Origin of the sequence: Bauldia litoralis (assembly GCF_900104485.1) — a bacterium.
GTDB classification, from domain to species: domain Bacteria; phylum Pseudomonadota; class Alphaproteobacteria; order Rhizobiales; family Kaistiaceae; genus Bauldia; species Bauldia litoralis.
Map to the genome: position 1 here is coordinate 1 of NZ_FMXQ01000011.1, position 173,196 is coordinate 173,196.

The following is a 173,196-nucleotide window of genomic DNA, read 5'->3' on the forward strand; positions in this document are numbered from 1 at the left end:
GGTCGAGATAGGCTCGCGCCTTCCCGGCATCGGCGGCAACGCGGCCGCCGCCGGCCAGATAGAAGCGTCCGAGTTCACCGGCGGCCGCCGCGACATTGCCATCCGGGATTTGCGACTTGAGCGCCCTGATCCCGGCCGGAACATCCTGCGGAAGCCCCTCGCCCCTGATCAGCGCCTGACCGAGCACGACACCTGAATAACCGTTGCCGCCCGCGATTGCCTGGTCGAGATAGGCCCGCGCCTTCCCGGCATCAGCGGCGATGCCGCCGCCGCCCGTCAGGTAAAAGCGGCCGAGTTCACTAGCCGCCGCAGCGACGTTGCCATCGGGAATCTGCGCCGCGAGCGCCGCGACCGCCGCCGGAACATCTTGCGGAAGGCCTTCGCCCCTCAGGAGCGCCTGGCCGAGCACGATGCCTGAGTAACTGTTGCCCGCCGCGATCGCCTGGTCGAGATAAGCCCGCGCCTTCGCGGCATCGGCGGCGATGCCGCCGCCGCCGGTCAGGTAGAGGCGCCCGAGTTCACCAGCCGCCGCCGCGACGTTGCCGCCCGGGATTTGCGCATCGAGTAGCGCGATCCCCGCCGGAACATCCTGCGGCAGGCCTTCGCCCCTGATCAGTACCTGACCGAGCACGATGCCGGAGTAACTGTTGCCCGCCGCGATCGCCTGGTCGAGATAGGCCCGTGCCTTCCCGGCATCGGCGGCGATCCCGCCGCCGCCGGCCAGATAGAAGCGGCCAAGCTCATTCGCGGCGGTAGCGAGACCAGCGGCCGCCGCCAACTCCATGAGCCGAAGCGCCCTGCCGCGTTGCTCGTCGTCTTTGGCCCCTACGAGAAGAATCTTTCCCGTCTCAAGCAGGTCCTGGCTCGTGGCGCGGTCAAGCACTACGCGACGGTCGTCGTCGGCAAGCGACGGGGCCAAAAGAACGAAAAAAGCCAACGTCGCGGCCCTGAAAATCCGGCCCAACACAACCTCCACGCTCACGCGCCAAAACGCCTTCGCCCCCCGGTCAAGCGACGCTAACCATGCCATAAGTGACCAAATTTATTCAATTGTTTTGCGTAATTGGACGTGTTAACAAATTGTTAATTCACTCTAACGTCGTGAGGGCCGGTGTTTAGGATTCGTCTCCTGTCCGCAGCTAGCGGTATTGCGCTGGCAGTTGCCGCTCAGGGTGGGGCCAACGCTTCGCCGAGCGAATTTTCTGACGGCGCGAGGGCCCAGAGGCCCATCGTCACGGGTGTTATTCCGTCTGACCAGCTGTTTTCGCGGTTGCTCGGCCTGACGGGCGGAGTACTGACCGCGGAACGCGTTGGAGCAGCGATCGACGCGATGTTTCCCGAGCTTGATCGGGAGCAGGCGCAGCAACTTCCCGATTTGATGACGCAGATCCGGACGTTGGGTCTCGTGCGGCAAACCGAAATGGCCGCGGCCAGGCACATGGCCTCTCGCGTCGCGGATTCACCGCTGCTGCAGGACGCTCCTTCCCTGCAGGTGGAGTTGGCCCGGGATATCCTGGGAAGGCTCGCCGGTCCCGCCGTTGCCGTTCAAGTCGCCCAGAGCGTCATTGACGAGAGCCTGTGCCCTTACGAGCCAACCGACCCGCGGTATTCGAGGGATCCGAACTGCGCACCGCTCGAGACGGGTGCGATTCCGGATACAGGCGGCACCGGAACCGGCGGGACGATCCCTGGTGTCAACGCTCCGCCGAATGGCCCCGAGAACGCCGGGACCTCGAACGGATACTAGCTGCGCGGTTGATGATCCGTGCCGAAACGTCGATGATCCGCGCATTGTATGCGGGGATCAGCTGATCCGAAGCCGGGAAAACCGGTATTTCGCGAAATCGGCTCTCGTCGTTGCCCCTGAGGCAACGGCAAACTCCACCGCAACTGCGATGTTTGCGTGAATTCGTCCCAAGGGGACGTGCAGCGTCGTATAGGCCGTCTCGGTCGAGACGTCCATTTTCGACGACGACACGTCCAGTCCGGTTGACTGATCGATGACACGAATGACGACCGGCAAAGCGTGAGTTGGTCCCTCTCCGACGAGGCGCGCTTCCAACATTTTGTGGCCGGCAACCGGAATATCGATGATGAGTAGGTGTGGCGTTGTCGCCGTGCTTGTCGCCAAAGGCGTTATCCAGCCGCTGTCGGTATCTACCCGGGCAGCCCCAACATAGACGCGCACTGCCCCCGCGATCCTGTCGGGGATGGGTTCGGGACGTTCGTCGACCAGATTGGGTGGTGCTTCGACGAGGATGTTCCCGAGCATTTCGGCTATCTGGTCTCGCCCCGTGGCAGCCGTCGTGTCGCTCGGACCAACCGCACTGAGGTCGGGACCGACAGCCCAGATGCGCTCCGACCGCAAAACGCCCGCGATGTCGAAGCTCTTGCGGAACCTGATGGCCCCTTCAGCGGTCTCGATGATCTGTTCCGTGCTTTCGCGTGCGAAGTCGGGGCCCGAGGCAAGCTGAAGCGCAAGCTCAGGTCGACCCAATGCTGCCGCGAGAAGAGGCAGTCGCTTTGTCTCCGGACTGACCAGCGGGTGCGCGTCGTCCAAGGATACCGTACCCGAAAATTGCGGGAGTCCGTGTTCCTCCAGATACGACCCGAACGACGAGAGTGCCAGCCAAGGCGCGCCGTTGGGATAGAACGATGGCAGCAGGTTCAGATCCCGGGCCGTGCGCTTCTTTTCTCGGTAAGAGTTGGTCGGGCGCTTTGAAACCCACCCCGGCCAGACGGTCTTTCCGCCGATCATAGGCACCAGCAGAAAGGACTGGCCACGCTTGCGAGCGCCAATGAACAACGTGTGGCCAATAGACAGTGTCCCGACGTAGGTGCCGAGTTCGTCGTCAACCAGATCGCTGGCCTCTAGCACGTCGCCGATGGCCGACGACGAGAATGCGCAGATGTTCGAACTGGTCGATCTGCCCAGGATGCCGATTGCCGGCGCATCGCCGTGGGGTAGATCGGCGACGGTCAGTTCTTCCGAGCCTTCCTGAGTTGTCGCGCAGATGCATGAGACCACGGATGCGTGGCCCGACCCAAGCAGATTGATCGCCGCCCAGAAGAAATGCGGCCGAAGCTCGTATTCCATGTCGACACAGAAAACGAGTTCTGCGGCCGCGATCGTCCCGAGCGCTTCTACGCGCTGTTCCGGACCGAGCACCGACACCACTTGCCAGACGTCTTCGCCAGCCGGGCCGTCGGGCGGGGAGAGAAAAGCCGAAAGAACCGGCTTGCGACCGGACAAGATGATGATGCGCGCCATGCTTCCAAAGGATTCGACGCTCCGGGCCAGATTGTCGGCAAACAACCCGAGTGGAATCTGGCCGTCGTCGATGATGAGGATCAGCAGCGATTTGCTGGAATTAGCCGCTGGCAACATCGAAAGCGGCGGATGCGCCACATATCGTAGCGGATCGTTGGCTATCTCAGCGTGCCACGCGGACCACGTCTTCAGGTTTTGTTCGGGATCGAAGCCGGGAGCACCATAAGCAGCCCCATGGGCGAGGACCGACTCCAGCCTCTCAGCCAGCGACTCGATGCTCACGTCGAACATGATCTTCTCTGCCGTAGCGGCACTCACCAGTTCGTCGGCGCCGCTGCCGCGTGTCGTGAGAAAGGGAATGCCGTTTTCCATGCACTCATAAACGACGCATGGGCTGTTGTCCGACAGGGAAGGCATGATTGCCAGCCGTCCCTCTTCCTTCAGATACGCCAGCGCCTTGGTCTGGTCGTAGTCGGTGAGAAGCCTGACCCGACAATGCCAGCGCCGGGCGCGCGCCAGGATAAGGGCGCCGCTGGCCGTCCCGCCGACATTCGTCATGCGGCCGAGAAAAGTGACGGTCTTCCCACGCAGCTTCTCGCCCAATCGGTCCATCGTATCGCAGAAAAGCCAGAGGCCCTTACGTGCCTCAAGCCTTCCAAAAAAAACGAGTTCATCGATCTTCACAGGGCGATCGCCAATGACGGCCTCTCCCCGGATCAGGGCATAAGGCTGATTGAATGTCTGCTCGGGGAGCGCCCAGCCGTACTTCTCATATTCCGCGAGCAGATACCGGCTGGGCCCGATCACCACGTCGGCCCACTCGACGCTTCGGCGCTCGAAAGCCATGATCTCGAGATCGCTCGCGCGCTGGACGTATTGATCGTTGTACTCGTAGACCCACTCGATGGACCCGTGGGTTACGACGCAGTGGAGCTGCTCGGCGAAGGGTGCAAGACCGGCCCGCTTCGCCGCTAGGGCGTAGTACCCGCTTCCATGATGTTCATTGAAATAAACGAGGTCGAACGCGTAAGCCCCCAGGAACTCCTTCACGAGCCAGGATTTCTGCCGCCAGGCCCGATACGACCCCTCGTGGGGAATGAACGCCAGCGTTACTCCACTCTCGGCCGCGACCCGGACCCAATAGTCCCAATCGCGTTCCACGACCACCGGAGCGCCCCTTTCGACCAGCGTGTACAGTACGGTCACGCGATGGCCATCGGAGACCAACTGCTCGATGAGCCCGCTTGTAGCGGTGGCAATCCCGCCGTTCTTGATGGGGCCCAGGAATTCTGAGGTGACGACACAGACATCCAGCGCCCTGCCGGCCCGCGCCGTGCCGTCGACGATGCTCGCTAGGCTTGGAATATGCCTTTTCAAGTTGGATTACTCTCCGTGACTTTAAACGCGGGAGCGGACCAGCGGACCCTTGCTCCCTCCGAACTGTCGAGTTGATTCAGCATCTCGACACTCAGAAACGCCTCGCAGTCGCGCTGGAGTTCCGGCGGCACTTCAAGCTCGATCTCGCCCGCGCTCCCCCCGGTCAGCAACGCAACCCGTTCAATCCGCGCATCGCGACTTGCTGTCATGAGTTCCAGGCGGCATCGTACGGGGTTGGCTCGGGCAGGAAGTTCGACCCGCGCATGAAAACTGCGAACCGCCTCGAGGTTGATGCGGCGAAATGCGAGGCCAGCCCGCCCTTCATTGGCAGCATTGGCATGCATTTCAAACCAGCCTTCCACCGCATCGAGCGCGAACGACCAATCATGTTCGAGATTGATCCATTCGCAGGTTCCGGTAGCGACCAACGTCACGAGGTCGATCTCGCGCGCCTTTTTCTCCAGAAGGCCCACTATGTCCGAAAGCTCGTCGGCTTGAGCACAACTGCCGAACTGAGGAGCCAACAACTCCGCTGATGCCTGGATTTGTCCAATCTCGACAGCCAGCACCGAAAGCTGCTTTGCGAGTTGCGGTGAGGGTGCGCTGACGCTCCAGTGCATTTCCCGGAGCCTCGCCGGGAGTTCGTCTTTCGAAGAAGGCCGGAGCCGCTCCATTGAACCTTCTATTCCCAGGCGCGACAACAGAGCCTGGTCGGTCCCCGGCTCGAATTCCAGTTCCGAGGGGATCAGCGAGCGAAGGAGGCCTGCCAGGACATGCACCTCGAACGGCCTCTGTCTGACTCGCTTCTCTTCAGTCAGATCCGGCGCCAGCTCGAAGCTCTCTCCATACAGCCGCAGAACCATGAGAAGTTCGTGAATCCAGACTTCCATTAACTTGATCCGCCCATGAACCGGGTCAACGGGCGAAGTCGTTGCGAGGATGGAGAAGAATGGAGCGCGAACGAATACGAACCCGGAATTGGTCGCCTGCTTCAACAGAAACACGGCGGCGGCGTTTCCAAGGACCGGATCCGAAATCCTTCGACCGTCGCCAGTGCTGAAATAGGGCTCAGCGAAAACGTCCGTTTCCCGTTCGTCGAGGTCTACGATGAGCCCTGTGACGGCAACCGGCTCCTGCATCGACTGCAGCGCCCGTGTCGCGACATTCACACTGTTCGGAGAAAGCGGCTGGCTGGCGTGGCAGACACCAACGATATCCCCGTCGCGTGAAGCCAGCTGACTGCATAAGTCGGCGTATTGGTCATATCTGAAGATCCGGATGTCCTCGCCGGATGGCACCTCCCCGGAGAACGCCAAATCGTCCGGGGGCGGCACGAGAAGCCAAAATTCTGTGTTCGCAGGGTGATTTCTTCTGAGCAACGCTACATCCGTTGCCAGAGAGCCAAGCCCCTCGGGTTCTGCGATCACCAGGATGATGCACGCGGGGCAGACCGCATCGGGCCCTGTTCGTTTCTTCAGAAATGCGCCTGACGCGACCTTTTCCACGAGCTTGAGATACGAGTCCTTCACCTGGTCGGCGGACCACACCGCCTCTGAGGCGCTCACTCCATTTGCAAGGGCATCCCTCAGCTTGTCCGTAAGGCCTTCGACCGTCGGCTCGAAAAGGCTATTTGCCCGGCTCGCCTCGGCTATCAGTTCTTCGCCGCCACTGCCCTTCGAAGCGACGAACGGGATGCCGTTGTGGAGACACTCGAGTACGACGCTCGGGCTGTTGTCCTCCGGCGACGGCATAACGGCCACACGATTGTCCGCAGCGAGATAAGACAGCGCCTGCTCGCTGTCGTAGCTGGTCAACATGCGGACGTCGAACGGCCACGACGCGATATGTCCGAGCAACCTGGTGCCCGTGGAAACGCCGTATTCCTCGGTGGTCTTCCCGAGGAAGGTCACGGTCCGGCCCGTCAGCTCCTTCTTGAGACGATCAAGCGCCGCACAGAAAAGCCACAGGCCCTTTCGCTTTTCCAGTCGCCCAAAGAAGACGAATTCCCTGGGTTCGACGTGTCGGATTGCTTGGCTGCGGTGAGTGAAACGCGGCAGGATATTTGGCTGGACAACGACGGCCTCGGGGATCGACCAGCCAAACTCGCGGTAACGGGAAACAATGTATGAACTAGGGGTGATCAACAGATCGGCCAGCTCGATGCTGCGCCGTTCCATTTCCATCTGCGTGACCTCGGCCAAACCGCTGACGGACATATTGTTGGCGTCGAAAATCCACTGGGTGGCGCTATGCGCCACAACGCAGAAAGTCGTGTATTCAAGCTCGGGCGCCCCCGCTCGTTTCGCCAGCAGCGTCATGTAGCCATTGCCATGCATGTCATCGAAGAAGACGACGTCGTAGCGATGACGACTAAGGTGGCGATAGACGAGGTAGGATTTGGAGAGCCATTCGTTCCACCTGCCGCCGTGCGGGATGCACCGCAGGGTAACGTCTCCCCGGGCGAAGGAACGCACCTGCTGCTCGAAGGGCCCGCTGGTGCAAAACGGACGTCCGTCGTTGACCCTCGTATAGAGAACGTCGACCTCGTAGCCTGCGGCTGCAAGCGCCAGCGACAGGCCGCGATTGGAGGTGCCGATACCTCCATTGAAGTCCGGGCCCGCCAACTCGCCGGTTACAATACAAACGCGAACACGCATCGACGAAAAACCCCAACCCGCTGGATACAGCCTAGAATTGCCACTTCGGCAATTACCGCTTCATTACCAAAAATAATGCTAAATTCTTAGCTGGATTTTCTGACATGACTAATGCGAACAAAGCTGCTGTCGGATCCTTCGGCCCCAACGAGGCCGGCCCTCCGAGGCGGTGGATGACCCTTCTCGGTCGGAAGAGGCAGTCGAAATGAGGAAAAGACGCCACGATGCCGGAAGCATCCGGCAAAAGCCTCCGGACCACGCGGAATGGAAGGCTTGATCGGTCCGACGTTTAACACCACGCGGAAATTACGAATGGCGAGATTACTGGTCACTGGCGGAGCAGGTTTCCTCGGATCGCATTTATGTGATCGGCTGATCGAGCGTGGCGACGACGTGCTGTGCGTGGACAACTACTATACCGGATCCAAGGAAAATCTGTTCCACCTTCGCGACAACCCTCGCCTCGAATTGATGCGTCACGATGTAACCTTCCCGCTTTATGTCGAGGTCGATCGCATCTTCAACCTAGCATGCCCCGCATCGCCCATCCATTACCAGCGGGATCCGGTACAGACGACCAAGACGAGCGTCCACGGCGCGATCAACATGCTTGGGCTTGCAAAACGGATAGGCGCCCGGATTCTCCAGGCCTCCACCTCAGAAGTCTACGGCAACCCTGAAGTTCATCCGCAGATCGAAGGCTATTGGGGAAGCGTCAATCCGATTGGTCCTCGGAGCTGCTACGATGAAGGCAAGCGCTGCGCCGAAACGCTCTTTTTCGACTACTGGAGGCAGAGCCAACTCGAGATCAAGGTCATGCGCATCTTCAATACCTACGGCCCGCGTATGCACCCAAACGACGGGCGGGTCGTCAGCACGTTCATCGTTCAGGCGCTCAAGGGAGATCCGATAACCATTTTCGGCGACGGGACCCAGACCCGAAGCTTCTGCTACGTCGATGACCTGATCGACGGAATGGTCAGGCTCATGGACGCCCCGGCCGAGTTTGTCGGCCCCGTCAATGTCGGCAATCCGGAGGAGTTCACAATGCTGGAACTCGCCCAAAAGGTCCTGAAGCTCGTCGGGAGCAACTCGAAACTGGAGTTCCTGCCTCTCCCGCAAGACGACCCAAAACAGAGAAGACCCGACATCAGCCTTGCCAGGTCGGCGCTGGATTGGCAGCCGAGGGTATCGCTTGACGACGGCCTGGCCGAAACTGTCACCTATTTCCGGAAGCGACTGGACGCGTGATGCGATTGCTTGGGCTGGTGATCACACGCGAGAGGCGCCGCGAAAGCAAAGCAGGACAACGGCATGCCATCGCGCGACGGGATGGTCGTTCTTGCGACGAAAGACGGGTAGACTCACTATCATGAAACGCGTTCTAGTGGTTGGCGGCGCCGGCTTCATCGGCAGCCATACCTGCAAGTTGCTCGCAAGCCGGGGCCATGAGCCAATCGTCCTGGACAACCTGAGCGCAGGGCACGAGCAGGCGGTGCGATGGGGGCCGCTGGTCCGGGCCGACATTCGCGACAGTGCTTCCATTGAAAAGGCATTGGCCGATTCTCGTCCCGACGCGGTGATCCATTTCGCTGCACATGCCTATGTCGGCGAGTCCGTCACCAATCCCGCCAAATACTACGACAACAATGTCACGGGGACCCTCGTCCTGCTGGAAGCGATGCGCAGGGCCGGCATCGGCAGGATGGTGTTTTCGTCAAGCTGCGCCACCTATGGCAATCCCGGCGGCGATCTCATTACCGAAGCAACCAGGCTCGAGCCGATCAACCCCTACGGCTGGTCGAAACGGATGGTCGAACAGGTGCTCTCCGACTATTCGGCCGCGTATGACCTGTCGTTCGTGACGCTGCGCTATTTCAACGCCGCCGGGGCGGACCCGGATGGCGAACTCAGTGAGCGGCACGACCCCGAGACCCATCTCATACCGCGGACGCTCCTCGCCGCCGCCGGACAGGCAACGCATCTGGACATCTTCGGAGATGACTATCCCACGCCTGACGGAACGTGCATCCGCGACTTCATCCATGTCATGGATCTGGCCGAAGCTCACGTGGCCGCAATAGACCTGCTGGATCGGTCAACTGGCGCCCATCGGCTGAATGTAGGGACGGGCGTCGGCTCTTCCATTCTGGAAATCGTTCGACACGTTGAACGGGTCGTCGGGCGGGCGGTACCGACCATCGTGCGTCAGCGGCGACCCGGCGATCCGCCAATCCTCGTCGCCGACCCGAGACAGGCGAACGAAATACTTGGCTTTCGTCCACGGTACTCCGATATCGACACCATCATCCGGACCGCATGGCCGGCATTCGCCGGCTCAGCCGACTGATCGCTAAGACGGCAGGCACGCACCGCGATCGCATCCAAAACCGAAGGTTGAACGAATGGCCGAAGCAGGATCACCGCAGGCACGGCTTGACGGCGGTCAGGGCGATAGCCTGCGGGCGAACCTCGGGCGTGCACGCGCCGCGTTCCAAGACGAGCGATGGGCGGAAACGGTCGGCCTGTGCGACGCGTGTCTCGCCGCTCCGAGCGGCGGCGACAACGCTCGCTGGCTCATCAATATCCGGGGCCGCAGCCTGATGGAGCTTGGTGAAATTTCCCGCGCCGCGGACGACTTCACGAGGCTGCGTGACCTGCACCATGACGCAGTCGGCGGAAATGCCGGCCTTGCCGCAGTTGCCGCCCGTCAATGGAAATGGCGGGACGCGATCGCTTATTGGAATCAATGCCTCCGCGACGAAACCGACCAGGCTTCCTTCCACTGGCTTGCGCAAAAAGCACACGCCCTGACGGAAATCGGCGAAGTGATACAAGCGCGCGCCACGTTCACCGAACTAGCTTGGCGCTTCCCGCAGGACAGCGCGGGCCCGCGAGGGCTTGCCGAAATTGCCACCCGTCAGAACACGGCCGCGGTTGCGTTCGGCGAATGGGAAAAATGCATCGAGCGGTTTCCCGACCACCCGGCCGGAACCGTTGGCAAGGCGTATCTCCTCCTCGATCGCGGCAGACACGATGAAGCGGAAGTCATCCTCGCCCCTGCCCTGGCGCAGTGGCTGACGTCACCGGATGTGACAATTGTCGTCGGGCGCGCGATTCAAGCCTCGAAGGGCCTGGATGAGGCCGGGCGCTATTGGCAACGAGCCGTCGACCGGATTGGCCACAGCCAGCAGTTGCGACGCGCCTACTGCAACTATCTCGGCCGAGCCAATCGCAGGGATCTGGCACAGGCGTTCCTGTCGCGGGATCCGGATGGACGCTCGGCGCAGGAGTGCTGGTTCGAGTTCGAGTTGGGGCAGGAAAACTATGCAGCAGCAATCGTGGCCGCCGAGCGCGCCCTCGCTGCAGGCCCGCCAGATCCGGCAACCCGGTCGCATCTTGCGCGCATTCGTCTTCGGGAAGGCACTCGAACGAACCTGGACGTGGCGCTCCGCGAGCTCACCGACCTCCACGCCACAACCCCTGAGGCAGTAACGGTTCGCGTGTCGCTGGCGGAAGCGCTGATCCGTGCCGGTCGCGCCGAGGAGGCCCGGCACGTCGTCGAGACGATACCCATGCAGGAAAGGCGCGCCGAGGTCTTGATGCTGCGGGCATGGAGTCAGCATTACCTGGGTCATGAAGCGCGGACGCAGAGCCTTTGGCAGGAGATTACGCGCCGCCGGTACTTCGCCTCCCTCCACGCGCCGCTCGGCACTCTTCGAAGAACCCACGGCCGCTGCCCTGGCCGGGCCACAGGCGATATCGTGCTCTTTGCAAATGTCCGAAACGAAGCGCCCCGGCTTCGGTGGTTCCTCGATTACTATCGGCGTCTCGGTGTCGACCGATTCGTCTTCGTCGACAACGATTCGAGTGACGACACTGTCGCGGCTCTCAGGTCATGTTCCGACGTCATTGTTTACGAGACCCGTGAGCGATACGATTTGTCCGGCGCCGGAATGCGCTGGATGAACGAGCTGATCAAGAGGCACGGCAGGGGGTGCTGGTGTCTCCAGATTGATGCGGACGAAGCACTTGTCTTTCCAAGATCGGAGGAAATCGGTCTCAGGGGCCTGACCAGATACCTCTCTGGACGACGCGACGAAGCGGTGGCGGCCATCGTTTTAGACATGTATCCGGCAGTCACTTCTTCGTCCGACGATGTGGCTTCGTTCTCCTGCTTCGATGACGATCTCGACGTCTACGCAACCAGTGTCTGTCCGTACCGGGAAGCTTTCGGCGGTGTCCGCCGCCGCCTCTTCGGTACCTATCCGCTGCTGATTAATGTTCCGCTCATACTTGGTGGTTCGCAGGTGAAATATCTCATGGGCCGACATCGGATCAGCCCGGCACGGGTATCGGATGTCACCGTGGCGATCTTGCACTACCACCTTCTCTACCTTCTGAGCGATGCCTATCGATCGCGCCTACAGGACGCGATCGATCGTGGGCAGCATTCCGGCGCTTCCGTGGAGCGCCGGCGATCCGTGGACGCGCTCGCGACCATGGAGAAACAACAGTCGCTGGTTCACGCGAAAAGTGTCTCGTACGTCTCAAGTTCCCAGTTGGTCGAACGCGGGCTCTTGCGGACAAGCCCGGAATACGACGCAATGTGAGAATGGAAGTCGAACGGCGCGCTAACCCATTTCGGGATATGAAACCCTCGGCCTTGCCGCCCATGGCGCAGCGGGAATCCCACGACACTGGGGACCGGCGGCTGCCGCGAAGGGTGACGCGGTCCATAAGGATCACGTTGGCAGAACCCGGCCGCTGGGTATGCGCTCGCAAGCGAGGATTGGGCCGGGGCACGGTTTCTTGAGACAGCCGACTGCGGTTAATTGAACCGCAATCGGAGGTGCAAGATGGAAGAGAACAGCGACCCCAAAGGGCGATCGGAACGGATGCCCTGGCGACGCCGACGCGCGCCGAGCACGTTGGCGGCGTTAGCGGCAAGGTCGGTGGGCATCGGCTTTCGGCAAAGATGAAACTGTCGGCGGTGCAGCGGCTACTGCGTGGCGAGAGTCTCGAGGCGGTGTCGCGCGATCTGAATGTCGCGGCGCACCGCTTGTCGGAATGGCGTGATCGGGTTCTGGCGGCAGCTGAGAGTGCCCTGAAGTCGCGTGATCGCGACGAACGGGACGCCGAGATCGACCGGCTGAAGGCCAAGGTCGGTGAGATCACGATGGACAACGAACTACTGGACGAGGAAATCGCGAGGTTGGAGGGAGGCCGCCCTTTGGTCCGCAGGAGGTCGAAGAGATGAGCCGCGCCGCTTCGCCTTCCGGAGACCAGTTCTGCGGTGTGGCGCGGGCCTGCGCGGTCTGGGGTGTTGCCCGGGCCACGGTCTACCGGCACCGTGTCGCCGACGACACCGAGAAGCCAGCCCGCCGGCGCGGGCCTGTCGGGGCATGTTGCGATGAGGATCTGCTGGTGCACATCAAGGCGGTGATCGCGGCGTCCCGGTTCCACGGGGAAGGCTATCGCAAGGTCTGGGCGCGGCTGCGGCTGAAGGAGATCCGTACGGCCCCGCGACGGGTGCGGCGGCTGATGAAGGAGCACGGGCTGCAGGCCCCCCACCAGGTCCGGCCAGCCCGGGACTATCAGCACGACGGCACGATCGTCACCGAGCGGGTCGATGAGATGTGGGGAACCGACATGACCCAGACAGTGACAACTGAAGAGGGCCGGGCCTACGTCTTCGTGGCGGTCGACCACTGCAGCGGCGCGTTCGTCGGCATCCATGCCTCGCATTGGGCCAACCGCTTCGAGGCCCTGGAGCCGGTCCGCCAAGGCGTGGTCCGGCACTTCGGAGCCATCGGGGGCGGCGGCGCCGCGGACCTGAGGCTGCGCCACGATCATGGGTCGAACTACATGTCCGACGACTTCCAGGACGAAATCAAATTCCTCGGCATCGTCAGCTCGCCCTCCTTCGTGCGCCAACCCGAGGGTAACGGCGTCGCCGAGCGGGCGATCCGGACCTTGAAGGAAAACCTGCTGTGGCTGCGCCACTTCAAAACCGTCGAGGAGTTGCGGCAGGGCCTGCTGGCCTTCGCGGCGACCTACAACGCGACCTGGTTACGCGAGCGGCACGGCTACAAGACTCCAAACCATATCCGGGCCGAACAGCTCGGACTTGAAACCGCGGTCACCATGGAGCACAAAATGGCCGCGTAAGCGACGCAGTCGACTGTCTCATAACCGTGCCCCGGTACACTCGCAAGCGAGGATACAGTGAGTGACGACCACAGCTTCACCGCTCATGGGCAGCGCCGACGGTCCGAATCCCTCCGTCTGGGGCGAGAAAACCGCGCCACCTTCGACTTTCTGGAAGAATCCGATCGCTTCCGTGTCACGATCCAGCGGCTGACATCGTCTGCCACCCATGACGTCCAGTTGAACCTTGCCGGCTATGCGGTGTCGGCCAATGCCGAATACCGGGTAACCTTCAGCGGGAGGGCGGACGCCGAACGGACTCTGTCCCTAGGGTTTTCGAAGGCAAACGCCCCGTGGTCGAATGCGGGACTGTACCGGTCGCTCCGACTGACGACCGACTGGGCCGAGTTCAGCGCAGATTTCGTCGCCACGCTCGACGAAACCGACGCGCGCATTCACTTCGACATCGGCAACTCGCCGATCGCTGTCGAGCTATCTTCGGTTTCCCTATGGCAGGCGACCGAGAACGGTGTCGTCCTACTGCCCAGGCGTGAATCCGGAGCTGCATGGCGCGGCCTCGACCGCTCGTCACCGCCTCCGGTCGGCACCCCGATCGCCGGCTTCTCTTCCTGGGTGGCGTCCGTGCCCAACCCCGAAAGCCCCCGGTCGCTCGGTTACTTCCGGATGTTCGCCGTTCTCGGAACATGGATGGAAGCGGATATTGTGGCAGCCACGGTCCACAACGCCATGCTTCAAGGGTGCGAGTGTGTCTATGTCGTCGACAACGGGAGCACCGACGGCACGCAGGAAGCCGCGGTCCGGGCCGGAGCCGTCATTGCCCGCTCCTACGCCTCCGACCGCTATGACGAAGACTTGCGGCTTCGGCATATGAACGATGTCGTCGCCGAAGTGTCGCAAACCGAAGGCGACTCTCATATCTGGTGGCTCTTTCTCGACGCCGACGAGTTTCCCCACGGCCCATGGGGCATGACCCTTCGGGAGTATCTAGCGACCCTTGACGAAAAGTTCCGCGTCGTCGGCACCCGGTTCTTCAATCACTACCCGGGCGACGGCCCCTCCTACGAGCCCGACCGACACCCGATCGACTTCCAGCCGCTCTGCGAGGAACTGGCATTCCCGATGTGCCCGAGCCGGCACCGCAAGCATCCGCTCCTGCGTTTCGACCGGGATGGGCCGCGTATCGAGTCTGCCAAGGGATTTCACACGGCCTACTGCGACGAGCAACTCTACGAACCGTCGCAGCCCGCCTTTCTCCACCATTTTCCCTTCCGGGACAAAGACCTCACCCGCCGCCGGCTCGAAGCGCTGTGGACGAAGGACCCGACTGGCACGACGCGCGCGACCGAGTGGCATGACACGCACATGCTCGCGCGCTTTCGTTCGCTGGACGCGGTCTATGCGCAGAATTGGTCGCGGGTCGAGAACTTTGTCTCCCTAGATCCAATCAACGAGATCGTCAACGCCCCTGCGTCGGGCGTTGCCCCTCGGCCTTGGGCCGAGATGGTGGAGCCAGAGCACCAGCATGTGAAACGCTGGTACGACACCCCGATGGTGGGCGTCTGGAAATACGCAAGCACAGGAAAATTCCACTACGGGGACGATGTAACCTATCGCCGCGGCATCGCCTTTCTCGACGGTCGGGGAACGATCGAGGATTGGGGCTGCGGGTTCGCACACGCTCGTTCGTTCGTCACCGAAAGCGCCTACGTCGGCGTTGATGGGAGCTCGCAATGGGCCGACAAGATCCGGGACTTGCGGGAATATCGCTCCGACGCCGACTGCATCTTCATGCGGCATGTCCTGGAGCACAATGTCGACTGGCGGCCGATCCTGGCGAATGCCGTCAATTCGTTCCGCCGACGCATGGTGCTGATCGTCTTCACGCCGTTCTCCGACTCGACCCGGATCATCGCCACATCCCAGACGGTAACCTCGGTCCCGGTTCCCGACATCTCGTTCCGCAAGGAAGATCTGACGGCGTATTTCTCCCACCTGAAACAGGCCGAGGAGATGGTCGAGACGGAAACGCAATACGGAATCGAGCATCTCTTCTACATCGAAAAACCTGACGACGAGCCGGCGATCGACTCGCTGCAGCGCGAGCTTGAAGCCTGGAGCGCAGCCGACCTGACACCTCGTTTCTGGTGGCGCGACGACGACGCCGTAACGGACACGCTGCAGTTGCGGCGGCTACTTCGCATCGCCGAGGAATTGGCGATTGTTCCCGCCATTGCGGTGGTGCCGGAGCAGGCCGACGAATCTCTCGCCGCGCTCCTGTCGGAGGCCGACTGTTGTGTCTGGCAGCATGGATGGGGGCACCATACCCAAACCGCAGGGGAATTCGGCGAGGGACGGGCGGCCGATACCATGGCACTCGAGGCCTCGGCCGGGCAACGGATACTTGACCGGTTATTTGGCCCGCACGGCTGGCAAAGGGTCTTTGTTCCGCCGTTTCACTTGCTATCGATGCGCTTCAAGGCGCTTGTTCCGGACCTTGGCTATTTGGGTGTCTCGGCCGGTGTTCAGCTCACCCCGCCGATCGATCACGTCGTCGAGGTGAATGCCGAAGTCGACGTGATGAACTGGCCTGAACGAAGGATGCTCGGCGATCTGGCAATCCGCGGGAGGGTGGCCGAGCAACTCGCCGACCGCCGCACCGAAAACACCGATCCGACAAGCCCGATCGGGATCCTGACCCACCATCTCGTCTTCGTCGAGGAGGATTGGACGCGGCTGACGGAGTTATTCCGATTTCTCCAATCCCGCGGCGCCGAGTTTCCGAAGCCTGCCGGCCTGTTCCCGTCACCCGCTACGGTGGCTCCCGCCGCGGCACGGGAGCCGGCCGGGGTCACCGTCGTCATCACCAGCTGCGGCCGGCAGGACCTTCTCGAACGCACATTGGACAGTTTCATCAAGTACAATTCCTGTCCGGTGGCCGCGATCCTGGTGATGGAGGATGGCCAGCCCGAGACAAACCGCCGACTTGCGGCCAGATATTCGGATGTCGATATCCAGTGGCTATCGACCGGAGAGCGGATCGGACAAATTCCCGCGATCGACGCCGCCTATCGACACGTCGACACCGAATTCATCTTCCATTGCGAGGACGATTGGGAGTTCACCGCGCCCGGATTCATCGAGAAGTCGCTCGCGATCCTGGAGGCCAATCCCGCCATCCTGCAAGTCTGGATCCGATCGCTCACCGACACCAACCAGCATCCGGTCCTGAGCCATTGCCTCTTCGCCGGTGATGTCCCCTATCGCGTGATGCAACCCGGTCATCACACCGAAGAATGGGGCACATGGAATGGATTCTCGTTCAATCCGGGGCTGAGACGACGCAGCGACTATCTGGCCATCGCACCATTAGCGTCCTTCAACCGGGGTGAAGAGAAGCTCGCTTACGAGACCGAGCGCGATTTATCGGCCTTTTATCTCGACCGCGGCCTGCTCGCGGCGATCCTGGCCGACAACGACGGCATGGGCTACGTCCGGCACATCGGGTCGGGCCGCCGTATCGAGAAACCAGCGTGATCCGCGACGCCGAAACCCTTCGCCGTCTTTGCCGGATCGTCTGGCCGGAAGATCCGGTGCCCCATGCCTGGTGCGCCGAGCTCGCGCAAGCCTTCGCGGCGTGCGATGTCGGCGAAGTCGAAATCGTGGCCTACCTTGACGCCTTGTCCGTCAAGCATGCTCGCGGTGCATATGAGAACCCCGCGGTGCACGACAGCCTGCGGACACCGCATGGCCCGCTCCGCCATTTTGGTTCGGCCATCACGCTCGTCGTTGAGGCGACCTCCTGCAAACTTTGGTTCGATACGCTGCTCGCCAGTTATGCAGACATTGGCGTGCCGGTCTGCTTTGCCGTCGGCAGGGGAACCTCCGCCGAAACCGCCCGGCTCATCGTGGACAGGGGTGCGCGGTATATCGACATCGGCTATGCACCGCCGGATGCCTGGTCGGAGGCAGCTCTGGAGGAGGTCGGAACGAAGTGGGTCCTCATCGCGCGCGACGACGAGATCCCGTCGCCGGCAATGCTGATGTTTGCGGATCGCGCGGTGGAGTATTCCCCGAATTTCATCTGGGGCTTTCCGCGCGTGCATTGCAGCTACGACTCCGCGAGCGACGAAGTAAGATACTCCCAGTTCCTGCCGTTCGGTCCATTGGCGGCATCCGTTCTTCATTGGCGAATGGTCGCCCGCAGCGATGGTCCCAAGGAGCGGCGCGCGGCGCCGGCGGAGACGCTTCTGTTCAGCTTCGATTGGATCGTCCGTTCGTTCGCCGAGCGCATTGGTCGGCTCCCGAATGATCCGCAGCACGACGGGAGCCGCATGATCCTCGCGTCCTTTGAACTTCCCGAGGGGGTGCCTGAAACGTGGCACCTGTGGACACGATTGCCGGAGGCGCGGCTCGGTCAGATTGTCCGCTTGATGCATCGCTCAAAGCAGGACCAGGAAGATGGACGATTGAAATGAGTGAGATACCGGGTGGTGCCATGACCGACCGCGACCAGATGAAAGACCTGCAGACGCCGACCCCGCGGCAGTTGCTCGACTGGCGTGATCGGATCCTGTCGGAAGTCGAGACTCACATGGAGGCAGGCCGGATCGCGGAAGCCGAGGCCTGCCTGCACATGCTCGGAAAGACTACCACGGACGAGACGACGCTGGCCAAGACCGACCGGTATCTTCCCAGCCTTGCAAGGGGGCGAAACGTGGTGGCAAGCTTCGATCCGTTGCGGCAGCCGACCGCTGACGAAGTCGTTATCATTTACGGAAACTACCCACACATGTTCACCAACGTGGTGGTGAACAATCCGATCCAACGCCATGTGTCGCACTTCTGGAGTTTCCGGAACGACAAGGTTGAATCCGATCCGAGATGGTCCGGAGTGGATCGGATCTTCGTCATCAACATGGAGGAACGCGTCGACCGGTATGACTCGCTCTTGCGCGAGCTTGCTTCGGCGCGGGCCCCGCTTGACCGCCTGACGCGCATCGCTGCCTGCCGCCCGGAGAGCGACGACAAGTCGGAATTGGGCGGGCAGATCGCCTGCCTGCAGAGCCATATCGCGACATTACGCAAGGCTCAGGCCGAGCGGCATGACAATGTCCTGGTGCTTGAAGACGACTTCTGCTTCACCAGCGACATCGACCAGCATCTCACCGACCTGGCGATGTTTTTTGAGCGCCGTTACCCCTATTGGATCTGCCTTGTCGCGACCAGCAAATATGGCGCCATCGAACCGAAGGACGACTTGGTTTCTCTATCTTTTCAGCGCGTAACGAATACCGCCGGATATCTTCTTTCGCGCGATGGCCTGGAACGATTGCTGCCGGTATTCGAGTCGGCGCTTGAGCGTTTGAAGGCAACGGGAGATTCCTCGACTGCCGCAGTGGACCGATGCTGGGCTGTATTGCAACCTTCCGAGAAATTCTTCGTCTTTCGGCGAAAATTCGGCTTTCAGGTCTCCAGCTTCAGTAACATTGAACAAAACATTTTCAGGTATCTGGACTAGCGACGCACTTAATGAATGTCCTTTTGCCCCGGATATGGCCGAGCGTTCGGCGGACCGGAGCAGGCGCGCGTTAGGATCAGAGCCGAGTACCGTTAGCGATGCCCCCTCAACCCGAACTGCCAGTGCATTGGTGCCGAGTCGTCATGAATCGCGAGACCCGGCGATTTGTGGAGTCCCTGCCCCGCTTCGAACTAGATGTCATCGAAATCAGCGGAGACAGGTGGGACGACCCCACCCTGGGATTCCGGACCTATCGGAATTACTTTTATCCTGACTTCGACATATGCGACGCGCCATTCGGTTCGGAAATCTGCGACCTCGTGATACTGGAACAGGTGCTCGAACATGTGCGATCGCCTGCCCGAGCACTCCGCAACAGCCTCGAAATGTTGAGGCCGGGAGGATGGGTGTTGGTTACCACGCCGTTCCTGATCCGGTTCCATCCCCAGCCGCAGGACCTGTATCGCTGGACCGCAGACGGACTGCGGATCCTGCTTGAGGAAGCTGGGTTCCGACAGGTCAAGACTAACGCATGGGGCAACCGAGACTGCCTGATCGCGGACATGACCCCCGGTCCCGACTGGACTTACTTCGACCCCAAACGTCATAGTCTGGTCAACGAGCCGCAATTTCCCCTTTCGGTGTGGGGTACCGCACTCAGGCCGCCAATCAAGACGACGACCGCGAAGGTCATGAAAGCTGGGGTCTGGAGCTATTTCTTGCTGTCGAGTTTGATCTTGGCGAATGGTGAAAAGTCACGGGTCCTCAGAGAGCGCCCATGGTCCCTGCGGGTCGCCGGACAGGAAAGGGCGGAACTCCTGACATTCGCAGATCCGGAGCGCCTGCGCGTATCGATTGAACAGCAGGAATCTCAGGCGACTTTCGACATCCAACTCAATCGGGACGGCTATGAGGTGGCCAAAAATGGCCGCTACCGGGTGACGATGGCTGCCAAGGCGGACGCGCCACGTGAAATGGGCCTGGGCTTTTCCAAGGGCGGGGAACCGTGGTCGAACCTGGGACTGTACCGCGTTCTGCCACTAACGACGGAATGGAGCGAATTCAGCCAGGACTTCCGGATAGCGTCTGACGAAGACAACGCGCGGATCCACTTCGATCTGGGCGGCTCCGGGATCTCGGTGGAACTCTCGTTGGTTCGACTGTGGAAAGTCGCAGAAGACGGTCTGATCGCGATGAGCACGTCCAGCCCATCGAAGCCGAAAAATCTGCGCACCTCCTCTACCCAGGACATCCTGACGTGGCGGGACCGTATCGTGATGGAAGCGGCTGCATATATGGAGCAGGGCGAGACCGAACCCGGTGAAGCGTGGCTGAAGAAGTTGGAGAACGCCACGATCGACGCCTGGACGCTCGAGAAGACGGACCCCTACCTGTCTCGCATTGCAAGGGGCCGACGGGTTGTGGCGAGCTTCGATCCGGCGCGGCGGCCTGCCGACGATGAAGTGGTCATCGTCTACGGAAATTATCCGCATTTCTACGAGAATGTGGTGGTCAACAACCCGATCCGGCGTCACGTGACCGACTTCTGGAGCCTCCAGCACGACAAGGTCGAAGCCGATCCCAGGTGGTCCGGCATTGGGCAGATCTTCCTGATCAACCTCGACATGCGCATGGATCGCTATGACGCCACCCTGCGTGAACTGGCGTCGATGAGAGCACCTTTCGATCGGGTAACGCGCTTTTCCGCGATCAAACCGGCCGACAACGACGAGACCGAGTTAGGCAGACACGTCGCGTGCTTGCGAAGCCACATAGAAGTCCTGCGTCAGGCGCGAGCCAATCGGCAGGAACACGTTTTGGTTCTGGAAGACGACTTCAGTTTCAGCAGCGACATTGAGCAGCATCTCACAGATCTGGGAGCTTTCTACCAGCGGAATTACGACTACTGGATATGCCTGCTCTCAACGAGCAAATACGGGGCTATCCAGCCGAAGGACGACCTGGTGTCCCTGTCATTTCAGCCGGTCACCGGCACCGCGGGATACCTGATTTCCAGGGCGGGCATTGAAGAGCTACTGCCGGTCTTCGAGGCCGCGGTCGAGCGCCTGGCGATGAAGGGAAATCTCAAGACCGACCCTGCGGATCGGTGCTGGTCGGTCCTGCAACCATCGGGCAAGTTCTTCACATTCCGACGAAAATTCGGCTTTCAGGTTTCCAGTTTCAGCGACATCACCGGCGATTTTTCCCGCGACTTTGACTAGCGCCGTTGATGGCGGGCGATGGCGTCGAAGGCGCGTCCGGGGTCGCGACGCCTCGCAGGTCATGTCAAAGCGCTGAGCGCGCGGTGGTCCGCCTTACAAGCAGATCGTGTTGCTGTACGGTCACGACTTAGCACCGATTCCACGAGCCCTTCTTGTCGATTAACGACGCTGTCAAACGGCTTCCAAAACGGTAGTGTCCAGCGTCTTTCGCACTTTTGATCACGCGACGACGGCTCCGTGTTGATGGTCATGGTCCGCGCGGAGCGGGTCCATGTTCATGTATTTCCGGGTCGACCACTGGGTTCCGGCGATGTGCCGGAGCCGGGCTGCGGCGAGGTTCAGGCAGGATTGACCGTCCGGGAATGCGCCCACGACCCGGGTTCGTCGCCTGATCTCGCGCATGATCCGCTCCAGCGGGTTGTTGGTCCTGAGCTTGATCCAGTGGCTGTCCGGAAAGGCGTAGTAGGTCAGGGTCTCGCCGACGTGCTGCTCGACCAGATTGGCGGCTTTCACCATCCGCTGCTGGCGCAATTCGGCAGCGACCGCCTCGGCCTTGCCGGCAGCCGTGTCCCGGTTTTCCTGGGCGTAGATCGCCTTGGGCATATGGCTGACCTCGCGAATCTTCGTGCTCGGCACATGGCTGAAGACGTTGCGGTAAAAATGCACGACGCACCTTTGCCACCGCGTGTCCGGCAGATAATCAGACACGCTCTCGACCAGGCTGCGGCAGGCGTCGGAAACGACCAGTTCGACACCCTTGAGACCGCGGTCGACCAGGTGACGCAGGAAAGCCGACCAGCCCGACTTATCCTCCTTGGCGCCCTCGCAGATGCCGAGGATCTCACGATAGCCCTCGGCGGTGACGCCGATCGCGACGAGCAGCGAGACGTTCCGCACCTCGGCCACCCAACACCGCTTCATCACGATCCCGTCGAGAAAAACGTACGGATGCTCGCCCTCGATCGGCTTGTGTCGCCATTCCTCGATCTTGGCATAGATCTTCTTGTTGAGATTGGAGACCGTGCTCGGGCTGACCCGCGTCCCCCAGAGCGCCTCGGTGATGTCCTCGACGCGGCGCACCGAGACGCCGGCAAAATACATCTCGATCAGCGCTTCCTCGACAGAACTCTCTCGCCGCTGGTAGCGCTCGATGATGGCCGTCTCGAAGGTCTGCCGACGTAGCTTCGGAACCTTGAGGCTGACCTTGCCCGCCTTCGTCTCAAGATTGCGCTCGTAGTGGCCGGCGCGGGTGTCCTGGCGCCCCTCGGTCCGTTCATATCGACCGGCGCCGCAGAGACGGTCCGCTTCCGCGTCGAGCATCGCGTTCAGCGCTTCCTCGACCGTGCCTCGAACCATCTCGCCCAGATGGTCCCTGATCCGCGCCTCATCGATCTGGATCACCTGGCCCATCGGCTTGGCCTCCGGCTTCTCGTCCATCTCAGCTCCTCTCAGATATCCTGAAGGGAGCCGCCTCGCTCGGCAAATGTGCGAAAGATTCTGTACGTTATCCCCAAAACTGACCCCCGATCGGCGTCCAATTCTGACCCCCTCGGTGTGACGCGGGACGGTCAGCGTTTACCTTGGTGGATCCATTGGCGGGACGGAAGTCAGGAAGTTGCTGGATCTTCCTTTTCAGAGCAACGCGCTACGTGAACCGCTGCAACACACTAAAACAATGACTTAGAGGTAGAGACTATTGGATCCCAGTACCCCTCCCTCCGCCGACGGGGCACTTCCTTCGCGACCTCGGCCAGAGAGAGTTTGATCCCGGTTCCCTTCCCTCTACCAACACCGCAGTCGAACCCGCTCTCCGAACCTCCCTCGATGCACCACAAGCGCGCGTTGTCATGCCCCCGCTGACAGAGCTTCTGCACCTTCGGCATCGATCTCCATGTCTCGGTACTCTCTCTTGGCCGTTGTTCTTCAGACTCCGGTCAATGGCCAAACGAGACGGAGGTTGGGGACATTGAAATGCTTGCGTTCTTCGCGACTCTATCGAGTTGGGGTTGTGACCCTTTTGCTTGAGGTGAAAGGACAAACGCCTGTTTCGAATTCGCTCGTACTGGGCACGAGCGGGCGCCGGATTTGATTCGGCTCAATCTTCGACCTCCATCGAGTCGATCCGGTGATTCATGTCGCCTGCATGGGCGCCTGCCCGGCGTCGCCATGGCCAATCCTGACAGGGCCGGAAGGGCTAGACTGCCCCTTGGTCAAAGGCGGAAACGCCATTCGCGGCCGTATTTCATCACATCGAGCGCTCCTCTTGGAGCCCACTAAAGCCGGCTCCATCGGGAGAGCGCCCCGCCGTCGTCCGTTTCTCGCGCTCGGCAATAAAAGAAACTTTCACCATTGTAGAAAATAAAAAGAAAGTCGCAAATGAAAGAGGGAGGAAACAAGAAGTGAACCCGACGCTCGACCCCATGAGGGCGCTGTCAGCGCTTGCGATCTGCGGAAGTGGCGCTTTTGCGTCGCTAGCGACGTGGGTGATCAACAACCGAGATCGCGTTGCCGACATGCCCTTGGGCGAGATTGCTGCCGCTTCCAAGGTCAGCGAAACAACAGTGTTCCGCTTCGCCCGGCAACTAGGCTTTTCTGGCTATCGCGAGATGCGCGTTGCCCTCGCTGAACTGCGGGGCATCGCGCATGGGCAAAAGCTCTCTGAAGAGTGGATGAGCGCAAGCCACAACGATCCATATTCAGCGATCATCAACAACACGATCAACGTGCACTCGGAGATTTTGCGAAATACGGCAGTGCTGACCGATCCGATCGCCCTGCGCTCGGCAGTGACCTTCATCCAGAATGCACGCGTCATCAACGTATTCGGCTTCGGCAGTTCGACGGGCCCTGTTGTCGACCTCTACCAGCGGCTCATCCGTTTTGGCTACGTCGCAAGCAACTACAGCGATCCGCATGTGCTTACCGCGGTCACGGCAAACCCGCCCGCTGGTTCGCTCTTCTTCGGCATCTCCTTTTCCGGTCAATCGAAGGACGTGGTCGACGTTCTGGCATCCGCTAACCGTCAGGGCCTGCCGTCGGTTCTCATCACAAGTCATCCGGATTCCGCGGCCGCGCAGTTGGCCAACGTTGTCCTGCATTCCGCCCCCGCCGGCGCGGTCGGCGGAAGCGAAACCGTGGGCACGCGCATTTCGCAACTCACCATGATCGAAATGATCTGCACAGGGCTCGCGCTCGAACATCCCCGCAAGAACGAATTCCTGCGCAACGCGGCGGTGATCGAGCGTGAGATCGAAAAGAAACGTGTCGCGGAAAAGCTCCCGACACCAACCGAAAACCTCCACAGGATCAGGTAAGTCAATGTCCACTTACGACGACGCACACATCAGAACTGAGATCGTTGAGATCTGCAAGAAAATGGCCGATCAGGGCCTTGTGGCCGGTACCGAAGGCAATGTCAGCGCACGCGCCGACGGTGGGACCGTCCTGATGACGCCATCCGGTTACAATAAGGGGGACATCACCGCCGACATGCTTTTGCGCCTGACCCCCGATGGCAATGTCGTCGAGGGCGACCTCGCGCCGACTTCCGAAAAGTGGATGCACCTCGAGTTCTACAAACAACGCCCGAAGTCCAACGGCGTTGCACACGGTCATCCGGTCTACTGCACGGCTTTCGCTGCTGCGCATCGCGACCTTCCGCACAACATTCTTCCTGAACTTGTGGCGGTCATCGGCCAGATAGCGACCGTTCCTTATGGCCGCCCGTCCTCTGCCAAGCTGGCCGAGGCGCTGGCGCCCTACGTGCTCCGCCACAACGTGTTCCTGCTCGAGAACCACGGCGCGACGGCCGTGGGGGCGAATGTGCGCGACGCTTTCCACCGCCTGCAAGTGGCGGAGGCCTACGCCAAGACTGTGTGGGCCGCCGAGGCATTGGGCGGCGTGAAGCCGATGACGATGGCCCAGGTCGCAGACCTGCCGCTGCCGTCATTCGAATAGCCGAAAAACAGAAAAGCCAGTCCAACCCAGGGAGGATAAACATGAAGAAGCTTCTACTCTCGACCACCGCCATCGCAATGGCGACGACCGTCGCGACCACAGCGGTCGCGCAGGAAACGACAGTGACCTACAGGTCATGGAGCCCGGTGATCCAGACGCTTGATAAGATGGTCGAAGCCACAGAGGCCGCCCATCCCGGAATCGCGATTGATGTAAAGACCTTCAATTATGGGGAGTATCTCGTCGATCTGCAGACCCGCGCCAACTCCGGCGACATGCCGGACCTCGTAGGCCTGGAGCCCGGCGCACTGACGCAGCAGTACCGTCAGCAACTCGCGCCCGCACAGCAATGCGCCCAATCCGTCTGGGGCGACGACTGGCAATCGAAGTTCTACCCGTTGGCAGTCGACCAAGTCCGCCTCGGCAACCCGGAAGGCGACGACAATTTCTACGGGCTTCCGGTGCTCACCCAGACCATCAACCTTTGGTACACCGTTCCGGTTCTGGAAGACCTGAGTCTTGAGGCGCCAACGACCTACGAGGAACTCAAGGCTCTCGCCGATGCCGCCCGGGAGGCCGGCTATGCGCCGATGATGATCGGCGCGGGCGACGGATGGATTCGTCGCGACGTCTTCATGCAGTTGATCCACAACGTCGCGCCGGGCCTGATCTACCAGGCTGAAGCCGGAGACGTTCCGTGGACCGATGCGCGCTTCGTTGAAGCGATGCAGGCTTGGAAGAACATGTTCGACGACGGCATCTTCCAGGATGGCGCGCTCGGATTGTCGCACTATCCCGGTGCAGTCGAGGTGATTGAGAGCGGACGTGCGGCAACCTTCCCGATGGGCGCGTGGTGGCAGCAGCAGGCCGCCGGCGACAATCCCACGCCTTTGTCCGAGAACCTGTCCGGCTATGCCGCCTTCAAGTTCCCGGACGTGACCGGAAAGGGCGCGCCGAATGATTTCCTCGGCGGCATCGACGTCATGATCGGCATTTCGAAGGACGCCGACTACGACGCCGCCTGCAAGGTTTTGACCGACTGGATCGGCGGCGCCGGTGCCCAGACACTGATCAACACCTTCAACGATCTGCCCGCCTTCGTCGGTCTGCGGCCCGAAAAGTTCGGCAGCGCCAACCAGGAAGCGGTGTGGGACATGTTTACGGAAGAGTGGCTTCCCACGGTCAAATACGCCCGGCAGCTCGCTTCGCCCGACGTCAAGCAGGCGCTCGAGGATGCCCTTGCAGCCGTTGCTGCCGGCGACAAAACTCCGGAAGAGGGCATGGCGATGGTGCAGGCAGCCTACGATTCCAGCAAAGGCTGATTCCAGCTAGCTGGCCCCAAGACCTCCCAGCCGGTCGCGAGGCGAACTCGCGGCCGGCCCGCAAATGACAGCCGGTTCGACATGCGATTACACACAGGCGCCTACACGCAGGGTTTCGCCTTCATATTCCCCGCGGTCGCTCTGTTCGGCGTCTTCGTGTTCTATCCCGCCTTCTATGTTCTCTACGCGGCCCTGTTCGAATGGGACGGCATCAACGATGGCGTCTTTGTTGGCCTGGGGAACTTCCACCAGATATTCACCGACGATACGCCATTCTGGATCTCGATGCGGAACGCGCTTTACTGGGCGCCCCTGACCATCGTGATCCAGATGGTTCTCGGCTTTCTGATCGCGTTCCTGCTTGAGATCCGCACACGGATGGTTCCTCTCTTCAGGGCGCTTTTCTACTTGCCGGCGATCGTTTCGCCGGTGGTCATCGGCATCGTTTGGCAACGGATCTACAATCCCTTTGGTGGCCTGCTTTCCGACATAGGGCGGGCTACCGGATTGAAGTTCCTCGCCTTCCCGTTCCTTGCAGACACGCAGACGGCGATCTTTGCGGTCATCGTCGTCAACATCTGGCAGTGGATGGGGTTCTCGATGCTGATGTACATCGCCGGAATGAAGGGCATTTCGCGCGAGATCCTCGAAGCCGCCCGGCTCGACGGAATCTCGACACGGCAGACAGCGATCCACGTGGTCTGGCCGATGCTGCGTCACGTCCACATGACTTTGATCCTGCTCGGTGTGATCGGCACCCTGCAGACGTTTCCGCTCATTTACATCATGACCAAGGGTGGACCGAACCACGCGACAGAGATGCTGCCGAACTACATCTTTCAGCAGGGCTTCATCCTTCAGAATATGGGCTATGCGTCGGCGCTTTCGGTCGTGCTCCTCGCCCTCTCGCTCGGCCTGAGCATTTTCCAGGTCAAGGTTCTCGGTGCGCGATTTTCGTTCGGAGCCGGAAGATGATCCGCGTTCCTGCGATCACGCGACGGCTGGCCACAGCTTTCCTCACCGCACTGGCGCTCGTCTGGATGGTGCCGGTGCTGATGATGCTGGCGGTCGCCTTTACGCCACCGGAAAAACGGGTGACTGGCTTCGGCGGCCTCGTAGTGGAGGAAGTGAGCCTCCGAAACTTCGGCATTGTCTTCGCGGACGCGCCGATCCTCCACCACCTCCTCAACAGCCTTGTGATCACACTCTCATCGGTCTTCTTTGTCGTACTGTTCGGGGCGATGGCCGCCTATGCGTTTGCCCGGATGCGGGTCCGCGGCAAGAACATCTGGTTCTTCCTTCTGATCACGACGCTCATGTTGCCGGTGCCGACGCTGATCGTCCCGCTCTTCCAGATCAACAAGTCGCTCGGCATTCTCGACACGTATCTCGGCCTTATTCTGCCTTACACCGCGCTTGGCCTGCCGTTCGCCATCATCATCCTGCGCGGCTTCTTCGAAGCGCTACCAAGGGAACTGGAAGAAGCGGCGCGGTTGGACGGCGTGTCTCAGCCGCGCATCTTCTGGTTCATCGCCTTGCCGCTCAGCTGGCCGGCTCTGAGCGTCGTGGTCATCTTTCAGTTCATGACCAGCTTCAACGAATTCGTGCTGGCCCTCGTCACCCTGGACAGCGACTCGCTCAAGCCATTGAGCCTGGTCCCGCTCATCTATAGCGGTCAGTTCTTCACGCAGCCCGGCGCGATGTTCGCCACGCTCACGCTGATCACCGTACCGGTCGTCGTTTTCTACTTTGCCATGCAGCGTTTCATGATTGGCGGTCTGACGACCGGCGCCGTGAAAGGATGACCAGTATGTCTTCCCGCATCGCGCTCCTGGGTCTCGATATCGGCACGACCAGCTGCAAGGTCGTCTGCTACACGCCGGAGGGCACCCGGATCACGCAGGCCGCGACCGATTACCATCTGTCGTTCCCGCAGCCCGGCTGGGCGGAACTCGCTCCTGAAGCCGTCCTTTCCGCCGTGAAGCATGTGTTCACGCAAGTCGCGCCGGATCTCGCGGGATTTGAGCGGCTTGCCCTCGCGATATCGGCCCAGGGTGAAGCCTTTGTCCTTGTGGATGGGGATGGGCACGCGCTCGCGCCGGCTCCGGTGAGCATGGACACGCGCGGGCTGGAAGCGATCACGGCGATGAAGGCCGATGACGCCGCGGCGCAAGCTGCCGAGACGGCAGGTCAGGAACTCAATGCCCTGACCAGTCTCGCCAAGCTCCTTTGGTTCCGTGATGCCCCGGATGGCCCATTGGCTCGCGCCGACAAGGCGCTTTGCATGGGGGAGTTCGTCATGCGCAGTCTCGGGCTGAATCCGGTCATCGACTACTCGATGGCGGCCCGTATGGGGCTTCTGGACATTCAGCGCCGATCTTGGTCGACGGATCTTCTCGCCGCGGCCGGCTTGTCAAGCGATCTCCTCCCGCCAGTCGCGCCATCGGGGCGCTACGTCGGAACGGTCCCGGCAGAGAGAATGGCAGCGTTCGGTCTGGACCTTGCGGTCGAATTCTATTCCGGAGGACACGATCAGGCCTGCGCGATGCTGGGTGCGGGGGTGACCGAAGCCGCTAGCGCGCTTTACTCTGTCGGCACGACCGAGGCGATAGCCATACCCGCCGAAGAAATTTCGCACTCCCTCGAGGGCTTGCACATCAGCCCCTACCCGCACGTCGTCGAGGGACGCGACATTCTTCTTTTCGGCAGCCAGCATGGCGGCAGGGTTCTTTCCTGGCTTGCCGGCCTTCTCGGGCAGAGCGGCACGCCGGCATTGCTGGACGATCTGCCCGACGCACCGTCTACTTCGATTGTTGTTCCGCACCTTGCCGGCAGCGGAACTGTCCTTGCCGATGACGGCGCCAGGGGACTCATCCTCGGCCTGGACTACGCGACCACCTCAGGATCGCTGGCGTTTGCGGCGCTCGAAGGCGTGACGATGGAACAGGCGCTGGCACTCCAGCGGTTGAAGGACCGCGGCATGGGCATCACCGGCTTGCGTGCGGTCGGCGGTGGGACGCGATCCGACGTCTGGATGCAAATGAAAGCGGATATCCTCGGCCTGCCGATCGACTGCCTCGACGAACCTGACACCGCTTGCGCCGGCGCGGCGGTGCTCGCCGGCCTCGGCGCGGGGGCCTTCACTTCTGCAGAGGCCGCGGCAGGACGCTTCACGGGCGTTCGCCGTCGGTTTGAGCCGCAGCCGAGCGAGCATCAAGTCTATGCGCTGAAGCTTGCACTTTACGAACAGGCCTATCAGGCGGCGGCAACGCTGCGGCCGCTCCTGCAAGACGTCGAACGGGCGGTTCAGCGTTTGGCCGAAGAACGGAAGGAAAAGCAATAATGGCTGGCCTTGCTCTGACGAACGTTAGCAAGGACTATGGATCCGTCCGCGCGATCGACGAGGTGAGCCTGGAAGTCCGTGACGGCGAATTCGTCGTATTCGTAGGACCGTCCGGCTGCGGCAAGTCCACGCTCCTGCGAATGATCGCCGGTCTGGAGGAAATTACCAGCGGCGCACTGACCATCGGCGGCCAGGATGTGACGCGGACTGATCCGGCCGAGCGCCACATCGCGATGGTCTTCCAGTCCTATGCGCTCTATCCACACATGACTGTGCGCGGAAACCTTGGGTTCGCCTTGCGAATGGCGCGACAGTCCAAAGCCGAGGTTGCCGCCAAGGTCGACCCTGTCGCGGCCATGCTTCAACTCGACGCCTTGATGGATCGCAAGCCGTCGCAACTGTCAGGCGGCCAGCGCCAGCGCGTGGCGATCGGCCGGGCGCTTGTCCGCTCGCCGCAGGTCTTCCTGTTCGACGAGCCCCTGTCCAACCTCGACGCGGAACTGCGCGTGCAGATGCGCGTCGAACTCGCGCAGCTTCACAAGAAGATCGGCATCACGACCATCTACGTCACCCACGATCAGGTCGAAGCGATGACGCTAGCCGATCGGATCGTCGTGCTGCGGGATGGCATCATCGAGCAGGTGGGAACGCCGCTCGATCTTTACGACGATCCGACAAGCCTGTTCGTTGCGGGCTTCATTGGCTCTCCCCGCATAAACGAGATCAGGGCGACCGTGACGGCGACGAATGCGGAGCAGTTGCTGCTACAGTTGCCCGGCGAGGTGGCGTTCGCCTATCCACGCCCAGAAAAGGATCTGAAGCCTGGAGACACCGTCACCCTGGCTATTCGCCCGGAGCATCTCACGGCTTCCGACAAGGCGACACCAAACAGCATCCCGATGGATGTAGAATACTGGGAACATCTCGGGGGCGTGTCCTACGCGTATGGTGCGTTGAAGAACGGTCAGCGAATGATCCTCGAGCATCGGCTGAACAGGTCGATTTCAGAGTACCAAACGTTGCACTTGTCGATCGAGCCGTCGCGCGCGTTCTTGTTCGACGCAGCCGGACGCCGACTTACTTAGGAGTGTGGCGCCGGCGTGCGTGAACCGGGCGTTGGGCGCGACAGGCCGGCGACCGTCTGCCATGGCGCTTCACACCAAGGGTGATGATCGCGATGGCCTGGTTGTTGGGCTGGATGCGGAATGGGCATGAGGTCCGGTTGATCACGCCGCGCTACGTCTAGGCGAGCGTCGAGGCAGCTCAAGGTGGCGTTAACTTGATCTGCTCGTCGAAACACACCGACGATCAAGCAAAATCAATAACTTACGAGGTGGAGAACGTTAGAACCGGGTTTCTCTCCCTCCAGTGCGTCGCCCGAGCGTTCCACTCGCCTGTTATCGCCTCCGCCAATCCCGCAGGTGCGATGTTCCGGATGATGGCGTTGACGTTCTGGTCGGCCCTGGTGAGCCGCTTCACGACTTTCGCTCGACACTCAAATACGCAATCACCATCTCCTCGGCGCACTTCATCCGCTCCTCGAGCCATCGGTCGGAATCAATGTCCTGGTCGAAGATCGCCGACAGCGTGAAGCTGTTGGAAAGCGGGAAATAGAACAGCCCGGCGATCGACAGGTAAAGGTGCAGCGGATCGACATCGCTGCGCAGCACGCCTTCGGCCTGACCACGCTTCAGCACTTCGCCCAGCATCCTGACCAGTGGCGAGTTCAGCTCATTCAGGCCGTTCATCTTTCGGATGGTGCGCCCGCCCCGCTGGTTTTCGGTGTTCAGCAAACGGATGAACCACGGATTGTCGTGGAAATGCTTCGCGGTGAAGCGCAAGAGCCGGACGATGGCCTCTTTCGGGCTGAGGGCGTCGAGATCGAGGCGCTTCTCGCCTTCGCGGATCTGTATATAGGCCTCGCGCAGGACGACGGCGAACAGATCCTCCTTGTTGCCGAAATAGGCATAGATCAGCGCCTTGTTGCAGCGGGCATTCTCGGCGATGCGATCGATGCGGGCGCCGGTGTCGCCATGCTCGGCGAACTCGTTCATCGCCGCCGCGAGGATGTCCTGCCTGGTGCGTTCCGCATCGTGCTTCCGCGCCTCCACGGGGCGCTTCGCGACAACCCGTGGCAGGTAACGCCGGTCGATCGTTTCCTGAGGCTTCACTGGACCGCCGCGATGATCTCGGACGACGGGGCGACGGCGCCAAACTTCATCGCGATGTTCTTCAGGGTCGCCGCATGCAGGTCCGGGGCGAAGGACGAGACGCCGTCTTCCGCGACGATGACCTTGAAGCCTTCATGGAAGGCCTGTCGCACCGTGTCCTCGACGCAGATCTGCGTCACCGTTCCGGTGACGACGATGCTGTCGGCGCCATAAGACAGCAGGATGTCCTTGAGCGGGGTGCGGAAGAAGGATCCGTACCAGTATTTGTCGATGCGGGGATCCTCCGGCCGACAATCGAGCTCGTCGATGACGGCGATACAGTCGCGTTCGCCCTCGATATCGGGATAGGTCCGACGGAAGCCGACCTTGCAGCAATTGGTCGGCGCATGAATCTGGCGCGACCAGGTCCACAACAGCGACGGCGTCTCGCCGGCCTGGAAGTGGGTGAAGATGACCGGTCGACCGAGCGCGCGCCATGCTCCGATCAGGTTGTTGATCGGCACGATCGTCTTGCGCGCATCGGGAACCTCCAGCGGCGCCGTCTCGCGAACGAAATCGTTCTGCATGTCGACGACCACCAGGGCCGAACGGCCGGGATCGAACTCAAAGGGCAATTCCAAAGGCATCGTCGACCTCCGTGACGCTTGGCTGCGTACCGCTGCCGTGGCGCGGGATCAAGCCAGTCCGAGAAATGCGTGTCTCACCATGTCATTCTTCAAGAGCGCCTCGCCCTTGCCTTCGAGGACCACCTCGCCAGTCTGCAGAATGTAGGCGTAGTCCGCCATGCGCAGGGAGCGGTCGACATTCTGCTCGACCAGCAGGATGGTCGTTCCCGACTTCCGGATCTCTCCAAGCACCTCGAAGATCCGGTCGACGAAGGACGGCATCACGCCCAGGGACGGTTCGTCGAGCATCAGGATTTCCGGACCCGACATCAGGCCGCGCCCGATTGCCAGGAGCTGCTGCTCGCCGCCACTCAAGGTTCCACTCACCTGCGCGGACCGCTCCGAGAGGCGCGGAAACAGCTCGTAGACCCAGGCGCGCCGCTTTGCGATGACGCCGCGATCCGGCACGCTGTAGGCACCAAGCGCCAGGTTTTCCTCGACCGTCATGTCCGAGAAGAGCCCCCTCCCTTCCGGCACCAGCGCGATCCGCTTTCGGGCAATCTGGTAGGCGGGCAGGCCGGAAATCGTTTCGCCATTCAGGCGTACGACGCCGCTGCGCGGCGTCAGGTAGCCGACGATGGTCTTGAGCAGCGTCGACTTGCCGGCGCCATTCGCCCCGGCGATCGAGACGATGGTGCCCTTCTCGACGCGCAGCGACACCTGGCGCAGTGCCGGCACCTCGCCGTAGGACACGTCGATCTTGTCGACCTCAAGCATTGCTCAACTCGCTGCCGAGATAGGCCGTGATGACCGCCGGATCGGCGACAACATCGGACGGTGTGCCATCCGCGATCTTGCGCCCGCGGTCGAGGACGATGATGCGCTGCGACACCGCCATCACCGCCTGCAGCACATGCTCGATCAGGATGACCGTTACACCGTCGCCGGCGATGCGCTGGACAAGCGCGACGGCGCTTTGCACCTCGGTCGGGGTCAATCCGGCCATCGCCTCGTCGAGAAGCAGCAGGACCGGCTCCGTTGCAAGGGCGCGCCCGATCTCGAGCCGGCGACGCTCGGCAAGGGTGAGTTCGTCGACCATGATGTCGGCGCGATGTCCGAGTTCGACGCGCTCCAGCGCCTGGCCGCCCAGCCTCAGCGCCTCGTGAAAGCTTCCGGTCCGGACCAGCGCACCGATCGCGGCGTTTTCAAGCGCCGTCATGCCTTTCAGGGGCTCGGTCTCCTGAAAGACCAGCGCCAGGCCCGCCTCGCACATGCGATGGGCGGCAAAGCCACTGGTATCCCTGCCGCGGAAGAAGACCTTGCCCGAGTCCGGCCCCCGCTTGCTCCGCGGCGGGGTCACGCCGCAGACCGTCTTGAAGAGCGTCGACTTGCCGGCGCCGTTCGGGCCGATGATCGAAACCAGTTCACCGGCCGCGATGTCGAAGGAGATGTCGTCATTGGCGACCACGCCGCCAAAGCGCTTGCTGAGATTGCGGACGGACAGCAGCGGGTCGCTCATGGCGTCCCCCGCGCGACCTTGCGCCCGGTGAACACTTTCCGGATGGCCGGGACGATCCCGGTCGGCAGGAACAGCACCAGGAGGATGATGATCACCCCGAGCAGCGCCTTGTGAACGAACGGGAAGTTGGTCCACAGGCCTTCCGACAGGATCATGAAGGCGATCGGTCCAAGCACCGGCCCGAGCACGGTGCCTATTCCGCCGAACACGGTCATCAGGATCGTGTTGATGGTGATGGAGATGTCGAAGGCGGTCTTCGGGTCGATGAAGGCGGTGTTGAGAATGTAGATGCCGCCGGCAATCGCTGGAAAGAATGCCGAGGTCACCAGAGCGAACATCTTGGTGCGGGCGGTCGGTATGCCCAGCGAATCCGACGCCGTCTCGTTGTTGCGTATGGCCAGCAGCGACTGGATGAATCGCGTCTTCATCATCAAAGCGATCATCGCGACGAGGACGATCGCCAGGAGCGACATCATCAGGAACGCGTCATCGACACCGATGAGCGGCCGCAGGTAGATACCACCGCCGCCGCCGGTGATCGGCCGGGCGTAGCTGACAACCACCTTGACCGCTTCGGCCATTGCAAGCATCGCGATCGCGAAATAGACGCCGGACAGTCGCAGCAGCGGGTGGCTGATCAGCGCCGCGAAGGCCGCCGTGATCACGCCGGCGCCGATCAATGCCACCGGCCACGGCATCGCGGCATTGTTGATCAGGATCGCGGTGAGGTAAGCGCCGAGGCCCCAGAAGGCGACATGGCCGAAGGATATGTAGCCTGCGAATCCGGAGATGATGTTCCAGCTCGAACACAGCACGACATACATCGCCAGCGACATCAGGAAGGACTGGTAATAGGGCGAACCGGTCTGCGCATAGACCAGGGTGAAGCCGACGGCAGCCAGGATGCCGATCCACCACGCCCGTGGCAGCGTCTTCGCATTCTCGATGATATCGGCAAGCATCAGCGACTTCCCAGGATGCCCTGCGGCCTGAAAAGAAGCGTCAGGATGATGATTACGAAGGCCGCGGCGGCGGATATCTGGGCGTCGATGAAATAGGTCACCGACTGCTCGATGACGCCGAGCAGGAGGGCGGCGATGAGGGCGCCGAGGAAATTGCCCATGCCGCCAAGGACGGTGATCGCGAAGGCCTTGAGAATGAACTGCTCGCCGACCAGCGGCGTGAAGGCAAAGATGGTCCCGGCGAGAATGCCGGCGGCCGCGGCAAGCGCGGTACCGAGACCGAAGACGATCATGTAGATGGCGTTGGCGTTGATGCCGCACTGTTCGGCGATCCGCCGGTTGAAGGCGACGGCGCGGATCGCCTGTCCCTGCCGCGCATACCGCAGGAAGGCGTACATGCCGAGCGAGATGGTGATGGCGATCAGGCCGGCGACCAGCCGCGCCTTGGAGACGTAGATGCCACCGAAGGCGAAGCTGCCTTCGAGGTAGCTGGCGATGCGGAGTTCACCGCCCCAGGCGAGGACGGCGACGTTCTTGATGAAGATCGACAGGCCGAAGGTCAGGAGCAGCGACATCAGTTCCGGCGCATTGACGATGCGCCGTATGATGGTCACGTAGAGCAGAACGCCGAAGAGAAAGAACAGCGGCCCGAAGACGACGATGGCCAGCGGCGGCACGAAGCCGGTCGCCGCGAAATAGAGCGCGGCGAAACAACCGAGCATCAGCGCTTCGCCATGGGCGAGGTTGACGATCCCCATGACTCCCCAGATGAGCGTCAGCCCACCGGCGAGAAGGGCGTAGATGCAACCCATCAGAAGGCCGCTGATAAGGATCGTCAGGAGTTCGGGCACGTGTGTCTTCCGCTAGCCCGGATCGGGCGCTTCTCGGCGAGGGAGCGCGCGGCCACGGCCGCGCGCTCCGGTTCCTGTGACTTCCGTCAGGCGACGACGATCAGCGATCGCCCCAGGCCGGGGTCGGGAAGCGCACGGTCGCGGTTGCGTTGGCTTCCGGCGCCAGGATGTGACGCTCGCCGTCCTGGATCTGCATGACGTAGATCTTCTTGCCAGTCTGGACGCCGGTTTCCGGATCGACCTTGTAGGTTCCGAAGACGGTCGGGACTTCCAGCGTGCGAAGCGCCTTGGAGATCTTGGCATCGTCGAGTTCGCCGGCCGATTCGACCGCAGCGGCCATCACCTGGGCCAGTCCATAGGAGGTGGCCACGTCCTCGACCGGCTCCTCGCCATACTCTTCCGTATAGCCGGCGATGAAGGCATCGACGCCTTCGAGGGCGGTCAGGCTCGGCTCCCATTCGGTGGTGCCGAAGACGTATTCGGCACTGTCGCCGAGCAGCCGGACAAACTCCGGATCGACCGGTGCGATGGTGAAGTAGAAGGCCTTGGGATTGAGGTCGTTCTCCTTCGCCTGGCGCAGGATCTGGACCGCATCCTCACCGCCGGTGCCGCCAACGACGAGATCGGGGTTGGCGCTGCGCGCCTTGGTCAGGAGCGCGGTGAAGTCGGTGGTGTCCGCACCGTAGGTCTCGTGCATCACCACTTCCAGACCAAGCTCCTCGGCATTCTTCGCCGCCGCATCGCCGAAGCCGGTCGTATACGTCAGCTCGTTGTTGAGGATCGCGACGGTCTTGATGCCGTCCATGTCGGCGATGAACCGCATGGGGACACCGACATAGTCGTAGCTCGACGGAAGCAGGCCATTCACATGCTGGTAGCCGCGGCCCCAGATGGCATCGAGCGTCGCGCCGCCGGTGACCATCGGCTTCCCGTATTTCTCGGCCACGGTCGTCGCCGGCATGGTCATGTCGTCGCTCCACGGCGCGAGCAGGACATCGACCTCGTCTTCCGTGATCAGTCGCTCGTAGAGGCGCGCCGTCGTTGTCGGATCGGACGCATCGTCGTAGATCTTGACCTCGACCGGCCGGTCGAGCAGGCCGCCGGCGGCGTTGACCTGCTTCTCCCACAGCTCATAGCCACGGCGATTGTATTCGCCGGCATCGGCGCCCCACCCTGTCAGCGGCAGCACGCCGCCAAACACGATCGGGTCTCCACTTTGCGCAAACGCGGCGCTACCGAAACCGATGGAGATCGTCGCCGCCAGGGCGGTCTTTTTAACCAGATCGACGAGCATTCTGCTCTCCTTCAAAAATATAGTCAGAGGCATAAAAACAACCAGTTGGTTAGTTCAACTTTACCAACGATGGCGCTCCCGTCAAGATGGCCTTTCATCGACGGCAAGCTTGAGGTTTCATGAGTGTCGGAATTGTTGGGATGGCGCTCGTTGGATGCGGTTCAGGAATGAGTCCTTGACCTTACCTTAGTTCTCTCTCGCTCTGCCGAGTTCACCCTTTCTTCCGCGACAGAGAGAGTTTGATCCCAGCGCCTTCCCCTCTACCAAACCGGGCTCCTTCACGCTTCATCCTTCTCCCGTTATCGATCGCGAAAGGACGTCGACCGTGCGCGGGTATCTCCGAACGCGGTTCTCCCGAACTTATACCGGCAGGTCGCGGCCGTTGAGGATAGCTTCCATCGTCGTGTAGGACGTCACGGCCTCCAGCTCGACCTTGGCGATGATGCGTTGGTAGACGCGGTCGTAGTCGTTCATGTCGGCCGCCACGACCTTCAGCATGTAGTCGTAGTCCCCGGCAATTCGGTAGAAATCGATCACGTTGGGAATCGCCGATACCTCCCTGCGGAAGGTCTCGAGCCACCGGCTGGAATGCTGGCGGGTGCGGATCATCATGAAGATCGTCAGCTCAAGTCCGACGGCGGCCCCGTCGAGCCGGATGGTGTGTCCGGTAATCAGGCCGGATTCCTCAAGCGCCTTCAGTCGCCGCCAGCAGGCGTTCTGCGACATGCCGATTTCTTCCGCGAGCTGACGCTGCGATCGGGCACTGTCGCGCTGAAGCGCGCGCAGGATGCGTCGATCGAATTCATCGATCCGGGGCATTTTCATCGATCAAATGACCCAAGTCTTGTGGCTATAAGGGGATTTTAGGCCCAATTTATTGATCCCGACTGTGAATATGATCGTCAAGCCATTTCGTGCCTCAAGGACTGTTTTCCCATGCCGCCTGACGACGCTCTCCTCGCCTTCGCTGCCTCGCTCGCCGGCCCGGACCGCATCGCGGCGCTTCGGGCGGGCATCGTCGGCGAGGGGATCGAGATCCCCGGTCCCTTCGGGCCGCGGAAGCTCGTCTATGCCGACTATGTCGCCTCCGGGCGGGCGCTCCAGCAGGTCGAGGCGTTCATCGCCGGGTCGGTCCTGCCCTACTACGCCAACAGCCACACCGAGGCCTCGTATTGCGGCGCCTACATCACGCGCCTGCGCAGCGCCGCCCGCGCCGCGATCGCCCGGCTTTGCGGTGCCGACGATCGCTTCGCCACCGTGTTCGTCGGCTCGGGCGCGACGGCCGGGATCAACCGGCTGGTCTCGCTCTTCGGCACCGACGAGGCCCGGCGCGCGGGACGGAAGACGGTGGTGCTGATCGGCCCCTACGAGCATCATTCGAACATCCTGCCCTGGCGGGAGAGCGGCGCTGACGTGATCGAGATCGCGGAAGCCGCAACCGGCGGTCCCGATCTCCTGGCGCTTGAAGCCGCGCTGATCGAAGCCGGTCCACAGGCGCTGAAGATCGGCGCCTTCTCGGCCGCCTCCAACGTCACCGGCATCGTGACCGACGCCGAGGCGGTGACCCGCCTGCTCAAGCGCCATGGCGCCCTGGCCGTATGGGACTATGCCGGGGGCGGCCCCTACCTCCCCATCGACGTTTGCGCGGGCACCGACGCCGGGAAGGACGCGGTGGTCGTATCGCCGCACAAGTTCCCCGGCGGGCCCGGCGCGTCAGGCGTGATGATCGTCCGCAAGGAGGCGGTGACCCGGGCGCGCCCGGTCCAGGCCGGCGGCGGCACAGTCCGTTTCGTCTCGCCCTGGGACCACAGCTACTCGACCGACATCGCGGTTCGCGAGGAGGCCGGGACGCCGAATGTGGTCGGCGACATCCGCGCGGCGCTCGCCTTCATCGTCAAGGACGCGATCGGCGAGGCGTTCATGGATCGGCGCCACGCGGAGCTGCGCCGGCGGGCGATCGAAACCTGGTCGAAGAACCCCAATATCGAGATCCTCGGTAACCCGCATGCCGGGCATGCATTGCCGATCTTTTCGCTTCGCATTCGCGACGTCCGCAGCGGCGACAGCATCCACCAGCAGCTCTTCACGCGGATGCTGTCGGATTGCTACGGCATCCAGGCACGCGGCGGCTGCGCCTGCGCCGGGCCGTACGCGCATCGCCTGCTCGGCATCGACCGGCAGGCCTCCGAAGCGCTGCACGCCGCCATCATCTCAGGCGATGAATTGCGCAAGCCCGGCTGGACCCGACTCAACCTGAGCGCCCTGATCGACGACGCAAAGGCCGACTTCATCATCAATGCCGTCGACAGTCTCGCGGCCGCCCCCTATCCGATGATCGACTCCTATCGGGCAGACGCCGCCACCGCGCGTTTCATCCCGCTCGGCGACGCCGCCTGACCTGCCTGGATCCGGCCGGCAGCGATTGCTGCAACAGACCCGCCTTTGTGCTTTGCTTGCGGCAGAGGACAATTGAAGGACACATGCCCCATGCCGGATACCGCACGGCGGTCCGAGCGGGCTCCGGACACCGACGGGAATTCTCCGCAACCGACGCCAGCCCTCGCGGCAGAAGGCGACGGAGCCGCGACGGAGGAGACCCTCGCCCTGGCGGCGCTGATGCTCATGTCCCCGCGGCAGGTCTTGGCGCTGCAGGAGATTCTTGGCGCGCCCGACGGGGTGCCGCGCGACGACCCCGCCAGCGCACCGCTCGTCCAGGACATCCGCGCGCTCGGCCCGCTGCTCGATGTCGGTCCCACGCATATCCGGATCTCCAACCCGGCCCTTCGTCCCGCCTTCCAGTCCGCCCTCGCCCGTTACCGCCAGGTCAATGACCCCGTCGCGCGCATCCGCACCGACCTCAGCGAAGGCCGGATGGGGGATGCGCTTGCCGTCCTGGCGGAGAATGGCGGGGCGTTCCTGTCGATGATCCATGGCCTTGAGCGCGCGAGGGAGGTGGCAAGCCTGTTCCCGGAGGACGATGCCGAACGGCCGCCCGACGTGATGGTGCTGGATGTCGTCAATGCCATGAAGTCGGGCCAGCTCGTGCGCGCCGACATCCTCGTCGAGCGCATCCTCGGCCGGCAGCGCCTTCCGCCGCTCGATGTCGATCAGTCGAGCCTCGATTACCGGCTTGCGACCTTCCGCTTCGTCAAGGCGATCTACGAGGACCAGCCGGTCGACGAGGCAGGCCTGGACCAGGTCTACCGCACATTGGCGCGGGTGCCGGTCGCCGCCGCGGTCGAGGCCGGGCTCCTGCATCATGTGACGCTCGACGTCTATCTGCGCCAGGGCCAGTGGGCCGCAGCCGGCGAGGCGGCGCAACGCGCCCTCTTCTATTTCGAGCGCGCCGGCGCCAACGGCCTCGCCTTCTACGTCCAGCTCTACCTGATCGTCATCGACCTGGCGGTCGGCGATGTCGATGCCGCGGGCGAGGCGGTGGCAAGGGCCGCGCGGCTGAAGCGCCAGGCTCCCGAACTCACCGACAACGACAACCTGCTCCTCGTGTCCCTCCGCCTCATCCAGCAATACGAGGCCGGCGCACCCGAGGGCTGGGTCTCCCACCTGATGACGGTCGAGGAATCGATCCCGGTGGGCGAACTGTGGCCGGCGATGGCCGAGCCGATCCTCACCTATGGACGCGCGGCGCTGGGGGCCCATGCAACCCACGCGGCGGCGATCGCCTGGGTCCGCCGCTGGCGCGTCCACCAGCGGCGCTCCGACCGGTTCGAGAACCTCATCTCGGTACAGGAGATCCGGGCGTTGCAGGCGGCGAGGCGCTTCCAGGAAGCCGACGAGATGCTCGAACGCCTGGAGTCGGCCGCCAGCGTGTCGCACGAGATCGGCCTGCTGACCTCGGGCCTTGAACTGCACCCGCGATCGACGGAACTCGCAACGGCGCTGGCGTCGCTCACCCGCCGGGCCGACCTGCCACTCCGGCAGCTCGCCGAGATCCTGCTGCTCCAGGTGCGCTCGGCGCTGGCCCACGGCGACGAAGACGGGGCCTCGCGCCAGCTCGCGCGGCTTGTCGAGGCGGCGCCGCCGGAGCGCTTCGCCAGTTTCTATCGCGAAAACCAGGCGGTGCTCGCCGAGGCCGTCACCAACCGATTGCTCCGCCATGTGCTGAAGCGGATGCCGCAACTGGCCCGCCGGCTCTCGGCGGTCCTCGGCGACGCCACGCCGGAGGTCGCCGACGACGGCGCCGGCCTGACGCGGCAGGAACGCCGCATCCTCGCGCTGCTTGTCGAAGGGCTCCCCAACAAGGCGATCGCCCGCCGCCTGGGGCTGGCGACGCCTACGGTCAAGTTTCATCTGACCCGCCTCTTCGCCAAGCTGGACTGCCGCAACCGTCGGGAAGCCGTCTCGGAAGCCCTGTCGCGCGGCCTGATTTCCACCTAACCCATACTTCTAATCAAAAAACCCATACCAAGGACGTATTGTCCCGCCATTCCCGGCGTCCGATCATCGGCAGGCGAAAGACAAGGAGCCGACCGTGAACTGGACCGTCCAGATGGAGTATAGCCGCGACGGGGCATCGGACATCTGCTTCCCGGGCAGGGAAGACGGGGCCAAGCCTCGACCGCCGGAGGCGGCGGTGCCGGTCGAGCAGTTGCTGGTCGCGGTTGCCTCCTGCTTCGCCCAGAGTTGCCACATCGTGCTTGGCGCCCGCGGCGAGGAACCCTGCGACATCCGCATCAGGGTCATCGGTGAAAAGGCCGGGAGCCCGCCCAACCGGCTCGAGCGCATCGACCTGACCTGCGAGCTGATCGGCATCGCTCCCGAACAGGCTGCCCGCATCAAGCGCGACGCCAAGCGGATCTGCACGGTGACCAACACCCTTGGCTGCGAGCTGGTGGTCGCCGAATGACCACGAGCACCAGCCAATGGAGCCTCGGCATCGACGTCGGCGGCACCTTCACCGACATCGTCTTGTCCGGCCGCGACGGCTCGCTTCACTCGACCAAGACCCCTTCGACCCCGGACCAGTCCGACGGCGTGCTGAACGGCATCGCCAAGGTCGCCGGGCAGATCGGCGCGACCGCCGAGAGCCTGCTGGCCGATTGCGGCATCATCGTTCACGGCACCACGGTCGCCACCAACGCGCTGCTCGAATATCGCGGCGCCAAGGTCGGGTTGATCACCACCGAGGGCTTCCGCGACGAGCTCGAATTTCGCCGTTCCTACAAGGAGAGCACGTTCAACCCGCGGCTCAAGGCGCCGCATGCGATCTGTCCCCGGCGGCTGCGGATCGGCGTCCCGGAGCGCGTGACGCACGACGGCACGGTGCTGATCCCGCTCGACGAAGACGCGGTCCGCCGAGCGGTGACCTTTCTGCTCGCCGAGGGCTGCGAGGCGATCACCGTCTGCTTCCTGTTCAGCTTCGTCGCTCCCGACCATGAACGGCGGGTTGGCGAGATCATCCGCGAGATGGCGCCGGACCTCTATGTCTCGCTCTCCTGCGACGTGCTGCCGGAAATCCGCGAATACGAGCGAGTCTCGACCACGGTGGTCAACTCCTATGTCGGCCCCGCCATCCAGTCCTATGTCTCGCATCTCGACGACAAGCTGCGCGGCCGTGGCTTCACCGGCGAGCTGTTCATCATGCAGTCGAACGGCGGAATGCTGACCGCGTCGGAGACCGGCCGGAAGGCCGTCGGCACGCTTCTTTCCGGGCCGGCCGGCGGTGTGACCGCGGCGGGCTGGGTCGGCCAGCTCGCCGGCTATCGCGACCTGATGGTCGTCGACATGGGCGGCACCTCCTACGACGTCTCGGTCATCCAGGACCTCAATCCGGCGACGACGACCGAAAGCTGGCTCGCCCGTTATCGGATCGCGCTACCGATGCTCGACATCCATACGGTCGGGGCCGGCGGCGGCTCGATCGCCTGGATCGACGACGGCGGCGCGCTTCGGGTCGGGCCCGAGTCGGCGGGGTCCCTCCCCGGCCCAGCATGCTACGGCCGCGGCGGCACCCGGCCAACGGTCACCGACGCGAATCTCGTCCTCGGCCTGCTCAACCCCGACTTCTTCCTCGGTGGCGAAATGAAGCTCGATGCCGCCGCGGCCGAGCGGGCGCTCACCGAACACATCGCCGAACCGCTCGGCATGCCCGTCCTCGACGCGGCGCAGGCGGTTTCGGAGATCGTCAACAGCAACATGGCCAACGCCAGCCACCTGGTCACGACCCGGCGCGGCCTCGATCCGCGCGACTTCGCCCTCGTCGCGGCGGGTGGCGCCGGCGCACTCCATGCCGGTCGCCAGGCCGAACTCCTCGGCATCTCCTCGGTCATCGTGCCGGGGGCCGGACCGGTCTTCTGTGCCCTCGGCGATACGGTCGCGAATCTCAAGGTTTCCGGGTCGCGGACCTATTTGGCGCGCCTTGCCGACCTCGACCTTGGCGATCTCAACCGGCGTTTCGAGGAGATCGAGACCGAAGCGCGCGGACGTCTCGCCGGCCAGAGCGTCACCGACGACTTCGACCTCCGTCGCAGCCTCGATCTCCGCTACGAGGGCGAGGTTCACGAGGTGGTGGTTCCGTTGCGGACCCGCACCCGGCGGATCACCGCCCTCAATCTCGAAGCGACGATCCGAAGCTTCCACGACCTGCATGAAACGCTGTTCGCCCACAAGGATCCGGACCAACCGGTCGAACTCCTGACCATCCGCGTCGACGTCCTCGGTCTCCGCGAGCCACCACGGATGAAGGGCATGGAATTCGGCGACGAGGATCCCGCCTCGGCGCTCAAGGAACGTCGCCGGATCGTCTATGCCGACGGCGCGCACGAGACGAATGTCTACGACGGCGCCAGGCTGCACGCCGGCCACTTCATCACCGGCCCGGCCGCCATCGAATCCTGGGGAACGACAATCATCGTCTGCCCCGGCCAGGAGGCGCTCATCGACGCCTACGGCAACTGCATCATCGAGAACGGGCGCGCCGGGGCTGCATGACCGACATCCAGCGCCAGATCCTGTCGAGCCGCTTCGCCGCCATTGCCCGCGAAGGCGCCGAGATCTTCGCCCGGATGGCGCGCTCCCCGGCGGTGATTGACGAAGGCCAGTATGCCTGCGCGATCCTCGACTCCTCCGGCAGGCTGGTGGCGCAGGAGCAGGGCGAGCCCAGCCAGCTCGCCGCCGTCCAGGCGACAGTGGCATGGCTGATCGACGCCTTCGCCTTCGATATCGCCGAAGGCGACATGATCCTCACCGGCGATCCCTATTGCGGCGGCACCGTGTGCGGCGCGCTGACCCTGACGCTGCCGGTCGCGCATGACGGCGAGATCGCCTATTTCGTCGCCCTGCGGTTCACCTGCCCCGACCTTGCCGGCGACGTTCCGGGCGTCTTCCAGCCGGACGCGCATGAAATCTGGCAAGAGGGATTGCGCGTCACGCCGGTGAAGCTCGTCCGCGCTAACGCGCCAGAGCGCGACGTGCGGCGCTACATCCTGAAGAATACCCGCGCCCCGGAGCATCTCGACGGCGACCTTTCCACTGCCGAGGTGGCAGCGCATCGGGTCGCGGACCGGCTCCAGGCGATGCTGGCGTCGCGCGGCGCCGATCCCGTCCGGGAGGCGGCCGACTACCGGATCGCGCATGGACGCACCCGCATGGCCGGCCACCTCGCGAGCCTGGCGGGTGGCGCGGGCGAGGCAACGGCCGCGACGATCGATGCCACCGTCCGCGTGACGGTCAGGCATGACGACGACCGGCTTGCGATCGACTTTTCCGGTTCCTCGCCCTCGTCCGAGACAACCGCCAACCTGACGCGCGCCGCGACCGCCGCAGTCGTGCTGACCCAACTCGCTGCCGAGGTGATCGAGGATACCGGCCTCAGCCAGGGCATCCTCGACGCGATCGATCTGGCGCTGCCGGAGGCGAGCTGCGTCAACGCCGCCTTCCCGTCGGCCGTTAGCCTCGGATGGAGGCATATCGCCCCGGCGGTCTCCTCCGCCCTGGCGCGCGCTGTCCATCGCGCGCCTGCCTTCACCGTCCCGCCGCCACTGGTCGTGCTGTTTCCGGAGATCGGCGCGTCCCCGACATCGCTGCCGCTCGTCGTTTCCCCGGGATTCCGGCCGATGGCGAACACCGCGGGCGGCGACGCCGCCTCGGGACGCCGTCGCCTGATTTCGGCCGAGCAGACCGAACTGGACGGCGTGCTGAGCCTCCTCAGCCGCCAGTTCGAGGGCGATGACATCAGTGCCGAGGTGGCGATCCGCCAATCGGGCATCGAAGGCGTCATCGTGCCCGGCGCCGGGCACGAACCAGACATCGTCCAGGATGCGCCGCTGTCGCGCAATCGATCGAACGTCCTGGCCTTCCAGCAAGGCGCGCGCATCCGCTTCGTCTATCCCGAACGAAGGGAGGAGCGGCCATGACGCCCGAAACCATGATCCGCGCCCGGGTCGTCGGCGGCGGCTTCGACACCGCTGCCGATGAGATGAGCGCGACCGTGACCCGGACGGCGCGGAGCCCGATCTTCAACGAAGCGCACGATTTTACCACCGGCATCTTCGAGCTCAAGGACGGCAAGGCCCGGCTGGTCGCCCAGGCGCCCGGCTGCACGCTCCATCTGTACGCGATCTGCCCGGCCGTCCAGGCAGCGCTCGATTGTTTCCGCAACGACCTCCATCCGGGCGACCTGATCCTCGCCTCCGATCCCTATGACGGGGGCACCCACATCCCCGATCATGTGATCATCCAGCCGGTCTTTGCCGACCGCAAGCCGGTGTTCTTCCCGGTCGTGCGCGCCCATTTCGCCGACAGCGGCGGTCCCGTCGCCGGCGGCTACAACCCGGCCGCGCGCGACATCTGGCAAGACGGCGTGGTGGTGCCGCCGATCAAGCTCTACGAGCGCGGCGAGCGCCGGACCGACGTGTTCGACATGGTACTCGCCAACAACCGCGTGCCGGACTGGCTGCTCGGCGACCTCGATGCCATGCGCGGCGCCTGTCTCACCGCACAGGCCCGGATCGAACGCATCGTCGGCCGGTTCGGGATCGGAGAGACCCGCGCTGCGCTCGAGACCAATATCGCCTATGCCGAACGCCGGGTGAGAGCCGAGATCGCGAGCTGGCCCGACGGCGACTATTACGCCGAGACCTTCATCGACCACGACTACCAGGGCGGGCACGACATTCGTGTCGCCTGCACCGCACGCGTCCGCGGCTCCGACGTCACCTTCGACTTCACCGGCACCGCCCCCCAGGTGAACGGCTTCGTCAATTCACCGATCGCCAATACGCTCAGCTTCGTCTTCGTCGCGATCGCTTCGGTCATCGACGAAGATGTGCCGGTCAACGAAGGCTATATCCGCCCGGTCACGGTCATCGCGCCCGAGGGCACGGTGGTGAATCCGCTTCCCCCCAAGCCGGTCGGCAACTGTACCTGCATCTGCGGGGCGGAGATCGCGGAGGTCGCCCTCCTCGCCCTGTCGCAATGCGCGCCGAAGCGCGTCGGCGTCAATTGCCACAAGTTGCCGCTGGCCTATTCGAGCGGTCGGTACGAAGACGGCAAGCCGTGGATCTCGCTCAACTTCCACGGCTATACCGGCGGCGCCGGCGCGGCCTATGGCACCGACGGCTGGGGCCTCTACCCGCCGTTGATGACCGGCGTCATCCTGCCCTCGATCGAGATGAACGAGATGCAGTATCCGATCCGCATCGAGAAGCACGAATACGAACGGGACACCGCAGGCGCCGGGCGCTGGCGTGGCGCGCCGGGGGTCCGAACGCGTATCCGTTTCCTTGCCGAGAACATCACCAACGCGATGCTCGCCGGGGTCCGCCACCCGACCCGGGGCTTTTGCGGTGCGGAAGACGGCCCGCCAAACGCCCTCACGCTGATCGAGGAAGCGGGGCGCACCGAGGTCACCGAGGTGATCTACAACCGCCACCTCGCCGCGAACACGGCGATCGAATTCCTGCGCGGCGGCGGCGGCGGCTGGGGCAGCGCCGCCGACCGGCCGGTCGACGAGGTCGTGGCGGATGTCGCCAACGACTACGTCTCGGCCGGCAAGGCCAGCGAGCAATACGGCGTGGTGGTCGACACCACCGCACTGGAGGTCGACCAGGGCGCGACCGATCAACGAAGGACGAAGATGGCCCGGAGCCAACCGGGCTGACATCAACAACGCAGGAGCAAGATTTCGATGAAGCCAGACACCAAGCGACTTCTCTGGATGCTGCCGGGGCTATTCGCCGCCGGATTGGCGGGACCGGCTGTCGCCGCCGACGGCCCCTTTGTCATCAACACACTCCAGGCGCCGGCCACCATGGACCCGGCCTTTCTGTGTGACATCACCGACAATGGCTATGTCGCCCCGCTCTATGCCCCGCTGGTCGCGTATGGCCGCACCACGATCGAGGGCACGCCGGAGGGCGTGACCGTCACCAAGGAGAATCCGAACGAGATCGTCCCGGCACTGGCCGAGAGCTGGTCCGTCTCGGATGATGCGCTGGTCTATACCTTCACGATCCGGGACGGCCTGAAGTTCGCCTCCGGGAATGCGATCGACGGCGCCGCCGTCGCCGCTTCGCTCGAGCGAGCCCTGAAGTCGGGATCCTGCGGCACCCACTTCATGGAGGCCGCGGACTACGGCAACACCAAGTCGATCACCGCCGAGGGCAACACCGTCACCGTAACCCTCGACCACCCGCAGCCGCTGTTGATCCATGCCCTGACCCAGCCCAACGTTTCGATCGTCGACGTGGCCACGGTCGAAGCGAACGGCGGCAACGACTGGCTCGCGACCCATTCGGCCGGGTCCGGTCCCTATCTGCTCGACAGCTACCAGCCCGGCGTCAAGGCGGTGTTCAAGGCCAATCCCAACTACTACGGGGAGCCGGCGCTGGAGCCCGAGGTCGTCCTCAACTTCATCGCCGATCCCTCGACGCTGCTTCTCCAGGCGCGCAACGACGCCGCGCAGGTGACGCTTGGCCTGCCCAAGCAGATGCTGGCCGAGGTCGCCGACAGCATGAACATCGTCGCGGTGCCTGCGCCACGCTGGGAGCTTGTCGGCCTGCCGAACCGGGTGCCGCCCTTCGACAATGCCACCTTCCGCAGCGCCCTCAGCTACGCGGTGCCTTACGACGTGCTCGTCAAGTCGGTCGCCTTCGGCTACGGCGAGAGCTTCTTCGGGCCGTTCCCGCCGCAGCTTCCCAGCTACAACGCCGAACTCGGCGGCCCCCGCGCCTTCGACCTCGACAAGGCCAAGGCGTTGATGGCCGAAAGCGGCGTCGAAGGTCCCGTCGATCTGACCATCACGATCCGCGAAGGTCGCGACGACCACGAGCAGATCGCCACCATCCTGCAACAGGTCTGGGGCCAGCTCGGAGTCGATGTGAAGATCTCCAAGGTGTCCGGATCGGCCTATGCCGAGCAGGTCTCGGCGCCCGAGAAGACCACCGCGATCATGCGCTCGGACGGGCCGTCGGTAACATTCTCGCCGTGGCTGCTGAACTACGACATGCGGTGCGCATCGAACTTCAACATGTCGAACTACTGCAACACGGAAGCCGAGGCGCTGTTCGACGAGTCGAACAAAGTTGCCGACCTGGCTGCCCGGCAGCCCTATTTCGACAAGATCACGGAGATCTGGGTTGCCGACGCACCGCGCATCCCGCTCTATGCCGACGTCTATACGGCGGTCCTGGACAAGTCCGTCAAGTTCTGGGATTTCGCCCAGGACGGACCGTTCGAGATCTGGCGCTGGGGGCGTTGATCTCATAGGTGTCGCGGGGGCCGTCGGCTCCCGCGACACCACACTTCGACCCGGCCGGACGGAACCTCCGCGTTTCAGGAGATGTCCCGAGGAGACTTCCCAGCTTGTCGATTATCCGGTCCGTCCCCGTCTTCCTGCCCCTCGCGCTTCTCACCGTGCTCGCAGGCGCGGTTGTCGTCGGGCCGCTGGTCTGGCCGATAGACCCCTACACGATGGACTTCGCCGCCATCCTCGCCCCGCCGGGCCCGGGGCACTGGATGGGCACCGATTCCGTCGGCCGTGATGTCCTCGCCCGCTTCCTGGCCGGCGGGCGCCTTTCGCTCTCCGTCGGTGTCATCGTCATGCTCGGCGGACTTGTCCCCGGCGCGATCATCGGCGTGATCGCCGCGCGGGCCGGTGGGATCGTCGACATGGTCCTGATGCGGGCGATGGACAGCATCGCCGCCTTTCCGCCGATCCTGCTGGCGATGGCGGTGGCCATCGGCCTCGGCGGCGGCCTGTGGACGGCCGTTATCGGCGTCATCATCTCCACGCTGCCGTTCTTTGCCCGCCTGATGCGATCCGAGGTGTTGCGGATCATGTCGCACCGCTTTGTCGACGCCGCCGAGAGCATGGGCGCCACGCCGGCCTTCATTCTCCTGTGGCATGTATCGCCCCACGCTGCATCGACCATGCTGGTCCAGTGCGCCGCCGTCTTCGGCTACGCCATCATCACCCTTGCCGGTCTCGGCTTTGTCGGCCTTGGCGCCGAGGTGCCAACAGCGGAATGGGGCGTGATGATCACCGAGGGCATGAAATATGCCCTTACCGGCCAATGGTGGCTCACCGTCTTTCCCGGCCTCGGCATCCTCGTCGCCGTGAGCGCCGCCAACCTGCTCGCCGACGGTCTGTCGGCAACGATGGGAGGACGGCACGCGTGATCCGGATCGCCGCCTCTCGCCTCGCCACCTCGCTGATCGCGCTGCTCGGCGCGGCCCTGTTCGCCTTCATCGCGCTCAGGGTCGCCCCCGGCGATGCCGCCCGGCTGGTGCTCGGACCGTTCGCCACCGACGAGGCGGTCCAGGCGCTGCGCGTCAAGATGGGCCTCGACGATCCGCTGCCGGTTCAGTTCTGGCATTACCTCACCAGCTTCGTCAGCGGTGACTGGGGGTGGAGCTATTCGCTGGGCCAGTCCGTCCGCGACCTGCTTGGCGAACGCTTTCCGGCGACGCTGGAGCTCGGGCTCTACGCCTTTCTCTTCGCGCTGGTCGCCGCGGTATCGCTGGCGGTGATCGGCGCCTTCCGCCGCGGCCTGCTGTCCGACGGGGTGCCGCGCGCGCTCTCGGTGTTCGCGCTGGCGGTGCCGCAATTCTGGTTCGGAATCGTCGCGCTGATCATTGGCTTCGAGATGCTGGGGCTGTTCCCCGGTCCGTCCGGACGACTGCCGCCGGGCGTGACCGCACCGGCCGGGCCGACCGGCCTCTACACGATCGACGCGTTGCTCGCCGGCGATCTCGCCACCTTCGCCACGGCGCTCCACTATCTTGCCCTGCCGGCGATCACGCTGGGACTGCTACCCTTCGGTTTCCTGCTCCGCCTGCTCCGCGCCAACCTGCTCGACGTCGCGGGCGAGCCATTCGTGCTGGTTGCCCGCGCCCAGGGACAGTCGCATTTCCGGGTCTTCCTGCGCTATGTGCTGCCCAATGCGATCATTCCCACGCTGATGGCCTCGGGCCTGATCCTCGGCCAGCTGCTCGCCGGGTCGGTCCTGGTCGAGCGGGTCTTCAACTGGCCCGGCGCCGGCTCGCTGGTGACGCAGGGGCTCCTGCAGCAGGATTACTCGGTGGTGCAGACCTTCATTCTGCTGTCCGCCTTCATCTACATCCTCGCGAACCTGTTCGTGGACCTCCTCGCGGCCGCCATCGACCCGCGGATTGCACGCGGGGCCGGACAATGACCGGGCTGCTCGACATCCGCCGGCTTTCGGTCGCCTTCGGACCGACCAGGGCGCTGTCGGATATCGACCTCGCGCTGGAGCCCGGAACCCGCCTCGGGCTCGTCGGCGAGAGCGGCTCCGGCAAGTCGACCCTCGGCCTCGCTGTTCTCGGCCTGCTTCCACCCGACGCCGCCTGCACCGGCGAGGTGCGGTTCCAGGGCGAGCCGCTGCCGTGGAGCGACGATCGCGCCATGACCAGGGTCCGGGGGCGTCGCATCGGCTTCATCTATCAGGATCCGATGGCCGCCTTCAGCCCGGTCCACACCATCGGCACCCATATCACCCGTGCATTGCGCGCCGCCCATCCCGGTGTCGGCCGCCGCGAGGCGCTGGATTGGTCGGTTGCGCTGCTCGAGGAAGTCGAAATCAACAAGCCGCGGGAACGGCTCGACCACTATCCGAACGAATATTCGGGAGGCATGCTGCAGCGGGTGATGATCGCCGCGGCGCTGGTCGGCGACCCCGACCTGCTGATCGCCGACGAACCCACCACGGCGCTCGACGTGACGACGCAGGCCTCGGTCCTCGGGATGCTCGATCGGATCGTCGAGGCCCGCGGCATGGGGTTCATCCTCATCAGCCACGACCTCGGGGTCGTCGCCGAGGCGTGCCGCGAAGTCGCGGTGATGTATGGCGGGAAACTGATCCAGCGCGTCGCGCTGGCCGATCTGAAGGCCGAGGCGCACCCCTATACCCGCGCGCTGCTCGAGGCGCGGCCGACCTTCGGCAAACGCGGCCAGCGGCTGTCGACCATCGCCGATTTCCTGCCATCGGACTGGTTCGACGATGCTTGAACTCGACGCCATCACCAAGGTTTTTCGCAAGCGCGGCCCCTTCGGCGGTGGCAGATCGACGGTGGCGCTCGATCGCATCTCGGTGCGGATCGGAGACGGGCGGACGCTTGGCGTGATCGGGGAGAGCGGGTCGGGGAAGTCGACGCTTGCCCGTATCGCGTTACGCATGATCGCTCCCGACAGCGGCACCGTGCGGTTCGGCGGACGGGACATAACGCGGGTCTCCGGAAAGGCGCTGCGAGATTTTCGTCGCAAGGTCCAGCCGGTCTTCCAGGACAGCGCCGGCGCGCTGGACCCCCGCATGACGATCGCGCGCATCCTGCGCGAGCCGCTCATGCTGCGCGGTGACGTTCCCCGTGCGGAGTGGAGCAAGCGGATTACCGATATCCTGACCGCGATCGACCTCTCGCCGGCCCTGCGCGACCGCTATCCGCGCCAGTTGTCCGGGGGGCAGCGCCAGCGCATCGGAATCGCGCGGGCGCTGCTGATGGAACCGGAGATTCTGATCCTCGACGAGCCGGTCTCGGCGCTCGATGTCTCGGTGCAGGCCAACGTCCTCAACCTGCTCCGCGACCTGCAGCGGGACCGCGGACTGAGCTACCTCTTCATCGGCCACGATCTTTCGATCGCGGAGTATTTCTGCGACGACATCCTGGTCCTGCATAACGGCGTGCAGAAGGATTTCGCCGACGCCGAAACCCTCTTCCGCGACCCGAAGGACGACTATACGCGCACGCTCCTAGCGGCCATGCCGCGGCAGCTCTGACTCCTGACAAGGCTGGCTTGCGACCGGTTACCGGTTCTCGAGCTTCCTGGCGTAGTAGTCCGGGGCGACGACGCCTTCCTTGGAGAACCAGGCCGGCACGTCGACGCCTGAATAGAGCAGGATGTTGCCCCAAGGGTCGAAGGCGCCGGTGCGGACGATGACCTTGGCCTTCGCGGCCATCTCGCCGAGGATCGCCTCATGGGTGACCGGCTCGAAGTCGGCACCGGCGAAGAGGCGTTCGATCTTCTTCAGGAGCGGCGCGTTGTGGACGGGGAGCGTGTCGGCATAGGACACCTTTTCCGCGATGAAGGCCTCGGCGATCGGCGTCAGGACGGTTTCGAGGTCCGGCACGTCCGGGGTGATCGCCAGGTCGATCCGCCAGGCGCTGGAGGGCACGGGAAAGCCCGCGTCGCAGACGATCATCAGGTCGCCGTGGCCCATCGAGGCGATGGCATGGTTGAGCTCGGCATTGAGCAGGCGATTGCGGTTCACGGGCTGTCCCTCCAGACGGTCTTGATGGCTTCTTCGTAGAGTGCATCGACATGCGCCCGCTGCGGCAGGCTGGGCACAACGCCGAGCCGGGTGCAGGCGATGCCGCCGCAGACAACGCCGAAACGGACCGCCTCGACGATGTCGCGCCCCTCGGCCAGCGCCACCGCGAAGCCGGAGTTGAACGCGTCGCCGGCGCCGGTGGTGTCGACGACATCGACGGTCAGCGCCGGCACCGTCACATCGAGATCGTCGGTGAGGATGAGGGCGCCGGTCCGGCCGAGCGTCACGACGACATTGCGGACGCCGCGCCGCCGCAGCTCCTGCGCCAGTTCGCGCGACGAGCGCGGATCGTCCGGCGACAGGCCGAGGAGGATGCGCAACTCGCTCTCGTTCGGGGTCAGGTAGTCGACCGACGCGAAGAGAGTGTCCGGCAGCGGCTTGGCCGGCGCGGGGTTGAGGATGGTCCGGGCGCTGTGCTTTCGACCGAGTTCCATCGCGCGCGCGGCGGCCTCGACCGGCACCTCGAGGACGGCCATCACCACGTCGGAGGCTGCGATGCGGGCATCGCCGGCATCGACGCTCCGGGCATCCATCAACTCGTTGGCGCCCATGTCGAGAATGATGAAATTCTCGCCCTTGTCGTTGAGGATGATGATCCCGACTCCGGTCGGGCGCTCGCTGCGCTCCGTCACCAACGTCGTGTCGACGCCTTCCGCGGCGTAGAGGTCCGTGGCGATGCCGGCGAGCTTGTCGGTACCGAGAATGGCGAGAAGCGACGATCTCGCGCCAAGCCTGGCGGTCGCCACGGCCTGGTTCGAGCCCTTGCCGCCGGGCCCCATGTCGAAATCAGTGCCGAGCATGGTCTCGCCGAAGATCGGCAACTTTGGCGCCCGCATGGTCAGGCCGACCGCGAAGCTGCCGACGACGGTGATGATCGGCGCGGTCATGGCCGGCCGCCCGGGGCGTCATCACGCGCCCTGCCCGCGGGCCATGGTCGATCGTCAGTCCTGACCGCAACGGCCATCGGCATTTCCCCCCTGATGCAGCGGCCCGGCTCGAAAGCCGGACGCCGCGCGTCTCCATCCCCTGAGCGGCCCCGGCACTCCTCTTGCCGGCTCCTTCCCCTGCCGTTTCCGGCTTTTACGCCACCGGCTCCGCTTGCTTCATGAACGTTCCCGCCGGTACCTTCTCCAGCGGCTCGTAGTTGCCATAGTCCCGCACCCGCTTGAAGGGCGCGTTCTCGACCGCATTGTAGGAGCAGATGTAGCCCCAGCGATACGTGTCGGAGCGGTTGGCGTCCGAGCGGTGCAGCAGATTCGAGTCGAAGATCACCACGTCGCCGGCATCCATCTCGACATAGATGCGTTCGAAGCGCTTGAGCGCCGCTTCAAGATGCTCCTGCTCGACATTGGTCTGCTCGCCCTCGCGGATGTGGTTGAGCCGGCCGAGCTTGTGGCTGCCCTTGAGGACCTGGAGGCAGCCGTTCTCCTTCGTCGCCTTGTCGAGGGCGACGAAGATGCTCATCATCTCCGGTGCAAGGCAGCCGTAGTTGTACCAGTAGCCGAAATCCTGGTGCCACTCCCAGGCGCCGCCCTCGTTGGGCTGCTTCATCGTCATCTTGTGGCTGTAGAGATAGACCGGTTTGCCAATCGCATCCTCGGCGAGATCGACCATCCGCTCGTCGCGGGCGAGGAATCCATACTGGTCGTCCTCGGCTCGGGTCCACATCTTGAGAAGCGTCGTCTTGCCTTCCTTGTCGCCCTTGGACATGACCGACCCGGATTTGTTTTCGGCCTCCAATTGACGGCGCGCCGTATCGCGGAACGCGCCGACTTCGGCCGGGCTCAGGAGGCCCTTGCGGATGATGAAGCCGTCCCGCTGGTAGGCAAGCGCTTCGTCGTCGGTCATCGCCATCATCGTCTTGTCCTCGGTCATGGCCGGTCGCTTTTCCGGGCGCGGCGACGGGCGATTGCCGCGTCGCAGACGCCAGGAAAGATCGGATCCTGTGCATTTCGAACACAGTAAATCCGCACCAAGCACCGGGAAATGGACAATCTGAGCCACCATTTGTATAAATCGCGCATGCGTGGCGAGACGGATTTCATCGAGAGTCATCACTACGTGCCGGAGCCCGGATGGACGCGCATGGCCTTCAGCGTGCTGCGCGCCGGCAAGGTGGCTGCCGCCCCCGATTACGGCATCCGACGGCGCCGGCATGCGGGCCAGGACATCCTGTTTTGTCTCTCCGGCGCCGGGACGGTCGAAACCGGCGGCGAGAATTTTGCGGTCGGAGCCGGGCAACTGGCCTGGCTGGCCAACGAGCGACCCCATGCCCATGTCGCCGACCCGGACCGGCCCTGGACGCTTCTCTGGTTCCGCCTCGACGGCCCCGACCTGATCGCGCTTCGCGAAAACCTTTTCGGCGGCCGGCCGGCGCCCGCCCCGATCCTCGGCGCGACCGCGCTGATCGCCTGGTTCGAGCGCCTGTTCGTTGCGCTGGGGAGCCGCGAAGCGGGGCTGGACTGGCGGCTTAACCAGGCGGTCGGCGAATTCCTGACGATGGTCGACCAGTCGCTTGCCACGCCGGCCATGCCCGACATGCTCGCCGAACTGACCGCCGCGATCCGCAGCGAACCGTCACGCCCATGGACGGCGGAGGAATTGTCGTCGATCAGTGGCGTCAGCCCCTCGCAGGTTCGGCGCTTGTTTGCCAGGTACCTGCGGACCAGTCCGCGCCGCTGGTTGACGCGCGAGCGCCTGATCCATGCCCAAACGCTGATCGTCCGGAATCGGCATTCCCTGGCCGAGATCGCCGAACAATCCGGCTTCTGCGACGTTTATCATTTCAGTCGCGAGTTCAAGCGATCCACCGGCGTCTCGCCGGGCGCGTGGCGGCGCAGCGAAATCGGCGAGACCGGACGGCGGCCGACGTAGTTTGCGATTGCGGTTCGAACGTCCCACTGGTCCTTGCCGGACGAGTGTCTCAACCATGAATGGTATTCAACGATAGATGCACTCATTTGTCGATCATAGATGGGACGTGAGAATGATCAAAATCCCGCAGTATCGGTGATTGGTGGAGCTTGAAATGGCTCAAGCCAGCCAGAGTGCTTGACAAGACAAGCGATCCGGCCGACGGAAGGCCCACATTAAAGTCGGACACTTGAGTCCACCGTCCGCGATTTATGATCGCCCCCGCATGGACCGAACTTGAGAAAGCACCAAGCGTCCGCCCGTCCTCCGGCGGGTACGTGCGCGATACCGAGACAGGACCCGGCTAGACAAATGGTGGCTGCGCGAGATCAGGAAGCGATTATTCGCATCGCTCGAATGCGCTACGAGGAAAAGAGGTCGCAGCAGGAGATCGCCAGACATCTGGGGGTTTCCACATCGACGGTCAGTCGATCGTTGCGACAGGCGATGGCGCTTGGCTTCGTCGAGATTCGCGTTGTGCCGCAGTCGACCCGGCGCAACGACTATGAGCGACTCCTTCAGGAGCGCTTCGGCCTGGAGACAGTGATCGTCGTCGCCTCCGGCAACGAGGAAAGCGCCACGCTCGAGACGCTGGGCCGCGCCGTTGCCGACTACCTGATGACACTGCTCCGCCCCGACGCCGTGATCGGCGTCTCGGACGGTCGGACCACGGCAGCGGTTGCGCGCCATGTTCGCCGCACAGACTTGTCCGGCATCGAAGTCGTTCCGTTGATCGGCGGTGTCGGCGGGGCGAAACTGCCAACCCACCCCTACGAGGTCGCCTTGACCCTGGCCCATGGACTGGGGGTCGCCAACCGGCCGCTGCCGGTACCCGCCGCCGTCGACAGCGAAGAAACCGCCGCCGCGTTGCTGGCCTCCCCGATCGTCCGTACGGCATTCGAGGTGATAGCCCGCTGTGATGTCGCGTTGGTCGGTGTCGGCACCATCTCCAAGGACGCGGCAATCGTCCGCCATGGTGTGGTCAGCGCCGAGGACATGGAAACGGCGCGCACGCAACTGAAGGCGGCCGGCACGGTCTGCGCGCGATTCTACGACAGCAAGGGCGCGTCCATCCCGTCATGGATCGACAGTCGGATGCTGACGGTCACGATCGAGCAACTGAAGGCCGTTCCGTGGCGTCTCGGCGTGGCCATCGGGGCGAGCAAGGTCAGCGCGATGAAAGCCGCCCTCGACGGAGGATTGTTCAACGTGCTCGGCACGGACGAGCAGACTGCCGCCGCGCTGCTGTAGACGCGATCGCCATGGAACCAGAACGGTCCCTGCCCGTTGACATAGATTAGCGCATCCCGGGCTGATCGGCCCGCTTTTGCGACCAACAGGCCGCCCGCGGGGGCGAGGAGCGAGCGTGGACTTTCGACAGCTAGAGCGGCGCATCGTCGTCAGTACACGGTACCTGACGTTCATCGCCGTGGTCGGATCCCTGGCGGGATCCCTGCTGATGTTCATGCTCGGCCTCTTCAACATCTACGAGGCCTTTGTCGGCGGACTGCGGGTGCGAGACGACGAACCCGGGCAGTTCGGGACCGGCGCAGTGATCAGCGTCATCGAAGGGCTCGACCGCTTCCTGATCGCGATCGTCCTCCTCTACTTCGGCTACGGCGTCTATTCGCTCTTCATCCATCCCGGCGAGCCTGAAGAAAGGTTTGCCCTCCCCGACTGGCTGCGGGTCAAGCAGATCGGGCAGCTGAAACAAGTGGTGGCCGAGGTCATCATCGTTGTCCTCTTCGTGCTGTTCCTGCGCGCCGCCCTGGAAGCGTTTCACGAGCCCAACGCCGCCCTGACCTGGCGTCAGATTGCATCTCTCGCCCTGCTGCCGGTCAGCATCGTCCTGCTTTCGCTCTCCCTTCATCTGGTCAAGCTGCACCCCAAACCCCCGGTGGACCACGCGCATCCGAAGCCGGCAGCCCGGAAGGATGCCCGCGACGAGGAGCGGCCGGACTGATCGCGGCAGTGGGCTACAGGGCGGCGATGGCGTCGATCTCGACCTTGATGCCGTCGAGCCCGGCCTGGACGGTGCTGCGGGCTGGCAGGTGGCTGCCGAAGACGGCGCGATACGCGGCATCGAAGCGGTCGAAGTCGGCGATATCGGCGAGATAACAGGTGCATTTGAGCACCCTGTCGAGGTCGCTGCCGGCGGCCCGCAGAAGTTCCTGGATGTTGCGCAGCGTCCGCTCGGTTTCCTCCTCGATCGTGCCGGGGATCGTCGTGCCGGCGCTGTCGATCGACCCCTGCCCGGAGACGAAGACGAGATCGCGCCACACCAGCGCCGGCGCGTAGCCGCCGGTCGCCGTGGCGGCGTTCGGGGTTTCGATGCGGGTGAAGGGATCGGACACGGGTTGCGGGCCTCCTCAAGACTGATGGATCAGGTTTTCGGCGCGCCGGGCAGCGGCCCGCCGAGGAAAGCGTCGATGACGTTGCCGGTGATCCGCGACGTGTCGCTGTCATAGCCCGACGCCGACAAGGTCGCCGACCAGATGATCGAGCCGGCCGAAAACACCGCGCCGCCCTCCGGCCCATGCATGAACAGGATATCCGACTGGATGCCGGATCGCGGGTCCGAGCCGCCCTGCCACGGATTGATCTGGGCGAAGCACTCGATCGCTGCCTGATAGGCGTCGGTGAAGCCCCTGGTCGATGCCAGCACCACCGCATGCGGCGGCGTGCCGTTCATGACATCCGCCTTGTCGACCTCGAAGCCGGCGGCGCCATGGCCGAGCACCAGCGACCGGCCGGCGCCGACCACCGCGTCGTCGACACCCTGGAATATCCACGAAAATTCGGGCGCAAAGCTTGCCTCGCTGCGATGGTAGGCAGCCCCGCGGTCGAAGCCCTGGCCGGTGAAGGCGACGCCAAGCCGGTCGTTCGGCGGCCGGCCGCGATCGCGCCACAGCCCGCCACGCTCACCGGTGACGCTAACCGTTTCCTCGCCGGGGTCGCCGGCCCAGGTGCGGGTGCCGGCGTAGCGGCGGACCTCGATCACGTCGGGTTCGTCCTCGGCGACGCCGGTCACCCAGTAGAAGCCGTTGCCGCCGAGATAGAGGAAACGGCCGCCGCGATCGAGCCAGTCGTCGCGGGCGTCGAGCATCGGCGTCGTCCAGTATTCGGGATGGCTGCCGGAAACCACCACCCTGTGCGGATCAAGGGCGGACGCTCCTTCATGGTGGAGCAGGTCGTCGGTGATGACGTCGAAGGCGTAGCCCTTTGTCGTCAGCCAGTCGATCAGGTGAAGGTCGGCGGCGAACTGGTGTGGCGCATCGAAGGTCCGGCACCGCGCCTTCGGCCGGAAGTCGATGATCGGCCGGCGGCGCGAGCCATAGGCGATGCCGCTGCCGTCGCGGTGGACATCGTAGAGGCTCTTCAGGCCGTTCTCGGCGACATAGGCATAGCGCTCCGGCGTGATCCCCATGTCCTGGAGCGGCGACATGCCGACCGCGTCGCCGACCTCCAGCGACTCGTTGGCATAGGCGAGGTAGCTCATTGTCGGCATCAGTACGGCCAGCCGCTCGGCACCTGCCCCGCCGCGCGGCGGACAGACGAAGAACGGCAGGTAGTCTTCCGCGTCGCCGGACCTCAGCCGCAGGGCGTAGACACCCGACTTGAGATCGTCCGGAATTGCGAAGCTATGGCTGACCGGCCAGCCGACGTCGGAAACGTCGTCGTCGTGGAAGTGGATGGCGTCATGGGTCTCCGGCAGGGGCGCGGTCGAATTGGTCGCGCCCGGCCAGTCCGGTCCGGTCATCATCCGGGCCGGACGGTTGAGCGTGCGGCCGTCCGGCGAGCCGTCGACACCGACAAGCGACGCGGTCCCGGCCTTGGCGGCAAAGTCCCAGGCAGCGATGGTCGCGTCGCCAGCGTCGAGAATGCGCGGCCGGGCGATCTTGCCGTTGTAGACTTCGATGGGACGCGGCCCGTCATCCGCTGCTTCCAGGGCACCGGCGGCGAAGAGCAGGCGGCCGTCCGCATCCGCGATGGCACCACCGAACGCGCCCTCGACGCGGTCGACGCCACCCGCTTCCGGCGACCAGCGCTTCGGCTGGACGGTCAGGCTGGCGCGACCGGCGGCGCGGTCGACGGCCAGCCGGACCCGGTACCATTGACGAAGCACGACGGGGCGCTGGCTGCGAAGCGGATCCGGGCCCGCGCCGACGCATTCGACATGGCCATCGGCGGCGAGAAAGAGGCCGAAGGCGGCGCCGCCGTCGCCGGACGGCCAGGCCATGAGCCCCTGCCGGTCGGGGCCGGGCAAGGTCGGCCGAATCCACATGTCGAGCGTGAAGGACCCGGCGGGCATCGGACAATCGACGACGCCGCAGGACCCCTTGCGGATGATCCGCGGTGCGCCGGCATGAACCCCGTCGAGACTGCTGTCGAGCTCGATTTCCTTGAAGCCGGGCCCGCGCGGATTCTCGTCGCCATGGATCAGCCGGACCAGCCGCGCCTCGTAGGTCGGCGCGACGCTGTGGACGTGAAACGTCATCGTCTCGCCCGGCCGCACCGACCAGCGATCGCTATAGCCCGTCAGGTTCATGAATCATCGTCCTCGGGTCAGTTGCTTCGCATCAGGATACGCGTTGCGATCAGGATAAGCACGAAGCTCGCCGCCATGATGATCGCGCTGAGGGCATAGATCAGGGAAACCTGCGAGCTGTGCGCCGCCGACGCGGTCCAGATGTAATAAGGCAGCGTGGTAATGCCGCCGCGCGTGTAGAGGGTGCGCGGCAGCTCGTTGAAGGAGAGCAGGAAACTGAAGAAGACCGAGGCGGTGATACCCGGCTTGAGGAGCGGCAGTTCGATATCGACGAACTGCCGGTATCGATCGGCGCCAAGGTCCCTGGCGGCCTCCAGCAGGCGATGATCGAAACGCACCGAAACGATGAGGATGCACAGCAGCGCGAAGGGCAGCGCCCAGATGAAATGGACCAGCACCACCGACCAGAAGCCGGTGCGGATGCCGAGCAGGCCGCGATAGAAGAACAGGACGGCGATGCCGACCAGTATCCCCGGCATGACGAGGACCGACAGGTAGGCGACCAGCAGCCCGCCGCGCCGACGGATCAGCGGCAGCATCCGCCCGATGATCACCGCCGCGGTGGTCGCCAGCAGCGAGACCAGCAGGCCAATTGCGACGCTGGTGATCAGCGGCCCGACCCAGCGCGCGTTCTCGCCCTCGAACAGGGCGAAATACCACTCGAGCGTCATCGGCCAGGGAATGCCGGACAGCGGCCGGGCGCTGAAGGAGAGGAGCGCCAGGCCGGCGATCGGCGCATAGAGCAGGACCAGCGCGATCGCGCCAAGCAGAACCGCCAGCGCCGCGGTCGTCCCGGTGAAGATGCCAGCCGGATTGCGCCGCGCGCCGCCGCTCATTGCTTCATCCCCGCGAAAATGTCGGGGCCGCCGCCACGCCGGCGAAGCGCAAGGCCGATCAACACCGCGGTCAGGATGAAGACGCCGAGCAGCGTGCTGCCGAGCGCCGCCGCGGCAGGGAAATTCATCGCGCGGATGAGGTCGTCGAAGCCTTCGGCGATCAGCGAGACCTGTCCGCCGCCAAGCAGCGTCGAGGCGATATTGTCGCCGAGCATCGGGATCGCGGTGAAGATGACCCCGGCGGCGATGCCCGGCATCGCCAGCGGCAGGACAACGTGCCGCAAGGTCTGCGCGGCGGTCGCGCCGAGGTCGCGGCTCGCCTTGATCAGCTCGTCGTCGATCAGCGACACGGAGATGAAGATCGGCCAGACCATCGATGGGAAATACGGGCCGATCAGGCCGATGTGGATGGCGAATTCGGAGAAGAGCAGCCAGTCGACCGGCGCGTCGGTGATGCCGCTCGACATCAGCGCCGTGTTGATCAGCCCCTCGCGCCCGAGGATCGGCCGCCAGACGATCGTCCGCGCCGCCGGGGAGAGAAAGAACGGCACCACGAGGAAGACGAGCAGGATCGACTTGGTCCACCCCTCGCGCAGTCCCTTCGCCAGCCACAGCGCGAAGGGAAAGGCGAGAACGAACTCGATCGCGGTGACGACGGCGACGATGCGTAGCGTCCGCAGGACCGTCTCGATCCGGTAATCGACGAAGATGTCGGCATAGGGCTGGAACGAAACCGTCCAGATGAAGCTCAGGCCCCGGCCCTGGAGGACGGAAATGACGATCAGGGAGAGAATGGGAAGGAGAACGCCGACCACCCAAAGGACGGTCAGCGCAGCGACGGCGGCGCGCTCAAGCGAAACCGCCCGCGGCCGGCGCGGGGCTGCAGTAGTTCCGGCAGCAATCGGTTCGGCGGACAAGGCGCGCTCCGTCTCAGGTGGATAGCGGCGGGGGTGGGAGAACAGGCCCCCGCCGCTGCCCGTCGGATCAGGCGTTCCGGAACCGCGCCATCTCCGCATCATAGGCGGCAAGATCGTCGGGAGCCCCGCCAATCCAGAAATCCGGATTGGAGAACTTGGTGTCGACCTTGACGATATTCGCCTCGATCTGGGCGATCTTGTCCTGCGGCCAGTCGTTGTCGCTGGCAAAGGCTAGGCCGAGATCCATGCGCGAACCGGTATAGCCGCGGAGAACCGCGAGCTCGGCCGCATAGGAACCGCCCAGGAACCAGTCGATCGCCGTGTAGATCTCGTCGAGATTGTCGCGTTCGGCCGCCTGCACCGGGATGAAGGTCGCGTGCATCCAGTTGATGTGGAAATCCTTGCAGGTGGCGTATTCGACGTCGAGACCCTTGGCCTTGGCCTCCTTCACCGCCGGCTCCCAGCACCGCTGGACCAGCACTTCGCCATTGACGAAATTGGCGACCTGTTCGTCATAGGTCTTCCACAGGGCGCGGAACTGTCCCGCCTGCTTGCGCTCGATCATGAAGTTCGCCGCCGTGTTGACCTCCGACGCCGTCATGTTGGCCGGATCGCCGATCTCGGCGAGGCCACGGTTCTTGAGGTACATGCCGCCGATCATCAGCGCGATGTTGTCGCCGTCGAGCGCGGTCTGGCCGAGGGTCTGCTCGCTGTTGAGCAGCAGGTCCCAGTCCAGCGCATCCGGCGGACGCGGCAGGCCGAGCTTCTCCGGGAAATAGCCGAAGCTGTCCGCGTTGTAGTAGAGCGGCACGCTCCAGTCCTTGTTGTCGCCGGCGTAGAGAACCGGGCTCCGCTTGATCGTGTCGGAGATCGCCGCGTAGTTCTTCAGCTTGGCGGTATCGAGTTCGGCGACCATGCCCTGCTGCACCAGGTTCTTCTGGACGCCGGCCAGCGTGTTGATCAGGTCGAAGCGTTCGCCGGCCTCGTTGACCAGGATCTCGTTGTAGAGCGCACCCACGTCATCGACGTGGAAAGGCGTGAACTCCATCTTGAGCCCGGTCTCCTTCTCGAACAGGCTCCAGTCCTCGAGCGCGACCGTCGGCCCGCCCATCATGCGGATGGTCCCCTCGGCCGCCCTGGCCTTCCTGATGCCACCGAGAATGAGCGACGGCGCAGCGAAGGCCGCGGCCCCCATTGCCGCGCCCTTGATCACTGTGCGCCTGCTTATCTTCCCGTCTCGTGTCTTCTTGATAGACATGTCCATTCCCCTCTTTCGGTGATGCCGGTCGGTCAGGCGACATCGTCCTGTCGAAGCACGCCAACGACACAATCCTCGGGCCGGAAGCTGACATGGCTGTCGCTACCGGCGCCCCGCTCCGTGTCCCACTGGCGCACGACGAGCGGGCCGATGGCGCTGGCGAAGGATGTGTCGAGATACTTGCCCTTGTAGATTGCGGTGCCCGGCGTTCCGCCGACGACATTGGCTCCGGCGGTCGCGTCGTCGAAGCGCAGGCGCTCGGCGCGGATCGCCGCGAAGACCGGCGCCCCGGGCGCCATGGCAGCGGGATCACCGATCGGTCGGCCGCGAATGACGTGATCGCCGACGCGCACAGCGGCAACACCGGCATCGATCCCGGCCAGGGTGCCGGTGACGACGTTCTCGACACCCATGAAACGGGCGGCGAAAGCGGTGCGCGGTGTCTCGAACAGCGTTTTGGGATCGGCTTCCTGTTCGATCGCGCCGGCGCGCATCAGGACGATGCGATCGCTCATGGTGATCGCCTCTTCCTGACTATGAGTCACCAGGATGAACGTGCCGCCTGTCTTGCGACGGATCTCGATCAGCTCGACCTGCATGTCGAGGCGCAGCCGTTCGTCGAGCGCCCCAAGCGGCTCGTCGAGAAGGAGAACGTCAGGCTTGGTCGCCAGCGACCGCGCGAGCGCGACGCGTTGGCGCTCGCCGCCGGAAAGCTGGTGGATACGGCGGTCATACTTCGACGAAAGGCGCACAAGCTTCAGCGCCTCTTCGGCGGCGGCCCGCCGTTCGTCCGGCGGAACCTTGCGAATACGCAGCCCGTATTCGACATTCTCGCCGACGCTCATATGCGGAAAGAGCGCGTAATGCTGAAAGACGGTCGAGACGTTGCGAAGGTTCGGCGGCAGGCGCGTGATATCGCGCCCGTGCAGTTCCATGCGCTCGACTGAATCGGGATTCTCGAGTCCCGCGATCACCCGCAGAAGCGTCGACTTGCCGGAACCGCTTGGGCCGAGAAGCGTCAGGAATTCACCGCGGCTGACCTGGAGCGACACGTCGCGAAGCGCCGCCGTTGCGCCATAGCTGTGAAAAGCATGCGCGATATTCAGGACCAGATCGTTCTCGGCCGAAAGCGTCTTCTCTATCGCCAGGCGACCCTCGCTGCGCTGTGATGGTCCACCGGCCGGCGCATCGCGAGCCAGCCGAGGCTGGCCCGCGTGCGGCCGGAAAGGTGATCGCTGGCGCCGATCGGCACGTGGGTCGGCGGCTGGAGCCACCGGCACAATCCTGCCCTTTGCGTCAACATGACCATGAACCCGACGGAAGTTTAGCGTTAAATGTTTTTTTGGACTATAAACCGGGTCCCATCCTTGTCAAGGCGACGAACCGTGTGGCCCGCATGAATTTGCAGCAGGGACCGCGCACGATCGGGGCATTGCCCGGTCGCACGGTGGGCGGGGAAGTGCGCGGGATCAGTGGGGACGGACAGTCGCCCCGACGGCGAGCGTCACCGGAAGCACCTGTCTGGCCGTCGCGAAACGATCAGTGCCTATCCGGCTGAGGAGTCCGCGCGCAGCCGCCTCGCCGATCGCATAGGCCGGCGAGCCGACGCTGGTTATCAGCGGATCGGAGAACTGGCGAAAGGGAAACGCGTTGAAGCCGGTCACCATCAGGTCCTTCGGCACGGCGAGACCGCGCTGCCGGGCGGCATGGATCGCGGCGATGCCGATCTGGTCGTTGGCGCCGACGACCGCATCCGGCACGCCGTTGCGATCGAAGGCGGCGCTGATATCGGCGATGCTGACCTGAAAATCGGCCTCGTTGCACTTGATCCGCGTCACCCTGGCACGACGGCGCGCGGCAGCACGCACGCCCGCCTCGCGTCGCTCGACCGCTGGCCAGACGTGGTCCGGCGCGGCGAAGACGATGCGGTGCGCACCAGCCGCGATCAGCGCCTCGGTCAGCATCCGGGCGCCGTCCGCATCGTCTTGGAGGAAGCTGCAGGTGTCGGAGAGTCCCGGCATGTCGTCCTGGATGATCGCCAGCGGCTGGTGCAGCTTCTCGAGCATCCGGTAGATCTCTTCCCGCAGCGGCCGCGGGCCCGACGCTATGACCGCCTGCGCGTCGACATTGGAGGCATGGGCGACGATCGTCCGCAGCCCCTCGATATCCGGCACGCCGTTGATCATCAGGCCATAGCCGGCGTCGGTCAGGCCATTGCTCATCCCGGCCGCGACTTCGGTGAGATAGGGATCGTCGAGAAAGCGGCGGTCCGGGCGGACGATCGTCAGGCCGATGGCATATTCGCGCTGCATGCGGAGGCCGCGAGCGCTGCGCTGCGGCCGGTATCCGAGCTTTTCAATCGACGCCAGGATGCGGACCCGCGTCTCCTCGGACACCCGGGCGGTACGCGCGTTGATGACGTTGGAAACGGTCATCATCGAGACGCCGGCGTCCTCCGCAACGTCGCGGAGCGTCGGCAATCGAACCCGGCTCTTGCCAGTCCGGTCAGCTTTCATCGTCTCGTCACCCCCGGCCGGCGCCGGGCCGACAGGCGCAAATGACGGGAATCAGCCCGCCTGCGCGCGATCCTTGCGTATCAGCGCAGTACCCGCGGTGTCGAGTTCCAGGGAGTCGGTGAAGGCGACGGCGTAGACCGTTTCCGCCCGCTCGCGACTGACCCAGCCTTCCCGGACATCGGCGACCACCCGCTCCGGTTCGCGTTCCTCCGGAGGCCCGTAGCCGCCACCGCCGCAACTGATCGAGACCATCGCCTGATCCGGACCGATGACAACCTCGGCGCATCCCGGCACCGGTTCGAGCGACCCGTCGGCCAGCCGCCGGAACTGCGACGACGGCCCGCCATGCAAGCCGCCGCGCGCGCCAGCCGCCGGGTTGGCGTTGCCGTCACTGACATAGGCGACCGTGATATCGCAGCCGAGCGGCGAAAATTCCGAATAGGCGCCGAGCGCACCACGGAACCGCCCTGCCCCCTCGGTATCGGCCATCAGCCGCCGGGCGTGGACAAGGATCGGGTGGCGCAACTCGTCGATCTCGATCGAATCCTGGTAGCACATGCCGGCATTGCCGACGTGGAGGATGGTCAGCCAGCCGTCGGTGGTGGGCGTGCCCGCTCCACCCGTGCAGCCGAGATACACCTCGTTGACGAAGGGCTCGTTGTCATGCGTGCCGGAGATGACACCGGAGGATGGCGGGATGACCGCGCCGGTCTCGGCCATGCCGAGACCATCGGCGAGGTCGGCGATGGCGCACTGGACCGGGTTGGCGACCCGGTCGGCAAGGTTTGTCGTCGCCACCGAACACGACGTCGGATGGGCCGGCCGGCCGACGCAGCAGTTGTCGCGAAGATGCACCTTGATGCGGCGGAAGCTCCCCTCGTTCTTCGGCACGGTGTGGTCGATCGAATTGAAGATGCCGACCATCGGCGCGGAGGTGGCGGTTCCCTCGGACAGGTTGATGCCGTTCTCCATGCAGTCGGGATTGTCGCGGAGGTCGACCTCGATCATCGCGTCTTCGGGACGGACGTCGACTGTCACCTTGATCTCGACACCGTCCTCCGGCGTGGCGGGGAACCGGTCGTGACGGCTGGTGCGGGTCACCGTACCTTTCGGCATTGCGCGGATCACGTCGACCATCCGCTGCTCGCTGTAATCGAACCACGAGCGGCAATAGGATTGCAGTGCGTCCCAGCCGATCTCGCGACCCAGCGCCAGGATCTCCCGCTCCCCGACCCGCGCCGCGCCGAGTGTCGCGAGGTAGTCGCCCCACCACTGGTCCGGCACCCGGATACGCATCCGGCACATGCGGACGATGTCCATGTTGTGCTCGTAGTCACTCTGGATCTTGACCGCCGGGAAGATCAGCGCGCCCTCGCCATAGACGTCCTTGGCCGCGCCCATATAGGTCGTCGGCAGCGCGTTGCCGCAGTCGGCCTGGTGGCCCTTGGCGAGGACGGTGAAGCGGTGGACGCCGTCGTCGTCGATCACCGGAATGAGGATCGAGTGATCGGCCGGATGGGTGCAGCCGTGATAGGGCGAATTGTGCAGATAGGCGTCGCCCCGGCGAAGCTCCGGATGATTGTCCGTCATCGTCTTGCACATGATCTCCGGCCCGCGCAGGACGTGGATCGGCAGGCTGTCCGAGGCGGTCAGAAGCTCGTGATCGGCCGTCAGGATGACGCAGGAGAAGTCCCGCGCGATGGTCAGGATGCCCGACCGCCCGGTGCGGTGCAGCGTGTTGGCCATCTTGTGGGCAATGCCCTCGAAGCGGGCGGTGAGCACCGCCATCTCGACGCCGCCGATCTTCGGCGTGGCTTTCTGTTCCATGCTACGGCTCCACCTTGCGCAGATCGACGACGAGCGTGCCCATCGCATCGCGACGGGCGGTGATGTCCGGATCGATGACCACCGACGTGAAATCGGACTCGACGATCGCCGGCCCGGTGACGGTATCCGCCTCGGTCAAGGCCTCGAAGCGGTGGACGACGGCGTCGGTCCAGCCGGTGCCGGCGAAATAGACCGGGCGGCGGGCCAGCGCCTCGAACGAGTCCGGCACGCGAATCCGGCCGGGGCGGTCCGCGCCGATCTTGCAGCGAACGGTGGCGTTCCAGCCGACCGTCTCGACCGCCGAGGCGGGGTCCTCGACGGCGAAGATCTCGCGATGGGTCTTGTGGAAATCCGTGACAAGCGCGGCGACGTCATCCGGTCCGCCGAACCGGCCGGCGCGCAGCGGCACCTCGATCTCCCAGGCCTGATCGGGGTAGCGCGCTTCCGTAGACCAGTCGATCTCGACGGCGGACGGATCGACCCCGGTGGTCTCGGCGAAGGCGCGGCAGCGGCCTTCGAGGTCTTCGAGCATTGCGTTGACGCCGTCGATGTCGAAGGCGCGGCTGTCGGTGTGGAACATCGCCTGGTGATGCGCCATCAGGTCGGAGACCAGCGCACCGGCCGCGGCGAGCACGGCGCCGGTCTCCGGCACCAGCACCGTGTGGCAACCGAGGCGAAGCCCGATCGCCACGCAGTTGATGCCGGCGGCCCCTCCGCCGGCGACGAAGGCGGCCTGGGCCGGGTCGATCCCCTGGTTGACGGTAATGCCCATGATCGCCTGCACCATGTTCTCGGTCGCCAGCCCGACGATCGCCGCCGCGGCATCCTCGATGCTGAGGTCGAGCGGCTCCGCCACCTCGCGGCGGATCGCCTCGACCGCGGCTTCGCGATCGAGAACCATGCGGCCGCCGAGGAAGAAGGAGGCGTCGATGAAGCCGAGGACGATCGAGGCATCGGTGACCGTCGGCCGGGTGCCGCCCTGGCCATAGGCGACCGGGCCGGGCACGGCCCCGGCGCTGATCGGACCGACATGCAGCAACCCGCCGCTGTCGACCCAGGCGATCGAGCCGCCGCCGGCGCCGATGCTCTTGGTGTCGACCGAGGGCATCCCGGTCATGTGGCTCGAGAGCGGACGGCCGAGCCATGTCTCGCGGGTACGCGGGATGCGGCCGGAACGGACCAGCGAGACGTCGAAGGTGGTGCCGCCGGTATCGCCGACGATCAGCGTGTCGGACGAAGCGGACGGCGCGTAGGCGCGCGCCCCGACCGGCCCCATGCTCGGGCCGGAGTTGATCAGGTGCACCGGCATCCCGGCGACATGGGCGGCATCCATGACCCCGCCCTGCGATGTGACGACGAGGAGCCGCCCGTCGAAGCCGGCGTTGGAAAGCCGGGCCTCGAGCCCGCTCATGTAGGCGCCCATGATCGGCTTCAGCGAGGCGTCAAGGCAGGTCGACATCGCCCGCCGGTATTCGCGGATCGACGGATTGATGCGGTGGGACAGCGTGTAGGGAACGCCTGGCAGGTGCTTGTCGATCAGCCGGCCGATCGCCAGTTCATGCGCCGGATTGACGATCGACCACAGCAGGCAGACCGCGACAGCCTCGACCTCGGCCGCCTTGAGCTCGCCGATCAGGGCAATGACCTCGGCCTCGTCGAGGGCGATATGGGGCGAGCCGTCGCGCAACAGCCGCTCGTTGACCTCATACGTGAAGGCCTTGGGAACGAAGGGCTCCGGATAGGGAACGGTGAAGTTGAAGGCGTCCTGGCGCCCGCCCTCGCGGAAGACCAGCGTGTCGGGATGGCCCTTGGTGGTGAGGAATGCCGTCCGTGCCGTGCGGCCGGTGACGATGGCGTTGATCGCGTGGGTCGTGCCGTGGACCATGATCTCGGCGCGGCCGAGATAGGTCGCGAGGTCCTGGCCGGCATCGGCGGCGGCGATCGACAGGGCGTCGAGCACGCCCGCTGCCGGATCGGACGGCGTCGTCGAGGCCTTGTAGATGCCGACGCTGCCATCCGGCTCGCCAACGATCAGGTCGGTGAAGGTGCCGCCGGTATCGACGGCAAATCGCAGCCCCCTCCCCGGGACGGGCGAAGCGGAACGGGAACTGGTCTGGGCGTCGGTCACGGAATGCTGTCTCCGGTGAATCTGGGGTGTCGCGAGCACGCGCTACATGACAAGGACATGGCCGCCGTCGACGACCAGCACCGCACCGGTCATGAAGCGCGATGCATCGGAGGAAAGGAAAAGGATGGCGCCGTCGAAATCGTCGACCTGGCCGACGCGCCCGAGCGGAATCTCACGCACCAGCGGTTCGCTCTCGGGACTGGCGAAGAAGTCGCGATTCATGCCGGTGACGACATAGCCCGGCGCCAGCGTGTTGACCCGAACCCCCTTGTCGGCAAGTTCCAGCGCCATGATCCGCGACAGTTGCGCGACGCCGGCCTTGGCGACCGAATAAGCCGCCATTTCCGCCCTGGGGCGCAGGCCGAGGATCGACGAGACATTGACGATGACGCCGCCGCGGCCGCTCATCCGGCGGGCGGCTTCCCGCGCCATCAAGAACAGGGCGTCGAGGTCGACATCGAGGATCTCGCGCCATGCCTCGAAGGTCAGGTCGACGACGGCTCGCGCGTCCGAAATGCCGGCGTTGTTGATCACCACGTCAACCGGGCCGAGCGCCGCCTCAACCTCGGCGAACACCTCCGGGATGCGGGCATGGTCGCGGAGATCGAAGGCGACGACCGTGGCGACTCCGCCGGCATCGGCAATCGTCTTCGCCAGGCGGTCGAGTTCATCCCGCCGACGGCCCGCCAGGGCAACAAGGGCTCCGTTGGCTGCCAGGACCTCGGCGAAGCGGGCGCCAAGCCCGCTCGATGCGCCAGTGACCAGCGCCACCCGGCCGGCGACATCGAAGACCGAGGCGGCCAGTGCCGGTGCAGTCACCGGGGACCGGGGCTCAGACATGAGCGGACGCGCGCCCAACGCCATCGAGGGCGAACAGCAAAGCCAGGTCGCGACCGGGATGGATGGGAGCGACCGTGCTCCGTTCCTCCGATTGCGCTCGCGACCTGCGTGTCATGGGATGTCCCGCCGCCGGCAGTTATGGCTCGCCCTAGAGAACACCGTATTTGGCATAGACGTCGGCGAGGAGGTTACCCTTCAGCAACTCGTCGCGCGTGTGATTCTCGTCGGTGACCTTGGCGAGGGCGAGCTTGAAGGCTTCCTCGGCGATCGCCTGAGGAACGACCACCACGCCATCGACATCGCCGAAAATGATGTCGCCGCTATGGACCGTCACGCCGCCGCAGGCAACCGGTCGATCCATCTCGATCATCCGGCCGCGCCCCCGGCTGTCGAGCGGGCCGATGCCGCCGTGAAAGACCGGAAATTTCAGTTCGCGGATCTTGCGAACGTCGCGGACCAGGCCGTCGGTGACGCAGCCGACGCCGCCGCGCTGGAGCGCCGCGGTGGTCAGCAATTCGCCCCACGGCGCCAGCCGCTCGGTCGGGCCGTCGCAACCGAGGACCGGAACCTCGCCGGGCTTCAGGTCGTCGAGGAGCTTGATCTCCAGCTCGTAGGGATTCTCGCCATCCTCGACCGAATAGGTGTTGGTATAGCCGCCGGTCCGGGCCTTGCCGAGAAGGACCAGGGACTCGTCGAGCGGCCGGACGAACGGCCGAAGCGCCTGATCGGGATAGCCGAGTCCGTCCAGAACATCGGACAGCACCGCCGTGTAGAGTTTCTGCTTTGTTTCGGCGGAAAAGATCACCATGACACCTTCGCGTTTGTTTTGTTTAACGTTAAATGACGTCTGCAAGCGCGTCAACCGGTTTCGCCGTCACGTCGATAGCGTGCCGGTATTCTGATCGCGATTGCGGATGGCGGCCTTGCATCGCCCCACAATGGCATGCCTGCGATGCTCGTCCCAGTCGGGTGCACGGCAGAACGCAGCTTTCGACACGCGCCCTCCGTCCGGAGGAATGGGGACGCCGCTCCATCGTCGGCGGATCGGTCTGGTTTGAATTCAGGGATGGCGGTACCGGAAAATCAGTCGACAAACGCTTTCAAGGAATCCTGCGCCGGCGGCTTTGTCCGCTCCTCACTCAGGATGTCGGGGTGCTGGCGCTCAACAGGATTCGCACGAGCGCTGTCTGGCTGCGCACCCCTGTCTTGTCGAACATCCGCTGGAGATGCGTGCGGGCCGTGTTGGCACTGATTCCCATCAACTCGGCAGCCTTGACGATGTCGTGGCCCTCAACGATCGAAGCCGCCACGCGCGCCTGTCCCCTGGACAAGCCGTAGAGGGTCCGCGCAGCAGAAAGGCGTTTCCGCTCCGCTTCCTTGTCATTGAAGGAAACCAGGATCATCTGGTCCTGATACATCACCCACACGACATGGGATTGATCCGCACAGCCGTCGCCCAGCACGAGGGGAATGGCCCCGAGAACGCCATCGGTCGGGGCGCCCGATCGCCTGACGTCAACCGGCGTCAAGTCGTCGGTGGCGGCAAGCGCGGCGCGGAGCAGCGTATTGTCGGCGCGGGACCGGGCGAGCAGATACCCCCCGTTTCCTGCCAACACCGGATGATCGGCAAGCTCGCCCTTGGCGGCGGCATTCATCCACAGAATGGCCCCGGTGCGATCGACCCGCACGGTCGGACACACGAACGTCCCGATCTTCGGGTCGGCATGCCCGACATAAACGATCTTCCACCGGCCCTCATCTTTCTCGAGAATACGGACGTGATGAGTCAGACCGACGTCCATGAACAGGTCGTCCGTGTCCGGTCCATACTGATCGAAACTGGCCCAGGCCATATCGCCGCTGACCCGAATCCGCACATTCTCGCGCCTGACGAGAGCCGGATCGGTTTCATTCGGGGTCGGACGGCCCTCGAACAAGCGCCGGGTCATGGCGGCCTCGGCTTCCCAGCCCTGCAGATAGGCGATTTGACCGCCGGCCAGCGTCACCAGGCGCAGCGAGTCCTCAACGTGCAGCCAACACCTGGCATAGCGGTCGAAGTCGCGCGCAAAGAAGCCAGCGAACTCTTCCTCGATGACCGCAAGGATCGCCTGTTTTTCCTGATCAGGGTCGCCCCCGGCCATGGCCTCGTCCTCTTGCCTTGCCGACACGCTATCACAACGGGCCAATGCGCCGAGAACCAGGGTCATCGCGCCAGGCCGTAGGACATATAGGCGCTACGGAAGGCCGATACGGCGAACCGAAGACGGGCGAATGTAATTGCCGGCATCCGCAAGGTGAGCGCCATTCCCTGGTGTTCAGCGTAGTAGTCATCCTCGGCTGTAGCGCGGGCGTAGTCGGGCCGCTCGCCTGGAATGACGTGCGCAGCGAAGAGCGTTGAACAGGACATCTAGAAACTCCCGGACCGGCGTTTCGCGGGGCGCGACAGTGCCCCGTGTCGATGTCTCAAGTTAGTCCGGGCATGTCACCCGGCCTGTCATTCGATCCGATGACAGCACGGAAATTCGGCCCGCCAGGTCCCGCTCATCACCTCGGCGTATGAATGAACTGCAAAAAGCGCGAGGCCGCGGGGAAAGGCAGCGCTTGCGCCCTGCGGCTTCCGGGAAGACTCAGGCCGACTTGTTGTCGCCCAGGTGGCGGTAAAGCGGCTCGGACCGGTCGAGGTGGCCGGCCATCATCTCCGCGGCAGTGTCGGCGTCCCTCTTCTCGAGAAAATCGACGATGCTCTCATGCTCGCTCAGCGTCGTTTCCTCCCGGCCCGACCAGCGCAGCATCGGCGCGTGGTAGTCGAAGAGCCAGGTCAGCATGGCCTCGGTCACCGCCTTGATCAGCGGGTTGCCGGTCGCCTCCGCCAGGCGTGCATGAAAGGCGATGTCGGTCTGGATGAAGCCGCTGGCATCGCCGAGATGGCCGCGCTGGGTGCTGACAAGGCCCCGCAGGTCGCTGATGTCTTCGGGCGTGCAGATTGGCGCGACCTTGCGCACCGTCGCCACTTCGAGAAGCCGCCGCAGCTCTTTCAGATGGTCAAGATTGTCCGGTTCGGTGGAGAGCAGCAGCCGGGCGATTTCATCCATCTGGCCGAAAGCCATGCCGGGCGTCAGCCGGTTGACCCTGCTGCGCTCGCCATGGGAGATCGTGATCAGGCCCTTGCTGGCCAATGACTGCAGCGCTTCGCGGATCGCCGGTCGGCCGACGCCGAAGCGTTCCATCAATTCCCGTTCCGAATACATCGCATCGCCGGGCGCAAGCTCGCCGCTGGCGATCATATGGCGAAGGCGGTCGAACACCTGCTCGGAAAGCTTCCTGCGGACGATCGGCTCGTCCGCACCCTGTCCGATCGCTGTCTTTTTCTCGGTCATTCTCTTACAGAAAGTCGAAAGACCAATCCCTATCCATCGTCAGTCATCGGACATGACAACTACGCCGCCTGCCAGCTGAGATCCGATACATGCCTTCGTCGCGGGCCCCGCAAACGCCCCTGGCAGGCCCGGGCCGGAAGCAGGGAGCGGCGCCGCCGCGCCACGCTCAATGTCCCTTCGACAAACCCGCCGAACAACGGACCTCAGGTAATCCTCTTGATGCTCGCGGCGATTTCCTCCGGCTCGAAGACGCGCTTCCAGTCGTCGCGCATCAGGGCCGGCTTGCCGAACTCCATCGCCTTGTTGCAGGCGTCGGAGAAGACGCCGTCGATCTCCTTGAAGATGACAGCCGCAAGGATGTTGACGTGGCCGAGCAGGAAGTCCCGTGCGGCTTCCCTGGGCACGCCGCGGGCGACGACCTCGTCCATGGCTTCCCGCATGATATCGAGCAGTGACGCGCAGACCGTTTCCGACAGGCCCGGCTCGAGCAGCGCCATGCCTTCCACGGTGATCCGGTGCGAGCGCATGACCGGGGCGTAGATCGCCTTGGCGACCTTCTCGCCGAGCGCATAGTGTTCCTCGGGTCCCTGCATCAGCGCGCAGACGACCGCCTGCTTGGCGGCAATGCCGCCGAAGAAGTCGCGCTTGGTCTCGGGGTCGATCTCGTCGTTGAAGATGGGCGGATGACAGGGATGTGTGACGAAATAGGTAATGTCGCTGCGCTCGGGCAGATGGCCCGCCGCTGGTGCCGCAGCGTCAAGGCAGATCACCATGGCGCCACTCGGAACCTGGTCGATGATGCCCGCCGCGACCTTGCCGATCACCGTGTCCGGCACCGCCAGCACAATGACATCGGCGCCCTGCAGCGCGGTAGCAGTATCGACGCATTCAAGACCCAGTTCCTGACGCAAGCGATCGCGCCCTACATCCGACACCTCGACATGGGCCGTTTCAAAATCGGTCTTGGCCAGGTTGCGCGACAGGCGCACCCCCATTTTGCCGCCCGCTCCGAAAAGCGCGATCTTGGTCATGCTCAATCTCTCCCCAGACACCGCCGTTTTCCGGCGGTTGAAGTTGACAACTGGTATGATGAGATACTAGCCATATGACCCTGTCAAGCAGCGGGCCTCACCACTGATGTCGCAAACCGGCCCTGTCGCCGCACCTCTCCCCAGCGGCCTCCTGGTTGCGTGGTACGGGGACGACTTCACCGGCGCGGCCGCCGTGATGGAAGTGCTGACCTTCGCGGGCCTCCCCTCGATTCTTTTTCTGGATGTGCCGAACGAGGCCCAGCTCGCGCGCTTCCCCGGACTGCGCGGCGTCGGCATCGCGTCGACGGCACGATCGAAGTCGCCGGAGTGGATGGACGCCAACCTGCCGGCGGCATTTCGCGGCCTGGCGCAGCTTCAACCGCCGCTCCTCCACTACAAGGTCTGCTCGACCCTCGACTCATCGCCACAGGTCGGTTCGATCGGCCGCGCCATCGAGATCGCGTCGCGCGAGATCGGTTTCACCGCCGCGCCGATCCTGGTCGCCGCGCCGGCGATGCGCCGCTACCAGTGCTTCGGCCACCTTTTTGCGGCCGTCGGCGACACCGTCTACCGCCTCGATCGCCATCCGGTGATGGCCCGCCATCCGGTCACCCCGATGACCGAATCGGACGTCGCCCGTCACATCGCCGCACAGTCGGAGCGGCTGGATGTCAGCCTCATGTCGCTCGAGGCGCTCGCGGCGCCTGGCGCATCCCTTGCGGCGCCGACCGGTCGAAATCCGGACCGGATCGACGCGGTGACGCTGGACTGCATGGACGCGGCTTCAGAGGCGGCGGCCGGCCGGCTGATCTGGGAAGAGCGCGACGCCAACCCCTTCGTCGTCGGATCGCAGGGCGTCGAATACGCCCTCGTTCGCTACTGGCAGGAGCACGGCCTGATCGAGACTCGCGGCGCCGCCGGCAGCATCGGCCGGGCGGACCGCATGGTAGCGGTGTCGGGCTCCGTCTCGCCAACAACCGGCGAACAGATCGGCTGGTCGCGCACCAACGGCTTCGATTGCATCGCCTTCGACGCTGCGCTGGCCTGTGGCGATCCTGCGTCCCTCGCCGCCGAAACCGCGCGGGTCGTCGACCGTGCCATCGCCGCCCTCGAACGCGGCGCCGACCCGCTGATCCATACCGCCGAGGGCGTCGACGACCCGGCCGTGGCGCGCTTCAACCAGGCGCTTGCCGCAAGCCAGCGCCCGGCGGCCGAGGTCAACCAGGCGATCGGCGAGGCGCTGGGCCTGGCGTTGCATGAGATCGTCACCCGGACCGGCGTCAGCCGCGCGGTGATCTCGGGCGGCGACACGTCCGGCTATGCCACCCAGCAACTGGGCATCTACGCCCTGTCCGCCCTCGCCCCGACGATCCCCGGCGCGGCCATCTTCCGCGCCCATGCCGATGGAGCCATGGACGGCCTCGAACTCGCGCTGAAGGGCGGCCAGATGGGCAGCCCCGACTATTTCGGCAGGGTGCGTGACGGCGGTGGCGCCCGATGACCCGGATCACCGCAGTCTATGACATCGAGTCGCCGTCGGGCGTTGCCCATGCGGCCGCCGTGATGGCCGGCGAGCAATCGACCGGAACCTTCGTCCGCCTCGCCGCCGAAACCGACGCATTGCGCGAACGGTCGGCGGCGCGGATCGAGGCGATCGAGATCACCGGCGAGAGCCCCCGGCCCGCCCTGCCCAGCCGGCGGGAAGGTCCGCGCTACGAGCGCGGCCGCGTAACGGTCAGCTGGCCGGCCGAGAATGTCGGCCTCTCCCTGCCGACGCTGCTGTCCACCGTCGCCGGCAACCTCTTCGAACTGGCGGAACTGTCGGCGATCCGGCTGCTCGACATCGGCCTCCCGACGGCACTCATCGCCGCCTGTCCAGGGCCGCAATTCGGCGCCGCCGGCACCCGCCGCATGCTGGGCGGCCATGACGGCCCGGTGATCGGCACGATCATCAAGCCGAGCGTCGGCCTCGACGCCGCCGGGACGGCGGCACTGGTGCAGACCCTGGTCGATGCCGACATCGATTTCATCAAGGACGATGAGTTGCAAGCGAACGGCACCTATTGCCCGCTCGCCGATCGGGTGGAAGCCGTGACGGCGGTGCTCGACCGCCATGCCGACAGGACCGGCAGGCGGGTGATGTACGCCTTCAACATCACCGACGAGATCGAGCAGATGTGGCGGAATCTCGAACTGCTCGAAGCGAACAACGCCACCTGCGCCGTGGTGTGCATTAACGCCGTCGGCCTGCCGGGCGTGCGCGCGGTGCGCGACCGGAGCAGCGTGGTCATCCACGGTCACCGCGCCGGCTGGGGCCTCTACTCCCGCTCGCCGGATATCGGCATCAGCTACGTCGCCTGGCAAAAGCTCTGGCGGCTGGCCGGCGCCGACCACCTGCATGTCAACGGCCTCGCCAACAAGTTCACCGAGTCGGACGCAGTGGTGCGCGAGGCGGCGCTTGCCGTGCAGACGCCCTTCGCCGGCGACGGCGCGCCGGCCTATACGGCGATGCCGGTGATCTCATCCGGCCAGACCGCGTGGCAGGTCGCGCCATCGCGGCATCTCCTCGGCAACGACGATTTCATCTTCTGCGCCGGCGGCGGCATCATGAGCCATCCCGGCGGGCCGGGCGCCGGCGTCATCGCCCTTCGCCAGGCCGCCGAGGCGGCACGGCAAGACATCGCGGTGGAGGACTTTGCGCGAAGCCACGGCGAGTTGAAGGCAGCCCTGGAGACTTTCCGAAAGCCATCGATCGTGGTCTGACGAACGGTGTTCGAGGAGCGATGAGCGCTGACGGTCAGGCGCGGGTCGATCGGCCCGCCGTGAGCGCGGCGAAGCCGACAATCGCCAGAACCAGCGCCGGCCCGAACATGATGACGAGAAACTGAAGCAAGGTCATCGGTGGATCTCCCGGAAAGCAGCGTGTTGAATCGCCGTAACCGGGATTCAACGCCCGATGACCGGACCGGTCAACCGGCGCTTTCTGTCAGCCTCCTCGGCATGAGGTGACAGGCTCAGGCGTGAACCGACGATCCCGGGATGGGTACGCCCGCCCGCTTCACGGCCGGATCGTCCACTTCGACAAGGGTGGCCCAGCGTCGCGACCACGAATGGCGGCCGCCGCAGGCCCAGCATTCTACCGTATGATTGGCGAAGGGTGCGGCCTTGAAGGAGGCAGCGTCGGTCTCGATACCCGTGGAGATCTGCTGCCCGGTCTTCGGGCATTGAATCGCTACGATACTCATGGCGAACTCAACAATACTCAAACTCTACTGACTCATATTACCCCGCCTTCGAAGCCGATTCCGCTACTTTGCTGAAAGATGGTTGACGACGTCTCGACGAACCGTCGGCGACCAACGGCGTCGCGCTGGCCGAGGAGGTAGCGAAACGCGCTGCCGGCCCACTCTATCCGGTGTCGACCCACTTCACGACGAAGGAAGCTGAACCGATGATCGTGCGTCCTTCGAGGCCCGGGCATGGCCCTCGCACCTCAGGATGGCGAGGCGGAGCATTATGGCCTCCGGTCGTCGGTCCGATCATCACACCGTCGCCATCGTGAGGAGCTCCGCGCAGCGGAGCCTCGAAGGACGCATGACGGCCACACATGAGAGAGCTAAACCATGGGCCGGCAAGCGGGCGCGATCAGCTTGCGGTGACAGCGTTCAGCCAAGCCGCTGTCTGGGCGATCGCCCGCATCGGTTCTGGATGGACCGCCAGGGCTTCGAGGAAGGCATGCGGCGCATGCGGATGGTGGTCGAGGCTGACGGCATTGCCGGCCTCGAACAGCCGGACCAGCATCGCCAGGTTCTCGTCCCGCAGGATATCCAGTCCGGTGGTGACGAGGCGAATTGGCGGCAGTCCGGCGAGATCGCCATGAAGCGGCGAAGCGAGCGGTTCGGCCCGGCGGTCTGCATCGGGGCAATAGAGATCCCAGAACCAGGCCATGCGGTCGCCGGTGAGCGTGAATGGGGGCGCGCTGAAGGTCACGTGCGAAGGGTGCGCGCGGCTCCCGTCGTAGACACCATAGTTGAGGATAAGCGCGTCAACGGGGGGCGCCCCGGCGTCCCGCATGGCAATCGCGCAAGCAAGGGCGAGGTGGGCGCCGGACGAGTCGCCACCGAGCGCCAGGGGCGCGGTCAGACCCAGGGGTGGGAACCGCGATCGCACGGCGTCGATGGTCGAGACGCAGGAAGGAACCGTATCCGGAAACCGGACCTCCGGCGCCAGCGGGTAATCGACGCCAACAACCGCCCAACCGGCGGCCGCCGCGTATTCGCGCATGATCCTGTCATGGGTGTCGATGTCGAGGAGCGCCCAGCCGCCGCCGTGAAAATAGATCAGCGTCGGCAATGGCCGGGTGTCGCTCGGATAGTAGACGCGCATCCGGAGCGCACCTTCGGGCGTCGCGATCGTCTCCTCGACGATCGTGTGCATCGTCGCGCCACCGCGCTGCCAGGGCAGGCGCGCCCGCGACGCAGCGGCACGGACCTCGGCAATGCTCGCCTCGCTCGGAACGATGGCCGGATCAGAGGGGCCGATCGCCTTGAGGAACGGCAGATAGGCCGGGTCCAGCATGGATGCCTCGGCGAGCGGGCTGGGGGCCGGCTCGACGCTCATTGCCCGGCAAGCGCCGTCACATCGACGCCGAGCGCCTTGCCCGCCGCGACGATGTCGTCGATGGCGGTTCCCGGCAGGACGATCCCGTCCCGCGACGCTGCTTCGAGATCGGATTCGATTTCACCCGGCACATACAACCGCTCCACCCCGTCGCGGCGGCCGGAAGTGTGAACCTGCGCGATGACGCCGTCCGTGCGCGTCTTGAAGCGCGCGACATCCTCGAAGAAGGCGACATTGATCGCCATGAAGAAATGCCCGTCGACGCCGACGACCGCGCCATCTTCCATGTTGCCGGACTCGGTCCCGTAGCCGGCACCGGACAGGAGGCTCGACAGCATGCCGACCGCCATGCCGAGGCCGACGCCCTTGTGCTGGCCGATCGGCTGGATGATGCCGTTGAGCGCCGCACCCGCATCGGTGGTGGGATTTCCCTCCGCGTCGAACGCCCAGCCCTCGGGGATCGGACTGCCCTTCTGGTGGTAGATGCGGATCTTGCCATGGGCGGTCGCGCCAAAGGCGAAGTCGAGCACGAAGGGCTTGCCGCTGGCCGCCGGCATCGCGATCGACAGCGGGTTGATGCCGACGATCCTGTCGGTGCCGCCCCATGGCGCCATCGTCGGGATGGCGTTGGTGCCGGCGATGCCGATCATGTCGGCCTCCGCCGCCATCAGCGTGTACCAGTCCATCGCGCCGCAATGGTTGGAGCCGCGCACCGCCGCGAACGCAACGCCGATTTCTCCGGCCCGCTCGATCGCCCGCCGCATGGCCATGGTGCCGCCGATCTGGCCCATGGAGTTGTGGCCATCGATGACGATCGCCGCGCCCCGGTCCGAGACGACGGTCGGCACGCCGCGCGGGTCGACGCCGTCCTTCGTCATTTTCTTCACGTAGTCCGGCACCCGCATCACCCCGTGCGAAAGGATGCCGCGACGGTCGGAGGCGACCAGCGACCCGGCGAGCAGCGCCGCGTCCGCGTCGCTCATCCCGCAACCGGCGAAAATCGCCGTGACAATCGCCTCAAGCGCCCCCGGATCGACGACGCGATCCCCTGCTCCCTTGGGATAAATGGCCATGGTGACGCTCCTCGATTACAGTCGGTAGAAGGCGATTGCGTTGTCGCGGTAAAGCTTGCGGCGCTCGGCCTCGGACGCGCCGGCAACAACGGTGTCGACGACATCGACCCAGCGCTTGTAGGTCGAGGCGAGTTCCGAGACCGGCCAGTCGCCGCCGAACATCACCCGGTCGAAGCCGAAGCAGTCGATGGTGTGTTCGATGTAGGGAATGACCTCGGCCTCGGTCCATCGGTCGTGATGGGCCTCGGTGACAACGCCGGAGATCTTGCACGCGACATTGGGGAAGCTGGCGATCTCGCGCATCTCAGACTTCCACGGCTCGACCAGCCCGTCGCGGATGCCGGGCTTGGCGACATGGTCGATGACGAAACTGACCTTCGGGCAGCGCCGGACCAGTTCGATGGCGTCGGCGAGTTGCGGATGCAGAACACAAATATCGAAGGAGAAGCCGAACTCCGGCAGCATCTGGACGCCGGCGACGAAGTCGTCCTGTAGCGCCCAGCCGGGTTCGTCGAGATGCCGCTCGATCAGCCGCCGCACGCCGCGCGCGATGCCGACCTCGGCATAGGCGGCAAGATCGGCCCGGGCCCCCTCGCCTTTCTCCAGCGGGATCGCCGCAACCATGCCGCGGATCAGGTCCGGCTCGCTGCGGGCGACATTAGCCACCCATTCCGCCTCGCGCAGATGCTGGTCCGGGGCGGCATCGACCTCGACGAAGACCAGCGCCTCGACGTCGACCCCGGCGGTCAGCCTGCGGAAATCATCCGGCAGGTGCGGCCGGTTGAGCTTTGGCGCGTTGGCCATCCAGGGGAAATCGAGCGCGCCCGGATCGTAGAGGTGGACATGGGAGTCGACGATAGGAAAGTCAGGCATGGTCTCGGTTCCTGAGCAGGATCATCTTTCGGTGGCGATGCGATCGCGGCGACGGGCGGCGGTCACCGAGAGCCCCACCGCGACGATCAGCATGAAGCCGTTGAACAGCGGCTCGACGAAGAAGGGCGCGCCCAACTGGTTGAGCCCCGCGACGGTCACCGCCAGCACTGCGACGGCAACCAGCGTTCCCCAGACATTGGTGCGGCCGGGCTTGATCGCCGTCGCGCCGAGCAGCGCGCCGGTGAAAGCTGGCAACAGAAACTCCTGGCCGACCGTGCTCTGACCGACCCGCAACTGCGCCTGGAGAACGATGCCGGCAAAGGCCGAGACAAGGCCGCCAATGACGAAGGCGATGGTGACGTAGCGCTGGGCCGAGATGCCGTTCAGTTCGGCCGCCCTCGGGTTCTCGCCGAGCACGTAGAGCTTGCGGCCGAAAGGCAGGTACTCGAACACGATCCATAGCACGATGCCGATGACGATGACGTAGATCAGCGCCAGCGGCACCGGGCCGATGCGGCCCGACAGGGCGATGAAGGCCGGCGCCAGCGAGCCGACGACCTGTCGGCCCTCCGTGTACCACTGCAGGATACCGAGCAGGACCGATCCGGTGCCGAGCGTGGCGATGAAGGAGTTGATCCTGATGCGCGTCACCAGGATGCCGTTGATGAATCCGACGACGACGCCGATCGCCAGGACCACCAGGCAGGCGAGCCACCACGGCATGCCCTGCTGGGTCTGCAGCCCGATCGCCAGGATCTGCGAGATGCCGATGACGCCGGCGACCGAGAGGTCGAACTGGTTGGCGGTCATCGGAATCATTACCGCCAGCGCGGCAAGCGCGTAGATCGAGCGGTTGTTGGCGAGCGAGGTGAAGGTGAACTGGGTCGGGAAACTGTCCGGCCGGAGGATCGAGAAGAGGACGATCAGGCCGACCAGCAGGATCGGCAGGCCCCAGCTCGAGACGATACGAATGATCGACGGCATGCTCAGACCGCTCCGCCGGAGGCCAGCGCCGTCAGCCGCTCGACCGACAGGTCGGCGCGTGGCACCTCGGCAACGGTCTGGCCGCGGCTGAAGACCAGTGCGCGATCGGACAGGCCGGCGACCTCCTCGAAATCGGAGGAGACCAGCAGGACCGCCAGCTTCCTCGACAATGCTTCGTTCAGCAAACGATAGATCTCCGCCTTTGCGCCCACATCGACGCCGGTTGTCGGCTCTTCCAGAACCAGGACCCGTCGGCCAACCGTCAGCCAGCGGGCGATGACCACCTTCTGCTGGTTGCCGCCGGACAGGGTAGCGATCGGCCGCTCGGTATCGCGCGGACGCACGTCGAAGGTATCGAGCGCGTCGGTCGCCATCTGCCGTTCGCGCTGCGTTCCGATCACGCTGATGCCGGCAAGGTCGGGATCGGGAAAGAGATTCTCCCGCACCGCCAGCCCGGCGCAGATGCTCTCTTCGGTGCGCTTGCTCGACACGAAACCGATGCCCTCGACGATGGCGTCGTGGGAATCGTCGAGCGTCAAACGCTTGCCGTCGAGGCGGATGTCGCCCGAGCGCGAAGGAAGCGCGCCGGCGATGATGCGGCCAACGACGTCGTGCCCGGCGCTGCGCAACCCGACGAGACCAAGGATCTCGCCGGCCGCCACTTCAAAGCTGACCGGCCCGACCGACTTCGACTTCAGGTCCTCGACCGCGAGGACGACATCGCCGATGTCGTGGCGGATGGCGGGAAACAGTTCCTCGATGCCGCGGCCGACGATATCCATCACCAGTCCCTGCGGCGTCGTCTCGCCGACCGGGCGGCTGGAGACCACCTTGCCGTCGCGAAGGACGGTCACGGTGTCGGCGATGCGGAAAACCTCGTCGAGGCGGTGGGTGACGTAGATGATGCCCAGACCCTGGCCGCGCAGGCGCTGCAGCACCTCATGCAGGCGGATGACATCGGATTCCGGCAGCGTCGCGGTCGGCTCGTCAAGGACCAGGATCCGCGCCTCGATCGCCAGCGCCCGCGCGATCGCCACCATCGATTTCTCGGCCGCCGAGAGGCGTCCGACCAGCGTGCCCGGATCGAAAGTGCAGCCCATCGCGTCGAGGGCGTGGCGCGCCTTGTCCTCGGTCGCGCCCCAGTCGATCAGGCCGCGCTTGCGCTGGTAATCGGCAACCACAGCGACATTCTCGGCCACCGTCATCGTCTCGACTAAGCCAAGGTCCTGGTGGACAAAGGCGATGCCGGGGACCGGCTTGCCCGGCCCCGCCTTTCCGGCGGGACCTTCGATCGCGCCATCGTCGGCGACGTAGATGCCGGCGAGGATCTTGATCAGCGTCGACTTGCCGGCGCCGTTCTCGCCCAGGAGGGCATGGATCTCGCCGGCCCGAATGGCGAGGCCGACCGAGTCAAGCGCCTGGGTTCCCCCGAAACGCTTGCTCAGTCGGTCGCACCGCAGAAGGACGGGGCCGGCGGGAGTCATTGTCGTCTTCGTGTCAGCCGGCGCTGCCGCCTAGCCTTCGACGCCCCACAGTTCGAGATACTTCGCCTTGTAGTCGTTGGTCGGGACGAAGGCATTCTGGTCGCCGCCCTCGGCATCGACATTGTCGGGCGTGACGAGATACGGCGCCTGGACGAAGTCGCTCGGCGCCTCGCCCTGGATGGCGCGATTGATCTCGTCGACGGCCTGGTAGGCCTGCATCTCGACCGGCTCGGAGACCGTGACGGCCTGGTATTCGCCCGAACGGATGCGCTCATAGGCGGAACGCTGACCATCGGCGCCGACCAGCTTGATGTCGCCGGCTTCGACGCCGGCACTGCGCAGCGCCGGAACCTGGAAGTCGAGCGTGTAGTCGGCGACCGCCGTGACATAGAGCGGCGTGCCGTATTTCTGGATCCACGAGATCACCAGTTGCGGCTGGCGCTGCGCCACTTCGGCGATCGGCGAGCTGACATACTCGACGACTTCGCAATCCGGGCATTCCTTGATCCGCGCCTCGGTGGCGCGCGACTTCGCCTCGGCGATGGCGAATTCGTTGTGGCTGGTGACGACGACCTTGCCCTTGCCGCCGGAGTCGACGATCACCCAGTCGGCCTGCGCCTTGCCGATCTCGCGCGGGTCCTGCTGGATGTTGGTGAAGAGGTGGAGTTCCTCATTGGGGCCAGGCAATGCGGCGGCGTGGATGCCGACGATCGGGATATTCTTCGCGACCGCCTCGCCGATCGGCTCCTGCAGGCTGGCCGCGTCGGCCGACGTGACGATGCCGTCGACGCCGAGCGCAATGGCCTGGTTGAAAGCGTTGATCCAGCCGACCGGCGTTGCCTTGCCGTCGATGATCGTCACGTCCCAGCCGATCTTCGATCCGGCTTCCTGGATGGCGACGCCCCAGGCGCGCGAGGCATCGTTGTTTTCGTCATTCGAGATATAGGCGATCTTCTTGCCGGCTTCCGGCTTCGGCGAACTGGTCGGACCACGCCAGTCGGTCTGCGGACCGGCGTAGATCACCAGATCCTTCTTCGCCTCTTCGACGATGTCCTGTGCGGCGACCGAGCCGGCCATGCCAAACACCGCGACGACCGTCGCGAGCAACGTGACTTTCATTTTCACCTCCCTGAGCGGCGCATCGTCCTTGAATGCGAATGCGCGATTGATCTGGTATGACTAGTTTTAAGCGCGCCGTCTAGCAAAATTCTGCTATTCTCAGGCCGATTTCTTCCCTCAAAGCCCAGCTCGGCGGGAGTCACCCAGTTTTGGTCTGATAGGTAACGACATGAAATCAGCGTTCGAACTCTCGGCCCGGAAGGTGGTCGTCATCGGCGCCGCGGGCGGGATCGGCCAGGCGACCGCAAGGGTTTTTGGCGGGCTGGGCGCGCGACTTGTCCTCGCCGACCGCGAGGCGCCGACCGATCTGGCGGCGGAGATCGTCGCGGCCGGCGGCGAAGCCAGCGCGTCGGCCTGCGATGTTGCCTCGCGGGACGCGGTGGAGGCGCTGATCGCCGGGGCCGGCGACATCGACGCCCTGGTCTATGTCGCCGCGATCTGCCCCTGGGATGACTGGACCGACGACGGCTGGGACGACGTGTTCGACGATGTGCTGGCGGTCAACCTCCGCGGCGCGGTCTTCGCTGCCCGCGCCGCGATGCCCGGGATGGCGGCGCGCGGCGGCGGCCGGATCGTTCTCGTCGGCTCGCTGGCCGGCAAGATGGGCGGCCTCATAGCGAGCGCCCATTACGTCGCCTCGAAGGGCGGGCTGCATGCCCTCGTCAAGTGGCTGGCGCAGCGCGGCGGTCCGCAGAACATCCTGGTCAGCGGCATCGCGCCGGCCTCGACGGCGACGCCGATGATGGAGGGAAAATCTGTCGACCTCGAACGGATCCCGCTGCGGCGAATGTCGAGCCCGGAGGAAATCGCCTGGCCGACCGCCTTCCTGTGCTCGGATGCAGCCAGCTACATCTGCGGCACGGTCCTCGACGTCAACGGCGGCGTCTACATGGCCTGAGACGAGGCGCGGCGGCGGCTTTCGGGGCGCGCCTCGGGCGGCGCCACACCCTGCCAGTAATAGTGAGCGACCGTCGCGAGATGGGTCTCCATCGCCTCTTCGGCAACAACCGAATTGCCGGCAGCGATCGCCTCGTAGATCGCCCGATGCTGCTCGAAGATCTCCGACCGGGTTGCACCGGCCCGTGCCGAAACCGAGCGCTGCTCGGCCAGCCACGCCATCAGCGCATGATGAAGGGCGGTGAAGATCGGGTTATGGGTGATCATCGCCAGCGTGTAATGGAAGGTCAGGTCGGTGCGCTCGAATGTCGGCTGGTCCTCGGCCGCGCCGTTGGCGTCGAGCGCCGCCTTCAGCGCCTTGAGGTCTTCCGCCGTTGCGTGTTTCGCGGCGTGGCGGGCAAGGCCGATCTCGAACAGCGTTCGCGCATTCTGCAGGTCGCGAACACCGTCTGTCTGGCTGAGCATGTGCCGCGCCGCGCCGGACAGGTCGTCGACCAGCGTGTTGGCGTCGGGACGCGACACCCGCGCCGCGGCACCCGGGCGGGTTTCCAGGAGCCCCTTCCGCTGCAGCATGAACAGCGCTTCGCGGACGGTTGACCGTCCGACCCCGAACTGCTCCATCAGTCCGCGTTCTGACGGGATCTTGTCACCGACCGAAAGCCGCCCGGAAAAGATCGCCAACTCGAGATGCTCGGCGATTTCCTCAAACCGTTTCCGCGCTGGCGCCATGAGTCCCCTTTTCGCTGGTCGACTCCGTCATACCACATCGAACCTGTCAGACCAATTGGCCTTCCGGGCTTCGGAGCTGTTTGACCGGGAATGATGCAGGTGCCCCGGCTCAGGCCGAGTCAGCCGGCGCACGCGTCAGGGTTCGCGAGACCGCGTCGCACCAGCCGGCGTAGCGGCGGGATCGCTCGGGCGCGCGCATCTTCGGCGTGAAGCGCCGGTCGGACTTCCAGCCTTTGGCGAAGGCATCGGGCGCCGGGCAGATACCGGCCTGCAGGCCGGCGAGATAGGCGGCGCCGAGAGCGGTGGTCTCGAGGTTCTTCGGTCGGTCCACCGGCGCGCCGAGGATGTCGGCGAGGAACTGCATCGTCCAGTTCGAGGCGACCATGCCGCCGTCGACCCTGAGGACGGTGCGCGCTGCACTTCCCTTCTCCCAGTCGCCCTGCATCGCATCGAGGAGGTCGCGGGTCTGGAAGCAGACCGCCTCCAAGGCAGCCCGCGCGATCTCCGCCGAAGTGGTGCCGCGGGTGATGCCGTAGATCGCGCCCCGCGCCTCGGCGTCCCAATAAGGCGCGCCGAGCCCGACGAGAGCCGGGACGAAATAGACCGGATGATCGGCGTCGGCCATTGCCGCGAGCCGCCCGGTGTCCTCGGCCCGCTTGATGACCTTCAGCCCGTCGCGCAGCCATTGCACCGCCGCACCGGCGACGAAGATCGAGCCTTCCAGCGCATAGGTGCGCTGGCCGTCGAGCTGGTAGGCGATGGTGGTCAGCAGCCGGTTGCGGGAGCGCACCGCCTGGTCCCCGGTGTTGAGGAGTGCAAAGCAGCCGGTGCCATAGGTCGATTTCAGCATGCCCGGCTTGAAGCAGGCCTGGCCGATGGTCGCCGCGTGCTGGTCGCCGGCGACGCCGAGAATCGGGATCGCGGCGCCAAGGATGCTCTTGTCGGTGACGCCGAACTCCGCGGCGCAGTCCCTGACCTCCGGCAGCATCGCGCGCGGCACGCCGAAGATCTCCAGCAGCGTGTCGTCCCACTTTCCATCGTGGATGTTGAACAGCAGCGTTCGCGAGGCGTTGGTAGCATCTGTGACATGCGCCTTGCCGCCGGTCAGCCGCCAGATCAGCCAGCTGTCGATGGTGCCGAAACAGAGGTCGCCGGCAAAGGCGCGCTTGCCCGCGCCCTTCACCGTGTCGAGCAGCCAGCCGATCTTGGTGCCCGAGAAATAGGGATCGAGCAGCAGGCCGCTGAGTTCGGTGATCGTCGGCTCCAGCCCCTTGCGGCGGAGCGAGGCGCAGATATCGGCGGTCCGCCGATCCTGCCAGACGATGGCGCGGTGGATCGGCTTGCCGGTCTTGCGGTTCCAGACGACGACAGTTTCACGCTGGTTGGTGATGCCGATGCCGGCGATTTCCGCCGGCTTGATCTTCGCCTTGCGGATCGCCGAGCGGCAGGTGGCGACGACGCTCTCCCAGATTTCCTCCGGGTCATGCTCGACCCACCCGGCCTTCGGAAAGATCTGGCGAAACTCGCGCTGCGCGGAACCGACCGGCTTGAGCTTCGCATCGAAGACGATGGCCCGGGTCGAGGTGGTGCCCTGGTCGATGGAGAGAATGAAACGAGGCATCGTCGGGGTATCCGTTGCAGCACGTCGAGGGGCGGTTCCGCTCAGACCCAGATGAATACCGCGATCGCGAACAGGATGGCGATGACAATCGGCGCCGTCAGCGGCATCCCGACAATGCCGAGCCAGGCGAGAAAAATGAAGGCGCTGCCGAGAAGCGAGATGAACAGGCGGTCGCCGCGCGTCGTGTCGAGGCCGAGGACACCATGGCGCGGCGATCCGCCGGGGACGAAATACTCCCATATCGACATGACGACGAAGCAGCCGAGGATGAAGAGGAAGAACAGTGCGGTCGGCCAGGTCCAGGCCATCCAGGCGAGCGGTGCGGCGTCCATGACGGTTTCCTCCTAGACGCGACCGAGGGCGAAGCCCTTGGCGATATAGTTTCGGACGAAGTAGATGACAAAGGCGCCCGGAACGATGGTCAGCGCGCCGGCCGCAGCCAGAAGGCCGAGTTCGTAGCCCGACGTACTGGCGGTGCGGGTCATCGTCGCCGCGATCGGCTTGGCCGCGACCGAGGTCAGCGTCTTGGCGAGCAGCAGTTCCACCCACGAGAACATGAAGCAGAAGAAACAGGCGACGCCGATGCCGGCGGCGATGGTCGGGATGAAGATGCGCACGAAGAAGCGCGGGAAGGAATAGCCGTCGATATAGGCGGTTTCGTCGAGCTCCTTCGGCACGCCCGACATGAAGCCTTCGAGAATCCAGACTGCCAGCGGAATGTTGAACAGCGTATGGGCCAGCGCCACCGCCCAGGGCGTGTCGAACAGCCCGACCGCCGAATAGAGCTGGAGGAAGGGCAGCGCGAAGACTGCCGGCGGCGCCATGCGGTTGGTCAGCAGCCAGAAGAAGAGATGCTTGTCGCCGAGGAAGCGGTAGCGCGAGAAGGCATAAGCCGCCGGCAGCGCGACCGACACCGACAGCACGGTGTTGATCACCACATACTGAAGCGAATTCACGTAACCCATGTACCAGGTCGGGTCGGTGAAGATCTTGGCGTAATTCTCCAGCGTGAAGGTCTGCGGCCACAGGGTGAAGCCGCCGAGAATCTCGTTGGTCGTCTTGAACGACATGTTGAGCAGCCAGTAGATCGGCAGCAGCAGGAACAGGATGTAGACGATCGGTATGAGCGAGCGGGCGCGCATGGCTATCGGTCCTCCCCGCGCATCATGAGGGTGTAGAACAGCCAGCTCATCAGCAGGATGATGAGGAAGTAGATGATCGACATCGCGCCGGCCGGGCCGAGGTCGAACTGGCCGAGGGCGATCTTGACGAGATCGATCGACAGGAAGGTCGTCGAGTTGCCGGGGCCGCCGCCGGTCAGGCCGACCACCTCCGTGTAGATCATGAACGAATCCATGAATCGAAGCAGGATGGCGATGGTCAGGACGTATTTCAGCTTCGGCAGCTGGATGTAGCGAAACACCGCCCACGGCCGCGCGCCATCGACCTTGGCCGCCTGGTAATAGGCGTCGGGGATGGAGACGAGGCCGGCATAACAGAGCAGCACGACCAGCGACGTCCAGTGCCAGACGTCCATCAGCACCACGGTGAACCACGCGCCGATCGGCTGCCGCGTGTAGTTGTAGTCGATGCCGAGGCCGTTGATCATGCGGCCGAGCAGGCCGATGTCGGGTAGCGCGAAGATGTTCCACATCGCGCCGACGACGTTCCACGGGATCAGCAGCGGCAGCGCCATCATCACCAGGCAGACCGAGACCCATGGCCCCTTGCGCGGCATGGCCAGCGCGATCAGCAGGCCGAGCGGGATCTCGATGAGAAGAACCAGGCCGGTGAACATCACCTGGCGAAAGAGTGCCGCATGGAACCGCTCCGAGCGCAGCACGTCCTCGAACCACTGGACGCCGGCCCAGAAGAAGACGTTGTCGCCGAAGGTTTCCTGGACCGAGAAGTTGACCACGGTCATCAGCGGGATGACGGCATTGAAGGCGACGAGCAGAACGACGGGGGCGACGAACCACCAGGCCTTGTTGTTGTCGATCTTCTTCATGAGGCGGCCCCGTTCACCATCCAGCCATTCTCGTAGATCTGCGAATGCGCCGGGTCGAAACGGACATGCGCCGTCCCTTCCGGCACCGCGTCCTCCTCGGGAAGCAGCAGCTTGATGATCTCGCCGGCGCCGGCGGTCTCGACGATCCGGTAGCGACCGGCGTCCGAGACCTTGATCACCTCGACCGGGATGCCTTCATCGGCCAGCGTGACGAACTCCGGCCGCACGCCAAGCTCGACGTGTCCCGCGCCGCCGCGATACCCGGCGGCATTGATCGTCTCCACCCGGTGGCCGGCGAAGATGGCGACACCGTCCTCGACCGAACAGGGCAGCACATTCATTCCGGGCGAGCCGATGAAGTGGCCGACGAAGGTGTGCTGCGGCTTCTCGAAGAGCTCGACCGGCGTGCCGATCTGGACCACCTCTCCGTCCTGCATCACCACCACCCGGTCAGCGAAGGTCAGCGCCTCGGTCTGGTCGTGGGTGACATAGATCATCGTCCGGCGGATACGGCTGTGCAGTTCCTTCAGCTTCGACCGCAGCACCCATTTCAGGTGCGGGTCGATCACCGTCAGCGGTTCGTCGAACATGATGACGTTGACGTCGGAACGGACCAGCCCGCGCCCCAGCGATATCTTCTGCTTGCCGTCGGCGGTCAGGCCCGAGGCGCGCTTGGTCAGCATCCCGTCGAGCTCGAGCATGCTGGCGATCTCCCGGACGCGGCGATCGATATCCGGCCCGGTGACGCCGCGATTGCGGAGCGGAAACGCGAGATTGTCGTAGACGGTCATCGTGTCGTAGATGACCGGAAACTGGAAAACCTGCGCGATGTTGCGCGCCTCCGGCGTCGCATCGGTGACATCGAGGCCGTCGAACAGGATCGTACCCTCGGTCGGCCGCAGCAACCCGGAGACCAGATTGAGCAGCGTCGTCTTTCCGCAGCCCGAAGGCCCGAGCAGCGCATAGGCGCCGCCATCGGCGAAATCGAGCGAGACTTCCTTGAGCGCCCAGTCCTCGTCATTGGTCGGCTTCGGACCGTAGCTGTGGCGAACCTTGTCGAGCGTGATGCCAGCCATCATGCGCCTCCCGCGACGAGCCGGTCGTCGGCATCGAAAAAGAAGCTCCTGCCGATATCGACATAAAGGCGTGCCATCGCGCCGATCTCGAAGGGATGGATGCCGTGCGATTGCGAGACCCAGGTCCGGCCGTCGAGATCGAAATGGACGACGCTCTCCGATCCGCTGAGTTCGGCGATCAGGATCTTGCCCTCCACGGCGGCATCGGACTCGTTGCGCGCCTGCGGCGTGATGTGGTGCGGGCGGATGCCGATGGTGTAGTCGCCATCCGGCAGATCGCGCGCGGTGCCGACGGCCGGCATCGCGGCCGCGCCGGCAATGACGATGTTCTGGCCCTGCTTGGTGACCCGCGCCGTGTTGATTGGCGGATCGGAGAACACCTGCGCGGTAATCAGGTCCTTCGGATTGCGGTAGGTCTCGGAGGTAGGACCGAACTGGGTGACGCGGCCTTCATGCAGGGTCGCGGTGTTGCCGCCGAAGAGCAGCGCCTCGGTCGGCTCGGTGGTGGCGTAGACGACGATCCGGTCGCGCCCCGCGAACAGCTTCGGCAGTTCGTCGCGCAGTTCCTCGCGCAGCTTGTAGTCGAGGTTGGCGAGCGGCTCGTCAAGCAGGATCAGGTCGGAATCCTTGACCAGCGCCCGCGCCATCGCCGTTCGTTGCTGCTGGCCACCGGATAACTCGCTCGGCCGCCGCTGGAGCATCGGTGTCAGCTTGAGGAGGTCCGCCGTCTCCCGGACCCGCTTGTCGATTTCGGATTGCGCCATGCGCGCCACGCGCAAGGGCGAAGCGATATTGTCGAAGACGTTCATGTTCGGGTAGTTGATGAACTGCTGGTAGACCATCGCCACGTTGCGCTTCTGCACCGGGACCGTGTTGACCCGGGCGCCGCGGAAAAAGATGTCGCCCGAGGTCGGCCGGTCGATGCCCGCCATCAGCTGCATCAGCGTCGTCTTGCCGGAGAGCGTCGTGCCGAGCAGGATGTTGAACGATCCCTCCTCCAGGACGAGGCTTGTCTCGTGGATGTGCTGATCGGCGCCGACCCGCTTGGCGATGTTTCGAAGTTCCAGCGTCATCTCGGTTGTTCACCGTTCCCGCTTGCCTGAGAGCGTAAGCCCTTCCGGGGCGCGCCGCGAGGGCGCGTCCCGGAAAGGTGAGTCTTGCCGGCGCTACTGGTTGGTCCAGCGCTGGATCAGGTCGTCATAGGCGATGGTCTCGCCCTGGGGCTTTTCGTTTTCCAGCTTGGCCGCGGGGCCGTTCGGCTTGCCGAGCCACTCGGACGGATCGACTTCGGCATTGAGCCGCGGTCCGCAACCCCCGTAGGTGTTGGCGGCCTCATCGGCTGCCTGCATCCGGGCCATGATGTCGTCCATCTCGCCGGCGAGCCGATCCATGGCTTCCTGCGGCGTGAAGGCACCCGAATTGACGTCACCGATCTGCTGCCACCAGAGCTGGGCGAGCTTCGGATAGTCCGGCACGTTGATGCCGGTCGGCGTCCACGCGACACGGTCGGGCGAACGATAGAACTCGACCAGACCGCCGAGCTGAGGCGCCCGCTCGGTGAACGACGGGTCGTTGATCGACGAGTCGCGGATGATCGTCAGGCCGACATGGGTCTTCTTCAGATCGACGGTCTTCGACACGGCGAACTGGGCATAGAGCCAGGCCGCCTTGCGACGATCGACCGGTGTCGACTTGAACAGGGTCCACGATCCGACGTCCTGGTAGCCGAGCTTCATGCCCTCTTTCCAGTACGGGCCATGCGGCGAAGGCGCCATCTTCCACAGGACCTTGCCGTCGTCGTCGACGGTATTGTTGCCGTCGGCCTTGGACTTGACCATGTCGGGCAGGAACGCCGTGTACCAGAAGATCTGCTGGGCGACGTTGCCCTGGCTGAGCGCCGGCAGCGACTGGTAGAAGTCGAGGTCGGCAGCGCCAGGAGGCGCGTAGTTGCGCAGCCATTCGTCCCACTTGGCGATGGCATAGACCGACGCCGGAGCGTTGGTGCCGCCGCCGCGCGAGACCGAGGCGCCCGAGGGATTGCAGGTCCCCTCGTCCATGCGGATGCCCCATTCGTCGATCGGCCGGCCATTCGGCAGGCCCGGCGAGGTCGAGCCGGCCATCGACAGCCACGCATCGGTCATGCGCCAGCCGAGGTCCGGCGCGCGCTTGCCGTAATCCATGTGGCCGTAGATGCGAACGCCATCGATCTCCTTGACGTCGTTGGTGAAGAAGTCGGCGATATCCTCGTAAGCCGACCAGTTGACCGGCACGCCGAGGTCGTAGCCGTACTTGTCCTTGAACTGCTTCTTCAGGTCCTCGCGGGCGAACCAATCGGCGCGGAACCAGTAGAGGTTGGCGAACTGCTGATCGGGCAACTGCCAGATCTTGCCGTCCGGCCCGGTGGTGAACTGGATGCCGATGAAATCCTCGAGGTCGAGCATCGGATTGGTGACATCCGAGCCCTCGCCTTCCATCCAGTCGGTCAGGTTCACCGCGCTTTGCAGGCGCGAATGCGTACCGATCAGATCGGAGTCGTTGACATAGGCGTCGTAGAGATTGCGGTTGGTCTGCATCTGCGTCTGAACCGCCTGGACGACCTCGCCTTCACCGAGAATCTGGTGGTTGACCTTGATGCCGGTGATCTCCTCGAAAGCCTTGGTGAGGACCGTCGATTCATAGGTGTGCGCCGGAACGCCTTCCGACAGCACGTTGATCTCCATGCCGGCGAAGGGTTTGGCGGCGTCGATGAACCACTCCATCTCCTTCATCTGTTCGTCTTTCGACAGAACCGAGGGCTGGAATTCGGAGTCGATCCATTTCTTCGCGGCTTCCATGTCCGCGAATGCCGGAGACGACCCGATTCCGACCAGCAGCGCCGCTACCGATGCGGTGTACCGTATCGACATTTCGTTTCCTCCTTGACGTGCGCACTAAGGATTTCAATGCCCCGGACGCGGTGCGCACGCGTCGTCCGGAGCTTTTTTGCACGCGTCGGAATCCGGCCGGGGCCACTTCCTTGCGGTGCATTCGAAAATGGATTGCGCGCGCGGTTCATCCCGCCCTCGCCGCTTGCTGGGGCACGGCCGAGCGCATGTAGCTGTCGACCGCTTCGCGCTGTCCCGCATCGAGATGCAGGCCGAGCTTGGAGCGGCGCCAGAGGATGTCCTCCGCCGTCTCCGCCCATTCGTTCGCCTTGAGATAGGCGATCTCGCGTTCGCTGAGACCGCCGCCGAAGTCGCGGCCGATATCCGCGGCGCTCCGTGCCCCCGCCAGCAGCGCGTCGACCCGTGTCCCGTAGGCGCGGCAGAGCCGGTGCACGACCCCGCGGTCGAGAAAAGGGTAGCGGTCCGCCACTTTCTCCGCCCACTCGTCGAAGGCCGTGACCGGGATATCGCCACCCGGCAGCGTCGCCGTCCGAGTCCATGACCGACGCATCTGCGGAAAGGTCTCGGCGAGCTTCTCCAGCGCATGTTCAGCGAGGCGACGGTAGGTGGTGATCTTGCCGCCGAAGACCGACAGCAGCGGTGCCGCGCCATCCTCGCCGTCGAGGGTGAGGACATAGTCCCGCGTCGTTTCCTGCGCCTTGGACGCGCCGTCGTCATAGAGCGGCCGGACACCGGCATAGGACCAGCGGATATCGGACCGGGTGACCGGCTTCTCCAGATATTCGCTGACGGCGCCGAGCAGGTAGTCGGTCTCGGACTCGCTGATCGCGACCGTCGCCGGGTCGCCATCAAACTCCTCGTCGGTCGTCCCGATCAGGGTGAAATCCTGCTCGTAGGGAATGGCGAAGCAGATCCGCCCGTCGGCATTCTGGAAGATGTAGGCGCGGTCGTGATCGAAGAGCCGGTCGACGACGATATGGCTGCCCTTCACCAGCCGGTCACGGGCCGGCGCGTTGAGGCCGGCGACACCGGTCAGCACTTCCGACACCCAGGGCCCGGCGGCATTGACCAGCGCGCGGGCGGTGATCTCGAACCGGCTGCCGTCGCGGCGGTTCTCGAGAGTCACCCGCCAGCGAGCGCCGTCGCGACGCGCCGCCACGCATTGCGTCCGGGTATGGATATCGGCGCCGCGGTCCGCCGCGTCGCGGGCATTGAGAGCCACCAGTCGCGCGTCCTCGACCCAGCAGTCCGAATATTCGAAGGCCCGGCGATAGGTCCTCTTCAGGCCCTTGCCGACGGCATCGCTGGCAAGGTCGACGCTGCGCGTCGGCGGAAGGATCCGGCGACCGCCGAGGTGATCGTAGAAGAAGAGGCCGAGCCGGATCACCGGCCACGGCCTCAGGCCATCGTGGTAAGGGAGAACGAACCGCAACGGCCAGATGATATGCGGGGCCGAAGCGAGAAGCACTTCACGCTCGGCCAGCGCCTCGCGGACGAGACGAAACTCGTAGAATTCCAGGTAGCGGAGACCGCCATGGATCAGTTTGGTCGAGGCGGATGAGGTTGCGGCGGCAAGGTCCGCCATTTCGGCAAGGAACACCCGCAGCCCGCGCCCCTGTGCGTCGCGTGCGATGCCGCAGCCATTGATGCCGCCACCGATGACGGCGAGATCGTACGATCCGCCGGGTCCCATTTCCTCCCCCTTCCCGTCTTTTGCGGGAATTTCTTTTGCTGCAGTTGCGAAGAAAAACGCGCCTTCATCTCGCAATTGCGAAAGATAAACGCGCCGATCGAACCGCAAATGAACGATAAACGAAAAATAACGAAAGACAAGCGCATTGCGCCATCCATGCACCTCAAAGGCGCAAGGTGCTGTCGCTCTGTGGAAAAGGGAGGGGACCCGACAGCCGAAGTCGGATCAGTCGTCGCCGTCGTCGTCGGCGTTTTCGAAACCCGGCACGACCTCGATCGTCACGCCGTTGTGGCGGCAGACCTCGGCGATGGTTTCCGGCGGCGGCCGGTCGGTGACGAAGACATCGACCTGCGAGATATGCCCGATCCGCACCGGGGCGCTGCGGGTAAATTTCATCGCGTCGGCGACAAGGATGACCTGCCGCGCATTCTTGATGATGGCGCGGGCGGCAAGCACTTCGCGATAGTCGAAATCGAGCAGCGCCCCGTCATCGTCGATGGCCGAAACGCCGATCACCGCCCGGTCGACCTTGAACTGCGAGATGAACTCGATGGCGCTCTCGCCGATAATGCCGCCGTCCGACTTGCGGACGATGCCGCCGGCAATGATCACGTCGATTCGCGGCGACGGCGTCAGGATCGCGGCGACATGGATGTTGTTGGTCAGCACCAGCAGTCCCTCGTGATGGACGAGATGCCGCGCGACTTCCTCGGTCGTCGTGCCGATGTTGACCAGCAGTGAGGAGTTGTTGGGGATCAGCGCCGCGGCGTGGCGGCCGATGCTCTCCTTCTCGACCTGCGCCAGGCCACGCCGCGCGTCATAGGCGACGTTCTCGACGCCTGAGGACAGGATCGCGCCGCCATGGGTCCGGGTCAGCACCCGCTGGCCGCAGAGGTCGTTGAGATCCTTGCGAATGGTCTGCGGCGTCACGTCGAAACGGGCAGCGAGATCGTCGACCGTGACGCGGCCGTTCAACTTGGCGAGTTCGACAATCTGCTGTTGCCGGAAATTGAACTGGAAGGACATCCGCCCAACCTCTCGAAACACGAAACGCTGCCCGCGACCATAAGAGGACGCGGCCCTCTCTCCAACAAGCGAATGTTCGTCTGTTTCGGTTTTTTCGTTTTGGCGAAGCCGTCGTCAGCCCTGTCCGCTCGCCAGCAACTGGTCGCAGAAGCGCTTGCCGTTGGTCAGGATCTCGTCCTCGCTCTCGCGGAAGCCATAGACCTGCGCCTCGTATTCGACCGACAGCGCCCCACCGTATCCCGCGCGACGCAGTCCTTCGACAAGCCCCGCGAAGTCGATGGTCCCCTGACCGAGCGGCGGGAAGGTAAAGTCGGGAAAGAGCCCCTTGCCGTCCTTGAGATGGACATGCGCGATGCTGTCGCCGAGTTCATCGACCACCCGGCGCGGATCTTCCTTCTGGACCTTGAGGTGGCTCGGATCGAAGTTGACCTTGAAGCCGACGCCCGGCAGGTCGCGGCGGAGCGCATGATAGTCGTCAACCGTGTGGAAGAGGTGCCCGGCGATCGCCTCGATGCCGAGGCCGATAGTGCGGGTGTCGGCATAGGCGACGGTTTCCTCGACTGCCCGCGCGAACCAGCGCCAGGCGTCGTCGCGGTCGACCGCCTCGGGAAGCGGCCCGGACAGGATGTGGACGAAGGGCGCGCCGACATCGACCGCGATATCCGTGCAGCCGTTGACGAATGCGATCGCCGCGGCGCGGCTTGCCGGGTCGGCATCGACCATGCCGACATGCGCCCCGACGGCCGGGATGCGCAGACCCCGCCGCGCGCAGGCCTCGACCACGGCCTTGCGCTCCGCTGCCCCGGTTTCCGGTGTGATGTGTGCCGGGGCCCAGGGGAGCGTTTCGGCGTTGAGTTCGATCGCATCGTAGCCGGCGTCCGCGACGAGATCGACACACTCCAGCAGGGATCGCTTCGGCAGGCCGACACTATGAAAACAGGAATACATGGCCGACCTCACGCATAATCCGGAATGACAAACGGCGCATCATCCGCCAGTGGAAGATCCACCCAGGTGCCTGACCGCATCGACAGGTAGGCGCCCTGGACGAATTCCTGCGCCCGCAGACCGTCAACGCCGGTGATCCGCGCCGGCTTGCCCTCGCGGACGCTTTCGCAGAAGGCGTCGAGCTGGGCGCGATAGGGGCTGCGGCGCGGCGGCTTGACCGTGATCCAGCCGCCCTTGAAGGTCTCCCACCAGGCATCGGGATAATGCGCCTCGCGCAGGACGTCGGGCAGGTCCGCCGCCGACCGTTCGGTGTAGACGGCCAGCGGCGCCGAGGCGAAGGGCGAGATCGTCTCGCTGGCGATGTGGATGGTACCTTCGCTGCCATAGATGTCGGTGCCGTCGCCGATATTCGGCGAGTAACGGTTGCTCGCCAGGCTGCCCCGCGCGCCATTTTCGAAACGGGTCAGGAGGAAGACATTGTCGTCGACCTGCTCCGGCAATTCGCTGTGGACCAGTTCGCCGAAGACACCGGAGAAATCCCCGACCAGATGCCGGGCCAGGTCGATGCGGTGGATGGTCAGGTCGATGATCGTCGCCCCGCCCGACTGGGCGAGATCGTAGCGGTAGCGGGTGCTGGCCGGATAGGCGGTCGACTTCTCCGAATAGATCGACCGCATCTGGTGAACCTTGCCGATGAAGCCGGCGTCGATCAGTTGCTTGGCGATCTCGACCTGCGCCCAGAAGCGCTGGTTGAACCCGACCTGGAGGATGACTTTCGCCGCGTCGCAGGCCTCGACCATGCGCCTCGCTGAAGCCGCGTCGATCGCCAGCGGCTTCTCGCACAGCACATGCTTGCCGTGGCGCGCCGCTGCAAGGACTCCGTCCTCGTGAAAACAGTTCGGCGTCGCCACCACCACGGCGTCGAGGCCGGGCGTTTCCAGCATCCGGTCGAGATTGTCATGGGCGGCGCCACCGAAATCGGCGACCAGCGCCTCGGCCCGCGTCAGGTCGGTGTCGAACACTGCCACCAGTTCCGCGCCGTCGGTGGCCGCGATGGTGGGCGCGTGGCTGAGCCGCATGATGGCGCCTGCGCCGACGAGGCCAATCTTGATTGTAGGTGACGACATGGGCTGGTGGTCCGGTCCGGTTGCGGGGAAGGTCTTCGTGACGGTCGAAGCCCGAAGTCTAGCCGAGCTTGACGGCGACCGGGATATCCCGCCGCGCGCGACGATGCAAAACGCAACCACGGCGGTCGAAACGAAGCCGGCTATGACCCGGCGAAAAGGCAGGCGTTGACCCGGTCGCGGTTTGGTGTCCAGTCTTGTCCGCGTCGCCGCTGGCTTGAAGTGCCGCCGCGACGTGGTCGAAGGGACGGGCGTGCATGGCTGCGAATCGTTGGGGACGTTTCTCGGACTGGGACGAGCGTCCGCTCAGGCTCGACAAGTTCGCGGTCGAGGATGCCGAAAACGGCTTCGCCGCCTTCAAGAGCCCGCACGACCCGAAGCCCGGCCTGCGCATCGTTGACGGTCGCGTCGTCGAGCTTGACGGCGTCGCCGAGGCCGATTTCGACATGATCGACCTCTTCGTCGCCCGCTACCATCTCGACACGGCGGTGGCGGAAGAGGCGATGGCGATCCCCTCCCCGGCGATTGCCCGCATGCTGGTCGACATGAACGTGCCGCGCACCGAACTGGTGCGCATCGCCCATGGCCTGACCCCGGCCAAGCTTGCCGAAGTCGTCGCCGAACTGAACGCGCTGGAGATCGCCTTCGCCTATTCCAAGATGCGGGCGCGCCGCACCCCCGGCAACCAGGGCCACGTCACCAACGCCAAGGACGATCCGCTGCAACTCGCCGCTGACGCCGCCACCGCCGTCGCCCTCGGCTTTGACGAGATCGAGACGACGATGCGCGTCTCGCGCAACGCCTGGGCCAACGCGCTGGCCTGCGCCGTCGGCGCGTCGGTCGGCCGCGCCGGCACGTTGTTTCAATGCGCCAGCGAGGAAGCCGAGGAACTGAAGATCGGCATGGCCGGCTTCACCTCCTATGCCGAAACGGTCTCGGTCTATGGCACCGAGCGCGCCTTCATCGACGGCGACGACACGCCGTGGTCGAAGGCGTTCCTTGCCACCGCCTACGCCTCGCGCGGCATCAAGATGCGTTGCACCTCGGGCGCCGGCTCGGAACTGCTGATGGGCTTCCACGAGAAGAAGTCGATGCTCTATCTCGAAGCGCGCTGCCTCTGCCTGCAGCGGGCCATGGGCGTGCAGGGCACGCAGAATGGCGGCATCGACGGCGCGCCGATCACCGCGACCGTCCCCGGCGGCGTTCGCGAGATGATGGCGGAGAACCTCGTCGCCGTCTGGCTCGACCTCGAATGCGCCTCGGGCAACGACGCCCGCTCGACCGAGTCGGAAATCCGCGTCGGGGCGAAGATCCTGCCGTATCTGATCGGCGGCTCTGACCTGATCTGCTCCGGCTTCGGCTCGATCCTCAAATACGACAATTCCTTCAACCCGTCGTTGCTCAACGGCGAAGAACTCGAGGACTATCTCGTCCTCCAGCGCGACTTCGAGGCCGATGGCGGCCTGACGCCGATCGGCGAGGAGCAGGCGCTCGACCTCCGCCAGCGCGCCGTCGCGGCGATCGCCGCCGTCTTCGAGGAACTCGACCTCGGCCAGCCGACCCGCGAGATGATGGCGAGCGTCGTCATGGCCTCCGGCTCGGACGACACCGACAGCTACCTGCCGGGCGAGGTGGCGCGGATCTCCGACCGAATCCGCGACCGCGGCATCACCGTCGTCGACGTCATCAAGGCGCTCCATGCCCGCGGCTTCATCGAAGAGGCGGAGAACCTCCTGTGGCTGGTCAAGCTGCGCATCTCCGGCGACTACCTGCAGACCTCGGCGATGGTGCGCGACGGCAAGATCCTCAGCGCCGTCAACGACCCCAACGACTATGGCGGCCCCGGCACCGGCTACCGGCTGTCGGCGGCGCGGCGGGAGGAGATCGTCGCCATTCGCGATGTCCTCGACCGCGAGACCGTGCTTGGCCAGGAAGAGGAATTCGCCCGCCAGGAAGCCCCCGGCATCACTTTCACGAAGATGGGCGAAGCGACCGTCGGCGACGATCCGCGCGAGGTGGTCATCGGCGTCTCGCCGGCTTTCGGGGTCAAGCTGTTCCGGACGATGAGCGGCATCCCGGTCGCCGAGCTTCTCGGCGCGCTGGTCGAGGGCATCGAGAGCGCCGGCGGCGTGCCGCGCATCGTCCGCCTCAGGCATACGGCCGACACCTCCTTCCTCGGCCTGTCCGCCGCCCGGCTGTCGGGATCGCGCGTCGGCATCGGCATCCAGACCAAGGGCACGGCGGTCATCCATCACGCCGACCGCCTGCCGCACAACAACCTGGAGCTCTTCTCCAACGCGCCGATCACCACCCTCGACCACTATCGCGGCCTCGGGCGCAACGCCGCGATCTACGCGCGCGGCGACGAACCGGAGCCGGTGGTCGTCCCCAACCATGGCGAGGCGATGGGCTCGCGCTACCATGCCCGCGTCGCCCTGATCTACGCCATCGAGACCGAACTTACCGCCGATGGCGCCGCACCGGAGGAGATCACCATGGAGATCGTGGGCGTGCCGGCATGAGCGACGAGAAGCTGACCACCGCCGACTATCCGCTGGCCGAGAAGCGCCCGGAGCTGATCAGGGGACCGCGCGGCGCGCCGCTCGACGCGGTGACGCTCGATGCGGTGCTGGCCGGCGATGTGACGCTCCAGGACCTCAGGATCACGCCCGACGCGCTCCGCCTCCAGGCGGAGGTCGCCCGCGACGCCAACCGCGGCACCCTCGGCGCCAACTTCGACAGGGCGTCCGAGCTGGTCGACGTGCCCCAGGACTTCATCATGCAGGTTTACGAACTGCTGCGGCCCGGCCGGTCGAAGAGCAAACAGCCGCTGCTCGATGCCGCCGGAACGCTGCGCGAAACCTACGGCGCGACGCGGATGGCCGAATTCGTCGAGGAGGCGGCACACGTGTACGAAAGGCGGGGCCTTTTCACCCACCGTTTCTGAACCAGCGCGAACCCGAGCGAATGGAGCTGGAATGAACTGGAAGACGGACTACCGGTCGATCTACTACCTCGGCGCGCCCGAGCCCGATGACATCGAGCTCAAGTTCGAGGAGACCGCCCTTCTCGTCATCGATGTCCAGAACACCTACCGGTCGCGACCGGACCGGGACAGCCTGTCGGCCGAGGAACAGGCCCGCTACGACCTGTGGACGCCGTTCCATCGCCGCCTCGACGAGGTGCTGGTCCCCAACACCGCCGATCTTCTCGCCCGGTTCCGGTCAAACAATATCGAATGCGTCCATGCCCGGATCGCCAGCCATACGAAGAACGGCCGCGAGCGCTCGCTGAGTCACTGCAAGCCGGGCTGGAACGATTTGCTGCTCCCAAAGGACGACTGGGAATCGGCCATCGTGCCTGAACTTGCGCCGCAGGGTGACGAGATCGTCGTCACCAAGATGACCGACAGTGCCCTGACCGGCAGCAATTTGCGCCTGCTCCTCACCAACATGGGGATCAGGAACGTCGTGTGTTGCGGCGTCTTCACCGACCAGTGCGTGTCCTCGACCGTGCGGAGTCTCGCCGACGAGAGCTTCAACGTGATCGTTGTCGAGGATTGTTGCGCCGCGGGATCCGAGGAACTCCATCACAAAGAGCTTGAGATCATCAACATGATCTACTGCAATGTCATGTCGAGCGCCGAACTGAAGGCCATGATGGGCCTGTAGCCAATGTTGCTGGCACGCGATGTGCTAGAAACACCCTGGCTAAATTGAGGGTCAAATTTGACCGGCGACAAGTCAAGAGCCATCGGTCTGGGGCAGCTTATAAGACAAACGGGTACCCGCGCCTTGGGCTCCGGCTCGCCATGAAAGGAACTTCCAGAGGCGCAACGAGCGTCGTCGGCTCGCAAGAGCGAAGCCGGCTTTCACGTGAAGACCTACAGGGCCGGAAAGGCCCAGGAGAGGAGAGTTCGATGGGACGCAATGGCATCAACCGCCGCAACTTCATGCAGCAATCCGCCATGTTTGCCGCAGCCTTCGCCGCCGGCTCCGGCGGCATGTTCCGCCAGGCGCAGGCAGCGCGCGAGAAGGAACTGAACATCCTCTGCTGGGAGGGCTACAATTCCGCAGAGGTTCTCGACCCCTTCCGCACCGAGATGGACGCCACCGTCAAGGCCGAGTCGCTGACCAACGACCCGACCATGATCAACCGTCTGCGCGCCGGCGAGACCAACGTCTGGGACCTGATCAACGTCAACAACCCCTGGGCCCGCAAGATCATGTATCCCGAGGGTCTGATCAAGCCACTGGATAAAGCCACCTTCGAACCCTACTTCGCCAACATGCTGCCGGGCTTCGAATGGCCCTATCCGTGGTGCATGAGCGAGGACGGCAGCGAACTGCTCGGCATGATCCAGCGCTTCGGGCCCTACAGCTTTGTCGTCAACACTGACAAGGTCAGCCGCGCGACCGCCGAGGACGTGGGTTGGGACCTGTTCAATGACCCGGCCAACGCCGGCAAGTACGGCATTCTCGAGAGCGACGACTGGAACGTCTTCGACATCTGTCTGATCGCGGGCTTCGATCCCTTCCGTGACCACACGGATGACGAGGTCGCCAAGTTCGCCGAGACCGCCAGCAAGGTCTTCAAGGGCGCCAAGGTTGTCGGCGACATCGCCACGATGAACCAGGCCTTCGTCGCCGGCGAGATCGACTTCCACATGACCGGCGGCGTCTACAGCGCCTCGCCGGCTCGCGCCGACGGCTTCCTCAACATCCGCGGCATCACCCCGAACAAGGGACCGATGCCCGGTGGCAAGGGCGGCGTCGCCTGGATCGAGGTCACCTCGCTGGTCAACAATCCGGAACTGTCGCCGCTGGCGTCGAAGTTCCTCGAATACGTTCAGGATCCGGAGGTGTCGCACACCGTCGCCTTTGCCGAAGGCACCTTCAACCCGGTCACCCAGATGGGCGATCCCAAGTGCTTCGAGCTGTTCACTCCGGACGAGCTTGAAGCGATCCAGTGGGACAGCCTCGGCGAGGAAATGGCGAAGTCAGCGGAATACGATATCGTGCCCGACTACGACAAGCTTCTCGATCTGATGACCGCCGCCAAGCGCGAAGCGTCCGGCGGCTGATCCAAATCCTTACGCGGCGCCTCCCTCCGGGGGCGCCGCGCCACCACCAGACGAATAAAAGCAGGTATCGATGGCAGGGCCTGACGGGGTCATTCTCTATCTGAAGGGTTTGACCAAGACCTTCGCCGGCCACGCCGCCGTCGATGCGATCGACCTCGAGATTTTCGAAGGCGAGCTGTTCACCATTGTCGGCCCGTCCGGCAGCGGCAAGACGACCCTGCTGCGCATGCTTGCCGGCATGGAAATGCCGACCAGCGGCGACATCATCCTGCGCGGCGAAAAGATCAACGCCATCCCGGCCAACCGCCGGCCGACCTGCATGGTCTTCCAGTCGCTCGCCCTCTTCCCGCACAAGGAAGTCGGCGCCAACATCGAATTTTCCCTGAAGATCCGCGGTGTCGATCCGGCAACCCGCAAGCGCCGCGCGCTGGAACTGATGGAGATGCTGCGCCTGCCGGAATCCTATTACCGGCGCGCCGTCACCCAGATTTCCGGCGGCGAGCGCCAGCGCGTCGCCCTCGCCCGGGCGCTGGCCTTCGATCCCGAGATCCTGTTCTTCGACGAGCCGCTCTCGGCGCTCGACTACAAGCTCCGCAAGACGCTGGAAAAGGAACTCAAGGACATCCATCGCGAGACGAAGAAGACCTTCGTCTACATCACCCATAGCCTCGAGGAGGCGATGGTGATGAGCGACCGGATCGGCGTCATGCGCTCAGGCAAGCTGGTGCAGATCGGCTCGCCGCAGGAAATCTACAGCACGCCCAATTCGAAATTCGTCTCCGAGTTCATCGGCGACGTCAACGTCGTCCCGGTCACCGTGACCGGCGATCGCAAGCTGACCTCGGCCGAGGTTCCCGGCGAATTCCGGGCGCCGCCGATCGCCGACGGCATGAAGGACGGGTACCTCGTCGTGCGCCCCGAATTTCTCCGCTTCCTGTCCGAACCGGGGGACGCCGACAACCACGTCGCCGGCAAGCTCTACAATGAATATGCCCTTGGCTCGCGCATCCAGTATCACGTCCGGGTCGGTGAGATGACCTTCGTGCTGGAGAAGCTGCGGCACGAAGCCTTTCAGGGCAAGCTCGACCAGGACGTTCTGATCGGCTGGGACGCGGCCGACTCGATCGTCGTGCCCGACCGATGAGTGAGCGGCGCATAACGGCCGGCGCATGGTCGGCGTCTCCCGTCATCCTGTTTCTGCTGATCGGCTTCGCCGCGCCGCTGGCGGCGATCATCGTCTTCTCGTTCATGCCGCCGCGCACCTTCGGCTTCGGCGGCCAGCCGACCTTCGAGAACTACGTCACGATCTTCGAGAGCACGACCTACATTTCGCTGCTCTGGTCGCTCGGCTTCGCCGCGATGACGGTCGTCATCCTCGCCTTCATCTGCTACCCCGTCGCCTATGGGCTGGTCCGGGTCTTCGGCCGCTGGTCGACGCTGGTGACGCTGCTCTTCGTCATCCCGCTCTTCGTTTCCGAGAATGTGCGCCTCTATGGCTGGCTGCTGTTCTTCATCAAGAATGGCGTCCTGCTCGGCTCGCTCAAGTCGATGTTCGGCCTCGATCTGGAGAGCATCCTGTTCACCCGCGGCATCGTCCTGTTCGGGATGGTCTATGTCTATATCCCGTTCATGCTCTTCCCCCTGACGCTCGGCATCTCGATGGTGCCGAACGAGACGCGCGAGGCGGCGCGCGATCTCGGCGCGACCCGCTGGCAGGTCTTCCGCGAAGTCGAGCTGCCCCTGTCGCTTCCCGGCCTGATGATCGGCAGCCTGCTGACCTTCGTGCTGGCCGTCGGCGCCATCGCCGAGGCGAAGGTGCTGGGCGGGCAGCAGATCATCCCGATCGCCCACGACATCGAGATCGCCTTCACCTACGCCCAGAACTGGCCACTCGGCGCGGCGCTCTCGGTGCTGCTGATGCTGATCGTCGGCGCGCTGGTCCTGCTGGTGCTCCGGCGCGTCGACCTCGACCGTCTCCTCGGCAGGCGGTGACGCGATGAAAACCCGCGCCGTCCGCATCCGTCATGCCCTGATCGTCGTCTGGACGATCGCCATGGTGATCTTCGTCTACCTGCCGAGCCTCAGCATCACCCTCGCCTCGCTGACCTCGAGCCGCTATTTCATCTTTCCGATCAACAAATGGGGCCTCGACTGGTGGCGCAAGACGCTGGATTCGATCCAGATCCACCAGATCCTCGAGACCTCGTTGGTCATCGCGCTGGTCGTCACGGCGATCTCCATCGTCCTCGCCTTCTTCGGTGCGCTGGCCTTCGCCCGCTACGACTGGAAGGGCCGGTCCTGGTTCCAGAAGCTGATCCTGCTGCCGATCTTCTTCCCCCAGTCGGTGCTCGGCCTCGCCCTGCTGCTGTGGTTCAACGCCATCGGCCTGCAACTCTCGTGGCAGACCGCGGTCTTCGCCCACCTCGTGTGGATCGTGCCGGTCGTGACCCTGGTGATCTCGATCCAGGTCTATAGCTTCGACCCGGCGATCGAGGAAGCCGCCTATGACCTTGGCGCCTCGCGGCTGCAGGTCCTGCGCGAGATCACCATCCCGGTCCTGATGCCGGGCATCTTCTCCGGCGGGCTGTTCGCCTTCCTGCTGTCCTGGGGCAATTTCCCGCTGTCGCTCTTCACCACCGGCGCCGACACCACCGTGCCGGAATATCTCTACGCCAAGATGGTCGCCGGCTATACGCCGGGCGTGCCGGTGCTCGGCACCATCTCGACCGTCGGCGCAATCGTCATCCTGATCGGCGGCTACCTTGTCATGCTGGCGCTCAACCGCCGGCGACGGGCGGGCGCCGGCTAGAACAACCAGGGAGGAAATCGCATGCTCACGTCGCTCGACGGCCAGACGGCCATTGTCACCGGGGCAAGCAAGGGCATCGGCAAGGGCATCGCCCGCGTTTTCGCCCGCCACGGCGCGCGGGTGCTGATCGTTGCCCGCCATCTCGACGCGGCGGAAGCCAGCGCCGCCGAAATCCGCGCGGCCGGCGGCGAGGCGACGGCCTTCGCCGCCGACGTCACCGATCTTTCGGGCATGGAGGAAGCCGCTGCGGCGGCGGTCGAGCGCTATGACAGCCTCGACATCCTGTGCGCCAATGCCGGAATCTTCCCGCAGGTCAGCCTCGAGGAGATGACCACCGACGACTGGGACCACGTGATCGGCACCAACCTCAAGGGCACCTTCGTTTCGGTCAAGGCATGCCTGCCGGCGCTGAAGCAGAGCGGCGGGGGCCGGGTGGTGCTGACCTCGTCGATCACCGGGCCGGTGACCGGCTTTCCCGGCTGGGCCCATTACGCCGCCTCGAAGGCCGGCCAGCTCGGCTTCCTGCGAACCGCCTGCATCGAGATCGCCAAATACGGGATCACCATGAACGCGGTGATGCCCGGCAACATCTATACCGAGGGCCTCGAGGATCTCGGCGAGGACTATCTCAAGACGATGGCGAACTCGATCCCGCTGAAGCGGCTTGGCGACGTCGAGGATATTGGCTATGCGGCGCTGTTCTTTGCCTCGAAGGAAGCCGGCTACATCACCGGCCAGACGATCATCGTCGACGGCGGTCAGATCCTGCCGGAATCGCTGGAAGCGCTGGAAACCTGATCAGGCGTCGTAGGCGGCGGCGCGATAGTCGCGCGGCGCCGCCCCGGTCCAGCGCCGGAAGGCGCGGGAAAAGGCCGACAGTTCGGAATAGCCGAGCAGCATGGCGATCTCCGAGAACGGCAGGTGCTGCTGCCGGGTATAGGACAGCGCCAGGTCGCGCCGCACCTCCTCGACCATCTCCTTGTAGGTCAGCCCGGCCTTGCTGAGATCCTGGTGGATGACGCTGACCGGCGCCCGCAATTCGTCGGCGATCTGCTTCAGCGACGGGCACCCCTCCGGCAGCCGCATCCGGACCGCGGTCCGCATCCGGTCGAGGAGCATGTGGTCCTGCGACGGGCGCGAGCCGAGTTGTTCGAGACAGGTCTGCATCACCGCCAGCAGGCGCAGGTCCCGCGCCGGCATCGGCCGGGCCAGGTCCGCCGGCCGGAAAAGCAGCGCGTTGGTCCGCTGGGAGAAATAGACCGGCGCGCCGAAGGCGACCTCATGCTCGCGGGCGCAGGCCGGCTTGGGATGCTCGAAATGCACCTCCTCCGGCGACCAGTGGCCGCCGCAGCACTCCCGCAGCACGTTGAGGAACATGCCGAGCGACAATTCGGCGTCCTGCCGGCGCTCGATGATCGACGGATCGGTGATCTGGTATTCGAGCCGCGCCAGGCCGTCGTCGTCGACCCGCATCTGCATCACCGAGCTTTCCTGGTGATACCGGAAGAGACCGACGAGGCATTCCAGCGCCGCACCCAGCGTCGGCGCCGAGACCGCCGCATAGCCCCACATGCCGAGGTCGCGCGGCTGGAACTGGTTGCCGAACCACAGGCCGAAATTCTCGTTTCCGGTCTGGCTGGCGGATTCCTCGAACAGCCGGCAGAAGGCGCTGAGCCTCAGCTTGAGGGTCGGCGAACCGGCCATGTCGGGCAGGATATGGGCATTGCCGAAGATCCGGTCGACATCGCCGTGGCAGCGTTCGATATAGCCGACGATCCCGGTGGCGGCCGAGGCAAGGACACCCGGCGCGTGAACGCCGACAGTGGCCCCTGGATCCTGGCGCGTGGCTAGCGAAATGGCCGAGCCTTCCAACATGCTCCAGCGCCTCCCGGGCGTTGGCCTTCAACCGCGAAAAAGGATGCTCGCACAGGTGTCGGCACCAGATCAAGCAACGCCGTCAAAGCCTTGTCGCTCCTGTCAAGAAACCAGCCAACAGTGTCAAGCCGACCGGGCCCGGCCCGCCTAGTTTGCGGGTCGGATCGTTGCGTGGCCGCTGTTGGCCCCGGCCACGATGGAAGCACTGTTCATGCCAACCGCCATCAATGAAACCGACGCCGGCGGGACGCTCCACCAGACGGCGCAGATGATCGAGAAGGCGCGCTGGGCCGCCGCCTCCTTCGCCACCTATCCGCGCGACACGGTGCTGTCGATCGTCGAGGCGATGGCCAGGGCCGCCGCCGCCGAGGCGCGCCGCTATGCCGACTGGGCGGTCGAGGAAAGCGGCTTCGGCAATGCCGACCACAAGGAGATCAAGAACCGGCTCTGCTCGACCGGGCTCTTCGAGCATTACAAAGACCAGAATTTCACCGATTTCCGCGCCGATCCGGCCACCAAGACCGTCGCGATCCCCAAGCCGGCCGGCGTCATCTTCGCCCTGACGCCGTCGACCAACCCGGTCTGCTCGGTCTTCTACAAGGCGATCCTCGCCCTCCTCACCCGCAACGCGATCCTCATCAGCCCCCACCCGGCCGCCAAGGCCTGCGGTGTCGATGCGGCCCGGCTGCTCGCGCGGACGGCGGAGGCGGCAGGCGCGCCGGACGGCATCATCCAGGTCATTCCCGAGCCGACCATGCCGCTGATCAATTCGGTAATGACCTCCGACCGCATCAACCTGATCCTCGCCACCGGTGGCTCACCGGTCGTGCGCGCTGCCTATAGTTCGGGCAATCCGGCGATCGGCGTCGGCCCGGGCAACAACCCGGCCTATGTCGACGAGACCGCCGATGTCGCCCGCGCGGCGAAGCAGATCGCCGAGTCCAAGGCTTTCGACAATTCGATCCTCTGCACGAACGAGTCGGCGGTCATCGCCCATGCGGCGATCGCCGGGCGCCTCGCCCAGGAGATGAAGCGGCAGGGCTGCCACCTGATCTCTGCCGACGATCGCGACCGGCTGGCCGAACACCTCTTCCCCGGCGGCAAGTTCAACATCTCGCTGCTCGGCAAGCCGGCAACGACAATTGCAGAAAGCGCCGGCATCCGTGTGCCGCGCGACACCCGCGTCCTGCTCGTGCCGCTGGAGCGGATCGGCGACGACTATCCGCTGAGCCGCGAGAAGCTCTGCCCGGTCCTCGGTTTCTATGAAGTTGCCGACCGCGAGGCGGGGCTGTCCGCCTGCCGCGCCATGATCCGCAATCGCGGCGCCGGCCACTCCGCCGCGATCCATGCCGGCGACACGGCGATGATCCTGCGTTTCGCCGCCGAGATGGACGTCATGCGGGTGGTGATCAACGTCGGCTGCTCGACCGGCGCCGCCGGCTTCGACACCTTCCTCGGGCCCACCATGACCGTCGGCACCGGCTTCCACGGCCGCTCCTCGATCGGCGAGAATATCGGCCCGCAGCACCTCGTCCAGTGGACCAGGATCGCCTACAACAGCGCCGACGACATCCCCTTCGGCGATTTCACCGGCCTCAGCCTGCCGGAACCGGCTACCCGGCCGCGCCTGCCCCAGGGCAAGATCGACTATTCCTTCGACTGGGTCGGCGGACGGCCGTCCCGCCCGGGCAATGCTGCGCCGGCCGATGCGTTCGAGCCCGCCGATGCCGACGCGTTGCGCGCCGAAATTCGCCAGCTCATCCTCGAGGAAATGCGCGCCATGCAGCAAGAGCGGCAGTAAGGCGCGACCATGGCGACGATCCGCTCCTACATCTTCATCGACCAGCTTCAGCCGAAGACGATGTGCTACCTCGGCACCTTCAGCCGGGGTTTCCTGCCACGGGTCAACATGGCGGCGCTGGTCGTCGAGGTCGCGCCGGGCCTCGAGATTGAGAACATCACCGACATCGCGGTCAAGAATGTCGACGTCAAGCCGGGCCTGCTCGTCGTCGAGCGGCAATACGGCTACCTTGAGCTCCATGCCAAATCGACGTCGTCGGTGAAGGCTGCGGGCGAGGCGATCCTCGACTATCTCGGCGCCACGGAAGCCGACGCGATGCGTCCGGAGATTCTTGCCTCGCGCATCGTCAAGCGGATCGACAACTACCATGCCTTCCTGATCAACCGGAACAAGGCCGGCTCGATGATCCTGCCGGGCGAGTCGCTCTTCGTCCTCGAGATGCAGCCGGCCTCCTACGCGATCCTGTGCGCCAACGAGGCTGAGAAGGCGGCCGACATCAAGGTCGTCGACTACCGGATGATGGGCGCCACCGGCCGCGTCTACCTGTCCGGCGAGGAAAGCAGCATTCGCGCCGCCGCATCGGCGGCCGAGCAGACACTCCTGATGAGGCAATAGGCAATGGCGGCAGGTTTCGACCGCGAGGAGCTTCGGGCGCTGGTCCGCCAGGCGCTGAAGGAATCGCTCGGCGCGGCCACCCCGCCGGTCGCCGCCGGCGGTGGGCTGGCCGGCGAACTGCGCGCAGCAGCCGGCCGTGGCAAACCCGCGACCGTTTCCGTCGCCGCCGGTTCGGGCGCCGACCTAGGCGATTTCGCCCGCGCCATCCTCGAAGCCTGCGAAGACACAACGGTGAAGGCGGCGATCGTTGCCGGCGACATTCGTTTCGAGCCGACCCGGCCCGCGCAGCAGACGAGCGCCGCCGCGGTGACGAAGCCCGCGACGCCGACGGGCGGCACTTTCGAACTGGCGTCGGGAATTCTCGGCGAGGCCAAGATCGTCGAGATATCGCGGAACCATCGGAAGATCCTGGTCGGCAGCGATGTCGTGCTGACCCCGCTGGCGCGCGACAAGGCGCGTGAGATGAAAGTCGAACTCGTGAGGCAGAAGCCATGAAAACCGGAATGGTGATCGGCAAGGTCTGGGCGACCAAGCGGCTCGACGAACTGCCGGGCGGCGCCCTTCTCGAAATCGCGCTGGAGGAGAATGACGGCCTCGGCGAACACCTCGTCGCCTATGACCCCCTCGGCGCCGGCGACGGCGAGCGCGTGCTCGTCACGCAGGGCTCGGTGGCGCGGGGCTGGTTCAAGGACGGCAAGGTCGTCATCGACGCGCTGGTGATCGGCATTCTCGACCAGCCGCGCACACCGCCGAAGAAGACGAGATAGAGATCCACTCGGGACGGGTGATCTCACCCTCCCCGGAGAGAACGAAGAAGTCAGGCAAGGAGAACAGTCATGTCGAATGCAATCGGGTTCGTTGAAACCAAGGGCTATGTCGCGGCCTTCGCCGCGGCCGACGCCATGGTCAAGGCCGCCAACGTCACCATCATCGGCCGCGAGCAGGTCGGCGCCGGCCTCGTCTCGGTGCTGGTCCAGGGCGATGTCGGTGCGGTCAAGGCCGCGACCGAGGCGGGTGCCGAGGCGGCCGGCCATGTCGGCACCGTGGTGTCGGTCCACGTTATCCCGCGGCCGCATGCCGACGTCATCAAGCAGTTCGGCATTCCGAAGTAAGGCTTTGATCCCGGCCTTTCACACGGGCGGCGCCTTCATTCCCCCCGCTTGTTCCCGCGCAAGCGGGAATCCGGCTTCTGAAGGCCGCTTCCCCGACAGTCTGGGTCCCCGCTTGCGCGGGGATGAGCGTCGGCGAGGCAGGTTGGGCCTGCCCTTTCCGGATCGGAACGGCGCGCCCCTCGCCCTTCGGGCCGGAAAACGACTGGAGCGCCCCGGTGGCTGAACTGCGCGTCTATCTCAAGGTCGAGTCGCTGCGACGGCAGTTCGCCGCCTATATGGGCTCGCCGCTGCGCGGGCGCGGCTATATCCCGCTGGAGGGCACCCATTCGCTGATCATCGAGATCGCGCCGGCGCTCGCCATCCACCGGGTGATCGACCTGGCGCTGAAGTCGGTGCCGGATGTCGAGCCCGGCATCCTCTATGTCGAGCGGCAATACGGCATCCTCGAACTGCATTCGCTCGACATGGCGGAGCTCGACGCCGCCGGCCAGGCGATTCTCGACGGCATCGGCGCCAAGGCGACCGACCAACTGCGGCCGCAGGTACTCTATACCGATATCGTCGAGTCGGTGACCGACCAGCACGCGGTGATCCTCAACCGCAACCGCGACGCCTCGATGATCCTGCCGGACGAGTCGCTGCTATTGGTCGAGATGCAGCCCGCCCTCTTCGCCGCCGTCGCCGCCAACGAGGCCGAGCGCGTCGCCCCCGGCCTGACGCTCGTCGACTGCCAGATGATCGGCGCCTCGGGCCGTATCTTCCTCTCCGGATCGACCGAAGACGCCGAGCGCGCCCGCGATCACATTCTCAAGACGCTGGAAGCGGTCGAGGGCCGGGAGAAGTAGGGCTCGCGAACCAGCGTCGCCTGCGTCCTTCGAGGCTCCGCTACGCGGAGCACCTCAGGATGGCCAGGGAAAGGAAATCCCTGCGGGCCGTCGAACGTCTCGAAAGCCCCCCATCGCCATGCTGAGGTGTGCGCGGAACGCGCGCCTCGAAGCACGCACAGCGGCCACCGCGACAACCCGTCGTGACGACCGATCGGCGGCGCGAGGAGCTTCGTGGCCTGCCATCGTAGGGCTCCTCCCTCCCCGCCCCCGGCTCGCCTCAGCCAAATCGATGGGACGATCCTAGCGCGCTTCCAGCGGAAACGGCGTCGGCTCCCAGACGTCTCGGAGCTTCAGCTTATCGACGGTATAGGCCTCCCATTCATGGAGAAGCCGCGCCATGCCGGCGCGGTCGCCGGATGCCAGCAGGGGGCAGAGGACGCCGGTGATGCGCTCGAACTCCTCACGCATGAGCGGCATGGACCATCTCGTCCGTCCGGTCGCAAGTTCGGCGCAGGTGGCGCGGGCGGTCTCGAGGTCACCACGGGCGATGTCGACACCGACGGATCGCAACAGGTAGCCGTCAAACGCAGTCAGAAAGAAGCGGGTTCGATCCGATGCGAAGGCTACGAAGTCGTCGAGCGTCTGGATCGCCCGCAACCTCGGGAGCGCCTGCTCCTCGATAGCCGAGAAGAGATCGTCCCGGACGGACGGGTCGTCCCAATACCAAAGTCGGCCGGCCACCGGCGGATGAATCATGGTCGCCCAGTTGAGCGGAACCGACTCAGCCGGCTCGCAGAGATAGCCGACCGCCCAGGATGGATTGAACTGGCGGGCCTCGCCCGTTCGTTCGATCAGAACCCCACGAAGCACATGCCGCACCGGCTTGACGATGAGCCAACGGCCATTGAGATGCAGATCGTCGTGCCGTTCAAGCAGCGGCGTCAGAAGCTTCGTGACTTGGCGCACTGTCGTCATAGTGACGGCCTCACCTTCGCCCTCCGGTTCGCGGCAGACGCCTTCATGAACCCTCGCTCGATTCAAGGGGAAACGGCGTCGGCTCCCAAATGTCGCGGAGCTTCAGCTTTTCGACGGTATAGGTCTCGCGTTCGTGGAGAAGCCCGGCGAGCTTTACGCGATCGACCTTGCTGAGGCGCTCCTTTTTCAAGAGCTTCCTATCGAGGTGCAAATCCCGCAGGCGCGGCACCCAGACACCCGCGGCGCGTTCTTGCGTGGCCAGGACATCCGCGGCCTTGTCGAGCTTTCCGTCGGCGAGAAGACGGAGGACGTCCGGGGCCGCATCTCTTGATCGGCCTGAGTTAGCTTCTGGCGACCGGTCTTTATATTATAGACGAACACCAATCCCTTTCCGACATTCTCCAGAACATCGATCCGCGAGAGGCCAGTGAGATCGCGCCCGTCGTTTCGGCCTGAGGTAGCGCCAGAGCGTCACCCCGTGCCTCAGCCGAACGTGCGGAGATAGTCCTCGCAGAGCGGCACGGTGGTTGCCGTGTAGGAGACGCCCATCGACTGGGCGAGGTCAGTCTCGGAATGCGAGCCGATCCAGGCGACCAGCAGCATCCGGCGCAGCATGACGAAGGTCGGGATTTCCGCCTCGTCTTCCGCCGGCAGGTCGAGCACCCGGCGATAACCCTCGACCCAGGCCGCCATCAGCTCAGGCACCTGCGGCTCGTGCTCGAAGAAGGAGACGGCGGTCGCCGCGTCGTAGAGGTGCCACGAGAAGCCGGAATCGTCGAAGTCGAGCACCTTCACCGCGTCGCCGTCGACCAAGAGGTTGGCCAGCCGCATGTCGCAGTGGATCAGGCCGAAGCGGCCCGGCGCCTTGCCGAAGCGCTCCAGCCGCCGGCCGATCAGCCCGACCGTCTCGGCGAACAGCGCCGTCTTGTCGGTGTCGAGCCCCATGCCGTCGCGCCACGAGCCCCAGTGCGGCGCCGTGCCGAGGCTGGTGTCGAAATCCCAGGTCAGTCGCTCGAAACCGTCAGGCCGCGTCCAGCCGAGCGAATGGCGATGCATCCGCGCCGTGACCTCGCCGAGGACGCGGAACTTGTCGGTGAGGTGATCCTTCTCAGACGGCTCCTCGCCGCTCTCCCACTCGAACAGGACGACATGGCGCGGCCGGCGCATCGCCGGATGGGCGACCGACTGGATCAGCTCGCCGTCGGTCCCCGCCACCGGCACCGGCGTGACGACCACGCCATCGTTACGAAGCGCCTGCAGCCAGGCGAGTTCGGACGCGATCGCGGCGCGCGAGTGATAACCGTCGCGGTGGACGCGCATCGCCCATCGCCGGCCCGAGCCGGCATCGTCGACCTTGTAGGTGGCGTTTTCCGACAGGTTGATGAGAACCGGGTCCGGCGCCGCGATGCCGTATTGGGCAAGCGCCGATGTCGCCAGTTCGGCGAGGCAGCGGAGTTGCTCGTCATGGGGCAGCTCGTCGAAAGCGGGCATGATCCGCGGGTCCGTCCCTCCTGTCGCCGGACGGCTCACGCCGCCTCGCGACGGCCTGAAACGCCCCGCCGTCCCGGCGTGACCAACGCCGCCCGCGCCTGCCCGACAGCCGTATCGAGCCGATTCAACACCTCGTCGCAGAGCGTCCGGTCAAGCAGCAGCCCCGGCTTGAACTGCAGCGCACGCGGGTCGAGCGCCGAGTAAATCGCCCAGATTCCATTGGCATAGCAGGTCCGCATCACCTCGACGGCGCCCTGCGGATGGTCGAATTCAAGCCCGAGGATCAACCCGCGCTGGCGAATTCCAACAAAGAAATCAGGATGATGGGCCTGGATGTCGTTGAGCCCCTGGCGAAGATACTGGGAAATGTAATGGCATTGCGACCGGGTTTCGGGCCGCGAGACGATCTCCATCACCTTGTGCGCGGCAATACAGCCAAGCTCGGCACCGCCGAAACTCGACATATGCCCCCAACCATCCTCGTTCAGCCAGGATGCTGACTTCTCGTTGGCGATGACAACCGCGATCGGATAGATGCCGCCGGAGATTCCCTTGCCGGTGACCAGCATGTCGGGAACCACGTCGTAGGTATCGACACACCACATCTCGCCGGAGCGCATCAGCCCGGTCTGCACCTCGTCGGCGATGTAGAGCGTGCCGACCTTCTCGCACATCTCCTTGATCGCCTTGAGATATCCGGGGATCGGCATCGGAAACCCGTAGGTCGCCGGGATCGACTCGATGATGACGCAGGCGGCGTCGCCCTTCATGATCTCCGCTTCCATCGCGTCGAGATCGTTGAAGGGAACCTTGGTGACCTCGTCCTCGCTGGCTTCCGACAGGAAGAGCTTCGAGAAGCGGTCGTCGCCGACCTTGACCGCGAGCCCGGTGTGGCCGTGATAGCAGCGCTGGAGGCAGATGATCCGCTTGCGCTGCGTTGCGTGGCGGGCGCTCTTCAGCGCGATGTCGATCGCCTCGCCGCCGCCGGAGGCGAACATCGAGTATTGCAGGCCCTCGGGCGTGTGTTTCGCCAGCATCTCGGCAAGCTTGGTCCGCATCAGCGCCGGGAAGTGATGGTTGCCCATGTCGAAATGGTCCATTCCCTCCTTTACCGCGGCGATGACCTCCGGGTTGCGATGGCCGAGGCTGTAGGTGCCGCCGTTGAGATGGAGGTCGATCAGCCGCCGTCCGTCCATGTCGTAGAGGTAGTAGGCCTCGCGCCGATCAATGACGAGATCGACCCCGACCCGCTGCCATTCCAGCGTCTTGCCGGGATTCCAGTACTGGATCGTCTTGGCGATGAAGTCGTCCTTGGCCTGGCTCACGACGCCATCTCCTGTGGGGTTCGGTATGCGCCAGAACGGGCGCTTGGCGGTCCATCCGACACTAGGCCCGCCTCCCCGCCCCGACTTGACACAAGCCGGGAAGGAATTGACACCTCCCGGAGCGCTGAAGCGTCTGGAAACGGGGAAAGACCATGATTCTTGAAGGACGGGTGGCGATCGTCACCGGAGCCGGCTCGGGCATCGGCCGGGCGGGGGCGCTGATGATGGCCCGGGAGGGCGCGACGATCATCTCCGCCGACCGCGACAGCGCCGCCGGTGAGGCCACGGCAGAGGCGATCACCGCCGCCGGCGGCCGTGCGCAGGCGATCCAGACCGACGTCGGCGACGATGCGGCGCAGGAACGTCTCATCGCGGAAACAATGGCGGCTCATGGCCGGATCGACATCCTGCACAGCCATGCCGGCGTCCAGGTCGAGGGGGCGCTGGAACAGGTCGATCCCGATGGCATGGACCTGTCGTGGCAGATCAACGTCCGCGCCCATTTCCGTCTCGCCCGCCTGGCGATGCCGCACATGCGCGCCGCCGGCAAGGGCTCGATCATCGTCACCTCGTCAAACTCCGGCGTGCTCTACGACCATGAGATGATCGCCTACGCGACCTCCAAGCATGCCGCCGTGGCGATGGTGAAACAAATCGCCATCGACTACGGCAAATACGGCGTGCGGATCAACGCGCTCTGCCCCGGCTGGGTCGATACGCCCTTCAACGACGCCTTCACCCGCCAGATGGGCGGCCGTGAGGCGCTCCAGGCCTACGTCCGCGACAAGATCCCGATGGGCCGCTTCGCCGCGCCGGACGAGATCGCCGAGGCGATCCTCTTCCTCGCCTCGGATCGCTCGTCCTTCATGACCGGCCATGCGCTGGTGATCGACGGCGGCGAGTGCATCGCCTGAGGCAGCCCACCGCCCCTAGCCGAAGATGCGGCTGAGTTCCGCCGGCATGCCGCCGGACCCACGAATGCGAACGTAACTGATCCAGACGACGAGGATGCAGATCAGGTAGGGCGTGGTGGCCAGCAGATAGGACGACACGTCGATGCCTTGCGCCTGCAGCCGCAGCACCGCGGCCTCGCTGCCCCCAAAGAGCAGAGCCACGGGCAGCGCGAGGAAGGGATTCCAGCGCGCCGCGATGACCAGCGCAACGGCGACGAGCCCCGCCCCCTTGGTCATGTCCTGCGCCCAGGTCTCGGTGTAGTCGACGCTCAGCACCGCGCCGCCGACACCGGCGAGGAACCCGCCGACCATGATTGCCTGTACCTGGACCAGCCACGGCTTGAGCCCCAGCGCCCGCGCCGTCTCGAAGGATTCGCCGACCGCCCGCCAGCGGAGTCCAGTGCGCGAGCGAAACAGCCACAGGCCGATGATCGGCACCAGCGCCACGGCGATGAGCGTCGTGACGGTGAGTTGCGAGAGGATCTGGTCGAGCAGCGGCACGCCGGTATCGGCGTCACGGACGAGAGGGCCGAAGCCCTCGATCTTCGCGCCGACATAAGCCCGGCCAAAGAAGGAGGTAAGCCCCAGCCCCAGCATCCACACTGCGATGCCGCTGCCGATCTGGTTGGCGCCCGCCCCGAGGCAGAGGCCGGCATGGACCAGCGACAAGGCGAGCCCCGTCATCCCGCCGACAAGCAGCGCCAGCCACGGGTCGCCGAAGGCGCTCGCCGCCGCAAAGCCGGCGCAGGCGCCGACCAGCATCTGCCCCTCGACCCCGAGATTGATCACCGCCGTCCGCTGCACCAGCGTCTCGCCGAGCAGCGCGAAGAGCAGCGGCGTCGTCGCCCGCAGGCTGGCGGCGATCCATGCTCCGGCGAATTCCGCGCCCTCCATCTATCCGGCCCCCGCCCGTTTCCTGGCGATGCCGGCCGCGGCCAGCATCGATGCGAAGAGAAGCCCGAGAAGCACCGTGACGCTCGATGCCGGCACCTTGGCGAAGAGTTGCAACGTGTCGCCGGCGGCGATCAGGCCGCCGATCAGGATCGCCAGCGGGATTGCCCTGAGGAAGCTGTGTCCCGACAGCCAGGCAACGAGAAAGCCGGTCAGCCCGTAGCCGAGCGAAATGCCCGGCTGCAGCCGCCCCTGGATCGCCGAGGTCTCGATGATGCCGGCGATCCCGGCAATCGCACCGCCAATGCCCATCGTCAGAAGCACCATATGGGCGAAACTGAGCCCGGCCATCCGCCCGACGCGTTCGTTGTCGCGCAACACACGGAGGCGCAACCCGACCCGTCCCCGGGCGAAGACAATGTGCAGCACCACCGCGATGAGGACGGCGAGGATCAGGCCGGCATGGGCGCGGGTGCCAAACAGGCCGGGCACGGTCGCCCCGTCCGGAAACGGGATCGTCGCTGGCCAGCCGAGATTGGCAGGATCCTTCCACGGTCCATAGACGACGAAATTGACCAGAAGCACGGCGACATAATTGAGGAGCAGCGTCGTGATCGTCTCGTTGACTCCGAAACGGGCGCGCAGGCCCCCGGCGACAAGGGCGAGCCCCGCGCCGCCGATGGCGCCACCGACCAGCATCGCCGGCAACAAGACCAGGATCGGCGCGCCCGGCATCGCCAGCACGACGCCGGTTCCGACCAGCGCCCCGAGATAGAGCTGGCCGTCCGCGCCGACCGAGATGAGGCCGAGACGCGCCGGCAGGATGACGGCCAGCGCGCAGAAAAGGATCGGCGTGGCCTTCACCAGGCTCTCGGAGATCGAATAGGCGTCGCCGAAGGCATAGACGGCGAGGTCGAGCATCGTCGCGACCGGCGGCTGGCCGATGATCACCAGGAAACCCGATGCGAGAACCACGAAGAAGAGGAGCGCCAGTCCGGGCGCGAGCAACCGCTGCATCACGCCGCCCTGGACTGGCCGCCGGCCATGTACCGGCCGATCTCCGCCGCATTGGTTGCGCCGGGCAGCAGGTCCGCGACGATACGGCCATCGTGGATCACGGCGATACGATCGGCGATGGCGAGCAGATCGTCGATCTCCTCGCCGATCCACAGAACCGCGGCGCCGGCGCTGGCATGATCGACCAGCCGGCCGAGGATCGCCTCGGTGGCGTGCACGTCCAGCCCCATGGTCGGATAGCAGGCGACGATCGCCGCCGGATGCTCGCCCAGTTCCCGCGCCGCAACCAGCTTCTGGAGGTTGCCGCCGGAGAGCGTCGCGGCGCGACGGCCGGGCTCGGGGGGACGCACGTCAAAGGCTTCGAGGCGCGCAGCCGCCGCGGCCGGGTCCGGGAGGGGCGCGCTGGTTGCGAGGCTGCGCAGCGCCAGGTTGCCGGCCAGGTCGAGCGAGCCGACCACGGCGTTGCGGATCGGCTCCTCGGGGATGTAGGCGACCGGCGAGGAAAAGGCCTTGCGCTCCGACCGGCGGGCGACGCTCTCGCCGTCGAGCAAGACCTCGCCGCTTTCCGGAGGCACCAGCCCGGCGACCGTTTCCGCCAACGCCCATTGTCCGTTGCCGGCGACACCGGCGATGCCCAGAATCTCGCCGCGCCGGACTTCGAGATCGACATTCCGCGCCGGCTGGATCCCGCCGCAGCAGAGATCGCGGAGCATCAGTCGCGGCGGACCAAGGCGACGATGGGCCGGACGGCCACGTCGCGCGACGCTCTTGCCGACCATCGCCTCGACGAGTTGATCGTTGGTGCGGTCGCCGATCGCGGCCGCATCGACAAGCTTGCCGCGCCGCATGACTGCGACGCGGTCGGCGCAGGCCCGGACATCGGCAAGCTTGTGGGTGATGATGACCACCGACCGGCCCTGGTCCGCCAGCCCGCGTACGAGACGATGCAGCCGCGCTGCCTCCTGCGGGGTCAAGACCGAGGTCGGCTCGTCGAGGATCACCAGCCGGGCATCGAGATTGAGCACCTTGGCGAGTTCGACCAGTTGTCTCTCGCCAACGGCAAGGTTCCGCACCCGCGTCCCCGGTGCAATCTCGGGCGCGAGGTCGCGAAGCCCCTCCATCGCCGCCTCGTCCTCCGCCCCCGAGCGCCACCGTCCGGCGCGCGGCCAGGCGAGCAGAAGGTTCTCGAGGACGCTCAGCGCCGGCAGCAGGCTGAACTGCTGGAACACCATGCCGATGCCAAGCGCCATGGCGTCGCGCGGCGAATGGATGGTCTGGGGACGGCCGTCGACCTCGATGCTGCCGGCATCGGGCAAGAGGTAGCCATAGGCCAGCTTCATCAGCGTCGACTTGCCGGCGCCATTCTCGCCGAGAAGGGCAACCACCTCGCCCGCCGCGATATCGAGATCAATCGCATCGTTTGCGACGAGATCACGGAAGCGCTTGGTGACGCCTTTTAGCCGGATGAGTGGCGGGGCGGTCATGGCCTGAGCCGGAACACCGCATCGACCTCGACCGCCGCGCATTGCGGCAGGCTCGCCACGCCGACGGCGGTGCGGCAATGCTCGCCGCTCTCGCCGAACAGTTCGACCATCAGGTCCGATGCGCCATTGACGACAAAGGGCACGCTGTCGAAGTCGGGCGCGCAGTTGACGAAGCCGCCGAGCCGAACGCAATGGTCGACCCGATCGAGATCGTCGGTGCAGGCCTGACGGAGCGCCGCGATGAGGTTAAGGGCGCAGATCCGCGCCGCCGACAGGCCGGCATCGAGGTCGTGGTCGACCCCCAGCTTGCCGACGAACTTGACGACGCCGTTCCACTCGCAGACCTGCCCGGCGAGATAGACGAGGTCGCCGGCGCGACGCCACGGCCGGAATTTTGCGATCGGCACCGGCACGTTTGGAAGCTCCAGCGCCAGCGCCCCGAGACGTGCTTCGAACCCGGCTTCACTCATGCGTCGAATGCCGCGATCAGACTGTCGGAGCGGGTGACGAAGCCGAACAGCAGCTTGATATTGTAGAGCGTCGATTGCGTGCAATAGGCAGGCGAGGTCGTCGCCGCGCCATCCTCGATCAGGATGACGTCGTAGCCAAGGAAGCTCGCATCCTCGAGGGTCGTCATCACGCACTGGTCGAGATTGACGCCGCCGATGAACAGCGTCTTGACCCCGAGGTTGCGCAGGATCGCGTCGAGGTCGGTGTCCCAGAAGCCGCTGAAGCGGTGCTTGGTCACCTGGATGTCGCCACCTCCGGCGTTCAGTTCGTCGACGACTTCCGCGCCCCAACTCCCCTTGCGAAGGATTTCGGAGCGGGTGCCGGGCACCGGCGAGCCGAGGTCGACCGCGTCGCCGGTGGGGTTGTGGGCATGGCGGAGCGACGGGGCGATGTTGAGCAGGTCCTTGCGCACCCCCCAGTTCACCCAGATCACCGGCACCGCCTCCGCGCGGAACCGCTCGACCAGCCGCGACAACGGCGCGATCGGCGCCCGGTTGGGCGTGATGTCGATCCCGCGACTGTCCATCCATCCGCCCTTTGTGCAGAAGTCGTTCTGCATGTCGACGATGACCAGCGCCGACTTGTTGGCGTCGGCCACCACATTCTGCGGTTCCGCCGCGATCCCGAGGCGCCGGACCGGTGGCGCCGGACGGGTCATGTCGACCTCGCCGGCGCTCACCTGCCAGTCCTGGGATGGTGTCGCTCCCATCCGTTTCATCCGGCGTCCCCTAGCTCGTCGATCCGATGACGCCCTTGACGAGGAAGTCGGTCGTCTCGATCGCCTCCGGTGTCATCGCCTCGCCTTCCGGCACGACGACGCTGCCATCCTGGCGCAGAATCGGGCCGGTGAACACGGCCTGCTCGCCCGCCACGATCTTGTCCTTCAGCGCCATCACCGAGGCCTGGACATCCTCAGGCACCACCGGGCCGAACGGATCGAGCACGGCGTTGCCGCTGGCAAGGTCGCCGCGCACATGGCTCGGTTCCCAGGTCCCCGCATCGATCTCCTTGACGAGGTCGACCATCATCGGTCCCCAGTCCCACGACACGCCGGTCAGCCAGGCGTCGCCGGCCCGGTCGCTGATATCGACATCCTTGCCGATGACATAGACATCGCGCTTGAGCGCCGTCTCGGCAATGGTAATCGGCGAGTCGACCTGTTCGGCGATGACATCGATGCCCTGGTCGGCAAAGGCGTTGACCGCCTCGGCTTCCTTCTGCGGTTCCCACCAGCCGCCGGTCCACACCACCGTCGTAGTCGCGTCGGGATTGACGCTCTGGGCGCCGAGGGTGAAGGCGTTGATCGACCGCAGAAGCTGCGGAATCTGGAAGGCGCCGACGAAGCCGAGCTTGCCGGTCTTGCTCACCGATCCGGCGACGACTCCGGCGAGATACATGCCTGCGTCGCTGTCCGCCCAGTAGGTGCCGACATTGGCGGAGGTCTTGAGGCCGCCGGCATGGAGAAAGGCGACCTCGGGGTATTTCTCGCCAAGCTTGATGGCGTGATCGAGATAACCGTAGCTGGTGGCGAAGATGATGTTGTGACCGGAATTGATCAGCCGTTCCATCACCCGTTCGACCTCGGCGGTCTCGGGAATCGCCTCGAAGGCCGTGGTCTCGACGCCGTCGATCTGCTCCTCGACATACTTGCGGCCGAGATCCATCGACATGTTGTAACCGTAGTCGGCGGCCGGCCCGACATAGATGAAGCCGATCTTGTCGGCGGCCCATGCCGGCCCGGCCAGACCCGCGATCAGTCCCGACGCAACGATCGCGCCCGTCAGCAGTTTGCGCATGCTGAACCCTCTTTCGCTCGTGGGTCGCTCGGAAGTAAACGACCGCTTACTTACTAGCAATCAGCGTGCCAGCCGGAGATTGGCAGAAATCCGCCAGAAAGCGCCGAGAGGGCCTGCCCGCAGTTTGGGCACAGGCAACCGGAGTGATCAACCGACGCGCAAGAAACGCTCGATCATCTGGCGGGCATCGCGCCTTTGACGCTCCCGCCACGGCCCCCGGGCCAGGTCCTCGTCGAAGATCGCGGAAAGCGTCGGCGCGTTGGAGAGGTGAAAATAGGAGAGCGCCACCATCATCACGTAGAGGCGCAGGGGATCGACGCTCTTGCGCACCGTGCCATCGGCGACGCCGCGCTTGACCAGCGTCTGGATGAGCTTCGGCACAGGCGAGGACATCGCCGGGATCACGCCCGACTGTTTCAGATAGCGCGCCTGCATCAGGTTCTCGGCGCTGAGCAGGCTGATCAGCTGCGGGTTGGCGTCGAAATGATCGTGGATGAAATCGAAAAGCTGCAGCAGGCCGACCAGCGGCTCGGTGACGTCGACATCGAGCTTGAGTTCGGCGGCGCGCAGGTCGGCCATCGCCGCTTCCAGCACGGCGATGTAGAGACCGCTCTTGCTGCCGAAGTAGTGATAGACCATGCGGACATTGGTGTCGGCCTGTTCGCAGATCCGGCCGACCCGGGCTCCCGCAAAGCCATGGCGCGCGAATTCAAGCCGGGCGGCGGCGAGCAGTGCGTCACGGTTGGCGCCGGGCTCCGCGCCGCCGTCGCCATTGCGCGGCGGCCGGCCCATGCGCGGCTGGCTGACCTTGCGTTTGCTGACGCCTGTTGCTTTCGGTGACAACGCCCTGATGCTCGATCATTCCCGCCCGCGACGGCTCGTTCTTAGGCGAAGCGTCGGCCTGCGCCAATAGGAAGGCAACGGGCGACCGCGCGCAGCGGGCGTCTCAACTCGGCCTGAGCGCCGCGATCGCGTCCGCATCGAGATAGCGAACATGGAGCCCGCGGGTCACGATGGAGAGCCGCGCCGCCTCCTCCAGTTCCTCGATGGCGAACACCGCGCGATCGAGATCGCTCGCCGATACGACCGGCCCGTGATTGCCGAGCAGGACCGCGGCGCTGGGTGCCGTTTCCTTGATCAGCGCCGCGACCTCCGACGATCCGGGGCGGGTATAGGGAACGACCGGCACCTGGCCGACCCGCATGACGACATACGGCGTCATCGGCAGAAGCGCATTTGCCGGGTCGACGTCCTTCAGGCAGGAAACCGCGGTGGCATGGGTCGAGTGGAGATGAACCACCGCACCGGCCTCGGGTCGCGATTCGTAGAAGGCGAAATGGAGCGGCAATTCCTTGGTCGGCGGATCGCCGGAAACCGGCGCGCCAGCGGCGTCGAGCTTCGACAGCCGGTCGGCTTCGAGAAAGCCGAGGCAGGAATTGGTCGGCGTGAACAGGTAACCGTCGTCGAGCTTCACCGAGATGTTGCCCGACGAGCCGCTGGTCAGGCCGCGCTCGAACATCGAGCGGCCCCATTTGACCATGGCCGCGCGGATCGTCGCCTCGCTCATGGGGTCTCCATCGCCCTGAGGGCTTTCTCGAAGAAGTCGGTGGCGCCGAAATTGCCGCTCTTCAGCGCCAGCCCCAGCATCGGATCACCATCGCTGACCAGCGCCGGGACGCCCGGATCGATCTCGCCGCCGATGCGGAGCGTGTCGAGGTGGAGCGCGGTGATCACCGCGCCGGAGGTTTCACCGCCGCCGACCGCCAGCCGGCGAACGCCCTTTGCGACCAGCCCGGCGGCAAGCTCGCCGAAGAAGGTCTCGATCGCGCCGGCGACCATCTCGCGGCCGTACTGGTCCTGCGCTGCAGAGACTGTCTCCGGCGCCGCCGTCGAGGTAACCATGGGCAGATCCGCCAGATTGGTTTCGACGAAGCCGAGCGCCTCGGCGACGGACATCCGGCCCTCGACCAGATCCCCGGGCAGGATGGTCAGCGTCGGGTGGCCGGCCGCATAGGCGGCGACCTGCGCCTGCGTCGCGGTCGAGCATGACCCGGAAAGGGCGCAGCCGGGCCCGGTGACGGCCGGCACCTTGGCCGCCGCGCCGCCGAGCAGTCCCTGGCGCTCGAAATTCCGCGGCAGACCAAGGGCGATCCCCGAGCCACCGGTGATCAGCACCGCCCCGTCCAGCGCCTCGCCGAGACTGAAGAGGTCCTCGTCGACAATGGCGTCGGCGACGATCAGCCGTCGCCCGGCAGCGGTCTCGCGGTCGAGCCCGGCCCGGATCGCCTCCGCCCCTGCCCGCACGGTCGGATAGGAAACCAGCCCGACGCCAACCCTGGTCTGGCGCGCCAGCCATCGCCCGATATCCGGATCGGTCATCGGGTTGAGCGGGTGCTTTTCCATGCCGGACTCGCTGAGCAGCCGGCCGTTGACGAAGAGGTGCCCCATGTAGAGCGTCCGCCCGGTCGTGGGAAAGACAGGACAGACCACGGCCGACGGTGCGTCGAGCGCGGCAAGCAGCGCTTCCGCCACAGGCCCGATATTGCCCTCCGGCGTCGAATCGAAGGTCGAGCAGTATTTGAACAGGAACTGTCGGCACCCTTGCGCCTTGAGCCACTCCAGCGCCGCGAGCGATTGGGCCACGGCATCGGATGCGGCGATCGACCGGGTCTTCAGCGCCACGACGCCGGCCTCGCAGTCGGCCGGCGCGGATTTGCCGGGGACGCCGACGAACTGGACCGTCGCCATGCCGCCCTTGGCCAGCGTGTTGGCAATGTCGCTGGCGCCGGTGAAATCGTCGGCGATTACCCCCAGAAGCATGGCGTCACCCTGGGTGTGGAGGCAATGAAGGAGAAACAAGACATCAAGAACCAGCCCCGGTCTTGGCCGGACGCGAACTGTCGCACCGGCGTGAATCACGATTGGACCCGGCGAACCTAGCGATATCGATCGAAATGGAGAAGGTCATGCGGGCCGAAGCGGAGGTACCGCCGAGAGGACGGGGCTCGTTTTTCGGGCGTAGGCTTCCCATTTCAATGAAACCGCGACACGATCCCGCCAATCATCGGGCCTTGCCCACCGGCCGAATTGCCTGGCGAGACGCCGCACCAACCGAGGAGACCGAACGTGAAGCGTGCATCTGCAAAATCGAAGAGAACGGCCCCGCTCAAGACGCCGACCGGGCTCGGCGCCAATGCGACCAGGGACATTGCCGCCGCGCTGACCACGCTGCTGGCGGATGTCTTCACCCTCTACATGAAGACCAAGAACTTCCATTGGCATGCCTCGGGGCCGCATTTCCGCGACTACCACCTGATGTTCGACGAGCAGGCTGCGCAGATCCTCGCGACAACCGACGACATCGCCGAGCGGGCGCGCAAGGTCGGAGGCCCGACGCTGAAATCGATCGGGCAGATCTCCAAGCTCCAGCGGATCGACGACAATGACGCGGACTACGTGACACCGCTCGACATGCTCGCCGAACTTCGCGACGACAACATGCGGCTCGCGACCTTCATGCGCGAGACCCATGCCGTCTGCGACGAGCACGGAGACGTGGGAACCGCGAGCATGCTGGAGAATTGGATCGACGAAGCGGAACGGCGCATCTGGTTCCTGTTCGAGACCGGCCGCCAGACCGAAGGCTGACCGGGCCGACAATCACAGACACGGGGAAAGAGCACGATGGTCAAAGTCACCTACGAAATCGTCGAACACGACGGCGGTTGGGCCTACAAGGTCGGCGACGTCTTCTCCGAAACCTTCCCGTCACACGACGCGGCGCTGGCTGCCGCCCGACGGGCCGCCATGGAGCAGCAGATTCCGGGCACCTCCACCGGAATCTCCTGGGAGGACAAGCAGGGCAAGTGGCACGAGGAACTGGCAAAGGGCGATGATCGGCCGGAGACCGAGGTCAAGGGCTGACGATCCAACGGTTGCCGGGAAGTCCCGGCAGCCGTTTCGCCCTCACCCCGCGAGCCTGGCCAACAGCAATTCCGCCGCCTTCACGGCGAAGGCGTCGGCGTTGATGTCCTCATCCATTTCGACAATCTCGACATTGGCCCCAAGCGTCGCCCGCAGCGCGTCGAAGAGGGCCGCATCGGCTTGCGGGTCGTGGAACGGTTGCCCCGCGACGTCGATCAGCGAGACCCCGCCCTTCGGGATCATGAAGACCGTCGGCCCCGTGGCCCGGCTCAGCTTCCTGCCGACGATCCGGCCGAGTTCGGCATTCTCCTCCACCGTGGTGCGCATCAGCGTCACCTGCGGATTGTGCCGGTAGAACAGCCGGTCCCTGAACGCTTCCGGGACGGTTTCGGGCGCCCCGAAATTCACCATGTCCAGGGCGCCGGCGGACACCACCTGTGGAATGCCGGCCTCGCCCACCGCTTCAAGCCGGTCGGGCCCGGCGCTCAACACGCCGCCGACCAGTTCGTCGGCGAGTTCGGTCGTCGTCAGGTCGAGGACCCCGGCGATATAGCCGCCCCGCACCAGCTCCTCCATGCTGCGGCCACCGGTGCCGGTCGCGTGGAAGACGAGGACCTCGTAGCCGGCCGCCTCCAGCACCTCCCTCGCCCGGGTAACGCAGGGCGTGGTGACGCCGAACATCGTGGCGGCGATCAGCGGGCGATCGCCAGTATCCGCAGGCAGGGGAGCGGAAACCATCCCGACGATTGCGCCCGCCGCATTGGTGAGGATCCGCGACGACAGGCGGTTGATGCCGGCAATGTCGACGATCGACGGCATCATGGTGATGTCCTTGACGCCGACATAGGCGCTGACGTCGCCCGATACGAGCGTCGAAACCATCAGTTTCGGCACGCCAACCGGCAGGGCGCGCATGGCCGCCGTGCCGACCGCCGTGCCGCCACCGCCGCCCATCGAGATGATGCCGTCGATCCGGCCTTCTTCATGGAGCCGGCCAGCCACCACCGCTGCCCCCTCGGCCATCACTGCCAGCGCCCGGCCGCGATCCCTCTCCGCGACCAGCGTGGCGAGATCGGACCCGCCCGCCTCGGCCACTTCGGCTGCGCGAATCTCCGGCGTGAAATGGGGCGGCCCGAGCACCCCGACATCGATAACCAGGGTCGCCGCGCCCTGCGCTTCGATCTGCTTTTTCAGGAAGGCGAATTCGACGCCTTTCGAATCGAGCGTTCCCAGAATTGCGACGACCTTGCGTGCCATGGCACCATCTCCTCCCCTCGCAGGCGAATCCCTACCAGAGAGATGCCGTGAACCACCTCTTCGATCAACTCCGCGCCCGGATGCCCGAGCCGGGCCGCCCGTTCATGGAGACCCAAGCGCGCGGCACACTCAGCTACGCGGACATGCTCGCAGGCTCCGCGCGGCTTGCCCACGCCCTGACCGAAGCCGGTGTCGTGCCCGGCGACCGCGTCGCCGTCCAGGTCGAGAAGAGCCCCGAGGCGATCCTGCTCTATCTCGCCTGCGTGCGGGCCGGCGCCATTTTCCTGCCGCTGAATACCGGCTACACGCTGACCGAACTCACCTATTTCTTTGGCGATGCCGAGCCACGCCTTATCGTCTGCACACCGGAGATGGCGACCGACATCCGCTCCACGGCCCCGACCGCCGTGGTCGAGACGCTGGATGCCCACGGCGAGGGATCGCTGATAAGGCGGGCCGGACACATGCCGTCGGACTACGCGGATGTCGGTCGCGGCCCCGACGACCTCGCCGCCATCCTCTATACCTCCGGCACCACTGGACGCTCCAAGGGCGCGATGCTCTCGCACGAGAACCTCGCCTCCAATGCCCGGACACTGGTCGAGGCCTGGCGCTTCACCGGCAACGACGTACTGATCCATGCCCTGCCGGTCTTCCACACCCACGGGCTGTTCGTCGCCACCAACACCATCCTCTTCGCCGGCGCGTCGATGATCTTCCAGTCGCGCTTCGACGCCGGCGACGTCCTCGCCGCGATGCCGCGCGCCACATGCCTGATGGGCGTGCCGACCTTCTACGTGCGCCTTCTGCAGCAGCCCGGCCTGACCCGCGAGGCGACCGCCCATATGCGGCTCTTCGTTTCCGGCTCGGCGCCGCTGCTGGCCGACACCCATGCCGAGTGGCGCGACAGGACGGGCCACGCGATCCTCGAGCGCTACGGCATGACCGAGACCAACATGAACACCTCGAACCCCTATGACGGCGAGCGGATCGCCGGCACCGTCGGACCGCCCCTGCCGGGCGTCGCGCTCCGCGTCACCGATCCCGAGACTGCGGCGCCGCTCGCCGATGGCGAGATCGGCATGATCGAGGTCCGGGGTGCGAACGTCTTCTCGGGTTACTGGCGGATGCCGGAAAAGACGCTGGCGGAGTTCCGCGACGACGGTTTCTTCATCACCGGCGACCTCGGACGGATCGACGCGCAGGGCTATGTGTCGATTGTCGGCCGCGGCAAGGACCTCGTTATCAGCGGCGGCTTCAACGTATATCCCAAGGAAGTCGAGACCGCGATCGACGAACTCACCGGCGTCGCCGAAAGCGCGGTCATCGGCCTGCCCCATCCGGATTTTGGCGAAGCCGTGACGGCCGTCGTCGTACTGCAGGAAGGCGCAGACCTCACAGAGGCCGATATCTGCACCCCACTGGCCGCCAACCTCGCCCGCTACAAGCAGCCGAAGCGTGTCATCTTTGTCGACGAATTGCCGCGCAACACCATGGGCAAGGTGCAGAAGAACCTGCTCCGCGACCGGCTCGCCGGCCTCTATGCAGGCGAATAGCAAATTCGCGACAGGTCGCAGCAGACTCCAGACCTGAACTCCGCAAAAGACCTCAGCCGCCGAGCCGCCGCCCGACATCGACAAGGCGGGCAAGTTCGCCCTCTTCCTCGCTGGTCAGGTCGATGAGCGGTGGCCGGACCGGCCCTGCTGGCTGGCCGACGATCCGCATCCCTGCCTTGACGATAGATACCGCGTACCCCCTGGCGCGATTGCGAAGCGCGATGTACGGAAAAAAGAAGTCGCCGAGGATCGCATTGACCATCGCCGCATCGCCGTCGCGCGCCGCGTCGTAAAAGCGGCAGGCGAGGTCCGGCAGGAAATTGTAGATCGCCGACGAATAAGTCGAGACGCCGATGCTGAAATAGGGCAGCGCCAGCATCTCGGCGGTCGGCACGCCGCCGACATACACAAGCCGGTCGCCGATGCCCTTCACGATCCGGGTCAGTGCATCGAGGTCGCCGACGCCATCCTTGTAGCCGATCAGGTTCGGACAGGTTTCGGCGAGCCGCGCGACGCTCGCTTCCGTGTAAACGCCGTTGTCGCGGCCATAGAGGATCACCCCGATATCGATCGCGTTCGCCACCGCCTGGACGTGACGAACAAGGCCAGCCTGTTCGGCATTCATCAGGTAGGGCGGCAGCAGCAGGATCGCCGCAGCGCCGGAATCCGCCGCCGACCGGGCGAATTCGACCGCCATCGCCGTGCCGTAGCCACAACCGGCGATCACCGGAACCCGCCCCTCGGCCGCTTCCACCGCCGCGCGGACGACTTGGCCATATTCCTCAAGGGTCAGCGAGAAGAATTCACCGGTGCCCCCGGCCGCGAAGAGCGCAACGGCGCCGGCATTGGCCTGGCGGGCGACATGGCCCTGGTAGGCGTCGATATCGAGCGCGCCCTCGGGCCCGAAGTGGGTGACCGGAAACGACAGGAGCCCACCGCCGATCCTTGATGCCAGGTCGGAGAGCGAAGTGGTCATTGGCGGGGTCCCTGGGGCTTTCGTTCTGAGACGGACGTCGCGGGCTGCCGTTTGAACAAACCCGGCGACGGGAACGCCCCCTCACGGCGGCTCCCGCTGGCGATGATAGGGAAAAAAAATTTGTACGACAACTTTTGAATGGCGAGGGGAGCGGAAATCCTGACGCGAGCGTCATGCCGCCCGCTCGCCGATCTTCAGGTCTGGGACCGGACGAACTTCACGTTCCAGATCGCGGCCATGATACGGGCCGTGTCATCGAGGGTCGGTTGCGGCAAATCGATGGTTTCCGGCATGTCGGCCATGTCGGCGGTGTCGAACAGGTCGTCGGAGCCGAAGCAATCCTGGGCAAGGGCCCGGTTGCCGGCTTCGAAATGCGACAGGAACGCTTCCGCCTCCGCGCGGGTGACCGGCTTGCCGCGACCGGGAAACAGTTCGCCGGCGATCCCGCCGACGCCGCGAATGCCGGCCTTGTCGTATCCGTGGCGGTTCCAGGCGAGGTTGAACCGCCGCAGTACTTCCAGCGCGATCGGATCGAGAGACGGGTTTTCAGGCTCGACCTTGAAGCTGCGCGCCGTGTCCTCGTCAGCGAGGCCCGCCTGCACCAGGAAGTCGACGATGACGTCGCCCGCGATCAGGCGCGGCTTCTCGAAACGGTGGAGGTGGAAGGACTTGGCATCAAAGACGGATGTCCACAACCGGAAGATCCGGTTGAAGTCGAAGGCGACGAAATCCCGGCCGCCCTCCTCGTAGGGAGGAAAGACGTTCTCCCGAATGCCGCCAACCTTGATGACGGTGGAATACATGCTGCGCATCAAGAGGTCCTGCCGCCGGACATAGAAGTGAATATCGACGGCATCGAAGAACTCGGCGAGGAAGGCCTTGAGCCGCTCGACCTCGGCGATGGTCTGGAGGCGCGACAGGTGCTCGTTGACGATGACCACCGTCTGCGCGGTCTTTCCCGCCGCCTTGATCTGCCTGGCGAGGTCGCGGCGGAAGGTCTGGCGGAAAGCCTCGATCGTCGCGTCGTCGGTCAGCCCGAGGCGACGCTTGCGGATATCCATCCGCTCGTTGTCCATCGCGAAGCAGGAAATCTTGACGTGCTTCAACCCGTGGAGAAGCCGGGGATAGACGATCTGCCGGGCTTCGAGCGTCTCGCCATGCTCGGCCAGGGCGCGCTGGATCGACGTCGTTCCGGTCTTCTCGGATCCGATGTGAAGAACGCATTTCATTCTTCGCCACCTCCCGCCTTCCCGGTCAAAGCGCCGAAACGCGCCGGTCGATCGCGCCGGACAGCGTCTCGATATGCGGCACGAGTTCGAGCCACTGACGATCGACCTTGTCGAGAAACTCTGTCGCGGCCGCGTCGCCAACCAGGGCCCAGTAGTTGTTCGGGTCGACATCGAACGGCGGCGCGGCTTCCATGCGAGCGGTTCGTTGCGCCGCATCGAGGATTGCCCGCCCCTCGGCGCTTCGCCTCGCCTCGACCGCCACCCGCCGCATCGCGGACCGATTGCGAGTCGCTTCCAGCGGCAGCCTCGGAAAGACCAGACGCGACCGTGGCCGCGTCGAGAAATTGACGGCAAGCGAACCGGCCGCAAGCGCATAGGCAAACAGCCGGGCGCTCTTGGCTTCGAGGCTGCGCAGGGTGAGATTGTCGCGCAACGGATCGGCCTCGCCCTTTCCGTAGAAATGCGTCTCGTCGTCGTCGTCGTAGATCATGTCACAGGCGGAAAAGCCGATCAGCGCCGGCTTGAGATAACGCACCGCCCAGTAGCCGGCATTGAACGCCATCGTCGAACCGCAGAACAACAGTCCCCCGGCGCTGGCCACATGCTTGAGGTAGTTGATCTCCCGCACCAGCGCGCCGCGATAACCCTCCGGCGGACGGTTCTCGTCGGGAAAATTGCGCGGGAAGACGACGTAGTCGAAGTCATCCCTGATCCGCCAGGCGTTGTTGACGGCGACGGCCGTCAGGCCACCGAGATCGCGATCGCGCAGCGCCACCACATCGGGTGCGCTGCCGGCTAGGAGTACGAAGCGCTGCCGCGCCAGGCGCGACCACGGCCAGCGGCCGGCCGCGGTATCAAAGGCTGTAGTTGCGCCGGTCACGCGCCGGATCCCCGCCGATCCATCAGGATGCGGTCTGGCGCTGGGCAATCGCCTGGAGGCGGCGATAGATCGCATATTCCGGCTCGAGCGCTTCCCGGACCCGCGCCAGTTCGGCTTGGTCCATCTGCTCGGTGACGCTGCGCGACGAGACCTTGGACACGTGAACCTTCGCATACATCGACTCGGCGATGGCCGGATCGGCGCCGCAGAGCGCGCAGATTTCCCGAACGAAGGACAGCGTGTCATCGATCTCGCGCACGATACCGACATTCTTGTCGATCTGGTCGAGATAGTCAGGCGACTGGAAGTAATAGACATAGTTCCACTTCAGGTGCCGGATGCCCTTGAAGGCGAACAGGGCCGCCGATTTCTGGCGTTCGTCGTCGGACACCAGCGCGGCCAGGAGCTGCTGTGGATCGCTGAAGAAAGCGTAGGCAACGGCCTCCTCGGTGCTCCAGATGTGGTTCCGCCGGGGACGCCCCATCCGCATCCGGCTGAGGAAGCCGCTGACGATGCGTTCGATCGGATCCCGGATGACCAGGTGGATCTTGATCTCGGGAAAGAGCTTGACGATTTCTTCCGCCATCCACGGATGGTTGAACTTCGTCGGAACTCGCTCACGACCGATTTCCTTGCTCAACTTGCCGAAGAATTGGCCAATTCCGGACCCACCGGTCTTCGGGACATGAAGAAAGCAGTCGGCCTTTGATCGCGCCGACTGGAGCCTCAGATTCTTCTCGTGGCTTTTCTTCATGAAATTCAATGCCTTGGAGCAAGCGACCGCGGCGCCTGCCGCGACGGCAATCTGCCAAACTCGTCAGTCGGTTACAAGGCGCGACCTGACGGGGCTCGCCAGACCCCGGCGCATCTCAGGAGCCGGACTGCCGGGGCCGTCCGGCCTGGCCGCGCCGGCTTCCCTACCGCTTCTTGCCGTCCTTCAAGGCAGCGGCGGACATCTCGATCGCGGCGGCGACAAGTTCGGAGGCTGCAGGCGTTTCGGATCGCACAGCCGGGGCGACCGGAGCTTCGAAGATCGTCCGGCCACCAAAGAAGTCTGCCGAGAGCCTGTCGATCTCATCGCGAAGCGACGCAGTCAGTCGGGCGGCTTCGTCGGCGGTCAACCGCTGCCCGGAGCCCTTGAACTTGCGCGATACAAAGCGCCGATAGAAGCCGGGTCGAGCCTCACCGGCCTCCGCATACCGTCGATTGACCGCGAGGAGCAGGTGCTGGCCCAGCGGCGCGATCGACGTGTTGGCCGATTTTCCGCCACTGGCGTCAGACGGCGCAATGTCGATACCGAGGATCGCGTGGAGGAAATCGAGGACCACATCCTCGCGATGAAGCAGCGGTCGGCTGAACTCGCGCACCGTTACTGCATCGGCACCGAACACGTCGCGCCACAGGCTGAGCTTCGTCCAGTAGGACAGCGCCTGACGCTGATGGGCCGCAAAGTCGGCGAGATCCCTGGTGCCGCCCATCTTCAGGTGCGTCGAATAGGAGCTTTCGACGAAACTGGTCGGGGCCCTCACGTAAGCGACGATCCGGACCCGATCGAAATGGCGGGAGAGAAAAGCCTTTAACGTGCCGACAAGCGCTTCGGTCGACAGGAATAGGTACAGGGCCTCGTCGGAAATGACGACGCGGTCGGGCGTGGCGACCTTCATCTCAGCTTCGAAAGACTCGAGGAAATTCTGCCGATAGCGCTCCCTGTCGGCGGTGGTCTTCAGGTTCAGGACCTTGTCGAAACCGGCGCCGGCGCGGTCGACGGGCAGCACCGAGAGGACCAGCCCCCGCTGTCGGCGTTGCTTGCCCACCTCCCGTCCCGTCACCGGGTAGAGGACGCCGTGCTCTGCCAGAAGCGCCTCGTTTCCAGCGAGGAACTTCTGGATCGAGGTCGTCCCGGTCTTCGGCGTCCCGATGTGGAGAATGGCTTCCAAGTTTCGCCTCTTTCACGGCAACAGGCGGCACGAACTCCGGGTCGGTCCGGGGCCGGGCGGCGCCAACGGGTCCCGAACCGATCGGATTCCGGCCCGTGGCCCGCAGTTTCCGCAGCCTCGACCCTGCCGTCCATGCCAACTAGCCCCGACGGGGGTGCATGGTCTAGAAAGAAGCGCACGTCAACGGCGGCCTTCAGCGCGCCGCGAACCAAGAGAATGTCGCAAGTCGATGATCGCCAGCTTCGAGCACAACTTCATATTCATCAAGACCCGCAAGACAGGGGGAACGACCGTCGAGATCGCGCTGACGCCGTCCTGCGGGCCCCGCGATATCCTGACGCCGATCACGATGGAAGACGAACTGCTCCGGCTCCAGGAAGGCAAGGTGGCCGCCCGCAACTATGTCGACGACCCGGCGCTCGAAGCCGAAATCGCCGCCGCCGTGCTCCAGCAGGATGCCGCCAGGGTTCGCAAGCTGAAACGCCGGTCCGGACGCCAGGGCGGGCTGCACAATCACTCCCCGGCAAGCAAGATCCGGAGCAAGCTGCCAAAGGACTTCTGGGACAAGGCGTTCAAGTTCACGGTGGAGCGCCACCCCTATGAAAAGGTCGTCTCCGGTGTCTACTGGGGCAGCCGCAACGACAGCCCAGACGATTTCTCCAAGCTCATCGACGAGAAGGTGGCCAAGCGGCCGGAAGACCTGAAGCTTTATTCCATCGGCGACGATGTGGTCGTGGACGAAATCCTGAGGCAGGAGACCCTGGAGGCCGATCTCGCCCGGCTCGCCGAGAAGTTCGGCCTGGAGTTGCCGCCGCGCCTTCCCAAGGCAAAAGGTGCCTTCCGGATGGATCGCCGCCCCGCCCACGAGATCCTCACCCCGGCGCAGAAGGCGGTCATCTACGAGCGCCACCGCAAGACATTCGACCTGCTCGGCTACGAGCCCTGAGGCAAGACTCCGGCGCAGCCGAGCGACCGGCTCGATTCCCCTGGTCGAAGGTTTGTATTGCCGGGCTCTCCTTCGTATGACCGGGAGAGCAACACGGGAAACGAAATGCTGGTTTCGAACAGGTACCGCTTCATCCTCATCAAGACGCGCAAGACGGCCGGCTCCAGCCTGGAGGGGCTGCTCCAGCCGTTCTGCGTGCCCGATGGCTTTCAGGTGAGCCACAGCGCCGATGAAATCGTCACGGACGCTGGCATCGTCGGTGCCCGAGCCGGCGGCGAGAGCAGCCGAGGCCATGGCGCCCACATGTCGGCGAAGGGGATCCGCAAGGCGGTGGGTCCCGGGACCTTCGATTCCTTCACCAAGATCGTTCCGGTCCGCGACCCCTTCGACAAGGTCGTATCCTGGTACTGGCACGTCATGCCGCAGGACACCAAGGATCGCGTCTCGCAGGATTTCGCCGACGCCCGATCCCTCTTCCGCGACTGGCTGCGCATGCGGCCGTCGCTCAATACCGACGAGAAATTCTACAAGGTCGGCAAGCGCCCGTTCGACTGCTTCCTTGTTCGCTACGAGCACCTCTCCGAGGACATCGAGTCGCTGTCCCGCAAGCTCGGCGTTCCCCTCGACCTCAAGTCGCTGCCGCAGTGGAAGACCGCCACCCGGCTCCACCGGGATCGCGATACCGCGGAATATTACGACAAGCGTACGGCCGACATCGTCCGAAGCAAGTTCGCCTACGATTTCGACAATTTCGGCTACGATAGAAACAGCGTCCATCCCGCCCGGTCGCACGCCGACGCCGCCGATTCGCCGGCCTGATCAACAGCTCGAACTCAAAGCGCGGTTCACGATGCCCCTGTGCAGAATCCTCGATCGACTGGTCCTCTTCGTCCATATCCCGAAGGCCGGGGGAACGAGCATCGAGCGCTTTCTTGCCGCGTCCGGGCAGATAGCGCTCCTCCATGGCCGCAAGATCCGCGGCATGAACATGACTCCGCAGCACATCCATGCCGCGATCTACGAGAAGATCCTGCCGGAACAATTCTACGACTATTCCTTCTGCGTCGTGAGGAACCCCTTCGACCGCCTCGCCAGCGAATACATCATGCGCGACGCCTCGGAGCATTCCTTCGACGACTGGGTGAGCAACATATTCAAGGAATACGCCACCGATCCGTTCATCCACGACAATCACATCCGGCCGCAGTCGGAATTCCTGCTGCCGAGCATCGAGGTCTTTCGCTTCGAGGACGGAATCCGCAACATCCTCAGCCGGGTCGCCCTGCATCTCGATCTCGAGCCGCCGACCGGCGACGTCCACCAGCGCAAGAGCCCGCCGACCCAGATCACCGCGTCGGAGGAGACGTTGCGGCTCATCGAGGACTTTTATGCGGTCGACCTGAAGGCCTTTGGCTATAGCCGCGAGAATTCGGTCCGCTTCGGTCGCGGACCGGACCGGAAGCCGGAAGACACCGAGGTCCTGCAGCCCTGGAACCGCCCGGCCAAACCATCGAACGGTTCAGGCAAGCCGCTCTCCATCGCCATCTTCGTTCCGTGGATCACGAAGGGTCGCGGCGGGACCGAGAGCGTCGGCGCGATGGTCGCCAACGGCATGGCGGAGCGCGGTCATGCGGTGAACATCCACACCTTCGACGACGGTCACGGCGAGCCGACATGGCCGCTCCGTCCGGAAATCTCCGTCAGTTGGCATCCGGAAACGGATTCGGAGGCCTCCGACAGCCAGCTCCTGATGGAACTCGCCCTCCAGGCGCCGGATGTCATCGTCGGCCTGCATATGAACCGCGCCTGCTTCCGCTATGTCTACTGCTCCTACAAGCTCAACTGCCCGGTTCTGCTGTCGGAGCACACCGATCCGAATTTCGCCGATGAGACCGGGGTCCTGCTCAACGCCGAGCGCGAGCGCATCTTTGCCGGTGCCGACCGCATCCACCTGCTGACCGACGATTTCCGCGACGAGCTTCCGCCGCATCTTCGGCTGCGGGCAACGGTCATTCCGAACACCGTCACCCCGGCCCGGCGCCAGGCCGACCCGGTTGGCGAGGAGGGGCAGATCAAGACCATTCTCTGCGTCGCCCGGCTGGTTCCCCGCAAGAATGTCGGAACCCTCGTCGCAGCGTTCGCCAGGGTCGCCGCCGCCGATCCGGATTGGCAATTGCGGATCGTCGGCTACGGCGCGCAGCTTGACCCGCTGCGGGCGCAGGCCGACATGCTCGGGGTCGGCTCGCGCGTGATCTTCGAGGGCCGCAAGGAGAATGCGTACCCCTTCTACGAGACCGCGCAACTGGTGGTCCTGCCCTCCTACGCGGAAGGCCTGCCGCTGGCGCCGCTGGAAGCGATGGCGCATGGTCTTCCGAGCATCGGATTCAGCGACTGCAGCGGCATCCCCATCCTGATCGATAACGGCGTCACCGGGCTCCATGTCGCGCGCGAAGACCAGGTCGAGAGCCTTGCCGAGGGTATCGGGCGTCTGATGCAGGATCCGGCGCTGCGGTCATCGATGGGTATCGCCGCCAAGGCCCGCTACGACACGATGTTCGCCCCGAATCTCGTCCTCGATCGCTGGGAGTCGCTGATTCAGCAAACAGCCGCCGCGCGGCCGCAATCCTTCTCGATCAAGGCCATTTCGGGCGCCATCGAGTCGCGCGTTGCGATCCAGTCAGCGCTGGAAGTCGGGCCGACCCGCTACTTCGCCGGAATGAGTCCCGCCGCCGAAAACTAGGCGACGCGTCGGCCCCAGTCTCAGCCGCGCAGGAGAAGCATCAGCCGGTCCCTGACCGACAGGTTGGCCCTGAGGACCCCGCGTCCGTGCCGCCGCAGCACGTAGGCAAGAACCCGGCGCTTGCTCAGGCGCTTGCTGGCAACTTCCTTCTTCACGACATCGAGCTTGCGCGGATCGACCTGGCCCTCGGCGAGCAAAAGGCCGACCGCAACGATCTGGGAATTCGGCAGTTTGCGGATTGCGTCGAGGCTCTTCTCGATCCGCCGCCCCTCGATCTCGACGAAGGCGGCCGACCGGCTGCCGCCGGACCCGCGCTGTCCTGCCAGCACCGGGGCTTCCTTCTCCGCCGACGCGGCGGACACGGCGCTGGCCTCCAGGGCATCGCCGTCGATCGACGGCAGGCCCGGTCGGGCGATTTCGTTGTAGGCAGCCACGATCGCGCCAACGGTTTCGGCCCGCAATTCCGGCGCCGAGTCTGCATCGACCGGATCGACGTCCAGTTCGGCGAACAGGCCCTCCCTGCCGAGGAATTCCCGCGCGATCCAGGCGTTCCCCTCGCGGACACGCTCCAGGATCCGGCGTCGTTCCGCGGCCGACAGGATGGAGGCATTCATCGCCGCGGCGCTTGGCTCCCCGCCCTCGCGAAAGATCTCGTGCGCCCTCTGGACAAAGGTCAGGTAGGCGGCGTCATCCGGAAATGGCAGGTCGTTGAACGACCGCAGCGTCTCGACCTCGGCCTTGGACAGCTTCAGTTCGTTCCGCATCTCCGGCGTCGGCTCGATCAGCCCCGACTTGTCGATGCCGAGTTCCTTGATGAAGTCGTCGAGGATGACGCCCTGCCGGATCCCGCTCCGCTCGACCGGGCGGACATGGACCTTTTCCTTCGGAAGCTTTTCGAGCCAGCGGCGCAGGAACTGCTCATAGTCGAGCCGGTCCTGTGTCCACCGCGTCGCCAGCCAGTCTTCGGGCCTCGACGAGATGCGACCGAGCGCGCCGCCGCCAGCAAATTCGGCGTATTGCGAATTCGCCCAGTCGTCCTGCCGCCGGAAATAGATGAGCAGTTCCGGATTGAAGTCGCGCAGATAGTCGACCAGCACCTCGGTGCCGCCGGACAGGAAGCTGCCCTCACTGCTGATGACGATCGTGTGGATCTGCGGCCCAAGCAGCGCCAGGCCGTTCTCCAGCGCGATCCGCATCTCGGGATCGTCCCGCCGCGCCGATTTGAAGAACTGGCTGTGGCCGCCGATCTTGTGGGGGCGGCCCGGCTGGCGATAAACGCCGAATTCTGGCGTCCACACACCCCGACGGATCAGGGCCGGCCGGTTCTGGTCAAGGAAATGCTGGACGAAACTGCTGCCGGTCTTCGATGCACCGGCATGAATGATCACCCGCAGCGAGGGATTGCGCTGTTCCTTGCCGGCTGCCGGTGTTTGCGGAAGCGCGGGGCGGTACTGGGCATAGCGGTTGAGGGCGGCGACCAGCAGTGGATCCGCGTCGCTGTCAAAAAGGCCGTAGACAGTCTCGGCCGGGATGGGCCGAAGCGCCGCCGCAGCCGCCAGCAGGTCCGGACGATTGCGGCGAGCCGCCTCGACGATCAGGCCATAGACGCCTTCGTCAAACCGCGCGTTGTCGACCGCCTCCGGCGTCTTCAGCAGGTCGGCGCTCGTCAGGCCGCTCGACACGATAATCTCCGACCATCGCGCCAGGAATTTCTCCCGCGTCGGCTTGTCGGCCTGCATGACCGTCGCATAGGGGAAGCCGAAGAACACGTACTGGATGTACTGGGAGAGCGTGAACCGGAAATGGTAGTTCAGCGCATGCCCCGGTTCGCCGGCGCCTTTCTCGCTGAACAGCTTGACGACTTCGGCAAAGTTGCGCGTGTGGTTCTCGACGTCGCCGATCGACTTGGCGCGCCGCGCCGTCGACCCGCCGCGGACCCGGTAGACGAGCCCTCGCTCGGCCGACGTCGATATCGACGACGCGTTGAGGAGCGCCTTGAGCAGGAACGGCCGCTCTTCCCATTGCGTCGTCGTGAAACGAACCTCGTTGTCCTCGAGGAAATCGCGCCGGTAAAGGAAGTTCCAGAAGTGGCGATTGTGGAGGATTTCCGGATGCTCGGCGAAACCGACTCCATGGAGTTCCCCGCCGAAATGGGACTCTGTCCTGTCCTGCCGTTCGCGGACCGGACCGTCCGCTTCCTTTTCGACCAGTTCGAAGGACTTGCCGGCCCGCACCATGTCGGCCTTGTCCTTGCGCGCCATCGCCACGAGCCGGGCCAGCAATTCGGGATCGCGGAGGTAGTCGTCGCCGTCGAGAAAGAAGACGTACTCGCCGCGGGCCGCGTCGAGCGCCTTGTTGCGCGCGAAGCCCTGCCCGACATTCTGGCGGAGGATAATCGGTCGGATGCGCGGATCGTCGATCACCAGTTGATCGACGATGTCCTGCGAGTCGTCCGGGGTGCAATCGTTGACCGGAATGATCTCGATGTTGCGCAACGTCTGCGCCTGCACCGAAGCGATGCACTCCTCGATGTACTTTTCGACGCCATGGACCGGGATGACGACCGAAACCTCGGGCGTGTCGACGCCGAGGGCGGCGGTCGGCTGATGTGAACGGTGGCGCACGATATAGTCCAGAACCTGTTCTACGGTCGCTTCATCGGCCGAGTCCGGCGTGAAGTACCGGGTGTACCAGATGTAGAAATAATGGAAAAACTCGACGATCGACCGTTGCCGGTGGCGGTGCGGAACCGGTTTCCGGTCCTCCGTGAACCCCCAGCCGGCATAGATCGGCACCCCGAAGCAGATGACGTGCTTGCCCGCCATCGCGGCCTCGAAGCCCATCTGGCTGCTTGCCACATAGACCTTGTCGACGACATCGAAGACAACGAAGGGATTGACCGGGCGTCGCAGAAAACGGACCCGGCCGCTGTCGACCATCCCTGAATAGAAGCCTTCCCGCTTGCCCCGCTGCTCCAGCGAATCCGGATGCGTCTTGACGATGATCTCGGCATCCGGGTTCTCGCGGATGGCCGAAAGAAGCATGTTCTGGAACGTGTCCTCGTCGGCGCCGCCATAGATCGTCGAGGCATCGGCGAAGGACTGGTCGACGACCAGCACGCGACGGCTGTAGCCGGGGGAGAAGGCTGGCAGGTTGAACGGCTGGTTGTTGTACTTGGAAACACGCTCGGCGAGAATCCTGTCGATCGCCGCCCTGGCGCGCTTCTCCTCGGCATGCGAGAGCGCGGCCGCCGAATTGAGCTTGCGCGCAATCCGCCCGGGATAGTCGCTCATGAAGTAATGGGCGATGTCGTCATAAACATAGCCGAGGCAGGCGTGCCGGGGATCCTGCCCCCGGAACGATGCGGTCCACGACGCAACGGAGGCGAGGTAGCCGGTGTCCATCAACAGGACGGAACTGGAGCCCTCCAGCGACTGGAAGACGCGCACGCAGCCGGGATGCGAATGATAGCCGGGCGGCAGGACCGAGCCACCGACAACGAAATTCTCGGCGTCTTCCCAGCCCGCTTCGTCGATGGCGGTCGCGGACCGGAACATCTTGAGCAGGCTCGTGCCGAACGTGACCTTGAGATAGGTTTCGGGAAATCCGATCGACACCGACTTCGCCCGCCACTGGTCGACAATATCGCGAATATCGGCATCCGCCGGAGCATACTTCTGCCGCCGCCGGATATGGCCGATGAACGTCTTGAAGACCGACTCCTCGTCGCGTGCTGCCTGGGTGGCCCCGGTCTTTGCGTTGTCGGTCAGCGTCATTCAATCCAGCCGTGCTCTGGTCACCGGGAAACATGCGTCCCGCCCCAGCCTGGCGGCTCAGGGTCGCGAACGTTTTAGGACGGACAAGCCGACCGCCACAAGGCTTGCTATTCGAAGCTTGACTCCCTGCCGGCCGGCGGGGATGTACCGACGCTTGGGACGTCGACACCGCGAGAGGTAACACAATTGGGCCGGGCAGACCGAACATCGAATGCGGGAGCGTCACGGCCACCCGAAATCCCCGAAATGCCGCGGATGCTGGCCGAGGGCCCTGCCCGTGGTCCCGACTTCATCTGCATCGGTGCGCAGAAGGGCGGCACCCGCTGGCTTTTCGACCAGCTCGATCACCATCCCCAGTTCTGGATGCCGCCGATCAAGGAATTGCACTATTTCGACCTGAGCGACCGGTTTCTCAAGAAAGCCGTCCCCCTTTACCAGCGCGCCAGGACAAGCATCGACGACGCCAATCGCCGGCGCGACCGCGCCCACGAACGCCGCCTCGAAGCCGTAGACGTCGACTGGCTCGCCGCGCGAATCTGGCTGAACGAGCGGCCGATCGACTTCGACCGCTACGCGCGTCTGTTCAATCCCCGAGGCGATCGCCTGTCCGGGGACATCTGCCCGCCCTATGCGATCGTCCCCGACGATCGGGCGCAGGCGATCCGCCAGAGGTTTCCGGACGCGCGCATCGTTTATCTCGCTCGCGACCCCATCGCCCGCTTCTGGTCGCAATACTGCATGCTGGTGCGCCGGAACGAGCGAAAGGACCCCGCCGCCCTCGAGCAGGTCGAGCGCTTCGCCCGCAAGGGCAACGGCGTCCAGCATTCGAGCATCCGCGAGGTTGTCGCCCGCTGGCGCAGGTCGCCGGACGACGACGCCTTCGGCCTCTTCTTCTTCGACGATCTCAAGGCCGATGCGATTTCGCTCCGCGGCCGAATCCTGAACTTTCTCGGCGCCGACCCGGGACAGGAGAGCGGCGGGCTGTCGACCGACTTCAATCGCAAGAAGGAGCAGGCCAAGGTCGAGATGACCGACCAGGTTCGCGACTACCTGGTGCCGCTCTTCGCCGACGAGATCAGGGGATGCGCCGCGGAATTCGGCGGGCCTGCCCTCGAATGGGTGCGAAAATACGGTCTCTGACCGATAGAATCAAGCGCTTCAGGCTGCCCGCCAGGCGGCAGGGACCGCGTCGCCGAATTCGGTGAAGACGAAGTCGTAGACTTCCGCCAGGGCGGCCCGGACCTTGTCCCACTCCGCCTTGTCCGGCTTGCGCAGGTCGGCGCTCTTGTTGGGATTGGCGCTCGCGTCGAAGACCAGGTCGTCGAGCCCGAGGAAGGTCGCCAGGCGCGCAACCTCGGCATCGTCGAACAGGGTCTCGTAGAAGCCGATGAACACGTCCTCCGGGGCAAAGGATGCCCGCAGGTTCTTCACCGTCGAGGTGTATTCAGTCCGTTCAAGATATTTGCGTCGCTGGACGCTCTTGCCGAAGAGGTCATAGGCGTCGCCCTCGCCACCGCGCCCGGTCGCCTTCTTCGCCTGCATCTTGGCCTGCGACCAGATCCGCTCGACCGGGTCGCGCATCAGGAAGACGGCCTTGGTCCGCCACGGCAGGAAGGACCGGACATAGGCGAGCTCGTCCGCCGACAGGATCGAATAGGACGGGCTGATCTCGCCGAGCACCCGGTGGTTCGGCCTCAGCCGCGACCGGAAATAGGCGAGGTAGTAGTCCTCGCCGCAATCCATTGCGACGCGCTCGAAGGCCTGGTCCGAAATGATCTTGTCGCCACGCTGCTTCAGCAGTCGCCGCAGGATCGTCTCGGTGTCGCGGGGCTTGAAGAAATCCGGATGGAAGCGCCGGTCCCAATAGTGGAGTTCCTTGATCGGCGACATCATGATGTCGCGATGCGCGGCCAGCTGCTCGTAAAGCCAGCTCGTCCCGCATTTCTGCGCTCCCACCCCGAGCAGGAAGATCGGCTCATCCGTCATGCTGATGCGTCTCCTTGCCGGCCTTCAGCCCACCACTGCGCCACCGCCGGACAAACTGCTTCGGACGATGGCGGAAGGCCCGCCAGAGGTGGGTGGCCCGTCGCCCCCCGTCGCCATTGCTGGCGGCAAAACGGGCCGCGTGGATTTCCATATTGTAGAGCTGGACCCGCGTGAATTTCGGCCCGTAGCGGGTGTAGAGCACCCGGTGCTTGTCGAAGATGTAGGCGTGACAGGCCCGTATCTGCTCGGCATCGCGACCGATATCGGACTTGTGATAGACGCAGAGGCTTTCCGCCGTATCCGGGAGGTGCAGACGCCCGCGCTTCAGCAGGAAGCGGAGGAAGAAATCGAGGTCCTGCAGCCGCGGCAACTTCTCGTCGAACCAGCCGACATCACGAAAGGTTCGCGTCGGACCGAGTAGCGTCCATAGATAGGCGCGCAGGTCCTTGCCGCGCAGCAGAGCCATGACCTGGTCCTGATCAACGGTCTGGAACCGTCGCGTTGCCTCGCGTCCGGTCCACTGCCAGTCGAAGTTGCAGGTCACCCAGAACGGCGTGTCGCTGTCCGGCCCGCCGAGCGCGCGCGCCTCCGCGATCTGCGCCGCCGTCTTGCTCGGATACCAGGCGTCTCCCGCATCGAGCCAGGCCGTATACGGACTCTCCGTCGCGTCGAGCAGGACGTTGCGGGTGTAGGGTCGACCGCGATTGACGCCGTTTTCGAGCAGGACGACCGGCCGTTCACGTCGATCGATCAGGTCGCGCAGCCGTGCGATCATCTCCGGCGTCGACCCGTCGTCCACGACCACCACCCGGAAACGCCCGGCATAGTCCTGCGCGTCGATCGACGCGAGCGACAGGTCCAGCGCATCGACCGAATTGTAATGCGGGATCAGGACGTCGATCGTCGGAGAGGGATCATCGTTTGCCAAGGCAGCGTTCAATGAGCTCGACCCAGGCATCCGCGAAATGCTCCTCCGTGAACGTCGCCACGCTGGCGGGCCCGTTGTCGCCGAGCCGCCGGCGCAGGTCCCGATCGTCGATCAGCCGTTCCAGCGCCGCCGCCAGGGCCTCCGCCCCGCCCGACCGGTCGGCCAGCAGGCCGTTGACGCCATCGACGACGAACTGGTTGACCCCCGGGCAATCGGCGAAGGCGACGACGGGCATCTTTAGCGCCAGCGCTTCCGCCGGAGCAAGGCCAAAGCCCTCGAATTCAGCCGGATGACAGAGGATTCCGGCCCGCGCATAGACCTCCCCCATGTCGGATCGGGTACCGCCGAGCGCGAAGGAATCGCCGATCCCCAGTTCGGCGATCCGCTCTTCCAGCTTCGCCTGCTGCGGGCCATCGCCATAGATCACCACCCGCCAGTCCGGATGCTGGGCCGCGATCAACGCCCAGGCATCAGCGAGCATCAGGTAATTCTTGACCGGCGCCAGCCGGCCGACACCCAGGATCGTGTTCTCGCGTTCGCCCGGCCGGTGGCGCAGCACATCCTTCGAGATGTAGTTGGCGACCACCACGATCTTGTCCTGGAGGCTTTGCGGAAACCAGGCGCCGAAATCGGCAAAGAGAACGTGGATCGCCGCCGCATGACGCAGCGCCTTCATCCGCATCACACGGTCGTAGGGATTGGTGCTCCAGCGCTTCGGATCGCAGTAATCGCGCTCCGGCACGTTGTGGTTGGTCGGGATGACCTTCACGTCGGTCCCGGCGGCGGCCAGCAGCGTCGGGGTATTGGCCGGCGGCAGGAAGCTGATCGCCACGTCGGGCTTCGAATGCTGGAAGTAGTCGCGCAGCAGCCCGATGACCGGGTCTTTCTTGAGGTGCCATTCGGCCCAGTTCCGCACCCGGTCGGGCAGCCGCTTCGAGTTGAACATGTTGTAGGGCCAGCGGCGCTCGGAGGGAAACCGCGGATGGACGTTGATCAGTTCGATCCGCCGGTCGAGCGGATAGAAGGGCGCGCCTTCCGCTTCCTCGAAGTGGACGCAGCTCACCGCATAGCCGCGCGCCACCAGCATGTTGGCGAGTTCGACGAAGATCCGCTCGGCGCCGCCACCGCGATTGAGCAGGTTGGCGATGACCAGCGTAACCCTGGTCGCCGGGGGCCGGAAGCGGTCCGGTTTCCCGGAGATGCCTGAAGGGATCGCGGCTGCCGCCGTCACAACAGGATTTCCGCCGTCAGTTCCGCGAAGCGGTGCACCGACATGCCTTCATACTCGGCCAGTTCCGCGATCGGGGACGCCTCGAGCGAGGGAAACAGCGGCGCCGGATGATCGCTGGCGAAATCGCGCCTCAGCATCTCGTTATCGGCGGCGAAAGACTGGCAGAAGGCTTCCATGTCGGCCCGCGATATCCAGTCGACACCGTCGAGTAGCCCGCCCTTGGCGGCGCGCTGGTCGAGGCGGTCGGCGACGTTGGCCAGCTTGCCCTTGCCCGCCTTCGTCGCGTTGAACAGGCGCTTGTATTCGACGAGTTCGAGCGGCAGCGACCGGTTCTCCACCGGCGTTCGCGGCAGGTCTGACACGTCGACCCCGAGATGGGCGAAGAAGGCATCGACCAGGCCCTGCGTCTTCATGTCCTCATAGACAAGGAGATCGACCGCGCCGAACGCTGTCCGGAACATGGACAATTGCCGGTGATAATCGAACTCGCTCCGCTGCTCGACAAGGAACTGGCGGAAGCGCGCCGAGTATTTTCGCGACTTGATCTTCTCCTGGTAGAGCGATCGCGCGAAGCCGTCCTGTCGGCGCAGCGTGGCGAGAACGACGACATCGTCGATGCCGATCACCGCCTTCAGCCGTGCGATATAGGCCTCGCGTTGCGCCCAGTAGTCCGCCGGCCCCTTCAGCACGTGCCGGTAGATCGGCTCGGCGCTGAGCAAAACGGTCTCGCCCTTGCGTCCCCCGCGCCGAACCGCATCGGCAAATCGTTCTGCGTCGTCAAAGGTAAACCGGCCCCGGGGAGCGTCAGCCACCGCATGGGCGAAGTGATGATGACCGTAGTGCTCGGATCGGCCGATCTCCTCGTAGGACGGGTACCAGAGTCCGCGAGCGCGCAAGGCGGCACGATTCGACGCGGCAAACCGCTGGACCGCTGTCGTCCCGGTCTTGTGGCTGCCGATATGAAGATAAAGGGTCATGCGCGCTGAGGCGTCACGTCAGATGCAACTCCGGAGCAGACCGGAGCGGACGAAGTGCTGAGGGTCCGCCCGAACATCCGACATGCAAGTCTGTCGGCGAGTGGATATCATGGGGAACCGCGGAAACTCAAGGCGAGTCGATTTCATGCCCTATGACCTGATTCTCAAGAACGGCCGGATTCTCGATCCCTCCCAGGGCATCGACAAGATAGCCGACATTGCCTTCACCGACGGCCGCGTCGCCGCCATCGGTTCCGATCTCGCCCCCGACTCCGGCACCGATACCCGCGACATCAGCGGCAAGATTGTCTCGCCCGGTTTCATCGACCTCCACACCCACGTCTACTGGGGCGGCACGTCGCTCGGCATCGACGCCGGCGAAGTCGCCAGGACCAGCGGCGTCACGACATTCGTCGATGCCGGCAGCGCCGGCGCCGGAAATTTCGCCGGCTTCCGCAAACACGTCATCGAGCCGAGCGAGCCGCGCATCCTCGCCTATCTCCACATCTCCTTCGCCGGCATCTACGCCTTCTCGAACCGCATCATGGTCGGCGAGAGCGACGACATGCGGCTGATGGCGCCGGCCGATGCGCTTGAGGTGGTCGAGGCCAACCGCGACGTCATCGTCGGCATCAAGGTGCGGGTCGGCCGCCACGCCAGCGGCGATTCCGGCATCGCGCCGCTCGACATTGCCCTGCAACTCGCCGAGGAAACCAGCCTGCCGCTGATGGCGCATATCGACGAGCCGCCGCCCACCTATGACGCCGTTCTCGAGAAATTGCGTCCGGACGACATCCTCACCCATTGTTTCCGTCCCTTCCCCAACACCCCGGTCAGCGGCCAGGGCGCGGTGAAGGAGTCGGTGATCGCGGCGCGCAAGCGCGGCATTATCTTCGACGTCGGCCACGGCATGGGCTCCTTCGCCTTCGCCACCGGCCGCGCCATGCTCGCCGGCGGATTCATGCCCGACACCATATCGTCGGATCTCCACAAGCTCTGCCTCGCGGGTCCGGCGGTCGACCAGGCGGTGACCATGTCGAAGTTCCTCTGCCTTGGCATGCCGCTGGAGGAGGTCATCCGCGCCTCGACGGTCAACGTTGCCAAGGCGATGCGCCGCGAGGACCTCGGCACGTTCCGGACAGGCGCGCTGGGCGACGCGACGATCTACACCGTCGACGAGGGCCGGTTCGACTATCACGACGTGGTTGGCGAAGTGCTGACCGGCGACCGCAAGATCGTCCCCGCCGGCGTCGTTCTCGAAGGGCGCTGGTGGCATTCGGCCTGACCGCCGGACTGTGACGATGGTCATAACCAGACCGGGAAAAGGACGCTAAAGGCCGCGGCGAGACACACGCAAAGCGCAACTGGGGAACCGATGACCGGCACCTACGGCAGTATTCTTGAGACGGTGGGCAACACGCCCGTCGTCAGGATCAACAAGCTGGCGCCGGAGGGCATCGATCTCTTCGTCAAGCTCGAGGCCTTCAACCCGATGGGCTCGGTCAAGGACCGGCTGGCGCTCGGTGTCATCGAGGCGGCGGAGCGCGACGGCTCGCTGAAGCCCGGCCAGACGGTGATCGAGGCGACCAGCGGCAACACCGGCATCGGCCTCGCCATGGTCTGCGCCCAGAAGGGCTATCCCCTCGTCGTCACCATGGCCGAGAGCTTCAGCGTCGAACGGCGCAAGCTGATGCGCTTCCTCGGCGCCCGCGTCATCCTGACTCCGGCGTCCGAGAAAGGCACCGGCATGCTCGCCAAGGCGACAGAACTCGCCGAGAAGCACGGCTGGTTCCTCTGCCGGCAGTTCGAGAACGAAGCCAACGCCGACATGCATTCGCGCACGACCGCGCCGGAGATCCTGCGCGACTTCGAGGGGCGTGGCCTCGACTATTGGGTCACCGGGGCCGGAACAGCCGGAACGCTGAAGGGTGTGTCCCGCGTCCTCAAGAAGGAGCGCCCCGATATCAGGATCGTGGTGTGCGAGCCCGACAATTCGCCGATCATCGGCAGCGGCGTCGCACAGGATTACGCCCCCGACGGGACGCCGGCCAGGAGCCATCCCTATTTCCGTCCGCACCTGATGCAGGGCTGGACGCCTGACTTCATCCCCAAGCTCGCGAACGATGCGCTGACCGCGGGACTGGTCGACGAGGTCGCCCCAATCCAGGGCGCCGACGCGCTGAAATATGCAAAGGAACTGGCCCTGAAGGAGGGCATCTTCTGCGGCATTTCCGGCGGCGCGACCTTCGCCGGTGCGCTCCAGATCGCCCGGAAAGCGCCGAAGGGGACGACCATCCTCTGCATGCTGCCCGATACCGGCGAGCGCTATCTCAGCACCCCGCTCTTCGAGGATGTCTCCGAGGACATGACCGCCGAGGAGATGGAGATCGCCGCCTCGACGCCGCGCTACCGCTTCGATGTATCGGCAGCCGCGACGCCGCCGGCGGCGTCCGGAGACGCCGCGTCGCCCGAGGCGGTCGATTTTGTCGAGACGGTGGTGTCGTCATCCGAGCAGCCGGTGGTGCTCTTCGCCCTGGAATGGTGCGAATTCTCCTGGTCGCTCCGCAAGATGTTCACCGAAATGAACATCCCCTACCGCTCCGTCGACCTCGACTCGGTCGAGTACCAGGAGGGGAACCGAGGCGGCGATATCCGCTCGGCGCTGCGCGAAAAGATTTCGATCCCGACCATCCCGCAGGTCTTTGTCGGCGGCCAGCATGTCGGTGGCTGCACCGAAACCCTCGACGCATTCAACGAAGGCCGGCTGCAGGAACTCCTGTCGAAGAGCGGCGTCGCCTTCGCGCAGAAGCAGGTCAACGCCTATTCCTACCTGCCGAAGTGGGTGCATCCGCGCTGAGGCATCGTAACGCCGATCAGGCGAGCCGCATCCCGGCCAGCCGGTCGAGCGCGCCCTGAAGGATGTAGGCGGCCGCCATCTTGTCGACCACCTCTCCTCGCCGCTTGCGGCTGGCGTCGGCCTCAAGCAGCGTCCGCGTGACAGCGGCGGTCGACAGGCGCTCGTCCCATAGCGCGACCGGCAGGTCGGTGATCGGCGCCAGGCTGCGAACGAAAGCGCGCGTCGCCTGCGCCCGCGGTCCCTCCGAACCGTCCATGTTGATTGGCATGCCGAGCACCAGCGCCACCGGCTGATACGCCGCGACCTGTTTCATCAGTTCCGCGGCGTCGGCGGTGAACTTCTTGCGTTTGATGACGATCAGCGGCGTTGCGATCCGCCGACCGGGGTCGGATGTGGCCAGCCCGATCGTCTTGGTGCCAAGATCGAGCCCGATTAGTCCCCCGACCGGCGGCAGGATCGCGGCCAGTTCCTCGATCGTCAGCGGTGGCGGCGCCTTGGCCATGGAGCTACCGTTCGGTCCGACAGGACGCGCAAGCAGCGCAGGCCGGATCGAACCGGTTCGCGGTGCATTGGGTTACAATGCGCGGACACGCTTGGCGCTTCATTGGTTTCGGCCTCCACATCGGCCACGCATAACAAGCACGGAGGAACAATGAAACTCACCTGGTTCGGCCATTCGGCCTTCCGCGTCGACATCGACGGCGCGACCGTCCTGATCGATCCCTTCATCGACAATCCGACGTTCCAGGGCGATCGGGAGGCGGCTTTTCGCGGCGCGACACATGTCGTCCTGACCCACGGCCATGACGACCACACCGGTTCGACCGTCGAGATCTGCGAGTCCACCGGCGCGACCCTGATCGCCAATTTCGAGCTCTGCAATCACCTCGCCGGTTTCGGCGTGGAAGAGATGAGCCCGATGAACACCGGTGGAAACGTCTATTTCGGGCCTTTTTCGGTCGCCTTCGTCCCGGCCTGGCACTCGTCGGGCACGGTCATCGACGGCAAACCGGTCTATCTCGGCAATCCTTGCGGAATCGTCCTGATGGCGCCGGGGGAGAAAACGCTCCTCCACATGGGCGACACGGACATCTTTTCCGACATGGCGTTGATCAACGAGATTTACGCGCCGAAGATCGGCATCGTCCCGATCGGCGACCGTTTCACCATGGGCCCGAAGCTTGCGGCGATGGCCTGCACGCGCTTTTTCGATTTCGAAACGGTGATTCCCTGCCATTACGGGACGTTTCCGGCGCTCCATGGGACCGCCGAAGACTTTGTCGCCCGCATGCAAGATACGCCCACCGGGGTCACGATCCCGGTACGCGGCGACGCCATCGAATTATAGGGGGAGAAGACAGAGCGGCGGGCCAGCATGGCCGTCCGCCGCCCCGAAAACGGCCTATCCTGGCCGATATTGCTGAATGCGCGTCGTCCGCAGCCCGGCCAGACCGTGGTCGTCGATCGACTGCTGCCAGGAGAGAAACTCCTCGACGGTCAGGGTATAACGGGTACAGGCCTCCTCAAGACTAAGGAGTCCACCGCGAACCGCGGCTACCACCTCGGCTTTGCGCCGTATTACCCAGCGTTTAGTGTCGCGCGGCGGAAGGTCTGCAATCGTCAGAGGGCTACCATCTGGGCCGATTACATACTTTACGCGCGGACGAAGCTGTTCGGTCATTCTACTCTCACACTCAATCCTGACCCGTCCTGATGTGAGACTAGTCCGACGCCTTTAAAATTTGGCTAAGTGCCCGGCAATAAATCGGTAAGAATTGTAAAGGCTTTGAATGGCCTCCCGACGGGATACCGTTTCCCCGCCTTGAAGATGGCGCGATCGCGACTATAGTCCCCGGTATCGTCGAACGAGGCGCCGGCCGTCGGGCGCCCGCCAAAACCCAAGTATTTGCATGCGCGTCAGCCTCGATCTTCCCGGCAGCCCCGACCGGACCCGCGTCGTCGTCGCGATGTCCGGCGGCGTCGACTCATCCGTCGTTGCGGGACTCCTCAAGGAGTCCGGCTACGATGTCGTCGGCGTGACCCTCCAGCTCTACGATCATGGCGAGGCGACCCATCGCAAGGGCGCCTGCTGCGCAGGTCAGGATATCCATGACGCCCGCCGGGTCGCCGAGACGCTGGGCATTCCCCATTATGTCCTCGACTACGAGGAGCGCTTCCGCGAGGCGGTCATCGATCCCTTCGCGGCAAGCTACGCGGCCGGCGAGACACCGGTGCCCTGCATCTCCTGCAACCAGACGGTCAAGTTCGCCGACCTCCTCGGCACCGCAGAGCGTCTTGGCGCCGATGCGCTGGCGACCGGCCACTATGTGCGGTCCGAGCAGCACGGCAATCGCCGGGCGCTTTTTCGCCCGGTCGACCTCGATCGCGACCAGAGCTATTTCCTCTTCGCCACCACGCCGGCGCAGCTCGACTTCCTGCGCTTCCCGCTGGGCGGCATGACCAAGGCGGAGACCCGCGCGGCCGCCCGCGCCTTCAACCTGCCGATCGCCGAGAAGTCGGACAGCCAGGACATCTGCTTCGTCCCCTCCGGCGGCTATGCCGATGTCATCCGCAAGCTGAATCCGGGTGCCGCCGAGCCCGGCCACATCGTTCACATCGACGGACGCGTTCTCGGCCGCCATGACGGCATCATCAATTTCACCGTCGGCCAGCGCCGCGGCATCGGCATTGCCCTCGGCCAGCCGCTCTACGTCGTCCATCTCGATCCCGAGGGCCGCCGCGTCATCGTCGGCCCGCGCGAGGCGCTCCTTACTGGCCGCCTGCATCTGCGCGGCGTCAACTGGCTCGGCGACATGCCGCTGGCAGAAGTCCCGGCCGGGGGCATCGATATCCTCGCCCGCGTTCGCTCGACCCGCCCGCCTATGCCCGCCCGGCTGATGGTCAAGGATGGCAAGGTGGTGGTAGATTTGGCGGTCGGCGAAGCTGGCGTTGCGCCGGGTCAGGCCTGCGTCTTCTATGACGGCGACGGTGACGGCGCCCGAGTTCTCGGCGGTGGCTGGATCGAACGGTCCGAGCATAACGCCGAGGCTGAGATTGCTCTCGGAAAGCTCGTCAGCCGGGACAGCGCCGTCGCGGCGCTTTAGGGAGGAGCCATGCCCGGGCGGTCGTTCAATACGGGGAAGTCGAACGCCGGGCAGGCTTCCGGCGCAACACTGGCCAGCCTCGACGATTCCCATGTGGTCGCCGCCTATGCGCGCTGGGCGCCTTTCTATGACCGGTTCTTTGGCGCCTTCACCGCCAGCTCATGCCGGATCGCCGTCGGGGAGATCAACAGGCTGCCGCCGGGCCGGGTCCTCGAACTTGGCGTCGGCACCGGCATCTCCCTGCCCCTCTATGACCGCAAGCATCGCATCGTCGGCATCGACCTCAGCCGCGAGATGCTCGACATCGGCCGCAAGCGCGTCGCGGACGAGAAACTCGACAATGTCGAGGCGCTGGTCGAGATGGATGCCGAGGCATTGACGTTCGAGGACGGCGGTTTCGACGCCGTCATGGCGATGTTCGTTATGACCGTGGTACCGGACCCCGACCGCGTCCTCGCCGAGATCGTCCGGGTGGTCAAGCCTGGCGGACACGTCGTCCTCGTCAACCACTTCTCGGTCGAAAAAGGTCCTCGCGCCTGGATCGAACGCTGGATGGCGCGCTATTCCGCCAAGCTCGGCTGGCGCCCGACGTTCCCCATCGACCTTGTGCTGGGCCGACCGGAGCTCAAACTGATCCGCCGGCAAAGCGCGAAGAGCTTCGACCTCTTCACGATGCTGGTCTTCGAGCGGGTCTGACCCGCGCCCGATGCCTTAGTGGATTTCCGGCTCGGGGGTCCGGGCGGTGCCGGCCAGGAAGTCGAAATCGCACCCCTTGTCGGCCTGCTGAATGTGGCTGGCATAAAGCCGGTTATAGCCGCGCTCGAAGGTCCGGTCGGGCGGCACCCATTCGGCCAGCCGCCGGGCGATCTCGGTTTCCCGGACCTCCAGCACCAGCGACCGCTTGTCGACATCGACCGAAATCAGGTCGCCGTTGCGGACCGCGGCCAGCGGCCCCCCGACATAGGATTCCGGCGCGACATGGAGAATGCAGGCGCCGTAGCTGGTGCCGCTCATCCGGCCGTCCGAAATCCGCAGCATGTCGCGGACACCCTGCTTCAGGAGCTTGCGGGGGATCGGCAGCATCCCCCATTCCGGCATCCCCGGCCCACCGACCGGGCCGGCATTCTGCAGCACCAGGACGTGATCCGGCGTCACATCGAGGTCGTCGCGATCGATCAACTTCGACATCTCGTTATAGTCGCGGAAGACCAGCGCCGGGCCGGTGTGCTTGAGCAGTCGCGCTTCCGCCGCCGCCGGCTTGATCACCGCGCCGCCGGGCGCCAGGTTGCCGCGCAGCACGGCCATCCCCAGCGCCGACGAGACCGGGCTGTCGAGCGGCCGGATGATGTCGCTGTTATAGACCTTGGCATTGGCGATCGCCGTGCCGAGGTCGGTGCCGGCGACCGTCAGCGCCGAAAGGTCGAGCTTCTCACGCAGTTCCGACAGCAGCGCCGGCAGTCCGCCGGCATAGTAGAAATCCTCCATCAGGAATTCGCCCGACGGCCGGATGTTGGCCAGCACCGGAACTTCGCGCGCGAACCGGTCGAAATCGTCGAGACCGAGATCGACCCCTGCTCGCCCGGCCATCGCCACCAGATGGATGATGGCGTTCGTCGATCCGGCCAGCGCCATCTGCATCACCACCGCATTGTCGAAGGAAGCGCGGGTCAGGACATCCGATGGCTTGAGGTCCTCGGCGATCATCTCGACGATCCGGCGGCCGCAGGCGGTCGCCATGCGCGCGTGGCCCGAATCCGCCGCCGGGATCGACGAGGCGCCGGGCAGCGTCAGGCCGAGCGTCTCGACCAGCGCCGTCATTGTCGCGGCGGTGCCCATCGTCATGCAGGTGCCGAAGCTCCGGGCGATGCCGGATTCCATCGACCGCCACTCGTCCTCGGTGACCTTGCCCGCCTGCTTGTCGGCCCAGTATTTCCAGACATCGCTGCCTGAACCGAGCACCTGCCCCTGGTAGTTGCCGCGCAGCATCGGCCCGGCGGGCATGAAGATCGCCGGCAGATCCATGCTGATCGCGCCCATCAGCGTGCCGGGCGTGGTCTTGTCGCAACCGCCCATCAGCACGACGCCATCGACCGGATGCGACCGCAGCAGTTCCTCGACCTCGAGCGCCAGCAGGTTGCGATAGAGCATCGTCGTCGGCTTGACGAAGGTCTCCGACAGCGACAGCGCCGGCAGTTCGACCGGGAAGCCGCCCGCCTGCCAGATCCCGCGCTTGATCTCCTCGGCGCGGCTCCGGAAATGCGCGTGGCAGGGCTGAAGGTCGGACCATGTGTTGATGATCGCGACCACCGGCTTGCCCATGAAATCCTCATAGGCGTAGCCCATCTGCAGCGTGCGCGAGCGATGGCCGAAGGCACGCAGGTCGCTGGCGCCGAACCAACGGGCGCTGCGCAGGCCGGGTTTCTTGCTGTTACTCATTCCCGTATCCGTTCGCCCTCAGGAGTCGCTCGACCGTTGCCAGATGTTGATGCCGCCATCGGTAGCGAGCTTGTCGATCTCGGCCAGTTCCTCGGCGCTGAAGTCGGGATTGTCGAGCCCCTTGACCAGGTCGGTGATCTGCTCCGGCCGGCTCGCGCCGATCAGCGCCGTCGTCACCCGCGGATCGCGCAGCACCCAGGCGACCGCCATCTGGGCCAGCGACTGGCCGCGGCGCTTGGCGACATCGGCAAGCCCGCGGATCGCGGTGAGATTCTCCTCGCTGAGGAAGCCTTCGCGCCATGATCCGGCGCCACTGGCCGCCCGGCTGCCCTCGGGAACGCCGTTGAGATACTTGTTGGTCAACAGGCCCTGGGCGAGCGGCGAGAAGGTGATGCAGCCGATCCCCTCTTTGTCGAGCGTATCGAGCAGGCCGTCCGCCTCGATCCAGCGGTTGAGCATCGAATAGCTCGGCTGGTGAATCAGGCAGGGTGTGCCGAGATCGTGGAGGATCGCCGCCGCCTCCGCCGTCCGCCTGGCGCTGTAGGACGAGATGCCGACATAGAGCGCCTTGCCCTGGCGCACCGCGGTGTCCAGTGCGCCCATGGTCTCCTCAAGCGGCGTATTGGGATCGACCCGGTGCGAATAGAAGATGTCGACATAGTCGAGCTTCATCCGCTTGAGGCTCTGGTCGAGGCTCGACAGGAGGTACTTGCGGCTCCCCCACTCGCCGTAGGGCCCCGGCCACATCCGGTAGCCGGCCTTGGTCGAGATCACCAGTTCGTCACGCAGGCCCTGGAAATCGGTCGCCAGGATCTCGCCGAAATGCTCCTCGGCCGAGCCGGGCGGCGGGCCGTAATTGTTGGCGAGGTCGAAGTGGGTGATGCCGTTGTCGAAGGCGGTGCGGCACATGTCGCGCGCCGTGTTGGCAAGCGCGTTATGGCCGAAATTGTGCCACAGGCCGAAGGACAGTTCCGGCAGTTGCAGGCCGCTTCGTCCGGTATGCCGGTACTTCATCCGCTCGTATCGGTCTTCCGCCGGCTGATAGCTCATGGTGTCTCCAACTGTTTGGTTCCGGCCATACGGCCGTCGGGTGGGTCAGGTCGCCGGGTCGCTGAGATAACGCCGGTTTTCCTCGTAAAGTGCCTTGGCAGCGTCCGCAACGCCGGCCACTTGCCCCGGATCGAGGTTGGCAAGGTAGGGCTGTATCGGCCCGGTCTCGGCGATCCCGACAAGCTGAACCGCGTCATGCAGGACGACGATCGGCGAATGTGCGTCGCGCTGATCCTCAAAGGCGAGAAACCGCTCGCGCAGCGCTTCGGCGGTTTGCCGATCGCGGGATTTCAGCGCCTTGAGAATCGCGGTCGACATATGTGGCGCGATGGTAACCGATCCGGAGGTGAATGCCGCAACACCGAAATCGAGCACATGGACGATCGCCGGCCTCTCGCCGATGCCACTGACCAGCCGCTCCGTGCCGATCGCCTCGACCAGTTCGGAAAGATAGCGATCGGTGCCGGGATCGGCGCGCTCGACCGCATATTTCACCACGCAGACGACGCCGTCGGCGATCAGCGCCGCCATGTCGCGCGGCGCGAAATAATTCTCCGCCCGCACGTAGGCAGTGATCGGCCGGCCATAGGCGTCGGCGATCCGCCGCAGCCCGGTTGCCACGCCGGCGGGCTTGGTCGGCCCGTTCATCGGCAGCGCCATCGCGGTCGGGAAATCGTAGTCGCGAAGAATACGGACCTGATCGAGCGCCTTGCCGAAATCGGGACCGAAGGCCGGGATCATCCAGCCATCGGCGGGCGCGATCTCGACCATCATGTCGAGCACGGAAGGGAATTCGGCGAGGCCGAGATGGTAGAAATTGGCGTTTCCGCCATAGAGGAAGCTCGAAACCCCGCCTTCCGCCATCCAGCCGACGATCTTGCGGTTCTGCTCGACATCGGCCGAGCCGTCGGCGGCGCGCGCCAGCGGCGGCACCGCGATCACCGATCGGACCAGATCGGCGGGGGTGACTGGATCCGTCTTCATGACTTCCGGTTGAACTCATTCAAGGTGGGACGTCCCAAAGTTATCGGACAACTTCGTCCCGGACAACTCCACCCCGGTCGTTTGCGCGACCGCCTGCGGTTGACGACCATCGACGGCTCGCGGATAAGCACCCCTGCAGAAAACGAGCCGCGCGTTACACGGCCGCCATTTTCGGGGAAAAACCATGGCTTCAATGTTTGACCTGACCGGTCGTCTCGCACTGGTGACCGGATCGAGCAAGGGAATCGGGCTGGCGCTCGCCGAAGCGGTAGCCGAAGCCGGCGCCGAGATCATCATCAATTCGCGCAACCCCGAGGAGCTCGAAAAGACCCGGGCGAAGCTCGCCGCGGAAGGCCACAAGGTCCATGCCGTGTCCTTCGACGTCACCGACCAGCCGCTGGTCGAGGCGACGGTCGCGCGCATCGAGGCCGAGATCGGCCCGATCGAAATCCTCTTCAACAACGCCGGCATCCAGTATCGCACGCCGCTCGACGAGTTCCCGGTCGAGGCCTGGCGCCAGGTCATGGCCACCAACCTCGACAGCGTCTTCTACGTCGGACAGGCAGTCGCCAAGCGGATGATCCCGCGCGGCCATGGCAAGATCGTCAACACCTGTTCGCTCGGCAGCGAGATCGCCCGCCAGACGATCGCCCCCTACACCGCCGCCAAGGGCGCGGTGAAGATGCTGACCAAGGGAATGTGTGCCGACTGGGCCAGGCACGGCCTGCAGATCAACGGCATCGGCCCCGGCTACTTCAAGACCGAGCTCAATCGCGCCCTGTTCGAGAACCCCGAATTCGACGCCTGGGTGAAGCAGCGGACGCCGGCCGCCCGCTGGGGCGATGTCGACGAACTCAAGGGCGTCGCCGTCTTCCTCGCCTCCGATGCCGCGACCTTCGTCAACGGCCATATCGTCTATGTCGATGGCGGTCTGGTCAGCGCGCTGTAGCACCGGCAAGCGAACGCGGATCAGGTCGAGCGCTGGAAGATCAGGACGCCAGCGAGCACCAGGATGATGGCGACGATCCGCATCGGGTCGAAGGCGTGGCCCTCGTAGCTGCCGAGCCCGGTCCAGTCGAGCACCGTCGCCATGATCATCTGGCCGGCGACGATCGCGCCGAACAGCGCCGCCGCGCCGAGCGCCGGCGCCAGCCACAAGGTCGCCGCGACGAAGAGAAAGCCGATCGATCCCGCAATCCAGAGGTACCACGGCATGCCGGCAAGCGCCGTCCAGTGGATCGTCGGGCGGCTGATCAGGATATAGGCCGAGCAGAGCACGAAGGAGACGAGGATCGAGACGAAGGCGGCGACCACCGGGCTACCGACGCGGCGGGCAACATCGGCGTTGAGGAGCGGCTGGACCGCAATGGCGCAACCGACGCCGATCGCCGCCAGCAGGAAAGGTATCTTGGACAAGGTGCAGCCTCCTGCCGGGTGACCCGGCCTCAGCGGCTGCCGACAGCGCCGCCCGCTTCCAGGGAATCGATCTCGTCCTCGGGATAGCCGAGTTCGCGAAGCACCGCACGGGTATGTTCGCCGAGCAGCGGCGAGGCGCGCTCATAGGCGAGCGGCGATTCCGACATCCGGATCGGGCTGCGCACCGAGGGGACGGTGCTGCCGTCTCCCCTCGGCAGGTCGAGCCGCATGCCGCGATGGACGACCTGGGGATCGGCAAAGACCTGCTCGAGGGAATTGATCGGACCGACCGGAACTCCAGCCGCCTCGAGCCGGCCGATCAGGTCCGTCGCGGTGAATCGGGCGGCCAGTGCGGCGAGGATCGGCACCAGCGTCTCGCGATGGGCGACCCGCGCCTGGTTGGTGACATAGTCGGTGTCGTCGGCAAGATCGCCGGCGCCGAGCACCGCGACAAAGTTCCGGAACTGGGAATCGTTGCCGACCGCGACGATCACATACCCGTCGCTGACCGCGAAGGATTGGTAGGGCACGATGTTGGGATGGGCGTTGCCGAGACGGTGTGGCGACACGCCGGTGACCAGGTAGTTCATCGCCTGGTTGGCCAGCACCCCGACCTGGCAATCGAGCAGCGCCATGTCGATCTGCTGTCCCTTGCCAGTCCTGTCGCGATAGGCCAGAGCCGCCTGGATGCCGATCACCGCGTAAAGCCCGGCGAAGATGTCGGCGAAGGCGACGCCGGACTTCATCGGCTCGCCATCGGGCGCTCCGGTCAGGTCCATGATGCCGCCCATGCCCTGGATGACAAAGTCATAGCCGGGACGGCCGGCGCGCGGGCCGTCCTGACCGAAGCCAGTGATCGAGCAATAGATGACCCGCGGATTGACCGCCTTCAGGCTCTCGTAGTCCAGCCCATATTTGGCCAGGCCGCCGACCTTGAAGTTCTCGACGACGACGTCCGCCTGCTCGACCAGCCGGTGGACCACCCGGACGCCTTCGGGCCTGGCGAAGTCGACGACGATCGACCGCTTGCCGCGATTGGCGGCGTGGAAATAGGCGGCGTCCTCGGTGCCGTCGGCGTTGGCGACGGCGGGCGGTCCCCAACGACGCGTATCATCGCCGGCCGGGCTTTCGACCTTGATCACGTCGGCGCCGAGATCGGCGAACAACTGGCAGCCGAACGGACCGGCCAGCACGCGGGACAATTCGACCACCTTCAGTCCGGCCAGCGGCGCCGCCATCGTCGATCCTTTGCTCGGTTGCTGAACGTCTAGGAAAACGCCTGGATGCCGGTCTGCGCCCGGCCGAGGATCAGGGCGTGGATGTCGTGGGTGCCCTCGTAGGTGTTCACCGTCTCGAGATTGAGCATGTGGCGGATGACGTGGAATTCATCGGCGATGCCGTTGCCGCCATGCATGTCGCGGGCGAGCCGTGCGATGTCGAGCGCCTTGCCGGCATTGTTGCGCTTGATCAGGCTGATCATCTCGGGAACCACCCGCCCCTCGTCGAACAGCCGCCCGACCCGCAGCGCCGCCTGGAGCCCGAGGGCGATCTCGGTCTGCATGTCGGCGAGCTTCTTCTGCACAAGCTGGTTGGCGGCAAGCGGCCGGCCGAACTGGCTGCGGTCGAGGACATATTGGCGGGCGCGGTGCCAGCAATCCTCCGCCGCGCCCAGCGCCCCCCAGGCGATCCCGAACCGCGCCCGGTTGAGGCAGCCGAATGGCCCTCCGAGCCCGGAAGCGTTCGGCAGCAGGTTTTCCTCGGGCACCTCGACACCGTCCATGACGATCTCGCCGGTCACCGACGCCCGCAGCGACATCTTGCCCTCGATCTTCGGCGTCAACAGCCCGGCCATGCCGCGCTCGAGCAGGAAGCCGCGAATCTTGCCGTCATGGCCGGCGGACTTCGCCCAGACGACCATGACGTCGGCGATCGGTGAATTGGTGATCCAGGTCTTGGTCCCGGTCAGCCAGTAGCCGCCATCGACCGGCTCGGCCCGCGCTTCCATCGCGCCGGGGTCGGAGCCGTGGTCCGGCTCGGTGAGCCCGAAGGCGCCGACGATCTCGCCGGTCGCCAGCCGCGGCAGGAAACGCTGGCGCTGCTCCTCGCTGCCATAGGCATGGATCGGATGCATGACCAGCGAGGACTGGACGCTGAGCGCCGACCGGTATCCGGAATCGACGCGCTCGACCTCGCGGGCGATCAGGCCGTAGGAGACGTAGCCGGCGCCGGCGCCGCCATACTCGGGCGGAATTGTCGCACCAAGCAGCCCGAGCGCCCCCATCTCGCTGATGATCTCCCGGTCGAAACGCTCGTCGCGGAACGCCGACAGGACCCGCGGCTGCAGCTTCTCCTGGGCGTAGGCATGCGCCGTCTCCCGGATCAGCGCCTCTTCCTGGCTGAGTTCGCCATCGAAGGCGAGCGGGTCGGACCAGTCGAACGAAGCCTTGCCGGAGGTTTCTGCCATGATTTGGAAATCTGTCTTTCGGGTTCGGGGATCAGGTTGGATGATAGCGAAATCGGCGCGCCGGATCGCGTCCTTTTCATCGCCACGGACGACACGGTTGCATGTCGAGCCATGCCGCTCATCAAACAACTCTGGAACCTTTCCAGACAATAGACTGGAACAGTTCCAGCAACACACCTTAGATTTGTTCTAAATAACTGGTTTTACTTGCAAATCTCCTTCCAGAACCATATTTCAATTCTGTACCCACCCACCGGCCGGCCTTGAACCGGCGCGATGATGAGAGTCTGAAATCATGCTGCCTACCGTACCCTTGCGGCGTCTTGCCGTGTTCGTTTCCCTCGCTCTCCTGCCGGCTGCCGCCCTGGCCGACGGCGAGGTCAATCTCTACACGACCCGCGAACCGGGGCTCGTCAAGCCGCTGCTCGACGCCTTCACCGAGGATACCGGCATCGCCGTCAACACCGTCTTTGTCGATGCCGGCCTGCCGGAGCGCGTTTCGGCCGAGGGCGAGAACTCGCCTGCCGACGTGCTGATGACCGTCGACTTCGGCAACCTCGCCGACCTCGTCGATGCCGGCGTCACCCAGCCGGTTGCGTCGGACGTCCTCGACGCTGTCGTGCCGGAGAACCTGCGCGATCCGGAGGGACGCTGGTACGCCCTGTCGATGCGGGCCCGCGTCCTCTACGCCTCGAAGGACCGCACCGATCTCGACGCCTTCACCTATGAGGAGCTTGCCGACCCGGCGTGGAACGGCAAGGTCTGCATCCGCTCGGGCCAGCACCCCTATAACAACGCCCTGATCGCCGCCTATATCGCCCATCACGGCGAGGAGGCCACCAGGACCTGGCTTGAAGGCGTCAAGGCCAACCTCGCCCGCCAGCCCGGCGGCGGCGACCGTGATGTCGCCCGCGATATTCTCGGCGAGATCTGCGATATCGGCATCGGCAATTCCTACTATGTCGGCCTGATGCGCAGCGGCGCCGGCGGCCCGGACCAGGAGGAATGGGGCAAGGCGATCGACATCGTCCTGCCGACCTTCGCCGACGGCGGCACCCATGTGAACGTCTCCGGCGCGGCGCTCGCCGCCCATGCGCCCAATCGCGACAACGCCATTCGCCTGCTCGAATTCCTGGTGTCGGAAGAGGCCCAAGCGATCTACGCCAAGGCGAATTTCGAATACCCGGTTCGCGAAGGCGCCGAGGTCGATCCGATCATCGACGCTCTCGGGCCGCTCACTCCTGACACGACGCTGCTGACCGAGATCGCCAGCCACCGCAAGGCGGCGAGCGAACTGGTCGACGCCGTCGGCTTCAACGACTGACGAAAGGCACGAACGGCCGGTGTCCGCCATCGCCGCCACACTCCGACATCCCGTCGCCGCGCTGAAGTGCGGCGGCGCTTGCGTGTGGATTGTCGCCGCCGCGGCGACGGCGCTGCTGGTCATCGCGCCGATCGTCGCGCTTGGCGTTATCGCCGCCCAGGGCTCGGGCGACGCATGGAGCCATCTCGTCGCCCATGTCCTGCCGACGGCGACGCTCAATACGGTGCTGCTGCTGGCGGGCGTCGGCGTCGTGGTCGTCTTCGTCGGGACCGGCGCCGCCTGGCTGGTGACGGCCTACGATTTTCCCGGCCGGCGCATCCTCGACTGGGCGCTGCTGCTGCCGCTGGCGGTGCCCACCTACATCGTCGCCTACGCCTATCTCGACCTGCTCCACCCGATCGGGCCCATCCAGTCGGCGATCCGCGACATTCTCGGGCTGACCAGTCCCGGCCAGTTGCGCCTGCCGGACATTCGTTCGGTCGGCGGCGCAATCATCCTGCTTGGCTTCGTCCTCTACCCCTATGTCTATCTCTCGACCCGCGCGCTGTTCCTGATGCAGGCCGCCGGGCTGGTCGACGCGGCGCGCACGCTGGGCGCCAGCCGCCGCGGCATCTTCTTCCGCATCGCCGTCCCCCTCGCCCGCCCGGCCATCGCCATCGGCGCGAGCCTGGCGCTGATGGAAACGCTGAACGATGTCGGCGCCTCCGAATTCCTCGGCGTCCGGACGCTGACGCTGTCGATCTATTCGACCTGGATCAACCAGTCGAACCTGCCCGGCGCCGCGCAACTGGCGCTGGTCATGCTGGCGGTTGTCGTTCTCCTCGTGCTGATCGAGCGCTGGGCCCGCCGGCGCCAGCGCTTCGCCGGTCGCTCGCAGCGCACCGCCCCGCCGGCCCGGCAGCGGCTGCACGGCGCGCCGGCGCTGGCCGCCCTTGGTCTCGGTCTCCTGCCGATCATGATCGGCTTCGGCGCCCCCGCGATCCACCTGGTCATCCAGGCCATGCGGCGGATCGAGTTTGCCGGCCTGTCGGATTCGATCCTCACCGAGGCGCTCAACACCGTCGGCGTCTCCCTAGCCGCGACGATCATTGCCGTCGGCCTCGGGCTAGTCGTCGCCTATGCCGCGCGGATCGACCACGGCCGCATCGGCGGCGGACTGCTGCGCATTGCCAGCCTCGGCTATGCACTGCCCGGCACGGTGATCGCCATCGGCCTGCTGTCGCCGCTGGCCGGCCTCGACAACATGGTCGACGGCGTCAGCCGCGACCTCTTCGGCATATCCACCGGCCTTCTGCTCTCCGGCTCCGCCGCCGCGCTGATCTACGCCTATGTCGTGCGCTTTCTCGCCGTTTCAGGCGGCGGCGCCGAGGCCGGGCTGAGCAAGGTCTCGCAGACCCTCGACCACAGCGCCCGCACGCTCGGCGAGACCGCCACCGGCACACTGCGCCGCGTTCACCTGCCGCTGATCCGCCCGGCGCTCGGCGCCGCCGCGATCCTGGTCTTCGTCGACTGCATGAAGGAATTGCCAGCGACGCTCCTGCTCCGCCCGCTCAATTTCGAGACGCTGGCCACCCACCTCTACGGCGAGGCGGCGCGCGGGACCTATGAGGACGGCGCGGTAGCGGCGCTCGCCATCGTCCTGGTCGGCCTGCTGCCCGTCATCCTGCTGGCGCGACTGAGCGGCCCCGTCATTCCCCGGCAAGGAAGGCTTAACAGTTGACCTCAATCAATGCCCCTCGCCGCCCCAGGCCCGACGGATTTGTTGCACCGAAAGCAAACGGATGGCACATGGCGTCGGCTGGACAGATCATCGCCCTAAGGAGACCGGCCGCGGAAATGGATCAGGTGCTGCGCCCTGAGCAGTCGGACGTCGTCCGGCTCGCCTCTGTCAAACCCAAGCCGCAGCCGTCCGCGCCGCCGTCGCTCCTCGTCGAGGACCTTTCACTTTCCTTCGGTTCGATCCCCGCCGTGGACAAGGTTTCGCTCGCCATTCCCGCCGGCGACATCGTCGCGCTGGTCGGCCATTCCGGCTCCGGCAAGTCGACCCTGCTGCGGCTGATCGCCGGTCTCGAACGACCGGACTCCGGTCGCGTGGTGATCAACGGCACCGAGGTCTCCGGCCCGAATGCCTTCGTCCCGCCGGAACGCCGCGGCATCGGCATGATGTTCCAGGACTACGCCCTCTTCCCGCATCTCAGCGTCCTCAAGAATGTCCTCTTCGGCCTCCGCCGCGTGCCGGCCGGGGAAGCGCGCGAGCGCGCCCGCCAGGCCCTCGACCGGGTCGGCCTCGGCGGCCGCGAGGACGCATTCCCGCATGCCCTGTCCGGCGGCGAGCAACAGCGCGTCGCACTCGCCCGCGCCATGGTGCCGGGACCGGACCTTCTGTTGATGGACGAGCCTTTCTCGAATCTCGACCGCCGGACACGCGACATCATCCGTGACGAGACAACCGCGGTTCTGCGCGAGAGTGGCACGACGACGGTGGTGGTGACCCACGATCCCGACGACGCCATGCGGATTGCCGATCGGATCGTGATGATGCAGGGCGGACGCTTCGCCCAGAGCGGCACAGCCGAGGAGCTTTACCAGCACCCGGCCTCGCTGCCGGTCGCCCGCTTCTTCTGCGAACTCAACGAGATCGAGACCGCCTGCCGCAACCGGATGATCGCCACGCCTTTCGGCGACATCCCGGCTCCCGGCACGGCGGAGGGAACGCCGGTGACGGTCTGTGTCCGGCCCGGCGATATCCAGCTCTTCGAGCCGTCGGTCGGCGACCGCACCGGCAGGATCATCTCCTCGCAATGCCTTGGCGAAACGGTGCTCATCCACCTGGCGATCGACGGCCTCGACCGGCCGCTGCGCGTCGTCGCGCCGGCCGATGGCGCGCCGGCGACGGGCCGGACCGTCGGCTTCGAAGTCGAGACCGGCAAGCTGCTGGTCTTCCCCGCCGGCTAGCGGACAGCCCGCCGATCCGGCCGGCTTCGGACACGCGGCGCGGCGACTTGCAGTCGCCGCCCGCGCCCCATCGTCACCCCGCCGGCGTGTACCAGATCGGCGACGTGTAGGCGCGCTCCTGCAACTCCATCGTCGTGCCGGGCAACGCCTCGACGCCGAACCGCACCGTGTCATAGGCGGTCCACCGCGGGGTCGGGATCTCGAGGACGCGGCCGTAGTAGAAAGCCGCCTGCGCGGGATCGAAGTCCGGATCCGTCCAGACCGAGATCAGCTCGGGGGCGCCGATGGAATTCGACCAGGTCGCAGTTGTCAGATCGACGGTGCTGCCGACGGCCGGCACCTTGCCGTCCGCGCCGGGCTCGCGATCGCCCGACCACGCCACGTCATAGACCTTCTCGTGCAGTTCACCCTGGGCGTCGAGCCAACCCTTGACGATCTGGTAGCGATCGAGATTGGCGCCGATCGGGTCCTTGAGCGCCGCGATGAGGAATGTCGGGGCCTTGCCCTCCGGCGCATTGGAAAGGTCGCCGCCCATCGGCACGCCCTTCTGGTAACCGGTCTCCGCCGGGAGCCGAGACGTCGCGTCGTCAGCCGTGAAATCCCACCCGCCGAAGAAGCGGACGATCATGCGCGGCCCGGTGGTGGCGTAGGCCTCCTTGCGCTGCATGGCGTCCCAGATCGCCCCGCGGCTGTTATCGGTTGCCCAGACCGCTGCGTAGCCGGAGGCGCCGACCTCCCAGTCCATGATCTTCACGCCGGTCTTCGGATTGTCGACGAAGGTGGCGGAGATGCGCTCGGGGCTCGGCTCCTGGGGCGTCGTCTTGCCGAAGAAATTGTCCTCGCCCATTGCCGCAAGCCCGGTATGGGCGTCGCTGCTGCCGACCAGGCCAAACTTGTACGGGTTGGTTCCAAGCGTCCCGGCGAGCTTCAACCCGTTCTTGAAGGCGGAACGCGCATATTCGAATTCAAGCATCTCGGGCGTCTTGGCGACGCTTCCGTCGAGGTTGCCCTTGTCCCAGAGTTCGAAATCCGCGAATTCGTCATTCGGCGAAAGAAACGGATGCGACTCGCCGGTACCCTTCGTCTGGGTCGTCTCGTAGAGCCGCTCCCACTTGGCCCGGGTCTTCGCGTAATCCGCGTCGAGATCCTTTCCGAACGCCTCGACGACGGGGAACATCAGTCCGTTGCTCAGGTTGCCGTTGTGGGCGATCGCAAGAACGCTGCCGTTGAACTTTTCCTCATAGGCCGCCATCCACTTCCACAGATCGACCGGGTTGTCGCTGCCGAGCGGCTCCAGGACGGTGAACGGTTCGACGAGGCTGGCCTTGTCGCCGTTGTCGCGAAAGATGATGTTGCGGTGGAGGTTGTTGCCACCGGAATTCGACGTCCATTCGTAGCCGATGAAAGCCGTGAAGGTGCCCGGTTCGTTATACGTTTCGGCAGCGTCGATCGTCTCCTGCCAGGCGTTGCGGTAGGGCTGGGTGCCGGGAAGGTACTCGATCGCCTTCGGGAAGGCGTTGTGGGAGAAAGCGGTGATGATCTCGATCGCCGCCTGGCCACCCTGGCCGGAATTGATGAGATCGTACCATTTCCTCCCGGTCGGATCGGCGAGGATGTTGGCCTTGCCGGCGAACAGATCCGGGAAGAATCCCATGTTGTCCGAATGGTCGGCGACGACCAGGAAATCGAGCGGTCGCGACAGCTTCACCGGTTGGCCGCTGGAGGCCATCAACTGCTCGCCGCGGGCGAAGCGATAGGCGTCCCGGGGCGTCAGCCTGGCGCCGAAGGCGCCCGCATCCATCGAGAAGGACGTGTGCAGATGGGTATCGCCAAAGAACGGCCGCGTCGGGAAGTTACGGTCGGCATAGGGTGAGTACGCCCGCGGCGTATCGAAGACCTTGTCCGCCGTCTCCTTGTCCAGGGTTCCAGAAATGCCGACGCCGCCACTGTCGCTTTCCGTCTGCGACACCGCCGCCGTCGAGAAGCCGAAGCCCGCGCCGCCTGCGAACAGCAGGGTGCCCAGAAGCCTGATTGCCAAGGTCTTCGCCATTGTCATGCCCTCCCTAAGAACGCCGATGAAGCGCTTTCGTCCGCCGGTAGCGCATCGGCGGTATACAGATAGACAGCGTATCCGACAGTCGTGTGTCGGGCGACTCCTGTCTGCCGACCACGGTCAGGACACCGCCGCGATCCCGCCGATCTCGCCACCAAACTCGTCGAGATACTTGCGAAACCACACCGAATAATGATCCGGATGGGCGGTCACGTCCTGCCGGATCGCCTCGGGACTGGCCCATCGCCAGTCCTCGACTTCGGCCGGATTCGGGTTCGGCTCGCCCTCGAATCGCCCGCCGAAGACATGGACGAGTTCATTCTCGATCAGGTCGTTGGACACGTTGGCGCGATAGTGGACCGTGAACAGCGGCGTCAGCGGACAGGCAAAGCCCATCTCCTCCTCAAGCCGGCGTTGAGCCGCGACATCGACCGCCTCGCCGGGGCGCGGGTGGCTGCAGCAGGTATTGGTCCACAGACCGCCGGAGTGATACTTGGCCGCCGCGCGCTTCTGCAGCAGGAGGCTGCCGTCGCTCCGCGCGACGATGACCGACAGGGCGCGGTGAAGCACGCCGCTCTGATGAGCGGCGAGTTTGTCGAGGGTGCCGACCTCGCGGTCGTCCCGCTCGACCAGAATGACGCGATCATTATCTGTTGAAACCATGCGGCTCACTCAGTTCAGGGGAAGGCTGGCGACCCACGCGATCCCGAGGATCCCGGCGAGCACCGCGCTGAGATACCAGCCGCGGCGAAGGCTCGCCAGCGACCGATTGACGAGACGGTCGCCGACCATCACCGCCAGCAGGACCGCGCCAAGCCCGATGAGCGGCAGAAGCACCTTCGGGTCGTTGCCGAGAAAGACCGGCGTCAACGCCAGGAGGACGATGGTGATGGCGAAACAGAGCCAGGTGACAATCGACGCGTTGCGGACGCCGAGCCGGTGGGCAAGGCCCTGGATCCCATAGGCGGTATCGTCGCGAATATCGGGGATCGTGTTGGCGAGGTTCAGCGCCAGGGCGACCAGAACGCCGAGGGGAAAGCTGACCAGCAGGACGGGGGCGAACTGCCCCGCGGCGAGGAAGCCCCACACCGGCAGCGCCGGAATGGCGATACCGTAGGGAGCCCAGCTCCACACCGTGCCCTTGAGCCACAGGTCGTAGGCGAGCCCCGCAGCGAGCACGACCAGCGCCAGCAACATGACCGGCAATCCGAAGGCAAGCGACAGCGCCAGCCCGCCAAGGGCGCACGCCGCCGAAACCGCGAAAGCGAGCCCCGGCGACAGGTCGCCGCGCACCAGCGGCTTCTCCGGCCGCGATCGCCGATCGAGATCGATATCGAGATAATCGTTGAGGCTGCCGATCGACGCATGGATCAGGAAAGCCGACAGGCCGAGGATAAGCGCCGGGCCAATGGCGAAGGCCTGGGCGGCGATCAGGTAGAAGACTGCTCCCGCCACGCCATTCATCAATGCCGGAAAGAGGTGGATGACGAGGACGATACCGCGGGCGGTGCGCAGCAACCCGGCCGGGCCGCCGTCCTGGCTCACGGCCGGACCTCGCAAGGATTGGCGGACGAAGTCAGGTCAGACATTTGCCGGTGTGAGCGCATGGGCTAGTGTGGCGCAAGGCGATGCAAGAGGGAAGCGACAGGTGGCCCTCGCTTGAGCGCAATGCAGGGGGCCCGAACAGACCATCATGGCGAGTATTCTTTCGGTCGGCACCGCCGTACCCCCCTACCTGATGCCGCAGGACGTGGCGCGACACCTCACCGGCGAACATTTCCGCGACCAGATCGCCAACGTCGACAAGTACCTGACGGTGTTCAAGAGCGCCCTCGTCGACCAGCGCCATTTCTGCGTCGAGCCCGAATGGTTCGGGCGCGACCACAGCCTTGCCGACAAGAACCGGCTCTATCTCGACTGGGCCGGGCGGCTCTGCACCGAGGCGATTCGGACGGCGCTTGACCGCGCCGGCCTCGAGGCCGGCGACATCGATCATTTCATCTTCGTCTCGTCGAGCGGCATCGCGACGCCGAGCCTCGATGTTTCGATCATCAACACACTCGGCATGAAGCCGACCATCCGCCGACTGCCGCTCTTCGGCCTCGGCTGCGGCGGCGGCGCGGCCGGGCTGGCGATGGCCGGCAAGCTGGCCGGCGACGACGAGAACGCTACCGTCCTTCTGGTCGCGGTCGAGCTCAACTCGCTGACCTTCCAGCGCGACGACTTCGCCAAGTCGAACCTCGTCGCCGCCAGCCTGTTCGGCGACGGCGCGGCGGCGGTGATCGTGCGCGGCGGCGCGGCCGGGCCGATCAACATCCTCAAGAGCACCACCCTGCTCCGCCCCGGCACCCACAACCTGATGGGCTGGGACTTCGTCGACACCGGCTTCCGCGTCGTCTTCTCGCGCCGCGTGCCGGACACGATCCGCGCCATGATGCCGGAATCGGTCGCCAACACGCTGGCCGACGAGAAGATCGAAACCGGCGACGTCGCCAGCTTCGTCTTCCACCCCGGCGGCACCCGGATCCTCGAGGCCTACCAGGACGAACTTGACCGCGAGCCCTCCGACTTCCGGGCGAGCTATGCCGTGCTCAGCCAATTCGGCAACATGTCGAGCGCCACCGTGCTCTTCGTGCTGGACGACGAGATCCGCAATGCGCCGCACGAATCCGGCGACTACGGCCTTCTGGCGGCCTTCGGACCGGGCTTTTCGGCCGAGACCACCCTGTTGCGCTGGGCGTAAGCCCGCTAACACCGCTATCCTGCAACCGCGTTTTCTTTTGCCAGGGGAGGCACCATGAGCAAGGTCTTCGTCATCGCCCAGGGCGGCGGCCCGACGGCGGTCATCAACCAGACGGTCGCCGGCGCCGCACTCGCTGCGCGCGAGCGCTTCCCCGGCTCGAAAATTCTCGGCGCCCGGCACGGCGTGCGCGGCGTCGCCGGGGACGACTATGTCGACCTCACCGGCCTCTCCGAAACCGACCTGATGCGCTTCGCCAACACGCCGAATTCCGGCCTTGGCTCGACCCGCGACAAGCCCGACGACGCCTATTGCAAACGTGTCCTCGACGGTCTCGACCGGGCCGGCGCCAGCGCCTTCATCTATATCGGCGGCAACGATACCTCGGGCACGCTTGCCGTGCTCGACGCGGCGGCCGGCGACCACATCCACTTCATCCATGCGCCCAAGACCATCGACAACGACCTTGTGGAGAACGACCACACGCCGGGCTTTATGTCGGCGGCGCTGTTCGTCGCCAACGCCTTCCTCTCCGTCGACCTCGACTTCCGCGCCATGCGCGGCGTCTATATCGGCATCGTCATGGGCCGCCACGCCGGCTTCCTGACCGCCGCGGCCGCCGCCTGGCGGCGCGACGACAGCGACGGCCCGCACCTGATCTACGTGCCGGAGGTGCCCTTCACCGAGACGCAACTGATGGAAGACATCCGCAAGACAGTCGACCGCCACGGGCGCTGCGTCGTCGCCATGTCGGAGGGCGTCCAGACCGCCGACCACAAGCCGCTGGCCGAGAGCCTGATCCCGGCGCATCTGCACGAGCGCGACGACCACGGCAACCTGCAGCTCTCCGGCGGCGACCTCGGCCTCGCCCTGCAGGTGGCGATCAAGGAGGACCTGCCCGGCGTCCGCGCCCGGGTCGACACCTTCGGCTACCTGCCGCGCGGCTTCCTCGGCACGGTCAGCGAGACCGACCGGCAGGAATCCTTCGCCATCGGCCGCTTCGCCGTGGAGAACAGCGAGGCGGGCAGCGGCTCGGTCGCCCAGCAATTCGTCGACGGCCGGGTGACGCTGAAGATGGTGCCGCTCGACGCGGTGGCGGCCAAGACCAAGACCATGCCGGCGGATTTCCTGACGCCCGCCGGCAACCACCTGACGGAAACCGGCCTCGCCTACTTCCACCGGCTCCTGCCGCCGCGCCCGGATGCTTGGACGCCGTTCGTCTGAGGGGGTGGGGCAGGACGCTCCGTCGAGCCTCACACCACACGTCATGCCCGGGCTTGACCCGGGCATCCATGTCATCGCCCTTCCATGGCCGGCAGCGGGCGGCATCAGCTTCACCGTCATGGCATGGATGGCCGGGTCAAGCCCGGCCATCCATGCCCCCCGTCGTTCCACCCTCGGCGCCAACACGCCCGCGCTGCGGATCGCGAAAGCGGGGATCCAGTCCTCACGCTGCGTGCCTGTATCGGCCGACCGCGCGCGCCCATGCCCGACGCCGCCTGGGTCCCCGC

Annotated in this window: 149 protein-coding genes and 1 pseudogene; 67 read left to right on the forward strand and 83 right to left on the reverse strand. The window is 65.1% G+C overall.

All coding sequences use genetic code 11. The annotated features are described in order from the left end of the window. A partial coding sequence (locus BLT60_RS21065) for an SEL1-like repeat protein (protein WP_175478567.1) occupies nucleotides 1-784 on the reverse strand: 784 nt, incomplete at its 3' end. A 546-nt stretch (nucleotides 785-1,330) separates the two neighbouring features. On the opposite strand from BLT60_RS21065, the gene BLT60_RS21070 reads away from it, so the two are divergent. Continuing rightward, complete coding sequence (locus tag BLT60_RS21070) at nucleotides 1,331-1,747, forward strand: hypothetical protein (protein ID WP_175478568.1); 417 nt, start codon at nucleotides 1,331-1,333, stop codon at nucleotides 1,745-1,747. Between the two features lie 57 nt (nucleotides 1,748-1,804). Here BLT60_RS21070 and BLT60_RS21075 read toward each other — a convergent pair whose 3' ends face one another. Then, nucleotides 1,805-4,648 carry a glycosyltransferase family 4 protein gene (locus BLT60_RS21075; RefSeq protein WP_090879883.1) on the reverse strand — a complete coding sequence of 948 codons (2,844 nt, stop codon included), beginning with the start codon at nucleotides 4,646-4,648 and terminating at the stop codon, nucleotides 1,805-1,807. Further along, entirely contained in the window at nucleotides 4,645-7,305 is a 2,661-nt protein-coding gene (locus BLT60_RS21080) for a glycosyltransferase family 4 protein (RefSeq protein WP_090879886.1), read from the reverse strand. The genes BLT60_RS21075 and BLT60_RS21080 overlap by 4 nt, the downstream gene beginning before the upstream one ends. A 264-nt stretch (nucleotides 7,306-7,569) precedes the next feature. Between BLT60_RS21080 and BLT60_RS21085 the strand changes: the two genes are divergently transcribed. The 8 genes and pseudogenes from BLT60_RS21085 (at nucleotide 7,570) to BLT60_RS21120 (ending at nucleotide 21,216) form a co-directional block, all read left to right on the forward strand. Then, nucleotides 7,570-8,556 carry a UDP-glucuronic acid decarboxylase family protein gene (locus BLT60_RS21085; RefSeq protein ID WP_210185656.1) on the forward strand — a complete coding sequence of 329 codons (987 nt, stop codon included), beginning with the start codon at nucleotides 7,570-7,572 and terminating at the stop codon, nucleotides 8,554-8,556. Nucleotides 8,557-8,677: 121 nt separating this feature from the next. Further along, a complete protein-coding gene (galE, locus tag BLT60_RS21090) occupies nucleotides 8,678-9,655 on the forward strand; it encodes a UDP-glucose 4-epimerase GalE (RefSeq protein ID WP_090879892.1) in 978 nt (325 codons plus the stop codon). A gap of 55 nt (nucleotides 9,656-9,710) precedes the next feature. Then, nucleotides 9,711-11,918 carry a glycosyltransferase family 2 protein gene (locus tag BLT60_RS21095; protein ID WP_090879895.1) on the forward strand — a complete coding sequence of 736 codons (2,208 nt, stop codon included), beginning with the start codon at nucleotides 9,711-9,713 and terminating at the stop codon, nucleotides 11,916-11,918. 290 nt (nucleotides 11,919-12,208) lie between these two features. Beyond that, nucleotides 12,209-13,476 (forward strand): annotated as a pseudogene (locus tag BLT60_RS21100) (IS3 family transposase). Between the two features lie 57 nt (nucleotides 13,477-13,533). Further along, nucleotides 13,534-17,010, forward strand: a complete 3,477-nt coding sequence (locus BLT60_RS21105) for a glycosyltransferase (protein ID WP_139167919.1) — start codon at nucleotides 13,534-13,536, stop codon at nucleotides 17,008-17,010. Then, nucleotides 17,007-17,951, forward strand: coding sequence for a hypothetical protein (locus tag BLT60_RS21110; RefSeq protein WP_090879901.1), 945 nt, complete (start codon nucleotides 17,007-17,009; stop codon nucleotides 17,949-17,951). Before BLT60_RS21105 ends, BLT60_RS21110 begins: the two co-directional genes overlap by 4 nt. Beyond that, nucleotides 17,948-18,994: a glycosyltransferase family 25 protein gene (locus BLT60_RS21115; protein ID WP_139167920.1), complete on the forward strand. Its 1,047-nt coding sequence runs from the start codon at nucleotides 17,948-17,950 to the stop codon at nucleotides 18,992-18,994. Before BLT60_RS21110 ends, BLT60_RS21115 begins: the two co-directional genes overlap by 4 nt. Nucleotides 18,995-19,137: 143 nt before the next feature. Further along, nucleotides 19,138-21,216 carry a methyltransferase domain-containing protein gene (locus tag BLT60_RS21120; RefSeq protein WP_175478569.1) on the forward strand — a complete coding sequence of 693 codons (2,079 nt, stop codon included), beginning with the start codon at nucleotides 19,138-19,140 and terminating at the stop codon, nucleotides 21,214-21,216. A gap of 219 nt (nucleotides 21,217-21,435) precedes the next feature. Here BLT60_RS21120 and BLT60_RS21125 read toward each other — a convergent pair whose 3' ends face one another. Further along, nucleotides 21,436-22,626 carry an IS256 family transposase gene (locus tag BLT60_RS21125; RefSeq protein WP_090880267.1) on the reverse strand — a complete coding sequence of 397 codons (1,191 nt, stop codon included), beginning with the start codon at nucleotides 22,624-22,626 and terminating at the stop codon, nucleotides 21,436-21,438. Nucleotides 22,627-23,615: 989 nt separating this feature from the next. Here BLT60_RS21125 and BLT60_RS21130 point away from each other — a divergent pair. From BLT60_RS21130 to BLT60_RS21160, 7 genes are all read left to right on the forward strand, one after another. Beyond that, the gene (locus tag BLT60_RS21130; RefSeq protein WP_090879911.1) at nucleotides 23,616-24,530 is read left to right on the forward strand and encodes a MurR/RpiR family transcriptional regulator; all 915 of its coding nucleotides are present in this window, start codon (nucleotides 23,616-23,618) and stop codon (nucleotides 24,528-24,530) included. 4 nt (nucleotides 24,531-24,534) lie between these two features. Then, the gene (locus BLT60_RS21135) at nucleotides 24,535-25,173 is read left to right on the forward strand and encodes a class II aldolase/adducin family protein (protein WP_090879914.1); all 639 of its coding nucleotides are present in this window, start codon (nucleotides 24,535-24,537) and stop codon (nucleotides 25,171-25,173) included. A gap of 77 nt (nucleotides 25,174-25,250) precedes the next feature. Next, nucleotides 25,251-26,495 (forward strand): ABC transporter substrate-binding protein, encoded by a 1,245-nt coding sequence (locus BLT60_RS21140; protein ID WP_175478570.1) that lies wholly within the window; start codon nucleotides 25,251-25,253, stop codon nucleotides 26,493-26,495. Between the two features lie 81 nt (nucleotides 26,496-26,576). Continuing rightward, a complete protein-coding gene (locus BLT60_RS21145) occupies nucleotides 26,577-27,470 on the forward strand; it encodes a carbohydrate ABC transporter permease (RefSeq protein ID WP_090879920.1) in 894 nt (297 codons plus the stop codon). An 80-nt stretch (nucleotides 27,471-27,550) separates the two neighbouring features. Further along, complete coding sequence (locus BLT60_RS21150; RefSeq protein WP_244521386.1) at nucleotides 27,551-28,300, forward strand: carbohydrate ABC transporter permease; 750 nt, start codon at nucleotides 27,551-27,553, stop codon at nucleotides 28,298-28,300. Between the two features lie 5 nt (nucleotides 28,301-28,305). Further along, nucleotides 28,306-29,838, forward strand: coding sequence for an FGGY-family carbohydrate kinase (locus BLT60_RS21155; protein WP_175478572.1), 1,533 nt, complete (start codon nucleotides 28,306-28,308; stop codon nucleotides 29,836-29,838). Continuing rightward, nucleotides 29,838-30,923: an ABC transporter ATP-binding protein gene (locus tag BLT60_RS21160; protein WP_090879931.1), complete on the forward strand. Its 1,086-nt coding sequence runs from the start codon at nucleotides 29,838-29,840 to the stop codon at nucleotides 30,921-30,923. Before BLT60_RS21155 ends, BLT60_RS21160 begins: the two co-directional genes overlap by 1 nt. Nucleotides 30,924-31,313: 390 nt before the next feature. On the opposite strand, the gene BLT60_RS21165 is transcribed toward BLT60_RS21160, so the two are convergent. The 8 genes from BLT60_RS21165 to BLT60_RS21200 form a co-directional block, all read right to left on the reverse strand. Continuing rightward, nucleotides 31,314-32,009 carry a TetR/AcrR family transcriptional regulator gene (locus BLT60_RS21165; protein ID WP_210185657.1) on the reverse strand — a complete coding sequence of 232 codons (696 nt, stop codon included), beginning with the start codon at nucleotides 32,007-32,009 and terminating at the stop codon, nucleotides 31,314-31,316. Next, nucleotides 32,006-32,635 (reverse strand): cysteine hydrolase family protein, encoded by a 630-nt coding sequence (locus tag BLT60_RS21170; protein WP_090879934.1) that lies wholly within the window; start codon nucleotides 32,633-32,635, stop codon nucleotides 32,006-32,008. Before BLT60_RS21170 ends, BLT60_RS21165 begins: the two co-directional genes overlap by 4 nt. Nucleotides 32,636-32,683: 48 nt before the next feature. Next, nucleotides 32,684-33,391 carry an ABC transporter ATP-binding protein gene (locus tag BLT60_RS21175; RefSeq protein WP_090879937.1) on the reverse strand — a complete coding sequence of 236 codons (708 nt, stop codon included), beginning with the start codon at nucleotides 33,389-33,391 and terminating at the stop codon, nucleotides 32,684-32,686. After that, entirely contained in the window at nucleotides 33,384-34,133 is a 750-nt protein-coding gene (locus BLT60_RS21180; protein WP_090880274.1) for an ABC transporter ATP-binding protein, read from the reverse strand. Before BLT60_RS21180 ends, BLT60_RS21175 begins: the two co-directional genes overlap by 8 nt. Further along, nucleotides 34,130-35,095, reverse strand: coding sequence for a branched-chain amino acid ABC transporter permease (locus tag BLT60_RS21185; protein WP_090879941.1), 966 nt, complete (start codon nucleotides 35,093-35,095; stop codon nucleotides 34,130-34,132). Before BLT60_RS21185 ends, BLT60_RS21180 begins: the two co-directional genes overlap by 4 nt. Beyond that, nucleotides 35,095-35,946, reverse strand: coding sequence for a branched-chain amino acid ABC transporter permease (locus BLT60_RS21190; RefSeq protein WP_090879944.1), 852 nt, complete (start codon nucleotides 35,944-35,946; stop codon nucleotides 35,095-35,097). Before BLT60_RS21190 ends, BLT60_RS21185 begins: the two co-directional genes overlap by 1 nt. 100 nt (nucleotides 35,947-36,046) lie before the next feature. Further along, on the reverse strand, nucleotides 36,047-37,240 hold the full coding sequence (locus BLT60_RS21195; protein ID WP_175478573.1) for an amino acid ABC transporter substrate-binding protein: 1,194 nt from the start codon (nucleotides 37,238-37,240) through the stop codon (nucleotides 36,047-36,049). A 360-nt stretch (nucleotides 37,241-37,600) separates the two neighbouring features. Beyond that, entirely contained in the window at nucleotides 37,601-38,065 is a 465-nt protein-coding gene (locus BLT60_RS21200) for an Lrp/AsnC family transcriptional regulator (RefSeq protein ID WP_210185658.1), read from the reverse strand. A 111-nt stretch (nucleotides 38,066-38,176) separates the two neighbouring features. On the opposite strand from BLT60_RS21200, the gene BLT60_RS21205 reads away from it, so the two are divergent. From BLT60_RS21205 to BLT60_RS21255, 11 genes are all read left to right on the forward strand, one after another. Continuing rightward, nucleotides 38,177-39,637, forward strand: coding sequence for an aminotransferase class V-fold PLP-dependent enzyme (locus tag BLT60_RS21205; protein ID WP_090879948.1), 1,461 nt, complete (start codon nucleotides 38,177-38,179; stop codon nucleotides 39,635-39,637). Between the two features lie 90 nt (nucleotides 39,638-39,727). Beyond that, nucleotides 39,728-41,635: a helix-turn-helix transcriptional regulator gene (locus BLT60_RS21210; protein WP_090879951.1), complete on the forward strand. Its 1,908-nt coding sequence runs from the start codon at nucleotides 39,728-39,730 to the stop codon at nucleotides 41,633-41,635. Nucleotides 41,636-41,729: 94 nt separating this feature from the next. Further along, a complete protein-coding gene (locus BLT60_RS21215) occupies nucleotides 41,730-42,104 on the forward strand; it encodes an OsmC family protein (RefSeq protein WP_090879954.1) in 375 nt (124 codons plus the stop codon). Continuing rightward, a complete protein-coding gene (locus BLT60_RS21220) occupies nucleotides 42,101-44,188 on the forward strand; it encodes a hydantoinase/oxoprolinase family protein (RefSeq protein WP_090879958.1) in 2,088 nt (695 codons plus the stop codon). The genes BLT60_RS21215 and BLT60_RS21220 overlap by 4 nt, the downstream gene beginning before the upstream one ends. Further along, nucleotides 44,185-45,612, forward strand: a complete 1,428-nt coding sequence (locus BLT60_RS21225) for a hydantoinase B/oxoprolinase family protein (protein WP_090879961.1) — start codon at nucleotides 44,185-44,187, stop codon at nucleotides 45,610-45,612. Before BLT60_RS21220 ends, BLT60_RS21225 begins: the two co-directional genes overlap by 4 nt. Continuing rightward, nucleotides 45,609-47,357 carry a hydantoinase B/oxoprolinase family protein gene (locus tag BLT60_RS21230; RefSeq protein WP_090879964.1) on the forward strand — a complete coding sequence of 583 codons (1,749 nt, stop codon included), beginning with the start codon at nucleotides 45,609-45,611 and terminating at the stop codon, nucleotides 47,355-47,357. Before BLT60_RS21225 ends, BLT60_RS21230 begins: the two co-directional genes overlap by 4 nt. Nucleotides 47,358-47,384: 27 nt before the next feature. Next, complete coding sequence (locus BLT60_RS21235; RefSeq protein ID WP_090879967.1) at nucleotides 47,385-48,956, forward strand: ABC transporter substrate-binding protein; 1,572 nt, start codon at nucleotides 47,385-47,387, stop codon at nucleotides 48,954-48,956. 104 nt (nucleotides 48,957-49,060) lie between these two features. After that, nucleotides 49,061-49,876 (forward strand): ABC transporter permease, encoded by an 816-nt coding sequence (locus tag BLT60_RS21240; RefSeq protein WP_244521381.1) that lies wholly within the window; start codon nucleotides 49,061-49,063, stop codon nucleotides 49,874-49,876. After that, nucleotides 49,873-50,892 carry an ABC transporter permease gene (locus BLT60_RS21245; RefSeq protein ID WP_244521382.1) on the forward strand — a complete coding sequence of 340 codons (1,020 nt, stop codon included), beginning with the start codon at nucleotides 49,873-49,875 and terminating at the stop codon, nucleotides 50,890-50,892. Before BLT60_RS21240 ends, BLT60_RS21245 begins: the two co-directional genes overlap by 4 nt. Continuing rightward, a complete protein-coding gene (locus BLT60_RS21250) occupies nucleotides 50,889-51,725 on the forward strand; it encodes an ABC transporter ATP-binding protein (RefSeq protein ID WP_090879973.1) in 837 nt (278 codons plus the stop codon). Before BLT60_RS21245 ends, BLT60_RS21250 begins: the two co-directional genes overlap by 4 nt. Further along, nucleotides 51,718-52,491, forward strand: a complete 774-nt coding sequence (locus tag BLT60_RS21255) for an ATP-binding cassette domain-containing protein (RefSeq protein WP_090879976.1) — start codon at nucleotides 51,718-51,720, stop codon at nucleotides 52,489-52,491. Before BLT60_RS21250 ends, BLT60_RS21255 begins: the two co-directional genes overlap by 8 nt. A 27-nt stretch (nucleotides 52,492-52,518) precedes the next feature. On the opposite strand, the gene rbsD is transcribed toward BLT60_RS21255, so the two are convergent. The 3 genes from rbsD to BLT60_RS21270 form a co-directional block, all read right to left on the reverse strand. Next, complete coding sequence (rbsD, locus tag BLT60_RS21260; protein ID WP_090879979.1) at nucleotides 52,519-52,983, reverse strand: D-ribose pyranase; 465 nt, start codon at nucleotides 52,981-52,983, stop codon at nucleotides 52,519-52,521. After that, complete coding sequence (rbsK, locus tag BLT60_RS21265) at nucleotides 52,980-53,930, reverse strand: ribokinase (protein WP_090879982.1); 951 nt, start codon at nucleotides 53,928-53,930, stop codon at nucleotides 52,980-52,982. Before rbsK ends, rbsD begins: the two co-directional genes overlap by 4 nt. Nucleotides 53,931-54,123: 193 nt before the next feature. Continuing rightward, nucleotides 54,124-54,918 carry a phytanoyl-CoA dioxygenase family protein gene (locus tag BLT60_RS21270; RefSeq protein WP_090879985.1) on the reverse strand — a complete coding sequence of 265 codons (795 nt, stop codon included), beginning with the start codon at nucleotides 54,916-54,918 and terminating at the stop codon, nucleotides 54,124-54,126. Between the two features lie 147 nt (nucleotides 54,919-55,065). On the opposite strand from BLT60_RS21270, the gene BLT60_RS21275 reads away from it, so the two are divergent. The 3 genes from BLT60_RS21275 to BLT60_RS21285 all read left to right on the forward strand — a co-directional run bounded on the left by BLT60_RS21275 (nucleotide 55,066) and on the right by BLT60_RS21285 (nucleotide 57,919). After that, nucleotides 55,066-55,917: a helix-turn-helix transcriptional regulator gene (locus BLT60_RS21275; protein ID WP_244521383.1), complete on the forward strand. Its 852-nt coding sequence runs from the start codon at nucleotides 55,066-55,068 to the stop codon at nucleotides 55,915-55,917. A 351-nt stretch (nucleotides 55,918-56,268) separates the two neighbouring features. Further along, nucleotides 56,269-57,207, forward strand: a complete 939-nt coding sequence (locus tag BLT60_RS21280; RefSeq protein ID WP_090879991.1) for a sugar-binding transcriptional regulator — start codon at nucleotides 56,269-56,271, stop codon at nucleotides 57,205-57,207. 115 nt (nucleotides 57,208-57,322) lie between these two features. Continuing rightward, complete coding sequence (locus tag BLT60_RS21285) at nucleotides 57,323-57,919, forward strand: YqhA family protein (protein WP_175478574.1); 597 nt, start codon at nucleotides 57,323-57,325, stop codon at nucleotides 57,917-57,919. A gap of 13 nt (nucleotides 57,920-57,932) precedes the next feature. Here the strand turns inward: BLT60_RS21285 and BLT60_RS21290 are convergent, their stop codons facing one another. From BLT60_RS21290 to BLT60_RS21360, 14 genes are all read right to left on the reverse strand, one after another. Continuing rightward, entirely contained in the window at nucleotides 57,933-58,310 is a 378-nt protein-coding gene (locus BLT60_RS21290) for a RidA family protein (protein ID WP_210185659.1), read from the reverse strand. Nucleotides 58,311-58,339: 29 nt separating this feature from the next. After that, nucleotides 58,340-60,505, reverse strand: a complete 2,166-nt coding sequence (locus BLT60_RS21295; protein ID WP_090879997.1) for a N,N-dimethylformamidase beta subunit family domain-containing protein — start codon at nucleotides 60,503-60,505, stop codon at nucleotides 58,340-58,342. 17 nt (nucleotides 60,506-60,522) lie between these two features. After that, entirely contained in the window at nucleotides 60,523-61,341 is an 819-nt protein-coding gene (locus tag BLT60_RS21300) for an ABC transporter permease (RefSeq protein WP_090879999.1), read from the reverse strand. Then, nucleotides 61,338-62,258, reverse strand: a complete 921-nt coding sequence (locus BLT60_RS21305; protein WP_175478575.1) for an ABC transporter permease — start codon at nucleotides 62,256-62,258, stop codon at nucleotides 61,338-61,340. The genes BLT60_RS21300 and BLT60_RS21305 overlap by 4 nt, the downstream gene beginning before the upstream one ends. 67 nt (nucleotides 62,259-62,325) lie before the next feature. Beyond that, a complete protein-coding gene (locus BLT60_RS21310) occupies nucleotides 62,326-63,516 on the reverse strand; it encodes an ABC transporter substrate-binding protein (protein ID WP_175478576.1) in 1,191 nt (396 codons plus the stop codon). A gap of 32 nt (nucleotides 63,517-63,548) precedes the next feature. Beyond that, on the reverse strand, nucleotides 63,549-64,790 hold the full coding sequence (locus BLT60_RS21315) for an ABC transporter ATP-binding protein (RefSeq protein ID WP_175478577.1): 1,242 nt from the start codon (nucleotides 64,788-64,790) through the stop codon (nucleotides 63,549-63,551). Nucleotides 64,791-64,985: 195 nt separating this feature from the next. Continuing rightward, a complete protein-coding gene (locus tag BLT60_RS21320) occupies nucleotides 64,986-66,032 on the reverse strand; it encodes a LacI family DNA-binding transcriptional regulator (protein ID WP_090880007.1) in 1,047 nt (348 codons plus the stop codon). A gap of 51 nt (nucleotides 66,033-66,083) precedes the next feature. Beyond that, on the reverse strand, nucleotides 66,084-67,859 hold the full coding sequence (locus BLT60_RS21325) for a hydantoinase B/oxoprolinase family protein (RefSeq protein ID WP_090880010.1): 1,776 nt from the start codon (nucleotides 67,857-67,859) through the stop codon (nucleotides 66,084-66,086). A gap of 1 nt (nucleotide 67,860) precedes the next feature. After that, a complete protein-coding gene (locus BLT60_RS21330) occupies nucleotides 67,861-69,987 on the reverse strand; it encodes a hydantoinase/oxoprolinase family protein (RefSeq protein WP_244521384.1) in 2,127 nt (708 codons plus the stop codon). 42 nt (nucleotides 69,988-70,029) lie between these two features. Next, nucleotides 70,030-70,806 (reverse strand): SDR family NAD(P)-dependent oxidoreductase, encoded by a 777-nt coding sequence (locus tag BLT60_RS21335; protein ID WP_244521385.1) that lies wholly within the window; start codon nucleotides 70,804-70,806, stop codon nucleotides 70,030-70,032. Nucleotides 70,807-70,975: 169 nt separating this feature from the next. Then, nucleotides 70,976-71,635, reverse strand: coding sequence for an RraA family protein (locus tag BLT60_RS21340; protein WP_090880013.1), 660 nt, complete (start codon nucleotides 71,633-71,635; stop codon nucleotides 70,976-70,978). 331 nt (nucleotides 71,636-71,966) lie between these two features. Continuing rightward, nucleotides 71,967-73,034, reverse strand: coding sequence for a LuxR C-terminal-related transcriptional regulator (locus BLT60_RS21345; protein ID WP_139167921.1), 1,068 nt, complete (start codon nucleotides 73,032-73,034; stop codon nucleotides 71,967-71,969). A gap of 420 nt (nucleotides 73,035-73,454) precedes the next feature. Beyond that, nucleotides 73,455-74,204: a transcriptional regulator NanR gene (gene nanR / locus BLT60_RS21355; RefSeq protein WP_090880021.1), complete on the reverse strand. Its 750-nt coding sequence runs from the start codon at nucleotides 74,202-74,204 to the stop codon at nucleotides 73,455-73,457. A 203-nt stretch (nucleotides 74,205-74,407) separates the two neighbouring features. Continuing rightward, nucleotides 74,408-75,235, reverse strand: coding sequence for a phosphogluconate dehydrogenase C-terminal domain-containing protein (locus tag BLT60_RS21360; protein WP_090880024.1), 828 nt, complete (start codon nucleotides 75,233-75,235; stop codon nucleotides 74,408-74,410). Between the two features lie 106 nt (nucleotides 75,236-75,341). On the opposite strand from BLT60_RS21360, the gene BLT60_RS21365 reads away from it, so the two are divergent. Further along, nucleotides 75,342-76,736, forward strand: a complete 1,395-nt coding sequence (locus BLT60_RS21365; RefSeq protein ID WP_090880027.1) for a four-carbon acid sugar kinase family protein — start codon at nucleotides 75,342-75,344, stop codon at nucleotides 76,734-76,736. Then, nucleotides 76,733-77,998: a ribulose-bisphosphate carboxylase large subunit family protein gene (locus tag BLT60_RS21370; protein ID WP_090880030.1), complete on the forward strand. Its 1,266-nt coding sequence runs from the start codon at nucleotides 76,733-76,735 to the stop codon at nucleotides 77,996-77,998. Before BLT60_RS21365 ends, BLT60_RS21370 begins: the two co-directional genes overlap by 4 nt. Before the next feature lie 251 nt (nucleotides 77,999-78,249). On the opposite strand, the gene BLT60_RS21375 is transcribed toward BLT60_RS21370, so the two are convergent. From BLT60_RS21375 to BLT60_RS21405, 7 genes are all read right to left on the reverse strand, one after another. Continuing rightward, nucleotides 78,250-78,480 carry a hypothetical protein gene (locus tag BLT60_RS21375; RefSeq protein WP_090880033.1) on the reverse strand — a complete coding sequence of 77 codons (231 nt, stop codon included), beginning with the start codon at nucleotides 78,478-78,480 and terminating at the stop codon, nucleotides 78,250-78,252. A gap of 400 nt (nucleotides 78,481-78,880) precedes the next feature. After that, nucleotides 78,881-79,855, reverse strand: coding sequence for an alpha/beta hydrolase (locus BLT60_RS21380; protein WP_090880036.1), 975 nt, complete (start codon nucleotides 79,853-79,855; stop codon nucleotides 78,881-78,883). Beyond that, nucleotides 79,852-80,928 (reverse strand): Ldh family oxidoreductase, encoded by a 1,077-nt coding sequence (locus BLT60_RS21385; protein WP_090880039.1) that lies wholly within the window; start codon nucleotides 80,926-80,928, stop codon nucleotides 79,852-79,854. The genes BLT60_RS21380 and BLT60_RS21385 overlap by 4 nt, the downstream gene beginning before the upstream one ends. 15 nt (nucleotides 80,929-80,943) lie before the next feature. After that, the gene (locus BLT60_RS21390) at nucleotides 80,944-81,801 is read right to left on the reverse strand and encodes an amidohydrolase family protein (RefSeq protein ID WP_090880042.1); all 858 of its coding nucleotides are present in this window, start codon (nucleotides 81,799-81,801) and stop codon (nucleotides 80,944-80,946) included. 21 nt (nucleotides 81,802-81,822) lie between these two features. Next, nucleotides 81,823-82,785, reverse strand: a complete 963-nt coding sequence (locus tag BLT60_RS21395; protein WP_090880045.1) for an ABC transporter permease — start codon at nucleotides 82,783-82,785, stop codon at nucleotides 81,823-81,825. Between the two features lie 2 nt (nucleotides 82,786-82,787). After that, nucleotides 82,788-84,269, reverse strand: coding sequence for a sugar ABC transporter ATP-binding protein (locus BLT60_RS21400; protein WP_090880048.1), 1,482 nt, complete (start codon nucleotides 84,267-84,269; stop codon nucleotides 82,788-82,790). A 30-nt stretch (nucleotides 84,270-84,299) separates the two neighbouring features. Then, entirely contained in the window at nucleotides 84,300-85,388 is a 1,089-nt protein-coding gene (locus BLT60_RS21405) for an ABC transporter substrate-binding protein (RefSeq protein ID WP_090880051.1), read from the reverse strand. Between the two features lie 169 nt (nucleotides 85,389-85,557). Between BLT60_RS21405 and BLT60_RS21410 the strand changes: the two genes are divergently transcribed. Next, nucleotides 85,558-86,286: an SDR family NAD(P)-dependent oxidoreductase gene (locus BLT60_RS21410; protein ID WP_090880054.1), complete on the forward strand. Its 729-nt coding sequence runs from the start codon at nucleotides 85,558-85,560 to the stop codon at nucleotides 86,284-86,286. On the opposite strand, the gene BLT60_RS21415 is transcribed toward BLT60_RS21410, so the two are convergent. The 12 genes from BLT60_RS21415 to BLT60_RS21470 all read right to left on the reverse strand — a co-directional run bounded on the left by BLT60_RS21415 (nucleotide 86,274) and on the right by BLT60_RS21470 (nucleotide 99,398). Next, the gene (locus tag BLT60_RS21415) at nucleotides 86,274-87,014 is read right to left on the reverse strand and encodes an FCD domain-containing protein (protein WP_090880056.1); all 741 of its coding nucleotides are present in this window, start codon (nucleotides 87,012-87,014) and stop codon (nucleotides 86,274-86,276) included. The genes BLT60_RS21410 and BLT60_RS21415 overlap by 13 nt on opposite strands. A 109-nt stretch (nucleotides 87,015-87,123) precedes the next feature. Continuing rightward, nucleotides 87,124-88,635 (reverse strand): glycerol kinase GlpK, encoded by a 1,512-nt coding sequence (gene glpK, locus BLT60_RS21420; RefSeq protein ID WP_090880059.1) that lies wholly within the window; start codon nucleotides 88,633-88,635, stop codon nucleotides 87,124-87,126. A 41-nt stretch (nucleotides 88,636-88,676) separates the two neighbouring features. Then, nucleotides 88,677-88,967: a DUF2160 domain-containing protein gene (locus BLT60_RS21425; RefSeq protein ID WP_090880062.1), complete on the reverse strand. Its 291-nt coding sequence runs from the start codon at nucleotides 88,965-88,967 to the stop codon at nucleotides 88,677-88,679. A gap of 12 nt (nucleotides 88,968-88,979) precedes the next feature. Then, nucleotides 88,980-89,777 carry a carbohydrate ABC transporter permease gene (locus tag BLT60_RS21430; RefSeq protein WP_090880065.1) on the reverse strand — a complete coding sequence of 266 codons (798 nt, stop codon included), beginning with the start codon at nucleotides 89,775-89,777 and terminating at the stop codon, nucleotides 88,980-88,982. A 2-nt stretch (nucleotides 89,778-89,779) separates the two neighbouring features. Then, nucleotides 89,780-90,643 (reverse strand): carbohydrate ABC transporter permease, encoded by an 864-nt coding sequence (locus tag BLT60_RS21435; RefSeq protein WP_090880068.1) that lies wholly within the window; start codon nucleotides 90,641-90,643, stop codon nucleotides 89,780-89,782. Then, the gene (locus BLT60_RS21440) at nucleotides 90,640-91,719 is read right to left on the reverse strand and encodes an ABC transporter ATP-binding protein (RefSeq protein WP_090880294.1); all 1,080 of its coding nucleotides are present in this window, start codon (nucleotides 91,717-91,719) and stop codon (nucleotides 90,640-90,642) included. The genes BLT60_RS21435 and BLT60_RS21440 overlap by 4 nt, the downstream gene beginning before the upstream one ends. Next, on the reverse strand, nucleotides 91,719-92,792 hold the full coding sequence (locus BLT60_RS21445; protein WP_090880071.1) for an ABC transporter ATP-binding protein: 1,074 nt from the start codon (nucleotides 92,790-92,792) through the stop codon (nucleotides 91,719-91,721). Before BLT60_RS21445 ends, BLT60_RS21440 begins: the two co-directional genes overlap by 1 nt. A 93-nt stretch (nucleotides 92,793-92,885) precedes the next feature. Next, nucleotides 92,886-94,625: an ABC transporter substrate-binding protein gene (locus BLT60_RS21450; protein WP_090880074.1), complete on the reverse strand. Its 1,740-nt coding sequence runs from the start codon at nucleotides 94,623-94,625 to the stop codon at nucleotides 92,886-92,888. A 145-nt stretch (nucleotides 94,626-94,770) separates the two neighbouring features. After that, nucleotides 94,771-96,297, reverse strand: coding sequence for a glycerol-3-phosphate dehydrogenase (glpD, locus tag BLT60_RS21455; RefSeq protein WP_090880077.1), 1,527 nt, complete (start codon nucleotides 96,295-96,297; stop codon nucleotides 94,771-94,773). 225 nt (nucleotides 96,298-96,522) lie between these two features. Further along, nucleotides 96,523-97,323, reverse strand: coding sequence for a DeoR/GlpR family DNA-binding transcription regulator (locus BLT60_RS21460; protein ID WP_090880080.1), 801 nt, complete (start codon nucleotides 97,321-97,323; stop codon nucleotides 96,523-96,525). Between the two features lie 114 nt (nucleotides 97,324-97,437). Then, nucleotides 97,438-98,271 carry a sugar phosphate isomerase/epimerase family protein gene (locus BLT60_RS21465; RefSeq protein ID WP_090880083.1) on the reverse strand — a complete coding sequence of 278 codons (834 nt, stop codon included), beginning with the start codon at nucleotides 98,269-98,271 and terminating at the stop codon, nucleotides 97,438-97,440. 8 nt (nucleotides 98,272-98,279) lie between these two features. Further along, nucleotides 98,280-99,398, reverse strand: a complete 1,119-nt coding sequence (locus tag BLT60_RS21470; protein ID WP_090880086.1) for a Gfo/Idh/MocA family protein — start codon at nucleotides 99,396-99,398, stop codon at nucleotides 98,280-98,282. A 254-nt stretch (nucleotides 99,399-99,652) separates the two neighbouring features. Between BLT60_RS21470 and BLT60_RS21475 the strand changes: the two genes are divergently transcribed. The 8 genes from BLT60_RS21475 (at nucleotide 99,653) to fabG (ending at nucleotide 108,085) form a co-directional block, all read left to right on the forward strand. Continuing rightward, nucleotides 99,653-101,917 carry a propanediol/glycerol family dehydratase large subunit gene (locus BLT60_RS21475; protein WP_090880088.1) on the forward strand — a complete coding sequence of 755 codons (2,265 nt, stop codon included), beginning with the start codon at nucleotides 99,653-99,655 and terminating at the stop codon, nucleotides 101,915-101,917. Beyond that, nucleotides 101,914-102,342: a diol dehydratase small subunit gene (locus BLT60_RS21480; RefSeq protein WP_090880091.1), complete on the forward strand. Its 429-nt coding sequence runs from the start codon at nucleotides 101,914-101,916 to the stop codon at nucleotides 102,340-102,342. The genes BLT60_RS21475 and BLT60_RS21480 overlap by 4 nt, the downstream gene beginning before the upstream one ends. Nucleotides 102,343-102,373: 31 nt before the next feature. After that, nucleotides 102,374-103,066, forward strand: a complete 693-nt coding sequence (locus tag BLT60_RS21485) for a cysteine hydrolase family protein (RefSeq protein WP_090880094.1) — start codon at nucleotides 102,374-102,376, stop codon at nucleotides 103,064-103,066. 248 nt (nucleotides 103,067-103,314) lie between these two features. Then, nucleotides 103,315-104,478 (forward strand): ABC transporter substrate-binding protein, encoded by a 1,164-nt coding sequence (locus BLT60_RS21490; RefSeq protein ID WP_175478578.1) that lies wholly within the window; start codon nucleotides 103,315-103,317, stop codon nucleotides 104,476-104,478. Nucleotides 104,479-104,548: 70 nt separating this feature from the next. Then, the gene (locus BLT60_RS21495; protein ID WP_090880097.1) at nucleotides 104,549-105,622 is read left to right on the forward strand and encodes an ABC transporter ATP-binding protein; all 1,074 of its coding nucleotides are present in this window, start codon (nucleotides 104,549-104,551) and stop codon (nucleotides 105,620-105,622) included. After that, on the forward strand, nucleotides 105,619-106,470 hold the full coding sequence (locus BLT60_RS21500; protein WP_090880100.1) for an ABC transporter permease: 852 nt from the start codon (nucleotides 105,619-105,621) through the stop codon (nucleotides 106,468-106,470). Before BLT60_RS21495 ends, BLT60_RS21500 begins: the two co-directional genes overlap by 4 nt. 4 nt (nucleotides 106,471-106,474) lie before the next feature. After that, a complete protein-coding gene (locus BLT60_RS21505; protein ID WP_090880103.1) occupies nucleotides 106,475-107,287 on the forward strand; it encodes an ABC transporter permease in 813 nt (270 codons plus the stop codon). A 21-nt stretch (nucleotides 107,288-107,308) separates the two neighbouring features. Continuing rightward, nucleotides 107,309-108,085, forward strand: a complete 777-nt coding sequence (fabG, locus tag BLT60_RS21510) for a 3-oxoacyl-ACP reductase FabG (protein WP_090880106.1) — start codon at nucleotides 107,309-107,311, stop codon at nucleotides 108,083-108,085. Here the strand turns inward: fabG and qhpR are convergent, their stop codons facing one another. Then, on the reverse strand, nucleotides 108,086-109,162 hold the full coding sequence (qhpR, locus tag BLT60_RS21515) for an AraC-like transcriptional regulator QhpR (protein ID WP_090880109.1): 1,077 nt from the start codon (nucleotides 109,160-109,162) through the stop codon (nucleotides 108,086-108,088). Between the two features lie 211 nt (nucleotides 109,163-109,373). Between qhpR and BLT60_RS21520 the strand changes: the two genes are divergently transcribed. The 6 genes from BLT60_RS21520 to BLT60_RS21545 all read left to right on the forward strand — a co-directional run bounded on the left by BLT60_RS21520 (nucleotide 109,374) and on the right by BLT60_RS21545 (nucleotide 113,535). After that, nucleotides 109,374-110,963, forward strand: a complete 1,590-nt coding sequence (locus BLT60_RS21520) for an aldehyde dehydrogenase family protein (RefSeq protein ID WP_090880300.1) — start codon at nucleotides 109,374-109,376, stop codon at nucleotides 110,961-110,963. Between the two features lie 9 nt (nucleotides 110,964-110,972). Continuing rightward, entirely contained in the window at nucleotides 110,973-111,578 is a 606-nt protein-coding gene (locus BLT60_RS21525; RefSeq protein ID WP_090880112.1) for a BMC domain-containing protein, read from the forward strand. Between the two features lie 3 nt (nucleotides 111,579-111,581). After that, a complete protein-coding gene (locus BLT60_RS21530; protein WP_090880115.1) occupies nucleotides 111,582-112,073 on the forward strand; it encodes a hypothetical protein in 492 nt (163 codons plus the stop codon). Then, nucleotides 112,070-112,345, forward strand: coding sequence for a EutN/CcmL family microcompartment protein (locus tag BLT60_RS21535; RefSeq protein WP_090880118.1), 276 nt, complete (start codon nucleotides 112,070-112,072; stop codon nucleotides 112,343-112,345). Before BLT60_RS21530 ends, BLT60_RS21535 begins: the two co-directional genes overlap by 4 nt. Nucleotides 112,346-112,414: 69 nt before the next feature. Further along, complete coding sequence (locus tag BLT60_RS21540) at nucleotides 112,415-112,690, forward strand: BMC domain-containing protein (protein WP_090880121.1); 276 nt, start codon at nucleotides 112,415-112,417, stop codon at nucleotides 112,688-112,690. Between the two features lie 215 nt (nucleotides 112,691-112,905). Then, the gene (locus tag BLT60_RS21545) at nucleotides 112,906-113,535 is read left to right on the forward strand and encodes a microcompartment protein (protein ID WP_090880303.1); all 630 of its coding nucleotides are present in this window, start codon (nucleotides 112,906-112,908) and stop codon (nucleotides 113,533-113,535) included. A 282-nt stretch (nucleotides 113,536-113,817) separates the two neighbouring features. Here BLT60_RS21545 and BLT60_RS21550 read toward each other — a convergent pair whose 3' ends face one another. Further along, nucleotides 113,818-114,492 (reverse strand): hypothetical protein, encoded by a 675-nt coding sequence (locus BLT60_RS21550; protein WP_090880124.1) that lies wholly within the window; start codon nucleotides 114,490-114,492, stop codon nucleotides 113,818-113,820. Nucleotides 114,493-114,625: 133 nt separating this feature from the next. Here BLT60_RS21550 and BLT60_RS21555 point away from each other — a divergent pair, with 133 nt between their 5' ends. After that, a complete protein-coding gene (locus tag BLT60_RS21555; RefSeq protein WP_090880127.1) occupies nucleotides 114,626-114,823 on the forward strand; it encodes a hypothetical protein in 198 nt (65 codons plus the stop codon). 152 nt (nucleotides 114,824-114,975) lie between these two features. On the opposite strand, the gene BLT60_RS21560 is transcribed toward BLT60_RS21555, so the two are convergent. Together BLT60_RS21560 and BLT60_RS21565 are read right to left on the reverse strand one after the other, a co-directional pair. Beyond that, entirely contained in the window at nucleotides 114,976-115,983 is a 1,008-nt protein-coding gene (locus BLT60_RS21560) for a phosphotransferase enzyme family protein (RefSeq protein ID WP_090880131.1), read from the reverse strand. Nucleotides 115,984-116,018: 35 nt separating this feature from the next. Continuing rightward, the gene (locus BLT60_RS21565) at nucleotides 116,019-117,308 is read right to left on the reverse strand and encodes a class-III pyridoxal-phosphate-dependent aminotransferase (protein WP_090880134.1); all 1,290 of its coding nucleotides are present in this window, start codon (nucleotides 117,306-117,308) and stop codon (nucleotides 116,019-116,021) included. A 152-nt stretch (nucleotides 117,309-117,460) separates the two neighbouring features. On the opposite strand from BLT60_RS21565, the gene BLT60_RS21570 reads away from it, so the two are divergent. Further along, nucleotides 117,461-118,222 carry an SDR family NAD(P)-dependent oxidoreductase gene (locus BLT60_RS21570; RefSeq protein ID WP_090880137.1) on the forward strand — a complete coding sequence of 254 codons (762 nt, stop codon included), beginning with the start codon at nucleotides 117,461-117,463 and terminating at the stop codon, nucleotides 118,220-118,222. 15 nt (nucleotides 118,223-118,237) lie between these two features. Here BLT60_RS21570 and BLT60_RS21575 read toward each other — a convergent pair whose 3' ends face one another. From BLT60_RS21575 to otnK, 9 genes are all read right to left on the reverse strand, one after another. Beyond that, nucleotides 118,238-119,155 (reverse strand): ABC transporter permease, encoded by a 918-nt coding sequence (locus BLT60_RS21575; protein ID WP_090880140.1) that lies wholly within the window; start codon nucleotides 119,153-119,155, stop codon nucleotides 118,238-118,240. Beyond that, entirely contained in the window at nucleotides 119,156-120,169 is a 1,014-nt protein-coding gene (locus BLT60_RS21580; protein ID WP_139167922.1) for an ABC transporter permease, read from the reverse strand. After that, nucleotides 120,169-121,653: an ABC transporter ATP-binding protein gene (locus BLT60_RS21585; RefSeq protein WP_175478579.1), complete on the reverse strand. Its 1,485-nt coding sequence runs from the start codon at nucleotides 121,651-121,653 to the stop codon at nucleotides 120,169-120,171. The genes BLT60_RS21580 and BLT60_RS21585 overlap by 1 nt, the downstream gene beginning before the upstream one ends. Next, a complete protein-coding gene (locus tag BLT60_RS21590; RefSeq protein WP_090880149.1) occupies nucleotides 121,650-122,123 on the reverse strand; it encodes a RidA family protein in 474 nt (157 codons plus the stop codon). Before BLT60_RS21590 ends, BLT60_RS21585 begins: the two co-directional genes overlap by 4 nt. After that, nucleotides 122,120-122,881, reverse strand: coding sequence for a cysteine hydrolase family protein (locus BLT60_RS21595; RefSeq protein ID WP_090880152.1), 762 nt, complete (start codon nucleotides 122,879-122,881; stop codon nucleotides 122,120-122,122). The genes BLT60_RS21590 and BLT60_RS21595 overlap by 4 nt, the downstream gene beginning before the upstream one ends. A gap of 10 nt (nucleotides 122,882-122,891) precedes the next feature. Continuing rightward, nucleotides 122,892-123,959, reverse strand: a complete 1,068-nt coding sequence (locus tag BLT60_RS21600) for a BMP family ABC transporter substrate-binding protein (protein WP_090880154.1) — start codon at nucleotides 123,957-123,959, stop codon at nucleotides 122,892-122,894. A gap of 147 nt (nucleotides 123,960-124,106) precedes the next feature. After that, nucleotides 124,107-124,802 carry a TetR/AcrR family transcriptional regulator gene (locus BLT60_RS21605; RefSeq protein ID WP_090880157.1) on the reverse strand — a complete coding sequence of 232 codons (696 nt, stop codon included), beginning with the start codon at nucleotides 124,800-124,802 and terminating at the stop codon, nucleotides 124,107-124,109. Between the two features lie 103 nt (nucleotides 124,803-124,905). Further along, nucleotides 124,906-125,526, reverse strand: a complete 621-nt coding sequence (otnC, locus tag BLT60_RS21610) for a 3-oxo-tetronate 4-phosphate decarboxylase (RefSeq protein WP_090880160.1) — start codon at nucleotides 125,524-125,526, stop codon at nucleotides 124,906-124,908. After that, on the reverse strand, nucleotides 125,523-126,779 hold the full coding sequence (gene otnK, locus BLT60_RS21615) for a 3-oxo-tetronate kinase (RefSeq protein ID WP_090880163.1): 1,257 nt from the start codon (nucleotides 126,777-126,779) through the stop codon (nucleotides 125,523-125,525). The genes otnC and otnK overlap by 4 nt, the downstream gene beginning before the upstream one ends. A gap of 306 nt (nucleotides 126,780-127,085) precedes the next feature. Between otnK and BLT60_RS21620 the strand changes: the two genes are divergently transcribed. Together BLT60_RS21620 and BLT60_RS21625 are read left to right on the forward strand one after the other, a co-directional pair. Beyond that, a complete protein-coding gene (locus BLT60_RS21620) occupies nucleotides 127,086-127,607 on the forward strand; it encodes a Dps family protein (RefSeq protein WP_090880165.1) in 522 nt (173 codons plus the stop codon). 36 nt (nucleotides 127,608-127,643) lie between these two features. Continuing rightward, nucleotides 127,644-127,883 (forward strand): DUF2188 domain-containing protein, encoded by a 240-nt coding sequence (locus BLT60_RS21625; protein ID WP_090880168.1) that lies wholly within the window; start codon nucleotides 127,644-127,646, stop codon nucleotides 127,881-127,883. Between the two features lie 42 nt (nucleotides 127,884-127,925). Here BLT60_RS21625 and BLT60_RS21630 read toward each other — a convergent pair whose 3' ends face one another. Beyond that, nucleotides 127,926-129,140 carry a Tm-1-like ATP-binding domain-containing protein gene (locus tag BLT60_RS21630; protein WP_090880171.1) on the reverse strand — a complete coding sequence of 405 codons (1,215 nt, stop codon included), beginning with the start codon at nucleotides 129,138-129,140 and terminating at the stop codon, nucleotides 127,926-127,928. Nucleotides 129,141-129,187: 47 nt separating this feature from the next. Here BLT60_RS21630 and BLT60_RS21635 point away from each other — a divergent pair, with 47 nt between their 5' ends. After that, nucleotides 129,188-130,696 (forward strand): malonate--CoA ligase, encoded by a 1,509-nt coding sequence (locus BLT60_RS21635; protein ID WP_280138947.1) that lies wholly within the window; start codon nucleotides 129,188-129,190, stop codon nucleotides 130,694-130,696. A gap of 52 nt (nucleotides 130,697-130,748) precedes the next feature. Here the strand turns inward: BLT60_RS21635 and kdgD are convergent, their stop codons facing one another. The 5 genes from kdgD to BLT60_RS21660 all read right to left on the reverse strand — a co-directional run bounded on the left by kdgD (nucleotide 130,749) and on the right by BLT60_RS21660 (nucleotide 135,718). Further along, nucleotides 130,749-131,672, reverse strand: a complete 924-nt coding sequence (gene kdgD / locus BLT60_RS21640; RefSeq protein WP_090880174.1) for a 5-dehydro-4-deoxyglucarate dehydratase — start codon at nucleotides 131,670-131,672, stop codon at nucleotides 130,749-130,751. Between the two features lie 194 nt (nucleotides 131,673-131,866). After that, nucleotides 131,867-132,901 (reverse strand): hypothetical protein, encoded by a 1,035-nt coding sequence (locus BLT60_RS21645; protein WP_090880177.1) that lies wholly within the window; start codon nucleotides 132,899-132,901, stop codon nucleotides 131,867-131,869. A gap of 25 nt (nucleotides 132,902-132,926) precedes the next feature. Continuing rightward, nucleotides 132,927-133,781 (reverse strand): hypothetical protein, encoded by an 855-nt coding sequence (locus BLT60_RS21650; protein ID WP_139167923.1) that lies wholly within the window; start codon nucleotides 133,779-133,781, stop codon nucleotides 132,927-132,929. A 22-nt stretch (nucleotides 133,782-133,803) separates the two neighbouring features. Then, a complete protein-coding gene (locus BLT60_RS21655) occupies nucleotides 133,804-134,535 on the reverse strand; it encodes a sulfotransferase family 2 domain-containing protein (protein ID WP_090880183.1) in 732 nt (243 codons plus the stop codon). A 163-nt stretch (nucleotides 134,536-134,698) separates the two neighbouring features. Next, nucleotides 134,699-135,718 (reverse strand): hypothetical protein, encoded by a 1,020-nt coding sequence (locus BLT60_RS21660; RefSeq protein ID WP_090880185.1) that lies wholly within the window; start codon nucleotides 135,716-135,718, stop codon nucleotides 134,699-134,701. A gap of 229 nt (nucleotides 135,719-135,947) precedes the next feature. Between BLT60_RS21660 and BLT60_RS21665 the strand changes: the two genes are divergently transcribed. The 3 genes from BLT60_RS21665 to BLT60_RS21670 all read left to right on the forward strand — a co-directional run bounded on the left by BLT60_RS21665 (nucleotide 135,948) and on the right by BLT60_RS21670 (nucleotide 139,404). Further along, a complete protein-coding gene (locus tag BLT60_RS21665) occupies nucleotides 135,948-136,664 on the forward strand; it encodes a hypothetical protein (protein WP_090880188.1) in 717 nt (238 codons plus the stop codon). Nucleotides 136,665-136,769: 105 nt separating this feature from the next. After that, nucleotides 136,770-137,483: a sulfotransferase family 2 domain-containing protein gene (locus BLT60_RS24180; RefSeq protein WP_139167924.1), complete on the forward strand. Its 714-nt coding sequence runs from the start codon at nucleotides 136,770-136,772 to the stop codon at nucleotides 137,481-137,483. A gap of 31 nt (nucleotides 137,484-137,514) precedes the next feature. Then, nucleotides 137,515-139,404 (forward strand): glycosyltransferase, encoded by a 1,890-nt coding sequence (locus tag BLT60_RS21670; RefSeq protein WP_139167925.1) that lies wholly within the window; start codon nucleotides 137,515-137,517, stop codon nucleotides 139,402-139,404. Nucleotides 139,405-139,424: 20 nt separating this feature from the next. Here the strand turns inward: BLT60_RS21670 and BLT60_RS21675 are convergent, their stop codons facing one another. Next, nucleotides 139,425-143,180, reverse strand: coding sequence for a glycosyltransferase (locus tag BLT60_RS21675; RefSeq protein WP_090880194.1), 3,756 nt, complete (start codon nucleotides 143,178-143,180; stop codon nucleotides 139,425-139,427). A gap of 246 nt (nucleotides 143,181-143,426) precedes the next feature. Between BLT60_RS21675 and BLT60_RS21680 the strand changes: the two genes are divergently transcribed. After that, nucleotides 143,427-144,320 carry a sulfotransferase gene (locus BLT60_RS21680; RefSeq protein WP_090880197.1) on the forward strand — a complete coding sequence of 298 codons (894 nt, stop codon included), beginning with the start codon at nucleotides 143,427-143,429 and terminating at the stop codon, nucleotides 144,318-144,320. An 18-nt stretch (nucleotides 144,321-144,338) separates the two neighbouring features. Here the strand turns inward: BLT60_RS21680 and BLT60_RS21685 are convergent, their stop codons facing one another. From BLT60_RS21685 to BLT60_RS21700, 4 genes are read right to left on the reverse strand one after another with little or no spacing between them, the layout of a single operon-like run. Then, entirely contained in the window at nucleotides 144,339-145,166 is an 828-nt protein-coding gene (locus tag BLT60_RS21685; RefSeq protein ID WP_090880200.1) for a sulfotransferase, read from the reverse strand. After that, complete coding sequence (locus BLT60_RS21690) at nucleotides 145,156-146,094, reverse strand: glycosyltransferase family 2 protein (RefSeq protein WP_175478580.1); 939 nt, start codon at nucleotides 146,092-146,094, stop codon at nucleotides 145,156-145,158. Before BLT60_RS21690 ends, BLT60_RS21685 begins: the two co-directional genes overlap by 11 nt. After that, a complete protein-coding gene (locus BLT60_RS21695) occupies nucleotides 146,081-147,325 on the reverse strand; it encodes a glycosyltransferase (protein ID WP_090880205.1) in 1,245 nt (414 codons plus the stop codon). Before BLT60_RS21695 ends, BLT60_RS21690 begins: the two co-directional genes overlap by 14 nt. After that, a complete protein-coding gene (locus BLT60_RS21700) occupies nucleotides 147,322-148,302 on the reverse strand; it encodes a hypothetical protein (RefSeq protein WP_090880208.1) in 981 nt (326 codons plus the stop codon). The genes BLT60_RS21695 and BLT60_RS21700 overlap by 4 nt, the downstream gene beginning before the upstream one ends. A gap of 145 nt (nucleotides 148,303-148,447) precedes the next feature. On the opposite strand from BLT60_RS21700, the gene BLT60_RS21705 reads away from it, so the two are divergent. Together BLT60_RS21705 and cysK are read left to right on the forward strand one after the other, a co-directional pair. Beyond that, a complete protein-coding gene (locus BLT60_RS21705) occupies nucleotides 148,448-149,587 on the forward strand; it encodes an amidohydrolase/deacetylase family metallohydrolase (RefSeq protein WP_090880211.1) in 1,140 nt (379 codons plus the stop codon). Between the two features lie 90 nt (nucleotides 149,588-149,677). Next, nucleotides 149,678-151,159 carry a cysteine synthase A gene (cysK, locus tag BLT60_RS21710; protein WP_090880214.1) on the forward strand — a complete coding sequence of 494 codons (1,482 nt, stop codon included), beginning with the start codon at nucleotides 149,678-149,680 and terminating at the stop codon, nucleotides 151,157-151,159. 16 nt (nucleotides 151,160-151,175) lie between these two features. Here the strand turns inward: cysK and ruvX are convergent, their stop codons facing one another. Next, nucleotides 151,176-151,661: a Holliday junction resolvase RuvX gene (ruvX, locus tag BLT60_RS21715; protein ID WP_090880217.1), complete on the reverse strand. Its 486-nt coding sequence runs from the start codon at nucleotides 151,659-151,661 to the stop codon at nucleotides 151,176-151,178. A gap of 150 nt (nucleotides 151,662-151,811) precedes the next feature. Between ruvX and BLT60_RS21720 the strand changes: the two genes are divergently transcribed. Next, entirely contained in the window at nucleotides 151,812-152,507 is a 696-nt protein-coding gene (locus tag BLT60_RS21720) for a metal-dependent hydrolase (RefSeq protein WP_090880220.1), read from the forward strand. A gap of 54 nt (nucleotides 152,508-152,561) precedes the next feature. Here BLT60_RS21720 and sciP read toward each other — a convergent pair whose 3' ends face one another. Continuing rightward, complete coding sequence (gene sciP, locus BLT60_RS21725) at nucleotides 152,562-152,840, reverse strand: CtrA inhibitor SciP (RefSeq protein WP_090880223.1); 279 nt, start codon at nucleotides 152,838-152,840, stop codon at nucleotides 152,562-152,564. A gap of 229 nt (nucleotides 152,841-153,069) precedes the next feature. Here sciP and mnmA point away from each other — a divergent pair, with 229 nt between their 5' ends. Next, nucleotides 153,070-154,263, forward strand: a complete 1,194-nt coding sequence (mnmA, locus tag BLT60_RS21730; RefSeq protein ID WP_090880225.1) for a tRNA 2-thiouridine(34) synthase MnmA — start codon at nucleotides 153,070-153,072, stop codon at nucleotides 154,261-154,263. Between the two features lie 9 nt (nucleotides 154,264-154,272). Further along, complete coding sequence (locus BLT60_RS21735) at nucleotides 154,273-154,959, forward strand: class I SAM-dependent methyltransferase (protein ID WP_090880228.1); 687 nt, start codon at nucleotides 154,273-154,275, stop codon at nucleotides 154,957-154,959. Nucleotides 154,960-154,974: 15 nt separating this feature from the next. Here BLT60_RS21735 and araD read toward each other — a convergent pair whose 3' ends face one another. The 3 genes from araD to BLT60_RS21750 are packed head-to-tail and all read right to left on the reverse strand — an operon-like array spanning nucleotide 154,975 to nucleotide 158,733. Continuing rightward, nucleotides 154,975-156,699 (reverse strand): L-arabinonate dehydratase, encoded by a 1,725-nt coding sequence (gene araD, locus BLT60_RS21740; RefSeq protein WP_090880231.1) that lies wholly within the window; start codon nucleotides 156,697-156,699, stop codon nucleotides 154,975-154,977. An 18-nt stretch (nucleotides 156,700-156,717) separates the two neighbouring features. Then, complete coding sequence (gene mgrA / locus BLT60_RS21745) at nucleotides 156,718-157,749, reverse strand: L-glyceraldehyde 3-phosphate reductase (RefSeq protein ID WP_090880234.1); 1,032 nt, start codon at nucleotides 157,747-157,749, stop codon at nucleotides 156,718-156,720. A gap of 45 nt (nucleotides 157,750-157,794) precedes the next feature. Further along, the gene (locus BLT60_RS21750) at nucleotides 157,795-158,733 is read right to left on the reverse strand and encodes a dihydrodipicolinate synthase family protein (RefSeq protein ID WP_090880237.1); all 939 of its coding nucleotides are present in this window, start codon (nucleotides 158,731-158,733) and stop codon (nucleotides 157,795-157,797) included. A 184-nt stretch (nucleotides 158,734-158,917) separates the two neighbouring features. Here BLT60_RS21750 and BLT60_RS21755 point away from each other — a divergent pair, with 184 nt between their 5' ends. Continuing rightward, complete coding sequence (locus BLT60_RS21755; protein WP_090880240.1) at nucleotides 158,918-159,682, forward strand: SDR family oxidoreductase; 765 nt, start codon at nucleotides 158,918-158,920, stop codon at nucleotides 159,680-159,682. Between the two features lie 20 nt (nucleotides 159,683-159,702). On the opposite strand, the gene BLT60_RS21760 is transcribed toward BLT60_RS21755, so the two are convergent. The 3 genes from BLT60_RS21760 to BLT60_RS21770 are packed head-to-tail and all read right to left on the reverse strand — an operon-like array spanning nucleotide 159,703 to nucleotide 162,613. Then, on the reverse strand, nucleotides 159,703-160,149 hold the full coding sequence (locus BLT60_RS21760; RefSeq protein WP_175478581.1) for a DMT family transporter: 447 nt from the start codon (nucleotides 160,147-160,149) through the stop codon (nucleotides 159,703-159,705). Nucleotides 160,150-160,178: 29 nt separating this feature from the next. Then, nucleotides 160,179-161,387 (reverse strand): CaiB/BaiF CoA transferase family protein, encoded by a 1,209-nt coding sequence (locus BLT60_RS21765; RefSeq protein ID WP_090880245.1) that lies wholly within the window; start codon nucleotides 161,385-161,387, stop codon nucleotides 160,179-160,181. Nucleotides 161,388-161,416: 29 nt separating this feature from the next. After that, entirely contained in the window at nucleotides 161,417-162,613 is a 1,197-nt protein-coding gene (locus tag BLT60_RS21770) for an acyl-CoA dehydrogenase (protein ID WP_090880309.1), read from the reverse strand. A gap of 295 nt (nucleotides 162,614-162,908) precedes the next feature. Between BLT60_RS21770 and BLT60_RS21775 the strand changes: the two genes are divergently transcribed. The 3 genes from BLT60_RS21775 (at nucleotide 162,909) to BLT60_RS21785 (ending at nucleotide 166,892) form a co-directional block, all read left to right on the forward strand. Beyond that, nucleotides 162,909-163,937 (forward strand): Fe(3+) ABC transporter substrate-binding protein, encoded by a 1,029-nt coding sequence (locus tag BLT60_RS21775; RefSeq protein WP_090880247.1) that lies wholly within the window; start codon nucleotides 162,909-162,911, stop codon nucleotides 163,935-163,937. 19 nt (nucleotides 163,938-163,956) lie between these two features. After that, a complete protein-coding gene (locus tag BLT60_RS21780; protein WP_090880250.1) occupies nucleotides 163,957-165,657 on the forward strand; it encodes an ABC transporter permease in 1,701 nt (566 codons plus the stop codon). A 116-nt stretch (nucleotides 165,658-165,773) separates the two neighbouring features. Then, entirely contained in the window at nucleotides 165,774-166,892 is a 1,119-nt protein-coding gene (locus tag BLT60_RS21785) for an ABC transporter ATP-binding protein (RefSeq protein WP_175478582.1), read from the forward strand. Between the two features lie 73 nt (nucleotides 166,893-166,965). On the opposite strand, the gene BLT60_RS21790 is transcribed toward BLT60_RS21785, so the two are convergent. The 3 genes from BLT60_RS21790 to BLT60_RS21800 all read right to left on the reverse strand — a co-directional run bounded on the left by BLT60_RS21790 (nucleotide 166,966) and on the right by BLT60_RS21800 (nucleotide 170,490). Next, on the reverse strand, nucleotides 166,966-168,942 hold the full coding sequence (locus BLT60_RS21790; RefSeq protein WP_090880257.1) for a DUF3604 domain-containing protein: 1,977 nt from the start codon (nucleotides 168,940-168,942) through the stop codon (nucleotides 166,966-166,968). A 123-nt stretch (nucleotides 168,943-169,065) separates the two neighbouring features. Further along, nucleotides 169,066-169,608 (reverse strand): isopentenyl-diphosphate Delta-isomerase, encoded by a 543-nt coding sequence (gene idi, locus BLT60_RS21795; RefSeq protein ID WP_090880313.1) that lies wholly within the window; start codon nucleotides 169,606-169,608, stop codon nucleotides 169,066-169,068. A gap of 9 nt (nucleotides 169,609-169,617) precedes the next feature. Beyond that, nucleotides 169,618-170,490 (reverse strand): UbiA family prenyltransferase, encoded by an 873-nt coding sequence (locus BLT60_RS21800; protein ID WP_090880260.1) that lies wholly within the window; start codon nucleotides 170,488-170,490, stop codon nucleotides 169,618-169,620. Between the two features lie 148 nt (nucleotides 170,491-170,638). Between BLT60_RS21800 and BLT60_RS21805 the strand changes: the two genes are divergently transcribed. Both BLT60_RS21805 and BLT60_RS21810 read left to right on the forward strand, forming a co-directional pair. Beyond that, entirely contained in the window at nucleotides 170,639-171,688 is a 1,050-nt protein-coding gene (locus BLT60_RS21805; RefSeq protein WP_090880262.1) for a type III polyketide synthase, read from the forward strand. Nucleotides 171,689-171,742: 54 nt separating this feature from the next. Beyond that, complete coding sequence (locus BLT60_RS21810) at nucleotides 171,743-172,909, forward strand: diphosphate--fructose-6-phosphate 1-phosphotransferase (RefSeq protein ID WP_090880264.1); 1,167 nt, start codon at nucleotides 171,743-171,745, stop codon at nucleotides 172,907-172,909. The last annotated feature ends 287 nt before the right edge of the window (nucleotides 172,910-173,196 follow it).

What these genes read in the sequence shown, in the direction of transcription:
- BLT60_RS21070 (WP_175478568.1), top strand. Translation starts at nt 1,331, where the DNA reads ATGTTTCCCGAGCTTGATCGGGAGCAGGCGCAGCAACTTCCCGATTTG.
- BLT60_RS21080 (WP_090879886.1), bottom strand. Translation starts at nt 7,305, where the DNA reads ATGCGTGTTCGCGTTTGTATTGTAACCGGCGAGTTGGCGGGCCCGGAC.
- BLT60_RS21085 (WP_210185656.1), top strand. Translation starts at nt 7,570, where the DNA reads ATGGAAGGCTTGATCGGTCCGACGTTTAACACCACGCGGAAATTACGA.
- galE (WP_090879892.1), top strand. Translation starts at nt 8,678, where the DNA reads ATGAAACGCGTTCTAGTGGTTGGCGGCGCCGGCTTCATCGGCAGCCAT.
- BLT60_RS21095 (WP_090879895.1), top strand. Translation starts at nt 9,711, where the DNA reads ATGGCCGAAGCAGGATCACCGCAGGCACGGCTTGACGGCGGTCAGGGC.
- BLT60_RS21115 (WP_139167920.1), top strand. Translation starts at nt 17,948, where the DNA reads ATGAGTGAGATACCGGGTGGTGCCATGACCGACCGCGACCAGATGAAA.
- BLT60_RS21120 (WP_175478569.1), top strand. Translation starts at nt 19,138, where the DNA reads ATGAATCGCGAGACCCGGCGATTTGTGGAGTCCCTGCCCCGCTTCGAA.
- BLT60_RS21125 (WP_090880267.1), bottom strand. Translation starts at nt 22,626, where the DNA reads ATGGGCCAGGTGATCCAGATCGATGAGGCGCGGATCAGGGACCATCTG.
- BLT60_RS21135 (WP_090879914.1), top strand. Translation starts at nt 24,535, where the DNA reads ATGTCCACTTACGACGACGCACACATCAGAACTGAGATCGTTGAGATC.
- BLT60_RS21140 (WP_175478570.1), top strand. Translation starts at nt 25,251, where the DNA reads ATGGCGACGACCGTCGCGACCACAGCGGTCGCGCAGGAAACGACAGTG.
- BLT60_RS21145 (WP_090879920.1), top strand. Translation starts at nt 26,577, where the DNA reads ATGCGATTACACACAGGCGCCTACACGCAGGGTTTCGCCTTCATATTC.
- BLT60_RS21150 (WP_244521386.1), top strand. Translation starts at nt 27,551, where the DNA reads ATGATGCTGGCGGTCGCCTTTACGCCACCGGAAAAACGGGTGACTGGC.
- BLT60_RS21155 (WP_175478572.1), top strand. Translation starts at nt 28,306, where the DNA reads ATGTCTTCCCGCATCGCGCTCCTGGGTCTCGATATCGGCACGACCAGC.
- BLT60_RS21160 (WP_090879931.1), top strand. Translation starts at nt 29,838, where the DNA reads ATGGCTGGCCTTGCTCTGACGAACGTTAGCAAGGACTATGGATCCGTC.
- BLT60_RS21170 (WP_090879934.1), bottom strand. Translation starts at nt 32,635, where the DNA reads ATGCCTTTGGAATTGCCCTTTGAGTTCGATCCCGGCCGTTCGGCCCTG.
- BLT60_RS21175 (WP_090879937.1), bottom strand. Translation starts at nt 33,391, where the DNA reads ATGCTTGAGGTCGACAAGATCGACGTGTCCTACGGCGAGGTGCCGGCA.
- BLT60_RS21180 (WP_090880274.1), bottom strand. Translation starts at nt 34,133, where the DNA reads ATGAGCGACCCGCTGCTGTCCGTCCGCAATCTCAGCAAGCGCTTTGGC.
- BLT60_RS21185 (WP_090879941.1), bottom strand. Translation starts at nt 35,095, where the DNA reads ATGCTTGCCGATATCATCGAGAATGCGAAGACGCTGCCACGGGCGTGG.
- BLT60_RS21195 (WP_175478573.1), bottom strand. Translation starts at nt 37,240, where the DNA reads ATGCTCGTCGATCTGGTTAAAAAGACCGCCCTGGCGGCGACGATCTCC.
- BLT60_RS21200 (WP_210185658.1), bottom strand. Translation starts at nt 38,065, where the DNA reads ATGAAAATGCCCCGGATCGATGAATTCGATCGACGCATCCTGCGCGCG.
- BLT60_RS21205 (WP_090879948.1), top strand. Translation starts at nt 38,177, where the DNA reads ATGCCGCCTGACGACGCTCTCCTCGCCTTCGCTGCCTCGCTCGCCGGC.
- BLT60_RS21210 (WP_090879951.1), top strand. Translation starts at nt 39,728, where the DNA reads ATGCCGGATACCGCACGGCGGTCCGAGCGGGCTCCGGACACCGACGGG.
- BLT60_RS21220 (WP_090879958.1), top strand. Translation starts at nt 42,101, where the DNA reads ATGACCACGAGCACCAGCCAATGGAGCCTCGGCATCGACGTCGGCGGC.
- BLT60_RS21225 (WP_090879961.1), top strand. Translation starts at nt 44,185, where the DNA reads ATGACCGACATCCAGCGCCAGATCCTGTCGAGCCGCTTCGCCGCCATT.
- BLT60_RS21230 (WP_090879964.1), top strand. Translation starts at nt 45,609, where the DNA reads ATGACGCCCGAAACCATGATCCGCGCCCGGGTCGTCGGCGGCGGCTTC.
- BLT60_RS21235 (WP_090879967.1), top strand. Translation starts at nt 47,385, where the DNA reads ATGAAGCCAGACACCAAGCGACTTCTCTGGATGCTGCCGGGGCTATTC.
- BLT60_RS21250 (WP_090879973.1), top strand. Translation starts at nt 50,889, where the DNA reads ATGACCGGGCTGCTCGACATCCGCCGGCTTTCGGTCGCCTTCGGACCG.
- BLT60_RS21255 (WP_090879976.1), top strand. Translation starts at nt 51,718, where the DNA reads ATGCTTGAACTCGACGCCATCACCAAGGTTTTTCGCAAGCGCGGCCCC.
- rbsK (WP_090879982.1), bottom strand. Translation starts at nt 53,930, where the DNA reads ATGACCGCGCCGATCATCACCGTCGTCGGCAGCTTCGCGGTCGGCCTG.
- BLT60_RS21270 (WP_090879985.1), bottom strand. Translation starts at nt 54,918, where the DNA reads ATGACCGAGGACAAGACGATGATGGCGATGACCGACGACGAAGCGCTT.
- BLT60_RS21275 (WP_244521383.1), top strand. Translation starts at nt 55,066, where the DNA reads ATGCGTGGCGAGACGGATTTCATCGAGAGTCATCACTACGTGCCGGAG.
- BLT60_RS21280 (WP_090879991.1), top strand. Translation starts at nt 56,269, where the DNA reads ATGGTGGCTGCGCGAGATCAGGAAGCGATTATTCGCATCGCTCGAATG.
- BLT60_RS21295 (WP_090879997.1), bottom strand. Translation starts at nt 60,505, where the DNA reads ATGAACCTGACGGGCTATAGCGATCGCTGGTCGGTGCGGCCGGGCGAG.
- BLT60_RS21300 (WP_090879999.1), bottom strand. Translation starts at nt 61,341, where the DNA reads ATGAGCGGCGGCGCGCGGCGCAATCCGGCTGGCATCTTCACCGGGACG.
- BLT60_RS21310 (WP_175478576.1), bottom strand. Translation starts at nt 63,516, where the DNA reads ATGTCTATCAAGAAGACACGAGACGGGAAGATAAGCAGGCGCACAGTG.
- BLT60_RS21320 (WP_090880007.1), bottom strand. Translation starts at nt 66,032, where the DNA reads ATGAAAGCTGACCGGACTGGCAAGAGCCGGGTTCGATTGCCGACGCTC.
- BLT60_RS21325 (WP_090880010.1), bottom strand. Translation starts at nt 67,859, where the DNA reads ATGGAACAGAAAGCCACGCCGAAGATCGGCGGCGTCGAGATGGCGGTG.
- BLT60_RS21340 (WP_090880013.1), bottom strand. Translation starts at nt 71,635, where the DNA reads ATGGTGATCTTTTCCGCCGAAACAAAGCAGAAACTCTACACGGCGGTG.
- BLT60_RS21345 (WP_139167921.1), bottom strand. Translation starts at nt 73,034, where the DNA reads ATGACCCTGGTTCTCGGCGCATTGGCCCGTTGTGATAGCGTGTCGGCA.
- nanR (WP_090880021.1), bottom strand. Translation starts at nt 74,204, where the DNA reads ATGACCGAGAAAAAGACAGCGATCGGACAGGGTGCGGACGAGCCGATC.
- BLT60_RS21360 (WP_090880024.1), bottom strand. Translation starts at nt 75,235, where the DNA reads ATGACCAAGATCGCGCTTTTCGGAGCGGGCGGCAAAATGGGGGTGCGC.
- BLT60_RS21365 (WP_090880027.1), top strand. Translation starts at nt 75,342, where the DNA reads ATGTCGCAAACCGGCCCTGTCGCCGCACCTCTCCCCAGCGGCCTCCTG.
- BLT60_RS21370 (WP_090880030.1), top strand. Translation starts at nt 76,733, where the DNA reads ATGACCCGGATCACCGCAGTCTATGACATCGAGTCGCCGTCGGGCGTT.
- BLT60_RS21375 (WP_090880033.1), bottom strand. Translation starts at nt 78,480, where the DNA reads ATGAGTATCGTAGCGATTCAATGCCCGAAGACCGGGCAGCAGATCTCC.
- BLT60_RS21380 (WP_090880036.1), bottom strand. Translation starts at nt 79,855, where the DNA reads ATGAGCGTCGAGCCGGCCCCCAGCCCGCTCGCCGAGGCATCCATGCTG.
- BLT60_RS21385 (WP_090880039.1), bottom strand. Translation starts at nt 80,928, where the DNA reads ATGGCCATTTATCCCAAGGGAGCAGGGGATCGCGTCGTCGATCCGGGG.
- BLT60_RS21390 (WP_090880042.1), bottom strand. Translation starts at nt 81,801, where the DNA reads ATGCCTGACTTTCCTATCGTCGACTCCCATGTCCACCTCTACGATCCG.
- BLT60_RS21395 (WP_090880045.1), bottom strand. Translation starts at nt 82,785, where the DNA reads ATGCCGTCGATCATTCGTATCGTCTCGAGCTGGGGCCTGCCGATCCTG.
- BLT60_RS21400 (WP_090880048.1), bottom strand. Translation starts at nt 84,269, where the DNA reads ATGACTCCCGCCGGCCCCGTCCTTCTGCGGTGCGACCGACTGAGCAAG.
- BLT60_RS21405 (WP_090880051.1), bottom strand. Translation starts at nt 85,388, where the DNA reads ATGAAAGTCACGTTGCTCGCGACGGTCGTCGCGGTGTTTGGCATGGCC.
- BLT60_RS21410 (WP_090880054.1), top strand. Translation starts at nt 85,558, where the DNA reads ATGAAATCAGCGTTCGAACTCTCGGCCCGGAAGGTGGTCGTCATCGGC.
- BLT60_RS21415 (WP_090880056.1), bottom strand. Translation starts at nt 87,014, where the DNA reads ATGGCGCCAGCGCGGAAACGGTTTGAGGAAATCGCCGAGCATCTCGAG.
- glpK (WP_090880059.1), bottom strand. Translation starts at nt 88,635, where the DNA reads ATGCCTCGTTTCATTCTCTCCATCGACCAGGGCACCACCTCGACCCGG.
- BLT60_RS21425 (WP_090880062.1), bottom strand. Translation starts at nt 88,967, where the DNA reads ATGGACGCCGCACCGCTCGCCTGGATGGCCTGGACCTGGCCGACCGCA.
- BLT60_RS21430 (WP_090880065.1), bottom strand. Translation starts at nt 89,777, where the DNA reads ATGCGCGCCCGCTCGCTCATACCGATCGTCTACATCCTGTTCCTGCTG.
- BLT60_RS21435 (WP_090880068.1), bottom strand. Translation starts at nt 90,643, where the DNA reads ATGAAGAAGATCGACAACAACAAGGCCTGGTGGTTCGTCGCCCCCGTC.
- BLT60_RS21440 (WP_090880294.1), bottom strand. Translation starts at nt 91,719, where the DNA reads ATGGCTGGCATCACGCTCGACAAGGTTCGCCACAGCTACGGTCCGAAG.
- BLT60_RS21445 (WP_090880071.1), bottom strand. Translation starts at nt 92,792, where the DNA reads ATGACGCTGGAACTTCGAAACATCGCCAAGCGGGTCGGCGCCGATCAG.
- BLT60_RS21450 (WP_090880074.1), bottom strand. Translation starts at nt 94,625, where the DNA reads ATGTCGATACGGTACACCGCATCGGTAGCGGCGCTGCTGGTCGGAATC.
- glpD (WP_090880077.1), bottom strand. Translation starts at nt 96,297, where the DNA reads ATGGGACCCGGCGGATCGTACGATCTCGCCGTCATCGGTGGCGGCATC.
- BLT60_RS21460 (WP_090880080.1), bottom strand. Translation starts at nt 97,323, where the DNA reads ATGTCCTTCCAGTTCAATTTCCGGCAACAGCAGATTGTCGAACTCGCC.
- BLT60_RS21465 (WP_090880083.1), bottom strand. Translation starts at nt 98,271, where the DNA reads ATGTATTCCTGTTTTCATAGTGTCGGCCTGCCGAAGCGATCCCTGCTG.
- BLT60_RS21470 (WP_090880086.1), bottom strand. Translation starts at nt 99,398, where the DNA reads ATGTCGTCACCTACAATCAAGATTGGCCTCGTCGGCGCAGGCGCCATC.
- BLT60_RS21475 (WP_090880088.1), top strand. Translation starts at nt 99,653, where the DNA reads ATGGCTGCGAATCGTTGGGGACGTTTCTCGGACTGGGACGAGCGTCCG.
- BLT60_RS21480 (WP_090880091.1), top strand. Translation starts at nt 101,914, where the DNA reads ATGAGCGACGAGAAGCTGACCACCGCCGACTATCCGCTGGCCGAGAAG.
- BLT60_RS21485 (WP_090880094.1), top strand. Translation starts at nt 102,374, where the DNA reads ATGAACTGGAAGACGGACTACCGGTCGATCTACTACCTCGGCGCGCCC.
- BLT60_RS21490 (WP_175478578.1), top strand. Translation starts at nt 103,315, where the DNA reads ATGGGACGCAATGGCATCAACCGCCGCAACTTCATGCAGCAATCCGCC.
- BLT60_RS21495 (WP_090880097.1), top strand. Translation starts at nt 104,549, where the DNA reads ATGGCAGGGCCTGACGGGGTCATTCTCTATCTGAAGGGTTTGACCAAG.
- BLT60_RS21500 (WP_090880100.1), top strand. Translation starts at nt 105,619, where the DNA reads ATGAGTGAGCGGCGCATAACGGCCGGCGCATGGTCGGCGTCTCCCGTC.
- BLT60_RS21505 (WP_090880103.1), top strand. Translation starts at nt 106,475, where the DNA reads ATGAAAACCCGCGCCGTCCGCATCCGTCATGCCCTGATCGTCGTCTGG.
- fabG (WP_090880106.1), top strand. Translation starts at nt 107,309, where the DNA reads ATGCTCACGTCGCTCGACGGCCAGACGGCCATTGTCACCGGGGCAAGC.
- qhpR (WP_090880109.1), bottom strand. Translation starts at nt 109,162, where the DNA reads ATGTTGGAAGGCTCGGCCATTTCGCTAGCCACGCGCCAGGATCCAGGG.
- BLT60_RS21520 (WP_090880300.1), top strand. Translation starts at nt 109,374, where the DNA reads ATGCCAACCGCCATCAATGAAACCGACGCCGGCGGGACGCTCCACCAG.
- BLT60_RS21525 (WP_090880112.1), top strand. Translation starts at nt 110,973, where the DNA reads ATGGCGACGATCCGCTCCTACATCTTCATCGACCAGCTTCAGCCGAAG.
- BLT60_RS21530 (WP_090880115.1), top strand. Translation starts at nt 111,582, where the DNA reads ATGGCGGCAGGTTTCGACCGCGAGGAGCTTCGGGCGCTGGTCCGCCAG.
- BLT60_RS21535 (WP_090880118.1), top strand. Translation starts at nt 112,070, where the DNA reads ATGAAAACCGGAATGGTGATCGGCAAGGTCTGGGCGACCAAGCGGCTC.
- BLT60_RS21540 (WP_090880121.1), top strand. Translation starts at nt 112,415, where the DNA reads ATGTCGAATGCAATCGGGTTCGTTGAAACCAAGGGCTATGTCGCGGCC.
- BLT60_RS21550 (WP_090880124.1), bottom strand. Translation starts at nt 114,492, where the DNA reads ATGACGACAGTGCGCCAAGTCACGAAGCTTCTGACGCCGCTGCTTGAA.
- BLT60_RS21560 (WP_090880131.1), bottom strand. Translation starts at nt 115,983, where the DNA reads ATGCCCGCTTTCGACGAGCTGCCCCATGACGAGCAACTCCGCTGCCTC.
- BLT60_RS21570 (WP_090880137.1), top strand. Translation starts at nt 117,461, where the DNA reads ATGATTCTTGAAGGACGGGTGGCGATCGTCACCGGAGCCGGCTCGGGC.
- BLT60_RS21575 (WP_090880140.1), bottom strand. Translation starts at nt 119,155, where the DNA reads ATGGAGGGCGCGGAATTCGCCGGAGCATGGATCGCCGCCAGCCTGCGG.
- BLT60_RS21580 (WP_139167922.1), bottom strand. Translation starts at nt 120,169, where the DNA reads ATGCAGCGGTTGCTCGCGCCCGGACTGGCGCTCCTCTTCTTCGTGGTT.
- BLT60_RS21585 (WP_175478579.1), bottom strand. Translation starts at nt 121,653, where the DNA reads ATGACCGCCCCGCCACTCATCCGGCTAAAAGGCGTCACCAAGCGCTTC.
- BLT60_RS21590 (WP_090880149.1), bottom strand. Translation starts at nt 122,123, where the DNA reads ATGAGTGAAGCCGGGTTCGAAGCACGTCTCGGGGCGCTGGCGCTGGAG.
- BLT60_RS21595 (WP_090880152.1), bottom strand. Translation starts at nt 122,881, where the DNA reads ATGAAACGGATGGGAGCGACACCATCCCAGGACTGGCAGGTGAGCGCC.
- BLT60_RS21600 (WP_090880154.1), bottom strand. Translation starts at nt 123,959, where the DNA reads ATGCGCAAACTGCTGACGGGCGCGATCGTTGCGTCGGGACTGATCGCG.
- otnC (WP_090880160.1), bottom strand. Translation starts at nt 125,526, where the DNA reads ATGAGCGAGGCGACGATCCGCGCGGCCATGGTCAAATGGGGCCGCTCG.
- otnK (WP_090880163.1), bottom strand. Translation starts at nt 126,779, where the DNA reads ATGCTTCTGGGGGTAATCGCCGACGATTTCACCGGCGCCAGCGACATT.
- BLT60_RS21625 (WP_090880168.1), top strand. Translation starts at nt 127,644, where the DNA reads ATGGTCAAAGTCACCTACGAAATCGTCGAACACGACGGCGGTTGGGCC.
- BLT60_RS21630 (WP_090880171.1), bottom strand. Translation starts at nt 129,140, where the DNA reads ATGGCACGCAAGGTCGTCGCAATTCTGGGAACGCTCGATTCGAAAGGC.
- kdgD (WP_090880174.1), bottom strand. Translation starts at nt 131,672, where the DNA reads ATGACCACTTCGCTCTCCGACCTGGCATCAAGGATCGGCGGTGGGCTC.
- BLT60_RS21645 (WP_090880177.1), bottom strand. Translation starts at nt 132,901, where the DNA reads ATGAAATGCGTTCTTCACATCGGATCCGAGAAGACCGGAACGACGTCG.
- BLT60_RS21655 (WP_090880183.1), bottom strand. Translation starts at nt 134,535, where the DNA reads ATGAAGAAAAGCCACGAGAAGAATCTGAGGCTCCAGTCGGCGCGATCA.
- BLT60_RS21665 (WP_090880188.1), top strand. Translation starts at nt 135,948, where the DNA reads ATGATCGCCAGCTTCGAGCACAACTTCATATTCATCAAGACCCGCAAG.
- BLT60_RS24180 (WP_139167924.1), top strand. Translation starts at nt 136,770, where the DNA reads ATGCTGGTTTCGAACAGGTACCGCTTCATCCTCATCAAGACGCGCAAG.
- BLT60_RS21670 (WP_139167925.1), top strand. Translation starts at nt 137,515, where the DNA reads ATGCCCCTGTGCAGAATCCTCGATCGACTGGTCCTCTTCGTCCATATC.
- BLT60_RS21675 (WP_090880194.1), bottom strand. Translation starts at nt 143,180, where the DNA reads ATGACGCTGACCGACAACGCAAAGACCGGGGCCACCCAGGCAGCACGC.
- BLT60_RS21680 (WP_090880197.1), top strand. Translation starts at nt 143,427, where the DNA reads ATGCCGCGGATGCTGGCCGAGGGCCCTGCCCGTGGTCCCGACTTCATC.
- BLT60_RS21685 (WP_090880200.1), bottom strand. Translation starts at nt 145,166, where the DNA reads ATGACGGATGAGCCGATCTTCCTGCTCGGGGTGGGAGCGCAGAAATGC.
- BLT60_RS21700 (WP_090880208.1), bottom strand. Translation starts at nt 148,302, where the DNA reads ATGACCCTTTATCTTCATATCGGCAGCCACAAGACCGGGACGACAGCG.
- BLT60_RS21705 (WP_090880211.1), top strand. Translation starts at nt 148,448, where the DNA reads ATGCCCTATGACCTGATTCTCAAGAACGGCCGGATTCTCGATCCCTCC.
- cysK (WP_090880214.1), top strand. Translation starts at nt 149,678, where the DNA reads ATGACCGGCACCTACGGCAGTATTCTTGAGACGGTGGGCAACACGCCC.
- ruvX (WP_090880217.1), bottom strand. Translation starts at nt 151,661, where the DNA reads ATGGCCAAGGCGCCGCCACCGCTGACGATCGAGGAACTGGCCGCGATC.
- BLT60_RS21720 (WP_090880220.1), top strand. Translation starts at nt 151,812, where the DNA reads ATGAAACTCACCTGGTTCGGCCATTCGGCCTTCCGCGTCGACATCGAC.
- sciP (WP_090880223.1), bottom strand. Translation starts at nt 152,840, where the DNA reads ATGACCGAACAGCTTCGTCCGCGCGTAAAGTATGTAATCGGCCCAGAT.
- mnmA (WP_090880225.1), top strand. Translation starts at nt 153,070, where the DNA reads ATGCGCGTCAGCCTCGATCTTCCCGGCAGCCCCGACCGGACCCGCGTC.
- BLT60_RS21735 (WP_090880228.1), top strand. Translation starts at nt 154,273, where the DNA reads ATGCCCGGGCGGTCGTTCAATACGGGGAAGTCGAACGCCGGGCAGGCT.
- araD (WP_090880231.1), bottom strand. Translation starts at nt 156,699, where the DNA reads ATGAGTAACAGCAAGAAACCCGGCCTGCGCAGCGCCCGTTGGTTCGGC.
- mgrA (WP_090880234.1), bottom strand. Translation starts at nt 157,749, where the DNA reads ATGAGCTATCAGCCGGCGGAAGACCGATACGAGCGGATGAAGTACCGG.
- BLT60_RS21750 (WP_090880237.1), bottom strand. Translation starts at nt 158,733, where the DNA reads ATGAAGACGGATCCAGTCACCCCCGCCGATCTGGTCCGATCGGTGATC.
- BLT60_RS21755 (WP_090880240.1), top strand. Translation starts at nt 158,918, where the DNA reads ATGGCTTCAATGTTTGACCTGACCGGTCGTCTCGCACTGGTGACCGGA.
- BLT60_RS21765 (WP_090880245.1), bottom strand. Translation starts at nt 161,387, where the DNA reads ATGGCGGCGCCGCTGGCCGGACTGAAGGTGGTCGAATTGTCCCGCGTG.
- BLT60_RS21770 (WP_090880309.1), bottom strand. Translation starts at nt 162,613, where the DNA reads ATGGCAGAAACCTCCGGCAAGGCTTCGTTCGACTGGTCCGACCCGCTC.
- BLT60_RS21775 (WP_090880247.1), top strand. Translation starts at nt 162,909, where the DNA reads ATGCTGCCTACCGTACCCTTGCGGCGTCTTGCCGTGTTCGTTTCCCTC.
- BLT60_RS21785 (WP_175478582.1), top strand. Translation starts at nt 165,774, where the DNA reads ATGGATCAGGTGCTGCGCCCTGAGCAGTCGGACGTCGTCCGGCTCGCC.
- BLT60_RS21790 (WP_090880257.1), bottom strand. Translation starts at nt 168,942, where the DNA reads ATGGCGAAGACCTTGGCAATCAGGCTTCTGGGCACCCTGCTGTTCGCA.
- idi (WP_090880313.1), bottom strand. Translation starts at nt 169,608, where the DNA reads ATGGTTTCAACAGATAATGATCGCGTCATTCTGGTCGAGCGGGACGAC.
- BLT60_RS21805 (WP_090880262.1), top strand. Translation starts at nt 170,639, where the DNA reads ATGGCGAGTATTCTTTCGGTCGGCACCGCCGTACCCCCCTACCTGATG.
- BLT60_RS21810 (WP_090880264.1), top strand. Translation starts at nt 171,743, where the DNA reads ATGAGCAAGGTCTTCGTCATCGCCCAGGGCGGCGGCCCGACGGCGGTC.